211 protein-coding genes, 3 pseudogenes and 1 riboswitch (2 of these 215 only partly in view) are annotated in these 230686 nt (G+C 44.7%); of the genes and pseudogenes, 68 read left to right on the top strand and 146 right to left on the bottom strand.

Going from position 1 to position 230686, the window contains the following annotated elements:
• A protein-coding gene (locus KHN78_RS12190; protein WP_211916224.1) for a sucrose-specific PTS transporter subunit IIBC crosses the window boundary here: on the bottom strand, positions 1-191 show its start. 1249 nt of this gene lie to the left of the window's left edge; 191 of the gene's 1440 nt are visible here — the first part of the coding sequence; the start codon lies at positions 189-191; its stop codon lies off the left edge, out of view.
• 234 nt (positions 192-425) lie between these two features.
• On the opposite strand from KHN78_RS12190, the gene KHN78_RS12185 reads away from it, so the two are divergent.
• On the top strand, positions 426-1415 hold the full coding sequence (locus KHN78_RS12185; RefSeq protein ID WP_211916223.1) for a LacI family DNA-binding transcriptional regulator: 990 nt from the start codon (positions 426-428) through the stop codon (positions 1413-1415).
• 73 nt (positions 1416-1488) lie between these two features.
• Here KHN78_RS12185 and KHN78_RS12180 read toward each other — a convergent pair whose 3' ends face one another.
• From KHN78_RS12180 to fabB, 5 genes are all read right to left on the bottom strand, one after another.
• Positions 1489-2862 carry a carbohydrate porin gene (locus KHN78_RS12180; RefSeq protein WP_211916544.1) on the bottom strand — a complete coding sequence of 458 codons (1374 nt, stop codon included), beginning with the start codon at positions 2860-2862 and terminating at the stop codon, positions 1489-1491.
• Positions 2863-3224: 362 nt separating this feature from the next.
• On the bottom strand, positions 3225-4079 hold the full coding sequence (locus KHN78_RS12175; protein ID WP_223917784.1) for an alpha/beta hydrolase: 855 nt from the start codon (positions 4077-4079) through the stop codon (positions 3225-3227).
• A 59-nt stretch (positions 4080-4138) separates the two neighbouring features.
• Positions 4139-6058 (bottom strand): TonB-dependent receptor domain-containing protein, encoded by a 1920-nt coding sequence (locus KHN78_RS12170; RefSeq protein WP_211916221.1) that lies wholly within the window; start codon positions 6056-6058, stop codon positions 4139-4141.
• A gap of 145 nt (positions 6059-6203) precedes the next feature.
• The gene (locus tag KHN78_RS12165; RefSeq protein WP_211916220.1) at positions 6204-7142 is read right to left on the bottom strand and encodes a LysR family transcriptional regulator; all 939 of its coding nucleotides are present in this window, start codon (positions 7140-7142) and stop codon (positions 6204-6206) included.
• A gap of 307 nt (positions 7143-7449) precedes the next feature.
• Positions 7450-8661: a beta-ketoacyl-ACP synthase I gene (gene fabB, locus KHN78_RS12160; RefSeq protein ID WP_128810471.1), complete on the bottom strand. Its 1212-nt coding sequence runs from the start codon at positions 8659-8661 to the stop codon at positions 7450-7452.
• A gap of 128 nt (positions 8662-8789) precedes the next feature.
• On the opposite strand from fabB, the gene mnmC reads away from it, so the two are divergent.
• Positions 8790-10808: a bifunctional tRNA (5-methylaminomethyl-2-thiouridine)(34)-methyltransferase MnmD/FAD-dependent 5-carboxymethylaminomethyl-2-thiouridine(34) oxidoreductase MnmC gene (gene mnmC / locus KHN78_RS12155; protein WP_211916219.1), complete on the top strand. Its 2019-nt coding sequence runs from the start codon at positions 8790-8792 to the stop codon at positions 10806-10808.
• 134 nt (positions 10809-10942) lie between these two features.
• Here the strand turns inward: mnmC and KHN78_RS12150 are convergent, their stop codons facing one another.
• From KHN78_RS12150 to KHN78_RS12140, 3 genes are all read right to left on the bottom strand, one after another.
• Positions 10943-11467, bottom strand: coding sequence for an NADPH-dependent FMN reductase (locus KHN78_RS12150; RefSeq protein WP_128810469.1), 525 nt, complete (start codon positions 11465-11467; stop codon positions 10943-10945).
• 127 nt (positions 11468-11594) lie between these two features.
• Entirely contained in the window at positions 11595-11858 is a 264-nt protein-coding gene (locus tag KHN78_RS12145) for a YfcL family protein (protein ID WP_211916218.1), read from the bottom strand.
• A 15-nt stretch (positions 11859-11873) separates the two neighbouring features.
• On the bottom strand, positions 11874-12404 hold the full coding sequence (locus KHN78_RS12140; RefSeq protein WP_211916543.1) for an elongation factor P hydroxylase: 531 nt from the start codon (positions 12402-12404) through the stop codon (positions 11874-11876).
• A gap of 323 nt (positions 12405-12727) precedes the next feature.
• Here KHN78_RS12140 and KHN78_RS12135 point away from each other — a divergent pair, with 323 nt between their 5' ends.
• The gene (locus KHN78_RS12135; RefSeq protein WP_211916217.1) at positions 12728-13351 is read left to right on the top strand and encodes a trimeric intracellular cation channel family protein; all 624 of its coding nucleotides are present in this window, start codon (positions 12728-12730) and stop codon (positions 13349-13351) included.
• Between the two features lie 91 nt (positions 13352-13442).
• On the opposite strand, the gene aroC is transcribed toward KHN78_RS12135, so the two are convergent.
• Together aroC and prmB are read right to left on the bottom strand one after the other, a co-directional pair.
• Positions 13443-14528 carry a chorismate synthase gene (aroC, locus tag KHN78_RS12130; protein ID WP_211916216.1) on the bottom strand — a complete coding sequence of 362 codons (1086 nt, stop codon included), beginning with the start codon at positions 14526-14528 and terminating at the stop codon, positions 13443-13445.
• A 237-nt stretch (positions 14529-14765) separates the two neighbouring features.
• Positions 14766-15698 (bottom strand): 50S ribosomal protein L3 N(5)-glutamine methyltransferase, encoded by a 933-nt coding sequence (prmB, locus tag KHN78_RS12125; protein WP_128810465.1) that lies wholly within the window; start codon positions 15696-15698, stop codon positions 14766-14768.
• A 61-nt stretch (positions 15699-15759) separates the two neighbouring features.
• On the opposite strand from prmB, the gene smrB reads away from it, so the two are divergent.
• Complete coding sequence (smrB, locus tag KHN78_RS12120) at positions 15760-16290, top strand: endonuclease SmrB (RefSeq protein ID WP_211916215.1); 531 nt, start codon at positions 15760-15762, stop codon at positions 16288-16290.
• 120 nt (positions 16291-16410) lie between these two features.
• Here smrB and sixA read toward each other — a convergent pair whose 3' ends face one another.
• Positions 16411-16875 carry a phosphohistidine phosphatase SixA gene (gene sixA, locus KHN78_RS12115; RefSeq protein ID WP_211916214.1) on the bottom strand — a complete coding sequence of 155 codons (465 nt, stop codon included), beginning with the start codon at positions 16873-16875 and terminating at the stop codon, positions 16411-16413.
• 402 nt (positions 16876-17277) lie between these two features.
• On the opposite strand from sixA, the gene KHN78_RS12110 reads away from it, so the two are divergent.
• Positions 17278-20139, top strand: coding sequence for an insulinase family protein (locus KHN78_RS12110; RefSeq protein ID WP_211916213.1), 2862 nt, complete (start codon positions 17278-17280; stop codon positions 20137-20139).
• Between the two features lie 99 nt (positions 20140-20238).
• Complete coding sequence (locus KHN78_RS12105; protein WP_128812250.1) at positions 20239-20490, top strand: CG2 omega domain protein; 252 nt, start codon at positions 20239-20241, stop codon at positions 20488-20490.
• Positions 20491-20728: 238 nt separating this feature from the next.
• Here KHN78_RS12105 and fadJ read toward each other — a convergent pair whose 3' ends face one another.
• Both fadJ and fadI read right to left on the bottom strand, forming a co-directional pair.
• On the bottom strand, positions 20729-22843 hold the full coding sequence (gene fadJ, locus KHN78_RS12100; RefSeq protein WP_211916212.1) for a fatty acid oxidation complex subunit alpha FadJ: 2115 nt from the start codon (positions 22841-22843) through the stop codon (positions 20729-20731).
• On the bottom strand, positions 22843-24150 hold the full coding sequence (gene fadI / locus KHN78_RS12095; RefSeq protein ID WP_211916211.1) for an acetyl-CoA C-acyltransferase FadI: 1308 nt from the start codon (positions 24148-24150) through the stop codon (positions 22843-22845). Before fadI ends, fadJ begins: the two co-directional genes overlap by 1 nt.
• 654 nt (positions 24151-24804) lie before the next feature.
• On the opposite strand from fadI, the gene KHN78_RS12090 reads away from it, so the two are divergent.
• The 4 genes from KHN78_RS12090 to KHN78_RS12075 all read left to right on the top strand — a co-directional run bounded on the left by KHN78_RS12090 (position 24805) and on the right by KHN78_RS12075 (position 29217).
• A complete protein-coding gene (locus KHN78_RS12090; protein WP_411912347.1) occupies positions 24805-25311 on the top strand; it encodes a sigma-70 family RNA polymerase sigma factor in 507 nt (168 codons plus the stop codon).
• Positions 25304-26038 carry a DUF3379 domain-containing protein gene (locus tag KHN78_RS12085; RefSeq protein WP_211916210.1) on the top strand — a complete coding sequence of 245 codons (735 nt, stop codon included), beginning with the start codon at positions 25304-25306 and terminating at the stop codon, positions 26036-26038. The genes KHN78_RS12090 and KHN78_RS12085 overlap by 8 nt, the downstream gene beginning before the upstream one ends.
• Positions 26039-26331: 293 nt before the next feature.
• Positions 26332-27612: an outer membrane protein transport protein gene (locus tag KHN78_RS12080; RefSeq protein ID WP_119463434.1), complete on the top strand. Its 1281-nt coding sequence runs from the start codon at positions 26332-26334 to the stop codon at positions 27610-27612.
• A 309-nt stretch (positions 27613-27921) separates the two neighbouring features.
• Complete coding sequence (locus tag KHN78_RS12075) at positions 27922-29217, top strand: outer membrane protein transport protein (RefSeq protein WP_211916209.1); 1296 nt, start codon at positions 27922-27924, stop codon at positions 29215-29217.
• An 87-nt stretch (positions 29218-29304) separates the two neighbouring features.
• Here the strand turns inward: KHN78_RS12075 and KHN78_RS12070 are convergent, their stop codons facing one another.
• The 49 genes and pseudogenes from KHN78_RS12070 to KHN78_RS11830 all read right to left on the bottom strand — a co-directional run bounded on the left by KHN78_RS12070 (position 29305) and on the right by KHN78_RS11830 (position 77973).
• Positions 29305-30084 (bottom strand): VacJ family lipoprotein, encoded by a 780-nt coding sequence (locus KHN78_RS12070; RefSeq protein WP_211916208.1) that lies wholly within the window; start codon positions 30082-30084, stop codon positions 29305-29307.
• 133 nt (positions 30085-30217) lie between these two features.
• Positions 30218-31435, bottom strand: coding sequence for a c-type cytochrome biogenesis protein CcmI (ccmI, locus tag KHN78_RS12065; protein ID WP_211916206.1), 1218 nt, complete (start codon positions 31433-31435; stop codon positions 30218-30220).
• Complete coding sequence (locus KHN78_RS12060; RefSeq protein ID WP_211916205.1) at positions 31435-31920, bottom strand: cytochrome c-type biogenesis protein; 486 nt, start codon at positions 31918-31920, stop codon at positions 31435-31437. Before KHN78_RS12060 ends, ccmI begins: the two co-directional genes overlap by 1 nt.
• On the bottom strand, positions 31917-32471 hold the full coding sequence (locus KHN78_RS12055; protein ID WP_128810454.1) for a DsbE family thiol:disulfide interchange protein: 555 nt from the start codon (positions 32469-32471) through the stop codon (positions 31917-31919). The genes KHN78_RS12060 and KHN78_RS12055 overlap by 4 nt, the downstream gene beginning before the upstream one ends.
• Before the next feature lies 1 nt (position 32472).
• Entirely contained in the window at positions 32473-34455 is a 1983-nt protein-coding gene (locus KHN78_RS12050; protein ID WP_128810453.1) for a heme lyase CcmF/NrfE family subunit, read from the bottom strand.
• Positions 34452-34937, bottom strand: a complete 486-nt coding sequence (ccmE, locus tag KHN78_RS12045) for a cytochrome c maturation protein CcmE (RefSeq protein ID WP_211916203.1) — start codon at positions 34935-34937, stop codon at positions 34452-34454. The genes KHN78_RS12050 and ccmE overlap by 4 nt, the downstream gene beginning before the upstream one ends.
• A complete protein-coding gene (gene ccmD, locus KHN78_RS12040; RefSeq protein WP_128810451.1) occupies positions 34934-35140 on the bottom strand; it encodes a heme exporter protein CcmD in 207 nt (68 codons plus the stop codon). Before ccmD ends, ccmE begins: the two co-directional genes overlap by 4 nt.
• Positions 35141-35152: 12 nt before the next feature.
• Positions 35153-35896 carry a heme ABC transporter permease gene (locus KHN78_RS12035; protein WP_211916201.1) on the bottom strand — a complete coding sequence of 248 codons (744 nt, stop codon included), beginning with the start codon at positions 35894-35896 and terminating at the stop codon, positions 35153-35155.
• A gap of 109 nt (positions 35897-36005) precedes the next feature.
• On the bottom strand, positions 36006-36674 hold the full coding sequence (ccmB, locus tag KHN78_RS12030; RefSeq protein ID WP_128810450.1) for a heme exporter protein CcmB: 669 nt from the start codon (positions 36672-36674) through the stop codon (positions 36006-36008).
• A 1-nt stretch (position 36675) separates the two neighbouring features.
• Positions 36676-37293: a cytochrome c biogenesis heme-transporting ATPase CcmA gene (ccmA, locus tag KHN78_RS12025; protein ID WP_211916200.1), complete on the bottom strand. Its 618-nt coding sequence runs from the start codon at positions 37291-37293 to the stop codon at positions 36676-36678.
• Between the two features lie 196 nt (positions 37294-37489).
• Positions 37490-37981, bottom strand: a complete 492-nt coding sequence (locus tag KHN78_RS12020; RefSeq protein WP_211916199.1) for a DUF2802 domain-containing protein — start codon at positions 37979-37981, stop codon at positions 37490-37492.
• A gap of 13 nt (positions 37982-37994) precedes the next feature.
• Positions 37995-38489: a chemotaxis protein CheW gene (locus KHN78_RS12015; RefSeq protein ID WP_038864816.1), complete on the bottom strand. Its 495-nt coding sequence runs from the start codon at positions 38487-38489 to the stop codon at positions 37995-37997.
• Positions 38490-38524: 35 nt separating this feature from the next.
• On the bottom strand, positions 38525-39655 hold the full coding sequence (locus tag KHN78_RS12010; protein WP_211916198.1) for a chemotaxis protein CheW: 1131 nt from the start codon (positions 39653-39655) through the stop codon (positions 38525-38527).
• A complete protein-coding gene (locus tag KHN78_RS12005) occupies positions 39648-40424 on the bottom strand; it encodes a ParA family protein (RefSeq protein ID WP_211916197.1) in 777 nt (258 codons plus the stop codon). The genes KHN78_RS12010 and KHN78_RS12005 overlap by 8 nt, the downstream gene beginning before the upstream one ends.
• Positions 40425-40432: 8 nt before the next feature.
• Entirely contained in the window at positions 40433-41557 is a 1125-nt protein-coding gene (locus KHN78_RS12000) for a chemotaxis response regulator protein-glutamate methylesterase (protein ID WP_211916196.1), read from the bottom strand.
• A 29-nt stretch (positions 41558-41586) separates the two neighbouring features.
• Positions 41587-43863 carry a chemotaxis protein CheA gene (locus KHN78_RS11995; RefSeq protein WP_211916195.1) on the bottom strand — a complete coding sequence of 759 codons (2277 nt, stop codon included), beginning with the start codon at positions 43861-43863 and terminating at the stop codon, positions 41587-41589.
• 9 nt (positions 43864-43872) lie between these two features.
• Positions 43873-44613, bottom strand: coding sequence for a protein phosphatase CheZ (locus tag KHN78_RS11990; protein WP_211916194.1), 741 nt, complete (start codon positions 44611-44613; stop codon positions 43873-43875).
• Between the two features lie 119 nt (positions 44614-44732).
• Positions 44733-45101 carry a chemotaxis response regulator CheY gene (gene cheY, locus KHN78_RS11985; RefSeq protein WP_020333593.1) on the bottom strand — a complete coding sequence of 123 codons (369 nt, stop codon included), beginning with the start codon at positions 45099-45101 and terminating at the stop codon, positions 44733-44735.
• 44 nt (positions 45102-45145) lie between these two features.
• Complete coding sequence (locus tag KHN78_RS11980; RefSeq protein WP_128810443.1) at positions 45146-45880, bottom strand: RNA polymerase sigma factor FliA; 735 nt, start codon at positions 45878-45880, stop codon at positions 45146-45148.
• Positions 45873-46760, bottom strand: a complete 888-nt coding sequence (locus KHN78_RS11975) for a MinD/ParA family protein (protein ID WP_211916193.1) — start codon at positions 46758-46760, stop codon at positions 45873-45875. Before KHN78_RS11975 ends, KHN78_RS11980 begins: the two co-directional genes overlap by 8 nt.
• 14 nt (positions 46761-46774) lie before the next feature.
• A complete protein-coding gene (gene flhF, locus KHN78_RS11970) occupies positions 46775-48364 on the bottom strand; it encodes a flagellar biosynthesis protein FlhF (RefSeq protein WP_211916191.1) in 1590 nt (529 codons plus the stop codon).
• A gap of 27 nt (positions 48365-48391) precedes the next feature.
• A complete protein-coding gene (flhA, locus tag KHN78_RS11965; protein ID WP_211916190.1) occupies positions 48392-50491 on the bottom strand; it encodes a flagellar biosynthesis protein FlhA in 2100 nt (699 codons plus the stop codon).
• A gap of 203 nt (positions 50492-50694) precedes the next feature.
• Entirely contained in the window at positions 50695-51825 is a 1131-nt protein-coding gene (gene flhB, locus KHN78_RS11960) for a flagellar biosynthesis protein FlhB (protein ID WP_128810440.1), read from the bottom strand.
• 24 nt (positions 51826-51849) lie between these two features.
• Positions 51850-52632: a flagellar biosynthetic protein FliR gene (fliR, locus tag KHN78_RS11955; RefSeq protein WP_211916189.1), complete on the bottom strand. Its 783-nt coding sequence runs from the start codon at positions 52630-52632 to the stop codon at positions 51850-51852.
• 8 nt (positions 52633-52640) lie between these two features.
• A complete protein-coding gene (fliQ, locus tag KHN78_RS11950) occupies positions 52641-52910 on the bottom strand; it encodes a flagellar biosynthesis protein FliQ (protein WP_128810438.1) in 270 nt (89 codons plus the stop codon).
• A 27-nt stretch (positions 52911-52937) separates the two neighbouring features.
• Positions 52938-53807 carry a flagellar type III secretion system pore protein FliP gene (gene fliP / locus KHN78_RS11945; protein WP_211916188.1) on the bottom strand — a complete coding sequence of 290 codons (870 nt, stop codon included), beginning with the start codon at positions 53805-53807 and terminating at the stop codon, positions 52938-52940.
• Entirely contained in the window at positions 53794-54207 is a 414-nt protein-coding gene (gene fliO / locus KHN78_RS11940) for a flagellar biosynthetic protein FliO (protein ID WP_211916185.1), read from the bottom strand. Before fliO ends, fliP begins: the two co-directional genes overlap by 14 nt.
• A 1-nt stretch (position 54208) precedes the next feature.
• Positions 54209-54619, bottom strand: a complete 411-nt coding sequence (fliN, locus tag KHN78_RS11935; protein WP_128810436.1) for a flagellar motor switch protein FliN — start codon at positions 54617-54619, stop codon at positions 54209-54211.
• A 102-nt stretch (positions 54620-54721) separates the two neighbouring features.
• Positions 54722-55765 carry a flagellar motor switch protein FliM gene (gene fliM / locus KHN78_RS11930; RefSeq protein WP_211916184.1) on the bottom strand — a complete coding sequence of 348 codons (1044 nt, stop codon included), beginning with the start codon at positions 55763-55765 and terminating at the stop codon, positions 54722-54724.
• Between the two features lie 7 nt (positions 55766-55772).
• Positions 55773-56273 carry a flagellar basal body-associated protein FliL gene (gene fliL / locus KHN78_RS11925; RefSeq protein ID WP_211916183.1) on the bottom strand — a complete coding sequence of 167 codons (501 nt, stop codon included), beginning with the start codon at positions 56271-56273 and terminating at the stop codon, positions 55773-55775.
• Between the two features lie 99 nt (positions 56274-56372).
• Entirely contained in the window at positions 56373-58376 is a 2004-nt protein-coding gene (locus KHN78_RS11920) for a flagellar hook-length control protein FliK (RefSeq protein ID WP_211916182.1), read from the bottom strand.
• Between the two features lie 280 nt (positions 58377-58656).
• Positions 58657-59100 carry a flagellar export protein FliJ gene (gene fliJ, locus KHN78_RS11915; RefSeq protein ID WP_128810434.1) on the bottom strand — a complete coding sequence of 148 codons (444 nt, stop codon included), beginning with the start codon at positions 59098-59100 and terminating at the stop codon, positions 58657-58659.
• A 6-nt stretch (positions 59101-59106) separates the two neighbouring features.
• Complete coding sequence (gene fliI / locus KHN78_RS11910) at positions 59107-60426, bottom strand: flagellar protein export ATPase FliI (protein WP_128810433.1); 1320 nt, start codon at positions 60424-60426, stop codon at positions 59107-59109.
• Between the two features lie 3 nt (positions 60427-60429).
• Complete coding sequence (gene fliH / locus KHN78_RS11905) at positions 60430-61230, bottom strand: flagellar assembly protein FliH (protein WP_128810432.1); 801 nt, start codon at positions 61228-61230, stop codon at positions 60430-60432.
• Positions 61231-61344: 114 nt separating this feature from the next.
• Positions 61345-62400: a flagellar motor switch protein FliG gene (fliG, locus tag KHN78_RS11900; RefSeq protein WP_128810431.1), complete on the bottom strand. Its 1056-nt coding sequence runs from the start codon at positions 62398-62400 to the stop codon at positions 61345-61347.
• Positions 62393-64134 (bottom strand): annotated as a pseudogene (fliF, locus tag KHN78_RS11895) (flagellar basal-body MS-ring/collar protein FliF). Before fliF ends, fliG begins: the two are co-directional and overlap by 8 nt.
• Positions 64135-64149: 15 nt before the next feature.
• Entirely contained in the window at positions 64150-64461 is a 312-nt protein-coding gene (fliE, locus tag KHN78_RS11890; RefSeq protein WP_128810430.1) for a flagellar hook-basal body complex protein FliE, read from the bottom strand.
• 126 nt (positions 64462-64587) lie between these two features.
• Positions 64588-65997, bottom strand: a complete 1410-nt coding sequence (locus tag KHN78_RS11885; RefSeq protein ID WP_211916180.1) for a sigma-54-dependent transcriptional regulator — start codon at positions 65995-65997, stop codon at positions 64588-64590.
• Between the two features lie 29 nt (positions 65998-66026).
• Positions 66027-67058 carry a sensor histidine kinase gene (locus KHN78_RS11880; RefSeq protein ID WP_211916179.1) on the bottom strand — a complete coding sequence of 344 codons (1032 nt, stop codon included), beginning with the start codon at positions 67056-67058 and terminating at the stop codon, positions 66027-66029.
• A 197-nt stretch (positions 67059-67255) separates the two neighbouring features.
• Positions 67256-68722, bottom strand: a complete 1467-nt coding sequence (locus KHN78_RS11875) for a sigma-54 dependent transcriptional regulator (protein WP_211916178.1) — start codon at positions 68720-68722, stop codon at positions 67256-67258.
• 374 nt (positions 68723-69096) lie between these two features.
• Positions 69097-69507, bottom strand: a complete 411-nt coding sequence (gene fliS, locus KHN78_RS11870) for a flagellar export chaperone FliS (RefSeq protein ID WP_211916177.1) — start codon at positions 69505-69507, stop codon at positions 69097-69099.
• Between the two features lie 12 nt (positions 69508-69519).
• Positions 69520-69825 carry a flagellar protein FliT gene (locus KHN78_RS11865; RefSeq protein ID WP_211916176.1) on the bottom strand — a complete coding sequence of 102 codons (306 nt, stop codon included), beginning with the start codon at positions 69823-69825 and terminating at the stop codon, positions 69520-69522.
• Positions 69826-69828: 3 nt separating this feature from the next.
• Entirely contained in the window at positions 69829-71832 is a 2004-nt protein-coding gene (gene fliD / locus KHN78_RS11860; protein ID WP_128810425.1) for a flagellar filament capping protein FliD, read from the bottom strand.
• A 20-nt stretch (positions 71833-71852) separates the two neighbouring features.
• On the bottom strand, positions 71853-72287 hold the full coding sequence (gene flaG, locus KHN78_RS11855) for a flagellar protein FlaG (protein WP_128812248.1): 435 nt from the start codon (positions 72285-72287) through the stop codon (positions 71853-71855).
• A gap of 75 nt (positions 72288-72362) precedes the next feature.
• Entirely contained in the window at positions 72363-73493 is a 1131-nt protein-coding gene (locus tag KHN78_RS11850) for a flagellin (RefSeq protein ID WP_128810424.1), read from the bottom strand.
• Positions 73494-73783: 290 nt separating this feature from the next.
• Entirely contained in the window at positions 73784-74917 is a 1134-nt protein-coding gene (locus tag KHN78_RS11845; RefSeq protein ID WP_128810423.1) for a flagellin, read from the bottom strand.
• Positions 74918-75182: 265 nt separating this feature from the next.
• The gene (locus tag KHN78_RS11840; RefSeq protein WP_211916175.1) at positions 75183-76316 is read right to left on the bottom strand and encodes a flagellin; all 1134 of its coding nucleotides are present in this window, start codon (positions 76314-76316) and stop codon (positions 75183-75185) included.
• Between the two features lie 224 nt (positions 76317-76540).
• Positions 76541-77443, bottom strand: a complete 903-nt coding sequence (locus tag KHN78_RS11835; protein WP_211916174.1) for a Dyp-type peroxidase — start codon at positions 77441-77443, stop codon at positions 76541-76543.
• A 44-nt stretch (positions 77444-77487) separates the two neighbouring features.
• Positions 77488-77973, bottom strand: coding sequence for a DUF2919 domain-containing protein (locus KHN78_RS11830; RefSeq protein ID WP_128810421.1), 486 nt, complete (start codon positions 77971-77973; stop codon positions 77488-77490).
• A 130-nt stretch (positions 77974-78103) separates the two neighbouring features.
• Here KHN78_RS11830 and KHN78_RS11825 point away from each other — a divergent pair, with 130 nt between their 5' ends.
• Both KHN78_RS11825 and KHN78_RS11820 read left to right on the top strand, forming a co-directional pair.
• Positions 78104-78451, top strand: a complete 348-nt coding sequence (locus KHN78_RS11825; protein WP_211916173.1) for a DUF2956 domain-containing protein — start codon at positions 78104-78106, stop codon at positions 78449-78451.
• A gap of 1 nt (position 78452) precedes the next feature.
• Positions 78453-78785, top strand: coding sequence for a DUF4156 domain-containing protein (locus KHN78_RS11820; protein WP_211916172.1), 333 nt, complete (start codon positions 78453-78455; stop codon positions 78783-78785).
• 90 nt (positions 78786-78875) lie between these two features.
• On the opposite strand, the gene KHN78_RS11815 is transcribed toward KHN78_RS11820, so the two are convergent.
• The gene (locus tag KHN78_RS11815) at positions 78876-79163 is read right to left on the bottom strand and encodes a helix-turn-helix domain-containing protein (protein WP_128810419.1); all 288 of its coding nucleotides are present in this window, start codon (positions 79161-79163) and stop codon (positions 78876-78878) included.
• Between the two features lie 294 nt (positions 79164-79457).
• On the opposite strand from KHN78_RS11815, the gene KHN78_RS11810 reads away from it, so the two are divergent.
• From KHN78_RS11810 to KHN78_RS11795, 4 genes are all read left to right on the top strand, one after another.
• Positions 79458-79808 carry an ArsC family reductase gene (locus tag KHN78_RS11810; RefSeq protein ID WP_128810418.1) on the top strand — a complete coding sequence of 117 codons (351 nt, stop codon included), beginning with the start codon at positions 79458-79460 and terminating at the stop codon, positions 79806-79808.
• Between the two features lie 18 nt (positions 79809-79826).
• On the top strand, positions 79827-80960 hold the full coding sequence (gene dapE, locus KHN78_RS11805; protein WP_128810417.1) for a succinyl-diaminopimelate desuccinylase: 1134 nt from the start codon (positions 79827-79829) through the stop codon (positions 80958-80960).
• 106 nt (positions 80961-81066) lie between these two features.
• Complete coding sequence (locus tag KHN78_RS11800) at positions 81067-81765, top strand: M15 family metallopeptidase (RefSeq protein ID WP_211916171.1); 699 nt, start codon at positions 81067-81069, stop codon at positions 81763-81765.
• Positions 81762-81965: a DUF2897 family protein gene (locus KHN78_RS11795; protein ID WP_128810415.1), complete on the top strand. Its 204-nt coding sequence runs from the start codon at positions 81762-81764 to the stop codon at positions 81963-81965. The genes KHN78_RS11800 and KHN78_RS11795 overlap by 4 nt, the downstream gene beginning before the upstream one ends.
• Positions 81966-82112: 147 nt before the next feature.
• Here the strand turns inward: KHN78_RS11795 and bamC are convergent, their stop codons facing one another.
• Complete coding sequence (bamC, locus tag KHN78_RS11790; protein WP_211916169.1) at positions 82113-83132, bottom strand: outer membrane protein assembly factor BamC; 1020 nt, start codon at positions 83130-83132, stop codon at positions 82113-82115.
• A gap of 66 nt (positions 83133-83198) precedes the next feature.
• Positions 83199-84077 (bottom strand): 4-hydroxy-tetrahydrodipicolinate synthase, encoded by an 879-nt coding sequence (gene dapA / locus KHN78_RS11785; RefSeq protein WP_211916167.1) that lies wholly within the window; start codon positions 84075-84077, stop codon positions 83199-83201.
• A gap of 378 nt (positions 84078-84455) precedes the next feature.
• Between dapA and KHN78_RS11780 the strand changes: the two genes are divergently transcribed.
• Together KHN78_RS11780 and bcp are read left to right on the top strand one after the other, a co-directional pair.
• Positions 84456-84998, top strand: a complete 543-nt coding sequence (locus KHN78_RS11780; RefSeq protein ID WP_211916165.1) for a glycine cleavage system protein R — start codon at positions 84456-84458, stop codon at positions 84996-84998.
• Positions 84999-85014: 16 nt separating this feature from the next.
• Entirely contained in the window at positions 85015-85485 is a 471-nt protein-coding gene (gene bcp / locus KHN78_RS11775; protein ID WP_128810411.1) for a thioredoxin-dependent thiol peroxidase, read from the top strand.
• Positions 85486-85551: 66 nt separating this feature from the next.
• On the opposite strand, the gene KHN78_RS11770 is transcribed toward bcp, so the two are convergent.
• Entirely contained in the window at positions 85552-86625 is a 1074-nt protein-coding gene (locus KHN78_RS11770; RefSeq protein ID WP_128810410.1) for an AI-2E family transporter, read from the bottom strand.
• Positions 86618-86863 carry a sulfurtransferase TusA family protein gene (locus KHN78_RS11765; RefSeq protein WP_211916542.1) on the bottom strand — a complete coding sequence of 82 codons (246 nt, stop codon included), beginning with the start codon at positions 86861-86863 and terminating at the stop codon, positions 86618-86620. The genes KHN78_RS11770 and KHN78_RS11765 overlap by 8 nt, the downstream gene beginning before the upstream one ends.
• Positions 86864-87140: 277 nt before the next feature.
• On the opposite strand from KHN78_RS11765, the gene KHN78_RS11760 reads away from it, so the two are divergent.
• Genes KHN78_RS11760 through KHN78_RS11745 form a run of 4 tightly spaced genes read left to right on the top strand, consistent with a single transcriptional unit; the run spans position 87141 to position 90047 of the window.
• Positions 87141-88592 carry a tetratricopeptide repeat protein gene (locus KHN78_RS11760; protein WP_211916164.1) on the top strand — a complete coding sequence of 484 codons (1452 nt, stop codon included), beginning with the start codon at positions 87141-87143 and terminating at the stop codon, positions 88590-88592.
• Between the two features lie 16 nt (positions 88593-88608).
• Entirely contained in the window at positions 88609-88959 is a 351-nt protein-coding gene (gene arsC, locus KHN78_RS11755; RefSeq protein ID WP_211916163.1) for an arsenate reductase (glutaredoxin), read from the top strand.
• Positions 88960-89532 (top strand): NAD(P)H:quinone oxidoreductase, encoded by a 573-nt coding sequence (gene wrbA, locus KHN78_RS11750; protein WP_211916162.1) that lies wholly within the window; start codon positions 88960-88962, stop codon positions 89530-89532.
• Between the two features lie 59 nt (positions 89533-89591).
• Complete coding sequence (locus tag KHN78_RS11745) at positions 89592-90047, top strand: DUF2069 domain-containing protein (protein ID WP_211916161.1); 456 nt, start codon at positions 89592-89594, stop codon at positions 90045-90047.
• Between the two features lie 215 nt (positions 90048-90262).
• On the opposite strand, the gene KHN78_RS11740 is transcribed toward KHN78_RS11745, so the two are convergent.
• Positions 90263-91630: a DUF2066 domain-containing protein gene (locus KHN78_RS11740; protein ID WP_211916160.1), complete on the bottom strand. Its 1368-nt coding sequence runs from the start codon at positions 91628-91630 to the stop codon at positions 90263-90265.
• A gap of 235 nt (positions 91631-91865) precedes the next feature.
• Here KHN78_RS11740 and KHN78_RS11735 point away from each other — a divergent pair, with 235 nt between their 5' ends.
• Entirely contained in the window at positions 91866-93119 is a 1254-nt protein-coding gene (locus tag KHN78_RS11735; protein ID WP_128810404.1) for a uracil-xanthine permease family protein, read from the top strand.
• Positions 93120-93335: 216 nt separating this feature from the next.
• On the opposite strand, the gene upp is transcribed toward KHN78_RS11735, so the two are convergent.
• On the bottom strand, positions 93336-93962 hold the full coding sequence (gene upp, locus KHN78_RS11730; RefSeq protein ID WP_005445324.1) for a uracil phosphoribosyltransferase: 627 nt from the start codon (positions 93960-93962) through the stop codon (positions 93336-93338).
• 178 nt (positions 93963-94140) lie between these two features.
• Between upp and purM the strand changes: the two genes are divergently transcribed.
• Together purM and purN are read left to right on the top strand one after the other, a co-directional pair.
• Positions 94141-95181: a phosphoribosylformylglycinamidine cyclo-ligase gene (gene purM / locus KHN78_RS11725; protein ID WP_211916159.1), complete on the top strand. Its 1041-nt coding sequence runs from the start codon at positions 94141-94143 to the stop codon at positions 95179-95181.
• A 164-nt stretch (positions 95182-95345) separates the two neighbouring features.
• The gene (purN, locus tag KHN78_RS11720) at positions 95346-95984 is read left to right on the top strand and encodes a phosphoribosylglycinamide formyltransferase (RefSeq protein WP_211916158.1); all 639 of its coding nucleotides are present in this window, start codon (positions 95346-95348) and stop codon (positions 95982-95984) included.
• Positions 95985-96064: 80 nt separating this feature from the next.
• Here the strand turns inward: purN and KHN78_RS11715 are convergent, their stop codons facing one another.
• Positions 96065-96910, bottom strand: coding sequence for a class II glutamine amidotransferase (locus tag KHN78_RS11715; protein ID WP_128810401.1), 846 nt, complete (start codon positions 96908-96910; stop codon positions 96065-96067).
• 60 nt (positions 96911-96970) lie between these two features.
• On the bottom strand, positions 96971-97546 hold the full coding sequence (lpcA, locus tag KHN78_RS11710) for a D-sedoheptulose 7-phosphate isomerase (protein WP_128810400.1): 576 nt from the start codon (positions 97544-97546) through the stop codon (positions 96971-96973).
• A 357-nt stretch (positions 97547-97903) separates the two neighbouring features.
• On the opposite strand from lpcA, the gene fadE reads away from it, so the two are divergent.
• Positions 97904-100348, top strand: a complete 2445-nt coding sequence (gene fadE, locus KHN78_RS11705; RefSeq protein WP_211916157.1) for an acyl-CoA dehydrogenase FadE — start codon at positions 97904-97906, stop codon at positions 100346-100348.
• A 105-nt stretch (positions 100349-100453) separates the two neighbouring features.
• On the opposite strand, the gene KHN78_RS11700 is transcribed toward fadE, so the two are convergent.
• From KHN78_RS11700 to dnaQ, 3 genes are all read right to left on the bottom strand, one after another.
• Entirely contained in the window at positions 100454-100717 is a 264-nt protein-coding gene (locus KHN78_RS11700; protein WP_211916156.1) for a DNA polymerase III subunit epsilon, read from the bottom strand.
• Between the two features lie 200 nt (positions 100718-100917).
• Positions 100918-102168, bottom strand: coding sequence for a TIGR03503 family protein (locus KHN78_RS11695; RefSeq protein ID WP_211916155.1), 1251 nt, complete (start codon positions 102166-102168; stop codon positions 100918-100920).
• A gap of 8 nt (positions 102169-102176) precedes the next feature.
• Complete coding sequence (gene dnaQ, locus KHN78_RS11690) at positions 102177-102899, bottom strand: DNA polymerase III subunit epsilon (protein ID WP_211916154.1); 723 nt, start codon at positions 102897-102899, stop codon at positions 102177-102179.
• A 58-nt stretch (positions 102900-102957) separates the two neighbouring features.
• On the opposite strand from dnaQ, the gene rnhA reads away from it, so the two are divergent.
• Positions 102958-103422, top strand: coding sequence for a ribonuclease HI (rnhA, locus tag KHN78_RS11685; RefSeq protein WP_128810395.1), 465 nt, complete (start codon positions 102958-102960; stop codon positions 103420-103422).
• A 63-nt stretch (positions 103423-103485) separates the two neighbouring features.
• Here the strand turns inward: rnhA and KHN78_RS11680 are convergent, their stop codons facing one another.
• The gene (locus tag KHN78_RS11680) at positions 103486-104247 is read right to left on the bottom strand and encodes a class I SAM-dependent methyltransferase (RefSeq protein ID WP_211916153.1); all 762 of its coding nucleotides are present in this window, start codon (positions 104245-104247) and stop codon (positions 103486-103488) included.
• Positions 104248-104282: 35 nt separating this feature from the next.
• On the opposite strand from KHN78_RS11680, the gene gloB reads away from it, so the two are divergent.
• The 3 genes from gloB to KHN78_RS11665 all read left to right on the top strand — a co-directional run bounded on the left by gloB (position 104283) and on the right by KHN78_RS11665 (position 107557).
• Positions 104283-105041, top strand: coding sequence for a hydroxyacylglutathione hydrolase (gloB, locus tag KHN78_RS11675; RefSeq protein WP_211916152.1), 759 nt, complete (start codon positions 104283-104285; stop codon positions 105039-105041).
• A gap of 246 nt (positions 105042-105287) precedes the next feature.
• On the top strand, positions 105288-106874 hold the full coding sequence (locus KHN78_RS11670) for a LysM peptidoglycan-binding domain-containing protein (RefSeq protein ID WP_211916151.1): 1587 nt from the start codon (positions 105288-105290) through the stop codon (positions 106872-106874).
• Complete coding sequence (locus KHN78_RS11665) at positions 106871-107557, top strand: YIP1 family protein (RefSeq protein ID WP_211916150.1); 687 nt, start codon at positions 106871-106873, stop codon at positions 107555-107557. The genes KHN78_RS11670 and KHN78_RS11665 overlap by 4 nt, the downstream gene beginning before the upstream one ends.
• A 27-nt stretch (positions 107558-107584) precedes the next feature.
• Here KHN78_RS11665 and KHN78_RS11660 read toward each other — a convergent pair whose 3' ends face one another.
• The 21 genes from KHN78_RS11660 to rpsB form a co-directional block, all read right to left on the bottom strand.
• Complete coding sequence (locus KHN78_RS11660) at positions 107585-108430, bottom strand: endonuclease/exonuclease/phosphatase family protein (RefSeq protein WP_211916149.1); 846 nt, start codon at positions 108428-108430, stop codon at positions 107585-107587.
• Between the two features lie 130 nt (positions 108431-108560).
• Entirely contained in the window at positions 108561-108899 is a 339-nt protein-coding gene (glnB, locus tag KHN78_RS11655; protein ID WP_164837151.1) for a nitrogen regulatory protein P-II, read from the bottom strand.
• Positions 108900-109012: 113 nt separating this feature from the next.
• A complete protein-coding gene (locus KHN78_RS11650) occupies positions 109013-109327 on the bottom strand; it encodes a c-type cytochrome (protein ID WP_128810389.1) in 315 nt (104 codons plus the stop codon).
• Between the two features lie 60 nt (positions 109328-109387).
• Positions 109388-110722: a tRNA lysidine(34) synthetase TilS gene (tilS, locus tag KHN78_RS11645; RefSeq protein WP_211916148.1), complete on the bottom strand. Its 1335-nt coding sequence runs from the start codon at positions 110720-110722 to the stop codon at positions 109388-109390.
• 136 nt (positions 110723-110858) lie between these two features.
• Positions 110859-111818: an acetyl-CoA carboxylase carboxyl transferase subunit alpha gene (accA, locus tag KHN78_RS11640; RefSeq protein ID WP_211916147.1), complete on the bottom strand. Its 960-nt coding sequence runs from the start codon at positions 111816-111818 to the stop codon at positions 110859-110861.
• 46 nt (positions 111819-111864) lie between these two features.
• Entirely contained in the window at positions 111865-115344 is a 3480-nt protein-coding gene (dnaE, locus tag KHN78_RS11635; RefSeq protein ID WP_211916146.1) for a DNA polymerase III subunit alpha, read from the bottom strand.
• Positions 115345-115438: 94 nt separating this feature from the next.
• A complete protein-coding gene (gene rnhB / locus KHN78_RS11630) occupies positions 115439-116077 on the bottom strand; it encodes a ribonuclease HII (protein ID WP_211916145.1) in 639 nt (212 codons plus the stop codon).
• Positions 116025-117227 carry a lipid-A-disaccharide synthase gene (gene lpxB, locus KHN78_RS11625; protein WP_223917780.1) on the bottom strand — a complete coding sequence of 401 codons (1203 nt, stop codon included), beginning with the start codon at positions 117225-117227 and terminating at the stop codon, positions 116025-116027. The genes rnhB and lpxB overlap by 53 nt, the downstream gene beginning before the upstream one ends.
• A gap of 240 nt (positions 117228-117467) precedes the next feature.
• Positions 117468-118256 carry an acyl-ACP--UDP-N-acetylglucosamine O-acyltransferase gene (lpxA, locus tag KHN78_RS11620; RefSeq protein ID WP_128810383.1) on the bottom strand — a complete coding sequence of 263 codons (789 nt, stop codon included), beginning with the start codon at positions 118254-118256 and terminating at the stop codon, positions 117468-117470.
• A 1-nt stretch (position 118257) separates the two neighbouring features.
• Positions 118258-118710 carry a 3-hydroxyacyl-ACP dehydratase FabZ gene (gene fabZ / locus KHN78_RS11615; protein ID WP_009707417.1) on the bottom strand — a complete coding sequence of 151 codons (453 nt, stop codon included), beginning with the start codon at positions 118708-118710 and terminating at the stop codon, positions 118258-118260.
• A 157-nt stretch (positions 118711-118867) separates the two neighbouring features.
• Positions 118868-119899: a UDP-3-O-(3-hydroxymyristoyl)glucosamine N-acyltransferase gene (gene lpxD, locus KHN78_RS11610; protein WP_211916144.1), complete on the bottom strand. Its 1032-nt coding sequence runs from the start codon at positions 119897-119899 to the stop codon at positions 118868-118870.
• A 6-nt stretch (positions 119900-119905) separates the two neighbouring features.
• On the bottom strand, positions 119906-120415 hold the full coding sequence (locus KHN78_RS11605; RefSeq protein WP_164837150.1) for an OmpH family outer membrane protein: 510 nt from the start codon (positions 120413-120415) through the stop codon (positions 119906-119908).
• 13 nt (positions 120416-120428) lie between these two features.
• A complete protein-coding gene (gene bamA / locus KHN78_RS11600) occupies positions 120429-122840 on the bottom strand; it encodes an outer membrane protein assembly factor BamA (RefSeq protein WP_211916143.1) in 2412 nt (803 codons plus the stop codon).
• 44 nt (positions 122841-122884) lie between these two features.
• Entirely contained in the window at positions 122885-124243 is a 1359-nt protein-coding gene (rseP, locus tag KHN78_RS11595) for a sigma E protease regulator RseP (protein WP_211916142.1), read from the bottom strand.
• A complete protein-coding gene (gene ispC, locus KHN78_RS11590) occupies positions 124243-125448 on the bottom strand; it encodes a 1-deoxy-D-xylulose-5-phosphate reductoisomerase (protein ID WP_211916141.1) in 1206 nt (401 codons plus the stop codon). The genes rseP and ispC overlap by 1 nt, the downstream gene beginning before the upstream one ends.
• A 51-nt stretch (positions 125449-125499) precedes the next feature.
• Positions 125500-126342, bottom strand: coding sequence for a phosphatidate cytidylyltransferase (locus tag KHN78_RS11585; RefSeq protein WP_211916140.1), 843 nt, complete (start codon positions 126340-126342; stop codon positions 125500-125502).
• A gap of 12 nt (positions 126343-126354) precedes the next feature.
• The gene (locus KHN78_RS11580) at positions 126355-127110 is read right to left on the bottom strand and encodes an isoprenyl transferase (RefSeq protein ID WP_211916139.1); all 756 of its coding nucleotides are present in this window, start codon (positions 127108-127110) and stop codon (positions 126355-126357) included.
• A gap of 95 nt (positions 127111-127205) precedes the next feature.
• Positions 127206-127763, bottom strand: a complete 558-nt coding sequence (frr, locus tag KHN78_RS11575; RefSeq protein ID WP_010449748.1) for a ribosome recycling factor — start codon at positions 127761-127763, stop codon at positions 127206-127208.
• Positions 127764-127858: 95 nt separating this feature from the next.
• A complete protein-coding gene (gene pyrH, locus KHN78_RS11570) occupies positions 127859-128590 on the bottom strand; it encodes a UMP kinase (protein ID WP_010449750.1) in 732 nt (243 codons plus the stop codon).
• A 205-nt stretch (positions 128591-128795) separates the two neighbouring features.
• Positions 128796-129641, bottom strand: coding sequence for a translation elongation factor Ts (gene tsf / locus KHN78_RS11565; RefSeq protein WP_128810377.1), 846 nt, complete (start codon positions 129639-129641; stop codon positions 128796-128798).
• A gap of 131 nt (positions 129642-129772) precedes the next feature.
• A complete protein-coding gene (gene rpsB, locus KHN78_RS11560; RefSeq protein WP_128810376.1) occupies positions 129773-130501 on the bottom strand; it encodes a 30S ribosomal protein S2 in 729 nt (242 codons plus the stop codon).
• Between the two features lie 398 nt (positions 130502-130899).
• Here rpsB and map point away from each other — a divergent pair, with 398 nt between their 5' ends.
• The 3 genes from map to KHN78_RS11545 all read left to right on the top strand — a co-directional run bounded on the left by map (position 130900) and on the right by KHN78_RS11545 (position 135046).
• A complete protein-coding gene (gene map, locus KHN78_RS11555) occupies positions 130900-131778 on the top strand; it encodes a type I methionyl aminopeptidase (RefSeq protein ID WP_128810375.1) in 879 nt (292 codons plus the stop codon).
• Positions 131779-131878: 100 nt separating this feature from the next.
• Positions 131879-134503 (top strand): bifunctional uridylyltransferase/uridylyl-removing protein GlnD, encoded by a 2625-nt coding sequence (gene glnD / locus KHN78_RS11550; RefSeq protein ID WP_211916138.1) that lies wholly within the window; start codon positions 131879-131881, stop codon positions 134501-134503.
• A gap of 159 nt (positions 134504-134662) precedes the next feature.
• Positions 134663-135046 (top strand): DUF3461 family protein, encoded by a 384-nt coding sequence (locus tag KHN78_RS11545; RefSeq protein WP_211916137.1) that lies wholly within the window; start codon positions 134663-134665, stop codon positions 135044-135046.
• 94 nt (positions 135047-135140) lie between these two features.
• Here KHN78_RS11545 and truC read toward each other — a convergent pair whose 3' ends face one another.
• Together truC and KHN78_RS11535 are read right to left on the bottom strand one after the other, a co-directional pair.
• Positions 135141-135908, bottom strand: coding sequence for a tRNA pseudouridine(65) synthase TruC (gene truC, locus KHN78_RS11540; protein WP_211916136.1), 768 nt, complete (start codon positions 135906-135908; stop codon positions 135141-135143).
• 5 nt (positions 135909-135913) lie between these two features.
• Positions 135914-136228, bottom strand: coding sequence for a YqcC family protein (locus KHN78_RS11535; protein WP_211916135.1), 315 nt, complete (start codon positions 136226-136228; stop codon positions 135914-135916).
• Between the two features lie 76 nt (positions 136229-136304).
• Between KHN78_RS11535 and KHN78_RS11530 the strand changes: the two genes are divergently transcribed.
• Positions 136305-137342 carry a DUF3549 family protein gene (locus KHN78_RS11530; RefSeq protein ID WP_211916134.1) on the top strand — a complete coding sequence of 346 codons (1038 nt, stop codon included), beginning with the start codon at positions 136305-136307 and terminating at the stop codon, positions 137340-137342.
• Between the two features lie 13 nt (positions 137343-137355).
• Positions 137356-137655 (top strand): DUF3301 domain-containing protein, encoded by a 300-nt coding sequence (locus tag KHN78_RS11525; protein ID WP_211916133.1) that lies wholly within the window; start codon positions 137356-137358, stop codon positions 137653-137655.
• Here the strand turns inward: KHN78_RS11525 and KHN78_RS11520 are convergent.
• Positions 137615-138099, bottom strand: a pseudogene (locus tag KHN78_RS11520) (GNAT family N-acetyltransferase). The gene KHN78_RS11525 and the pseudogene KHN78_RS11520 sit on opposite strands and share 41 nt — an antisense overlap.
• Before the next feature lie 897 nt (positions 138100-138996).
• On the opposite strand from KHN78_RS11520, the gene KHN78_RS11515 reads away from it, so the two are divergent.
• Positions 138997-139290 (top strand): hypothetical protein, encoded by a 294-nt coding sequence (locus tag KHN78_RS11515; protein ID WP_211916132.1) that lies wholly within the window; start codon positions 138997-138999, stop codon positions 139288-139290.
• Entirely contained in the window at positions 139287-139730 is a 444-nt protein-coding gene (locus KHN78_RS11510; protein WP_211916131.1) for a YaiI/YqxD family protein, read from the top strand. Before KHN78_RS11515 ends, KHN78_RS11510 begins: the two co-directional genes overlap by 4 nt.
• Positions 139731-139802: 72 nt before the next feature.
• Here the strand turns inward: KHN78_RS11510 and KHN78_RS11505 are convergent, their stop codons facing one another.
• Positions 139803-141389 (bottom strand): AbgT family transporter, encoded by a 1587-nt coding sequence (locus tag KHN78_RS11505; protein WP_211916130.1) that lies wholly within the window; start codon positions 141387-141389, stop codon positions 139803-139805.
• Positions 141390-141737: 348 nt separating this feature from the next.
• Here KHN78_RS11505 and tsaA point away from each other — a divergent pair, with 348 nt between their 5' ends.
• From tsaA to KHN78_RS11480, 5 genes are all read left to right on the top strand, one after another.
• Entirely contained in the window at positions 141738-142433 is a 696-nt protein-coding gene (gene tsaA, locus KHN78_RS11500; RefSeq protein ID WP_211916129.1) for a tRNA (N6-threonylcarbamoyladenosine(37)-N6)-methyltransferase TrmO, read from the top strand.
• Between the two features lie 110 nt (positions 142434-142543).
• On the top strand, positions 142544-144259 hold the full coding sequence (locus KHN78_RS11495) for a proline--tRNA ligase (RefSeq protein WP_211916128.1): 1716 nt from the start codon (positions 142544-142546) through the stop codon (positions 144257-144259).
• Between the two features lie 163 nt (positions 144260-144422).
• The gene (locus KHN78_RS11490) at positions 144423-145091 is read left to right on the top strand and encodes a tellurite resistance TerB family protein (protein ID WP_211916127.1); all 669 of its coding nucleotides are present in this window, start codon (positions 144423-144425) and stop codon (positions 145089-145091) included.
• 111 nt (positions 145092-145202) lie between these two features.
• On the top strand, positions 145203-145406 hold the full coding sequence (locus KHN78_RS11485) for a YaeP family protein (RefSeq protein ID WP_128810362.1): 204 nt from the start codon (positions 145203-145205) through the stop codon (positions 145404-145406).
• A 2-nt stretch (positions 145407-145408) separates the two neighbouring features.
• Positions 145409-145600, top strand: a complete 192-nt coding sequence (locus KHN78_RS11480; RefSeq protein ID WP_128810361.1) for a DUF4250 domain-containing protein — start codon at positions 145409-145411, stop codon at positions 145598-145600.
• 127 nt (positions 145601-145727) lie between these two features.
• Here the strand turns inward: KHN78_RS11480 and KHN78_RS11475 are convergent, their stop codons facing one another.
• The 3 genes and pseudogenes from KHN78_RS11475 to KHN78_RS11465 form a co-directional block, all read right to left on the bottom strand.
• Complete coding sequence (locus tag KHN78_RS11475; RefSeq protein WP_211916126.1) at positions 145728-147092, bottom strand: sodium-dependent transporter; 1365 nt, start codon at positions 147090-147092, stop codon at positions 145728-145730.
• A gap of 212 nt (positions 147093-147304) precedes the next feature.
• Entirely contained in the window at positions 147305-148048 is a 744-nt protein-coding gene (locus tag KHN78_RS11470; protein ID WP_211916125.1) for a YggN family protein, read from the bottom strand.
• Between the two features lie 59 nt (positions 148049-148107).
• A pseudogene (locus tag KHN78_RS11465) lies at positions 148108-148586 on the bottom strand (GreA/GreB family elongation factor).
• A gap of 76 nt (positions 148587-148662) precedes the next feature.
• Between KHN78_RS11465 and KHN78_RS11460 the strand changes: the two are divergent.
• A complete protein-coding gene (locus tag KHN78_RS11460; protein ID WP_211916124.1) occupies positions 148663-150588 on the top strand; it encodes an ATP-dependent DNA helicase RecQ in 1926 nt (641 codons plus the stop codon).
• Here the strand turns inward: KHN78_RS11460 and dinB are convergent.
• Complete coding sequence (gene dinB, locus KHN78_RS11455; protein ID WP_411912346.1) at positions 150585-151613, bottom strand: DNA polymerase IV; 1029 nt, start codon at positions 151611-151613, stop codon at positions 150585-150587. The genes KHN78_RS11460 and dinB overlap by 4 nt on opposite strands.
• 224 nt (positions 151614-151837) lie before the next feature.
• Between dinB and KHN78_RS11450 the strand changes: the two genes are divergently transcribed.
• Positions 151838-153052 carry a diguanylate cyclase gene (locus KHN78_RS11450; RefSeq protein WP_211916122.1) on the top strand — a complete coding sequence of 405 codons (1215 nt, stop codon included), beginning with the start codon at positions 151838-151840 and terminating at the stop codon, positions 153050-153052.
• A gap of 73 nt (positions 153053-153125) precedes the next feature.
• On the opposite strand, the gene nqrM is transcribed toward KHN78_RS11450, so the two are convergent.
• The 9 genes from nqrM to KHN78_RS11405 form a co-directional block, all read right to left on the bottom strand.
• On the bottom strand, positions 153126-153359 hold the full coding sequence (gene nqrM / locus KHN78_RS11445) for a (Na+)-NQR maturation NqrM (protein WP_005436655.1): 234 nt from the start codon (positions 153357-153359) through the stop codon (positions 153126-153128).
• A gap of 22 nt (positions 153360-153381) precedes the next feature.
• Positions 153382-154386, bottom strand: a complete 1005-nt coding sequence (locus KHN78_RS11440; RefSeq protein WP_211916121.1) for an FAD:protein FMN transferase — start codon at positions 154384-154386, stop codon at positions 153382-153384.
• 188 nt (positions 154387-154574) lie between these two features.
• Entirely contained in the window at positions 154575-155798 is a 1224-nt protein-coding gene (gene nqrF / locus KHN78_RS11435) for an NADH:ubiquinone reductase (Na(+)-transporting) subunit F (RefSeq protein ID WP_211916120.1), read from the bottom strand.
• A 33-nt stretch (positions 155799-155831) separates the two neighbouring features.
• Positions 155832-156428, bottom strand: coding sequence for an NADH:ubiquinone reductase (Na(+)-transporting) subunit E (gene nqrE / locus KHN78_RS11430; protein ID WP_005427385.1), 597 nt, complete (start codon positions 156426-156428; stop codon positions 155832-155834).
• Between the two features lie 7 nt (positions 156429-156435).
• Complete coding sequence (locus KHN78_RS11425) at positions 156436-157068, bottom strand: NADH:ubiquinone reductase (Na(+)-transporting) subunit D (RefSeq protein WP_005436651.1); 633 nt, start codon at positions 157066-157068, stop codon at positions 156436-156438.
• Positions 157068-157853, bottom strand: coding sequence for a Na(+)-translocating NADH-quinone reductase subunit C (locus KHN78_RS11420; protein ID WP_211916119.1), 786 nt, complete (start codon positions 157851-157853; stop codon positions 157068-157070). The genes KHN78_RS11425 and KHN78_RS11420 overlap by 1 nt, the downstream gene beginning before the upstream one ends.
• Positions 157843-159084 (bottom strand): NADH:ubiquinone reductase (Na(+)-transporting) subunit B, encoded by a 1242-nt coding sequence (locus KHN78_RS11415; protein ID WP_211916118.1) that lies wholly within the window; start codon positions 159082-159084, stop codon positions 157843-157845. The genes KHN78_RS11420 and KHN78_RS11415 overlap by 11 nt, the downstream gene beginning before the upstream one ends.
• 3 nt (positions 159085-159087) lie before the next feature.
• The gene (locus KHN78_RS11410) at positions 159088-160428 is read right to left on the bottom strand and encodes a Na(+)-translocating NADH-quinone reductase subunit A (RefSeq protein WP_211916117.1); all 1341 of its coding nucleotides are present in this window, start codon (positions 160426-160428) and stop codon (positions 159088-159090) included.
• A 461-nt stretch (positions 160429-160889) separates the two neighbouring features.
• On the bottom strand, positions 160890-161198 hold the full coding sequence (locus KHN78_RS11405; RefSeq protein ID WP_211916116.1) for a BolA/IbaG family iron-sulfur metabolism protein: 309 nt from the start codon (positions 161196-161198) through the stop codon (positions 160890-160892).
• Positions 161199-161402: 204 nt separating this feature from the next.
• On the opposite strand from KHN78_RS11405, the gene KHN78_RS11400 reads away from it, so the two are divergent.
• The 4 genes from KHN78_RS11400 (at position 161403) to KHN78_RS11385 (ending at position 165215) form a co-directional block, all read left to right on the top strand.
• The gene (locus KHN78_RS11400; protein ID WP_211916115.1) at positions 161403-162560 is read left to right on the top strand and encodes a methyltransferase; all 1158 of its coding nucleotides are present in this window, start codon (positions 161403-161405) and stop codon (positions 162558-162560) included.
• Between the two features lie 114 nt (positions 162561-162674).
• The gene (locus tag KHN78_RS11395; RefSeq protein ID WP_211916114.1) at positions 162675-163244 is read left to right on the top strand and encodes a YajG family lipoprotein; all 570 of its coding nucleotides are present in this window, start codon (positions 162675-162677) and stop codon (positions 163242-163244) included.
• On the top strand, positions 163244-163789 hold the full coding sequence (locus KHN78_RS11390) for a peptidylprolyl isomerase (protein WP_211916113.1): 546 nt from the start codon (positions 163244-163246) through the stop codon (positions 163787-163789). The genes KHN78_RS11395 and KHN78_RS11390 overlap by 1 nt, the downstream gene beginning before the upstream one ends.
• Before the next feature lie 73 nt (positions 163790-163862).
• Positions 163863-165215: an AmpG family muropeptide MFS transporter gene (locus KHN78_RS11385; RefSeq protein ID WP_211916112.1), complete on the top strand. Its 1353-nt coding sequence runs from the start codon at positions 163863-163865 to the stop codon at positions 165213-165215.
• A 175-nt stretch (positions 165216-165390) separates the two neighbouring features.
• On the opposite strand, the gene KHN78_RS11380 is transcribed toward KHN78_RS11385, so the two are convergent.
• The 4 genes from KHN78_RS11380 to KHN78_RS11365 form a co-directional block, all read right to left on the bottom strand.
• Positions 165391-166053 carry a ChrR family anti-sigma-E factor gene (locus KHN78_RS11380; protein ID WP_211916111.1) on the bottom strand — a complete coding sequence of 221 codons (663 nt, stop codon included), beginning with the start codon at positions 166051-166053 and terminating at the stop codon, positions 165391-165393.
• Positions 166050-166631: an RNA polymerase sigma factor gene (locus KHN78_RS11375; protein ID WP_128810343.1), complete on the bottom strand. Its 582-nt coding sequence runs from the start codon at positions 166629-166631 to the stop codon at positions 166050-166052. The genes KHN78_RS11380 and KHN78_RS11375 overlap by 4 nt, the downstream gene beginning before the upstream one ends.
• Positions 166632-166726: 95 nt before the next feature.
• The gene (locus KHN78_RS11370) at positions 166727-168103 is read right to left on the bottom strand and encodes a DUF4397 domain-containing protein (RefSeq protein ID WP_211916110.1); all 1377 of its coding nucleotides are present in this window, start codon (positions 168101-168103) and stop codon (positions 166727-166729) included.
• Positions 168100-168696 (bottom strand): LON peptidase substrate-binding domain-containing protein, encoded by a 597-nt coding sequence (locus tag KHN78_RS11365; RefSeq protein ID WP_128810341.1) that lies wholly within the window; start codon positions 168694-168696, stop codon positions 168100-168102. The genes KHN78_RS11370 and KHN78_RS11365 overlap by 4 nt, the downstream gene beginning before the upstream one ends.
• Positions 168697-169019: 323 nt before the next feature.
• On the opposite strand from KHN78_RS11365, the gene KHN78_RS11360 reads away from it, so the two are divergent.
• From KHN78_RS11360 to csdA, 4 genes are all read left to right on the top strand, one after another.
• Entirely contained in the window at positions 169020-169901 is an 882-nt protein-coding gene (locus KHN78_RS11360; protein ID WP_211916109.1) for an outer membrane protein OmpK, read from the top strand.
• A 109-nt stretch (positions 169902-170010) separates the two neighbouring features.
• Positions 170011-170901, top strand: coding sequence for a 2-dehydropantoate 2-reductase (panE, locus tag KHN78_RS11355; RefSeq protein ID WP_211916108.1), 891 nt, complete (start codon positions 170011-170013; stop codon positions 170899-170901).
• Positions 170898-171497 carry a DJ-1 family glyoxalase III gene (locus KHN78_RS11350; RefSeq protein WP_211916107.1) on the top strand — a complete coding sequence of 200 codons (600 nt, stop codon included), beginning with the start codon at positions 170898-170900 and terminating at the stop codon, positions 171495-171497. Before panE ends, KHN78_RS11350 begins: the two co-directional genes overlap by 4 nt.
• Positions 171497-172708 (top strand): cysteine desulfurase CsdA, encoded by a 1212-nt coding sequence (gene csdA / locus KHN78_RS11345; protein ID WP_211916106.1) that lies wholly within the window; start codon positions 171497-171499, stop codon positions 172706-172708. The genes KHN78_RS11350 and csdA overlap by 1 nt, the downstream gene beginning before the upstream one ends.
• A gap of 398 nt (positions 172709-173106) precedes the next feature.
• Here csdA and csdE read toward each other — a convergent pair whose 3' ends face one another.
• The 4 genes from csdE to KHN78_RS11325 all read right to left on the bottom strand — a co-directional run bounded on the left by csdE (position 173107) and on the right by KHN78_RS11325 (position 176379).
• The gene (gene csdE / locus KHN78_RS11340; RefSeq protein WP_211916105.1) at positions 173107-173535 is read right to left on the bottom strand and encodes a cysteine desulfurase sulfur acceptor subunit CsdE; all 429 of its coding nucleotides are present in this window, start codon (positions 173533-173535) and stop codon (positions 173107-173109) included.
• Between the two features lie 20 nt (positions 173536-173555).
• Entirely contained in the window at positions 173556-174365 is an 810-nt protein-coding gene (tcdA, locus tag KHN78_RS11335; protein WP_211916104.1) for a tRNA cyclic N6-threonylcarbamoyladenosine(37) synthase TcdA, read from the bottom strand.
• 101 nt (positions 174366-174466) lie between these two features.
• A complete protein-coding gene (mltA, locus tag KHN78_RS11330) occupies positions 174467-175570 on the bottom strand; it encodes a murein transglycosylase A (RefSeq protein ID WP_211916103.1) in 1104 nt (367 codons plus the stop codon).
• Positions 175571-175935: 365 nt separating this feature from the next.
• Positions 175936-176379, bottom strand: coding sequence for a DUF2850 domain-containing protein (locus KHN78_RS11325; RefSeq protein ID WP_223917779.1), 444 nt, complete (start codon positions 176377-176379; stop codon positions 175936-175938).
• A gap of 162 nt (positions 176380-176541) precedes the next feature.
• Here KHN78_RS11325 and argA point away from each other — a divergent pair, with 162 nt between their 5' ends.
• Both argA and KHN78_RS11315 read left to right on the top strand, forming a co-directional pair.
• On the top strand, positions 176542-177879 hold the full coding sequence (gene argA, locus KHN78_RS11320) for an amino-acid N-acetyltransferase (RefSeq protein WP_211916102.1): 1338 nt from the start codon (positions 176542-176544) through the stop codon (positions 177877-177879).
• A 242-nt stretch (positions 177880-178121) separates the two neighbouring features.
• Positions 178122-178310: a hypothetical protein gene (locus tag KHN78_RS11315; protein ID WP_128810334.1), complete on the top strand. Its 189-nt coding sequence runs from the start codon at positions 178122-178124 to the stop codon at positions 178308-178310.
• 34 nt (positions 178311-178344) lie between these two features.
• Here the strand turns inward: KHN78_RS11315 and recD are convergent, their stop codons facing one another.
• The 4 genes from recD to KHN78_RS11295 form a co-directional block, all read right to left on the bottom strand.
• Positions 178345-180522: an exodeoxyribonuclease V subunit alpha gene (gene recD / locus KHN78_RS11310; RefSeq protein WP_211916101.1), complete on the bottom strand. Its 2178-nt coding sequence runs from the start codon at positions 180520-180522 to the stop codon at positions 178345-178347.
• The gene (gene recB, locus KHN78_RS11305; RefSeq protein ID WP_211916100.1) at positions 180522-184160 is read right to left on the bottom strand and encodes an exodeoxyribonuclease V subunit beta; all 3639 of its coding nucleotides are present in this window, start codon (positions 184158-184160) and stop codon (positions 180522-180524) included. Before recB ends, recD begins: the two co-directional genes overlap by 1 nt.
• Before the next feature lie 337 nt (positions 184161-184497).
• Positions 184498-187971, bottom strand: coding sequence for an exodeoxyribonuclease V subunit gamma (gene recC / locus KHN78_RS11300; protein WP_211916099.1), 3474 nt, complete (start codon positions 187969-187971; stop codon positions 184498-184500).
• Positions 187972-188214: 243 nt separating this feature from the next.
• On the bottom strand, positions 188215-189189 hold the full coding sequence (locus KHN78_RS11295) for a TDT family transporter (RefSeq protein WP_128810312.1): 975 nt from the start codon (positions 189187-189189) through the stop codon (positions 188215-188217).
• A 111-nt stretch (positions 189190-189300) separates the two neighbouring features.
• Between KHN78_RS11295 and KHN78_RS11290 the strand changes: the two genes are divergently transcribed.
• The 5 genes from KHN78_RS11290 to dapD all read left to right on the top strand — a co-directional run bounded on the left by KHN78_RS11290 (position 189301) and on the right by dapD (position 194119).
• Complete coding sequence (locus KHN78_RS11290; RefSeq protein ID WP_211916098.1) at positions 189301-190218, top strand: LysR substrate-binding domain-containing protein; 918 nt, start codon at positions 189301-189303, stop codon at positions 190216-190218.
• 183 nt (positions 190219-190401) lie between these two features.
• On the top strand, positions 190402-190701 hold the full coding sequence (locus tag KHN78_RS11285) for a YebG family protein (RefSeq protein WP_128810310.1): 300 nt from the start codon (positions 190402-190404) through the stop codon (positions 190699-190701).
• A 156-nt stretch (positions 190702-190857) separates the two neighbouring features.
• Positions 190858-190932, top strand: a riboswitch (Fluoride riboswitch).
• Between the two features lie 132 nt (positions 190933-191064).
• A complete protein-coding gene (locus KHN78_RS11280) occupies positions 191065-191757 on the top strand; it encodes an iron-sulfur cluster assembly scaffold protein (protein WP_211916097.1) in 693 nt (230 codons plus the stop codon).
• Between the two features lie 23 nt (positions 191758-191780).
• On the top strand, positions 191781-192764 hold the full coding sequence (locus tag KHN78_RS11275; RefSeq protein WP_211916096.1) for a GGGtGRT protein: 984 nt from the start codon (positions 191781-191783) through the stop codon (positions 192762-192764).
• A gap of 323 nt (positions 192765-193087) precedes the next feature.
• A complete protein-coding gene (gene dapD, locus KHN78_RS11270; RefSeq protein WP_211916095.1) occupies positions 193088-194119 on the top strand; it encodes a 2,3,4,5-tetrahydropyridine-2,6-dicarboxylate N-succinyltransferase in 1032 nt (343 codons plus the stop codon).
• A 191-nt stretch (positions 194120-194310) separates the two neighbouring features.
• On the opposite strand, the gene KHN78_RS11265 is transcribed toward dapD, so the two are convergent.
• From KHN78_RS11265 to fdrA, 14 genes are all read right to left on the bottom strand, one after another.
• Positions 194311-195447 carry a glycerate kinase gene (locus KHN78_RS11265; RefSeq protein ID WP_211916094.1) on the bottom strand — a complete coding sequence of 379 codons (1137 nt, stop codon included), beginning with the start codon at positions 195445-195447 and terminating at the stop codon, positions 194311-194313.
• A gap of 72 nt (positions 195448-195519) precedes the next feature.
• Positions 195520-196407 carry a 2-hydroxy-3-oxopropionate reductase gene (glxR, locus tag KHN78_RS11260; protein ID WP_211916093.1) on the bottom strand — a complete coding sequence of 296 codons (888 nt, stop codon included), beginning with the start codon at positions 196405-196407 and terminating at the stop codon, positions 195520-195522.
• Positions 196408-196440: 33 nt separating this feature from the next.
• Positions 196441-197223 carry a hydroxypyruvate isomerase gene (gene hyi, locus KHN78_RS11255; protein WP_211916092.1) on the bottom strand — a complete coding sequence of 261 codons (783 nt, stop codon included), beginning with the start codon at positions 197221-197223 and terminating at the stop codon, positions 196441-196443.
• A 68-nt stretch (positions 197224-197291) separates the two neighbouring features.
• A complete protein-coding gene (gene gcl, locus KHN78_RS11250; RefSeq protein WP_211916091.1) occupies positions 197292-199034 on the bottom strand; it encodes a glyoxylate carboligase in 1743 nt (580 codons plus the stop codon).
• Between the two features lie 46 nt (positions 199035-199080).
• Positions 199081-199566 carry an ureidoglycolate lyase gene (locus KHN78_RS11245; protein ID WP_211916090.1) on the bottom strand — a complete coding sequence of 162 codons (486 nt, stop codon included), beginning with the start codon at positions 199564-199566 and terminating at the stop codon, positions 199081-199083.
• A gap of 195 nt (positions 199567-199761) precedes the next feature.
• Entirely contained in the window at positions 199762-201126 is a 1365-nt protein-coding gene (allB, locus tag KHN78_RS11240; RefSeq protein ID WP_211916089.1) for an allantoinase AllB, read from the bottom strand.
• A 32-nt stretch (positions 201127-201158) separates the two neighbouring features.
• Positions 201159-202622 carry an allantoin transporter gene (locus tag KHN78_RS11235; RefSeq protein ID WP_211916088.1) on the bottom strand — a complete coding sequence of 488 codons (1464 nt, stop codon included), beginning with the start codon at positions 202620-202622 and terminating at the stop codon, positions 201159-201161.
• A 192-nt stretch (positions 202623-202814) separates the two neighbouring features.
• A complete protein-coding gene (locus tag KHN78_RS11230) occupies positions 202815-204077 on the bottom strand; it encodes a dicarboxylate/amino acid:cation symporter (RefSeq protein WP_211916087.1) in 1263 nt (420 codons plus the stop codon).
• Between the two features lie 269 nt (positions 204078-204346).
• On the bottom strand, positions 204347-205600 hold the full coding sequence (locus tag KHN78_RS11225; protein ID WP_211916086.1) for an MFS transporter: 1254 nt from the start codon (positions 205598-205600) through the stop codon (positions 204347-204349).
• A gap of 14 nt (positions 205601-205614) precedes the next feature.
• Positions 205615-206841, bottom strand: coding sequence for an allantoate deiminase (gene allC / locus KHN78_RS11220; protein ID WP_211916085.1), 1227 nt, complete (start codon positions 206839-206841; stop codon positions 205615-205617).
• 47 nt (positions 206842-206888) lie between these two features.
• A complete protein-coding gene (gene allD, locus KHN78_RS11215; protein ID WP_211916084.1) occupies positions 206889-207938 on the bottom strand; it encodes an ureidoglycolate dehydrogenase in 1050 nt (349 codons plus the stop codon).
• Between the two features lie 133 nt (positions 207939-208071).
• The gene (locus tag KHN78_RS11210) at positions 208072-208878 is read right to left on the bottom strand and encodes a DUF2877 domain-containing protein (RefSeq protein ID WP_211916083.1); all 807 of its coding nucleotides are present in this window, start codon (positions 208876-208878) and stop codon (positions 208072-208074) included.
• A 49-nt stretch (positions 208879-208927) separates the two neighbouring features.
• Positions 208928-210196: a DUF1116 domain-containing protein gene (locus KHN78_RS11205; RefSeq protein WP_211916082.1), complete on the bottom strand. Its 1269-nt coding sequence runs from the start codon at positions 210194-210196 to the stop codon at positions 208928-208930.
• A gap of 9 nt (positions 210197-210205) precedes the next feature.
• Complete coding sequence (fdrA, locus tag KHN78_RS11200; RefSeq protein WP_211916081.1) at positions 210206-211873, bottom strand: acyl-CoA synthetase FdrA; 1668 nt, start codon at positions 211871-211873, stop codon at positions 210206-210208.
• Between the two features lie 353 nt (positions 211874-212226).
• Between fdrA and allS the strand changes: the two genes are divergently transcribed.
• The gene (allS, locus tag KHN78_RS11195) at positions 212227-213156 is read left to right on the top strand and encodes an HTH-type transcriptional activator AllS (RefSeq protein WP_211916080.1); all 930 of its coding nucleotides are present in this window, start codon (positions 212227-212229) and stop codon (positions 213154-213156) included.
• On the opposite strand, the gene KHN78_RS11190 is transcribed toward allS, so the two are convergent.
• Complete coding sequence (locus KHN78_RS11190) at positions 213142-214083, bottom strand: carbamate kinase (protein WP_211916079.1); 942 nt, start codon at positions 214081-214083, stop codon at positions 213142-213144. The genes allS and KHN78_RS11190 overlap by 15 nt on opposite strands.
• A 231-nt stretch (positions 214084-214314) precedes the next feature.
• On the opposite strand from KHN78_RS11190, the gene allE reads away from it, so the two are divergent.
• Positions 214315-215103 (top strand): (S)-ureidoglycine aminohydrolase, encoded by a 789-nt coding sequence (allE, locus tag KHN78_RS11185; RefSeq protein ID WP_211916078.1) that lies wholly within the window; start codon positions 214315-214317, stop codon positions 215101-215103.
• A gap of 208 nt (positions 215104-215311) precedes the next feature.
• Positions 215312-216538: a pyridoxal-phosphate-dependent aminotransferase family protein gene (locus KHN78_RS11180; protein WP_211916077.1), complete on the top strand. Its 1227-nt coding sequence runs from the start codon at positions 215312-215314 to the stop codon at positions 216536-216538.
• A gap of 48 nt (positions 216539-216586) precedes the next feature.
• On the opposite strand, the gene KHN78_RS11175 is transcribed toward KHN78_RS11180, so the two are convergent.
• The gene (locus KHN78_RS11175) at positions 216587-217861 is read right to left on the bottom strand and encodes an HD-GYP domain-containing protein (protein ID WP_211916076.1); all 1275 of its coding nucleotides are present in this window, start codon (positions 217859-217861) and stop codon (positions 216587-216589) included.
• A 206-nt stretch (positions 217862-218067) separates the two neighbouring features.
• Between KHN78_RS11175 and glpK the strand changes: the two genes are divergently transcribed.
• The 4 genes from glpK to KHN78_RS11155 all read left to right on the top strand — a co-directional run bounded on the left by glpK (position 218068) and on the right by KHN78_RS11155 (position 223861).
• The gene (gene glpK, locus KHN78_RS11170; RefSeq protein ID WP_211916075.1) at positions 218068-219588 is read left to right on the top strand and encodes a glycerol kinase GlpK; all 1521 of its coding nucleotides are present in this window, start codon (positions 218068-218070) and stop codon (positions 219586-219588) included.
• Positions 219589-219795: 207 nt separating this feature from the next.
• On the top strand, positions 219796-221331 hold the full coding sequence (gene glpD / locus KHN78_RS11165; RefSeq protein WP_211916074.1) for a glycerol-3-phosphate dehydrogenase: 1536 nt from the start codon (positions 219796-219798) through the stop codon (positions 221329-221331).
• 249 nt (positions 221332-221580) lie between these two features.
• Complete coding sequence (mltC, locus tag KHN78_RS11160) at positions 221581-222696, top strand: membrane-bound lytic murein transglycosylase MltC (protein ID WP_211916073.1); 1116 nt, start codon at positions 221581-221583, stop codon at positions 222694-222696.
• A gap of 211 nt (positions 222697-222907) precedes the next feature.
• Positions 222908-223861: a CorA family divalent cation transporter gene (locus tag KHN78_RS11155; protein ID WP_211916072.1), complete on the top strand. Its 954-nt coding sequence runs from the start codon at positions 222908-222910 to the stop codon at positions 223859-223861.
• Between the two features lie 45 nt (positions 223862-223906).
• Here the strand turns inward: KHN78_RS11155 and KHN78_RS11150 are convergent, their stop codons facing one another.
• Positions 223907-225091, bottom strand: a complete 1185-nt coding sequence (locus KHN78_RS11150; RefSeq protein WP_211916071.1) for an NnrS family protein — start codon at positions 225089-225091, stop codon at positions 223907-223909.
• A 223-nt stretch (positions 225092-225314) separates the two neighbouring features.
• Between KHN78_RS11150 and KHN78_RS11145 the strand changes: the two genes are divergently transcribed.
• Positions 225315-225866, top strand: coding sequence for a gamma-glutamylcyclotransferase family protein (locus KHN78_RS11145; RefSeq protein WP_211916070.1), 552 nt, complete (start codon positions 225315-225317; stop codon positions 225864-225866).
• A gap of 185 nt (positions 225867-226051) precedes the next feature.
• Positions 226052-227050 carry a substrate-binding domain-containing protein gene (locus KHN78_RS11140; protein ID WP_211916069.1) on the top strand — a complete coding sequence of 333 codons (999 nt, stop codon included), beginning with the start codon at positions 226052-226054 and terminating at the stop codon, positions 227048-227050.
• A gap of 182 nt (positions 227051-227232) precedes the next feature.
• On the opposite strand, the gene galM is transcribed toward KHN78_RS11140, so the two are convergent.
• From galM to KHN78_RS11125, 3 genes are all read right to left on the bottom strand, one after another.
• The gene (galM, locus tag KHN78_RS11135) at positions 227233-228291 is read right to left on the bottom strand and encodes a galactose-1-epimerase (protein WP_211916068.1); all 1059 of its coding nucleotides are present in this window, start codon (positions 228289-228291) and stop codon (positions 227233-227235) included.
• A 52-nt stretch (positions 228292-228343) separates the two neighbouring features.
• Positions 228344-229504, bottom strand: a complete 1161-nt coding sequence (gene galK / locus KHN78_RS11130) for a galactokinase (RefSeq protein WP_211916067.1) — start codon at positions 229502-229504, stop codon at positions 228344-228346.
• 187 nt (positions 229505-229691) lie between these two features.
• On the bottom strand, positions 229692-230686 hold the 3' portion of the coding sequence (locus KHN78_RS11125) for a UDP-glucose--hexose-1-phosphate uridylyltransferase (RefSeq protein ID WP_211916066.1). 58 nt of this gene lie beyond the right edge of the window; only the last 995 of its 1053 coding nucleotides appear in the window; its start codon lies beyond the right edge, outside the window; its stop codon occupies positions 229692-229694.

Below are 230686 nucleotides of genomic sequence, written 5' to 3'. Positions count from 1 at the left end.
ATAATTTGGTACTGGCCAGCAACTTTAAACTGCCCCTTTACCCCATCAAGGTTATCAATTGCTTGTTCATTTATCTTTTGCTCATCTGCAACGGCTAGACGCAAGCGTGTCGCACAATGTGCAAGAGCGGTGATATTGCTTTTACCACCTAACAGAGTTATCAACTCTTTAGCTACTGCCGGATAATTCATTTCATACCCCATTGGATTCTAATCTGAGCTTGCGAAATTTTCGGGAACGTTTGCAAAAAGCATTTTTACTCAATAAAGCCAAATGATCAAAGGAAAGTCGAAAGGAATGTGAGAATGATCATTAAATACTCTCCCTAAGAACACAATAGGAGGTTAGAATCACTACTTATCAAAGAGATTTTCCCCTCTCTTTGCAAACAATCCCAAAAACGAAAAATACAATGGATAAGAACAATGGCGAGTCTGCATGATGTCGCCCGTCTGGCTGGCGTATCAAAATCAACAGTGTCACGGGTTATAAACGATGAATATGGTGTAAAAGAAGCGACTAAGCTAAGAGTACGCCAAGCGGTAACGGAATGTGGTTATGTCCCCAACCAAGTCGCCAAAGATCTAAAATCTCAAAAAACTAACCTTGTCGGTGTGATTGTTCCTCGAGTGTCATCTCATGCAACTGCTCAAGGCGTGGATGGATTAACTGATGTTCTTGAAAAAGCAGGTAAACACGTCCTACTTGCTAGCACGCATCAAGTTCATGAAAAAGAGCTGGAGTATATTCAGATCTTTAACCAAAAACGTGTTGAAGGCATCATTCTTTACGCGACTCACCTCGACACCAAGCTGGTCACTGCCATTCAAAGTTCAGCGGTACCAGTGGTACTTGTCGGCCAAGATGGCTCTATGTTTAATATTCCAAGCATCATTCATGATGACGGAAGAGTCGGATTTGAAGCCGGAAATAGACTCGTCGCAAAAGGTTGTAAAACCATGGGCTTCATTGGTGTTCAGGGTGACGATATTGCTGTTGATAAACTACGCTCAGACGGCTTTATACAAGCGCTTCAGCACCATGGCTTAGACCTTGCCTTTCATGCTCGCGGCGACTTTACGATAGATTCTGGCTACTTACTTGCTAAACAACACTTGACGGAAAACCCTAAACTGGACGGTTTGTTCTGCGCGACCGACCGTATCGCTATAGGCGCGATGAGAGCGATTCAAGAACGCGGGCTTACACCAGGAAAAGACGTTTTCGTGCTGGGCGTGGGTGATGACGAACTCGCATCAGTGTGTACACCAACTTTATCGACCTTTAACTATGCATTTGATAAAGCTGGTGAAAACGGCGCAAAGTTGTTGCTCGATAGAATAGAAAATAGAAGTTTTGAAATGAGTAAAATGGTCTTAACGTTTAGAACGATTGATCGTCAATCTTGTTACTAAAAAGACGCCAGCTGAAATCAGTTGGCGTCTTTTTTGTATTACTCTTTTGCGTTTAGAGATCGATTATAGGCCTTTAGAACCACGTTTCCATCTGTAATGCGAACAGAACTTCACCGCCATCACCCATCGTTGAAGCATCCGCATCTTGGCTGATAGAATAACCATTTAACTCTTCACTCCAATCAACGTAGCTGACAGCAAAACGTAGTTCTGGACGGTCAAAAAAACCTGCGGTTGTAGACATCTTAAGCGTTGGCGCAATCGTTGCTTTATAGAAACTACCGCTTGCTTTATCAATCGCATTGTCTAGGTCCATGTATTGGTATGAGCCTTCATAAACCATCTCAAAGTTTTGCGTAAACTCTTGCGCTAAGCGGATGTTGAACGATACCCACGTAAATTCATCATTTTTAGCAAAGCGGTCTTGGCTATGCTCAGCTAACAATGCTGGAGCCAAACGCCAGTTATCTCCAATACGTGTTGCGCCATAACTGAATAAACGTACTGCTTTTGCACCGTCTAATAAGTCACCGTTTGAACCAATACCTTTAAGCTCAGCACCCAGTCCATCGCCCATCAAAATACCGGTTTTGGAGAAACCATCGCTCATGCCAAAAAAGTTATCACCATGGTAAGCAAACATTGCATGCAGACCATTTTCAGCTGCACCTTCTACACGATCATTATTATCAGCAGACGCCATGCCGCTCAACATCAATTGCCAATTGCCAAAACGGTTATTCATTGTCGCGATATAGTTTTCAACATCGGTTGACGAACTATCAATTTCACCGAAATCACGACCATAGATCGAGAAGTTTGCTTTCCATGAATCACTCATTTGGACGTCATAAACACCCGCACCAGTACCAGATAAGAAAACGATATCCGAGTCAAAGAAGTGAATGTCAAAGTTATCACGGTCAAATCGTTTACCGGCCCAAAACGTTGCGTCGGCAAAAGCATTTGATTCAGAGAACATGTCCAACTTATTTAGCTCAGCGTATACCTGACGAACGTTTAATTGACTTTCACTCGCCGTCCATTCGTTATTGGTTTCCGTACTATCTGCCAGCATGATTCGGAACAAAGCGCTGGAACCATCATCTGCAAAACGTTTGTGGATAAGGTTTGCTTCCACATAATGATCATCCTCAACCCCCAAACGTCCAATTGGGGCGCCAATAGCACCAGCAGCTGTCATGTAAGGACCAGTACCAACAGCACCATTGAGATCATCATTAATGAGCAGCCCGGAACGAGCGTAGCCATGAAACTCAAAGCTTGAGGCTTTCTCATTTGCTTCTATGGATACTTTTTCTGTTTGTTCCAATCTCTGTTCTAATTCATTAATTCGCTTTTCTAGTGCATCAACATTTGTTGTTGCGAATGTTGGTGCAGTAACAAGTCCAAGCGCTACTGCCATTGTCAAAGTGTGTCGTTTCATTTCCATAATCTCACGTAAATTTATGCTTAGGGATTTGCAAACGTTCCCAATATAAATCGCAAAATTATGGTGACTTAAACCGATATTTAAAGTCAGAATTTCAGAGAGCTCGACTCCGAGCATCTCCAGTACTTTTATCAATGAGGAGATAATATATGAGTTTTTAGGGAACGTTACCGAATGCGGACTATTTTGTTATCTGCATCACGTCAGAAAATATGAGTCATATAAAAATCATTAAGTAGCGCACATTTGAATAGAGAGATTTAACGCAAACTAAAGCGGTCAGGATCTAAACATGATCTTTAATACTTATTGGGGGGATTCAACCGAGCTAAATGACTTTAACTCGGTTTTTGCTTTTATTTAGGGCTCACGGGAAAGTGTTTATCAAGAAACGCCATTACATGCGGAACGTATTTTTTGGAATCAAATATCGGCGCACTATGACCAACCCCTTCTTCAATCCACAATTGGTTTTCAATACCATAATCATCCAATTTGGCTTTAAGCTGCTCACTTTGTGATAAAGGGACGCGTTTATCTACCGTCCCGTGTAACTGAATAAACGGTGGCGTGTTCTGGTTAACATAAGTTGTTGAGGATGCTTGTTTCGCAATATCAGGAATGCTGCTCGGTGTGTCACCTAAAAAGCGAGAAACCGATGATTTCTTACTCGCATTCTTTCCGCCTTTGCTTCCTAGGGCTAACAAGTCTGTCGGACCAAAAAAGCTCACAACGGCTTTCACCTGATATTTGGGCTTCTCATAAAAAGAGATGTCGCCGTGCGCATTCGTCGTGCTAATCAAGCCCGCTAAGTGCCCACCCGCAGAGCGCCCCATCATCACCAAGTTATCTGCTTCAATATGGTATTGCTTCGCATGATCATGAAGAAAGTTAAGAGCATCGTTGATGTCTTGTACTGGCGCCGGAAATGTGGCTTCGCCGCTCAAACGGTAATCGACTGAAGCAAGCGCATAACCTTTTTCGATGACCGATTGCAATAACAGTGGGTTCTTAGTAGGTATCGCATCCTTACTCCCGCGCTTCCAAGCACCACCATGAACCCAAACCAAAAGTGGATAAGGTTGCTCACTGTGCACTTTCGGCTTGTAGATATCGAGTTTAATCTCGCGACCTTCCACCGTTTTAAACACAATATCCTTGTCAACGACAGCACTTTCTAAGGTGTTCGCCTTTACATTTACAGCCAACATACTCAGTGAAATTGCACTAAGCAAAGTCATGATTTTCTTCATTGATTTTAAGTCCACCATTAGAACGATGCTTCTGCAGCGACCCAGTATCGACGACCATCTTCAACATAGCCATATTCATCGTATGTTGTTTCCGCATCGAATAGGTTGTAGATACCTGCCATCAGTTTAAATTGGCGATTGATTTGCCAGTTACCACCAAAGTCAACATAAGTAATTGACGGAGCAGAGGCATTGCTTGAATCCACAGTTATTGGGTCGGATTCTTCGCTGCGATAAGACACACGAACCCACGAGTTAACATTGTCACGAATCGCCCAATCTGCGTTCAGCGCAACCAAATGCTCTGGAGCTTGTGCTAACGGCTGACCTTTATCTTCACCTGATTTTTTCTCACTATAGGTATAAGTGTAAGTGGCACCGACATTGATCGTTTCAGTAATGCCTTTGTTAATCGAGCCTTCCGCACCATACGTGATAGCATCTTCGATGTTCACATACGTAGCATCACATGCACGTCCAGTACAGCTTGGATCTAGTTTAATTGTGTCGATCTTGTCTTTAAAATCGTTATAGAACACAGTCAAACTGGAGTTCAGATCGTTCACACCGGAGTAATACATGCCTAATTCAGTGTTAACGGAAGATTCAGGTTTCAAGTCTGCATTGCCATAAACCTCACACTTTCCGTTACAGCTTTCTTGCACCCAATCTTCCTCCATTTCCGTCAAACTTGGTGCGCGATACCCCGTTGAAACACCACCTTTCATGGTCCATTCCGGATTAAGAGTCCAAACACCGTACACGCGCGGACTAAAGTGTGAGTTAAACTGCTCGTTGTTGTCGTATCGCAGACCCAATGTGAGCGCAAAGTTATCCGTCAGGTACCATTCATCTTCGGCAAATACCGACCATTGCGAGTTCTTAAAAACAAAATCACCGTTATCCAGTTCTTCACTTTCAAATGCAGCACCGATTGAAATGTAATGCATGCCAAATGCCTTGGACCATTGAGTATTGGCGTTGATGTTTTGTACTTCTAAACCGCGCCCTACATTTTCAACCGTTTCAGTGCTGATGTATGAAGAACCAGTTACAGATTCATAGTTAGCATCATGTGCAATACCAACCGATTGACGGTTATTGTTGGTCGCAGAGCTCCTAGTCCTCGACTTCCCTTCCGTGTTCACTCGCTCTTGATCGTGATGAGTGTAATCAAGGGTGAATGTATCTTCTTCCGTTGGAGTGAAATACACAGATGCACGGTAGTTCTCAAGCGTTTTACCGCCGTTTGCATAAAGTATTTCGTCTTCAATACGCTCTTGATACATCCCTGAAATCGCAGTGCTCACCAAGCCATCAATCAAAGGACCTGCGAGGTACGTTTCGCCTTGATAGAAATTGCCTGACTTACTGTTTTCTTGTAGCGTTGCTTCCGCGCGGAGACTACCTGTCCATTCTGGAAAATCTTTGCGTGTAATAATGTTGATCACACCACCGATGGCATCTGAGCCATACAAAGTCGACATTGGACCACGCACTACCTCAATACGCTCAATCGCATTGAGCGGTGGTAACCAATCCTGCTCAAAGCCTCCCCCGCTACTAACCTGCGTTTCACGACCAGATTGCTTACGTCCGTCAACGAGAATTGCGGTGTAATCTGAAGGCATGCCACGCAAGGAGATCTCTTGGCGAGAACCGCCACCAGTGATAACAACACCCGGTATGTCTTTCAGAGCATCGGTTAGATCTTTATAAGAACGGTTTTCGATTTGCGCGCGGTCAATCACACTAATCGACGCAGGAGCTTCCAACGTAGATTGCTCATACCCAGAAGCCGTCACCACCATGGTTTCCATGATGGTGTGGTCTTCAGTTATTTGAGAATCAGCAAAAGAAACAAGAGGGAGTGCCGCTGAAATACCTGCGGTAAAGTTTACCGCAGTGCGACAATTAAAAGGGATATTCTTGAGCATGTTTGATAACTAATTTTATTTACAAGTGATAATTGTTATCAATTAAACTCTCATTACCCTATGCTTTCAATCAATACAGTATGCACGACATCGAATTCAACTATGCAGGATTTGCAACGTTGATTCACAATACTCAATAAGGCATTTATGCATGCATTTCGTTATCTTCGAACAACTCGTTGAATAACTCACGGATCCAAATACACATTGGGTCATCATGAAAACGCTTATGCCAATACAAATACACTTGTGAGAAATCCAAACGTAGTGGTTCTGGCACTTCGCGTGTAATTAGGCGTTCATCCTGACAAGCCGCTTCGGCGAAAGGCGTCGGTAAATGAAAGATGATGTCCGTCTCCGCAGCAATACTCGGTGCTGATGTGAAGTTAGTAAGTTGTACTGGCGCCGACAAACGCTGCTTTTTATCTGCTAAGCCTAACTCAATGAACTTGTGCTCAAATGACAACGTTTTCTCTCCTTGTAGAGAGATTTGACCAAAATGGTAATCACGCAATTTCTCTGCCGTTAAGGCTTCATTGGCAAGTGGATGGTTTCTGCTCATTAATAAACGGAAGTCTCGTTTAGCCACGACCTTACGGTAGATGTTTTGCTCTGACGTCGGCGGCTCATGGGAAGAAAGTGAGAAATGCACGTCACCTGACACCAATTCTTCGAAATGGCGCTTTGGTGTTGTGTCGATGCTCACAACCAGATTCGGAGCTCGCTCTCGAATAGCAGCAACGAGCTTGGGCATCATAGTGTTGATCTGTGGCTGTAAACCATAGAATCGAACCGTGCCTTCCACTTTCTCGGGTTCGAATGAGTTCTTATGTGATAGCTTCTCAAGACTGATAATCAAAGAAGAAATGTCTAACTTGATCGCTTCTGCTTTTGGGGTAAGTTCATAGCCAAAACTCGTGCGCACAAGCAACTCGTCATTAAAAAACACTCGCATCTTTTGCAACGCTCGACTCACTGAAGATTGGCTCGTATTAAGCAACAAGGCGGTATTTGAAACATGCTTTTCTTCTAAGAGGTATTTAAGGATGTAGAGCGACGTTACATCGATTTGAGGAATTTGCATAAGTGAACTCTGGCAGAGGAAATGAGAAGTCGAGAATAAGATTTTATAATTGATGTCACCATAAATGGCAACTGATGGTTCTGACCACAGCAGCTAATACATTGTTAGAAAAGAAAAAGCCCGGCTAAATTAGCCGGGCAACGTTCCAGAACAAAAGGATCCTATCCCGCTCTCCTTGGGATAGAGTCTGCGTCTGTTCGATCAGTCAACCTGATCAAGCTCTGGAAACTGGTTTGTTGGTCCGTTTACGCTGCATAGGAAATCACAGTCAAAATCCGACCAACAAATTCAGTGAGCTTTGGGTCGCTTACGCTTGGTACTTTTTGATGACCAATGTTGCGTTTGTACCACCAAAACCAAAGCTATTTGACATGACGGTAGTCAACTCTGCTTCGCGAGCTTCTGTAACGATATCTAGACCTTTTGCTGCATCATCTAGGTTTGCGATGTTTATGCTTGGTGCAATGAAGTTGTTGTCTAACATTAGCGTTGAGTAGATTGCTTCATGAACACCAGCTGCACCAAGTGCGTGACCAGTCATCGCTTTTGTCGCAGAGATCGCTGGGCTGTTGTCACCAAATAGCTCTTGGATAGCGCCTAGCTCTTTCACGTCACCGACTGGAGTCGACGTACCGTGTGTGTTGATGTAATCCACGCCATCTACGTCTTGCATTGCCATCTTCATGCAGCGGATCGCGCCTTCACCTGATGGTGCTACCATGTCGTAGCCATCAGAAGTCGCACCGTAACCTACGATTTCGCCGTAGATCTTCGCGCCACGTGCTAGTGCGTGTTCTAGTTCTTCGATAACGAGCATGCCGCCGCCACCAGAGATAACAAAACCGTCACGATCTGCATCATAAGTACGAGATGCTTTTTCTGGTGTTTCGTTGTATTTAGTTGACAGTGCGCCCATCGCATCAAACATCATTGTTTGAGACCAATCTAGCTCTTCACCGCCACCTGCAAATACGATGTCTTGTTTGCCAAGTTGGATAAGTTCCATTGCGTGGCCGATACAGTGTGCAGACGTTGCACAAGCGGAACTCATTGAGTAGTTCACACCGCGAATCTTAAATGGCGTTGCCAGACACGCTGATACCGTTGAAGACATCGTACGTGGAACCATGTAAGGACCTACGCGTTTTACGCCTTTCGCTCGCATCGTGTCTGTTGCGACCGTTTGGTTTAATGCAGAAGCACCACCAGAACCAGCAACGATACCTGTGCGGTCATTCGATACTTGTTCTTCTGTTAGACCTGCGTCTTCAATTGCCTGCTGCATTGATAGGTATGCATAAGCGGCCGCATCACCCATAAAGCGCATCTGCTTACGGTCAATCAACTCTGCTGGGTTGATTTTAAGATCACCCCAAACCTGCGAACGCAGACCGTGTTCTTTAAACTGCTCAGATGCTGTGATGCCAGATTTACCCGCTTTTAGAGACGCAAGAACTTCTTCAACGTTGTTACCGATACTTGAAACAATACCCATACCGGTGATTACGACTCGTTTCATTATGACATTCCTATAATTTCAAAATCCGCTAGATGATAACTAAGATATTCAACAAAAGTGGTCAGCTTTCCCATAAATTCGTACAATCGGGGAATTCTAACCGCGCCAAATCACATATTTGCACCATTATGACTTCGATTAAAAACGCTGAGCTTGCATGGAATGAAGCTGGTACGCCAGTCTCTGACCAATTTGATGATGTTTATTTTTCCAATGTAAACGGTCTTGAAGAGACTCGCTACGTATTCCTCAAACAAAATCATCTCCCAGAAAGATGGCAGGAATTTGACCAACGGCGTTTTGTTATTGGTGAAACCGGATTTGGTACAGGGTTGAACTTCTTAGCTGTATGGCAATGGTTTACCGAATTTCGTCGTGAATATCCAGAAGCAACACTAAAAGAACTGCATTTTGTTAGCTTTGAGAAATACCCATTAAGCAAAGCTGACTTAGAAAAAGCACACCAATCTTGGCCTGAGTTGGCAGAATTTGCCGAAAAGTTGCAACAACACTACCCGGCCGCTGTACCTGAGTGTCATCGCATTGTGTTAGAAGACGGCGCAATTACGCTCGACCTTTGGTTTGGTGATATCAAAGACTGCATGCCGCTTGTCCCTTATGGAGAACAAGGTTTGATTGATGCTTGGTTCCTTGACGGATTCGCGCCAAGTAAAAACCCAGAAATGTGGAATCAAAACCTCTTCAACGGCATGGCAAAATTGGCGAAACAGGATTGTACAGTCGCAACCTTTACCGCCGCAGGATTTGTGCGCCGCGGACTTAATGATGCCGGCTTTGCGATGAAAAAAGTCAAAGGCTTCGGCACCAAACGTGAAATGATCGCCGGTTCAATGGAACAGCGTGAAGCACATTCAAACCATTTGCCTTGGTTCAACCGCACCGCGTCGAGCAACCATGAATCCATTGCAATAATTGGTGGCGGCATCGCCAGTGCTACTCTAGCTAAAACGCTGGTTCGTCGTGGTCAGAATGTGACGCTTTATTGCAAAGATGCTCAACCTGCTGAGGGTGCATCGGGCAATCGTCAAGGTGCCGTGTACCCATTATTAAATGGCCCTCACAAAGGCGTTTCCCGCGTGTTTGCTCCAGGCTTTTTGTTTGCCCGTCAGTTTATTGACCAAGCTGCACAAGACATCCAATTTGATCACGATTGGTGTGGCATCACTCAACTGATGTGGGATGACAAATCCGCAGAAAAACTGGAGAAGATGCTCGGGGGTAACTTTACTCCTGAGTTGATTCATAAGCTATCGGCTGAAGAGACGGCCGAGAAGATTGGCCTACCGATTGATATGGCGTCGGTTCACTACCCTCTTGGAGGCTGGTTATGTCCTGCTGAACTCACCCGCGGTTTGATTTCTCAGCTAGAACAGACTGACCTTTTTGAAGCAAAATTCGAGCATCAGATCGAGTCGCTAGATTGGGATGAAGCGCGTCAGCTTTGGACATTAAAAACGAATGGTCAACGCTTTGAGCACTCAACCGTGGTGGTTGCTAACGGCAGTGAATTCCAAACACTAAGCCAAACGGCGGACCTACCAATGGGCCAGGTAAAAGGCCAAGTTAGCCACGCACCAGCAACGGAAACACTGTCTAAGCTGAAAACCGTGCTGTGTTACGACGGTTATATGACGCCTGTTAACCCAAATAATCAACATTTGTGCATCGGTGCAAGTTACGACCGCAGTCACCTAGACTACGAGTTTGACGAAGAAGCACAAAAAGACAATGCAGAGAAATTGGTGAAGTGTCTACCGAATCAAACTTGGCCGAAAGAGGTGGATACCTCAGGCAACTTGTCACGCCAAGGCATTCGCTGTGTTAGCCGAGATCATCTGCCGTTTGTTGGTAACATAGGTGACTTTGAAACCATCAAAACGCAATATGTGGATCTGCAAAATCAACAAGAACAAGACGTTGAAGCGATTCACCAGTTCCCTAACCTATTCTGTTTCTTGGGTTTAGGCTCACGCGGGTTAAGCTCAGCACCTCTAATGGCAGAAGTGTTGGCATCGCAAATCTGTGGCGACCCATTGCCATTGCCTGTAGATGTGCTAACTGAGCTGCATCCAAGTCGTATGTGGGTAAGGAAGCTGCGCAAAGGTAAGGCGATTACTGAGCTATAAGCGACTAACCTATAAAACACCGCTCTACAATACGGTCTCATACCCGAACATAAAAACGCCTTAGTCATTATTGACCATGACTAAGGCGTTAAACTTTGCATTGCTCTCGAAACGAAAAGAGCTTTATCTATCACTTATTTCAACGCAGCAACGACTGCTTTTAACTGCTCAGCAATTTCGGCATTGCGGAACTCACCAGTCTCTAAATCAAAATTGTCATAGAAGCTTGGTACAGAAAGAGAAGCTTTAACCTCTGCACCAAAATACGGTGCTGAACCCGTTGCGGCTGCTAACACCGTCTGTGCGCCACCAGGACCCGGTGACGTAGCAAGATAGATTGCAGGTTTGTTTTGGAAAACATTGCGCTCGATACGAGTCGACCAATCAAATAGATTTTTGTATGCCGCAGAGTAAGAGCCATTGTGCTCTGCAAATGAAACGACTATCGCATCCGCCGATGCAATATCATTCAAAAATGCTTTTGCACCATCGGCTTGGCCAATTTCTTTCTCTTTGTCTTCACTAAATAGAGGGACATCGTAGCTATTGAGGTCCAATACCTGAACCTCTGCACCGTCGACAAGATTTGCCGCAAAAGTGGCCAGTGTTTTATTGATAGATGTAGAGCTGGTTGAAGCACCGAATGCGATAATTTTCATGGTTGTTGTCCTGTGTTTGCTTTCTCTAACAATTAGAATAAGAGGCAAACCAACATGCTACAACCACAAAAATTTTAAGGAGAGATTCAAATAATTCGAATGAGTTTATTTCACGCGCACTGCAGCATTATGCTTGCGCTTGAAGCTCTTGCCACAAATCATTGACAATAACACGATCTGCTGGCGTCAATTCTGAACGAGCATGATCTAAGCTATTTTCAATACGAGACTTCAGCTCAGCAATGTCGTTAATCCCCTCTTCCTCGCAAGAAGCCGCAGAAAGAGAGATGTGACCACGTAAATAACCACCAGCAAACAATTCATCATCTGATGCCGTTTCAATGCGAGCATCAATCAGTTCTAGCAGCTTTTCTTCAAATTCAATAATCATTGTGTTTCTCTGAGGTTATTTAACGATAAAATCTGACTCTGCCAAAGGTTGAATGCCATAGAAAGCACGCAACGCATCAGACAGCATTTGAACACGCGGCGGAAGACCCGCAGCTAGAATACCTAGCACTTCATAATGAACTTTATGCATAAAGCCCAGTCTATCGGGTTCAAAATCGCCGTGTAGGTTGTCACAACTGACATTAAAAGGGAAGTCAGCACTTTTGGCCAAAATCCACTCATAAGCTTGAGGACGAATCTCTACTTTTTCGAACTCTGCTTGCACTTCTGCGGTGCGACCATCCGGTTCATACCAGTAGCCGAAATCTTCAAGCAAACGGCGCTCAGGGCCTGCAACACACCAATGTGCAATTTCATGTAATGCCGATGCATAGAAGCCACGAGCAAAAATAATCCGATGATGCGGATGTAACTCATCAGCTGGCAGGTAAATTGGCTCATCCCCCCCGAGCTCTAATTGGGTATTAAAAGACTCAAGAAAGGTATCGTTAAAAATGGTGATAAGGTCTTGGTATTCGTGGGAGATCATCGATTCTGTACTTCAAATTGATAGGCAAGGTGCATTGTCGCTGTTTTTCTAGGTTAGGTAAAGATGCACAACAGTTTTGGTTATTAGCTCAGTTAATCTGAAAACCGCTTTCTCCATATAATTTCTCATTCGTCACAGATCACATTTCCCACTAAACTCACGCCTTATTTTAAGTGGAACAACGGCGAATTTTTCGTCATTTAAATGCCATTTTTTGGGGTTGGGGCATCAAATTGCTCAAATCTTGTTTGTAAGTTTTGCCACTGCTCGCTAAATCATCAAGCGAAATCGCAGTGCATTTTGATTTTTGGGTGTCTCCTATGCTGCTAAGTGTCTTGTATATCATCGGTATCACAGCTGAAGCCATGACTGGTGCATTAAGTGCTGGTCGAAGAAAAATGGACTGGTTTGGTGTTATGTTGGTTGCAAGTGCGACAGCAATCGGTGGTGGCACCGTACGTGACATTTTGCTTGGCCACTACCCGTTAGGCTGGGTGAAAAATCCTGAGTTTCTTGCGATCACTTGTATCGCTGGCGTATTGACTACCGGCCTTGCGAAGTGGGTAATTAAGTTCAAAGGCCTGTTCATTCGTTTGGATGCGCTAGGCTTAATCGTATTTAGCATTATCGGTACCAAAGTCGCGATTGGGATGGGCTTGCATCCTGGTATCTGCATGGTTTCTGCTTTGGTAACGGGAGTATTCGGTGGTTTGCTACGTGATTTAATTTGTCGTCAAACACCACTCGTATTGCACGAAGAGCTGTATGCTTCTGTCGCCCTGATTGCATCAGGTCTTTACTTAACACTATTAGAGTTCAATGTTCCAGATGTGACGGCAACGATTGTTACCTTAATTACAGGTTACATGTTGCGCATGGCCGCAGTTCGATTTAAATGGCGTCTCCCATCTTTCAATTTGGAAACCGAAGGGTCGATTCACTAATTCGAATCCCAGTATTTCAAGAAACGCACTAAAATTAAAAAGGCTGCTCGTTGAGCAGCCTTTTGTTTTTATATCGAGTTAAGATACAAACTTAGATCTTTGGCGTTTCGGTTTGTACGCCATGGTTCTGACCACGATGGCGTAGCAAGTGGTCCATAACGACAATTGCCAGCATCGCTTCAGCAATAGGCACGGCACGAATGCCCACACATGGGTCGTGACGCCCTTTTGTAATCAATTGCGTTGGCTCACCATCTTTAGTAATGGTCTCACCCGGTACTGTGATGCTTGATGTAGGTTTAAGCGCGATGTTCGCAACAATATCCTGACCTGTAGAAATTCCGCCAAGGATCCCCCCGGCATGATTACTACCAAAACCATCAGGAGAGAGCGGATCGCGGTGCTCACTGCCTTTTTGTTTGACCACATCAAAACCGTCACCAATCTCAACCCCTTTCACCGCATTGATACTCATTAGAGCGTGCGCAATATCAGCATCTAGGCGATCAAAAACGGGTTCACCGAGTCCAACAGGAACATTGGTTGCGACCACTCGAATTTTCGCACCAATAGAGTCACCTTCTTTTTTCAAGTCACGAATCAGTTGGTCAAAAGCATCGACTTTGTCGGCATCAGGGCAGAAAAACGCGTTGTTTTCTATTTCATTCCAATCGACTTTATCAATGGAAACATCACCCATTTGTGACAGGTAAGCACGAACTTCAACACCAAATTCGTCTTTCAGGTATTTCTTCGCAATGGCACCAGCAGCAACACGCATTGCCGTTTCACGAGCTGACGAACGGCCGCCGCCTCGATAATCTCGAATGCCATATTTTTGATGGTAAGTGTAATCAGCGTGTCCCGGACGGAACTTATCTTTAATGTCTGAGTAATCTTTAGAGCGTTGATCGGTGTTTTCAATCAGTAAACCAATTGATGTACCTGTCGTTTTACCCTCAAACACACCCGATAAGATTTTGACTTCATCTGGCTCTCGACGCTGGGTCGTGTAACGAGATGTGCCAGGACGGCGACGATCAAGATCCGTTTGTAGATCCGCTTCTGTAATTTCCAACCCTGGAGGGCATCCGTCTACGATACATCCTAGTGCGATACCGTGACTTTCCCCGAACGTGGTTACGCGGAAATGTTGTCCGATACTGTTTCCTGCCATTACTTCCTCAAATTATTGTCGCCGCACTCTTTAGCAAAAGTGCAACTGCTTATCAATTCTTCGTAGAATCATAGTGGCGTCATTACGTTTTGATGTAAAGCCTGTTTTTACTGAAAAAACAAAAGTCCTTAAATTGACGTAATTCGTGACAAGCAGATAAAAAAACACCGAGCGCATGGCTCGGTGTCTTTATTATTTGTTTCGATTGGTCGGTTTTACAGACTTGTTTGTGCAGACTTAGTCTTTGTACAGTTTGAACTCTTCTGCACAATCAACCAACTGGTCACGAGTGATCATGAATACGCCATGGCCGCCATTTTCAAACTCGATCCAAGTAAATGGAATTTCTGGGTATTGATCCATCATGTGAACCATTGAGTTACCCACTTCACAGATCAAGATACCGTCATCCGTTAGATAATCTGGTGCATTAGCAAGAATACGACGAACCAGTTTCAAACCATCCGTACCAGCAGCAAGGCCAAGTTCAGGCTCGTGCGTAAATTCTTCTGGTAGGCTATTCATGTCTTCTTCGTCCACGTATGGCGGGTTCGACACGATCAGGTTGTACTTCTCTTTTGGTAAATCACGGAACAAATCTGAACGAATTGGGAACACTTGCTGCTCCATGCCGTGATCTTGAACATTCTGCTCAGCCACTTGCAGTGCGTCAGTTGAAATATCAATCGCATCCACTTCTGCATCTGGGAAAGCATGTGCACACGCGATCGCGATACAACCGCTACCTGTACATAGATCCATAATGCGAGTAGGTTCTTCAATCAACCAAGGCTGGAATTCTGCTTGAATCAACTCACCGATTGGTGAACGTGGCACAAGTACGCGCTCATCAACAAAGAACTCAAGGCCACAGAACCACGCTTTGTTCGTCAAGTACGCCGTTGGTGTACGTTCGTTAATGCGTTTTACTACACGTTCAACAATACGTAAACGCTCGCTCGTGGTTAAACGAGAACTTAATACATGCGGAGGCACATCGATCGGCAAGTATAGCGTTGGTAGGATTAGCTGAACGGCCTCATCCCACGCGTTGTCAGTACCATGACCGAAGAACAAGTTCGCTGCATTAAAGCGACTTACTGTCCAACGAATCATATCTTGAAGGGTATGTAGCTCAGATACCGCTTCTTCTACAAAAATCTTATCCAAAATTGCCTCCGAAAAGCGCTACAATACTGCCATAAATTGTAAAAATGAAATTGTTTACCTAATGAGCAAAAAAGACACCGAACACGATGACGATTTCGCCTTATTTCAGGATGCAGTACAGGGCGTAAAAAAGTTGCGACAGGATACCATAATCCAGCAACCAAAAAAAAATTCTAAGCAAAAAGAAATCAAGCGTTCTAGCCGAGAAGCGAGTGACTCCGAATTTTACTTTTCCGACGAATTCGTCCCACTTTTAAATGAAGAGGGGCCAACTCGCTATGCCCGTGATGACGTATCCACTTATGAAGTGAAACGTCTACGTCGTGGGGTGTACGTTCCTGACGTATTCCTTGATATGCACGGCATGACACAGCAAGAAGCAAAACGTGAACTAGGCGCCATGATCGCCTATTGCATAAAAAATGAAGTGCACTGTGCGTGTGTTCAACACGGTATTGGTAAGCACATATTGAAGCAGAAAGCCCCACTCTGGCTAGCTCAACACCCAGATGTCATGGCATTTCACCAAGCACCACTTGAATTTGGCGGTGATGGCGCACTCTTAGTCTTACTCTCTATTCCAGAAAAATAATACTAAGCAAAAAAAACGACCGACATATAAGAATGACAAAGGCAGGATTTTCCTGCCTTTTAATTTTCAAGTACCGGTTTAATTTTCAACTACCTGATTGCTTAGTGCACCCAGCGCGATTTAAGGCGTGATGTGCCACAACACTGCGCCATTTTGTGTTTTAGGATCGTACTCAATGCAAACCAAACCAGAGGTTGGGAACATCGGGGGCGTCATATCTTTCACAAATTCAGACGTGAGATAGCCAACCAATGGTAAGTGAGAAACGAAAAGAAGCGAATCTAGCTTTTCCACTTCAATCAATGCATTGGCAAAATCAAAGACTTGGTCAGACTGGCCATAAGGCGTGATATCGTCACACGTAACAATGCTTGCCGACGAAAAATGGACACTAATCTCTTGCCATGTTTGCTGTGCACGAATGTAAGGACTGACCAGCACTTTATCGAAAGAGGAGAAACCTTGCTCTTTGCAAGCTCTAGCGACGGCTTCGGATTCTGTTCGACCTCTTGAAGTCAGCGCTCTCTCTGCATCGGTATCAGCAAAATGCTCGGCTTCACCGTGACGCAAAATAAATATTTTCATGTTATTTCCTATGGATAGCTAACGCTACCAAAAGGTTGACTGCTATCTTTTATAAAAAGTTGGGCTAAAATACTGATATATTTATTGGTTAATTATATCAATTCGCTTGCCAAAGATAGCGACTTTCTTAACAATCTATTAAAAAGAATATACTCAGTTCATCACATTCTACGAAGATGACATGAACTCAGTGCATTCCTTCAAATAGCCCACCCAAACACAACCATCGGGCTGTTTTGTACACTTACCGTGGTTTAGTCGGCATACCACGGTTTAGTACACATACAAATAGCAAAAATTCAGCAAAGCGTATTTGCGTAAGCGTATTTGCGTAAGCGCAAACTTTGCACCGTCCCTATATGGGACTCATAATGACTGTAATGCGAAACTTGGAGACGCATCGTGCACTTAAGTCCAAACGATTCAAATCAATACCGCTACATTACGTTAAGTAACGCTCTGCGAGTATTGCTGATTCATTCCGACACGGCTCAACAGTCGGCAGCAGCATTAGCAGTGAATGTAGGACACTTTGATGATCCCGAAGATCGTCAAGGTCTTGCCCACTATTTAGAGCACATGCTTTTTTTGGGTACGGAAAAATACCCTAAAGTAGGCGAATTTCAAAGCTATATTAGCCAACATGGTGGAACAAACAATGCGTGGACGGGGACAGAGCACACCTGTTTTTTCTTCGATGTGAATCCAAACGCATTTGAAATCGCACTCGACAGATTCAGTCAATTTTTTACCGCACCGTTATTCAACGAAGAAGCGCTCGATAAAGAACGCCAAGCCGTAGAATCTGAGTACAAATTGAAACTCAATGATGATTCTCGCCGCCTCTACCAAGTTAATAAAGAGATCGTCAACCCTGATCATCCATTTGCTAAGTTCTCCGTGGGTAACTTAGAAACATTGGGCGATCGCGATGGACAATCAATTCGTGATGAAATTGTTCACTTTCATAGCAATGAATATTCCGCAGACTTAATGACTCTAACGTTATTCGGCCCACAATCGCTTGATGAATTACAAGCTTGGGTCGAGAGCATGTTTGCTGGTATTACCAACCATCAGTTGCGTGGAAAAACCATTGATGTACCTATTTGTATCCAAAAAGATTCAGCTTGTGACCAAAGAGGTTCAGCGAGTACCCAAGGAAAGACAGATAGTATCCCAGGCAATTCAGATGAAACTCTTGGCAGCACAGGCATCTTGGTTCAAGTCGAACCGGTCAAAGAGTTTCGGAAACTCATTTTAACATTCCCTATGCCGGGGATGGATCAATACTACAGCATAAAACCCCTTTCCTATTTTGCTCACTTACTTGGTTATGAAGGCGATGGCAGTTTAATGCTGCAACTAAAAAACAAAGGTTGGATTACTTCTCTGTCTGCCGGAGGGGGAGCAAGTGGCAGCAATTATCGCGATTTCACAGTCAGTTGTACACTTACTCCAGTAGGATTGGAACATGTCGATGACATCATTCAGGCTGTGTTCCAATACCTTTCAATGATCAAACAAGATGGCATGAATGAATGGCGTTATCTTGAAAAGCAAGCGGTGCTTGAATCGGCATTCCGCTTTCAAGAAGCCTCTCGACCGCTCGATTTAGTCAGTCATCTCGTGATCAACATGCAGCATTATTTGCCAGAAGACACCATGTATGGTGACTACAAAATGGCAGGGTATGATGAAGAACTACAACAGTCACTATTACAATACCTAAGCGTTGAAAACGTGCGTGCCACATTGATTGCGAAAAATCTTAAATATAACCGCACTGCGCAATGGTACTTCACCCCTTACTCAGTCACTGCATTTAGTGACGAACAACGACGCTTCTATCAACAGATTGATCCAAGTTGGCAATTCCTCTTGCCAGAAAAAAACCCGTACATTTGTTACGAACTCGACCCTCGCCCATTTGAAAATGGCGGAACCTTACCCGAGTTAGTGGAAGATTTGGAGGGGTTCCGACTTTGGCACTTACAGGATGACGAGTTCCGAGTGCCAAAAGGCGTATTGTACGTCGCCATTGATAGCTCACATGCTGTCGCCTCACCCAAGAACATCGTGAAAACCCGACTTTGTGTTGAGATGTTCTTGGACTCCCTCGCTCAAGAAACTTATCAAGCAGAAATCGCGGGGATGGGCTATAACATGTACGCTCACCAAGGGGGCGTAACGCTCACACTATCCGGTTTTAGTCAGAAGCTACCTCAACTGTTGGAAGTGATTTTACAGCGTTTTGCCGCGAGAGAGTTCAACCCAACTCGCTTCGAAACGATTAAGCAGCAGTTATTGCGAAATTGGCGAAATTCATCCCAAGATCGCCCAATTTCACAGCTTTTTAACGCATTAACGGGGTTGCTGCAACCGAACAACCCACCCTATGCGACTCTCATTGAAGCGCTAGAAGATATCGAAGTGGATGAACTTTCCGTATTTGTTGAATCCATTTTGGCAGAATTACATGTGGAAATGTTCGTGTATGGTGATTGGCAACGTCAACAAGCTCATGACATGGCGACCACACTCAAAAACGCGTTACGAGTGAAAGAGCAACGCTATGAAGAAGCCCTACGTCCATTGGTGATGCTTGGTGATAGCGGCAGTTTTCAGCGTGAAGTAAATTGCAATCAGCAAGATTCAGCCGTGGTTCTTTATTACCAATGTACCAATACAGAACCCCGAAATATTGCATTGTACTCGCTCGCAAACCATCTAATGTCGGCAACGTTTTTCCACGAAATTAGAACCAAGCAACAGCTAGGCTATATGGTCGGAACGGGCAATATGCCATTAAATCGACATCCAGGTATTGTGCTCTATGTGCAGTCACCAAATGCCGCTCCCGCAGAACTGGTAACATCCATTGATGAATTTTTAAACGCATTTTATATGGTATTGCTAGAGCTCAATGATTACCAATGGCACAGCAGTAAACGAGGCCTTTGGAACCAAATTGCCACACCGGACACCACGCTAAGAGGCAGAGCACAGCGTTTATGGGTCGCTATTGGTAACAAAGACACAGAATTTAACCAGCGTGAGAAAGTATTAGAAGAGCTAAAAACCTTATCTCGCAGCGATATGATTCGATTTGTCGTCAATGAACTCAAACCTCGCACTGCCAACCGCTTAGTAATGCACACCCAAGGTATCGCTCACGAAGATGCACCGCGCATCAATCTTGGGCAAGAAATAGGCTCAATAGACGAGTTTCAGTTGCGACCAAAAGATACCGGACTAGGGTAAATGGGGATATCTGATATTAATGGCGTAAAATGGTAAACGTCAAAGATACGCTTCTGCTTTAATTACATTGTTCAATTTATACGCAAGCACGAGGATATGATGAAAAAACTACTTTTACTGACTGCGATGTTAATGCCACTTGCACCAGCTTATGCTGACATTACGATTAAAGGAGATGGTTTTGAACTGAGCGAAGACTGTTTACGTTTAGATGGTGACAACGTATCCGTAAAATCTGACGACTGCTCATCTAAAAAGCACGACAAAGACCACAAAGGCAACGCTAGCGTGCATGGTAATGACAATCCTGGCAAAGGCCATGATAAAGATAAAAAAGACAAGAAAAAGTAATATTGCTGCCAATAACAGCGAGTAAGTGCTCAAAGTTAGTATAGAAAAACACTTGAAAACGAGACTGAAACTTTCGATACATAGCGGTTCTACCATCATAAGTTTAAACGAAGTCCTCGTGCGTTATAACAGGCGAGAATAACCAGTTATTAACTAAGATTGATGTGGCATATTGCGTTACCAAAAGGAAGGCTAGCAACCCGCTAGCCTTTTGTATCATGCTTTAAAGAAAACTCACTTATTCGTAAAAATTACGTTCTTCACCTGCGCGGGTCAGAAGACCGTCACATGGTGCGTAACGATCGCCATATTTCGATGCAAACTCATTCATTTTCTCAACCAGTTCTTTCAAACCGAATTGATCCATGTAACGGAATGGGCCGCCAAGAAACGGTGGAAAGCCAATACCAAAAATTGCACCAATGTCGCCATCACGCGGAGAGCGGATGATTCCCTCATCCAAGCAGCGTACCGCCTCATTTAGCATTGGCAGTACACAACGCAGTGCGATATCGGTATCACTTAATTTCGATTCTGGCGTTAAGTTAAGTAGTTTATACACGGATTTATCCACTTCTTTTTTCTTACCTTTGTAGGTATAGAAGCCTTTACCGGTTTTACGCCCTTTACGACCATCATTGAGTAACGTATCAAATACATCTGGGCCTTGGAAACGCTCACCTAGCTCATTGACCAAAATTGGCATGATCTTCGCCCCAATATCCACCCCTACTTCATCAAGCAGTGTGATTGGCCCAACAGGGAAACCAAAATCCAGAAGTGCACCATCTAGCTGCTCAATTGGCTCATTTGCCAACAAGATATGCGCCGCTTCATTCATGTAAGGCGCAAGAATGCGGTTCACATAAAAGCCTGCTTTATCTTTAACCACGATTGGCGTTTTACCTTGTTTTTTCGCCAACGCCACCACAGTAGAAATGGTTTCATCCGAGGTGGTTTCATGCGGGATAACTTCAACCAACGGCATTTTTTCTACCGGACTAAAGTAATGCAAACCCACAATGTTTTCTGGTCGCTCCGCTTTCTCGGCAATTTTATGTATTGGCAATGAGGATGTATTCGTTGCAAAGATGGTTTCAGGTTTAGCATTGGCTTCTATGTCCGCCACCATTTGTTGCTTAAGGTCAAGATCTTCAAAAACGGCTTCGATAACCACATCAATATGATTAAAACTCGTAAAATCTACGCCCCCAGAAAGTTGTAGCATTTTCGCTTGTAACTCCGCTTTTGAAAGAATGCGGCGCTTACGCTGCTTTTCAAACAACTTGTAGTTGTAACTTAACGCGTTGAGTACACCATCATTGCTCACATCTTTGATTCGTACAGGCACTTTTGCTTTAGCTACAGAGACATGACTGATGCCTGCCCCCATTAGGCCACCACCCAATACTCCAACTTTGCTGATAGATGCTGGTTCAGCATCCGTACCGTTTTCTTTCTTCATTTCTGTGGTTGCGAAAAAGATCGAGCGCAGTGCTTTTGACTCTGAACTCATCACTAGCTCACCAAAGCGTTTTGCCTCTAACTCTTGGCCTTGAGCAAAGCCTTTTTCTAGACCATGCTGAATAACTTCCAGTATGGCTGGCATTGCTGGGTAGTTTCCACGTGTTTTCTCATTCGCTTTTTTCGCCGCTTGTTCAAAAACAAACTTACGTCCTAACCCACTTCCTGATACCAATTTTTCTTTGGTTGATTGTTTTTTACTGCCTTTGTTCTTTCCTTTTTCAATAAACTGCGTCGCGACATCAAGCAAAATCGTCTCAGGAACACAGGCATCAACCACACCAAGTTTTTTTGCTTTTTTAGCACGAAGTTGCTTACCTGTGAGGATGAGATCCAGCGATGGAAGTAAACCAATTAAACGAGGAAGACGCTGTGTGCCGCCCGAGCCTGGTAACAAACCTAACTGCACTTCTGGCAAGCCTAATCGGGTTTTATCCGAATCCGTACACACACGGTAATCACACGCAAGCGCTAATTCTAAGCCACCACCAAGACAAGGGCCATGGATCGCAGCTACGACCGGATAAGGCAAATCGGAAAGCTGCTGGAATAAATCTTGACCTTGTTTAGCTAATGCTTCCGCTTCACTTGCTGTTGTACACGCATCAAGCATACGAACGTCAGCTCCGGCCACAAAGTTATCCGGTTTTAATGAGTAAACAATCATGCCTTTCACGTTAGAGCTGTCTTTGAGTTCAGCGAAGATCTCTTTCATCTCATCAGCGAACGCCGCTTGCAAGGTGTTCATCTTTTCATTCGGAACATCGATGGCAAGCCAAGCAATGTTTTGTTCATCAATTTTTAGACTAAATGCATTTTGCTCGCTCATTACTCAACCTCCAGAATCATTGCTGCACCAAGACCACCTGCGGCACAGGCGGTATTCAATGCTAGGCCGCCGCCACGGCGTTTTAATTCACGTAGGGTTTGCGTCATCATACGCGCCCCCGTTGCGGCAAACGGGTGACCATAAGCAATTGAGCCCCCGAGAACATTGAACTTGTCCATGTCGATTTCACCAATCGCTTTTGAACGCCCTAAATGTTCTTGTGCAAATTCATCTGACGCGAACATTTTCACATTCGCCAGAGCTTGAGCAGCAAACGCTTCGTGCATATCGATGAGTGTCAGATCTGAAAGCTCCAAGCCGGTATTCTCCAGCACTTTTGCCGTCGCGTATGTCGGGCCCATCAGCATGTCCATTTCCACGCCAATCGCTGAGAATGCATAGCCACGGATGTAGCCGAGAATCTCCATGCCGAGCTCTTTCGCTTTGCCCTCGCGCATGAGCATAACAGCCGCACCACCATCAGTTAACGGCGTACTGTTTGCAGCCGTCACACTGCCGTATTGACGGTCAAACGCCGGGCGAAGTTTTGCGTACCCCTCGAGTGTGGAGTCATGACGAATGTTGTTGTCTTCTGAGATCCACTTTTTGTATGGTTCAGGGAATGCTGTCATGACTTCATCTTGGATCTTGCCATCTTTCCACGCTTGAGAAGCCAGAGAATGAGAGCGATGCGCTAATGCATCTTGTTCAGCACGGGTAATGCCATGGGACTTGGCCATTTGCTCTGCGGTTTGCCCCATTGAAAGTCCAGTGGAATACTCAGCAACAGCAGGAGGGACTGGCATCAAGTCTTTGAAGCTCAGATTTTTAAGAATGTTAAGCTTTTGACCGAATGTTTTGGTTTTACTTAAAGCGAGTAAGTTCGCAGCAAGTTTTTTCGACACGCCAATTGGCAATACAGAAGAAGAGTCCGCACCACCCGCGATACCAACATCAATGGTGCCAGCCATGATACTTTCCGTCACATTCACGGCCGCTTGAAAACTGGTCGCACACGCGCGCGTCACACTGTAAGCATCTGTATGGATATTCATTCCTGTGCCTAGCACTATTTCGCGTGCAATGTTTGGCGCTTCTGGCATTTGAACAACCTGTCCAAACACAACCTGTTCAATTAACTTAGGATCGATATCGGTGCGAGCAAGCATTTCACTCACTACCATTTTGCCTAAATCGACCGCTGGAACCTGGCTAAATTCCGTGCTTTGACGAGCAAAGGGGGTTCGAAGCCCTGCGACAATAGCAACACGTTCACCATGGCGTGTTTTCACTTCCTGCTTGCCCATTGTTTCTCCTTAAATACAAGAGGTCTGACCTCATGCATTGTAATCAACTTGTTAAAATTATCAAACGTGCGTTTAAATAAACGTGAAGCAAGTAGTTGTATTGTTCTTGTTCTCGGTTTGCCAAAAGGTACAAGTGAGCGACTGGACTGGCGGTTGGGTTAGAGATTATGTGAAATTCGATTAGGGTGAGCTTGTGGACAGCTAAAATGAAAGCAAAAAAAAACCACACAAAATTGTGTGGTCGGAATATCTATAAAAACAATTAACCTACGCCAATTGTAAAGTAATCAGTTTCCTGATTAGGAGAAAGTAAAGTCAGCCTTCAAAAGGAAGTGTCATCTTGCTCAACATGTCAGTCGTAATGACTAACTAGATGACAAGATGTACTATAACTCGTTCACTGTGACAAAATTTGAAATAGATCAATTTTATGGTGATTATGCCCTTTTCGGTGGCATCATTTATAAATGTGCTCAACCAAAGCAACCCAGACGACCAAATTTAATAAAAATGGTTTGGTATATCACGAGCACACAAAATTGATGGTATGGATGTCGGTCAGTATTTTAGACCTCACAGAGCAAGACGGAGGCTCCTGTGGCAATTTTTAAAATATTCGGAAAGAAAAATTCCGACAGTCCGGTCAACTCTGATATGGACAGACAAAGAAAATACGAAGCGCTCGTTAGAGGCTATCACCGAGATTTATATCGCTATGCCTACTGGCTATGTCGAGATAAAGCGATTGCAGAAGATTTAGTGCAAGAAACCTGTTTGCGCGCTTGGAAATCACTCGACAGTCTTCAAGATGAAAAAGCAGCGAAATCTTGGCTTATCACCATATTAAGACGAGAAAATGCTCGCCGATTTGAACGAAAACAATTTGATTTGGTGGATATCGATGATTATGGCAATGATGCCAAAGTCAACGATGATCCTCATCATCAACAGGAATGGCTGCAAGCTCAGATCATGAAGCTGGATGTGGATTATCGTGAACCGCTATTCTTGCAAGTTGTTGGAGGGTTCAGCGGTGAAGAGATCGGAGAGATCTTAGAGCTCAACAAAAACACGGTCATGACTCGCCTTTTCCGAGCACGTAATCAATTAAAAGAGATGTTGGATTCTCAAAATACTCAAAGAGGGCAAAAGAATGGATGATTTAGAATTTCGTCGTCGTATTTTGTCGGATCCAAAACAAAAAGACGAAGCGCTATCACAAGTGATGGCTGAAAACGAAACGAACAGTAAGTTTGTTGACGACGTTTTGGATCTCGACCTAAAAATAAAGCAAGCGATGAACATCGATGTGCCAGAAGACTTAGCAGATAAGATCTTGTTCAGCCAAACATCGAGCGCGCTAGATGATGAGAAAATCCTTAAACCAAACTTTGCTCGCAAAGCCATGGCATTGGCAGCATCAGTTGCGTTTACCGCAGGACTGCTGATTGGCCAAATAAACTGGGGAAGCCTCATTATTCCACCGGCACACGCGAGCTTAGCGGATACCGCTATTAAACATGTCGTTCACGAAGAAGCATTTATTCGCCACCTCGATGAAAACGTTCCGAGCGCACAAATCAACGCTAAAATGTCACCGTTTGATTATCAGTTTACCAATGGATTTCCTTACCACGTGTATTACCTCAATCATTGCGGATTCGGTGATTCCAATGCATTACACATGGTTTTCCAGGGGCAATATGGCAAAGTCACTCTGTTCTTAACGGGGATCGAAAGTGACAATGCAAAAGCATTTAATAAGGATGGAATGACAGGTGTTGTTGAGCCAATAGGAAACACAAGTATGATTCTCGTTGGTGAAAAAGGTGAAGATGTAGAAGCTATTGCAGCTAAGATCCTCCCTCTCATCAAACCAATGTCCTAAAATGCCTTAATATCCGCGAACAGTCATTAAACGCCGTCAAAGTTAGAAACTTGATGGCGTTTTCTTATTATTCACCGCCAAAACATTCATCACACCTCTTACACTTAGAGCTATAACTCTAATTTATGCACTTTAGATGCAATATCCCCGCTGTTAGACATCATTTCCGCAATTTTTATTCAATTTTATCCAATGGTCGGATTTGTCTTTATTAATCTTAATACTACTATCTGCGCCACTGAGCAAAAGCTCAACTTATCGTCCAAAGAGACGAAATTAATAAGGAATAAGAAATGACTCAGAATACGCGTCTGTTCAAAAAGACTCTCCTAGCAGTGACGGTTGCAATGGCATCTGGTCAAGCAATGGCAGCTGGTTTCCAGCTAAACGCACAATCAGCGACTGGTATCGGTCGTGCATTCGCAGGTGATGCGGTAATTGCAGATAACGCTTCTGTAATGGCACGTAACCCTGCAGCAATGGCTCTATTTGATAAAATGGAGCTATCTCTTGGTTTTGAAAGCATTACTTCAATGATCGAAGTGAAAGATGCAACATATCGTAATAATTTACCTATGTTAGGTGGAAAGCCACCTATCGTAGCAGATGTTCCCGATACAGATGACGTAGGCGGTACATCAATCGCACCAAACATCCACCTCATTGTTCCTGTTAATGAAAAATTTGCTTGGGGTGTGAATGCTTACTCAAACTTTGGTACTAAAACTGAATTTTCAGATGACTACATTGCATCTGAGTACGGCGGTCTAACAGATGTTAAGAGCTTCAACTTTGGCCTTGCTGGTTCATATCGTCTAAACGATCAATGGAGCTTTGGCGCAGGCTTAGATCTAATCTACGGCCAAGGTACAATGAAGCGCGGTAACCCTGGTATTTTTGGTGCTGCTCCTTACGCACTAAACGTTGACAAAGCTGATGGTTTTGCAGTTGGCTTTAACGTAGGTACAGTCTACGAATTAGATGAAAATAACCGTTTTGGTTTTGCTTACCGCTACAGTCCAGAGTTTGAAGCGAAAGACGATAAAGGCCAAAAAATCACGCTCCCATTGCCAGACATTGCAGAATTCTCTGGTTACCACAAAATTGAAGATACTAAATTTGCGGTTCACTACTCTATCCAGTACATCGGCTGGAGTGCGTTTGAGAAAATCGAATTCCGTAATTTAGACGCTTCATCTTCACCTATCGGTGGTTCTAGTGGTGCATATGATAAAGATTACCAATGGCAAGATGGCTGGCACTACGCGATCGGCGGTACTTACTACCTAAACAACGATTGGACGCTACGTACGGGTTACATGTACGACACAAGTGCACAAGATAGTTTGACTTCAATTTCTGTACCAGATTCCGATCGTCAATGGCTATCTGCAGGCTTCACCTACCATATTGATACCAAATCTAACGTTGACTTTGGCTTTACTTACCTAATGGGTGATAAAGTTGATGTAGAAGAATCAATTAAAGTAGGTAACCTCACGGCTACGTCAGTAAATGCTACAACTCAAGCTGATGCAATCCTAGTCGGCTTACAATACAGCCGCAGCTTCTAAGCTCTGCGCTGATAGCTAATATAAGCACTCTCTATATAAAAGGCTGGTATTCCAGCCTTTTTTCTTATCTATTCAATTCCATTCACTGTATTTAAGCGTACAAGTGTAATCAAAAACCACCTTTATACCTCACAGCTGTTCGCTGAAATTTCTTTACACTCCCGTTACGATTAGTTTTATATGCCAAAAAATTTAGATTTTATGGTTATATATTTCAAAAAACAACCAAGGGCGGAATCTCATTTTTAAAGTAATAACTCTAAGCGTAAACTTTCGCTCCACGTTATAAATTACTCAGCGAACATTACAATGAAAACCAACAAGACTCTCCTATCTACAGCAGTGGCATTCAGCCTACTTAGCGCTTCTGGTATCGCCAATGCGGCAGGCTTCCAACTTGCAGAATATTCTGCGACTGGTCTAGGCCGTGCATACGCAGGTGAAGCAGCAATGGCAGATAACGCAAGCTCACAGTGGCGCAACCCTGCAATGCTGACTTACCTAGAAGGTACACAGGTGTCTGTTGGTGCGATTTATGTAAACCCTAATATTGATGTGGATGGTACATCGACTTATATCGATGGCCTGCATCCAGCAAGCTCACACGACTTTGCCCATGATGCCATCATTCCAAACTTTTACCTTTCTCATCAATACAATGACAAGCTAGCGGTTGGTTTTGCACTTGGCACCAACTACGGCATGGAAACCGACCTAGGTAAAGATTTTGCCGCGGCAAACTTTGGTAACCAAGCGAGTGTGTTCTCGATGGAAGCAAACCTAAATGCGGCCTACAAACTGAACGAACAACTAAGCATTGGTGGTGGTGTTCGTTACATCATGGCGGATGGTAGTATTGGCGCTGTCATGCCTCCTCAAATGAAACCACTAGCTGGCAAAACACTTAAGTATATGGAAGGTGACGACAAAGCATGGGGTTGGCAAATCGGTGCTGCGTGGCAAATCAATGACAACAATCGCATTGGTTTTGCTTACAAATCTGAAGTTGAATTAAATCTTCAAGGACGTGCGGAAGGTCTAGGCTTCAATCTTGTAGCGCCAGTTGTTAAACCACGCTACAACGGCTCAATGGAACTAACACTCCCTGCTACCGCAGAACTAGCAAGCTTCCACCAACTAAATGATCAACTTGCGATTCACACAAGCATCAACTGGACAGATTGGAGCAGCTTTAAAGAGCTAGTGGCTAATATTCCGGAGTTTGGCGATAAATCAGACCAATTAGTAAAAACTGAAAATTGGAAAGACAACTACCGCTTTGCTGTAGGTACAACCTATCAACTTGACCAAAAATGGACGCTGCGATCAGGCGTTGCTTACGATATGTCAGCCGTTGATGACAAATACCGTACTACAACAATTCCAGAGACGGACCGCGTATGGCTAAGTGTTGGCGCAGGTTACGAGTGGTCTAAGAACCTAACTCTAGACGCTGGTTTTACTTACATCTTTGCTAAAGATGCACCAATCAGCGAGCCTCGTGATTCTTCTGACAACGCTGCCGCAGCATTCGGTGGTAAATTCGAAGGTGAAGTGACGGGCAACGTTTGGCTAATTGGTGTTCAAGCGAACTACACGTTCTAATTTTTGAATAGAACCGATTGATAAAACAAAGGCTTAGCGAATGCTAAGCCTTTTTGTTTGATACGAATTCTTGTTACTTATTGTGTATTAGAAATCTTCTTCTAGATACTCATCTAAGTACGCTTCTTCATCTTCATCGACGTCATCCGTATTGTTGATTTCCGCCTTAAAGTCTTGTCTCTGAATATACACATCACGCGTCAATACGTATGGATCTGGTGATGTTTCCAGTTGAGCTTCTTGTGGCACCAATAAAGCACGTTTCTCCATCCCCTCTAGCGCCCACTTACCAAGACCAGCCCAAAAGTTGAGGTAAGATAGCGGAACATACATACCATCGACGGTATCTGTCACTTCACGTAGTGTATATGGACCATAACCAGGGATCATAAAGTAAGGACCGTTACCAACGCCATAGTGCCCCACTACGCTGCTAAACTCTTTGTTATCATATTTCGTGATACCGGCGGCGGTTGCAATGTCGAAGACCCCCAAAATACCAAACGTCGAGTTGATCCAAAAACGGTTGAAATGATCGACCGCTTTGCCGCCGTTACCCATGATAAGGTTGTTCACCACGCTCGCTGGTTCATCTAAGTTTGCGAGAAAATTAGCGATACCAGAACGAATTGGAACGGGCGTATACCCAACATACGCCAGTGAAACAGGGCGAACCAAGTACGGGTCTAGATAATCGTAGTTGATATCCCACATCGCACGGTTAAAGCTCTCTAACGGATCATAAACATCCGCAGTCGCCTGATTTGTTTCATTGTCTTCTGTTACTGCTTTGTCTGGTGCGGTTGAGCACCCTGCCAGCCCAACTGCAAACAGCAACAACAAGATGGATTTACCCTTGTTATACATTCTGTGTTCCATACGACTATTAAAATAAAGGCCAGCTAATGCTGGCCTTAATCATTCTACTCGATCGGTCTTAGTCATACCACAAATCCGACCTGATAATCACAAAGTGTCATATATCAGAGTCGAACGTGAATTATTGATACTGTTTATCAATTGTCACATCAACTGGCTGACCAAACTCAACCGCTTCGCTCTCACCGTGCCAATCTTTATCACGCGTTGCAACGTTACCATCAGAATCGACACGCACACGTACTAAAAGCTTGTCTAACGACGAAAGTTTTTGGCCTTCTATCATCGAATTGCCATCGTCAAGTACCACAGTACGAGGGAATGTGCCTAACGGGTAACGAGCTGCCGCCACTGGCATTGGCGAACCATCAGCACGATGAACAGACACAATCAGCACTGCATTGGGATCCAATTGCGCTTCCGGTGCCACATTAATCGTAACTGCAACACTCTTATCTGGAGAAACGGCTTCGCCCATCTGCTTACGCGCACTTTCAATGCTGCGACCTAACATCTCATAGCGGCTGTCTTCTGGACCAATCATTTGCTGCATGATACCCCAGTACTTAATCGCCGCAGGGAAATCTTGACGTTCAAATGCGTCAAACGCAAGCAGTGAGAAGACACGTAAATCAACGTAATCTTGCTGCATCAGTTTGCCAAGTAATGAACGTGCCGTCGCTTGATCCATATCGTCTTGTGACAACATAAGGGCTTGTGCGTAACCAAGCTGAACATCAGGATCTTTCGGATCCAACTTGTACGATTTCTCCATCGCATCTATAGCTGTGGTTACATCACGATTTGCTAGCGCAATACGCCCCAATAATAACCAACCGGTAGAGTCTTCTGGCTGGTAATGCAGACGGGTACGCAATGCCAAAGACAAATCAGCCATTTCATCTTCGCTTAATGGCTGAGAAGAAGCAGACATCAACTTCTTAGACAACTCCGGAAGATTGGAAGTGACTTCCTGCCATTGAATCACATCTTGTGATGCGCCAAATTTGAAGTACAAGCCATAGCTTAATGCCACCGTCAGCACTACAGATGGAATCAAAACCGCCATTGGCGAGACTTTAGTTTCACCCTGCACTTTTTCACTTGGGATATCATCTAGCAAAGACTGCTTCAAATCAGAAATCAATTCATCTTGGCTCTCAACCAAACCTTCATCGGTTTCTTCTTCAAGTTCTGAAAGACGGTCTTTATAAAACGCTTTGTTTAGCTCATCACGCAACACTTCATCGTTGTTGGCTTTTTGCTTGAGTATCGGTAATGCAATCAGTGCACATGCGACAAGCGTAAGAACAACGGTAGCAATCCAAAATAGAGTCATTACTTCTTATCTCCGTTATTCTCTTCTTCAAGTAGTGATTTAAGGCGCGCTTCTTTCTCTGCGTCCCAGTCTTCTTCACTATCTTGTGCAGCCAGCGCTTTTGACTTGCGGCTACGTAGTACGATCAAGCCAAAACCACCTAAAACAACCGCAAATGGACCAAGCCACAAAATGGCCGTCGCCATAGTGAACGGAGGATTGTAAGTCACGAAGTTGCCGTAGCGAGCAATCATATAGTCAACAATCTCGTCTTTAGACTTACCCTCTTTGGTCATTTCATAAACCTTATGACGTAAGTCTTGCGCGAGTTCAGCATTAGAGTCTGAAATCGTATTGTTCTGACATTTAGGGCAGCGCAAGGTGTGCCCAAGCTCTTTGAACTGCTGCTCTTGCTGCAAATTATCAAACTCATACACCTCGATCGCTGCATGAGCAGCAATCGAAAATGTCATCGCGGCGAAAGCGGCTAAGATAAACTTTTTCATTGCTTCGCCTCCTCAACCAATTGGGTATAAAGCGGTTCTAGCGTTTCCGCCCAATTGCGTGGATTCACATCACCAACATGGCGGTAACGAATGACTCCATTTGCATCAATAACAAATGTTTCCGGCGCGCCGTATACGCCAAGATCCAGACCAAGCATACCGCTGCCATCAAACAGACTAATCAGGTATGGGTTGCCAAGATCGTTCAACCAGCCAATCGCTTTATTACGATCATCTTTATAATTCATACCGATGATCTTCACGCCGTTGCCCGCCAATTCATTTAGGTACTTGTGTTCTGCGTAACAGGTTGGGCACCACGTTGCCCAAACATTGAGTAGCAAAGGTTCGCCCTTAAAAATCGACTGGTCATATTGCTTACCAGGTTCCGCTAAGTCTTCTAAGTGAAACTTCGGTACGGGTTTACCAACAAGTACAGACTCTAGTTTCGTTGGGTCATCGCCCTCTTGGTTGCGAACCAACTGAGTTGCGAAGATGCCCGCCAAAACCATAAAAGCCACCAACGGGATAAATAAGACTTTTTTATTCATATTATACTTCCTTCTCCGCTAGCTTTGATTGTCCGTCTTTCTTCGTTGTTTTACGAAAGCGGTAACGTCTGTCTGAGATAGCTAAAGCACCACCTAGAGACATAATCAAAGAACCAGCCCAGATCCAACGAACAAATGGTTTGTAGTAAATACGTACAGCCCAAGAACGGTTGTCATCCAAACGCTCACCCATCGCAATATACAAGTCGCGAGTGATGCCTCGATCGATTGCCGCTTCGGTCATCATTGACTTCGCTGTTCGGTAAAAACGCTTCTCCGCATGGAGGGTATTCACATATTTACCATCGTTAGTGATTTCAAAATCCGCGATGTAACCATCGTAGTTCGGACCGTCTTTATCGCGTAGGCCAGAGAAGTAAAAATCGTAACCGTAAATCTTAAAATGCTCACCAGGAGCCAGGCGAACATCACGCTCGATGCTATAGTTTTGCACCATCGCAATACCAATAACGGTAACAGCAAGACCAATGTGGCCTAGCATCATCGCCCAGTGGCTACGTTGTAGTTTACGTACGCCCTCGACAAAGCGATGACGGTGCGTTGCGCGTTCGTATAGCTCAAAACCGTGCATCGAGATGATCCAGATTGCCATTACCCAGCCAATGTAAGCCATGACTGAGAAGAAATCTGCGAACAAGTAAACACACACTGCGGCTAAGCCGAAAGACAAGATGCCAGATACAATCATCGGCTTAACAAGCTTAGATAAGTTGTCTCGTTTCCAGCGAATCAGTGGACCAATACCTAGTAAGAACGAGAATGGCATCATCAACCAAGCAAATAGCATGTCAAAGAATGGCGCACCAATAGAAACCGAACCAAGACCAATTTGCTTATGAACCAATGGCAGTAGCGTGCCGACAAGGACAACCACAAGCGCTGCGATAATCAGAACGTTATTCGCTAGTAATGCGTTTTCACGTGATACCAAATCGAAGTTGCCACGTACACGAACCGCTGCTCCTTTCACAGCAAACAACAATAAAGAACCGCCGATAACGAACACTAGGAAACCAAGAATGAACATACCGCGCGATGGATCAGAGGCAAACGCGTGTACGGAGACCAAAATACCAGAGCGAACCAAGAACGTACCTAGCAAACTTAACGAGAATGCAGAGATCGCCAGTAGTACAGTCCAAGCTTTAAATGTACCGCGTTTTTCTGTTACTGCTAGAGAGTGCATCAATGCTGTACCCGCTAGCCAAGGCATGAATGATGCGTTTTCCACTGGATCCCAGAACCACCAGCCACCCCAACCAAGTTCGTAGTATGCCCACCAAGAGCCTAGTGCGATACCGAGTGTTAGAAATACCCATGCAGCGGTTGTCCAAGGACGAGACCAGCGTGCCCAAGCCGTATCAAGACGACCTGTCATTAAAGAAGCAATGGCAAACGAGAAAGCAACCGAGAAGCCAACATAACCCATATATAGCATTGGAGGGTGAACGATCAAACCAGGGTCTTGAAGCAGAGGGTTCAAGTCTCGACCGTCTACCGGGAAGAATGGCAACGTGCGTAAGAATGGGTTAGAAGTCAAAATAATGAACAGTAAGAAACCGACTGAGATCATACCCATTACGGCAAGCACTCGCGCAACCGATTCTTGTGGCATACCACGGCTGAAAGTCGCAACGGCTACCGTCCATGCTGCTTGGATAAGAACCCAAAGCAATAATGAACCCTCGTGCGCGCCCCAAACCGCCGTTAAACGGTAATACCACGGAAGTTGGCTGTTTGAGTTGCTCGCAACATATTGCAGCGTGAAGTCGTTAGTATAAAAACCCCAACACAAGATGACGAAAGAGAAAAACAGCATAATGAACATCGACCATGATAGTGGTCGTGCTGTGTTCATCAGCATTGTATTGTTGTTTGATGCTCCCCATAACGGCAGAATGCTTAACAGCACCGCCATCGCAAGCGATAAAATGAGGGCAAAGTGACCGATTTCAGCAATCATTGGCCGCTTCCTTGTTTCTGTTCGGTTGTGTATTGCAAAGGTTCATGCGTTTTCTTCATCGCTTCTGCGATCTCTGGTGGCATGTACTCTTCGTCGTGTTTCGCAAGAACTTCGAACGCTTTGACTGTGGTTGCATTCTCTAAAACACCTTGAGCAACAATGCCCTGCCCCTCACGGAACAAGTCAGGAAGAATCCCCTCGTAAACGATCGTCACTTTCGGACCAACATCGTGCAAATCAAAAAGAACTTTTAGAGACTCAGGATCACGGCGAACAGAACCCTCTACAACCATACCGCCAATACGCAGACGTTGACCAACCTCTGGCTTGCTGCCATCAGGCTTACCATTAACAAGCTCTGTCGGCGTATAGAAGAGATCCATGTTTTGGTTAAGTGCATAAAGCATCAAACCAACCGTGGCACTGATACCGATAAAAATGGCTAAAATAATACCTAGCCTCTTTTTACGTCTCGGGTTCATAAGGTGTTCTCCATATTTTTCGCCGCGTCAATGCGCGTTTGACGATCAATTTTTGCTTGAACTTCTTTCAATAACGCATCTCCTCGACGAAGACTAGAAACCAACAAAATGATCATAGATAAAAAGGTAATACCAAATGCGCTCCACACGTATGACGCGTAGCCACCCATGGCAAATAAATCGCTTAGAGTTTCAAAATGCATAATTCAATTCCCTCACTGCGCTTTTTCGGTGGCCAGTTTGCGCACCCAAGGTCGGTGGCTCTCTTTGCTGATAATTTCGTTTCTAAAACGCACCATCGTTACAGCACCGAAGAAAAACGCAAAGCCAAAAATATTCAATAGCAACGGCCAAAGCATATTTGCTGAGATAGATGGTTTTTCAAATTTTGTAATCGTTGCTCCTTGGTGAAGCGTGTTCCACCACTCCACAGAGAAGTGAATAATCGGAAGGTTAACCACACCAACAATCGCTAAAATACCCGCCGCTTTTGCCGCTGTTTTTTGATCATCAAATGCATGGTAAAGCGCGATCACACCAAGGTATAAAAATAGAAGAATCAGTTCGGATGTTAAACGTGCATCCCATACCCACCATGTGCCCCACATCGGCTTACCCCAGATTGCTCCCGTTAACAAAGCAATAAAGGTAAACACCGCACCAATCGGCGCCATTGCTAATGCAGCCATGTTAGAAAGTCGAACTTGCCACACTAGGCCAATAAATGCAGCAATCGCCATCGACATGTAAACACCCATCGACCAAATGGCGGAAGGGACGTGAATATAAATAATTCGGAAACTGTCACCTTGCTGGTAATCCGATGGAGCAAACGCAAGCCCCCATACCGTACCTACCGATAAGCAGACTAAGGCCAATACAGAAAACCAAGGGAGAAACTTACCACTTAAATCATAAGCTGCTTCTGGCTTGGCATAAGGATGGAGCCATTTCCACATGTTTAATTCTCGCTCTTACTTCAGGGACACTATCCAGAGGGCCGGGACCGTAGCAGTGCTTTAATAATAATTCTTTGATCAAACGCCAACTAAGACGCTCTTTATTGAGTTAATTAACACTAACCCTTAATGCCGCACTGATCGCAAATGGAGTCAATGTCATTGCCCCCATCAACATCGCGCCTAAAATTGCCAATTGACCGTTATACGCCATACCCAATGCTGCAGCATCAATTGCAGATGTCGCAAAAATCAAAATTGGAATGTAGAGCGGAAGAATCAGCAAACTCAAAAGTACGCCGCCCTTTTGCAATCCAACGGTCAATGCCACTCCAATTGCACCGATAAAACTCAGTGCTGGCGTGCCGATCACTAACGTCAGAACCACAGACAACCAAGTATTAAAATCAAGAGAAAGTAATACGGCCAACAGTGGGCTGATCAAGATAAGTGGTAACCCCGTTAACAACCAATGAGCTATGACCTTCGAAAGAACAACAAGTTGCAAAGGGATTGGCATTAGCATCATTTGCTCTAGCGAACCATCTTGGAAATCATCGCGAAATAGACGCTCCAATGATAATAACGCAGAGAGCAATGCAGCAACCCAAACAATGCCCGCAGCAATACGTGCTAACAAATTTGGCTCAGGACCAATACTCAATGGGAACAAAGTGATAACAATAATAAAGAACCACAGCGGGTTTAGAATATCGGCCTGACGACGAAATGCGATCAGCAACTCACGGCGGATAATGGTGGTCATGGAAGATATCATCTCAATCACCTAGCTTAATTTTTCTAAGTTTTGTGCTATCTGCAAACATATCTTGGTGTGTGGTTAACACGACGATGCCACCATTATCTGCATGACGAGCAAACAGGGATTCAAGAACTTTCACACCTTGTTTGTCAATTGCGGTAAGAGGTTCATCCAAAATCCATAAAATTTGGTTACTCAACCAAAGTCTGGCTAGCGCAACTCGTCGCTGTTGCCCTGCAGAAAGTTGTGCTACAGGCACGTCTTCTCTTCCAGCTAGCCCCACTTGAGCGAGGGCAGCAAAGATTTCTTCATCTGAAGAGCGATTATTATGGATAGATTGATAAAAACGCAGATTTTCTAGCGCGGTAAGCTCTCGCTTCACGCCAGTTTGATGTCCTAGAAAAAGCAAATCTTGATGGAAAACATCGCGAGCTTTCTCAATCAATTCACCTTTCCATTTGATGATGCCCTCTTCTCTATCGCCTAATCCGGTTACGATACGTAGCAATGTTGTTTTCCCTGTGCCATTACGTCCCTCTATTTGGACGAGTTCTCCAGGTTTAATTTCAAACTGCAGCTTTTCGAACAAGATCCTTTCATCGCGGATCGCAGTAAGGTTAGAGACTTCTAACATAGGGCATCAACTAAAAAATGAACGAGGCGCTATATTAGCACAGCTTAGTTGTGACAAAACAGAATAAGAAAGCGATGAACTATGTAACTTCGTGAGTTTTTGTTAACTTGTTGTCACATTCCAATAAAACTAACCACAAATGGTTATAAGTTTATATTTTAGAAATAAAAAAAGAAGCCGAAGCTTCTTTTTCTCTTTAACGTCCTCGCCCTCGAGAAGGGTAAGATGGGACATCAAGTGGTTGGCTGGTAAGCGGTGGGATTTTTTCTTTTCCCGCGAGTTTTTTCTGCAAAGACAACATCAGTTCCGCCTCTGCTTTTGGTAGCTCACACTCTTCAATCAACTCATTGATATCAGCACCAAGTTGGACCATTTTGCTCGCTCGGCTGTACAAACGTCCATCGGTGTCTGCATGCTCTAGCTCTCTAATACGCTCGCTAAGATGCTGCATGATATCTTGCTGTTCTGTGACTTTTTGACCTAGACCGACAACAACTGAACGCACTTCCAATAATTGCTTATTGAGTTTTTGTGCCTCTTTTTCCGCATTTCGCGCTTGTGCACGTTGCTGATCCAACTGTTTTTGAAACCCGGCACGTATCCGTAACTGAAGCAGGAGTAATGCAAAGAAAACAAAAACAAAACCACCAATTAACAATGGTAAAGAGTGGAATGTATCTTCAGCCATGATTTAATAACCTTTATAGATGAGCCATCTCATCCCATTCGTCATCTGAAAGCAGTTTATTCAAATCAACTAAGATCAGTAGCTTACCATCACGGTTGCTCACGCCTTGAATGAACTTAGCACTTTCATCGGTACCAACAGATGGTGTTGTATCTATTTCAGATGAACGTAGGTAAACCACTTCCGCCACGCTATCGACCAGAATACCGATCACTTGGCGCTCAGATTCAATCACAATAATACGCGTATTATCAGTTACTTCACCTTCCATTAAGCCAAAGCGTGAACGTGTATCAATAACCGTTACAACATTACCACGTAGGTTAATAATACCTAACACGTAATCAGGCGCACCTGGAACTGGAGCAATCTCTGTGTAGCGAAGCACTTCACGAACTTGCATCACGTTGATGCCATACGTTTCTTCTTCTAGTTGGAACGTCACCCACTGAAGAACCTCGTCGTTCGATGTATCTTTCTTCACTTCAACTTCAAAAGCTTGAGACATAGTTAATCCTCGTTAATGTCGTTCCCGACCAAATTCTAATTCATTGATTTTACATCTAAACCAGCGTTTAGCATGTTTATTAGTGCTTGGACATGAATTAAAGCACACATTTTTTCTTTCACCATGCCCGCTAGCCAAGGGCGCTTTCCTACTTGCTCACGCCAGCGAACTTTGTCGATATTGAGGGTTTCCGTTCCCATTAACTGGTTACTTGCCAGCCCCCACATGCTTTCTCCTAGCATGACGACATATTGGTAATTCTCTTTGTACTCTTCACCAACAAGTTTGTCGGCCATCACCCATTTTGCCGTATCCACAACATCGAATTGTTGTTCGCGTCCAGTTTGTAAACCGAGATACCAAGCCGGACGGCCAATTAAGTGATTGAGCTCTGTAATTCGGTGAATCCCACCCAGCTCATCAAGCGGGACAGCAAAAGTAACGCCATTCACATCAAAGTACAGCACTTGAAAATCTTGCGTACGTTGCGTGTTTTCCCATGAGAGAGGGACTGACGCCCCTGCTTGTGTCTCTAATTTTGGAGACAATTCATGTTGCGTCTCAACGTCGATATCAACAATGGATGCAACACTTTCAACGGTATCCCGCTTAGTATCTGATTCAGGTTTAGTTTCTGACTCAAGCTGAATTTCTGACCCAAGCTTAGTTTCTAGTTCTAGTTTTGATTCTAGATCAAACTTAAGTTCTAGATTTAGTAGTTCGGCCTCTGTCGAATACGCTGGTGCTTCTTCAATGTTCCAATCTTGAATTTCTTCAATTTCTGCAACGTGAACCTCGACTTTGGTGTCAGGTTCAATGGGTTGCGATTCAGCCGAAAAATCAAGCTCAATCGCTGGATTGATCGATTCAAGTTGACTCAGTAGTCGCTGTACGTCTTCCAGATTTGGCGCTTCTAATGCAGGCGCGTATATATCGCTGAATTGATAAGATTCAGGCTCTGCGTATTTTAACTGTAGTTTTAGCTCTGGCTCTGGCTCTGGCTCTGGCTCTGGCTCTGGCTCTGGCTCTGGCTCTGCAGATGATAACGCTTTTGCAAACATGTCTCGCTCTATTTCAGGCTCAACAACCTCGATATCTTCGCCAAGCAGAGCGGTGAAGTAATCATCCAACGCCTGTTCACTAGAAAGTACGTCGTGGCTACTCATCGAACGCAAGCCTCTCCAAGTAAATCAGCAATTGCTTGTATGCAAAGACGCCTCGACTTCCAGAAGCAAAATGCGATGCAGGCAAATGCTTCAAACTTGCATCGCGGAACTTGGTATCAATTGGCACAGCAGACGTCCACACCTGATTTGGATAATCCTTTTTCAGTTGCGTTAATGTCTGTAACGATGCTTTTGTTCGCTTGTCGTACATGGTTGGAACAATCGTGACTTTAAAACCATCCGGGCGTGATTTCTGCATGATGGTCAAAGTACGGATCATGCGCTCCAGACCTTTCATGGCCAAGAATTCGGTCTGCACCGGAATCAAAATCCGATCACTTGCCGCCAATGCATTGACCATCATGACGCCTAAGATCGGAGGGCAATCAATCAATACGTAATCGTAATCTTGAGAAACTGCTTGAAGTGCACGCTTTAAAATCAACCCCATCCCGCTACGATTACCCATGACACGGTCAAGCGTTGCTAAAGACATATGCGCAGGAATAATGTCCATACCATCCAACTCTGTATTCAGAATCAAAGGCTTCACTGTTTCTGGCGAAAATGTCTTTAACTGAAATAAATCAAAAAGACTGGAAGCAACGGTGTCAGAATCATACCCAAGATACGTCGTCAGTGACGCATGCGGGTCGGTATCGACCATCAGTACGCGATGTCCCTTTTGGCTCAATAATCCAGCCAGTGTGACTGTCGACGTTGTTTTGCCCACGCCACCTTTTTGGTTCGCTACACTCCAAACGATCATGTTTTTTCCTAAGCCAATCCCACTTCAACCAACATGCGCTCTGCAATGCGGTCGAGAGGTAAATCTTCAGTTGAGATCCCTGCTTTGGCGACAGCTTGAGGCATACCATATACCACACAGCTTTCTTCGTCCTGAGCCCAAATCGTCGCCCCGGCAGATTTCAGCATGCGCGCACCTTCACGACCATCGGCCCCCATACCCGTCAAAACCATCGACAGAACTTTGTCACCATAGACTTTCGCTGCAGAACCAAACGTTACATCGACACATGGTTTGTAGTTCATGCGGTCACCACCATCGATGATGCGAATACGAGCGGCTCCTGGGCGTCCATCAATCATCATTTGCTGACCGCCTGGAGCAAGGTATGCAACACCAGCACGCAAAACATCGCCGTCTTCTGCTTCTTTCACTTGGATCTTACAAAGCGTATTCAAACGACTCGCGAATGCTGCCGTAAACGTTGCTGGCATATGCTGAACAAGCACGATTGGATGCGGGTAGTTCGCAGGTAACTGAGTCAGAATTTTTTGCAAAGCCACTGGCCCACCTGTAGACGTGCCAATCGCTGTCAGTTGGTATCGCTTACCTGATGCACGAAACTTCAGCGCCATAGGACGACTTGGAGCCGACGTTGACGAATGTGCTGACGTTGGTGCCGCTCGTGATGCCAACGGTCGAGTTATCGAACTTGGTGTTGGTGCGCTTCTCAATGCAGGCCTGCGCATAAATGCACGTTTAGCGGCAATTTGAATCACGCGCTGTTGCAATAAAGAGACGGCTTCTTCTCTATTGCGAGCAATGTCTTCGAATTTTTTCGGTAGGAAATCCAAAGCCCCAGCATCAAGCGCATCAAGTGTTGCTTTCGCTCCATCGTGCGTTAGTGACGAAAACATCAATATTGGCGTTGGAGACGCCGCCATAATTTCACGGACGGCAGTAATACCATCCATGACAGGCATCTCGATATCCATCGTGATAACGTCCGGTTTAAGAGCTTTGGCTTTTTCTACCGCTTCTCTACCGTTTACCGCAACGTCAATCACTTCTAGGCGCGATTCTGAGTTGATGATTTCGCTAACGCGACGACGAAAAAAACTCGAATCATCAACGACTAATACTTTAATCGCCATTTTGTTCCTTTTCCAACTGCTCGCCGCGCTTAAATGCGCGACGCTGCAGCATATTGCTTAAGTAGATCTGGCACGTCGAGAATCAACGCAATGTGACCATCACTGGTGATCGTCGCACCCGCCATACCCGGCGTGCCTTGTAGTAGATTGTCTAGAGGTTTGATCACCACTTCTTCTTGACCAATTAAGGTATCCACTACAAATCCAACACGTTGGCTGCCAATCTGAACAATCACGACATGACCATGCCCAGCACGTTCTTGCACGCGAGGTGATTTTGCCGCTAGCCAGTTCTGCAAGTAGAACAATGGAATCGACTTATCACGAACAATGATCGTCAACTGACCATCAACAACGTTGGTACGGCTCAAATCTAAATGGAAGATCTCATTCACTGATGCAAGAGGGAGCGCAAATGGATGCCCACCGACACCGACCATCAGCGTTGGCAAAATCGCTAAGGTCAACGGAACTTTGATCGTAATCTTAGTACCTTTACCCAGCTCAGAATCAATATCAATCGAGCCATTTAGGGTATTGATCGCGGTTTTTACCACATCCATACCAACACCACGGCCAGAGATGTCAGAAATTTTCTCTTTGCTTGAGAAGCCTGGTGCAAAAATTAAGTTAAAGCACTCTTTGTCTGTCAGACGCGCAGCCGCATCTTCATCCATCATGCCGCGCTTAACCGCAATGCCACGAAGTTTGTTCGGATCCATACCGCCGCCATCATCAACGATAGCAAGTTCAATATGGTCACCTTCTTGCGATGCAGACAGAATGACTTTACCCGTACGAGGTTTCCCTACTTTTACTCGGTCATCTGGCATTTCAATACCGTGGTCTACCGAGTTACGCACCAAGTGAATCAATGGATCCGCGAGCGCTTCAACGAGGTTTTTATCTAGATCGGTCTCTTCGCCACGCATTTCAAGCACGATGTCTTTATTTAAGTTACGCGCCAAATCGCGAACCACTCGTGGGAAACGGCCAAAGACTTTCTTAATTGGCTGCATGCGCGTTTTCATTACCGCACCTTGAAGATCGGCGGTAACCACATCAAGGTTTGCGACGGCTTTCGCCATTTCTTCGTCGTTGCTATTCAAACCGAGGCTCAGTAAACGGTTACGAACCAATACCAATTCACCGACCATGTTCATGATGGTATCTAGCGTCGAAGTATCCACTCGCACTGTCGCTTCTGCCTGTGGTTTTTTCGCAGCGGGTGCCGCTTTCGCTTCTTCTTTTACGGCAACAGGCTGTGCTTCAGGCTTTGGAGTCTGGGGCGCTGCAGCAGGACTTGACGTTAGTGCACTCGAATTAGGAGAACTCGAAGCCGGAGCACTTGGTGTTGGTGCAACTTGAGGTGCTTCAGATTCAAAATTTGCCGACGCAGGTTTAGTCGCGAAATCAAGCTCCTCAATTGATGGACCTTTACCCGCCCCATGCAATTCATCGAGAAGTTTTTCAAATTCTTCGTCCGTCATCAGATCACTGTCATCTGATGTAAACGACACTGGCGCAACAGGCTCTGGCGCTTTTGGTGGCTCTACTGGCGCGATCGTTGAAGCCGATGGACTCTTACCTACACCATGCAACTCATCCAAAAGGCGTTCAAATTCGTCGTCCGTAATGTCGCCGCTTTCTGTCGTTGGAGCACTTACATGAACAGGTTCAACCGAAACGCTTGGCGCAGAAGCACCCGGAGCCGCACCTTTACCATGCAGCTCATCTAACAGTTTCTCGAATTCATCTTGTGTGATTTCATCGACTGAACCTACACTGGCATTCGTCGTTGTTGCAGGCTTATCCGCGATTGAATCAAACACCATCGATTCGATAATCTCAGGTTCTTCAATGGTAGGAGCAGAGCTAACAACCGGCGATGAAGCCACCACTGCTTCATCTTCAGACTCAGGTTTACATAAACGATGTAACTCTTCTAACAATGCAGGATTCGCCGCTTCTAAAGGCTCACGGTCTTGCACTGCTTGAAACTGCGTATTCACCGTATCAAGTGCTTTAAGCATGGTATCCATCAAACTTGCCGTCACCGAGCGCTGACCGTTTCGCAACACGTCAAACACGTTCTCAGCGCCGTGACAAGTATCCACCAGCTCGCCTAATGATAAGAAACCAGCACCGCCTTTCACGGTGTGGAAACCTCGGAAAATCGCGTTAAGGAGATCTTTATCTTCCGGATTGTTTTCCAGTTCGACTAATTGCTCAGAAAGCAGCTCGAGAATCTCTCCAGCTTCAATCAGAAAATCCTGAAGAATATCTTCATCTAAATCGTAGCTCATACGTTACCTTTAAAATCCAAGACTGGACAATAAGTCATCAACTTCGTCCTGCGATGAAACCGCATCTTCCCTAAGTTCTGGATGAAGAATCGGGCCTTCAGCTTCGCTTGATTGTTTACTCTTTTTATCTGATGGTCGTGGCGAAACTTGAGCATCTTGTTCTGTTTTATTGCCAGAAAAGACGGTCAATATCTCAACCAGGCGATCTTCCACTTCATTGGAGAGCGTAATCACGCGACGAATGATTTGGCCAGTTAAGTCCTGGAAGTCTTGTGCCATTAGAATTTCGGTCAATTGACCACGCAACTCGGTGCTGTCACCCTCGACTTGAACTAAAAGCTCATCGATACGGTAACAAAGCGTTTTAAAGTCACTTAATTCAATGCGTCCATGCATAAGTTCGTTCCACTGAGGACGAACTTGCTGAAGGCACTCGTGTAGGTTATCTGCGATAGGTAAGCAGCGTTCCACTGCATCCATGGTTCGGTTTGCAGCCAGTTCGGTTTTTTCAATCACATATTGCAGACGATCCCTTGCATCTGGGATTTCATCTCTTGCAATTTCTGTCATGCGTTGTTCAAGATTGAACTGTTTTAGTGAGTCATGAAGATCGCGGGTTAATGTTCCGATTTCTTGCAACATCGGATTTCCTTGACCTTCATATAACGAGGCAACAAGTGCGTTAGCTTGCTCTTGCTCCCCTTGTTCTAGCATCTGAACGAGCGACTTCGCCTGCTCTAGTGAGATCATCCTGAATAGACCCTTAATACGTTTATCTTTTCTTATTTGACTTTTTCAGCGTCAAACGAGCCATCCTTTTATATTAAGAATTTGGAGTGATAGCCCGAGCAACAAAGCAAAATAGATCGTTATAAACGTTCAAAAATTTTCTCTAGTTTTTCTTTTAGCGTAGCGGCTGTAAATGGCTTAACGATGTAGCCGTTAACACCTGCTTGAGCCGCTTCGATGATCTGCTCACGCTTTGCTTCTGCTGTGATCATAAGTACTGGAAGATGCTTTAGCTCTGCATCAGCACGGATGTGTCGAAGCAAATCGATACCCTGCATTCCTGGCATGTTCCAATCAGTCACAACAAAATCGAAGTCACCTTTTTTCAGCATTGGTAATGCAGTTAAACCATCATCCGCTTCCTGAGTGTTATTGAAACCCAAGTCACGAAGTAGGTTTTTAACAATACGGCGCATTGTTGAGAAGTCATCAACAATAAGGATCTTCATATTTTTATTCAAAATTGCCTCCACTGAATCGCAATATCAGTGTTTTAATCGTTTTGTGTCCACGCACTGAGCTTGGTGCGTAAACGTTGCATCGCTTGACTCAATATTTGGCTTACGCGAGATTCGCTTACACCTAACACATCGCCAATCTCTTTTAAATTGAGTTCTTCGTCATAATAAAGCGAAAGAACCAAAGCTTCACGCTCTGGAAGCTGTTTTATTGATTCAACCAGTGCTTTTCGAAACGATTCATCTGCGACCCCTTTAAATGGGTTGCTATCATCGGTTTCGTCCGCCGGTGAGATCACATCATCAGATACACCTAAATCTTCAATTCCCACTAATTTTGAACAGCTTATATCAGTAATCGCACTATGATATTGGTCTAGTGTCATACCAAGATGTGCTGCTACTTCTGCATCAGATGGGTCACGATTTAGAATGCCTTCCAGCTCTGCTATCGCTTGGTTAATTTCACGATTGTTCTTATGAACAGAACGAGGGACCCAATCGCCTTTGCGAATGTCATCTAACATCGCACCGCGAATTCGGATACCCGCATAAGTTTCAAAGCTCGCACCTTTAGACGCATCATAATTCTGCTGAGCTTCGATAAGACCGATCATGCCAGCCTGAATTAAATCTTCTACCTGAACACTCGGCGGTAAACGGCCTAACAGGTGGTGAGCAATACGCTTAACCAACACAGAGTAGCGTTCTATGAATGCCTGCTGGCTATTCAATTTGCCACGTTGGTTATAGGTCATCGCTTTATTCACCAAAAGGGTCCTCTGTGAATTCAGTACGGTTTAGTAGTCGCTCGACAAAAAACTCTAAATGGCCACTCGGTGTCTTCGGTAATGGCCAAGTCAATGCCTTACTTGCTAAAGAGCTGATCGCTAGAGCAGCCGGTGAGCGCGGGAACGCATCCACGACGATCTTTTGTCTTTTTACAGCTTGACGTACTTTATCATCTAATGGGATACATGCTACGAGTTCAAGGCTGACATTCAAGAAGCGCTCTGTGACTAATGTCAATTTTGCGAATAATTCTCGGCCTTCACGGTAGCTTCTGACCATATTTGCAACAACTTTGAAGCGCTGAACTTGATGATCTTTACTCAACAGCTTGATCAGCGCATAAGCATCAGTAATGGATGTCGGTTCATCACAAACGACTACCACCACTTCTTGTGCTGCGCGTGAAAAGCTGATCACCATGTCTGAGATGCCCGCTGCGGTATCAATGAGCAGTACGTCCATCTCGTCTTCGATGCTACCAAATGCACGAATAAGTCCAGCATGCTGAGCAGGAGAAAGCTCTGTCATGGCTTGAGTACCCGACGTTGCAGGAACGATCTTTATGCCATAAGGACCTTCTACAATTGCATCTTTGAGCTCACACTCACCCGCAAGTACATGGCCTAAATTGCGCTTTGAACGAATTCCGAGCATCACATCAACGTTGGCTAAGCCAAGGTCAGCATCGAGAACCATCACTTTTTTGCCTTGGCGAGCCATACAGATCGCCAGACCCAGTGTTACGTTTGATTTGCCCACACCACCTTTACCGCCAGTAACCGCGATTACTTTCGTTAATGATGGTTGTGTTAAGCGACGGAGGCCGCTTGCTTGATCGTGTATCATATTCTCAGTCATAGTAGTCCGCCGCCCTAGAGTCCTTCGTTGTCACTGTTCCAAAAGTGAGGTTCGTTCTCTGTCGACTTCTCTAACAGTTCATTTGCTTTCGCAATCATGTATTTTGGTTGTGCTATCACAATGTCTTCTGGTACGCGCTGACCGTTAGCGATGTACGCTACTGGCATTGCGTTCTGAATCACCACGCTGATGAATTCGCCCAAACTTAACGATTCGTCAAGCTTAGTCAAAATACAGCCCGACAGTGGTATGCGTCGGAAATGATCCAACGTTTCCTGCAGAACTCGACGTTGTGCGGTCGCGGGCAAAACAAGGTAGCTGTGAATCACTTCACCGCTTTCTTGCATTAAAGTATCAAGCTGTTCGGAGAGTCTGACGTCTCGTTGCCCCATACCTGCCGTATCAACCAAAATAAGTCTTCTGTTCCTTAGCTGATATATAACATCGGCTAACTCATTAGAATCTTTAGCAACTCTTACAGGACAGCCCATAATTCTTCCATAAATGGAGAGTTGCTCATGTGCGCCAATTCGATAGGTATCGGTTGTAACCAGTGCGACATTGTCAGCACCGTATTCCATTGCAGCACGCGCTGCGAGCTTTGCAACCGTCGTTGTTTTGCCTACCCCTGTAGGGCCAAGTAGGGCAACAACGCCGCCACGTTTTAAAATATCTTGCTTTGGCGTGCTAATTTGGTCTGCAACTAAAGACAGTAACGCTTTCCACGCACGAGCCGGCTTGGTGTCTTCCGGAATATAACACGCCATTTGATCGGCAAGCTCTGGTGAAACCCCCATTCGCTCAAGACGTTTTATCAACATCGCTCGTAACGGTTCACGACGCTCGACTTCTTGCCACATCAAACCAGACACTTGGTGCTCGAGCAAACGACGAATGGATGTCATTTCTTCGCGCATGTTTTCTAGCTCGTTGTTTGAGTCATCACGCTCATCCGATGGGCGACGACGATCGTAACGCGTTGGATCAAGCTTAGGCGTCGCGCGTTCAAAACGATTATCTTGAGCAATCAACTTCGCTAATGGGGAGTCCGATGGATACGGAGCTTGGCTTTCTTGATGTCGACTTTCTTGATGACGACTTTGTTGCTGCCTGTCGTGTTGCTGATAGCTATCTTGCTGTTGGTAGCTCTCTTGTTGATAGCTTTCACGGTGTTTGTTTTGGCGTTGTAGCAAAGCAGACAAAGAGTCCTCATTCTCTGCCACATGATCATCAGACTCGGCGCCAGATCCGCTGTATTGCTTGAGCATGTTCGCAAAACGCTGCGTCATCGAGCCCGATTTTTCATTACTGGCAGTCAGGCTTAATCTATCATTATCCAAACGGCGGTCTTGAAAACGCTCCGCCGCCGATGATGACATTTGACGATGTTCGCTGTAACGATTAGGTTGAGCGGCAGCACGATTTGGCAATGCTGCTGTTCGCATTGCTGGGGATGCGTTGGACTCACCATCAATCGCTGCAACGATCTCGACACCACCTGCCACTTTCTTATTCGACATGATCACCGCTTCTGCACCAAGTTCTTCTTTCACTTGGAGTAGCGCCGTTCTCATATCTTTGGCAAAAAATCGTTTAATTTTCAAACTATGAATCCATTTATACTACGCAGGCTAATTACCCACGGCTTGCACAATTCTGATCTGTTTTTCATCCGGTATTTCTTGATAAGACAACACTCGGAGATTGGGTATCGTGTTTTTGACAAATTTTGCTAACGTCGAACGCAATACACCAGAAGTCAGCAGAACTGCAGGCTCTCCTTTCAGTTCTTGCTCTTGTGTGGCTTGACTCAGAGATGCTTGAATTCGCTCTGCAAGTCCAGGTTCAATACCAGCAGACTCGCCACCTGACGCCTGCATTGTTTGATGCAAGATTTGTTCCAGTTCAGGAATAAGAGTAATAACAGGCAATTCTGGCTCTATACCATTGATTTCCTGAACAATTAGACGTTTCAAGCTAATACGAACCGCAGCCGTAAGAATGTCAGGTTCTTGACTCTTACTTGAGTACTCTGCCAAAGTTTGAACAATGGTGCGAATATCACGAATTGGAATCGCTTCGTTGAGTAGGTTCTGCAACACTTTAACCACAACACCCAAAGGCAATTGATCGGGAATGAAGCTTTCGACCAATTTAGGTGCACTTCGGCCTAGCATCTCCATGAGGTTTTGCACTTCTTCATGGCCAAGCAGTTGAGAGGCATTGTTCGTCAGTAGTTGGCTTAAATGGGTGGCGAGTACCGTAGAAGAATCTACGACAGTATAACCAAGCGCTTGTGCATGTTCGCGCTGCTCTTCTCGAATCCACACCGCTTCTAAGCCAAAAGCAGGATCAATCGTCGGTTCACCTTCAATCATGCCGTAGACTTGGCCAGGGTTGATCGCTAGCTCTTGATCTGGGCGAATTTCGGCTTCGCCAACCGCAACGCCCATTAGGGTAATGCGATAACTGTTTGGGGTGAGCTCTAAGTTATCTCGAATATGAACCGCAGGAATAAGAAAACCAAAATCTTGAGACAGCTTCTTACGTACCCCTTTAACACGTTCAAGCAGTTCACCACCCTGATCGCGGTCCACCAATGGGATCAGACGGTAACCCACTTCAAGGCCGATGATGTCGACAGGTTGTACATCATCCCATGAAAGCTCTCGTTGAGAAATCGGTTCGCTACCATCTTCGGCTTTAACTGGCAGAGCAGGCTCTTTTGCTTTCTGTTTCTGCCTTTTGTCTAGCCAATATGCGGCGCCACCAGCCACTGCTGCCAGCGATAGGAAAGAAAAATGTGGCATCCCCGGTACGATACCCATCACACCGATAATAATCGCCGTGATCATCAACGCTTTTGGGTTATCGAACATCTGAAATATCAGTTGCTCGCCCATGTCTTCATCGGTATTTTGACGCGTTACCATCATTGCAGCCGCAATCGAAAGCAATAACGACGGAATTTGGGCTACCAAGCCATCACCAATGGTGAGCAAGGTATAGATTTGCATTGCTTCACCGAAGCCCAAACCATATTGCGCCATACCGATAGACAAGCCACCGATGATGTTAATAAATAGGATAAGAATACCCGCTATCGCATCACCTTTTACAAACTTAGACGCACCATCCATCGAACCATAGAAGTCGGCTTCTTTGGTCACTTCAAATCGGCGAGTTCGCGCTTGTTCTTGATCGATTAAGCCTGCGTTTAAATCCGCATCGATGGCCATCTGTTTACCTGGTAACGCATCTAGGGTGAAGCGAGCACTTACCTCTGAAATACGTCCGGCACCTTTGGTCACAACCATAAAGTTAATGATCATCAAGATAAGGAATACCACTAAACCGACCGCATAGTTGCCACCAATAACAACACTACCAAAGGCTTCGATTACGTTACCTGCTGCATTGCCACCCTCATGACCATGGAGCAATACCACACGAGTCGAGGCAACGTTCAAAGCGAGGCGAAGCAAGGTTGCGATAAGCAATACCGTTGGGAATGCAGCAAAGTCGAGTGGGCGACGGGTGTAAACAGTCACTAACAGCACGACCATAGCGAGGGCGATGTTAAATGTGAAGAATAAATCCAGCAGGTATGCAGGTATCGGTAGCACCACCATCGCAAGGGTGGCCAAAACCATAACCGGCGCACCAATAGCAGGCATGGAGCGCTGTGGAATTCGTGGCAATTTATCTGCAAAAGGCAGGCTTAACTTCATACTGCGAGAGTTCTCAATCGTTCAGAGGAATGCGTATTTGATGTAATTACTTGATATTACGCGACGGTTTAGAATTAAAAGTTCATCTATTCTTATTGATTCATTGGCTCTAAGCAATCTATGTACCAGATCAAACGCCAAAATAATGACTAATTACTCAAATAAGCATCAGACACCTGAATTTTCGTTAGTTATAACCCAAATCAATGACGATGTTCAGGAGGGATCGGCAAATCGTAATCATTAAGTTTTGGTCTCTGCCCGCCCCGCTTTCTGTATTGCTTGAGCTGAAAGACAAATGCGAGCACTTGAGCCACAGCCGTAAACAAGCCATCTGGGATTTCTTGTTCCAACTCCGTCGTGTAATACAGCGCTCGAGCCAATGGTGGAGCCGGCACAATAGTGATGTCATGTTCACGGGCAACTTCTCGAATTTTCATCGCCATGTGATCAGTGCCTTTAGCAATAACAACGGGCGCGCGATCAGTTTTTTGCTTGTATCGCAACGCCACAGAGAAGTGTTCTGGGTTAGTGACGATAACATCCGCTTGCGGGACGTCTGCCATCATTCGACGTTGAGCCGCTTCACGCTGGAGCATACGAATACGACCTTTAACTTCAGGCTTACCTTCTGTTTCTTTGTACTCGTCTTTAATCTCTTGCTTGGTCATTTTAAGTTGATCAGCATGCTGCCAGATCTGAAACGGTATATCGATGGCCACCACAATCAACAATGAGCAACTTATCAGTAAGACAAAATTGAGCAAGATATCGAGCGCATGAAAGATATTCTGCGGGTACACATCCATGCTCAACTGAATCAAATCCGCTTGGGATGCTTGAATCAGGTAAATGGCCACGCCCGTCACTAGCCCAACTTTCAATATGGATTTGAGCAGTTCTACCCAACTCTGCATACCAACCATACGTTTTAAGCCACTAAGTGGATTCATTTTGGACAACTTCGGCATCGCCGCTTCAACAGAGAAGCTCACGCCACCCACCCCTGCCGCACCAAGGAGCGCAGCAACGAATAACGTCACCAAGATCAGAAACAGTGGCAGCAATAAATCCACCATCGCACCACCGGCAATATCAAACAATTTGCCAGTGTCGTAGATTTCTTCTCGTTGAAGATCGAATAAGCGGCTCATGATAGAGAATAATGAGCGTGCGAGAGATTCACCAAACCACATTAATGCCACCGCGCCAACAATCAACACGGAAGCAGAAGCTAACTCTTTAGACCGAGCAACCTGTCCCTTTTCTCTGGCTTGTTGTAACCGTCGGGGGGTGGCTTCTTCGGTGCGTTCTTGGCCGTCTGACTCTGCCAAACCAGTCTCCTAGGGTTTACTAACCTAACATTCCAAGCGAATGAGGCGGCACATCTGCTCCTCACCCACCAACCAAAAGATTTCATAATGGCTGTATAAACCCGCCAAAATGTACCAACACAGCAACAAACCCACCATGAGTGCAAAAGCAAAACCAAGCGAGAAGATATTCAACTGCGGTGCCGCACGCGTCATCACACCAAATGACAAGTTAATTGTTAGTAGAGCAATAATACCGGATAGTGACATGCTCAATGCCGTTTTAAACATGATCCCAAGCCAGCTTGCCAATTCACGGTAATCGACCGCGCTTAAGGTACCCGAGCCAATCGGCAATGTTTTGAAACTGAATACCACCAATTGCAGCATCTTTAAGTGCCCGTCTGTGGCCAAAAAGAACAGCGTGGCTAAAAACATAAATAGCTGACCAAGCAATGGCGTATTCTGCCCGTTTGCTGGGTCAACCATTGAGGCGAAACCCAAACTCGATTGCATACCAAGAATCTGACCTAACAAAACAAAAGTTTGGATGATAAATTGAGTCACCATGCCCATCGCGACACCAATAATGATCTGCTCTGCAATCGTGATAAAACCACGAAAAGAGAGCAATTCTAGATCTTGTGGTACGGCAGGAATGGCCGGCATGACAGCAAAAGTAATCGCGAGCCCAAGATAAAGTCGAATTCGAGGCGAGACAAACCGTGCCCCTGTCACCGTCATCACCATCAACATGGCTGAAATGCGGGTATAGGGCCAAAAATAGTTTGCTATCCAGTCGAGAACAATATCAGTTGGGTATTCCATACGAGACTCTAGTACAGAACCTGAGGTAGACGTTCAATCAAGCCGTAAAAGTATTCGGTCATCATTTGCGTCATCCAATGCCCGAATAACATCAAGGCCAGTAACGTGACAATCAAACGCGGCAAGAAACTCAATGTCTGTTCGTTAATGGAGGTTGCGGCTTGGAAAATAGCGACCACAAGACCAATCAATAAGCTTGGAATGATAATGGCGCACACCATGATGAGCACTAACCACAGCGCTTCACGGAATAGCTCGACAAACATTTCTGGAGTCATGTCCTACCCTCTTCTCTCTATGCCAATCTACAGGGCAAAACTGCCGGCGAGCGTCGATAGAATCAGGTTCCAACCATCCACCAACACAAACAGCATCAACTTGAACGGCAATGACACGATCATCGGTGACAACATCATCATACCCATCGCCATCAAAACCGAGGCCACAACTAAGTCAATAATCAAAAATGGCAAAAACAGCATAAAGCCAATCTGGAATGCCGTTTTTAGCTCAGAGGTGATAAAGGCAGGAATAAGCACCGCCATAGAAACATCTTCTGGGTTCGTCACTTGCGCTCCCGACATATTGACGAAGGTTTCCAGATCTTTAATCCGAGTTTGCTTGAGCATGAACGCTTTCATTGGTACTTGCGCGGCATCGAACGCTTCTCGCGCCGTCACTTGCTCATTTAGATACGGCTGCACGGCCGTGTCGTTAATCTCATTTAAAACCGGGGACATGATGAAAAAAGTCAAGAAAAGAGCAATACCAATGATCACCTGGTTTGATGGCGTTTGTTGCAAACCCATTGCCTGACGCAAAATCGACATCACCACCACAATACGTGTAAATGAGGTCATCAAAATCACCATTGCAGGCAAGAAGCCCAGCATGGTCATTAAGGCTAGGATCTGTAATGTGACCGAATAATCTTCGCCGCCATCAGCATTAGTGGTCATGGTAAAGGCGGGGATACCCGTGCCGTTTGTCACTGACATAGAGCGACTCGCCCCCGAGTCACTTTCCATTGCTTTTACGGTCACGCTGTCGCCCTGAGCCAAGTTAGATGGCAATAGGGATGCCTCAGCCTGAGCAAAAGAAAGCGAAGAAAACAGTACTCCTGTCAGCAGCACAAACATGCTGAGCAAGAGGCGAATTGAATTACCCTTTATCATGTTTTTTTATCAGTTGGCTAAATTGACTGGCAAAAGCACCTGTCGCCAACTCATCCTCTTTCAATGGCTTTTCTAGTTTGGCTAAGGTCTGAATCGATTGACTGGTAATACCGACTAAAAATTGCTCTTCACCGACCTGTATTACAGCAATGCGCTCTTTTGTACCTACAGGCAATTGATTGATGATACGCAATCCTTTTTGCTGTCCCATTGCTGGCACTTGCATACGTTTTAACAACCACGCCAAAAGCAAAATAACACCAATGACCAATACCAAAGAACCCAAGGTAGTCGCTAAGTCGAGACTGGTTGGTGCAGCAGCAAATGCATAAGGAGCACTCAGCATTAAGCTCAGTGCTCCTGTTATTTGCTTCAATCGAGTTTTGATTGAATGGCTCATGTTAACGCAGCTTTTTAATTCGTTCGGTTTGGCTAATGACGTCCGTTAAACGAATACCAAACTTGTCGTTGACGACAACCACTTCACCATGAGCGATGAGCGTCCCGTTCACCAATACATCCAGTGATTCACCCGCTAAACGATCCAGTTCCACGACCGAACCTTGGTTCAATTGCAATAAGTTACGGATGCTGATTTGCGAACGGCCTACTTCCATTGAGATAGTCACTGGAATGTCCATGATGGTATCCAGTTTGCGGCGCTCATCATCAGAGATAGGGCTTGAGGTATCTCTTAGCTCCTCTAACGGAGCCGCTAATACTTCATCCACATCAATCATCGGTGCTGATGGGTCTTCACTAAGCGCGGCAGCCCATTCGTCTGCGAGTCTTTGGTCGTCACTCGGTTGCATTTTTATATCCTGTTTTAAACCTTATCTTTGCCATGCTAAATAGGCTTTCTCAAAAGAATGTTTCTTTCAACAAAAAACTAGTGGATCAATTGGTAAGGGTATTTAATCGTCTGCATCGTCATTCTCAAGCTCAGTCATAATGTCTTTACTCAAGAACGCTAAATCGGTTTTTACCACGTGCGGTCGCTCAATTTCTTGAGAAATCTGCACTGCCATTTTATCGTCAGATCGCCCCATCTTAACGCGATAAGTCGGCAAATCTTCGATGAACATCGTTGCGTGCTCCGGCATCTCAATGGGAATAACATCGCCCGGTTGCAGCTCCATCAAATCGCGCAGAGAAATGTTTTTTTCCAATAAGTTGACTCGGAAATTCACTGGACAATCCATGATTTCTTCGCGCAGTGCAGAGCTCCAACGTACGTCGGTTTCCATCTTGTCGGACTGAACACCCGCATCAAGTAATTCTCGGATAGGCTCAACCATCGAATACGGCATAACAACATGGAAGTCACCGCCACCGCCATCCACTTCAATATGAAATGAGCTTACGACAATCACTTCCGTCGGGCTGACGATGTTCGCCATACTTGGGTTCACTTCTGAGTCTAGGTATTCGAACTCAACCCCCATCACTGGCGACCATGCTTCTTTGTAATCTTCGAAAACAATTTTTAGCAATAATTGGATGATACGACGTTCCGTTGGCGTAAATTCTCGCCCTTCGATCTTGGCATGAAAACGACCATCCCCACCGAAGAAGTTCTCCACCAAAATAAACACCAGTCGCGCTTCCATCGTGATCAACGCGGTGCCTTTTAATGGACGAAAACGTACCATGTTCAAACTGGTTGGGACATAGAGCGTATTTTGATATTCACCAAACTTCATCATCTGCACACCGTTGATCGAAACCTCAGCGGTTTTGCGCAGCATATTAAAGAGGCTAATGCGCATATGTCGTGCAAAACGCTCATTAATAAGCTCGAGCGTCGGCATGCGACCACGTACGATCCGGTCTTGAGATGAAAAATCAAAACTGATCGCACTATCATTGTCATTATCTAAGGGCTCATCAATGTCATCAACATCGTCCACCCCGTGCAGAAGCGCATCAATCTCGTCTTGGCTTAATAGATCGGTCACGTTTTACCTATTGAATTACAAAATCTGTAAATAGTACTTTTTCAATCACTGGCTTACCCACTGCTGCACTTAGCGCCGCTTTAATGTCATCCGAAGCGCGGTCACGCAACTCAATACGGCCAGTCGGAGAACGCAGTTGCTCTACCGTTGCAGAGGCGAACGTAGACAACAACGAGCTCTCAATCAGTGGGGAATGATAGCGAGCTAATTGCTCATTTTCACTGCCTCGCACCATCAATTGTGCTTTGATCTGTACTAATCTATCGCGACGGTCCCCCGTCACATTAAAAATAAATGGCTGCGGGATATTTACATAAGCAATAGGTTGAGCGGTTGCTGCCGCTTGTGCCTGCTGAGTTTGTTCAGTTTGTGCTGGTGCATCTGATCCCATCAAAAAGAAAGCGGCTGCACCACCACCAATCAGTAATACCACTACGGCAATAATGATGATCAGTAGCTTGCTTTTTCCTTTTGCGCCCTGCGCGCCTTGTAGCTGCTCTTCTGCCATTACGTTCTCTTTATCTGCTTATTTTTCGTTATGATTCATTTAATTTGCCTATTGGCGGGGTGGACAAAGTATTTCTATCATCGCATTCGAATGGCCATTTTAAGCGTAGAAACTGATTCCATCACGCTTTGTAGACACATTCAAATCAAGATTCACATCACCATCAACGTTTTCATCTCCCGCTTGGGCGAATCCTCGACCTGACGTTCCCTGCCCCTGCTGTTCTGAAGCCGCATACTGTCTTTGCTGTTGACCACCGCTTTGCTGCTGTACCGATGAATCAGCTAATTGCATACCTTGCTGGGCAAGCATTTCCCTTAAGCGAGGTAAGGTTTGTTCTATCAAATCACGCGCCTGTGAGTTGGCTACGGTGAAATGCACATTCGCGATATCGTTGTTCATTGTCATGCGAATCTGCATGCGACCAAGCTCTGGCGGATCAAGTCGAATATCGAGGTTCTTCAAATTCTTCGACATCATCATTTGGACTTTTTCCGCGACTTGGTCGTTGGCCATTTCCTTAGTTAACTGCAATGGCAATTGAGCTTGCTGTGCTGCATCCACTCGAGCTTGTTGCTGAGCCGCCACTCCTTGTTGACCTGCCGCGGCTTGAATTTGCCCAGCTAAACCATGCTGTGGTTCATTTTTATCTTGTTGATTTGCCGCAGACTTCAACGCACTCGCCGCTAGACTCGCACCCATCACCGCTTTATTTTGCTCTGGGGTGGAAGCCAGTTGCGACATCGAATTTATCGCAGCTGCGTTTTGGTTGCCGGCGGTCAACGATTCTGGCATTGCTGCTTTATCAGTATTCGAAGTCACCCCATTTTGCGTACTATTTGCTTGTGCATTTCCTTGCAAGGTGACGTTTTGCATTTGTTGTGTAGCAGTTGATGTCGAAGCCGTCATACGCGCTGCTTGGTGCTCTGCCATTGCCGATTTTACATCATTTGGCAATGCCACAAATTGAGCAAATTCTTGAGGCTTAATGTCCGCGAGCATCGTGCCCGTTTTTAAGCCCTCGATAATGTCTAACTCTTGAGCAGAAAGAGGTTCACCCTGAGCTAATTTCGTATCGATGACTTCAAGTTCATTGAGTGAAACACGCTGTAATGCCAACGCACCACCTTGAGCAAACAAATCAGCATCAGGGAGCATCGCAGCATCTGAACCTTGTGTTACCAACTGTCCGTTAATGGCGACCTGTGTCGTTGCATTTAACGTCGCTTGGGTGTGTGCAACTTGCGCACTTGAGTTATTCCAATCAATTTGCGCTGCTTTATCAGTAGCTGAACTTGATTTAACGCCATCAGATGAACTCTCTGAACGTAAAGCAGAACCACTGGTTTGAAGCTCAACAGCATCAGTTGAGGTTGCGTGGCCTGATGGCGGTGACAGCTCCTTCTGAACAGGGTTGTTTAGTACTGAAGAACCTGTCATTGAACCTGCACTCGCGATTTCAGCAGAATCACCTTGTACGTTGACTTGTTGTTCTGTGATATCAGATTTCGCCGCCATTGATTCAACGCTCACTGGCAAATCATTGCCGCTTTGAGTAGTGCCGCTTTTAGCAGTACCGGAGTCATTCAGTGTCTGGTTAGCTTGTTGAATACGCCCAAGTAACGCTTGCCCCTCACCCATCGTACTTTTGACATCATCACTGTCCGACACATTGATTTCCGAAGCGTTGTTTTCTGAGGCGTTATTTTTCGAGGCATTGTTTTCCAAATAACCGGCGTCAGAAGCGCCTGCTGGACCCTGTCCATCTTCACTTTGAGCTTTGCTCAACAAGGCGTCATCTAATGCTACATCGGTAGAACTTGCGCCAACTTTCCCCTCACTAGTGGAGGTTGTTGAGTTTGTATTATGCGTTTCTTCCGCTTGGGAGGCTTGGCTCGCAACATCATCGGCTACTGCGCTTTCAGCCTGAGGTTGAGTGTTAGATGTCGTGTTCATCTTTTCTGATTTCTGAGAACCGGTAAACACATCCACGAAAGCTTCAAAGAACCCTTTGCTCTCCGTGCTTTCTGTAGCAGCTTTATTTGAAGACTCCAAACTGGAAGTCTTATTACTCGCTGATACATTGGACAAATTCACGTTCATAAAGAAACTCTCGGTGAAAACAGCACACTTTCAGTGCAGTCATAGTTGATTCAAAGGCAAACAGACATCGCTGACTTAGCCACTGACTAAGGCCAACATTTACAACGGTGCAAACTTCATAGCGAAAAATTGTATGACGCACTTGCTTCAACAACCTATTGCAAACGTCTCTTCTGCAAAAATCACGCCAAACCTACTGATGTTTTTCTGACGATATCAACATCACGCTCCACAGGCCATCGAGAGTGACGAAAGCGCTGCTAGTTAGTATTGGGAGGACTTAAAATGGCCTTGGTTTACGGCTATAGAGCAAGGTAGAGAACTCGTCCATTTGCTTTTGTTCTCGTTTGGCTTCTAATGCCTGTTTTTCTTTGGCTCGTTTTTCGATCATCCACTCATACGACATACGTTCTTTACGCATGTTCAGCCAGTAATCTTGGCAATTTTCAACTTGGTATTTGAAGTGGTTTTCTGCTTGTTTTTGCTTAGATAAGGTTTCATCTAATTGAGTCAAGAAACGATTTAAATGACCATACTGACTGGCCGTTAAGCCTCCCTTTCCGCGATCGACTAATTGTTGGCAATAATCCAATCGGTACTTTTCAATTTGTTCAACTTGACGATAGTAATCATCCAGTTCTGTTCGCGCTTTATTGAGGGCTAATACGGCTTGGTCTTCTCGTTCTTTCGCCTGCTCGAGCAGGAAATCCATTGCATTTTCCATTTACGATTAACCGCCCAGAATGTTTCTTAGCATGTTGACGCACATATCGTATGGCACCGATTCTTTCATGCGTTGTTGCAAGTAATCATCCAATCTTGGTTTAAGCGTAAATGCGCCATCGATGGCCGGATCGGTGCCTGGCTTGTATGCACCAATCGACACCAAATCTTGATTCTTACGACAAATAGACAGGACCTGACGCACCGCTTTCGACATAAGAACATGCTCTTCGGTGGTGATTTGCGGCATTACACGGCTGACTGATTTTTCAACATCAATGGCAGGATAATGACCTGCATCCGCCATTTCTCGCGATAACACAATGTGGCCGTCAAGGATCGCACGAGACGCGTCTGCGATTGGGTCTTGAAGATCATCCCCCTCCGTAAGAACCGTAAAGAAAGCCGTGATTGACCCTTGTTCCGGACTGCCATTACCTGCTCGTTCCACCAGCGCTGGCAATTTAGCAAACACCGACGGCGGATAACCTTTGGTAGCAGGAGGCTCACCAACAGACAGCGCGATTTCACGCTGCGCCTGAGCAAAACGGGTTAACGAGTCCATCAGCAATAATACATCTAAGCCTTGATCACGGAAGTATTCCGCAATCGTCAATGAAGTTTGGCAACCTTTTAAACGCATCAAAGGAGAAGCATCCGCTGGCGCGGCAACCACGACAGAACGACGACGTCCCTCTTCACCTAAAATTTCTTCAATAAACTCTTTTACTTCGCGTCCACGCTCACCAATCAGTCCTACAACTACCACTTGTGCGGTAGTACCACGAGTCATCATGCCTAATGTCACCGACTTACCCACACCGGAACCCGCAAACAGACCGATACGCTGACCTTTACCAACCGTCAGCAAGCCATTGATGGCTTTTAAGCCGACATCAAGTGGCTCAGAGATAGGCTTACGTGCCAATGGGTTAATAGGCTCGGCATTAAAAGAAGCACGTTGCTCAGTGTAGATTGGGCCAAGACCATCGAGTGGATTCCCAACCCCATCAATCACTCGGCCAAGCAGTTCCATACCAACAGGCAGACCCGCTTCACTGGTTAGTGGCGTCACTTTTGCGCCCGGTAAGATGCCCGTGATCTGTTCACTTGGCATTAAGAAAAGGTTGTCGCCTGAGAAGCCCACTACTTCGGCTTCCATATGACCGGACATGGTTTCTACGAGACACAAACTGCCGATGGGAGCTCGACACCCGGTTGCCTCTAAGGTTAAACCAACCACACGAACTAGTTTGCCAGACGCAACGGGACGCGTCGTTAATCCCTCGACCTTATAGTTCTTTAAACGGTCCGCCAAAGCTAGCATTCGCTACTCGCCTCCTTGATGGCGGTTCGCTCCACAGAAGCTGTTCAACACGCTTTTAATCCGTTCTTCCATGCGGTAGTTGATGCTCGATTCTCCCGCTTCAATCTGCAAGTCCCCACGATTCAGAGATGGTTCGGAAACCAACGTCCAATTGCGACAATCCAGATCTTCTTCACCATAAGCAGAACGAATAATCGCGATATCATCTGGATGCAAATGCAACGTAATTGGATGCCCAGAAATTGGCAATACTTCCACAGACTGCTTGACAGTATCTAAGATAATTTGAGGATTGGTTTGTACTTCAACGTGCACGACTTCTTTCACTAAGCAAAGCACCATGTCGACCAATTGCTTTTCTACCTGAGCGTTCATTAGCTCCAAGGGTTGCGCGAATTGGTTCGCTAAGTTCATGAATGTTTCGACTTGCTGTTGGATATACTCTTGACCCGCAGTCACCCCTTCCGCTTTACCAGCTTCAAGACCTTCTGCATGTCCCGCTTGTAGACCTTCTTCTTTGCCTTTGTCATAGCCCTGTTTAAAGCCCGCTTCTTGACCTTGATACAAGCCCTCTTGATAGGCACCTTGCTTGATCAGTTCAATCTGCTCTTCGGTGAGTTCGAATGCTTGTTCTTCTTCAGGCTCATCGAAGCTAGGTACCCAACCAGGGTCGTAATTAAAGGCGGTTTCTTTGGCTTGCTTTGCTTTAGGCTCACCATAATCCGGCAAACCCCAACGTTGAGGTTCGATCATCGCATCGTCTTCATCAGGACGGATAAATCCACGTTTTCTATCACCAACCATGAGTCGTCTACCGTTTATTGTGATTACACGTTTATTACACCAATCGTAACAAGTGATTGGTGAGGAAAGGAGGGAGTCAGCGTTCTTCAATGCAATGAAGAACGCTAAAAGAGATTATAAGAACTCGTCTGCGCCGCCAGACAACATGATTTCACCTGCATCGGCCATACGACGGGCAATCGCCAAGATTTCTTTTTGAGCCGCTTCAACATCGGCAACACGAACTGGTGGCATTGCTTCGATGTCATCACGCATCATCTCAGCAGCACGCTTAGACATGTTCTTGAAGACTTTCTCACGCAGAGAATCATCAGCACCTTTAAGGGCACGTTGAAGCACATCTTGCGGAACATCACGCAGCAATTTCTGAATACCTTGGTCGTCCACTTCCACCAAGTTTTCGAACACAAACATAAGATCTTGAATTTGCGTTGCCATGTCTTCGTCTTGATCGCGGATTTGCTCCATCAAGATTCCCTCGACGTTGTTGTCTAGGTAGTTCATGATTTCTGCTGCTGCTTTCAAGCCGCCAATCTTCGCGGCTTGTGCACCCGCTTGACCTGCAAACTGCTTCTCCATGATTTCGTTCAGCTCGGCCAGTGCTGATGGCTGAACTTCTTCTAGGTTAGCAATACGCATCATCAGATCCAAACGCACGCGCTCTGGGAACTGAGAAAGAATTTCCGCTGATTGATCCGCTTCCAAGTAGGACAATACGATGGTTTGGATCTGAGGGTGTTCATTGACAATAATGCTGGCTACTTGACGTGGATCCATCCATTTCAATGAATCTAGACCTTTTGAACCCGTCCCCAATAGGATTTGGTCCACCAAGTTATTGGCTTTGTCTTCACCTAATGCTGCCACCAAGGCGTTACGCATAAAGTCTTCGCTGCCCATACCAATATTGGTGTATTTCTGAATGTCTTCTAAGAATGTTCGATGCACCGCAGAGACTTTCTCTTGGCTAAGATCTTTTGCTCGTGCCATCGCACTACCAACACGTTGAACCTGTTTGGGTTCTAAGTGACGAATAATACCTGCAGCATCTTGTTCGTTGAGACTTAACAGCAAAATCGCTGCTTTTTCTTCACCTGTAATGGTTGAAGCATCAAACTCAACCGGCAAACCTGCGCCGTTGTCATTTTGCGCTACGATGTCGTTAGCCATTGTCATTCATCCAGTTTTTCACAACTTGAGCCGCAAGCTCTGGTTCATTGGCAACCAGTGCACGAACCGCTTTCAATACGTCTTCATCTTTATGTAGATTTGGCAGATCGATGCTCGAACCAAATTCGAACAATTCACCGCCTTCGATGTCACTACCAATCAAGCTGGTTTCACCATTCGCACCAATTGGTAGGCCATCTGGTCCATACATTTCATCTTCATCACTGCCAGCAGGGTTAAGCAGTTTCTTCATTGCTGGGCGAACAAGTACAAGGACAACGACGATAATCACCAGTGCACTTGCAAACCAACGCACCCACTCACTGAAGTTCTGGTGCTCCCAAATCGGAGGCTCAACCAACTGCTCCATTTCTGGCTCAGCAAACTTTACGCTTAGTACATTCAGCAAGTCACCGCGAGACTCATCAAAGCCAACCGTACCAATGAGAACCTGACGAATCGCATTGATTTCAGCTTCCGACATTGGCGTATGAGTCACTTCTCCGGTGTCTGGATTAACGTGAGTGCGGTTTTTGATTGCAACCGATACGGTTTGACGTGCCAACGTTCCGGTCTGTTTACGTTCATGACTGATGGTAGTATCAAGTTCAAAATTTCGTGTCGATTCTTTGCGAACCGAGCCTTGCCCCATCGCCGAACCATCTTTCATTTGAGCTACATCTTGCGGAATAGAAGCATCTGCTGGGGGTTGGTTACTTAATGCCCCTGGAATACCCGCCACCATATTACCGTTATTGTAATCTTCCAATGCATACTCGCTGCGAGTGGCTGGTGTATTCGGATCAAAGCGTTTACGTGTTTGCTCAACCGCACTGAAATCCATCTGGATATCCACTTGTGCGGTGTAATTACCGAAACCAAGAATCGGCAACAGTACTGAGTCGATTTTTTCACGCAGTGCCTGCTCTTGGCTTCGCTCTAGCTCTTGTTCTTTACGGCGCGCAGCCGATGCCGGGTCTTGCGACCCAGAACTCAATAAACGGCCATGTTGGTCTGTTACCGTGATACGTGACGTCTTCATGCTTGGTACCGCACTGGCGACCATATCAACGATAGAATCCACTTCCCCTTGCTTAAGGTTAGCGCCTGTCGACAGGGTTAAAAAACGGAGGCAGACGCTTCTTGATTATGGCGAACAAAGACACTGTGCTTTGGCAATGCAAGCAACACTCGAGCTTTACGAACTTGCTTCATTTCTTCGATGGCTTGTGCAAGTTGACGCTCGCGGCTGAGCTTTAATCGTTCTTGCTCTAAACGCTGAGAGACACCAAAACCCATATCTTGCAATAAGATATCATCGCCAGCTTCTGTTGGTTTATTTACACCAGCGCGCACCATCCCAAGTTTAATCGAGTTATATTCACTCGACTCGACAGAAACATTGTTACCATCAAGCTTGTAATTGATCTGTTGCTGGTCGAGATAATCCAGTACAGGGATCAGTTCTTCTGTCTCATACACACCAAGCGGACGCATCTCTGGTTCTTTTACCCAAAAGAACAGCATCACAATCAAAGCAACACAGATAGAGATTGAAAGCACGAGTACGACTTGTCGAAGTAAATCGAGGTCACCTACGGCCATATCAAATTTGGAAGCGCTACGCTCTTCGAGATCAGGGTTTTGCCCCTCAACGTCAAGATCGGAGCTCGCAATCAGTGCGCCATCTGAGCCACCATTGCTAACGGTTAAATCTGTAGACTTGTCTGCCACACTTATTACCTAAAATTACACTGGCATGTTCATGAGGTCTTTGTAAGCCTCTACGAGTTTATTGCGGATTTGGACAGTGGCCTCGAAAGCAACACTGGATTTGTTACGAGCAATCATCACATCAGATAAAGAGACATCTGCATCGCCACGGTCAAAACGTGTTTGAAGATCGCCTGATGTTTTTTGAAGTGAGTTGACATTATTGATGGCTTTAGTGAGCAGATCACCAAAATCTGCCCCAACTTGTGCGCCTGTTCCAACTGGCGTTGCATTCGTTGCCCCAACCATCATGGCGCGCATTTCTGCTTGAATACCATCAACTTTCATTGTCACCTCTAAGCCAAAACTTTGACTATTAATAAAACTGTTTTTTTGACACAGCAATTAACGTGCCATAAGACAAGAACGTTGCAGTTTAACCACTCTTTATTCTTATGGCTACGCATGTCGCGACTAAGCCGGAATATCGATACCTGCATCACGCATTTTGGCGAGTTTATAGCGCAACGTTCGTGGGCTGATACCCAGTTTATCGGCCATTTCTTTACGGCGACCGTTACACTCAATCAAGGTTTCTAGAATGATGGCATACTCTTGATCGCGCAACTCCCCACCAAGCCCCTCACCACCAGCCGCCGCACGGTGAGTCGGTTCTGCTTGAGCAACAGGTTTAACATCTGGCACGATGACATGAGCATTTTGAACAACATGCTGAAGACTGCTCGCATCTTGCCAATCTACACCCTCTAGCAAAATATGTTCTGCATCAATGTCACCGTTTTCACTCAAAATCAGTGCACGTTGAACCACGTTGTCTAATTCACGAACGTTACCCGGCCATGGATATTGAAGTAGCTTCTCCAATGCAACATCAGAAATTTTTGGCACCGGCATGCCCATCTTGCTGCAATGGCGCTCCGCAAGATGCGTTGCAAGCGGTGCGATATCACCCTTACGCTCGCACAATGCTGGCCACGAAATTGGGAAAACATTTAAGCGGTAGTACAAGTCTTCACGGAAGTTACCCTCTGAAACATACTGTTTTAAATCACGGTTACTCGTTGCAAGCAGACGCACATCCAGCTTGATGCTCTTACGACTCCCTAAACGTTCCACTTCGCGCTCTTGTAATACGCGCAGTAATTTCGCTTGAAGGCTTAAATCCATTTCACTGATTTCATCCAGCAAAATCGTACCGCCTTGTGCTTGTTCAAACTTACCCGGACACGCTTGTACCGCACCGGTAAACGCCCCTTTCTCATATCCGAATAAGGTCGCTTCCAACATGTTGTCTGGAATAGCCGCACAGTTGATGGCGACAAAAGGGCCATCTTTACGATGAGAAGCATTATGGATGTAACGAGACATCACCTCTTTACCGGAACCACTTGGGCCCAAGATCATAACGTTTGCATCGGTGCGCGCGACTTTATCTGCCAAAGCAAGAAGACGCAGGCTTTTTTCATCTGCTACTACCGCATCACCGTTATCATCACTTTTGATAGGGGCATAACGGCTCACCATATTGAGCAGAACTTCAGGTGCAAATGGCTTCGCCATATAATCAATCGCACCCTCTTTCATTGCCGACACAGCGTCTTCTATGTTTGCGTACGCCGTCATTAGAAGAACCGGCAAATTTGGCCAATTCTGTTTGATATTGCGAAGCAGCGCTAAGCCGCCCATGCCTGCCATTTGCACATCAGAAACGACGATGTCCACTGCGTTCGACTTCAGCTTCACTAATGCGTCTTCTGCACAATCCGCTTCTAACCATTCGTACCCTGCCAGAGCCAGAGTATCGACCAAGGCTTCACGAAGACCTTCATCGTCTTCTACGATCAGCACTTTGCTTTGCGCCATTATGATTCTCCTGTTATCGCAAAAGCCGCTTACTGCGCTTCTGCTTGCACTCGCTCTAGCGGAATGCACATCGTAAAGCAGGCTCCATCACCCTGCTCTGAAATAAGTTCCAATCGACCGTCATGGGCACGGCAAACCATCTGAACTACCGCGAGCCCCAACCCCGTTCCTTGAGAACGTGTGGTGAAAAATGGCTCCATAATTTTGGCTTGTAGTTCTTTTGGTACGCCCGGGCCGCTGTCTTGCACAGAAATGCGCAATTCACCGTTCACCGGACGAAAAAAAACATCAATTTGCGATTCTTTTCCTGACATTTGAATCGCATTCATCACTAAGTTACTTAGTGCTGATGCAATGGCGTTTGCATTGCCAAGCAGCTCGGTCTGCTCTTCTTCGACTTCAAGGAAGTAGTCAATGTTATTGTTCTTCAGCGCGGTTTCGACCATTGGCTGATATTCGGCAACCAACTGAGCAATGCTAAATGGCTTAATGACTTTATTATCACCACCTTTGGCAAAAAGCAGCATATCATTTACCTGCTTTTCCAAATCGTGCAGTCGATCCATTAATTTGCTTTGAAATCGATCTTTCGTTGCTGGTGGAAGATTTGGGGCGGCAAGGTTAGAGGCGTACAACATTGCACTCGATAGTGGCGTCCTCACTTGATGCGCCAATGACGCAACCATCCGACCTAAAGAAGATAAACGCTGCAAATCACTGATTCGTGACTGCAATAACCGCGTTTCCGTTAAATCCGTGATGAGTATCAATTGCCCGGTTGTCGAAGCCGAGATCGCTAAACGCACTTTACGACCATTACGCAATGAAACTTCATGTCCGTCATCCTCACGCGGATCAAAAACCGCTTGAATAATGGTGAACCACTTTTCGTTCACTAACGGAATCTCAAGAATTCGGTGTGCTTCTGGGTTTGCTTCACGAACAACACCATGTGTATCAAGTAAGATCACCCCTGCAGGCATCACATCCAATACTTGTTTGTATCGCTCTACTTGATTTTCTACCGAATCGAGATGGGATTGGTTGGTGTTATTGTCCATGTACTGCCTGTCGAAATATCGCCATTTAACAACTAAATAGCTAGACAAGCAATTTATATACCAATCATTTTTACAATTTTATCAACCAGTTAGTTAGAGACTATAAGTTAGTCAGCGACAATAAGTTGACACATGCATAAACAACAAAACCCGCAAGGTGCGGGTTTTGAATATAGGAAAGCAAATAAGCATTACGTCTAACGATGTAGGTTGTATTTGCGCATCTTCTCGACCAATGTGGTGCGGCGCATTCCGAGCATATCCGCGGCACGAGCAACCACGCCACCTTGGGCTTCAAGCGCCTGACTGATCATGTTCACTTCTAGATCTGCAAGTAGCTCTTTGAGGTTCAATCCCTCTGGTGGTAGGCCTTGTGGGGCATTTACGTTGTGATCGAGATCACTTTGAGTATCAAAGCTGAAGTTTTCGGAGAAAATATCTTGGAAAACGTCACGCTCTTGTTCTTCAACAGACGTAAATGGATTGGTTTCTGGCTGAAACTCAGGAATATCACTGTAGCGATACTTCGTTGGTAAGTGATTGACATCCACCAGACTGTTTGGATAAAGAATGATCATGCGCTCGACGAGATTCGCAAGTTCACGAACATTTCCTGGCCAATTATGTTCCATTAATGAGTTTATTGCCCGTGGCGTAAAACAAATCGGCTGACCACCTTCTGCTTCTAATCGAGTCATCAGCTCTTGAAGAAGTAATGGAATGTCTTGTTTACGAGCCTTAAGCGCTGGCATTTCAATTGGGAATACATTAAGACGGTAGAACAGATCTTCACGGAATGTGCCGTCGTCGATCATGGTTTCTAAGTTACGATGCGTTGCTGCAACAACACGAACGTTCACTTTAATCGTCGTGTTGCCACCCACACGTTCAAAACATCGCTCTTGAAGAACACGCAGCAATTTCACTTGCATTGACATCGGCATATCGCCAATTTCATCAAGGAAGATAGTACCGCCCTCTGCCAACTCAAAACGGCCTTTGCGAGAAGTCAGCGCACCAGTAAATGCACCTTTTTCATGGCCAAAAAGTTCGCTCTCCAAAAGCTCAGGTGGGATGGCACCACAGTTAATTGGCACAAATGGTCCATTACGGAATGCAGAATGGTAATGAATATTACGCGCAACCACTTCTTTACCCGTGCCAGACTCACCAAGGATCAATACATTCGCTTCTGTGCCAGAAACTTGTTCGATCAGATGACGAACTTCTTGAATACCACGGCTTTGACCAACAAGACTACGGAAAAGGGTGTTCTTACGAGCGCTTGCTACAACGTTGACGCCTTTACGCCCAAGAAAATCTTTACAATGACGTAACGCCTCACTCAACTGTGGATAGTTAAGTGGCTGCTCTAATTCACCAACAAGGTTAGGTAGATCATCAACCGATAGAGGGAAAGGCCCCAAAACAAGTAAAGGGATATGGTGCGCTTGTCTTAGATGAGCCATCAATGTTGTCGCTGCACGCCCCGCAGATACGTTGCCTATGATACAGCCAGCCCATACTCCGGACCAGTCCACATCACCAAGCTGGTCAGTACTGACTGCTTCGCAACTCTCTCCAACAAATTCTAATATATTGCTTATATTTAGACGACTTGGAGCATCGTCATCAATTACAAGCAGCTTTGCCAAACCTTGCATAAGTAAGAATGATTGCCTTTATTTCGGGTGCGTTGCGGCCAAACCTTGATTTGCACTATTGGAAATGAGAAAGGGACACCGTCTCTCAATTAGTGATAGATAATTAGGGAAATCAGCAACAAAAAAAGCCATTAGGGCTACTAATGGCTTCTATTTTATTTGAATAAAAAAATAAGGCAACCAAGCAATGGTGCGGTGTGAGCTCGATTGTAACTTTACTCACGAATTAAACGCACAATCGCTGATAAACAAACTTAGTTTTCAAAGTTACCGATTTTTGATTTAGACCCACTAGATCTTTAAATCGCCGCCGCTTCTACAAACCAAGTCACTCTCACTGAATCAAGCATCTCGAGGTTGCTTAGGTATCGATATTAAATTCCCACTTCGGCTGCTGTTAAGTTGTGATATTCCGCAGGAATCTGGTCCCACGCTGATTTGATTTCACGAATGATATCAATCACATCATCAATTGGCTGAGGGTTGTTTTTATGGTTCGCAGCAGAGATCTGAGTGATCATAAACTCATATAAAGCATCTAGGTTAGATGCAATCTCACCACCATCTTGCATAGAAAGGCAGCTACGAAGAGAAATAATAATGTCTAATGCTTTCCCTAGGCGTTCACCTTTTGCAGGAATGTTTCCGGCAAGCATTGCCGCTTTACCTTGAATTAGGCGTTCAATCGCACCAGCCATCAGCATTTGAATCACTTTGTGCGGAGAAGCCGCGCTTAGCTGACTGTCGACTGATACCTTTTTGTATGCTTGCAAAGAACCGCGCATAGTATTCCTCTTCTAAATAAATTTTTTGTACTGCTGAAGCGAGCGCTGACCGTAACGGAACTTATAAAGTTCTTTACCGACATTCGAGGTCTCTATTTGCATCAGCTCAACAATTTTTTTGGTTCGAGTAAGCAAGTCTTGCCACTCTGCTTGCTGCTTGACCAATGGATTGCTCTCTGCACTGGATAACAGACTTTCTAATAAGCTTTCTCTGATATCGACCAAGTGAAGAATTTCTTCAGCATTAAAGTCGTCTTTTTCTAGGTGCTGCGTTATTAGTTGATCAATATCACTAATTTTTTGGAGTTCAGTTTCCATTCATTAGCCGATGGCGTTCATTAACGCCCCAAGTTGACCTTGCATTTTACCCGTCGCATCTTGCATCGCTGCAAATTTCGCGTGGGTACGTTTCTCAAGACCGTCCATTCGACGATCCAATGCGACTTGATCATCGTTAAGTCGATAATTTTGCTCTGTTAGGCTTTTTTCACGCGTACGGATACTGCCCGTAATCCCGGTAATGCCGTGAATGGCATCTTCTACACGTTTTGCGAAGCCTGTATTACCGCCGAAGAACTTTTCCAGTTCATTGAAGTTGTTATTCAACTGCCTGTCGAGCATGTCGTAGTTGATTTCGAGTGTCCCTTGACGTGTGGTCGTAATACCAAACTCCGTCAATGATTTTAAATTTTCCGGCGCTTTTTCAATATTGGTAGAGAAAACAGACTTCAATCTCGCATCGGCACTTCGCACGGTACTATCACCCGCTAATGGGCCTCGCTGACCAGTCGTTGGGTCGACACTCGCCAGTGCTTTGGATGTTTGATAAAACGCATTATAGGCAGACACAAACGTTTCTATATCGGCACGCACACTTTGACGATCATACTCGACACCGATTTCGGCTGGCGGTTTACCCGCTTCCGACTTGCCTTTGATCGTGAGGTTTACCCCCTCAATCGCATCCTCTATCACGTTGTTGTGGCTGGACAACTGTGCGACGCCATCAAGCATCACCATCGAATCCTGGCCAGCTTGAACTTGCGTCATACCTGAATAGGCTTCAAATGACTTCTGTGCTTCTGCAATTTTTGTTTCTGCGACATCGATTTTTTCTAAGCGTTCACGCTCTTCTGGTTTTAGCTTAGAACGATGCATCTCTTTGGCTTGCTCTTCGGTGAGCTCACCGCGCTCGACCTTTTCATCAAGTTGTTGTTTGTCACTAGCAATTTTCTGCTCGATGTCTGCTTTTTCTTGTTCGAGCTGCTGCTTGGCTTCTTTCGTCGTGACGTAAGAATCCACCAAGGTGCCAGATGCTGTATTATTCCAACCAGGAACGTCAGGAGCTTTTGCAATCGCCGCTTCATCCAGTTCAATTTCTGGCATACGGTACGAATCCAACAGCGTTCCAGAAGCGGTTTCCGTCCAACCGGGGATACTGTCCTGCGGGCGCATTCCTGCACGTTGATTCGCTTTGTCTATTGCCTCTTGAGCCGCCTTGGCTGCTGCTGAACCATAAGAAGAAATTGGTTCATTCGATGTATTTTCTGTGGCTTGATCTGCCGCTTTCTGGTCTTGAGGAGGTAGAGGATTGCCGTCGGCATCCAGCTGACTAGGTTGGTCTACGGTGGTTGGCTCTGCCTTGAGTGGCCCTAACACTGCTTCTGCCGCTTCACGAGCTTCTTCAAGCGCATTCACGCGGTCTTCCAGTGTCTTATATTCGAAATGTTTCAGAGGATTGCCAGCTTGGGCATCGACACTGACTTTAAGTTGGTGGTCCTTTCCCGATAAGTTCGAAGCAAGGATCAAACGTGGCCCATCAACATCGTTGATGAGTGAGGCTCGGACGCCAGGGTTATCTTTCGCGCCATTAATTCCACGCACAACGTCCACAAGCTTAGCGCGAGATGGAACGTTAACGTTAAAATCATCATCACCAAGTGAAATCTGCAGCTTACCAGGGCCAAACTTCGCATCTTCAGGTAAAACATCAGAAGCGACTTTGTGGCTCTGAGCAAGCTGCAACACATCGATAGCATACTTACCGGCTATGGCATCCGTCGTTGCAGTGGCAGATACAATGCTGTCGTTTGTTGTTTCAACAGTACGAACCGCAAAGGCTTTCTCTTGACGAAAATTCGCCATGAGGTTCTTCATCGTATCTAATGATTCTCTAAGTCGCCCGTAGGCACTGATGCTGGCATCAATTGTCGCACGCTCGTTGTTGATGCTTTGCTGCTTTGGTACCCGCTCGGCATCTACAATTTTGCTGACCATGGCATTAATATCCATGCCGCCAGACATCCCCAAAGGGCTTAAACTCATCAAATCACCTCAAAAACGACTTACACTTTTTCAACCAACAAACCACTGTTAGCTGTGTGCTCAGCTAGGCGACGCAATACCACAAGCATTTCTTCATCAGGGATTTGACGAATCACATCACCAGTCGTGGCTTCGAAAATCGTCACTACGTCTCGCCCCGATTCTTCATCGATGCGAAACGACACTCCCTTATTCATGGCATCCACAAACTCATTCATCTGTGCCACCATTTTTTCACGTTCTTCTCTGTTAAGCTCATGACGGGTATCCGCCATTTCTAATGCGGCTTTGACAGAGAAGTCGTGCTCGGCTCCTTTCACTTTTGCAGGAGAAAGTGAACCGTTTGAAATATTCGTGCTAGGCGTACCTATGCCGCTGCCATTTTGTTTTGCAACTTTTGTGCCATTCGGCTCACCGTAAGGCTGGATGTTCGATGTATATGAGGGTATTTCCATCATAATCTCCCTTCCACCTTATGGGCTAACGAACGATCTATCGCTTAGGTGAAGAAATCAGCTAAGTAAAACCGGTTAACCCAACAAGCTTAGCGCTGCAGATGGTGACTGCTTAGCTTGAGCTAAAATTGAAGTACTTGCTTGTTGAAGAATTTGCGACTTAGTCATAGACGTCGTTTCTTTCGCGTAATCGGTATCTTTAATGCGGCTGTTAGACGCGTTAACGTTTTCATTAATGTTGTCTAAGTTGCTGATTGCATGGTCGAAACGATTTTGGAATGCACCAAGAGACGCGCGTTGGCTGTCGACTGATTTCAGTGCACCATCGATGATAGCAACCGCTTCTTGAGAACCCGCGACAGTGGTAACGTCGATATCTTTAACCGTCACGTCTTTTGCTTTACCGAAACCGATTTCGCCCGCTAGGTTGCCAGAGAACTCAACGTCACCCGTTACTTTCTGAGAAGCTGCAAATACTTGTAGCTTGCCGTCTTCACCAACAGATGCTTTTACGTCTTCGCTTTGACCGTTGATGTAAGTCGCTAGCTGTTCGATATCATCGCCTTGCTTTGCGTTGATCGTCAGTTCTTTCTCTTCACCAAGCTTAGTCGTGTACTTCATGCTTAGTTCAGTTTTTTCACCAACAGCCCAAGACGCATCTTTACCCTCTTCTGCTGCGTAGCTCTTACCACCCATTGCCGAAGTATCAGAACGCAAGTTACCCATAGACAGCATGACTGCTTCACCTGAGTCCGCACCGATTTGGAAAGATTGAGTACCGTAAGTACCGTTAAGAAGTTTGTTACCACCGAAAGAGGTTGTTTCAGCGATACGGTTTAGTTCATCGTTAAGCGCTGTCACTTCTTCTTGGATCGCTACACGTTCTGATTTTGAGTTTGAACCGTTCGCTGATTGAAGCGATAGGTCACGCATACGTTGTAGGATGTTAGTGGATTCATTCATTGCACCTTCAGCAACCTGTGCAATAGAAATACCATCGTTCGCGTTTTTCACCGCCATGTCTAGGCCACGGCTTTGCGCGTTCAAACGGTTAGAAATTTGTAGACCTGCAGCATCGTCTTTCGCGCTATTGATTTTATAACCCGAAGACAAACGCTCCATTGATTTTTGTTGACCTTCAGCCGCTTGGTTTAGGTAACGCTGTGCGGTCATCGCAGAAACGTTAGTATTAACGTTAATCGCCATAGTTGATCTCCTTAAGGCTTTGATTGATGCACCATCGTGTCTCTCACCTCACTTAGGTACATCTTATTTCTCTCAATCCCTTTAACGGCGACCAATCCATATCCTTTAGGAAAAATTTTTATTTTTTTGCGATTATTTTCTGTCACTTACTGAAGTGTGATGCAACTCAAATATCCCCAACTCACAAAAGGCATACTCGCTATGAATTCAGACAGAAAAAAACCCAGCCGAAGCTGGGTTTACTCGCTCATCTCTCACCACGAGCCAATGGAGTTCTCTTACTGGGCAAATTAGCCTAGTAAACTTAGCGCTGAGTTTGGCGCTTGTTTCGCTTGCGCAAGGATAGAACTTGACGCTTGCGATAGAATTTGTGACTTGGTCATTTGAGTCGTTTCTTTCGCGAAGTCGGTATCTTTGATACGGCTCTTCGACGCATTCACGTTCTCATTGATGTTGTCTAGGTTGTTGATAGCGTGATCGAAACGGTTTTGGAAAGCACCTAGCTCTGCACGGTGGCTATCTACGTATTTTAATGCCGCATCAATGATAGCTACAGATTCCTGTGCACCACCAACGGATGTCACGTCAATCGTATCTACCGTTACGTTCTTCGCTTCACCGAAGCCTAGCTCACCAGATAGACCACCAGAGAAAGATACTTCACCGTCAACTTTGTTGTTACCTGCAAAGATTTGCAGTTTACCATCTTGGTCTACCGATGCTTTTACTAGATCCGTTTGACCGTTGATGTAAGTTGCTAACTCTTCGATGTCATCGCCCGCTTTCGCATTAATGCTGATTTCTTGCTCTTGACCAAAACTGTCTTTTAGGCTGATTTTAAGGTCGTTTTTACCCTCAGCGACATTCCAGTTTTTGTCTTTGCCATTTTCTGCTTGGTAGCTCAAGCCACCCATCATTTTGTTGTCTGAGCGCATGTCTTTTAGCTCAAGCATCACTGCTTCGCCGTTGTCTGCACCGATTTGGAAAGATTTAGAGCCGTGCGTGCCGTTCAGTAGCTTGTTGCCACCAAAAGAGGTCGTTTCAGCGATACGGTTTAGCTCGTCGTTTAGCGCGGTTACTTCTTCTTGAATCGCAACACGCTCTGCTTTTGAGTTTGAGCCGTTTGCCGACTGTAGAGAAAGATCACGCATGCGTTGTAGAATGTTGGTTGTCTCATTCATTGCACCTTCAGCCGTTTGTGCAATAGAGATACCATCGTTCGCGTTACGAACTGCCACATCAAGACCACGACTTTGCACGTTCAAGCGGTTCGAAATTTGAAGACCCGCAGCGTCATCTTTTGCGCTGTTGATTTTTGAACCTGAAGACAAACGTTCCATTGACGTTTGTTGTGCTGAGTTTGCGCTATTTAGGTAACGCTGAGCGGTCATTGCTGATACGTTTGTGTTTACATTCACTGCCATGGTGATTTCTCCAATTGATTTTCCGATGTAGCGGTTTCCGACGTCTCGGAAAACCAAGTAGTTCTCTCAAAGTTATTTTTATTAACGGCGCACTTCTTGGTTTCTTTAGGAAAAATTTAAGATTTTTTTGAAAAAAATTTGTTTGGCAGGTAAATCGTGATGAAGCGGATAAAAAAGAACAAAAAATCTTTCTTTTTTTGCTAAAGCTTCGTTTGGAATTGTCGATACAGGCTGTTTTCGCGTAAAAATTACGTCACATTATTGATTAACCCAGTAGCGTTAGTGCCAGATTTGGCGCCTGTTTTGCTTGTGCAAGAATCGTGGTGCTGACTTGTTGCAAGATCTGCTGCTTTACCATTTGTGTGGTTTCTTTGGCGTAGTCAGTATCTTGAATTCGACTGTTTGAAGCTGCGACGTTTTCGTGGATATTTTCAAGATTATTGACGGCATGGTCAAAACGATTTTGATACGCGCCTAACTCTGCGCGATGGCTGTCTACATACTTCATAGCCGTATCTAACACCGCAACCGCCTGTTGTGCTCCCCCTACAGAAGTAATATCCAGACTATCGACCGCGTCGTAACCTTTTAGTTGCAAACCCAGTTCATTTGCTAAATCACCAGAAAAAGCCATAGTACCTGACGTTTCTGTACCAGCCATAAAGAGTTGCAACTGCCCTTTTTCATTGACAGATGCCGTGACTTTGTCAGTTTGACCATTAATATAAGTAGCAAGCTCTTCAATATCATCGCCTGCTTTCGCATTGATTTGAATGGTTTCCATCTCGCCAACACGGTTGGTAAATGACATGCTCAGCTCATTCGCACCATCTTTGATTTGCCAATCTGAACTTGCACGCCCATTCGCGACGTAACTAAAGCCGCCCATCTCGATACCATCGGTACGCATTGACTTCAACTCAACTTGAACCGCCTCACCAGAAGTGGCACCAATTTGAAACGATGACTGACCGAAACTGCCATTGAGTAACTTACGCCCACCGAAAGAGGTCGTTTCTGCAATTCGGTTAAGTTCATCATTAAGTGCGCTTACTTCTTCTTGCAAAGCTAATCGTTCTGCTTTGCTATTGGAGCCATTTGAAGATTGCAAAGAGAGATCACGCATACGTTGCATGATATTGGTGACTTCATCCATCGCGCCTTCCGCAGTTTGCATGATGGAGATTCCGTCGTTTGCATTTCGCACCGCAACATCCAACCCTCGCATTTGCGATTGCAGGCGATTAGATATTTGCAAACCTGCAGCATCGTCTTTTGCGCTGTTAATACGCTTCCCTGAAGACAAGCGCTCCATGGATTGGTTCAGCATGTCTGTTGCATTGCTCAAGTTGCGCTGTGCAACCAGTGCTGAAACATTAGTATTAACGGTGATCGCCACGAGATACACACTCCAAACGAATTAAGGCTTTGTGTATTTATCGACCACGTTAGCCAAAGGTTTAGTGTTTATTTTAAATATTGCTAGAGAGTGAGATAGGGCGAGAGAGCAACATAAAGCAAGAGATAAAAATAGCCTAAATACAAAGATATAGGCGTAACACAAGGGTAACGGATACTAAAAAGCCCTCCTTGGTGGAGGGCTTAAAAGCATTTGGATTGCGATTATTTGATCGCTAGCTCTGCAAGCATTTCTTGTGATGGCGCAAAGAAGTACGCACCTGTTACCGCTTTAGTAAAACGAAGCAGTTGGTCAGTCTTACCATCCGTCACACCATACATACTTTCTAGCATCACTTTAATGTTGTGAATGGTGTTACAGTAAGAAATAAACAACAGCCCGTGCGCGCCTGTTGCTGTGCCGTATGGCAAGCTATGGCGAACAATTTTAAGACCTTTACCCTCTTCTTTAATGTCAACACGACCCACATGAGATGCTGCTGGTACGTCTTCTAACTCAATTGAATCGGGTTTAGTGCGACCAATAACTTTCTCTTGTGCGGATACATTCAAACGGCTCCATGCAGGAAGATTGTGTTCAAAACGTTGCACCATCACGTAACTACCACCAGCAAATGCGCCGTCTTTAATCAAAGCAACATCCGCACGTGCGTCACCTTTCGGGTTTTCGGTACCGTCGATGAAATCAGTCATATCACGAGCATCTAAATAACGGTAACCGTATGTTTCATCAACAACTGTCACGTCTTCTGCAGTGTCAGTTAAGAACTTACGCAGAACATAAAAGTGTAAGTCATGACGTGTTGAGTGGCAGTGAATCAACACATCAACATCGCTTGCGGGCGCGATAACTTCGCCCTCACCGAGTGGTGCAAAATCGATCAATTCGTCAGGCATTTGCATGTTTAAGTGTTGCCAGAACGACTTAGTGAATGCAATTGAAAGGGTTAAGTCCGCTCCTGACTGGGTCGTATTGATCTCTTTAACTAGCTCAGGAAGTGCTTTCAGTTTTTCCAATACCTGTTCACGGTTTTGGTTTACTTTTAGCTGAGTGTAAAGTGCAAATGGTCCGGCTTCAGGCACGATCGCCGTTTGAGCTTGTGACATTGAGATATCCTCTATACTTTGCCCCATGCGGGAGTTTTTTGTTCTTAATTTTTTGATGGCTGCGGTTCACTGTGCTCAAGATGTGGCACTTGAAAACAGTCTTTTACCCACCTTCCATTTAGAAGATAGATTATAAACCAACTTAACAAGGTAATCGTAAGCGCGTTCGCCCAATTGAATACGCCATGTTCGAGATAGACATGATACATACTCTGAGCCAATTGAATACCGCACAAGATCAAAGTCATCGCACGACCGTGCTGCATAATTTGGTTCACCCATCCACGATCTGGGTGGCGTAACCCCATAAGCCACATCAATAACAGACTCGGAATACCAATCGACAAGCCCAAATACAAGGTACTTGAGTCAGGGTACACCATTGCAAGAATTTTGCTTCCACTATCTCTGCTCACTCCAGCCATGGCAAATACCACCCAAGAGCGAGCTAAAAATATCCAACCTAACCATACAAAAATGGGCGCTTTCAAAAATCCATGAGCGTCGTATTGATCAAATGAGTAACGCACAATATTGTCTTCTTAGTTTTGTAAAACGTCACTTTAACCGATCGGTCTAGAGTTGCAACACAACGGTTGTTCATTTCATCCTGTTTGACAGGTAAACTAAGTTTAGATTTACCGCAATATAAGAAAAACGATGAAGAAGAACAGCACACCAGTACCGTCCCAAGAAACACAAACTGAGGCGATGAAAATTGCCAGAGCAACACAAAAACAAGGTCAAACTAAAGAGCAAACAAAGCTGATCGCCCAAGGCATTGAAAAAGGGATTGCTCAATACAAGAAGCAACAGAAAGAACGTAATCGCCAAGCTGACAAAGCAAAGAAAAAGCAGCAAAAAGAAAAACTGCGTCAAAACGAACCAGTCACGGCAATAAACGAAGACACAAGCGAAATCCCAACAAGCAAATCCACACTGCTCCCTTGGGGGTTATTGGTATTGAGCTGGGTTGGATTTGCCGCTTACATCATGATGGGGAAATAATATGATTCGTAATGTGATGATTGGATGCATCGCGTTAACCATCGGAGGTTGTGCTGCACCAACAACACAACCTCTCGAACAAAGTTCAATGGTAGAGATGCGAATTGATAGCCAGTTTAATCCGGCTCAATGTGAGTACATCAGTGAAATTACAGGGAGTGAGGGGCATTGGTACAGTTATCTGTTTTATACCAACGATGCGATGATGCAAGGTGCAATGAACGATATTAAAAACACTGCGATGAAAATTGGTGCCGATACGGTATTTATGATTTCACCTCAAGACTTCGTCACTTCCTTTAGCGTCATTGGTATCGCCTATCGATGCCAATAAGACCCATTTCCCTAGACTCTTATCGCTAAATTGATCAAATGAATCAAGACTAGGTAATTACAGCCATTAAAAAAGCCAGCGAATGCTGGCTTATGCACGAAATCCTAGGCTACTAACGATATCTCTCTCCCGGTCGAGCACCCATTGACTATCAAATGGCCCCCAATCAGATAGCTGATAATAGCCGTCATTATGACGTCGGCCATCTTGAACAAAAATCAGCTCAATGCCGATACCCGGTAATGCCTTAAGTACATCTTGAATCGTACGACGAGGCCACCCCGTTTTCTCAATCAATTTTGGCACATTCGGCCTTTCTAGGTTTTCCACCAATAAGGCCAAATACAAACGCCTCGCAAAAACAGGACTCAACTCCATTGACACCTCCAAAAATTGTGCTGATTTATTATTTCCTTTTTGTCCTACGAGATGTTGAGTTTGATCAATAAGTCGACTTATCTCGTCGAATTTACCGTATTTTTTACTGCTGCAGACGCGATAGCATGGGAAATTAACCAAAAGGTGCAACATTGCAGAAACACAATCGAAAGAAATAGTCGAATCCGCCTTTTGTCAGTTTGATTGCTTCTTGGTAGGATGCTCAAACAACAAGAAACAATGCTTAAATCGAATCAACCGATAAAGTAAAGCACCAAGAAAAAAGGAAAAACTATGACAGTCACTATGTTCGGTATCCCAAATTGCGACACCATCAAAAAAGCCAAAAAGTGGTTAGAAGCAGAAAATATCGCCTTTGATTTCCATGACTACCGTAAGCAAGGGATCGATGCCGCATTGGTTACAGAATTTTGTAACGAACTTGGCTGGGAACAAGTATTGAACAAACGTGGCACCACTTACCGTCAACTTTCGCAAGAACAGAAAGATTCACTCAATCCTGAAACGGCCATCACTTTATTGGTAGAAAATCCTGCCATGATTAAGCGCCCAATTCTAAAAATTGAAGACCAACTATTCATTGGCTTCAAAGCAGATCAATACGCGACCATTTTTAACTCTTAATGAAAGGAACTCTCAAGGATGACAGACAGTCCAGTACTGGCACTCGCTAAAGACCTAATAAGCCGCCAATCTGTAACGCCTGAAGATGCAGGCTGTCAGGATGTAATGATCAAGCGACTCAAGGCGCTCGGTTTTGAAATAGAAGTCATGGTATTTGAAGACACGACGAACTTTTGGGCTCGCCGTGGCACACAAGCTCCGTTATTTGCCTTTGCTGGCCACACGGACGTTGTTCCTGCCGGTAAACTAGAGCAATGGGACACGCCGCCTTTTGAACCAACTATTGTTGATGGTTACCTACATGGTCGCGGTGCTGCTGACATGAAAGGCTCATTGGCATGTATGGTTGTCGCGGTTGAACGTTTCATTGCACAAAACCCGAACCACAACGGCTCAATTGGCTTCTTAATCACTTCGGATGAAGAAGGGCCATTTATCAACGGCACCGTTCGCGTTGTAGAAACACTCATGGCGCGTGGCGAGAACATTGATATGTGTATCGTTGGTGAACCCTCAAGTACAGAAGTCGTAGGCGACGTAGTGAAGAATGGCCGCCGTGGCTCTATCACTGGCGATTTGACCGTGAAAGGCACTCAAGGTCACGTGGCATACCCTCACCTTGCGAACAACCCTGTGCATCAGTCACTGTTAGCCATTTATGAACTTACCACGACTGAATGGGATCAAGGTAACGAGTACTTCCCACCAACCAGCTTCCAGATCCCGAATGTTTCGGCTGGTACTGGCGCATCTAACGTGATCCCTGGTGAGTTTAATGTTCAGTTTAATCTGCGTTTTAGCACCGAACTCAGCAACGACATCATCGTTGAACGCATTACGCAGACGCTCGACAAACATGATTTAAACTACGACTTAAAATGGACTTTTAATGGCGACCCGTTCCTCACCGACACTGGTGCATTACTTGACGCTGTTGTAGCGGCAGTCGATGAAGTCAACTGCACTAAGCCTGCACTGCTCACGACAGGCGGTACGTCTGATGGTCGATTTATCGCACGCATGGGTGGTCAAGTCGTCGAGCTTGGTCCGGTAAACGCCACCATTCATAAAGTAAACGAATGCGTGAAAATCGATGATCTAGAAAAGTTAACCGATATGTATGAGAACACCTTGAAGCACTTGCTGGCATAACAAACCGTCGCGTTATCACAAACTAAACTGATCAATGAATGACTGCGGTTAGTACTACCCAAGCCCTACGTTGGCGCTTGGGTATAACTGAAATGACGAGAACACCATGACACCAGAACAACTCACCGGGATCACCGATTCGCATCTACAATCCACTTTAGTGGGTCAAAAAGCATTTATGCTTCACCCTGAAGTGGCTGACGACTTGTTAAAGATGATAGAAGCCGCGGCCAAGGCTGGCTTTAAGATGGAAATCGCCAGTGGGTTTCGAAACTTCAATCGTCAGAAAGCAATCTGGAACGGTAAGTTTTCTGGTGAGTTAACGATCCTCGATTCTGATTCCCAACCTTTAAACAAAACGGAACTCAATGATGAGGAAAAACTGATGGCGATTCTTCGTTGGTCTGCTCTTCCTGGAGGCAGTCGTCATCATTGGGGATGCGATTTTGATGTGTATGCGCGTAACTTACTACCCGCAGATACTCAATTAAAGTTGGAACCATGGGAGTACCTCGATGGTCACCAGTTGGCTTTCTATCAATGGTTAGAGAAACATCTCGACCACTTTGGCTTCTTTTTCCCTTACCGAAAAGATTTGGGTGGTGTCGCCATTGAACCTTGGCACATCAGTCATAAAGCGATAGGACAACAATGCCTCACTCGCCTGACACCTGAAGTACTAAAAAACCAGTTAATGATGCAAAACCGGATCGATAACATTGCAGGGATTTATGTCATACTGAATAATTTGGATAAGGTCGTCACCCAGTTCATTCACAATATCACGCCGCCGGAGGCTCTATGATTGAAATTCTAACCAACCCTTGGGTCATTATCATCATAGTGCTGAGCATCGTAGTGGGTAACATTGCTGCACTAAAATACACCGCAAAAATGAAGTTTGGTCAGATGGACAAAAGTCGCAAGAATGATTTAGATAAACTGAACAAACTGGATAAAGAGCGCTATGGAGATAAAAACGAGAAGAACGAAGACTCTCGATAACATTCCGAATCTCGTTGCCATTTCGCATCTCGCTGTTATTCAGAACCTCGGTCTTATTCAGAAACCAGTACCCCACAAAAATCCATCAAAAAAGGGACCGATTGGTCCCTTTTGTTTATAAGCAAGTGTTTATCAGTGTGGCTCGAATTATTCTTTCACAACGGCAGCCAATACTGGCTCTAGTGATTTCAAGAATTCTTCTTCTACCGGTTTACCTGACGAATCCGTGATGTTGATAGACGTACGGTTACCTAAATCACCGAGTAAGAACGTGTACTTACCTGGCCCGAGGTCAATCGGCTTCACGCCAATATCATTCCAAAACTCATCATCTGGCGAAGCATAAACCGCCGAAACCGTACCTTGAGATTGGCTACGCTCTTCAATCTTAAAGCCCATCTTAGGCAAGATATTTGGGACACGTTGCCACAAGGTATTGTATGGAGTACGAGCAATAATCACTGGAAGACCACTGCGATCTTTGCCCATCGTGATTGGGATATGCTTAACAAGCTCTTGCGCTTTACGCTCAGCTTCTTCGCGAACTTGCTGGTCATAACGAGCGGTCACTAGGTTTGTCATGAAGACATTATAACGCTCACGGTTAGTTCGCGTAACTTCTGTAACTTGGTTACCCTCACGCCAGTCAATCAAGCTCACTTTAAAACCATGACGACCATTTGCTTCGGTACGAGTAATTTCATAGCGACTGCCGATCTCAACATCTTCATCTGGAGAGTTCCACGTCACCCAGCCCGTTTCGATACGCGAATCCGTTTGGTTTTCAACGGGTATTTTGTTGTTTGCCACCATGTCTTGAACGGTTTGCCAAACTTTATCCAGTTCGTCTTTGCGAAGTAGCCAAAGCATGATTTCACCGTCACTAGTTCGATCAAGACGTGCACCCGGGATAAGCTCTAAAACTTGTTGTGGTGGACGAATATCCACTTGTTTACCGATACCACCCGCGTAGTTACCTTGCGGAATCGTATAATTTGGATAGTACTGACGTTGCGCATCGGCTGGAACATTCCACTCTTCCAGTGCCGGCGTGTTCAAATACTCGAAATCGTCCTTTGCTTGACGACGTTGGTTAGCTGCACCTGAACAGGCAGTCAACACGAATACAGCTAGTGAACTTAACACTAACTGGCTTGAAAGCTTCATTTATACTCCTAAAACACTGAGGGCAAACTTACCCTCAGCATCAACTTCAATCCTAATATCTCAATCTTAGTAAATACCGGCATCAGTCAACGCTTGTTCCACAATCGGCTCTGATTTTTCAGAAAGCGGAGTCAAAGGCAGACGCAGACTATTTTCATCAATCAAACCCAGCTTATGTGCTGCCCACTTAACTGGCATTGGGCTTGATTCAACAAATAAATTTTTATGCAATGTCATTAAACGTTGGTTAATGACTTCTGCTTCGTCGTACTTACCTTCGCTTGCCAAATGGAACATGTCTGCCATGTCTTTAGCTGCGATATTGTTCGTTACCGAGATAACGCCATTGCCGCCAAGTTTCACAAACTCAAGGCCCGTCGCATCATCGCCACTTAGTAAGATAAAATCTTCGCCACAAAGTTCACGATGAAGTGCAACTCGGTTTAAATCACCGGTTGCATCTTTAAGTGCCACAATATTATCAAGCTTTGACAAACGTGCCACAGTCTCAGGTAACAAATCTACTGCAGTACGACCCGGTACATTGTACAAAATTAGAGGTACGTCACTTGCTTCTGCGATCGCTTTGTAATGTAAGAACAAACCCTCTTGAGATGGTTTGTTGTAGTAAGGCGTCACACTCAGGTAACCTGCGATTCCAGAATCCGCCAGTAATTTACTGAATGTCACTGCTTCATGGGTTGCATTTGCTCCCGTACCAGCAATCACTGGGATACGGCCGTCGGCGAATTCGACAGTTTTATTTACGACCTTTACATGCTCTTCGATGGTTAGGGTTGCCGACTCACCTGTCGTGCCGACTGCCACAATACCGTCTGTACCAGCTTCGATATGGTATTCAACCAACTTTTGTAGACCCTCCAGGTCCACTTCACCATCAGGTTTAAATGGTGTAATCAGCGCTACGATACTTCCTGAAAACATGTTCATCTCCCTCATTTATCTCTTTCTGCATGGTACTGTAATGCGATTGAAAAACACAAGTGTGTAAAGGCGCTTACAAAGTACAAATGAATGAATAATTATCAGTTGTTAGAGGTCTAGCAACTTAATTGTTCTATTTGGCTGAATTCTAAGCCTTAACATGAACTCAACTGCCCTATCGCAAGCGATGCGAAACAAGGCGCGAAATATACTCTCTCGCTTCTGACCGGAAGTCAGTATTGAGTTAAATAGTGTATCGCCAAGTGACTTCAAATACCGGGTTTAGAACAACTCGCTTAAAAAAAGAACTCGCTCGACATTTCTATTATTGTTCTGTGCTAATATCGGCCTATTGGAAAAAGGACAAGAAGCTCATTTATGAAGCAACATCTGGTACTTACAGCAGTTGGAACGGATCGTCCGGGCATTTGTAACCAAGTGGTTAAGCTCGTCACTCACGCAGGCTGCAATATTATAGATAGCCGTATCGCTATTTTTGGTAATGAATTTACCCTCATCATGCTACTCACAGGCAACGCAAGCAACATTACACGGGTAGAAACCCAGTTGCCTTTACTCGGCCAAGAACATGATTTCATCACCATGATGAAGCGAACTTCCGATCATGAATTTCTTGATAACAGCTACACCATCGAAGTATTCATAGAGTCAGAAGATCGCATGGGATTGACTGAACAGTTTACTCAGTTTTTTGCCGATAAGCACATCGGACTCGACTCTCTGAGCGCACAAACGATCAGCAAATCAAAAATACAACTCGACGTAGACCAATTTCACATTGCGATTACGGCCTCCGTTAGTGCTGATTGCAATCTAATGCAACTTCAAGAGGATTTTGATGAACTTTGCCAGTCGCTCAACGTACAAGGTTCTCTCAATTTCATTAAAAACACATTATAAGTAAAGGAAAATAACAATGAATACGCTGACAGCAGGAACGCCAGCCCCAGCTTTCTCTTTGCTCGACCAAGATGGAAACACAGTATCACTTGGTGATTTCAAAGGTAAAAAAGTTCTGTTTTACTTTTACCCTAAAGCAATGACACCTGGATGTACGACACAAGCGAAAGGTCTTCGTGATGTAAAAGCGGAGCTTGATGCTCACAATGTTGTGGTGTTGGGGGTGAGTATCGACCCAGTTAAACGCCTTGGTAAATTCATTGAACGCGACGAACTTAACTTCACGCTACTTTCAGATGAAGATCATGCTGTTGCAGAACAGTTTGGTGTTTGGGGTGAAAAGAAGTTCATGGGTAAAGTGTACGACGGACTTCACCGCATCAGTTTCCTGATCAACGAGGACGGCGTGATCGAACACGTATTCAACAAGTTCAAAACCAAAGATCACCACGAAGTCGTGATCAACTACCTGAATGAAAACGCGTAATTGCCACCACGTTAACATCAATAAGCCCAGCAATCGCTGGGCTTATTAATAAAATAACTGTCGCGCTTATTCTTGTTGTATAGGTGGATGCTCTTCAGTACTTGGCAGCGCATTCCAGACCGCTTTCACCAATGTCGCTAATGGGATTGCAAAAAATACGCCCCAAAAGCCCCACAAACCACCAAACACCAACACGGCCACAATAATCGCTACAGGATGAAGGTTTACTGCCTCAGAAAACAGTACTGGCACCAATACATTTCCATCTAGCGCCTGAATAATGCCGTATGCCACCAGCAACCAATAGAACTGCGGTGAGAGTCCCCACTGGAACAGACCGACAATCGCAACTGGCACTGTCACAGCAGCAGCACCGATATAAGGAATCAACACAGACAAACCAACTGCTACCGCGAGCAATGCTGAATAACGTAAGTCCAGAATCGCAAACGTCACATAACTCACACTGCCCACGATCAAAATTTCTAACACTTTACCGCGAATGTAATTCGAGATTTGCTCATTCATCTCATGCCAAACTTTGTTCGCTAGCTTACGGTTTTTTGGCATGATGCCACTTGCCATACTTAGCATCTCTTCTTTGTCTTTTAGTAAGAAGAACACCAGCAAAGGAACAAGAATCAAATAAACTGCCAACGTCGCTAAACTGACGAGAGATGCAAGCGAGCCCTTAACGACACTTTCCCCCAAACCGATAGCTTGGTTCTTTGCGTTCGTCACCACCGTTTCTACGATTTCGAGATTTGCCAGTTCAGGGTAACGCTGTGGCAGCTTAACAATAAACTTTTGCAGCCCGTTGTACATATTTGGAATATCATTGATTAAGTTACCCACCTGAGTCCAAATGGTTGGCACCAAGCCAAACACGGCGATCAACATCAAGCCAATAAAAATCAAAATAACGGTAACAACGGCGAGTGTTCGAGGTACCCCTAGGCGGCACATTTGTGTGACTGGCCACTCAAGTAAGTAGGCCAAAACAATCGCAACGAGCAAAGGCGCAATTAAATGCCCGAAAAAATAGATAGTGATGAAGCCGAAAAGCAGGATCGCTACTAGGCTCACTGCATGTGGGTCTGAAAAGCGTCGCTTATACCAACGAGTTACCATCTCAAGCATTGTTAGGGGCTTCCTTATTAATAACGGTCAAGGTGAAATATTCGCCTGTGAACTCACACTCTACGGTGAATTGCTGAGAACGCAAATACTTCACGATATCTTGCTTAGAACTATTGTCCACTACTTGAATAATCAACTGGGAGCACTGCTGAGTTTCTCCTTGAAACGCATCGGCAGCGTGACGTTTAGCAAGCAACAATGCCATTGGGCAGCGCTGCTCACGCAAATCAAGTAACATGGATTCCATTGTATTGCTCTGCACTTATGATAGGGTGGTATTGTAACGGCTTTTTGAGCTGGTGCTAGCATTTCTCATGTGATTTATACGTATACATAAGTGACATTAATATTCATAATTCAATGCGTTGCCTGCAATAATTTACGAAACCAATTCGTTTATTTTGGGTCTTACTGCTAGCATATTCATCCTATAGGATGACCACAAAGTATGAGGGATTATAAAATATGAACATGACTCACCTCATATCCGGTATTTTGGAGAATCTTTACACCGTATGTTGAAACGCACTCGATCGCTAGTTTGTATTTGCCTGGCAGCCGCACTCAGTACACCGACGACCTACGCGAACAGCCTAGATCTTCCTGATATTGGTACCGCAGCCGGAGGCACTTTAACGATAGACCAAGAGCTTATCTTTGGTGATGCTTACATGCGCATGCTAAGAGCCAGTAGCCCTATCGTCAACGATCCGGTTATTAATGCATACATTGACTCCTTAGGTCATCGCCTGGTCGCCAATGCCAATGATGTAAAAACGCCATTCCACTTCTTTATGATTCGCGATCGCAATATCAACGCGTTTGCATTTTTCGGTGGTTATGTCGCCTTGCACTCTGGCCTATTTTTACACGCCCGAACAGAGAGTGAACTTGCATCGGTTGTGGCGCACGAAATCGCCCACGTCACTCAACGTCACCTTGCACGAAGCATGGAAGAACAAGCACGTCGTTCTCCTGCAACCATGGCGGCGCTTGCAGCAGGGTTACTGCTTTCCATTGCCTCACCACAAGCCGGTATGGCAGCCATCACAGCAGCAACAGCAGGCAACATGCAAAGCCAAATCAACTACACACGTTCGAACGAGAAAGAAGCCGACCGCTTTGGCATCGCGACACTCGCAAAGGCGGGGTTTGAAGTTCAAGCCATGCCTCGATTTTTTGGCCGCTTAGCTGACCAGTATCGCTACGCGAGTAAGCCACCACCAATGTTGTTAACGCACCCACTACCAGAAGATCGTATCACTGATAGCCGAGCACGAGCTCAAGCCTATCCTCCAATGCGTATCATGCCGTCGATAGATTATCATCTAACCAGAGCTCGTATTGTCGCCCGTTATGCCAATATCGACGGACAAGCGGCAATGAGTTGGTTTGAGCGGACACAGAAAAAAGCGTCCCCAGACATCGCGGCCTCTTTCGATTATGGACGAGCATTGGTGCATCTCGACAATAAACGCCTGAGTGAAGCGGAACCATTGTTAACCAAATTACTACAACAAGACCCAGGGAATCCATTTTACCTTGATGCGATGAGTGATTTGTATATCGAGAAGAAAGAGCCACAAAAAGCCGTCGATATGCTAACCAAAGCGTTAAAACGTAATCCGCAGAATACTGTGCTCACCATCAACTATGCGAATGCACTGCTAGAAGCAAACAAATTCGAAGACGCCGTACGCCTATTACAACGATACACACACGATTATCCTGAAGACATCAATGGTTGGCACTTACTGGCAAAAGGCAATCATGATCTAGGAATTAATGATGAAGAGCTTGCTGCACGAGCTGAAATTTTAGCTCTGCAAGCGAACTGGAATAAAGCCATTCAACTTTATACCGAAGCAAGTAAAATTGCGGATTTAGGCAGTTTACAACAGGCACGATACGATGCTCGTATTGACCAATTAATGATCCAAAGAGATCGATTCATGGCATTACAATAACGAAATGGAGAAAACCATGTCAGTCGTGATTTATCACAACCCACGTTGCTCAAAAAGCCGTCAAACACTCGAATTGTTAGAGCAAAAAGGTGTGACACCAGAAGTGGTTAAATACCTTGATACACCGCTTAATGTTGAACAACTGAAAGCACTTTATGCTCAGCTTGGTTTCGCTTCAGTACGCGAAATGATGCGTACCAAAGAAGACATTTACAAAGAGCTTGCGCTTGGTGAGACATCTGTTTCTGATGAGCAACTTTTTGAAGCAATGGCACAAAACCCAAAACTATTTGAACGTCCAGTTGTCGTTGCAAACGGCAAAGCAAAAATTGGTCGTCCGCCAGAGCAAGTTTTGGAAATTCTATAGATGGATTGCCAGATCCTCATTTTGTACTTCAGCCGCCACGGCTCGACAAAACAGCTGGCAAGACAGATCGCAAGGGGAGTTGAATCGACTCCCCATTGTGAAGCGATTTTACGAACAGTTGAAGATTTGTCACCTAACTCACATCCCCTTTCTGATCCAATTGTTACTCTACAAGAACTGAAACAATGTGACGGACTCGCCTTTGGCAGCCCTGTATGGTTTGGCAATATGGCGGCCCCACTTAAGCACTTTTGGGATCAAACGACACCTTTATGGGTGAGTGGTGAGCTTATCGATAAACCGGCTTGTGTCTTCACGTCTTCATCATCAATGCATGGTGGTCAGGAAAGCACACAACAAAGTATGATGCTCCCGCTTTTGCATCATGGCATGATGATATTGGGAATACCTTACTCAGAGCCAGAACTGCACACCACACAGTCCGGTGGTACGCCTTACGGGGCAAGCAGTGTAGGACACGAACCAAGCCTTACTGCAGAAGAGGTTCGTCTCGCACAACAATTAGGAAAACGACTGGCAACTGCAGCGCAAAAACTCAAAGTAAGCCAGTAATACCCGCCAGATCCCTTAGGGGTTCTCGCAAGGGTATCAGCTCAAGGATAAGTAAATCGATGTCTGACATTATCGACCAACCACCTCTCAGTACCCGCACCCAAACCTATCGCTATATGGCGTTATTCGGCAATTTGGCGTTATTGGCTTGGGTTGCGATTTGGCAACTCGCCCTTTCTCCTCACCCGCATCTAAACAGCACCACATTAGCTGTTGCATGGTGTATTCCCCTACTCTTACCGCTGCCAGGCATCCTTGCAGGAAAACCTTACACACATGCTTGGGCTAACTTTGTCCTGATGCTTTATTTTCTGCATGCGCTGACCATCTTGTATGTTGATGATGGCGAACGTTGGCTCGCTGCCGTTGAGTTGTTGCTCACTACGTTGGGCTTTGCCGGTAATATTTTGTTCGCTCGCGCTCGAGGTAAAGAGCTAGGCTTGAAACTCAAACGATTATCTCAAGTGGAAAAAGAAGAAAAAGCCAAATTCAAAAATAACGGATTAGACAAATAAAGATTCCGGCAAACTGCCAAGTGGCTAAGTCGCAATTTGCCAAATACGCCTTTGTCATATTCGCACTCGCATTAAGGACAAGATATTCACCTTAGTGTATTAGAAAACATCCGTTCATTAGAAAACAGCCGTGTATTAGCAAGATGAAACGATACAAAAAGAGTCGCATCACGCGACTCTTTTATTGTATCTCAATAAGATCGGCTAATTATCCCTCAGCCCAGGTTATCTCCAAGCTCTCGTTCTGATGCTTGCTGTGGAACTGGGGTCAGGTCTGGTTGAGGTATAGAACGAGCAAGTGCTCGCCATTCGTAAATGAGATCATACGTTTCTTTCACTGGCTCAGTGACTACTGGCTGTGACGTCACGGCTTCTACAGACTCTTGTGCAACTTTGTTTACCGAGTTTTCCAGATCCGATGGTTCTGTCACATCAGAGGCTGCGGGTTCAGTGGCGGCTACGTCAGAGACGGTTGCATCAGATGTTGATGCTTCTGTTGCAGCGCCATCGACAGATACCACTTCTGCTGGCAATGTATCTTCTGCTTTAGGCTGAGAAACAGACTCATGAACAACGTTATCTTCTGCGCCTAGTGGGTCATCAAACACCATCAATTGTGAAATTGCAGAAGCTTCTTGCTCAAATGCTTGCTGCGATGCCAACAGATGCACTTTCAGCGTCACCTCATTACCTTGTACGCGCTTGATTTCCGTCGATGCGACAGAATTCAGTTGCGTCAGCGCATTCTCTAAATTGAAGAAATCTCTTGCTGATGCCACATTCAATATTTTCACATCAATCGATTCTGAAGACTCGCTAGACACAATAACTGCACTTTTCGTCGCGTAGTAATCAGCAATACCGTTCACCATTGCGGTCATCGCATTCGCACCGGATGCAGAACCGCTACGAGGAGACATTTGTAACTCGGAAATCTTAGATGGAGACTGATCATACAACGACCAACGAATACTATCGCCTTGCACTCGAATAACGAGAACGGCATCGACAGGATAGCGTTGACTTGCTTGACTAATAGGATCAATAAAGCCGCCCCACAAGTCAGAAATACTCACGCCGGTTACATCGTCAATATCGCCCACTGGCATTGTAATCGGTAAGCCACGGTTTTCTGCTGCAGAACGTAACGTTGCAACAGTTGGAGATTCAGTATGCTCCCACGTAATTGTGCGATCGTAGCCATGCTCTTCCACTAACCAAACCAAAATATTCGCACGGTTAGCAGACCAAAATGGCAATTGTGCTTGAGTCAGAAGAGAGCGAATTTGATCGCTATTGAACAGCATCTTCAAGCTATTTTGACCATCAACCTGACCATAACTAAGTTGAGAAATATAACGTGAACTTGTCCCAACGGCTTTTTCAATCACTGGGTTGCTAAGGGAAGATTGGCTGCCGGTTGCACGCACAATCACATCTTTCATACCCTGTTGACGGGCCAAAGACTCCCCATCTTTTTGCTCACCGTCGATCGCTACCTCTGCACGATAGATATCTACCTGAGTCAGTGCATAAACAGGAAGAGACAACCAACCTACCAATAAGAGAGCTAAATAGCGCATAGTTTTATTAATCCTCTAAACAAGAACCCGCATGATAAGCAACTATCAAACGGCGAGCAAGAACCGTGCTGAGTAAATTGTTTATATTCCGTCCAACTTAATGAACACTAATGCAACAAAACATTCGCTCACCTTATAATTCAATACAAAAGTTTGATCTAGGCTACATTGCAATCGATTGCTGAATGCTAATATTCGCCGGATTTGTCTGCGTATCTTTGAATAGGGAATAATTATGAAAAACGCGTTACAAGGCGCTCAGATGCTCTTTGTCGCTTTTGGTGCTCTCGTACTTGTGCCACTGCTTACTGGCCTCGATCCTAACGTGGCGCTATTCGGTGCTGGTGTTGGTACTCTCCTTTTCCAACTTATCACTAAACGTTCCGTTCCAATCTTCCTTGCTTCTTCTTTTGCTTTTATTGCTCCTATCATGTTCGGTATCCAAACGTGGGGTATCGGTGCAACCATGGGCGGTCTAATGGCGGCAGGTTTGGTGTATGTTGCACTTGGAGCAATGATTAAAGTTCGTGGTGTTGGCTTTATCCACAAAATTTTGCCTCCAGTTGTTGTTGGCCCGGTGATCATGGTGATCGGTCTAGGTCTTGCACCAACCGCAGTAAACATGGCCATTGGTAAATCAGGCGATGGCGCTGTACAGCTGGTCAACGGGGATGCCGCATTCGTCATCTCAGCAGTCTCTTTGCTTACAACTATCGCATTAAGCGTCTTTGCTAAAGGCTACTTAAAGTTAGTGCCTATTGTAGGTGGTATTGTGGCGGGTTACTCCGTGTCACTGATGTACGGAGTGGTAGATTTTACCCCTGTTGCTCAAGCTGCATGGCTTGCAATGCCGAACTTTACTGCGCCGGAATTCAACATCAATGCGATTCTGTTTATGATTCCTGTTGCAATTGCTCCTGCGGTAGAGCACGTCGGTGACATGCTGGCTATCTCTAACGTAACGGGTAAAAACTACCTTAAGAAACCAGGTCTTCATCGCACTATCGCGGGTGACGGGATCGCGACAATTGCGGCATCTATGGTCGGCGCGCCACCTAACACCACTTACAGCGAAGTAACCGGTGCGGTAATGCTGACCAAAGCGTTTAACCCAGTGATCATGACTTGGGCTGCAATTACGGCAATCGTGCTTGCTCTTGTTGGTAAGCTAGGCGCAATGCTACAAACGATTCCTGTGCCTGTAATGGGCGGCATCATGATTTTACTATTCGGTTCTATCGCAACCGTCGGCCTAAACACATTGATCAAAAACAACGTGGATCTTCACAAATCTCGCAACCTTGTGATTGTCGCAGTGACGCTTGTTTTTGGTATCGGTGGTATGGCTTTTGGTATTGGCGAATTCAGCCTTCAAGGTATCAGCCTATGTGGTATCGTAGCGATCATTCTTAACCTTGTGCTTCCAAACGACTTAGGTGAAAACCACGTCGTTGATAACGCACAAATGGAAGAAGAAAAAGCGAAGTAATTCGCATGCACGGTCATCCCAGTGGCCGTGTTTATTGTTCGATCATAATACCGAACGTAGCAAATAGCTGATCATTTAAGCTTGTTATAACGCTAACTCTGATCACTTGCTTACTGTGATCAATATCAACATCCATGATTAATCGCGAAATGAAAAAGGCTTGGTGAAAACCAAGCCTTTGTTTTATCTATTTAATCTTAATAAAACGTCAGAGAATTACTTAGTACCGAAGATCTTGTCACCAGCGTCGCCTAGACCAGGGACGATGTAACCTTTGTCATTTAGCTTCTCATCGATTGCTGCTGTGTATAGCTCAACGTCTGGGTGTGCTTTTTCTAGTGCTTCGATGCCCTCAGGAGCCGCAACAAGAACAAGAACTTTGATTGCCTGACAACCTTTCTCTTTTAGAAGGTCGATCGTTGCGATCATAGAGCCGCCCGTAGCAAGCATTGGGTCAACAACAAGAGCAATACGCTCATCAATGTTAGAAGCAAGCTTGTTGAAGTAAGGTACTGGCTCAAGTGTTTCTTCGTCACGGTAAATACCAACAACGCTAATACGCGCACTTGGCATATGCTCAAGAACGCCATCCATCATGCCTAGGCCTGCACGCAGGATTGGCACTACCGTCACTTTCTTACCTTTGATTTGGTCTACTTCTACAGGACCATTCCAACCCTCAATGGTTACTTTTTCTGTTTCAAAGTCTGCTGTCGCTTCATAAGTTAGAAGACTACCGACTTCGGTTGCTAACTCACGAAAACGCTTCGTGCTGATATCACCTTCTCGCATTAGACCAATTTTGTGTTTTACTAGAGGGTGTTTAACTTCAACGACTTTCATTTCCATCTCCGGCTTTTGTGACAACATTTAAACAAACTTTCAGATTATACATGATTTTTTAAGGGAAATCAGGATAGGAAGCTAAAGAAAAAAACTTACGCAAACGTTTGCTATCTATATTTAAGCACTGTTAGAATAGCGCCGTTTTCATATCCAACTTAATACCGAGGACTTCCCTGTGAGTGGTAATAACTCTTCTCTTAGCTACAAAGATGCTGGTGTAGATATTGATGCAGGCAACGCGCTTGTGGATCGTATTAAGGGTGCGGTTAAACGTACTCGTCGCCCTGAAGTGATGGGTGGTATTGGTGGTTTTGGTGCCCTTTGTGAATTACCAACGAAATACAAACAACCTGTACTGGTTTCGGGTACTGACGGCGTCGGTACAAAACTTCGCTTAGCCTTGGATATGAACAAGCACGACACTATTGGTATTGACCTAGTGGCAATGTGCGTTAACGACCTTATCGTACAAGGTGCAGAGCCTCTCTTCTTCCTAGATTACTATGCGACTGGCAAACTAGACGTTGATACTGCGGCAGACGTGGTTTCTGGTATTGCTGATGGCTGTGTTCAAGCAGGTTGTGCACTTATTGGTGGTGAAACTGCGGAAATGCCAGGTATGTACGAAGGTGAAGATTACGACGTTGCAGGCTTCTGTGTTGGCGTAGTAGAGAAAGAAGACGTCATCGACGGTACGAAAGTAGCAGCAGGCGATGCACTAATCGCAGTTGGCTCAAGCGGTCCACACTCTAACGGTTACTCTCTAATCCGCAAGATCCTTGAAGTTTCTGGCGCAGATAAGAACGAAGAGCTAGCAGGTCGCACTATCGGTGAACACCTACTAGAACCGACTAAAATTTACATCAAATCAGCACTTAAGATGATTGAGAAGCACGACATCCACGCGATTTCTCACATCACGGGTGGTGGTTTCTGGGAAAACATCCCACGCGTACTGCCTGATGGCACCAAAGCCGTTATCGATGGTAGCAGCTGGGAATGGCCGATCATTTTCCAATGGCTACAAGAAAAAGGCAACGTGACCACACATGAAATGTACCGTACTTTCAACTGTGGTGTTGGCCTAATCGTCGCTCTACCAAAAGACCAAGCAGACGAAGCCGTAGCCCTACTTAAAGAAGAAGGCGAAAACGCATGGGTGATTGGTGAAATCGCTCAAGCTGAAGCAAATGAAGAGCAAGTTGAAATCCGATAACTTGTGAGTTGTGCTACATAAAGATATGAATGAGGACACTATGTCCTCATTCTGCTATCTGGAACATCGAAAACCATTCTAATAGTAGGTAATTTAATCACTACACATCTCAAGTCTGCAAGACTAATACCAATCACAACATCAAATAAGGCAGTCACAACATCATGAAAAACATCGTGGTCCTCATTTCTGGTAATGGCAGCAACCTACAAGCAATACTTGAATCCTGTGAAGCCAACATGCCAAATGCACAAGTCGCAGCTGTGTTCTCCAATAAAGCCCAAGCTTATGGTTTAGAGCGTGCAAAGCTTTTTGATGTGAACGGTCACTTTATCAATCCTAACGCATTCGAATCTCGCGAAAAATTTGATGCTGAGTTGATGAAGCAAATCGATGAATACCAACCTGATGTGATTGTCCTCGCCGGCTACATGCGCATTCTTAGCAGTGCGTTTGTTCAACACTATTTAGGTAAGATGATCAATATTCACCCATCTCTTCTGCCAAAGTATCCCGGCCTAAACACTCATCAGCGCGCTATTGATGCCGGTGACAAAGAGCACGGTACTAGCGTTCATTTTGTTACAGAAGAGCTCGATGGTGGTCCAGTAATATTGCAAGCCAAAGTACCTGTATTTGAATATGATAATGCTGATGCTCTTACCGCTCGTGTACAAACGCAAGAGCATACCATTTACCCTATGGTCACAAAGTGGTTAGTAGATGAAAGGCTCACAATGAGAGATGGCAAAGCGTACCTCGATGGTTTTGAGCTTGGTGAACACGGCTACGCCACCGAGTAACGCTCAATTCCAAACACCAGACGCAAAAATAAAGCTCGCGATTAAGCGAGCTTTATCTAAGTATTCAGTATCAGAAACCATCACTCCAATGGATCAGTCGGAGCTTGGTTACCCGGCTTCGGCGCAGCAAATGGGACATCCAATAACGCCTTTGCATTATTGAGTACCATCTCACCAACATGAAACAACCCGTACTCGCCCGGCTTCATGCGCTGCCATGTCTCGTTACCTGTAAGTGGCTGAGTCGCAATCACTGAAACCACATCGTGCGGCGTCGTCTCTTCTTGGAAGTTAATCTCGACATCTTCATCTAATAGCGCAGCTTTACCAAATGGCGCACGACGAGTGATCCAGTAAAGATGATTAGTACAGTAAGTCATCACAAACTCACCGTCGCTGAGTAGCATGTTAAACACACCCTTTTCTCTCAACTTATCGCAACACGCCGCTACATAGATAAATACAGACTCCATATCCTGTGGAGGCTCTGGATACATATCTTCCATCTGTTTGAGTAACCAGCAAAAAGCCAACTCACTGTCTGTTTGCCCTACCGGACGATGACGCCCAGTCTGCAAGTCTTGATAATCAGTTAGCTGACCATTATGTGCAAACGTCCAGTAACGCCCCCAAAGCTCTCGCGTAAACGGGTGGGTATTTTCTAAGTTCACCCCACCACGGTTTGCTTGACGAATATGACTGATCACGGCACGACTTTTTATCGGATAGTTTTGCACCAATTCAGCAATTTTTGAGTCACAACTTGGGTTTGGATCTTTAAATGTGCGAAACCCTTTCCCTTCATAGAAAGTAATTCCCCAACCATCACGGTGTGGCCCTGTGCGGCCGCCGCGCTGCATCAATCCTGTAAAACTGAAACAAATATCCGTCGGGACATTTGCGCTCATTCCGAGCAATTCACACATGGTTTAACGAACTCCTTACCTCAAAACGACGAGATCGATATTTCGACCTCGAAGTCAAATTTATTCCATCTCTTTTTCAACCAACTGAATGATGATGTGAATGATCTTAATGTGCACTTCCTGAATACGATCTGCGTAACCAAAATGCGGTACGCGGATTTCAATATCTGCCAGGCCCGCCATTTTGCCACCATCTTTACCAGTAAGTGCGATGGTCTTCATCCCTTTCGCTTGCGCCGCTTCGATCGCTTTAAGAATGTTGCCTGAGTTACCCGATGTTGATAGGCCAAACAACACATCACCTTTACGGCCAACCGCTTCTACGTAACGAGAAAAGACGAAATCGTAACCAAAGTCGTTACTTACACATGAAAGGTGGCTTGGATCTGAAATCGCAATACCCGCGTAACCAGGACGATTTTCACGGTAACGGCCTGTCAATTCTTCAGCAAAATGCATCGCATCACAATGAGAACCACCGTTACCACATGACAACACTTTGCCTTCTTGCTTAAAGGAGTCGGCAATCATTTTTGCTGCTGCTTCAATTTGCGCGATGTTGTGATCATCACTTAAAAACTTATTCAGAACTTCAGCAGCTTCTGTTAATTCACTTCTAATCAGATCTTGGTACATAAGACGTTCTCTTTATTATTTCAGCTTCAGCGAAGAAACTAAGCCTCTCACCGAGCAAATTGTTCCGATGCAAATCGTGCATCTAACATTTCATTACTCTGAGTTTACCCACAAACGAGAATTAGTGTCGATAGCGAAGCAACAGATTTAAATTGAACCGCAGCATAAACTGGTTAACTGGCGAAGAAATCACCACTCAAATCCCAACTTTAGAATTTTAACTCTACTGAGATCACTTTTTATCCAACTTTGGGTTTTACATTTTATTAATATTTTGATTACACTTAATGAACTGGTTAGACCTCTTACCAAAATACAGACGTACAACTTTAATAAAGTCTGAAAAGGAAAATACATATGGACATCTTGCTCTCAATCTTAACGATGACGATCGTGCTAGGCATTGCGCTCTACCACAGAATGTCACTCGTCAAATCCATCAGCCTACTCACTGCAACGATGGTAGCACTGACTATTGTTGGCCCAGTGGGCATCATTGGTTGGTCTCTTTACGTACTTGCCGTTGCCGTGTTTGCCATTTCTGGTATTCGCCAATCGCTGATCAGCCGAAAAGCATTGACGTTATTTAAAAAAGTGCTTCCTGCGATGTCTCAAACGGAAAAGGAGGCATTGGATGCAGGTACGGTGTGGTGGGAAGCGGAGTTGTTTAAAGGCAAACCTGAATGGCAAAAGCTTCACGCCATCAAAGCGCCTAAGCTAAGCAAAGAAGAGCAAGCATTTCTCGATGGCCCAGTAAATGAAGTATGTGCGATGGTAAGCGATTTCCAAGTGACGCATGAACTTGCCGATTTACCTCCAGAAGTATGGCAATACCTCAAAGACAATAAATTCTTTGCCATGATCATCAAGAAGAAATACGGTGGTCTAGAATTTTCAGCTTATGCTCAATCTTTGGTGTTACAAAAACTGACTGGCGTATCCGGCGTATTGTCTTCAACCGTTGGCGTGCCTAACTCGTTAGGTCCGGGTGAGTTATTGCAACACTATGGAACAGAAGAACAGAAAAATTACTATCTACCTCGTCTTGCTGAGGGTAAAGAGATCCCTTGTTTTGCTCTCACCAGTCCGGAAGCCGGCTCTGATGCAGGCTCGATCCCAGATTTTGGTGTCGTTTGCAAAGGAGAATGGGAAGGGAAAGAAGTTCTCGGTATGCGCCTGACATGGAACAAGCGATACATTACGCTTGCGCCTGTTGCGACCGTGCTTGGTCTTGCCTTTAAACTGCGTGACCCAGAAGGCCTGCTTGGCGACCAAGAAGATCTTGGTATCACTTGTGCTCTAATCCCAACTGACCTTAAAGGCGTTGAGATTGGTAACCGCCACTTCCCGCTTAACGTACCATTCCAAAATGGTCCAACTCGCGGTAAAGACATCTTCGTACCAATGGACTTCATCATCGGTGGTGAGAAAATGGCTGGCCAAGGCTGGCGTATGCTGGTTGAGTGTCTATCGGTTGGTCGTGGTATCACGCTACCTTCAAACTCTACCGGCGGCATCAAAACTGCAGCACTGGCAACGGGCGCATACTCTCGTATTCGTCGTCAGTTCAAGCAACCGATTGGACACATGGAAGGGGTTGAAGAGCCTCTTGCACGCTTGGGCGGTAATGCCTACGTAATGGATGCGGCAAGTAACCTAACCGTTGCAGGTATCGACTTAGGTGAAAAACCATCGGTTATCTCCGCAATCGTGAAATACCACTGTACCCACCGTGGTCAGCAAAGCATCATTGACGCAATGGATATCGTTGGGGGCAAAGGCATCTGTTTGGGGCCATCGAACTTCCTAGCGCGTGGTTACCAGGGCGCCCCAATTGCGGTAACGGTAGAGGGTGCAAACATTCTAACACGTTCTATGATCATCTTTGGCCAAGGTGCGATTCGTTGCCACCCATACGTTCTAGAAGAAATGAATGCTGCCTACTCTGATGCCGGTGATGCCGTCGATAAATTCGACAAAGCGCTAGCGGGTCATGTGAGCTTTACCATGAGTAACCTAGTTCGCAGTATTTGGTTTGGCCTAAGTGACGGTCTTGGCTCAACATCACCAACAAAAGACGCGACGAAACGTTACTACCAGCAATTGAACCGTTATAGCGCAAACCTAGCTTTGCTATCAGATATCTCGATGGCGGTATTAGGCGGCTCGCTGAAACGCAAAGAACGTTTGTCTGCACGCCTTGGTGATATTCTAAGTCAACTTTACCTAAGTTCAGCAGCATTAAAACGCTTTGAGCAAGATGGCCGTCCTGTAGAAGACTTGCCACTTGTCCATTGGGGCCTACAAGACAGCTTGAAACAAACTGAAGCGGCAATTGATGAATTCCTAGCGAACTTCCCGAATAAAGTGATTGGTCGTGCACTGCGTGTATTGATTATGCCATTTGGCCGTGTACGTAAAGCGCCGAGCGATAAACTCGACAGCAAAGTCGCGCGCATTCTTCAAACGCCAAGTGCAACGCGTTCACGCATCGGTCGTGGTCAGTATCTAGAACCCACTGAGCACAATGCAGCAGGTAAGATTGAGCTGGCACTGTCTGTGATTCTTCAAGCGGAACCTGTGTTCGACAAAGTATGTAAAGCACAAGGCAAACGCCGTCCGTTCCTGCGCTTGGATATGATTGCCCAAGAGGGGTTAGAGCAAGGTCTGATCACCCAAGAAGAGGCAGAGCTACTGAGAGAAGCCGAGCAACATCGCTTAGATACCATCAACGTAGACGATTTTGAGCCAGAATTACTGGCAGCGAAACCACTCTACCCTCAGATGGAAAACGTCGCCTAAGCAGATACAAGCTTGAATAAACGTTAGAAAAGCAAAACGGGAGCCGAGGCTCCCGTTTTTTATTGAATCTCTGCTAAGCACAACACGGTGTTAGCAAAGAAGCATTTATTGTTCGTTATTGTCTTCAACGATAAACGACTGTTCAATTCTGCGCAGTTCTTCCTGCTCTTTAAGCTTTAACTCTTCTTGAAGCGTTGCTTTACGTTCATTCAGTGCTTTCTTTTCTGACTTGGTCAGAAACTTCACTGCCTTTTTATTAGCCAGTGCGTACGTAACGACATCTTCGCCTTTCTCACGACGTTCACTGACGCGCTGAGAGAAACGCTCATTATCACGTGCTTTACGTTCAGCCGAACTTAATTTGCTCATTTTTATACCTTTACAAAATATATGGCAGCCCTATTGCTCCCCTCAGGTAAACAAATGATGAGTCATTCATATAGCTGATGCCGTGAGTCTAGCATAGATAATGACAGGAACAGCGAAGTGATTAAGATTGTGATTTGGATTCGTAGTTATCGAGCGTTCTCACAAGCTAGAATGACCCATTATTTGCTACGATGCCGATACTATCTTTTCGGGAGTTCCAGTTGCATCTCTGGTATGGATTCGCGCTTAGCTTTGAGCTTGCTCCACACTAACCACAGCAACAAAACTAAAATAAGAGCAACAACATTACCAATCGCAATAATGATCATACTTCGCTTACGCTCTGCTTCACGCTCGGCAATGATGCGTTTTTCCATTTCGATACGACGTTGCTCTGCTAACTGTGCCTCTTTCGCTTTGCGGGCGGCTTCCAGATCGACATCGTCAACCACGCTAAAGCTCTGTTCTTGAATTGGGAATACCAGAGCACGCTTTGTCGCCAAATCAGTGGCAAACACTTCACCATGCCACGAGTATTTACCAAGTTCTGGGTCATTATCCATTTTCAGTGTGGTTTTGCTGCCATCAGGCGAGACTTGACCTTGGCTGTAGCTAACAAAGCCATCTGGGGCCGCTTGCTCAATACTCACCGCAATAGAACCCGGCTCTATCATACCCTGCTCACCACTGACCACCAGCTGATGAGGTTGGTTAGCATCACGCGATTGAATGAAAGTACGAGAGATAGGTGATGGGTAAACTAAAACCACTTGCTCTTGTGCACGCAAAAATACACCGTTGCCCGAGGTAATGCGTGCGCGATATTTTCCTGGTTCAATATCAATCGGTAATTGGACCGTAAAAATACCATCCCCTGCTCTTTCATCAAGATCTCGGCCGTCATCCGCAAATTCACCAATCACCATTGGAACAGGGCGCGCCTCTTTAATTAGCTGATCTTCATTTTCTACAAACTTGGTAAAGGTCACACGCAGACTCACGCGATCAAGAAAATCACGCAATACCAACGGTTTATCATTAGAGGTTAGCTGGGCGGTAAATTTGAGCGCCTCTGTTTGATATAGGCGCGTCGGGAATACATCCGTATTGAGCTTAAGGTGAGAAAGCAAACGGATGTTGTTTTTTGGCGTCACCTTGCCCACCGCTTGCCACGGACCAGGCATAGGATTGTCGATAGAGATGATGTCTAAAGAGGGTTCTTGATACCAGCGCACGTTATCATACGTGCCCCATGCGTAATATTTTTTACCATCAGGACGCACCAATACGACAGGTTGAGAGCTTTGTTCACGATATACCAAAAAGGTAATTTGTTCGATTGTCGAGTCGACGCGAAAACGGTTATCCAACAAAGACATGGCGGACTCATTTGCGGCAAACGCAAAACAACTCCAGATCGCTAAGAGCGCGACCGATAAAGCCCTCAACATAGCTTCTCCTAATGCTGCCAAATACAGTCGCTCACCAGTTCTAGTCTTTTCTGGTGCGCTTCTACTTCATCGGCAGTTGCACGCAAAACCTTTAGCGATTTTCTTCTTTCAAGACGACGAATGCCCTCCGCTTCGCCCTCTTTTTTATTGGCATTGAATTCTAGATTAGTTTGTCCACCCGTCATCAATAGGTAAACGTCCGCTAGAATCTCCGCATCGAGTAATGCCCCGTGGAGGGTACGATGAGAGTTATCGATACCATAGCGCTCACACAATATGTCGAGGTTATTTCGCTTGCCAGGGAAGATTTTCTTCGCCATGGCAAGGGTATCGGTCACCTTACAAAAGTCTTCCGTTTTACCGATGGTTGGATCGAGCATTTCAAACTCGTAATCCATAAAGCCGGTATCGAAGGGCGCATTGTGAGCCACCAGCTCAGCGCCTTTGATGAAGTCTAAAAACTCTTTATGAACACTTGCATATTCAGGTTTGTCGACAAGAAACTCATCCGTAATACCATGAACATTAATCGCATCTGGTTGAATTTCACGATCGGGTTTGAGGTAAACGTGAAAGTGACGACCAGTCAACTTACGGTTGATGATCTCCACGGCACCAATTTCTACAATGCGGTGCCCCATGTAGTGCGGGCCGCCCTCTAAGTTCATACCTGTTGTTTCGGTATCGAGAACGACAATACGATTATGTTCAGAATTGCTGCTGGTATTCATAAGGTTATGTGTGTCAGACTATGCTTTATTAAATGATTCGGCTAATAGTACCAAAAATATGACCAAACACGTTGAGATTTTCACAGACGGATCTTGTTTAGGAAATCCTGGCCCAGGTGGATACGGCATCGTTTTACGTTATAAGCAAACGGAAAAGACACTTGCCAAAGGCTACACGCTTACCACCAATAACCGCATGGAAATGTTAGCCGCCGTTGTTGCGCTGCAAACGCTCAAAGAACCTTGCCAAGTTACTCTCACCACAGATAGCCAATATGTGCGTCAAGGCATCACACAATGGATTCATAACTGGAAGAAACGTGGTTGGAAAACGGCAGATAAGAAGCCAGTAAAAAATGCCGATTTATGGCAAGCGTTAGATAAAGAAACCGCGCGCCACCAAGTCGATTGGCAATGGGTAAAAGGCCACGCAGGCCATCGTGAAAACGAAATCTGTGACGAAATTGCTCGCGCAGCTGCCGAGAACCCAACCGAGGAAGATACTGGTTATCAACCTAGTTAGATCTTAATGCTCGATACAGAACTTAACGTTTAATGTAGGGCTTAAGATTCGCAGAGACCTTACTTAAGGCTCAAGCGCTTTACTTGATGTCTTTCTCGCTGTACTACCCTCTCGATTCATCACTCTTATTGGCGTCAGTTTTTTCTTCATGCGCCAATGCGGCTTAATGGGTTTGAGAGGGTATGTTCTTTTACGAGCAACGATGTAATACAAACTCCCCGCAGGTGATGCCCAATCGCCCAAACTGTTTTCTAGCCATGTCCACATGGTTTTATAACGCGTCATTGGAAACAAGGCGTAACGATCGCAATGAATCACTTGGTAATTTAATACTCCTAACCAGTCTTTAATGCGGTTTGATGTGAACATTCGCCCACTCCACGGCAGGTTATTTTTTCGCCACGGTAATAAACTGGCTAGGCCAGTGAGACTAATGGGGTTGAACCCCGTAAGAATGAGATAGCCATCATCCATCATCACCCGATCAACTTCTCGAAGTAGACGGTGAGGATCACTTGCATAGTCAAGCTGATGTGCGAGCACGACAACATCAAAGCTTTTTTCTAAAAAGGGCAATTCGTAACCATCTGCAATCACATTATGCAACGGGTTCTGGATATCTACGTTAACTTGGTGTTGAATGTTACAACTACAACTGGTTAGCTCACAGCTCAACCCGCCCAATTTAAGCATGTGGTAGCCGAACAGTCTCGGACACCATTCATCTAGTCGGGTTTGGATTGACTCAAGCACCCATGGGCCATTGTTCATTTCTGACCACGTCGATGGGTGTGCCATAGTTTTGTTGCTGAGTGCTGGTTTCATTTACCACCTGCTAATTGGGTGACGGAGAACGAATCGTGTTACAGATCAAAAGCATACCTGCATTTAACGATAATTACATCTGGCTGATACAAAATAGCGATAAGCGTTGTGCCGTTGTCGACCCTGGCGATGCTCAACCGGTATTAGACTATATAGTGGCCCACGAGTTAACTTTAGAGGCAATCTTAATCACACACCACCACAACGATCACATTGGTGGCGTTCCAGATTTAGTTCGCGCTTATCCACATGTAGCGGTCGTCGGGCCAAAAGCGGAACCCATTCCAACACTCACGAATGCGATGGAAGAGGGAGACAAACTCGATCTGTTTGGCGAAATCTTTATGGTGCTAGGGCTGCCTGGCCATACGTTAGGTCACATTGGCTACGTAGGCGATGGAAAACTGTTCTGTGGTGATGTGCTATTCTCAGCGGGCTGCGGACGTGTATTTGAGGGCACACACGAACAGATGTTTGAATCTCTGAGTAAGATCTCTGCATTGCCTGAAGAAACCGAAATTTTCTGCGCTCACGAATACACAGCAAGTAATGTCGCCTTTGCTCTTGCAGTAGAGCCAGACAATGAACACTTACGCCAATACCGAGATGATGTGAATCGCCTACGCGCACTCAACATTCCAACGGTGCCGACAACGCTCCGAAAGGAAAAGTGGATTAATCCATTTTTGCGTACTACAAATCCTGAAATAGTCAAATCCGTGGCGAACCGCATCGAAAATAGCGATCCATGCTCGGTTTTTGCAGCTCTGCGTGAGTGGAAGAACGAATTTTAACCAACTTTTACTTGTATCTTTGTTCCGCACAAGTATTATCTTCAGCTCATTTTTAATAGAAGCGCCTTTGGCGCTTCTATTGCGTTTAGGGCTAATATAAATCTGTTTGCATTTCGCCCTAATGCACATCCGGTGTTTATTCGCCGTTTTAATTTGTTTAGAAATCGATGTCTATTATCTTGCCTACCATACTTTTATATTCGTGGTATTTCTGGCAGATAAACAGGCCCTCAATAGGCTAACCCCATGCGTTTGAAGTACAGTTTGGCGTTGGTATTGTTGCTATCTGGCTGTCAATTGACACAATCAGATACAACCAATTCTCCAACCCAAGAAACCAATAAATCTGAGCAGATTGCAAAGCAAGATAACGCTCAGGCAGACTCCTCTAAGAAGCCGCTTGCTCAAAAAGAAGCAGTGAAAGCGACACCTAAAGTGATTGCGCCTCAGGATCAAGAGGATGTATGGCAACGTATCGCTATGCAATTGGACATGGACATCCCTAACAACAAAAAAATCGACTATTACCGCACATGGTATTTGAAGCATCCGAGCCATCTTCGTACCGTATCTGAACGTGCGCAGCCGTTCTTATACATGATCACCAAGCGTATTGAAGAGCGTGGCCTACCGATGGAGTTAGCACTTCTACCTGTCGTAGAAAGCTCATTTGATGCATTCGCCTATTCTCACGGTAGTGCGGCTGGTCTTTGGCAATTTGTTCCAGGAACCGGAAAAATGATGGGACTTGAACAAAACTACTGGTACGACGGTCGTCGCGATGTGGTTGCGTCTACAGATGCAGCGCTTGATTATCTTCTACAACAAAACAAACGTTTTGATGGCAACTGGGCACATGCTATTGCGGCATACAATAGCGGCGGAGGTCGTGTATCAAGCGCAATTCGTAAGAATAAAAAACTCGGTAAGCCAACGGACTTCTTTTCTTTAGATCTTCCAAAAGAGACCAGCAGCTATGTGCCGAAGTTACTTGCGCTTGCTGACATCGTGGCAAACCAAGAAAAATACGGCATCGACATTCCAGCGATTCCAAATAAACCAGTCCTGACTCAAGTGGATCCAAAAGAGCAGCTTGATCTTGCAATTGCAGCGGATTATGCCGGTATTGGTGTAAAAGAGCTGCAAAGCTACAACCCTGCGTACAACCAATGGTCGACAGCGCCTAATGGCCCTCACCAGCTCCTTATTCCAATTGAGAAAAAAGACCAGTTCCTTGCTCAAGTAAATAAGAACCGTGGTAAAGGGGTAAAAGTCGCACGCTATAAAGTGAAATCGGGCGATTCGCTAAGTCTGTTGGCTCAAAAGTATGGTACGACAACCAAAGTTATTCAGCGCGCAAACGGGCTATCAAACAATAATATTCGCGTTGGTCAGTACTTAGTGATCCCAACGTCAACAAAAGACGATTCTAAATACGCTCTAACCGCGGAGAACCGACTAGAAAAAACACAATCTCAAGCGCGCGGTCAATTTAAGCTTACTCATGTCGTGCAATCTGGTGAGAGCTTGTGGTCTATCGCAAAAGAGAACAAGGTTTCCCATCAGTCTTTGGCTAAATGGAACGGTATGGGGCCAAGAGACACCTTGCGCGTGGGTCAAAAACTGGTGATCTGGAAGAACTCTGACAAAGGCGCGATTATTCGAACTGTGTTCTACAACGTACGCTCAGGCGACACCATCAGCGGTATTGCGAGCAAGTTTAAGGTGAAGGGCAACGACATCGTGAAATGGAACTCTCTTCAAAAGCAGAAGTACCTAAAACCAGGTCAAAAGCTTAAGTTGTATGTTGACGTAACTAAGGTAAGTGTATGAGCCCATCGAGCAACCCGCTTGTCATGCTGTTGGATATTTTCCGATCTCCAACATCTTGCTTCTTGGCGCTCTATCAGCGTGGAGGCTGGGGATGGCAACCTTTCATCTTTTTGATGATAAGCCCATTCCTATTCTGGGGGGCCTATTTCTCGAATGTGGATTTCACTTGGTTAAGTGAGCAACTGGCGGCTCAATTCCAACAGATCGACCCTCAGCAAGTTGAACTGTTAGAGCCAAATACGTTGATGGCAAGTGCGATCATTAATGACGTGTTCAACCGCTTTGCGACTCTGCTGCTTTTGGCGTTGTGGTTCTTCCTTGCAACCAAAGCAAGCAAACAGCAGTACGGTTACTGGAAATGGTTTGCAGCCTCTTCTGCCATCCTGTTCCCGGCAGTTCTAGGCGACATCGCAAGCTACGCGAGCCTACTTCTAAAACACGGTCAAGTAATGACATACGCCGCAGACCTAAACAGTCTAAATGGCTTGTTAAAACTGCCTTTGACCAACGAGTGGTCGCACTTTGCTAGCTCACTACCGCTACTGCTGCCTTGGTACATTGTATTGGGCTATGGCGTGGTTCTAACTTGGACAGAGTTTGAACGCGGACAGGCACTTGTCATTGCGAGCCTACCTTGGATTGCGTTCTACGTAATTTGGGCGTTGTACATCGTTATCGCTTAATACGTTACTCGACTAGCATAGCCAATGCTATTCGTTAATCGTAAACGACACCAATAATGGATTATGATCGGAAGCGTCGCTCTGCGGCGCTTTTGCGTTTTTAAGCGTTAAACCACGATAAAACACATGATCTAACGGTAAACCTGTAATAAATTGAGTCCGATTATCTTGAGCAAACTTAACTTCTTGTAAATCGGCCTTGAGCAATGCTTTCTTCATTGCGGTCACACGCTCTTCACTCCAACTATTAAAGTCTCCTGCAAATAAAATCGGCCCTTTATGCTCATTCAATACTCGCTCCATCGCAGAAATCTGAGATGTGTATTCGTCGGTTCCAACCGTAAAGTTAATGGCATGAATATTTACTACCGCTAGAGTCTCACCATTACTAAGCTGATATTTGCTGTACAACGCTGACTTAGGCAGACGCAACCATGGTTCTTTAGACGTGTAAGCACATGCCAGAATAGGCTCTTGTTTCGCAATACTGATCACTCCAGCACCACTGCCTAACGCTTTAAATGCCGTCACTTGATTACTCACCCAATGACCATCCACCAGCCAATCTTTAAACGTGTCGGTAAGACTCGCCTCTTGCAAAAGAAGTAATTGCTTATTAGCAGAAAATGTATCTAAAGCTGATCGCCAATCATCTCGATTCTGCTTGTAGATATTCCATACCAATATGTTTAGCTCACCATCTTCATCGAGTGCTTTCGGCTGGTTAAAATCCATACAACGAACGTTTTGAGTAATGCTGCTCCCTGTTTGGGTAATAATTTGAGGTTGCTCCGGCACAATAAAAATAAGCTGAAAAGCGAACACCGCCGCTAAGCTAAGAAAAACCACCGCAATAAATAAGCGCTTAAACATAGACCGACCTAAATACAGAACAAAGATAGACTTGAATGAATAAAAAAAGGAGCCACCTCGGACTCCCTTTTAGCTTAATCAATTTTTCACTGTATGTTGTAGTGAAATCTTAATTCTATATAGATGCTCGTTAGATTGCGTCTTCGTCTTCTTCACCAGTACGAATACGCACTACGCGTTCTACATCGGTAACGAAAATCTTACCATCGCCAATTTTTCCAGTTTGAGCTGTATCAACAATGGTATCAACACACTTATCTGCCATGTCTTCAGTCACAACAATTTCTAACTTCACTTTTGGTAGAAAGTCGACCATGTACTCCGCACCACGGTAAAGCTCAGTATGACCTTTTTGGCGACCAAAACCTTTCACTTCAGAGACCGTCATCCCTGTGATACCTACTTCCGCCAATGCTTCTCGAACATCATCCAACTTGAATGGTTTGATAATCGCTTCAATTTTTTTCATGTTCATCCCTTAAGCTTCAATCGTTTGCGCATATTATCGGTTAGCGTGTCACAACATTCAATGCTTGTCGTCACCAAGCGATTCAAAATCCTAACTCTCGACGAGCTTTGTATCTATTTCAGGCTTGCGTAATACGCAGCCAAGTTTGCAATATCGGCATCAGAAAGCAAACTGGCTTGAGCTTGCATAACCGCAGCTAAACCACCTGTGCGCTGACCTTGCTTATACGCATTAATTGAGCTTGCTAGGTATTGCTCGTTCTGCCCTTTTAGATTTGGATAACCAGGGATCACCGCGATACCATCCGCGCCATGGCAAGCAGAACACACTGCAGCTTTCGCTTCTCCTGCTCCTGCATCTCCAGCAGCCAGTGCTTGCCCACTCAACATGGTTAGCACCACCATTGCGCCCATGATTATTTTCTTCATTGCTTCACCTAATCGCTTTTATTTAAGTAACTGTTTTTATGCCCGACATTGTGGCATGAATTACAATGACTTACGCCAGACAAGTTCACAATCTTTGCCACTAAACGCTTGATCTACAAACAACCCTGCCACGGCGACTACCTGATCCTGATACATTAAAATAGGGGTCTGCCTGCGTAACCAACTAGGGACATTGTATTCTTGAAATAGCTTTTTTAACTTACGGCTGTGATTGCGTGTACTTGGACGCGCCGATAGCCCTTCAGGATTGAAGGTAATTCTGAGCAATTCTGGTTTAGAAGGTAATGCAATATTGGCCTCACTAGATGTCGAGCATAGCGTTAACTCCCCCAACCGTTCGGGAAGTACAACAGGTAAATCCGTTTGAATAGTGCTTTGCCACATAGCGACATCTGCGGTTTCTGTCACCCAATATAGACGTTTTTGAAAGCGGCGCACTTCGCCCTGCTTAAGTTGTAGCTTTGGGTTCGCATCTTGTTGTGCCAATGCGACTTCATTCCAAATCAAGTTTAACTGCGCCTGAGTTGGCATATTGGTATTTAGCTTTGCTAGCCACATCCGAATCAATCTAGCTCGAGCAAGCTGACTATGGGTCTCTAGAGCATCAATACTCAGGCTTAAATCGTTTAGTAATGCATACTCAAAAGCGGTGTTGAGCAATTCATCAAGCAGCGATTCTTGCTCGGCACATAAGGTCGCACTGCGCTGCACCGACTGATGAATACTCGGCCAACGTTGTGAAAGTTCAGGAACCACTCGATGACGCAGAAAATTTCGGTCATAGCGTGTATCTTGATTACTTTCGTCTTCGACCCATTCAAGGCCAAGTTGATGTGCTACCGCTTCTATTTGCTCACGCTTAACGCACAATAATGGCCTAACGATCTGCCCTCCTGAAAAAGCCATACTTTCAGCCATGGAAGACAGCCCCTTTGGTCCACTGCCACGTTTCAATGCCAACAAAAACGTTTCAATTTGATCATCTGCATGTTGGCCTGTTAAAAGTAAATCACCCGTATTTATGTACTTAGCGAGCGCTTGATAACGAGCCTCACGCGCAAGAAGTTCAACACTTTCTCCGGAGGAAAGATCAAGACTGACATACTCCACTGAGCAAGAGATGCCCGCATCTTCTGCCCATAAAAGACATTTGCTCGCCCAACCATCTGCATTAGCGCTTAATCCGTGATGTACATACACCGCATGGCACGCAATAGATTGGGCCTGTTGGTATCGACGAAGTAACTCAAGTAATAAACGAGAATCTACGCCACCACTGAATGCTAATACTATCTTGGGCGTCGATGGTAATGTCGTATTAGGCTGGTAATATCTGTCCAGTACACTAGCAAAGTGTTGATATAGCGATTCCATAAGCGATCCAATAGGTACAAAAAAGGGCTGACATTAAGCCAACCCTTTCTATTTTATCTGTTATCTTGCGAGAGTTCAGCTAACGCTTCGCTATAACTCGATTTAGCAGTAACCTATGTTCAACAATAACCTATGTTTAACAATAACCATAGTTCATTAGTCGTTGATAACGGCGCTCAAGAAGCGTCTCTTGATCAAGCTGTTCCAAATCTTCAAGCTGACGAAGCAGATTCGCTTTCATATTTGCAGCCATCTGAGCGTGATCACGGTGGGCGCCGCCAAGTGGCTCTTCGATGATTTCGTCGATCAGTTCAAGCTCTTTAAGGCGAGGTGCCGTTAGACCCATAGCCTCTGCTGCTTGAGGAGCTTTATCCGAATCACGCCATAGGATAGATGCACAACCCTCTGGTGAGATCACTGAGTATGTTGAGTACTGAAGCATGTTCACATAATCACCCACACCAATGGCTAATGCACCACCTGAACCGCCCTCACCAACAACGTTACAGATCACTGGCACTTTAAGACCAGACATCACTTTAAGGTTCTTTGCGATGGCTTCAGATTGGCCGCGCTCTTCCGCGCCAACACCAGGGTATGCGCCAGCAGTGTCGATGAATGTGATAATTGGCATATTGAAACGTTCCGCCATTTGCATCAAACGCAACGCCTTGCGGTACCCCTCAGGTTTAGGCATACCAAAGTTACGCTTCACTTTTTCTTTGGTTTCTCGCCCTTTTTGGTGACCGATGATCATCACAGGACGACCGTCTAGGCGTGCAATACCGCCAACAATCGCTTTATCATCTGCGAATGCACGGTCACCCGCCAGTTCATCAAACTCATCAAACGCATGCTTAATGTAGTCCAAAGTGTATGGACGTAAAGGGTGACGAGCCAGTTGAGCTGTTTCCCATGCACCTAAATCACTGAAGATTTTTTTCTTAAGTTCTAGGCTTTTCTTCTCAAGCTGTTCGATTTCTTTATCAAGGTCAATTGCAGAATCACCACCATGACGAGAAACGTCACGTAATGCTTCAATTTTCGCTTCTAGCTCTGCAATTGGCTTTTCAAATTCAAGAAAGTTTAGGCTCATCTATGAATCCTTTTTTACTCAGCGTCTAACGTATTACGCTGAATTTTTAGTTAAATTCGAGTTCTACCTGGTCTTTGCCAAGTAACTGTTTTAAATCGTCTAGCAATGTATCACTCGGCGTCACACGCCACTCGGTGCCCAATGTTAACCGCGCTCTGGCGTCGGCACGCTGGTAGTATACATTGACTGGAACGGTTCCGGCTTTATGAGGTTCCAAAATACGGGAAAATTCGGAAAAGAATTTATCGTTAATCTGGTTGGCATCAATCGATACCGATAAACCTCGTGCATATTTTTCACGTGCACTACCCAGATCCATAACTTCACGCGCCGACATTTTAAGGCCACCGTTGAAGTCATCAAAGCTGACCTGTCCGGAAACCACTAAAATTTTATCTTTTTCGAGAAGTTCTGCATATCTATCGAGCGCATCTGAGAACAACATCACTTCCATTCGGCCGCTTCGGTCATCTAAAGTCATCAGACCGATTCGCGTACCGCGCTTGGTTGTCATCACTCGTGCAGCAATAACTAAGCCAGCAATAGTCACTGATTGATCGCGACGTGTCGGCGTCGCGTCTTTAAGTCGACAGCTGACGTACTTGTTGAGTTCCTTGATATAGGCGTTAACTGGGTGCCCCGTCAAATACAAACCTAACGTCTCACGCTCTCCCTCTAGCCATACTTTTTCTGGCCAAGGTGGAACTTGAGTGTATTTATGCTCAACTTCTTCTGGAGCATCGGTTAATACACCAAACATATCAGCTTGACCAAAGGCCTCCGCTTGGTGGTGTTGGCTCGCCGACTTGACGGCGTCATTCAATGATGCCATCAATGCTGCACGATGCGGGCCTAATCGATCAAGTGCTCCCGCGTAAATCAATTTCTCAATAACACGTTTATTGACTTTTTTAAGGTCAATTCGTGCACAAAAATCAAACAAGTCTTTAAAGTGACCGCCTTTCTCTCGTGCCGCTAAAATCGCATCAATAGGCCCTTCACCGACACCTTTAATCGCGCCAATACCGTAGACAATCGCGCCATTTTCATCCACGTTAAAGCGGTATAAACCTGAGTTGATATCTGGCGGTAATACGGTGAGTTTCATGCGCAGGCATTCATCAACCAGACCGACTACTTTTTCAGTGTTATCCATATCGGCGGTCATTACCGCTGCCATAAACTCGGCAGGATAATGCATCTTAAGCCAAAGGGTTTGATAAGAAACCAGTGCATATGCGGCTGAGTGCGATTTGTTAAAGCCGTAACCCGCGAACTTCTCTACCAAGTCGAAGATTTTCATCGCCAACTCGCCATCGACGCCATTGGCAATCGCGCCATCTTCGAACGTCGCACGCTGCTTCGCCATTTCTTCTGGCTTTTTCTTACCCATCGCACGACGAAGCATGTCCGCACCACCAAGCGTGTAGCCAGACAGTACCTGCGCGATCTGCATAACCTGTTCTTGATACAGGATGATGCCATAAGTTGGGTCTAAAATTTCTTTAAGCGACTCGTGTTGCCACTTTTCATCTGGGTATGAGATTGCCTCTCGACCATGTTTACGGTCGATAAAGTTATCAACCATGCCCGATTGCAGCGGTCCTGGACGGAAAAGTGCCACCAGTGCGATGATATCTTCGAAACAGTCTGGCTGAAGACGCTTGATCAGCTCTTTCATGCCGCGAGATTCAAGCTGGAATACCGCGGTAGTTTCCGAGTTTTGCAGTAAACGGAATGACGCCGCATCATCCAATGGAATCGATTCGATACGAACGGGGGCTTTGCCCTCTTTCTCTAAGCGCGGGTTAATTAACCCAAGTGCCCAGTCGATGATGGTCAGTGTACGCAGTCCCAAGAAGTCGAACTTAACTAAGCCGGCTGTTTCTACGTCGTTCTTATCGAACTGAGTAACAGGGAAGTGCCCTTCCGAGTCCGCATAAATTGGCGCAAAGTCTGTGATCGTGGTTGGTGAGATTACAACACCACCCGCATGCTTACCGGCATTTCGCGTACAACCCTCAAGGATGCGGCACTTATCGATAAGCTCTTTCACTTCTTCGTCAGCTTCATACAGCTCAGGCAACGCTGGCTCTGCCTTGAACGCTTTCTCCAGGGTCATGCCCGGGTCTGGCGGGATCAATTTGGAAATGCGATCAACAAAACCAAATGGGTGACCAAGAACACGACCAACATCGCGAATAACCGCTTTTGCCGCCATGGTACCGAACGTGATGATCTGAGATACCGCATCACGACCGTACATTTCCGCAACGTGATCAATCACTTGATCGCGCTTATCCATACAGAAATCGACATCGAAATCGGGCATAGATACACGTTCAGGGTTCAAGAAACGTTCGAATAGCAAATCATATTCGAGTGGGTCAAGATCCGTAATTTTTAGCGCGTATGCCACCAATGAACCTGCACCAGAACCTCGACCAGGACCAACTGGAATCGCATTATCTTTCGACCACTGGATGAACTCCATTACGATCAAGAAGTAACCTGGGAATCCCATTTGGTTGATTACGTCGAGCTCAATTTGCAAACGCTCATCATATTCTGGACGTCGTTTCAGACGTTCTTGTTCATCTGGGAATAGAAATTCAAGACGGTCTTCCAATCCCTCGCGAGATTTCATGACCAAAAACTCGGTCTCTTTCATCCCCTCTGTAGGGAAAGCCGGCAGGAAGTATTCGCCAAGACGCACTGTCACGTTACAACGCTTTGCGATTTCAACACTGTTTTCTAGCGCTTCAGGGATGTCAGCAAACAGCTCACACATCTCTTCTTCACTACGTAAATACTGTTGCGTACTGTAATTCTTGGGACGACGAGGGTCTTCTAAAGTATAGCCATCATGAATGGCAACTCGTATTTCATGGGCATCAAACAAGTCTTCGCTGATGAATACCACTTCATTCGTCGCAACAACAGGTAGATCTTCCTGCTCCGCCAATTCCACCGCAAAATGTAAGTAGGTTTCTTCGTCTGGTCGGCCAGTACGAATTAACTCTAAGTAAAAACGATCCGCAAAGTGCTGCTTGTAAAACTCAACACAACTTTCAACAAGCTTTCGGTTGCCTTTTAGTAACGCTTTACCCAGCTCACCACTTTTTCCGCCGGAAAGAACAATCAAACCCTCAGAAAGCTCAGCAAGCCATGCTTTATCAATAACTGGTTGATGTTGAACATGACCACGGAGATAAGCTTTAGAAATCAACAACGTTAGGTTTTTATAACCAGTGTTGTTTGCTGCTAATACCGTTAATTGTGTCAGCTCCTCACCAAACTCATCCGATTGCATTTTAAAATCTGCACCGATGATTGGCTTTACGCCACAGCCATGCGCTGTACCATAGTATTTCACCAGACCGCATAAGTTGGTGAAGTCTGTTAACGCCATCGCTGGCATACCAAGCTCAGCAACTTTCTTAACAAGCGGTGGAACTTTGTTGATACCATCCACCATCGAATAATCACTATGGACTCGAAGGTGAACGAACTTAGGATCTGACATTAACAGGTACCGTCTAACTATATGGTGTTGGGAGTTCTATATCTTATTAGGAATTCTAACTTAAGAAGACCGGGCTTATCACTGTGAAAGCCGCTTAATTTTCAATACCAAGCGCTTTCTTTACCGGTTTAAAGCTCTTACGGTGCTCACTGATCACACCATGCTGCTCAATGGCTTCAAAATGCGCTTTGGTCGGATAACCTTTGTGCTTAGCAAAACCAAACTGCGGATATTGTTTGTCCAGTTCTTCCATCTCTTGATCGCGAACGACTTTAGCGATGATCGAAGCTGCACTGATCTGGGCAACGCGCAAATCGCCTTTCACGACAGCTTGAGCATCCATTGGCAAGTCTGGACAACGGTTGCCATCAATGAGTGCTAAATCAGGTTGAACATTCAAACCAGCAATCGCACGCTGCATGGCGACCATCGTCGCTTGAAGAATATTCAATTCATCAATCTCGGCTGGAGAACAGCGCCCCACCGCCCAGGCTAATGCTTTTTCTTTAATCTCAGGCAATAACTCAAGACGTTTTTTCTCACTGAGTTTTTTAGAATCGTTCAAGCCCTCAATTGGGTTATTCGGGTCTAAAATAACCGCCGCGGTAACGACATCACCCACCAAAGGACCACGCCCTACCTCATCAACACCCGCGATCAGATGATAGCCTTGCGGATATTCAAACGGTGGTATTTCTACTTTTGCTTTGGTCGTTTTTGGTTTTACAGCCATGGTAAATCTCTATTTTTTTAATCAGTTTTAGAACCGCGCTTGCGGCTTGTTGGTCCGCATCTTTGCGAATCCAGTGATGCATTTCAGTAAACTTATCCAACATTTCTTGGTTGTCGCTCTCTAGTAAACGAGACACTTCATTGAACAAGTTTTCTGGAGTGCATTCTTCTTGTAAGTATTCTTTCACCAACTCCGTATCTGCAAGAATATTAGGTAATGAGACATACTTTGTTTTTAATAAACGCTTAGCTAAAAATGCCGTTACTGCATTGACACGGTAACCCACCACCATTGGACGCTTCAAAAGCATACATTCAAGCGCAACCGTACCAGATGCCAACATCACGGCGTCAGAGGCAGTAATCACATTACGGGCGGTATCATCCACCAGCTTAAAATCCAACTCGGGAGCGAATTCTTTCCAGGCCTGTTCAAATTGCTCACGACGCTTTTGATTCACCAAAGCGACGACAAATCCTAAATCAGGGAATTTTTGATGCAGTAACTTACAGGTTTCAATGAACGGCTCAGAAAGCATTTTTAACTCACTTCCACGGCTACCTGGCAGTACTGCCAACCATTTTTTATCTTGTTCTAAGCCTAACAATTCACGCGCTGGTGCTTTTTCTGACGTCAACGGGATTGCGTCTGCCAGAGTATGACCAATGAACTCACACGGTACGTTGAACTTATCGTAGAACGCTTTTTCGAAAGGTAAAAAAGCCAAAACAAGATTTGTTGCCGCTTCGATATTAAAAATGCGCTTTTGTCGCCAAGCCCAAACTGACGGGCTAACGTAATGCACCGTTTTAATACCCGCGTTCTTTAAATCTAGCTCAACACGTAAGTTGAAGTCTGGGGCATCGATCCCCACGAACACATCCGGCGGATTCTCTGTAAAATACTTAACAAGCTCTGCTTTTACTTTAAGCAATCTCGGAAGACGACCTAAGACTTCGACCAGTCCCATTACGGCAAGCTCTTCCATATCAAATAGAGACTCGCAACCTTGAGCTATCATCTTAGGACCACCAATACCCACAAATTCTGCATTTGGGTACTGCTGCTTAACTGCTTTAATAAAGCCCTCACCCAGCGTGTCGCCAGACAATTCTCCGGCAATGATGCCGATACGTAATGGTCTTTCCATATCTACTTCGTCATTTTCCTATGCGTTATGGATAGCGGTTTATACCTATTACAGTAAGTAATCACTATGAGTCAACGGCTAAAACTAGCGTAAGAGCAAGCTAGAATGAGCCGTTATTTACCACAATGGGTATTACTATGATGGGTATTACTATGATGAGTATTACACTATCCATAAAACACAAAAAGACCGCAGCCCAAATTGGGCGCGATCTTTTCAATTTAATCGCTCATTCGTTGACTAACGAATAATGCCACGTTCCGTGGTTTCCAGAATGTCTGAGAAACGCTTCACTGCAGGCCACTCTTGTGCCATCTCAGCAAGGATTGGTTTTACCTCTTCCAAGGTCTTACCTGAACGGTAAATCTCTTTGTACGCTTTTTGTAGCGCGCGAATCTCTGGTTTTTCAAAACCATTGCGCTTTAGGCCAACCAAGTTCAAACCAAAAGGTGTTGCATGGTTACCTTGCGCAAGTACGTATGCTGGTACGTCTTGAACCACAGCAGAGCAACCACCCACATAAGCATATGCACCAACGGTACAAAACGGGTGAATCGCAGAAAGTGCCATAACACCTGCGTGATCTTCAACAGTTACGTGGCCGCCAAGGATTGCATTGTTGCCAATGTGCGTATGGTTACCAACAATCACATCGTGTGCGATATGTGCATTAACACAAAGCAAGTTATCGTCACCAATAACCGTGGTTGCTTTATCTTGAACGGTGCCACGATGAACCTGAACGGCTTCGCGAATTACGTTACGATCACCGATAACAACCGTTGTATCTTCACCGCCGTATTTCTTATCTTGGTTTTCTTCACCAATCACAGCATGTGGAAAAATGCGGTTATCTTTACCAATTGTCGTATGGCCTTTAATTACGACGTGAGACATGATCTCAGTGCCCTCACCAATTTCCACTGTTGAAGTGATATAAGTGAATGGGCCTACGGTCACGTTCGCGCCGATTTTTGCGCCTTCTTCTACCACCGCAGCCGGGTGGATTTTAGCGGTTTCATGAATCATATTAAAACTCTCGACGAGCACACTTCAGCTCAGCTGAACATACTACTTCGCCATCGACTTTCGCCACACCTTTAAATGCAGCGATGCCGCGACGCTCTTTCAAAAATTCGACTTCAATAATCATCTGATCGCCCGGCACTACTGGTTTACGGAATTTCGCGCCGTCAACACTTGCAAAGTAGTACAGTTCGTTTTCAGTTGGCGCACCAAATGATTTAAATGCAAGCAAACCTGTTGCCTGAGCCATTGCTTCTAGGATCAGCACACCTGGGAATACTGGCAGTTGTGGAAAGTGACCTGTGAACTGAGGTTCGTTAACCGACACGTTTTTAATCGCGTGAAGGTACTTCTCTTCCTGGAAGTCAATCACTCGGTCGATCAATAAGAATGGGTAGCGATGAGGTAGTAGCTCTTGAATTTCAGAGATGTTCATCGTTTTCTTTTCAGTAGTCAAAGTCGTCTTCCTATATCAATTCTCAACAACCAAGATGGTAGGTAGCGGCAAATGCCACCGATTCAGGAAATGTCCTGCAAAGGATGTACCAGCTTGGTGATTATAGCGCGTCATTATAGAAGAAAAAGACTCGCATTTCGCGAGTCTTTGTTCAGAATTAAGATTCTTCTTTTGGTTCCAGCTGTTTTTCAACGGCTTTCAAGCGTTTATTCATCTCGTCGATGCGATGCACTCGAGTTGCGGTCTTACGCCATTCACGGTTTGTTTGCAGTGGAATACCTGATGAATACAAACCTTTCTCGTCGATACTTCGCATAACCATGCTCATACCAGTGATGGCGACACCATCTGCAATCGTAATGTGACCATTCAGAACCGACGCGCCGCCGATCTGGCAGTACTTACCAATTTTGGTGCTGCCGGCAACAATAGTACCACCAGGCATCACAGTACCATATCCGATCTGCACGTTATGCGCGATTTGAAGCTGATTATCTAGAATGACATTGTCTTCGATTATCGTGTCTTCTAGAGCACCACGGTCAATCGTCGTACATGCACCAATTTCAACACGATTACCAATGCGCACTGAACCAAGCTGAGGGATTTTGATCCACTCACCTTTATCATTTGCATAGCCAAAACCATCAGAACCAATGACTGCACCAGATTGAACTAGGCAGTCATCGCCCATAGAAACTTCATGATAAATAGTAACATTAGCCCAAAGCTTGGTGTTGTTGCCTAACTTTGCGTTTTTACCGATAAAACAGCCCGCACCAACAATAACGTTGTCGCCAAGCTCTACACCCGTTTCAATCACTGCATTTGCACCGACTGCTACGTTTGCCCCCATCTTCACGTCTGCTGCGATCACGGCACTTGGTGCAATCTCATCAGCAGGCTTTGGTGTCGTGTCCATTGCTTGAACAACACGAGCAAAAGCAACGTAAGGGTCAGCAACCACAAGCGCGTTACCAGAACACTGATCTTTGTGATCGGCTTTCACCATGACGACCGTCGCTTTACATTCTGAAAGGTGCTTAGCGTATTTTGGGTTAGACAAGAAAGTGACATCACCCTCTTGTGCTTTGTCCATCGGAGCTACACGACTCACTACAAGTGACTGATCACCAAATAGTTCGCCCCCGGTAATAGTTGCCAACTCGGCTAATGTTAATGTTTTCATAACGTCTTATTTTAGAGCTTTAATAACATCTTCAGAGATGTTGTATTCTGGTTTACCGTATTGAAGTGATGAGATATCAATAACTAGGTCGTAACCTTTTTTATCGGCCACTTTCTTCACTGCATCTTGAATAGTACGGAATAGTTTCGCTTTCTCTTCAGCTTCGCGACGAGCGCTTGCTTTTTCTAGTGCTTGAGCTTTTACTTTGTACTCGCTGTCTAGTTTAGCGATATCAATACGCAATTTTTCAATCTCGTCTTGACCAAGAAGTTCGCCATCTCGCTGAAGTTTCTCAATTTTAGTCTTAGCTTTCGCTTGAATTGATTTCAGCTCGTCTGCTTTACCTTTGAAGTCTTTCTGCATTTTTTGTAGAACAACTTCACGTTGAGGAAGCGCTTGGAAAACCTGAGCTGTGTTTACATAAGCGATTTTCTGAGCTGCTTCTGCAGCATTAGCAAACATTGAAGAACCCAGTACAACAAGGCCAATCCCAGCCGCTTTGATCATTTTATTCAAAATATATTCCTCTTTAGAAAGTTCTACCGATAGTAAATGTGAAGAATTCTTCATCATCACCATCAAATTTATTAACTGGTTTCGCTAGTGAGAAAACCAGTGGCCCCATTGGAGACATCCACTGCAACGCTGCACCGTAAGACGAACGATAGTTACTTGGATCAGAGTAATCGTAGTAGTACTTATCGCCAGTCACCGCGCCTGCTTTGTTGTAATCGAACTCAGTATCCCAAACACTTGCCATATCGAAGAAGATACTCGTACGGATTTGACTGCGTACTTCGTCCGAAGCAAACGGCGTTGGGACGATCAATTCAAGGCTAGCCAATGCTACCGCATTACCACCTACAGAATCTTCTGTCGCCGTAATACAGCCGTTGTTACCACATGCACCAGAGTTATCCGTGTATACCGCTCGTGGACCAGCACTGTTTGAACCAAAGCCACGCAACGTAGTGAAACCACCTGCGTAGTAGTTTTCATAGAATGGGAACACGTTATCGTTACCATCCGTTTTACCGTAACCATTACCATAACCCAAGCGGCCACGCATCAATAGCGTAAATTCATGCTTTTTGGTTAGTGGAATGTACTGGCGAACGTCATATTGCATCTTGAAGTACTGAGCATCAGAACTCGGTACCGTCGCCTTAAAGAATGCACGCTGGTGATTACCCGCTGTCGGGAAATAACCACGGTTCAAGTTATTACGAGTCCAAGAAACGTTGACATCAAAGTCATTAGTATTGATGTCACCATCTGGCTGGCCAATACTCTGTGCAAATTTAGCAGCCTGATCGTAAGTTGGTACGTTACCAATCTTGTTGTGTGTGTAACCAACACCAAACTCAAAACGGTTCAGTTCGTCAAAAGGGAAACCCCATGTCAAACTCGCACCATAGCTTTGGTTGGTATAGTCGATAATGCCTGCTTCAGATGCTTCAAACTCGTCATAGAAGATCTTACCACCTAAACTCACACCATCTAGGTTCCAGTATGGATCTCGGTAGTCTAAGCTCACGTTTTTCTGGTAGTCGTTCATCATCGCGTTAATACCAACACGATTACCAGTACCGATAAAGTTATCTTGCTGTAAGCCAACTTGGAAGCTCACACCCGATTCCGTACCGTAGCCAACACCAAAGTTAACACTACCAGAGTTTGCTTCTTTTACTGTGTAAACCAGGTCAACTTGATCATCACTGCCAGGCACACGAACCGTCTGAACTTCAACGTTTTCAAAGAACCCAAGACGATTTAGACGCGTTTTACCCGTTTCGATCGATTTCGAGTTTAGCCAACTGCCTTCCATCTGACGCATTTCACGGCGCAAGACTTCATCTTTGGTTGAGTTATTGCCTGTAAAGCGAATATCACGAACGTAGATACGGTTACCAGGGTCAATGTTAACGATAAGAGAAACTTGTTTGTTCTCATCGTCGAACTCAGGGAGCGTATTCACTTGTGGGTAGGCGTAACCAGATTCACCAAGCACACGCTTAATGCTCTCTTCCATCGAAGTCACACGAGAACCGTTGTAAGTTTCGTTATCTTCAAATGGAACCAGCTTTTCTAGCGTCGCTTCTTCACCGATCAAATTACCACGGAACTTCACGTCTTTAACGGTGTAAACATCCCCTTCCTCTAGACCAAGCGTAATGTATACACCTTTTTTGTCAGGGGAAATCGCCACTTGTGTCGAATCGACGTTAAACTTCAGGTAACCGCGGTCAAGGTAGTAAGACTTCAACGCTTCAATATCACCAGCAAGCACTTGCTTTTGATATTTGTCATCCGCCAAGAAGTTCCACCACGGTATATCTACGTTAAGGTTAAAACGAGATAGAAGATCTTCATCAGAAAAGACTTCATTGCCGATAAAGTTGATTTGCTGAATTTTTGCCGATACGCCTTCAGTAAAGACAAACTTCAAGTCAGAACGGTTACGAGGCAATGGGGTTACAACAGCCTTTACTGTCGCATTGTATTTACCAACGCTGTAGTAAAAATCTTCAAGGCCTTTTTCGATGTTGCTAAGCGTTGTACGGTCAAGCGCTTCACCTTCACGAACGCCTGAAGCGTTCAGGTTTTCTTGTAGCTGCTCGTCCTTGATTGCTTTATTGCCTGAAAATGAAATGCTAGCGATGGTAGGACGTTCTTTTACTTGAACAACCAAAATACCGCCATCACGCAGCACTTTTACATCTTCAAAGTTACCCGATGCATACAATGCGCGAATGATGTCTGCGACATCACCTTGGTCAACAGTATCACCGACACGTACAGGCATTTTCAGCAATGCTGCACCTAGTGCAACACGCTGCAATCCATCGATTTCAATATCTTGAACTACAAAGTTCTCTGCTCCATTTGCGGATACACTGGTCGCCAGTAAACTTGCAAATAGAATTCGCTTAATCGCCATACTTGTTCTAATTATTCCTTGCTACTGCTTGTGTCTCTGAACTATCACAGACGAGTAAAATCATTAAATAGCGCCAACGCCATCAGCGCGAATATAACCGCACCACCAATTCGATAACCCATTTCCTGTATTTTTTCAGGTACTGGGCGTCGGATAATTGCTTCTATTGCAAAAAACAGCAAATGGCCGCCATCCAACATTGGCAACGGGACGAGGTTGATAATACCTAGGTTAACACTAATTAGTGCCAGAAAACCTAAAAAGTAAACCAAACCGTAATCGGCAGTTGCTCCTGCACCTTTCGCAATTGAAATTGGTCCGCTCAAATTGTTCAAGCCAACGTCACCAACAATCAGCTTTTTCAGCATGCTAATTGTCAGTCCAATAACTTGTCCGGTCTTGTCTACGGCTTTACCAATAGACTCGAATACACCAAACTGTAATTCGAAGCGATAACTTTCTGGCCATTCTGCGACTTCAGGTGCGATACCTGCAAAGCCAACGACCTGTTTGTTAGCTAGCTCACGGCTACCTGGCGTCAACGTGAATCGTTGCTCTTCGCCTTGACGTAATACAACAACATCAATTGGCGTTTCCGGATTAGAACGAATGGCTTCTACCACATCATTCCAACTCGTTACTTTTTGACCACCCATCTCGATGATTTCATCACCGGCAAGCAATCCTGCTTTTTCAGCGGCGCCACCCTCACTAACCTGTGCTAACTCCGTGAAAATTTCAGGAGTATAGGGTTTGAAGCCAAGAGATTGCATCGTAGATTCTGTTTCAGGATCAAACTTCCAATCTCGGATATCTAATGTTTTGGTTACCTCTGAACCCACTTCGTCGGCTGAAGACAAAGTGATGGTCATAGAGTCATCACCAATATGGGAGATAAGCCCCATATTAACCGATTCCCAATCCGGTGTTTTGATGCCAGAGATAGATTTTAGTTCCATCCCGGATTCAATTCCTGCTTTAGCAACGATTGAATTGGGCGTAATATCACCAATTACTGGCTTAACTGCGGGCACTCCGATAAGGAACACGAACCAATATGCCACAATTGCAAATAAGAAGTTAAAAATAGGACCCGCAGCAACGATCGATGTGCGTTTCCAAAGTGGCTTCTGATCAAAAGCCATGTGCTTTTCGTTGTCTGGGACTTCATCAACACGGCTATCCACCATCTTGACGTAGCCGCCTAGTGGGATCATTGAAATACTGTATTCAGTCCCATCTTTGCCCACTTTGCTCCAAATCGACTTACCAAAGCCAATAGAGAATTTTTCAACTTTAACGCCACATCGGCGCGCAACCCAAAAATGACCAAATTCGTGCACAGCAACCAAAATGCCCAATGCAACGATAAAAGAAACCAAATTCCATAAAATACCAGTCATTAGCTACGCTCACGTAATAGTTCTAAGGCGATAGTTCGTGACATTCTATCTAGCTCTATCAAGCTTTCCAAGCTATTCACATTCTCAGTTTTATGGTTTGCAATGATTTTATTCAATACCGCCTCATTGATGCGAGCGATATCTGTAAAACCAAGACGATTATTCAGAAAAGCATCAACAGCAACTTCGTTCGCCGCATTCAAAGCCGTCGTCGCATGTTGCCCCTCATAACACGCGTCAATCGCCAGCTTCAAACAAGGGTAACGGGCAAAATCTGGCTGTAGAAAGGTCAACTCACCAACTTGGGTAAAATCAAGCGGTTTCACACCCGCATCTACACGTGATGGGTAAGACAAAGTAAGGGCAATTGGTGTCGCCATGTCAGGCTCACCCATCTGCGCTAATACAGAACCATCACGGTATTGCACCATTGAATGGATAACTGATTGTGGGTGAATGATCACCTTTAGTTGCTCGCGAGCTGCATTGAATAGCCATTTTGCTTCAATGTACTCAAGGCCTTTATTCATCATGGTCGCTGAATCGACCGAAATTTTCGGCCCCATTGACCAGTTAGGGTGAGCAATCGCTTGTGCAGGTGTCACAGTGTCTAACTCTGCAATATCGGTATAACGGAACGGACCGCCCGAGCCAGTAAGCAGAATAGAAGAAATACCATGCTCTTCAAGGTTACAACGACCCAAGTTAGTCTGAACTTGCTGTGGAAGGCACTGGAATATAGCGTTGTGCTCACTGTCCACAGGAAGCAATTCTGCGCCATGTTCTGCAACGGCATCGATAAACAGTTGTCCGGACATAACCAGAGCTTCTTTGTTCGCAAGCAAAATGCGCTTACCCGCTTTCACAGCTGCCATCGTCGGCAATAAACCTGCTGCACCTACGATTGCTGCCATCACGCTATCGACTTCTTCTAGCGAAGCGACATGACAAAGTGCATCAATACCTCCGAGTACTTCCGTATTTGGCGCAATTGATGCTAGTTCAGATTTCAACGCCGTTGCTGCCGCTTTATCCGCCATCACGGCGTACTTAGGCTGCCATTTACGGCACAGCGCAACCATTTTATCAACGTTCGTGCTTGCCGCTAATGCGACAACTGAAAACTGCTCAGGGTTTTGTTCAACCACTTTAAGTGTGCTTGCACCGATTGAGCCTGTTGCACCAAGAATCGTTAAATTTTGCATGATGTAAGACCGTTAGAAAAACTCAGGAGCGACGATGCCGCTCCCGATAAATTAGAATACGTAGTAGAGAAGAGCAAATACTGGGAATGCGGCGGTTAAGCTATCGATTCGATCGAGAATACCGCCATGGCCTGGAATGATATTACTGCTGTCTTTAATACCAGAAACACGTTTAAACATGCTTTCCACTAAGTCACCAAGCACTGAAATAACCACAGTAACTAACGTGATGATGACCATATGTACAGGGCTGGTAAATTGGATATCGAACCAACCTGCGAATAGCCAGCCAACAAGCAGTGCTGCTATAATGCCGCCAATTAAACCCTCAATGGTCTTATTTGGACTGACGTTTGGTGCCATTTTACGCTTACCCATGCTCTTACCGGCAAAGTAAGCACCGCTATCTGCAGCCCATACCAAGAAACAAACATACAGCACTAATTTTGCGCCGTGGTATGGATCCACTGAAATATCAGACGCTCTAAGAATGATCACACTCCACATGAATGGAATCAGGGTCAAAAAGCCAAATACATGACGAAGCGCTTTACTGCGTTGCCATAGATTAGTGGTCTTCGGGTAGGTAATCGCCATACCACTTGCAACAATCCACCAGATAAAACCAAGTCCTAAAACGGTGTAATGCGAAAAAGTAAGATGGTTAAGGTTTGTCACATCTGGGGAAATAAACAAAAAGCTCAATCCGGTTACAACCACAGCAGGAACCAATGCCGCAATGCGTGAGTTGCTCTCTGTGAACTGTGTCCACTCCCAAAATCCTAATAGCGTTATCGCTGCTAACGCGATAATAAAGCCCATTAGGGGTAATTTAAAAATACCTAAAATAACTAGGGGAGCTAAAATTAGTGCGGTTATTATTCTCTGTTTCAAACTAACTAGTCCTTATTGAGCAGCCATCAATGCTTTGACTTGCTCACCCGTACAGCCAAAACGACGCTCTCGGTTAATAAACCAAGTGACAGCCTCAACTAGGCTATCTTCATCAAAATCTGGCCAGTACTCCTCAGTAAAGTACATTTCTGCATACGCCATTTGCCATAACATAAAGTTACTAATGCGACATTCACCACTGGTACGAATCAAAAGATCAACTTCTGGTAGATCGGCCATGGTCAGATGCTGGGTAATCAACTGCTCATTGATGTCTTCTATACGGATCTCACCGTTACGCGCTTTCGACGCTAACGCTTTTGCCGCCTCTGTGATATCCCACTTTCCACCGTAGTTAGCCGCGATATTAATCACCATCCCAGTATTGCTTTCCGTCAAGGCTTCCGCTTCCGCAATTTTGCCTCTTAAACGATCACTGAAACGACTGATATCACCAATAACACGCAAACGTAAGTTGTTTTTGTGTAGTTTCTTCACTTCACTGGATAATACTGAAATAAATAGTTCCATTAGCAGACCGACTTCTTCTTCAGGACGGCGCCAGTTTTCACTACTAAATGCGAATAATGTGACCGCATCAATACCAAGTTTTGATGCAGCTGCGATGGTCTTACGAACAGCGTTAACGCCTTTTTTATGACCAAATACGCGAGGTTTTCCTTTGGACTTAGCCCAACGACCATTACCGTCCATAATGATGGCAATATGTTTCGGGAGGGAATCAGAGAAGGCTTGAGAATTTTGCATAGGGAGTTAAGTGAGTTCCATCAGTTGGATAGACTAACACAAAAAAACGCTGCGCTGTGAGCACAGCGTTTTCCAACAGTGATGTAGGTGGAGTATTAAACTTCCATCAACTCTTTTTCTTTCGCAGCAAGAACATCATCGATCTTCTTAACGGCTACGTCAGTTAGTTTTTGAATTTCGTCTTGTGCTTTACGATCTTCATCTTCAGAAATTTCTTTGTCTTTTAGAAGACCTTTTAGATCGCTGTTTGCGTCACGACGGATGTTACGTACAGCAACACGAGCGCCTTCTGCTTCACCACGAACGATTTTAACTAGGTCTTTACGACGCTCTTCTGTTAGCGGTGGAAGTGGAACACGAATGATAGTACCAGCAGACATTGGGTTTAGGCCAAGGTCAGACATCATGATCGCTTTCTCAACCTTTTGCGTTAGCTCTTTGTCGAACACTGTGATTGCTAGAGTACGAGCGTCTTCAGCAACAACGTTAGCGACTTGGTTAAGAGGAGTAGCAGCGCCGTAGTATTCTACAGAGATACCAGATAGTAGGCTTGGGTGCGCGCGGCCAGTACGAACTTTAGAAAGGTTGTTCTTTAGCGCTTCAACACTTTTGTCCATGCGCTCTTGCGCGTCTTTATTGATTTCGTTAATCACGGTTTCACCTTAAAAATGTCATCTTTCCTGAAGAAAGCCTAAGGGGCTTAAGCAAAGCAGAATGCCACTCAACAATAGTTGAATGGCATTGAGATTTACGCGTCAGCGCAGATCAAAGTGCCTTCAGCTTCACCCATTACCACGCGGCGTAGTGCGCCTGGCTTGTTCATGTTAAATACGCGGATTGGCATTTTGTGGTCACGAGCAAGAGTGAACGCAGCCAAGTCCATTACTTTCAATTCTTTATCCAGAATTTCAGCGTAAGATAGCTTATCATACAGCTCTGCGTCTGGGTTTGCTACAGGGTCAGCCGTAAATACACCATCAACTTTTGTTGCTTTTAGAACTACGTCAGCTTCAATTTCGATACCACGTAGGCACGCAGCAGAATCTGTTGTGAAGAATGGGTTACCAGTACCTGCTGAGAAAATCACAACACGGCCTTGGCGAAGTTCACGGATAGCGTCTGCCCAATTGTAATCGTCACACACACCTTTTAGAGGAATTGCCGACATTACGCGAGCGTTTACGTATGCACGGTGAAGTGCATCACGCATTGCTAGGCCATTCATTACCGTTGCAAGCATACCCATGTGGTCACCAACAACACGGTTCATGCCTGCTTCTGCAAGACCTGCACCACGGAATAGGTTACCACCACCGATTACAACACCAACTTGAACACCTAGTTCAACCAGCTCCTTAACTTCTTGAGCCATACGATCAAGAACCGCAGGATCAATACCGAAACCTTCTTCGCCTTGAAGAGCTTCACCACTCAGTTTTAATAGAATACGTTGATACGCTGGTTTAGGGTTCGTAGTCATGGAGTTTACCTTCCAAAAAGAGAGTTGTTGATTAACAGTCATAAATAGATACAAAGGTTCTTATAGCTATTGATCACGGCAAATCTAAATTGATCACAGTAAATCTAAGTTGAACAAGGCAAATATTAATGTGGCGCATCGCCCTTTGCTCATAAAAAGACCGCAGCCAAGGCCACGGTCTAATATTTGCACAATTCGCTAAGGATTAACCTTTTTGAGCTAGTGCAACTTCTTCAGCGAAGCTTAGGCCTTCTGCTTTCTCGATACCTTCACCAACTTCTAGGCGAACGAATGTAGCAACTGAAGCACCTTTTTCTTTTAGCATTTCGCCAACAGATTTTTTAGGTTCCATGATGAACGCTTGACCAGTCAGAGAAACTTCGCCAGTGAATTTCTTCATGCGGCCTTCAACCATTTTCTCTGCGATTTCTTTTGGCTTGCCTTCGTTCATAGCGATTTCAACTTGAACTTCACGCTCTTTAGCAACTACGTCTGCAGGTACGTCAGATGGGTTTACGTACTCTGGACGAGAAGCAGCTACGTGCATTGCAACGTGCTTAAGAGTTTCAGCGTCGCCTTCACCAGCAACAACTACACCGATTTTCTCACCGTGACGGTAAGAAGCGATTGCAGCACCTTCAACGTACTGTACGCGACGGATAGTGATGTTCTCACCGATCTTAGCTACTAGAGTTACGCGAGCTTCTTCGAATTGAGCTTGAAGCTCTTCAACAGAAGCTTTAGAAGCTAGAGCTGCAGCTGCAACTTCTTCTGCGAATGCAGTGAAGTTACCGTCTTTAGCAACGAAGTCAGTTTGGCAGTTAACTTCAAGAAGAACAGCAACGCCGTTTTCTTCTTTGATGATGATTGCGCCTTCAGCTGCAACGTTACCAGCTTTTTTAGCTGCTTTCGCTGCGCCTGATTTACGCATGTTTTCAATTGCTAGTTCGATGTCAGCGTTTGCTTCTACAAGCGCTTTCTTACATTCCATCATGCCAGCGCCAGTGCGCTCGCGAAGTTCTTTAACTAGAGCAGCAGTTACAGTTGCCATTCTCTATTCCTCGTTTGGTTCGAAATAAGGTAAAAAACAGGGGCCTACATTGTCGGCCCCCATTGCTAACTATAACTCAATCTATGCTACAACAAGGTTTCACATAGACTAAGTGTGACGCAGAGCCGCTATTATTCAGCTTCTACGAAACCGTCTTTTTCAGCAACTACTGCAACGTCTTTGTTGCGGCCTTCAGTTACTGCAGATGCAGCAGCGTTTAGGTATAGTTGTACAGCGCGGATTGCGTCGTCGTTACCTGGGATGATGTAGTCAACGCCATCTGGGTTAGAGTTAGTATCTACCACAGCGTAAACTGGAATACCTAGGTTGTTAGCTTCTTTAATTGCAATGTGCTCGTGATCAGCGTCGATTACGAATAGAGCGTCTGGTAGGCCGCCCATATCTTTGATACCACCAAGAGATTTCTCTAGCTTCTCCATTTCGCGAGTACGCATTAGAGCTTCTTTCTTAGTTAGTTTTTCGAAAGTACCGTCTTGTGCTTGTGCTTCGAATTCTTTTAGACGCTTGATAGATTGACGAACTGTTTTGTAGTTCGTTAGCATGCCGCCCAACCAACGGTTGTTAACGTAGTATTGGTTGCTTGCGATAGCAGCTTCTTTAACAGCTTCAGATGCAGCGCGTTTAGTACCTACGAATAGAACTTTACCTTTCTTCTCGCCAACTTTAGCTAGTTCAGCTAGAGCTTCGTTGAACATTGGTACAGTTTTTTCTAGGTTGATGATGTGAACGCGGTTACGAGCACCAAAGATGAATGGCTTCATTTTTGGGTTCCAGTAACGAGTTTGGTGACCGAAGTGAACACCAGCTTTCAGCATATCGCGCATTGATACAGTTGCCATTTTAAAATCCTCTATGGGGTTAGGCCTCCACATCCCCCATAATTCCGACCAAGCTTCTGCTCAGCACCCCGGAACATGTGACGGAATGTGTGTGATTTAAAGATAAAAAGTTATTCGGAAGAAAGCCACTTCGCCATTAATCTTAAGAAAAATGAAGAGAACAACCCTCGATTCCGGCGCGCTTTATACCATATTTTAGCCCAACATGGCTAGTAAAAATTGTTTGTTACATTCTCTCTTGTTCATCAAATACCCCGCGTTACTCATGAACAAATTCGATCTTCTAATACAAAGAAAGCGAGACGCATATTCTGAACTGACTTGGGTTCCGTATAATATGTCTGATAGAATGCGGTCATTCGCACGCTCACGTGCTTACGAATAAGTAGAGAAAGCCAATGTCAATCAAGATTAAAACTGCTGAAGAAATCGAACGCATGCGTATTGCGGGCAAGCTAGCCGCAGACGTTCTAGAAATGATCGAACCGTACATCAAAGCTGGTGTAACGACAGACGAGCTAAACCAAATCTGTCACGATTACGCTCTAGAGAGAGGCGCATACTCTGCACCGCTTGATTACCATGGATTCCCTAAATCAATCTGTACCTCTATCAACCACATCGTTTGTCACGGCATTCCTGCTGCAGAAGATGAAATGGGTGCAAATGGCCAAATGAAACCTGCGGTTTTGAAAGATGGCGACATCATCAACGTCGACATTACCGTTATCATTCCTGACGATGAAAATGCTGACCTCAGTGTTCGTCCACAAGGTTACCATGGTGACACATCAAAAATGTTCCTAGTGGGTGAAGTATCACCTGCGAACAAGCGCCTATGCATGGTTGCCCAAGAAGCGCTATACATCGGTATGCGTCAAGTGAAGCCGGGTGCGACAGTTGGTGACATCGGTACTGCTATCGAGAAATACATCAAAGACAACAACAAGAACAACCCTCGCAATAAGTTCTCAATTGTTAAAGATTTCTGTGGCCACGGTATTGGTAATGAGTTCCATGAAGAGCCTCAAGTGGTGCATTACAAGAACAAAGATCGCCGCGTATTGAAAGAAGGTATGTGCTTTACTATTGAACCAATGATCAATGCAGGTAAGTTCGGATGTACTGTTGACGTCCAAGACGACTGGACGGTTTACACTGGCGACGGCAAAAACTCAGCGCAATGGGAGCACACCATCGTAGTGACTAAAGAAGGTTGTGAAGTGTTCACTCTTCGTAGCGATGACACCATTCCTCGCTTAATGAAAAACATCTAATCAACTCTATCTATTACTATCCTCGCCAGTGCGGGGATATTTTTTATCAGCATCAAATTTGTTAGATTGCTAATAGGTTTAGCTTGCACGGATAGCAAATATGACACTTCAGTCCCCTCTCACGTTTACCGATGAGCAAATCAATGTCGGCGAACTTAAACAACAACTCGAACAATTCAGTTCATATCAAAAGCAAGAATTTCTTAATCATCACCCGGTGACTAACCTCGTGTTGTCGCGTGCTGAATATATGGATTTGCTCCTTAACCGTTTATGGCAACACTTTGGTTTCAATGATATTCACAACATTTCGTTGATTGCTGTCGGTGGATATGGACGTGGCGAGCTTCACCCTCTATCCGATATTGATATTCTGATCTTATCGAACCATCGCCTGCCAAATGCACTTGAAGCCAAAATCAGTGAATTCATCACCCTCTTGTGGGATTTGAGACTTGAAGTTGGGCATGCAGTACGCACTGTTGAACAATGCGCAGAAATCGGTCGCTCAGATCTCACGGTAGCCACTAACTTACAAGAAGCACGCCTGCTTTGCGGCAGTGAAAATACATTCCAAGCCCTAAAAAATGTGGTGCTATCAGATTCCTTTTGGCCTAGTGAAACCTTTTACCAAGGCAAAATTCAGGAACAACGTGAGCGCCACGCCCGCTACCATGACACCACCTATAACTTAGAGCCTGATATCAAATCGACACCTGGTGGGTTACGAGACATTCATACTTTAAGCTGGGTGGCTCGCCGCCATTTTGGTGCCACGACGCTACTTGAAATGAGCCGTTTTGGGTTCTTAACCGATGCCGAATACCGTGAACTAGTTGAATGCCAAGACTTTTTGTGGCGCGTTCGTTTTGCGCTTCATATTGAATTACGCCGCTACGACAACCGCTTAACCTTTGCTCATCAAGCCCAAGTTGCTGAGCACCTAGGCTACATTGGGGAGGGAAACCGCGGCGTAGAAATGATGATGAAAGAGTTCTACCGTACCCTCCGTCGTGTCTCAGAACTCAACAAAATGCTGCTCAAATTATTCGACCAAGCGATCATCAATGGTGGCGCAACACAAGATGCTGAAATCATTGATGAAGACTTTCAACGTCGAGGTTCGTTAATTGAAGCGCGTAAGCCAGCACTGTTCCAAGCGCGTCCAGAGACCATTCTGGATATGTTTATTCACATTGCAAACGACTCAAGCATTGAGGGAGTCAGCCCTCCTACTCTTCGCCAGCTTCGCACAGCACGTCGTCGTTTAAATAAGTTTCTGCATACCATTCCAGAAGCCCGCGAAAAATTCATGACTCTATGTCGACACCCAAACGCCCTTCACAAAGCGTTTAGCTTAATGCACCGTTTAGGCGTTCTTGCCGCGTATCTACCGCAGTGGAGTCAAATTGTTGGTCAAATGCAGTTTGATTTATTCCATGTCTATACGGTCGATGAGCACAGTGTTCGCTTACTTAAACACATCAACACATTCAGCTATGCAGAAAACCATAATAAACACCCTATCTGCTGCGAAATTTACCCTCGCATCCAGAAAAAAGAGCTGCTGATTCTTGCTGCTATTTTCCATGATATTGGTAAAGGCAGAGGCGGCGATCATTCTGTCATTGGCGAGGGTGAGGCCTACGATTTTTGTATTGAACACGGCTTATCGAAACCCGAAGCAAAACTGGTTAGCTGGTTGGTACGTCATCACTTAATTATGTCGGTAACGGCACAGCGTCGTGATATCTACGATCCAGATGTGATCACTGAATTCGCAAAACAAGTTCGGGATGAAGAACGCCTTGAATTCTTGGTCTGTTTAACGGTCGCCGACATTTGCGCGACTAACCCCGAACTTTGGAACAGTTGGAAACGTACATTGCTTGCTGAGTTATTCTATTCCACTCAAAGAGCCCTACGCCGAGGATTAGAAAACCCCGTCGATGTACGTGAACGCATCCGACATAACCAGCAGATGGCATCTGCTTTGCTTCGCAAAGAAGGGTTCTCTGCCCGTCAAATTGAAGTGTTATGGCAACGCTTCAAAGCCGATTATTTCTTGCGTCATACTCACAAGCAGATTGCATGGCATTGTGAAAATTTACTGCGCATGGAAGACCCATCTAAACCGCTCGTTCTGATCAGCAAAAAAGCCACTCGTGGCGGCACTGAAGTGTTCGTTTATACCAAAGACCAACCCGCACTATTTGCAACCGTCGTCGCGGAGCTCGATCGCCGAAACTTTAACGTTCATGATGCTCAAATTATGACCAGTAAAGATGGCCATGTGCTCGATACATTCATGGTTCTCGATCACCATGGCAATGTCATTGATGAATCTCGTCATAGTGCAGTCAGCAAACACATCACGCATGTCCTTGAAGATGGCCGTCCAACAAAGATCAAGACTCGTCGAACGCCACACAAACTTCAGCACTTTCACGTAAAAACTAAAGTCGATTTTTTACCCACCAAAGGCAAAAAACGCACGCTGATGGAGTTTGTCGCCCTAGACACACCAGGCTTACTCGCTAAAGTCGGACGTACTTTTGCAGATTTAGGTATTAACTTGCACGCTGCAAAGATCACCACTATTGGTGAACGCGCTGAAGACTTATTTATCCTCACAAGTGATGCAGGTGGACGCTTGAGCGAAGAACAGCAAGAAGAGCTACGCGAAATGTTGATTGAACGGTTAGCCGATTCAGTTTCTGCATAGCAAAGGGGCACTTTTCTTTTGCAAAATATCGGTGGGCAAGAACGAGAGCGATCTTGCCCACAAGTTAAGCAATTTGACTAAATATCAGCTATCTAGCTCAAATGTGGGCTGCTACAGTTACAAAGAAGACTTATTCTAGTGACTAGACAGAGGTAGCCTATGTATCCACACCTCACTGGTTTGGGCATTCACGACCCAAAACAGATTGAACGTTATTCCCTTCGACAAGAAGCTCATAAAGACGTTCTCAAAATATACTTCCACAAACAAAAGGGTGAATTCTTCGCTAAAAGCGTAAAATTTAAATACCCACGCCAAGTGAAGAATGTGTTGATTGACAGTGGCTGCCACAAGTACAAAGAGATTACGGAAATCAACCGAAACTTGACCTTAGTGATCGACGAGTTAAACAAAATCACCAAACCAGTAAAAACAGCAGAAGTGGATGTGAAAGAGAAAATTCTGTCCGATCTTCGTCATCTAGAAAAAGTGGTTTCGAGTAAGATCGCCGAGATCGAAGCCGATCTAGAAAAGCTTAAGTAAACCATTTCATTTCTCAAAGAGAAAAAAGGGAGTGATATGAATATCACCCCCTTTCTCGTTTTATCTCTCGTGTATACTGAGCGATCTACGTGCGTTATTTTAGCAGCGATTCATCCCATTCAAATCGAGTAAACAATTGTTGCCAAGTTTCATCAATACCCGCTTTCATTACGATCTCTTCATTCGTAAACGGATGCACAAAGCGCAACTCTGATGCATGCAACAACAGTCGATGAGAATCGAACTCCGTACGATACAACTTATTATGCTTACCATCACCATGAGTGGTATCCCCCACAATAGGATGGCGTAGGTGCGCCATATGTCGACGCAACTGGTGCTTTCGACCTGTCTTCGGCTTCATTTCCATCAAACAGTAACGCGTCGTTGGGAACTGACCTGTTGAGTAAGGTACTTCCACTTTCGCCAAAGGCTTGTAAGCCGTCACCGCGTCTTGAGCTTCTTTCTCTTGAGAAGCAAACTTGTCTGCAATTTTATCAAGCTCAACTTTAAGTGCGTAATCCAGCACCCCCTCTTCGGCTATCCAACCTCGAACGATCGCGTGATAAGTTTTCTCCATCTTATGTTCGGCAAACATTGGCATAACTTGCGATGCCACTTCACTCGAAAGCGCAAACACCAATACACCTGAAGTTGGACGATCTAAACGATGCAAAGGAAATACATGTTGCCCAATTTGGTCACGCAGTGTTTGCATGACAAAAAGCGTTTCATGCTTATCTAACCAGCTGCGATGCACCAACATACCGGCAGGCTTATTCACTGCGACAAAGTACTCATCCTGATATACGATCTCCAACTCCACTGGAGCAACAACGTGTGATGTTTCTTGTTCTGACATTAAGATTACTTACATAGTTCGTCGATGGTTCGGATGGTCACGAGCAGCTCAGCGTAATGTGGCTCTTGTTTCCATGCTTCTGCAAAGTAAGGTTCGATAGAAAAACCACTTGGCAAGGGCTGCGAGCTTTCCACTAACGCTCGCATCCTTGCTATAAAAATCCACTGTAACCATTCATGCGGGTGCAATGTATCAATTGCAAAAGGCTCAGAGCTTTGCAGGGCTTGTGCCGATGGCTTCGTTTGCTGCCAAAGTTCATGTTGCTGCAATTGCGCCTCAAGTTGTTGAAGTAAGTCGACCAATTGGGTGTTTGTTGCCATTAATTCTGTCTCGAACCTTGAATTAGCCGAGAATGATACCATTTCTTGTGAAAAGAACGTTAGGATGTCGTATTTAATGGAAAATATTCATACCCTCACCCAGTTACTCAGCAACAGCCACTGCGAATATCAGATCTTTGATCTCGGTCGTCGAATCAAAACCATCGACCCATCGCTTTTTGCCGATGTAGAAAGAGGTCAATGTCCTTACCCATTCCCAATGCAGCGCAAAGCGCACTTAGCGATCGCCTATTGGAATGAAAAAAAGCAGCCTTGGATTTGGTTTCTGAAGTTTGAATTGGATGAACGTGGTTTATTAAAGCAATCCGATATTGGTAACTTCATCAAATACGTCATTGAAGCCATGGGTACTCGCCTCAGCGCAGATATCTCGGAAGAACAACAGCAAAAGCTTTCAAACAATCCATACACTTTCAAACCTGCTGAAGAAAAAATGGCGGTATTCCACAGCCAAGTGCGCGCGAACTTAGGTTTACCCACCAGCCAATATTACGAGCATACTCAGCATTACTTCACTGGTGGCCTAGGCTGGGAGAACTGGCAAACCGTCGGTCTGCAGGGCATCACAGATATGGCAGCGCGTCTTGGCAAAGAGCAAAATGGTGTGACATTGCGAAAGGCTTTAAATCACTTACCAAATGAGCCACTCTACGCCTTACTTGGCGCGTTAGAACATGTGGATTTGCAAGACCGTTTGGCTGAACGTATCGCAGAAAAAGCGCAACGAGAAATGGATAGTAACGAACCTGACTTATTCTTGTTATCTGCATTGATGCGTGCACTGGCTGGTGCTCCAGTTGAGACATCTCTACCAATATTGAAAACCATCTTGGCAAGCCCACGTCTGAGCCACCAAGAAGTGCTTATTGGTATTGCTGGTCGTACTTGGCATCTATTGGCAAATGCAAATGTTGCTGAGCAATTTTTACTGCGTCTGGCTCAAACCGGTAACCAAGCCCTATTTAACCAATTGTTTGCTGATTTGGTTATGCTGCCAGAGCTGAGAATGGTATTGCTACCACTCTTGCATTCAAGTCCATCAGAAGAACTGGCGACTGCGCTCATCAAACTGCAGCAAGCCACAAAAGGATAGTCAAGGATTCGACATGATTGGAGACCTTCTCGCCATATTAGGGCTATGCTTTTTCTGCTTTCTGTTTTGGCAGCAGCGACGTCAATCCGAGTTGGCAAAAGCAGCCATCACGCGAAAATGCGAACAGTTGGATCTGCAGTTGGTTAGCATGGCTTTTGGTGCGCATAAACTGAAAACGCCAGAGGGAATCTGGCGTTGGCATACAATCTATCAGTTTGAGTTTTCATCGCTTGGTGATGATTGTTACCAAGGACAATTAACCATGGTTGGATTTAGGCCGCAGAACTTTCACCTACCGCCACATCGCTTGTAAATTCCATTTCAAAATAAGGGCCATACAGGTCCTTATTCTCCCGTTTTTTGTAAATCCTAGTTTTTCCAACACAACCATTGACGCGTCGTGGTGGCTATTCACATTTGCTTTGACTTTGTGCAGCCCTAACTCATGGCATGCTTTTGGAAAAAACGCCTTTAACGCTTCTGTCGCTAACCCTTTACCCCAATAAGCTTTATCAAAGATAAAACCTAACTCAGGTTCATGATCCAAGTTAGAAATAAATATATGTCCCATGTAATCACGACTTGTGCTCTCAAGCACAGCCATGCTGTAGACATTTTCATCATCCAAAATCTTCTCAAACAACTGTTTGGCAGAAGACACGGTATGAGGTCCGTTCAATTCCGCGCGATTTTTAGCGCAGCAATTCAACATCACGAACTCAAGTTGCAACGACTCATTGTAGGGTAGAAGAAGCATTCTTCTGGTTACTATGGTCACATCTATTCCTTGATTACAGCAAACTTCATTTATCTGCAGTAGATAAGCAATACGCTTTAACTGCAGCACATAACGCCTTTGAGAAGCCGAAAGTTAAACCAACTGGTTGGAAAGAAACTTGATCTGGATTGTTTTTTATTCAGTGTTATGAGGATTTTATAAATAATGTGACATGACGACTTTCAATTGGTTAGATTTATAAAAGCGTCAATAATAAGAAAGGCCCCAACACAAACGTATCGGGGCCATAGTCTTACTCGCAGCAGTCCGGCTACTAATTAGTGCTCCATGCATCATCCATAATAGTGGCTGAATCCGTCAGCTTGGTCCTTACGTCGCCGTCCTAGCGGTGTCCTTATCATCCTGATAGCTAACAATCCTCGTTAGCGCGCATCACTTGTTCCTTGAGCGGTGTCCATTGCATCTTCCTGATGCTGTCCTTGCCTCAATCCTATGAGGGGTCCATTGTCTATCCTTAGTCATCAACATCCTATTGATGATTGTATCCTTACAATGTCCTACGCTCCTTGCTTGATCACTCATCCTGAATAACCAAATCGTCTTCCTAACGATAACCAAATCCTTGGTGCTTTCCTGTTCCATGTCTGCTTCCTGCCGACAAGGTTTAATTTACGCTTTTCCCTTTAAATCTCAATCTACCTTAGAAAATCTTTTGCCGAAAAGTTTAGTTAAAAAGATGTTAAATTATTATATTTCATACACTTAACTTCATTACTTTCTATTTAGTTGATGACGAAATCGTTTTCTCTCACAACCTATGTAAGAGATCTCGCACAAGGCGCTACCGAAATTGCCATTCGCCAAAATAAGTCGTGCGAAGTATGATGATAAAAGTCATTTTAGTAGGGACAAATTATGTTAACTCAAGACATCACTAAAGAGCTGGAAGCCGTGATGGAACAGCTACAGCAGCAAGGTAAAGAGCCAACGGTAGCACTGGTTAAAGCTCGAATGAAAACGCCAGTACCAATGCCTGCGCTGATTGCGACAATCAAGAGCTGGAAGAACGCAAATGGCGTTCCTAAAATCGAAGTGGCACTGCAAACACCAAAAGAAGATGACCGTATTGCTGTTCTAGAAAATACCGTCGCAAAACTACTCGATCGTATTGAACGATTAGAAGCACAACTGAGTGAGAAAACATCATGAAATTATGGGTAGATGCGGATGCGTGTCCGAAAGTCATCCGCGAAACTATCGTTCGTGCTGCTGAGCGAACCGGTGTTGATTGCACTTTTGTAGCTAACCACCTTGTGCCTGTACCTAAGCGGGCGAACATTCACACTCTTCAAGTACCTGCAGGCTTTGACATCGCCGATAATGAAATTGTGCGTCGCGTTGAAGCCAACGATTTGGTCATTACTTCTGATATCCCCCTCGCGGATGAAGTGATCAGCAAAGGCGCGCTCGCACTAAGTTCTCGAGGCGAGCTATACACAAAAGATACCATCAAAGCACGTTTAAACATTCGTGACTTTATGGATACCATGCGTTCTAGTGGCATCCAAACGGGTGGTCCGGCGGCTTTATCTCAAACAGAGCGCCGTGAATTTGCCAATCACCTCGACCGAATTCTTGCAAAACGCTAGCGCCCAAGCGCTCCAAACAACAAAAAGCCTGCAATGAATGCAGGCTTTGTTTTAGCAGAGTGAGATTGCTCATTAAGGCGTGTAGTACGTTGCCGCACCAGGGCCAACAGGCAGACCGAATACGAATACCCATAGGTAGAACAGCACACTCCAACCAACAATGAAGACAATAGAGTAAGGTAACATGGTCGCGATTAACGTACCGATACCTAGGTTCTTCATATAGCGAGTCGCCACAGCAAGGATAAGGCCGAAGTAACTCATCATTGGTGTGATGATGTTCGTCGTTGAGTCACCGATACGGTAAGCAGCTTGAATCGTTTCAGGCGCATAACCCACCAACATTAGCATAGGAACGAAGATTGGTGCTGTCACAGCCCACTGCGCAGATGCCGAACCAATCATCAAGTTGATGAACCCACACATTAAGATGAAAGCAAAGAACAGCATTGGGCCAGTTAGACCAATTTCTTGTAGGAAGCTTGCACCCGCTACCGCGAATACTTGACCAAAGTTTGTCCACTTGAAGAAAGCAACAAATTGAGCCGCGAAGAATACCAAAACAATGTACATGCCCATTGAAGACATTGACTTCGACATGGCATCAATCACGTCGCGATCATTTTTCATCGTGCCAACAACGCGACCGTAAACAAAGCCCGGTACTGCGAAGAAAACAAAGATGAACGCAACAATACTCTTCAGGAATGGAGAGCCTGCAACTGTGCCTGCATCAGATCGTAGAACACCATCAGCAGGAACAATCGTCCATGCTAGTAGTGCAGAAACAGCCAATACTGCAATAGCCGCCAGTTTTAGACCTTTCTTCTCTACGTCAGTCAGGCCACCCATCTTATCTTGAGACAAATCTTCAGCCGCCTCTTCATCATTGTATTTGCCAAGTTTTGGCTCAACGATCTTCTCAGTAACAAATGCACCGGTAATCGCGATGAAGAAAGTAGAAACAAACATGAAGTACCAGTTTACTTCTGGGCCTACTGTGTAAGTTGGATCAATCATCTGTGCTGCGGTTTCAGTAATACCTGAAAGCAGTGGGTCAACCGTACCAATCAGTAGGTTTGCGGAGTAACCACCAGATACACCAGCAAACGCGGCAGCTAGACCAGCAAGTGGGTGACGACCTAGAGAATGGAACAGCATTGCCGCGAGTGGAATCAACACCACATAGCCAAGCTCAGAAGCCGTGTTTGAAATGATACCAGCGAAAACTACCGTTACCGTAACCATGCGCTGAGAAGCGCCCATTACTAGGCCACGCATTGCAGCAGAAAGTAGTCCAGAATGTTCTGCAATGGCAACACCAAGCATCGCAACCAGTACGGTACCTAATGGTGCGAAGCCTACAAAATTCTTAACTAGATTTGTAACGATCAATTGTAAGCCGTCGGCGTTCAACAGACTGACCACTTGGATCATACCGTCTGCCGCCCGACCAGGAGCACCTTCTGGGCGAGGATCAACAACAGAAACCTCAAAATAACCCGCGATTCCCGACATAACTAAGATCGCAAGGCAGAAAATGGCAAAAAGCGTGATTGGGTGGGGTAAAAGGTTCCCCAAATATTCGACAGTATCTAGAAAACGCGTAAATAGCGGCTTCTTTGGTGAATTTTGTTTCATTGAAGCAGATGAACTCATCTGTTCCCTCCTTGTATTTATTCCTGCGCAATTGTGACAAAAATGTCACAAAGCTTGCGCAGGGTACTCGACACAAGGGTTAAGTTAAAGTTCAAAAGGTTACAAAATGTAAGCGCACGTCGAATTTATAGCCAGTTTTTGACATAAATACAGTTATATCACCTAGATAACAAATATAAACCGGAATTATAAATTACTAACATTAATAAGTTGACGCGATGGTACAGCCCATTCAACTATCAACTATCAGCAAACAACAAAGGCCTCCGTACATTCTTCGCCCTTAACCAGTAATCCAAGTAAAATTTGTGATACTTTCTCCCTAAACCTCAGTGAAAGACACAAATCATGTATTCCATCGAACCTATTGGCGTTATTGAAAGCCCTTATAAAGAGAAGTTTGCTGTTCCTCGTCAACCACGCTTGGTCCCTGCGGCGAAATCGCGCGTGAGACTCACCGGAAATGCGAATAGCCCAGAAGCCGTGCGTGGCCTAGAGTTATTTTCTCACGTGTGGTTGCTATTTTTGTTTGACCAAAACTTGGAAGCTGGTTGGAAACCAACCGTTCGACCTCCTCGTTTAGGAGGAAATGAACGCATTGGTGTATTTGCGTCACGTTCTACATTTAGACCTAACGGTATTGGAATGTCAGCAGTCGAAGTGCAAGGCATATCCAAAAAGGGCGACCAGATATATTTAGATCTTGGTAGCGTAGACTTAGTTGATGGTACGCCGATCATCGACATTAAACCCTACATTCCCTATTCAGATTCCATTCCTACAGCACAAGGTGGCTATGCGGATAATGAACCTGAAACTTGCTCCGTGAGCTTTTCATCTCCTGCATTAGCCGTACTAAACAAGCATAGCGATACCGAGTATGTAAAAACGGTGATTGAACAAGTTCTCGCCCAAGATCCTCGTCCTGCGTATAAGAAAAACAAACCAGACAGTAAAGAATATGCGGTAAATTTGTTCAATCTAAACGTGAAGTTTACCGTCAACGAAAACTTAATATCAGTTACTGCGATCGAAAGCTTTTGACAAAGCCATTTGGCTGATATTATAAGCGGCTAACAATTTTCCCTATTGGGATCCTCATGCTCTTGTTCATAGCGACTTGAGTATTTAACTTTAATAAACGGATAAATTTAATGCGTACCAGTAATTATCTTCTTTCTACTCTGAAGGAGACTCCAAACGACGCAGAAGTAGTGAGCCACCAGCTCATGCTACGTGCGGGTATGATCCGTAAGCTGGCTTCAGGTCTATACACCTGGCTGCCTACTGGTCTACGTGTACTGCGTAAAGTCGAAAACATCGTTCGTCAAGAAATCGACAATGCAGGTGCAATCGAAACTTTGATGCCCGTTGTTCAGCCGTTTGAACTATGGGAAGAAACAGGCCGCTCTGAGAAGATGGGTCCTGAACTGCTTCGCTTTACTGACCGCCACGTTCGTCCGTTTGTACTTAGCCCAACAGCAGAAGAAGTGATCACTGCATTGGTTCGTAACGAAGTAAGCTCTTACAAGCAGCTTCCAATTAACCTTTACCAGATCCAAACGAAATTCCGTGATGAACGCCGCCCTCGTTTTGGCGTGATGCGCGCGCGCGAATTCTGCATGATGGATGCATACAGCTTTGATATCGACAAAGCTGGCCTAGAGAAATCTTACCAAGCGATGCACGATGCTTACTGCAAAGCATTTGACCGTATGGGCCTTGAGTACCGTCCAGTACTGGCTGACTCTGGTGCTATCGGTGGTAACGGCTCTCAAGAGTTCCACGTTCTAGCTGAAAGCGGCGAAGACTTAATCGCATTCTCGACAGAATCTGATTACGCGGCAAACATTGAAAAAGCAGAAGCGGTTGCACCTGCAACTGAACGTGCACAGCCAACTCAAGAGATGGCACTTGTTGACACGCCAAACGCAAAAACAATCGCGGAATTGGTTGAACAACATGGCCTAGCAATCGAGAAAACGGTTAAAACTCTGTTCGTTAAAGCTTCAGATGAAATCGAAGCACCGATTGTTGCATTGATCATCCGTGGCGACCACGAGCTGAATGAAATCAAAGCAGAGAACCTAGCTGAAGTTGCTTCTCCTCTAGAGATGGCAACGGAAGAAGAAATGCGCGAGCTAATCGGTGCGGGCGCAGGTTCACTAGGTCCTGTTGGTCTTGAGCTACCATTCATCGTTGACCGCTCTGTTGCAGTAATGAGCGATTTTGGTGCTGGCGCGAACATTGATGGCAAACACTACTTCGGTATCAACTGGGGTCGCGATGTAGAACTTGGTCAAGTTGCTGACCTGCGTAATGTCGTAGAAGGTGACCCAAGTCCATGTGGTCAAGGTACTATCATGCTGAAGCGTGGTATCGAGGTTGGTCACATCTTCCAACTAGGTAATGTTTACTCTGAAGCGATGAACTGTGGTGTTCTAGATTCTAACGGTAAGAACGTGATCCTAGAGATGGGTTGTTACGGTATCGGTGTATCGCGTGTTGTTGCTTCTGCGATTGAACAGAACCACGACAAGTACGGCATCATCTGGCCAGACGCACTAGCACCTTTCCAAGTTGCTATCGTTCCAATGAACATGCACAAATCTGAGCGCGTTCAAGAAGCAGCAGAGAAGCTATACGCTGAGCTGACAGCTATGGGTATCGAAGTGCTATTCGATGACCGTAAAGAACGCCCAGGTGTTATGTTCTCTGATATGGAACTGATCGGTATCCCTCACACTATCGTGATTGGTGATCGCAGCATGGACGAAGGTAACTTCGAATACAAGAACCGTCGTAGCGGTGAGAAAACAGCGGTAGCGATGGCTGATATCGTTGAGCACGTTAAAGCTCAACTAAAATAATTCACGTTATTCTCTGATATTCAACGTTATTTAATAACACTCAAAAGGGTTGGCTTCGGTCAGCCCTTTTTTATTGCGGCAAAGGCAGAATTGATTGGCTCTGTTAATCTTTTATTCAGATTCATCACCTTACACTGGATTCAATCTAGTAAGGAGTTCAGCTATGGATCTAAAAAATCTTCTTAATCAAGCACTCAAATCAGACTTGCTCAAGCAAGGTGCCGATGCGCTCAGCAAGCAGACCAACAATATCAAATCGTCCTCAAGTTCTAGCCAACTGAAAACCCTTGGGGCAGGTGCGATTGGCGGTGGTCTTATCGGTATGCTGATGGGCTCAAAAAAGAGTAAAAAAATGGCGAAGAAAATGGGCACTGGCGCGCTTAAAGTCGGCGGTGCAGCGGCCCTTGGCGCACTGGCTTACAAAATCTACAACGATTGGCAAGCCAAACAAGATACACAAGGCGTCAGCGAAGCCTTTGACCCAGAGGATAATAAACACGCCAAACTGATTCTCAAAGCCATGATTGGTGCAGCAAAAGCCGATGGCCATGTTGACCAAGAAGAAATGGCTCGCATCGAACAAGCACTGACGGAAATGGGCGCAGACGATCACGTAAGACAGCTCGTTCATCAAGAACTACACAAACCTCTCGATCCTGCGGAAATTGCGCGTTTAGCAACGTCTCCACAACAGGCATCAGAGATTTATCTTGCCTCTCTGATTGTGGCTGATGAACAAAACTTCATGGAAAAGGCTTATTTACAAGAGCTTGCGAAACAGTTGAATCTGTCCCCCGAAGTGACTTATCAACTAGAAGCGCAATTAAAATGATGTAATTTTACTCAAATTGCCTGTGAATTTGAGCTAAAACAACGCTCTGCTTTGAGTTTCAAAACGGCTATGTGTATATTGAGATAAGTTATCATTTAGTGGAAAGAAAACATGCAAGTATACGGCTGTTGTGATTTGGTTCGTGAGCTTTACGCTCAAATCGGTAGTGGCGATCAAGGCTACATTCCTCAAGCAATTTCATGTGCAGTGAAAGCACTGAACGATGTGGCAGCGGATGAATCACTACCGAAAGATGTTCGTGAAAAAGCTGCATTTGCGGCGGCCAACCTGCTCATTTCAGATTTTGAGGACTAGCGATGAACTTAGCAAACTTTGAATCGATGGATCCGATCATGCTGATGAGCATCGTCAACATGAAACTTCGTGATGATTTTGGTGGCGATCTAGATAAGTTGGCTACGTTCTATGAAATCGATCGCGCAGCACTTGAAGCAAAATTGGCATCTGCGGGTTTTGATTTTTTACCCGATGCTGGTCAGTTCCGTTAATCTTAACGAACCGTCGAAATAGCAAATAAAATAAGGGCTTGATGAGTTATCATCAAGCCCTTTTCTTTTGTGATCTCCCCTCCTCAAAACTGTTTACACATTGAGGACAGGTTATGACTAGCGTTAATTAGCCGAATGAAGCCCAGATCACGGTAGCCACAAGCACCGGACACACGAACTTCACGTAGGCCGGCCACAATTTACCAAACCAGCCTTGTGTGAACTCAGGACAGCCTTGCTCAAGCTCTTTAATTTTTGAGTGACGGTTCCATACCCAACCACCAAATAGACAGAACAACAGTGCCGCCATTGGTTGTAGATATTGCGTTGCGATAGTAGCAACCATGCCAAACAGTGTGCCGAAGTTAAACACGATAACCACACTGAACAGTGCAATCAATCCACCTAACACCCAGCTTGTTGTACTGCGTTTGGTATTAAAGCGCTCGCCCACCAGTGCAACTGGGCATTCAAGCATCGAAATTGACGATGTGAGTGCCGCAATCGTCAGTAGCAAGAAAAATACGATTGAGAACAGTTGACCAAGTAAGCCTAAGCTATCAAACATCAATGGTAAAACCGTAAATACCAAAGTATCTGAACTGAGTAATGACCCATCTTCCGCGTAAATTTGTACGCCCTTTTGCATCGCGACAAACATTGCTGGCATGACAACCAAACCGGCAATAAAAGCAACCGCTGTATCCACCATCGTCACGTTCATGGCCATCTTAGGTAGGTTCTCTTTCTTACTTAAGTAAGAGCCGTAGATCAGCATTGAACAACCACCAATAGTCAGCGAGAAGAAACCTTGCCCCATGGCTGCAAGGATAAGTTTGCGATCCCATACTTTTTCAAAGTCTGGTACTAAGTAATGTTTCAACCCCTCCATCGCACCGTTTTGCGTCATGATGTAGACGAACAGCAAACCGAAGAGAATAAACAGCGCTGGCATCAAACGTGTTGACCACTTCTCAATACCTTGTTTCACGCCGCCTTGCACAATCAAAATAGTGAGAACATAAAAGATGATCGTCCCAAAAAGGTTGCGTTCCACACTGAAGCCTTTCAACCACTGGGTTGCTGCTTCCATTCCCATGATGTCGGTAACGGCACCTAGCATAAAGCAGATCAACCAGCCACCAACAATCGAATAAAACGCCAGCACTGCGCTTGGTACACTCAGGCCAATCCAACCAACAATACCACCAAGCTTTTTACCAGCAGGGCTGTCAGTAAGAGAGCGCATACTATCAACCGGGTTTGCTTGGCCATGACGACCAATCGCCATTTCAACCACAAGCATTGGAAAAGCAACAATAAGAATCATCACTAAATAAACAAGTAAGAAAGCGCCACCGCCATTACTCGCAGCTTGGGTTGGAAACCCCCAAATATTTCCTAGACCAACGGCAGCTCCTGCAGCGGCTAAGATAAATCCAAGACGCGAGCCAAAATGCTCACGAGGTTGAGAAGAGGTTTGTTGTGTCATACTACTCACACACATATCAATGAACTAGTGAGCTAGTACATTATAGCAATATCCCCCATTCGACAAGAAAATTTAGGTTAATTACTCGACAATCAGCACGTTTGTCCTCAACAATATTTGTAAACTGCTATAAACCCCTCAAACTAAAACAAAAAAACCGCTGAGCATACTCAGCGGTTTATTTATACGTGGTCTGGAAACGATCAAAACCATCAGATAGTAAAGACTTGATAATCTTTCAATTCTGGAATCTTCTTGAGCAAATCTTGCTCTTGATCCGCCATTTCATCCAACGAATCACATAGACCCTCGGCTTGCTGCTCTACTTCTTTAGAGTGTTCAGCCAAACGTTGAGCTACTTTCGCTTGCAACTCTTTCATGCTTTCAGAGAGCGCCGTTAAATTCAAACCACCCTCTTCTTTCATCTTGGCAGACAATGCATCAAAAGCGCTCGTTAAGAATTCTTTGTTGAAAATCTCTTGTGCTTTTTCAAAATCAGCTGTCCATGATTCTGTCATCGAGTCAAAACTGTCTGCTGGTAGAATAAAATCACCATCTTTGTAATAACGAGACTCTACATCCGCAAAGAACGCTTTGGCGGCGGCCTTCACATTATCAAAAGCATCTGGGGCATCTAAACTAACCGCAATATCGTCAATAATATCGTTCGCTAAAGCCAGACCATCACTGGCCAATTGCTTAGCTTGTGGGATATAGGCATTCATTTTCTCACGATAGTCTTCGATAGCGGCTTTCTGATCGGCATCAAGCTCTATCAATTCACCTTTGATGAATAAGTTATTCTCTTCATCAACCACCGCTTTTTCACCATTAGCATGGACAATTTCGAGGTTTTGACCATCCATACGTACTTCATTATTTATATCAATACGACACTGGGCAGCGTAGCTACTTGCACTAACCATCAACAATGAGAATGTGAGCAGTTTGTTCATTACGTTCTCTTCTATCACAATATTCTTTATAACTATAACAACCAACAATAAATACGATGTCAGAAAATCGTCACAACTTCATAACAGGTTATTTTATCACCAATGGCCACAGTGATTTCTTCGCCCACTTCTTTACGCATTAAAGCACGCCCAAGAGGCGATTGAGCAGTAAGAACAAAGACTTCTTTATCTTGCCACTGACCGTTAACCCGCCAGAACATGGGCCAACGAAAAAGGCCTTTTCATTATCATGCTCATCAATCAGCTCGACATAAGCACCCACAGCAATCGCAGAATCAGAAAAATCACGAATGACTAACGAACGGTACTGACGAAGCTCTTCTTCACTCTCTTGAACACGCATCGCTTGCCCATGCGCAAGATAAGACGCTTCAAGCGCTAACGTATCGTATTTATGCTCAGGTACAGTCTCTTCATCTGTGGCAGCATCAATAGCTCGTTGGGTCGAGGCATAAGCAATTTGAAGTTTGTCTTCTAAGTGTTTAATGATTATTTGGACTAACTCAGGTTTGTTCATACTTTTAGGACGCGCGTTTCGCACTCATGGTGTGTTAATGTAACCTAGTTTACCATCAAAGAAAGGTTTCCTTATTATGCAAAGTGGCTCGCTTATGCAAACACTTCAATCCGTGTTTGGTTTTGATGCCTTACGACCAGGTCAGCAACCTGTTATTGACGCCGTAATGAACGGACACTCTGCTGCTGCTATCTTCCCAACAGGTTCCGGGAAGTCACTTTGCTACCAACTCCCGGCGATACAGTTACCGCATCTCACTTTAGTCATTTCCCCTCTATTGGCATTGATGAAAGACCAACTCAGCTTTTTACAAAGTAAAGGGATTGCAGCCGCCTCTATCGACAGCAGTCAAAGCAGAGAAGAAGCACAGCAAGTCATGGCTGGAGTTAAGAGTGGTCATATAAAAGTGTTGATGATTTCTGTAGAGCGACTCAAGAACGAACGCTTTCGTGAATTCATTCGTCAAATTCCTATTTCTTTGATGGTGGTGGATGAAGCACACTGTATCTCAGAGTGGGGGCATAATTTCCGTCCCGATTATCTAAAATTGCCTCAGTACCAACGTGAGCTCAACATCTCTCAATCACTCCTGCTAACCGCCACCGCAACACCAGCGGTGATTGAAGATATGCAGAAGAAGTTTAGCATCGACAACGAGCATATCACCGTCACCGGTTTCTATCGCCCTAACCTCGATATTTCTGTGGTGCCTTGCGATGAAGAAAACAAACAAACTCAACTGAATGACATTATTGCTGCGGAGCCTAAACTGCCGAGTATCGTGTACGTAACTCAACAGCAAACCGCAGAGCAAGTTGCCAACTCACTGATTCGTTTGGGCATCAATGCTCACGCTTACCACGCAGGTATGAAGAGCGACATTCGTGAGAAAATCCAACAGCAGTTTATGGACTCGCAAATCGACTGCATTGTTGCAACCATCGCGTTTGGTATGGGGGTCGATAAATCCGACATTCGCCGCGTGATTCATTTTGATTTGCCAAAATCCATCGAAAACTACGCGCAAGAAATCGGACGCGCAGGGCGTGATGGTCAACGATCTGAATGCATCTTGTTAGGAAATACGTCGGGCTTGACCGTACTTGAGAATTTTGTGTACGGCGATACCCCAGAGCCAAGTGCCATCCAATATGTCTTAGAGCAAATTCGAGAAAATACGCCTCAATGGGAAATGATCGCACTGCGCCTTTCTCGTGACAGCAATATTCGCCAATTACCACTTAAGACCTTGCTCGTTTATCTTGAATTAGCGGACGTTATTAAAGCGAAGTACAGTTACTTTGCTGAATACCGATTTAAGTTTTTGCAAGATCAACAGTTTATCCTCAACCAGTTCCAAGGTGAGCGTCGTCAGTTTGTCGAGGCCATTTTCACGTGTTCGACCAAAGCAAAAATCTGGTGCCAGGTAGATTTAGAAGCCCTATGGATGCACTATCAATCTGAACGCAGCCGAGTGGTTGCTGCTTTAGACTATTTCCATCAAAACGGCTGGATTGAATTAGAAAGTAAACAACTCACGGATGTTTATTCCGTATTACCTGCAACTCAGAGCCAAGACGCACTCACCGAACAATTAGTTGAGCTATTTCAATCAAAAGAACGTAAAGATATCGAACGTATTCACACTATGCTAAATCTGTTCCAATCGTCTGATTGCCTAAGCCATCAGTTGGCTCACTACTTTGCCGACCATGATGCGCCTACACGATGTGGTCATTGCTCGGTATGTCGTGGAGAAGTGGCGACATTCCCTCAAACGCAACATGAGCAACCAGAAACGCTCCATCTGAAAGCATGGGTAAATGAGTTTGTTCAACTCTCACCTAGCACCATCAGCAATGAAACCGTGGCACGCTTTCTATGTGGGATCAGCACGCCTATCATTGCTCGACTTAAAGCAAGCAAGCTTCAAGGTTATGGCGCTATGGCAAATACCTCTTTATCTCAAGTGTTGCAACAAGTTGAAGTGGCTCGAGCCTAGAAGAAGCTCAATTGACGAGCTTGTTCTTCGGGCTTGAGCATGACACTCAAGCCCAACAAGCGGATCTCCCGGCCATTTTGACGTTTTAGAATATCCCTTAACAAAGCCTTAAAGTCGTCCAATTCCAGTTGTGGATGCATATGCTCAATGGTTGTCAGTTGGAAATCTGCGAACTTTACCTTGATCCCCTGCTTGATGATTGATTTATCTGGGCTGGCTCTTTCCAAGCGCTTCTCTAGTTCAGGATAAAGCTTTTCTTCTATCACTTGCCAACATTGATCATAGGTCGAAATGTTTTCGCTAAACGTACGCTCTACTCCAACCGATTTGCGCTCTCGCTCGACAACCACTTCTCGATCATCAATGCCATGGCTGCGCTTCCATAGTGATGCACCTTGCCGCCCAAACTGACGTAATAACTCACGATAGTCACTGTTTTTGATGTCTTCACATAAATAGAAGCCCGCTTGGTGCAGTTTCTCCAAGCTCACTTTGCCAACCCCTGGAATCTTCTCCAGAGGTAGCTTATCAACGACTTCCTGAACTTGACTTGGCGTAATCACAAACTGACCATTCGGCTTATTCATATCAGACGCGACTTTAGCTAAAAACTTTATTGGTGCAATCCCTGCTGAGGCAGTTAAGCCCAACTCCGTGTATATCTCTTTACGAATGGACTCTGCTATCAGTGTGGCAGACCCTCGACAAGCGGTGGAGTCTGTAACATCAAGGTATGCTTCATCTAGAGAAAGAGGTTCGATGATTTGTGTGTAACGTTCGAAAATGGCGCGGATTTGTTGTGAGACTTGTTTATAAACATGCATTCGTCCCGGAACAACGAGCAAATTCGGGCAAAGTTGGACTGCACGCGCTGTTGGCATCGCACTTCGAATGCCAAACTTGCGCGCTTCATAGTTACAGGTACTGATCACGCCACGTTGCTTTTCATGACCACCCACAGCAAGTGGTACTCCCCGATAGCTCGGGTTGTCGCGCATTTCCACCGCGGCATAAAAACAATCCATATCAACGTGAATGATTTTTCTTACTCGATCTTGCACGCTCAAAACATAAAACACACTGTTTAAAAAAACAGTATAGCGACTATTACACTTATTGAAAATAGTGTTATCTGGAGTCAGTAGTTAAAATCTTTTCGTAGCAATAGCAAACTATTTAATTATTATTAACTGCGATTTAGAGCCATACAAATTCAAACACTCAGCTATAAGATAAGTAAGGACACTTTTTGAGTAACAAAATTCTGATTGTCGAAGACAGTCGCGCCTTTAGAAATTATCTGCAACAAATCTTAGGGCAAGCAGGGTATGAAATCATTGCTGCAGAGAACTTTGCAGAAGCACATGCCATTTTAAACTCTCAGCAAGACCTGCTGTGCGCCGTATTAGACTATTGTTTACCTGATGCCCAAGACGGTGAAATCATCGATCTTTTACTTTCTCATCAACATAAAGTCATTGTACTAACTGCGATGTTTCAAGAAGAGATCCGTGAACAAATGCTAGTTAAGGGCGTGCTAGACTATTTATTAAAAGACAGCATGGCTTCTGTCTCCTACCTTCTTCCATTAATTAGGCGACTGACAAACAACCACAACCATAAGTGCTTGGTCGTGGATGACTCCATGGTGGTGCGTCATCACGTGGTGCAACTGCTGGAGCATCAATATCTGCAAACACTCCAAGCTGAGAATGGTCAGCAAGCGATTGAATTAATCGAGCAGAACCCTGATATCACTTTAGTCCTCACTGACCACGACATGCCAACCAAAGATGGCATTACAATGATCAAAGAACTACGCCAGAATTTTGATAAGAAGCAACTGGCGATTCTTGGTATTTCTGGTAGCGATGACCACACAATGACGGCCCGTTTTCTAAAAGCTGGCGCAAATGACTTTTTATACAAGCCTTTTAACCAAGAAGAGTTCTTTTGCCGAATTCATCAAATCTTAGATATGAAAGAAGCTACTTCTGAGTTGTACCGGATGGCAAACCAAGATTCCCTCACCGGTTTGTGGAATCGACGTTTCTTGTTTGGTCAAGCGTGTGGGGGATGCGAAAAACGCAATATTGCGATGCTTGATATCGATTTCTTTAAGAAAGTGAACGACAACTATGGCCATGATGGTGGAGACGCTGCACTCGTCATGGTCGCCAACATCTTAAAAATTTATTTCCCAGATGATGTTGTGGCTCGATTTGGTGGAGAAGAGTTTTGTATTCAAGCATGCGGTCACTATGAGGAATTTGTCACACGCCTAGAGCAAATGAGGCAACGAGTAGAGAAAACGCCGATACCATACCAAGACGAAGAAATTCAGATAACGATCAGTATTGGTGTATCAACAGCACTCGACAACCTCGACCAACAAATTAAAGTCGCAGATGATCGCTTGTATCAAGCAAAAGAAAATGGTCGAAATCAGACTATTTACCAGTAGACACTTTTTCTACCAAATTGCCCCAAAAAAAAACCAGCCACAAGGCTGGGTTTTCTATTTTAACCATTACAGATTAAGCAATGCGGTCTTTTTCCCATGCAGCAAGCTTTTCCGCACGTGCTGCTTCACGAGCTTCACGTTTCTTACGTGCATCACATGGTTCAGGGCAATTACATACTTTTTCAATGCCTACTGCGCCAAGACCACCGCAACTGCCTTTTACCACTTTCTTTTGAAAGATGTAACCCACTGCCATCGCTGCAATCACCGCAACAAAAACAGCAAAAGTAATTAGAAATGTACTCATAAGAACATACTCACTTCGGTTGTTATTTCTTCATGAACGGCTTGTATGCTTCAGAAGCCAGCTCTTTAAATCCATCATCCGTTTTCACTATCATGAAAACTGGAATGTTGTTGTCATTTGCGATTTGCATACCTTTGTCTTCACCTAACACCATGATGCCAGTTGCAAGACCATCGGCCGTCATCGACGATTTATCCAATACCGTAACCGATACCACCTTATGGTGGATTGGTTTACCTGTTTGCGGATTGATGATGTGAGAGTATCGCACACCATTGCTCTCAAAGTAATTACGATAGTCACCACTTGTTGCAATTGCCATATCACCTGGCTCAATAATTTCCTGAATTGAGCGTTCATCTACGGTTGGTTTTTCGATCGCAATACGCCACGGCACACCCTCACGGTTAATGCCTTTTAGACGCATTTCACCACCAACTTCAACCATGTAGTTATGAATCCCCTCTGATTGTAGGTAATCCGCAACAACATCCACCCCCCAGCCTTTTGCTATCGTTGAGAGATCGACATAAAGGTTTGGGATATCTTTCGACATCTTGTTCCCCTCAACCGAAAGGTGGTGAATTCCGGTGTTCGCTTTGCGAGCTGCAAGTTCTTCATCTGATGGTACAACATCTGGGCGAGCTTCAGGGCCAAAACCCCAAAGGTTAACCAAAGGACCAACGGTAACATCGAGAGCGCCTAAAGTAAGATCATTTAGGCGAATCGCTTCTTTCACCACCGTTGCGGTTTGCGGTGATACTTCAAATGGTTCACTCGTTTCATGTTGATTAAAACGGCTAAGCTCTGAATCTTCACGGTAAGTCGACATTTGATCGTTCACTTCTTCAAGTAGGCGATCGATTTCTGTTTGAAGCGCCTCAGCTGAAGGTAAACCATCTTGCTCAATGTATTTGATATTGTAAGTAGTTCCCATCGTTGGGCCACTTAAATGAATTTGATCTGCAGACTGTTCACAGCCAGCCAAAATCAATAGAGAAGCGAATGCAACAAGCCACTTTTTCACTTGTTTACTCCAATTGTTGTTAATACCAATTTTCCTAATCAGCAATATTGGTATGAATTGATATGGAAAATGGGTTCTCTTAAGACAAACCGATTTCCTATATCAACTGTTGAATATCATTTTGTAATTCACAAAAAAGAATGGCTAGCTCTTAGAGAGCTAGCCATAGATTCAATCACTTGGAGGAATTAACCACCGAAGTCATCTAGTAGGATGTTTTCATCCTCTACACCTAGATCTTTTAGCATGCCAATTACAGCAGCGTTCATCATAGGTGGACCACACATGTAGTATTCACAGTCTTCTGGTGCTTCGTGATCACGTAGGTAGTTCTCGTAAAGAACATTGTGAATGAAGCCTGTGTAACCATCCCAGTTATCTTCTGGCATAGGGTCAGACAGTGCACAGTGCCATACGAAGTTATCGTTGTCAGCCGCTAAGCCATCGAAGTCTTCTACGTAGAACATTTCACGCTTAGAACGTGCACCATACCAGAATGACATCTTACGCTTAGAGTGCAGACGTTTTAGCTGGTCGAAGATATGAGAACGCATTGGAGCCATACCTGCACCACCACCAACAAATACCATTTCAGCATCAGTGTCTTTCGCGAAGAACTCACCGAATGGACCAGAAATCGTACACTTGTCGCCTTCTTTTAGAGACCAGATGAACGATGACATGATACCAGGTGGTACGTCAGGATTATTAGGCGGCGGCGTAGCGATACGCACGTTTAGCATAATAATGCCTTCTTCTTCTGGGTAGTTAGCCATTGAGTAAGCACGAATTGTTTCTTCGTTTACCTTAGACTCGTAACGGAACAAGTTAAATTTGTCCCAATCTTCACGGTACTCTTCAGGTACATCGAAATCAGCGTACTTAATGTGGTGAGCTGGCGCTTCAATCTGGATGTAACCACCAGCACGGAAAGGTACTGATTCGCCATCTGGAATTTGTAGCTTAAGCTCTTTGATGAATGTTGCTTTGTTATCGTTAGAGATAACCGTACATTCCCACTTCTTAACGCCGAAGATCTCTTCAGGAAGTTCGATGTCCATGTCAGTTTTCATTGCAACCTGACACGCTAGACGCTCACCTTCACGCGCTTCACCTTTAGTAATATGGTCAAGCTCGGTAGGTAGGATGTCACCACCACCTGATTTAACTTTTACGCGACACTGACCACAAGAGCCACCGCCACCACAAGCAGAAGATACGAATACGCCAGCACCCGCTAACGCAGTTAGTAGCTTACCACCTGGTTGTGTAACGATCGCCAATTCAGGGTTATCGTTCACAGAAATTGTAATGTCACCTGTTGGTACAAGCTTTGACTTAGCGAATAGAATCACTAGTACTAGCGCAAGTACGATCAGAGTAAACATCACTACACCAAGAATAATGTCCATTGACTATTCCTTAATTGTTGCGGTTTACCCGACTTACAGTTGAACACCAGAGAAAGACATAAAGCCCAACGCCATTAGACCTACAGTGATGAACGTGATACCTAGACCACGTAGACCAGGAGGTACGTCTGAGTACTTCATCTTCTCACGGATACCTGCAAGAGCGACGATCGCTAGCATCCAACCCACACCAGAACCGAAGCCGTAAACAATAGATTCAGCAAAGTTGTAGTCACGCTGTACCATGAAAGATACACCACCGAAGATCGCACAGTTTACTGTGATCAGCGGTAGAAAGATGCCCAGCGCGTTGTACAAAGGCGGGAAGAAACGGTCAAGAACCATCTCTAGGATCTGTACAAGTGCTGCAATTACACCGATAAAGGTGATGAAATTTAGGAAGCTAAGGTCTACGCCCTCAACTAACGCGTTCTCTTTCAAAACTAGGTTGTAAACTAGGTTGTTCACAGGAACCGCGATAGTGAGTACTACCACAACTGCAACACCCAGACCGAAAGAGGTCTTAACTTTCTTAGATACGGCAAGGAAAGTACACATACCTAGGAAGAAAGACAGTGCCATGTTTTCGATGAAAATCGATTTAACTAGCAGACTGATGTAATGTTCCATGACGTCCTTACTCCTTCGCTTCGATTTGTTCAGGTCTGATAATGCGGATAGCCCAGATCATGAAACCGATTAAGAAGAATGCTGATGGTGCAAGTAGCATCAGGCCGTTTGGCTGGTACCAACCACCATTGCTCACTAGAGGTAGTACTTCTAGGCCAAATAGTTTGCCTGAGCCAAATAGCTCACGGAAGAAACCAACAGTGATAAGAACGAAGCCGTAACCAAGACCGTTACCGATACCATCGATTAGAGATGGGATTGGCGCAGATTTCATCGCGAATGCTTCAGCACGACCCATTACGATACAGTTCGTAATGATCAGACCTACGAATACCGATAGCTGTTTAGAGATATCGTATAAGTATGCTTTAAGCACTTGGTCTACCACGATTACTAGCGATGCGATGATTGCCATCTGAACGATGATTCGCACACTGTTAGGAATGTGGTTACGGATTAAAGAAACAGAGAAGTTCGACAGTGCAGTTACAAATGTTACCGCTAGTGTCATTACAAATGCTGTTTCTAGTTTAGTTGTTACTGCAAGAGCAGAACATACACCAAGAACCTGTAGCGCAATTGGGTTGTTATCCAACACCGGCGCCATGATGCTCTTTTTAATGTTTTGTGCGCTAGACATTAGTTCAGACCTCCATCACGAACTTTTGCTAGGAAAGGACCGTAGCCCATGTCACCTAACCAGAAGTCGAATGTACCTTGAACACCGTTACCAGTTAGTGTCGCACCAGATAGGCCATCAACGCCGTGTTCAGAACCTGCTGGAGCACCACCTTTAACAATCTTGATTGCTGGTTTGTGGTTTTCATCAAACAGTTTCTTACCAACGAATTGAGCACGCCATGCTGGGTTCTCTACTTCACCGCCAAGTCCAGGAGTTTCACCTTGCTCGTAGTAAGTAATACCAGAAATAGTGTTACCGTCAGTTTCAACCGCAACGAATGCGTACATCATTGACCAAAGACCTGTTCCGTGAACAGGAATGATAACTTTAGATACTTCATCACCGCTTTTCACTAGGTAAACGATACCTGTGTTAGCACGACGTAGGATCTTAGCTTTGTCTTCTTCAGCCGTTAGCTTGATAGACTCAGCTGGATCTTTCGCTGCTTTTCGTTGATCGTAGTTCGCTGCCGTAGAACCATCTTCAGCTTTCTCTACAAAGTCACCTGTTTTGAGATCAACTAGACGAGGTTCAATGTACTCAGCAAATAGCTCAGGTACGTTTTTACCGTCTGTGTCAATGCCAGCAACTTCTACAATCTTCGATTGTTTATCTAGTACAGCGTTAGCTTTTTGCTTATCACGCAGACCTACTGCTGCTGTTGATACGATGATTGAACAAACAAGGCTCAACCCGATAACAACACCCAGCGTCTTTTTAATGCTGTCGTTATTACTTGCCATAGCGTGCTAGTCTCCGCTTGATGTTCTTCTCGATAACCACATGGTCGAACAGAGGTGCGAATAAGTTCGCGAATAGAATCGCCAGCATCATACCCTCTGGGTAAGCTGGGTTAACTACACGGATCATCACACACATTGCACCGATTAGGATACCGTACCACCACTTACCACCGTTGGTGAATGAAGCTGATACTGGGTCCGTTGCCATGAAGAACATACCGAACGCAAAACCACCTAGAACTAGGTGCCAGTGCCATGGCATGTTGAACATTGGGTTGGTGTCAGAGCCGATTACGTTGAACAACGTCGACACTGCAATCATACCGATCATTACACCCGCAATAATGCGCCATGAAGCGATTCGCATGTAAACGATCATCGCCGCACCGATCATTAGAGCCAGAGTCGATACTTCACCAATTGAACCAGGGATGTTACCGATGAAAGCATCCATCCAAGTGATATGCGCGCCAGTGATGTTATTGATCAGCGCACCATTACCACCTTGAGCCCATTGGCTAAGTGCTGTAGCACCAGAGAAGCCATCAGCCGCTGTCCATACTAAGTCACCCGAGATTTGAGCTGGGTAAGCAAAGAATAGGAACGCACGACCTGCAAGTGCAGGGTTAAGGAAGTTACGACCTGTACCACCGAAGATCTCTTTAGCAACAACAACACCAAATGTGATACCTAGTGCCGCTTGCCATAGAGGTAGCGTTGGTGGAACGATAAGCGCGAATAGAATAGAAGTTACAAAGAAACCTTCGTTAACTTCATGCTTACGCACCATACAGAAAAGCACTTCCCAGAAACCACCAACGATAAATACCGTTGCGTAGATAGGTAGGAAGTAAGTCGCACCTAACAGCATCTTACTGCCAACGCCCGATTCAGCACCGATGGTGCCGCCAAGCATTTCTGTTAGCCAGTAGTGCCAGTTACCTGAGATAACTGTCGCTAGTTGCTCACCAGCGTACATGTGGTTAAGTGCTGCAATCGCTTGGCCACCCGCGTTGTACATACCCCAAAACATTGCTGGGAATACCGCGAACCAAACCATGATCATGATACGTTTTAAATCAACGCTATCACGGACGTGCGAGCTACGTTTTGTTACTAGACCTGGCGTATAGAATAGTGTTGCTGCTGCTTCGTACAGAGCAAACCACTTTTCATGTTTACCACCTGGTTCAAAATGATGCTCGATATCCTCTATGAATTTCTTAAGCATGGATTACCCTTCCTTCACAATGGTATCTAGGCATTCACGAAGTAGCAGACCGTACTCGTATTTACCAGGACATACAAAGGTACACAATGCTAGATCTTCTTCATCCAGTTCAAGTGCACCAAGTGCTTGCGCACTGTCAGTATCACCTGCACATAGATCACGAAGTAGCAATGTTGGTTCCATATCTAGTGGCATTACACGCTCGTAGTTGCCAATTGGAACCATTGCACGGTCACTACCGTTAGTCGATGTTGTCATATTGAACAACTGACCTTTGAAAACGTGACCAAGGAAAGATTTTGTAATCGAAAATTTGTTTTTACCAGGTACAGCCCAACCAAACAGTTCTTTGTCACGACCTTCGCGCAACACAGAAACCTGTTGATGGTAACGACCAAGGTAAGCATGTGGACCAGATGCTTGAGTACCAGACAGTACCGAGCCAGAGATCACACGAACTTCACCAGGCATCAATTCGCTGTCAGTTAGGTCTTCTAACGAAGCACCTAAAACAGTACGAACTAAACGTGGGTTGTTGACAACTGGACCAGCTAGAGAAACAACACGGTCTGTGCATAGCTCGCCAGTTAGGAATAGCTTACCTAACGCGATAACGTCTTGGTAATTGATGCTCCAAGCCACGTTTTGTGCATTCACTGGGTATAGGAAATGCATGTGTGTGCCAGCAAGACCTGCTGGGTGAGGGCCATCGAAGACGTGTTCTTCTACGTTAGACTGAGAAGAACGTGGCAAGCTCGTGCCAGATTTACATACGTAAACCTTGTCTTCTGTCAGGGCTGAAAGAATGTCTAGACCTGCAACGAATGCTTCTTGTTGTTCATTAATGATCAACTCAGGCTGAGCTGCGAGTGGATTCGTATCCATCGCAGTTACAAAGATAGCCTTTGTAGCAGAATCGATTGCTGGAACCTTGCTGAACGGACGAGTACGGAAAGCGGTCCAAAGGCCAGATTCAACCAGTTGAGTCTTGATCACTTCGCGATCTAGACCAGCTAGTTGACTTGCTTCGAACTTATCAAATGTCACCTGCTCTTCGCCTGCCACTTCAATCACTACAGATTGAAGTACACGCTTAGCGCCACGGTTAACTTCGATCACTTTACCGGCTGCTGGTGCAGTGAACTTCACGCCAGGGTTCTTTTTGTCTTCAAAAAGAACTTGCGCTTTTTTCACTTCATCACCAACGCGGACATGCATGGTAGGACGCATGCCAACGTACTCTTCGCCAAGCAAGGCGACTTTTTTGATGGTCTTACCATCATTAATCACCTGGGATGGAGTTCCTGCGATAGGAAGATCCAAGCCCTTCTTTATTGTAATCATACGCACTTGCACTACTTTTATCGGGAAAAAGATTCTTTTGATTGCGTAACTTTTAGACACGACATCAGTGTCCGGTTCTGGCGATGTTTTAAACGCCAAAATCGCAACATCCTATTAAAAATCTTGTCACAGTAATTTGGACAGATCTATCAGGTGCCGTAGTCTAGCATTTTTTCGGAACTTGATGCCATGACCAATAACAGTAATAGTGCTTTTATTTCGCTCCAAACCGCGTTAAAAGGTTAAAGAATAGTCATAAGTTTGAGCCATCGCACAAATGTCAGCCCCTCTTTTGTACCATCCAGAATCACTTATTCATGGTTTGAAATATGCATTAATTTCTATTCATTTGTTGAAACGCTGTTAATGATTTTTATAAAGTTCTCGTTATACGTTTCGAACATTGCAAAGCAAAAAAAGATGACCGAGGCCATCTTTTCAAGTCGTTGTTTTAATCGAACTTAACGTCCACCACCCATGCACATTGGGCTATCTGGCGCACCATCTTGCTCAAGCTTCCATTCATCAGGGGTATATGTATGAATCGCCAGTGCGTGAATGTGATTGTCTAACTCATCAGCAAGCACTTGGTGTACTTGACGATGACGGCCAATCAAACGCAATCCAGCGAACGCATCACTCACAACAATCACCTTAAAATGGCTCTCTGAACCAGGCGGTACGTTGTGCATGTAGCTTTCATTAATCACCTTGAGATAATCAGGTTGCAACTCACCATGCAGTTTCTTTTCTATGATTTCTTGGATCATATTTCGTCCTCATCAATACCAATCCGGTAAGTATATACTCTAGTTTTGCAAATTAAATCTTAGAACTGGCATTACTTTACACCTGTCACCGTCCCTACAAACAAAAAGCAAGCCAAAATCAGGAAATTTGACAGCTTTTTGTATCTTGAGAACGCATCATTTGCGACAATCGTCTCTCGTTTTTAACTTAACCAACGTTTATCTATGAAAACCGAACTGAATCTTCACGATAGAAGCCTAGAGCTTCACCGCTTTCCAAAACGCTCAAACGAAACTCTTCAAGCGTGGGACGCGGGTGATGAATATCTCATCAATCATGTCGAAGAGCTTGCACTGCCTGACAATCAAAACATCGTTGTTATTAATGATAACTTTGGCGCGCTTGCTTGCTGGTTTTCCCAAAGACATAACGTCACGTTTGTGAGTGATTCATTTATCTCACATAAAGGCGCACAAAAGAATTTAGAGTTAAATCACTGCAACCATGTCGGCTTTCTCACCACCATGGACGACATTCCTGCCAATACCGATATTGTTTTGCTGCAATTACCGAAAAGCAATCGTCACCTCGTTTGGTTGTTGAGCCAATTACGTAAGTCACTACCAGCGTCTTGCCCAATTATCGCAGTCAATAAAGCGAAAGAGATTCACACCTCAACACTCAAACTGTTTGAGAAGTACCTAGGTGAAACCAAGACATCGCTTGCGTGGAAAAAACATCGTTTAGTGTTTTCCAATGCCAATAGCAAACCAATCATTGATGTCGACCCGATGACAGTCTGGGATGTGGATGGCGAAAACATTCAACTCAAGAACCTGCCAAATGTTTATTCTGGTGAAAGCTTGGATTTAGGAGCACGCTTTATGCTGCAACACTTACCAAAAGATCCAACCATCAAGCACATCATTGATCTAGGTTGTGGGAATGGCGTTCTATCGGTAAAAGTGGGCCAGCTCAATCCAAATGCACGTCTTACTTGTATTGATGAAAGTTTCATGGCGGTAGAATCAGCAAAACAAAACCTGACGGATAACTTAGGCAGTGATATTGATTTTCAGTGTATTGCTAATAACTGTTTGGATGATTTCAAACCCGATAGTGCTGACCTAATTATGTGCAACCCACCATTTCATCAGCAACAAGCCATTACTGACCACATTGCATGGCAAATGTTTTGTGATGCTAAACAAACCCTAAACCGTCAAGGTAAATTACTTGTCATCGGTAATCGCCACCTCGGCTATGATGCAAAATTGAAGCGCCTATTCGGCGATAAAAACGTGAAATTAATCGCTTCAAACAATAAGTTTGTCATTTTACAGGCTGTAAAAAATCCTGCTAAATTAAGCGCAGCACTATAACCCCCTGATTTCAGGGTATGAACATATTTTTAGTGAAGCCATCAGCATCAATGTCATGATGGTCACTAGTTGAACCAACTTGCCCTAGCAACATGTTGAAAAGGAAATAACAAAATGAAAAAACTGGTACTCGCCGCTTCGGTTGCTCTGCTTGCTGCATGTTCAGCGCCTCAGCAGCCACAACTGAATCTAATGCCAGAAACAACACTTAGTACAAATCCTATTGTTCAAGGCAAAACTTACAGCCTAACGAGTAAAGATGTTCGTGCAGCACAATACGTTGCGCTCGTGGATAACGGCCGTTCAAACATTCTGCCTCTCCATGCGAAGCAGAACTTGCGAATCTCATTAGAAGAAGCACTTGAAAAACAATTGTCTTCACAAGGCTTTCATTCTGACTTAAACAGCGACAACAGTATCGAACTTGAAGTACAAGAAGCATTGGTAAACGTTAAACACTCTGTTATGGAGAATGAAATGGATGCCAAGGTCGTGCTAGAAATTACAGCAGAGACACCTCAAGGGAAACTCGTAAAAACTTTCACTGGTACGGCAAAACGTTCTGGCACACTAAGCGCTTCTGACGCGGACATCGAGCAAACGTTGAATGATGTCGTTGCGCTTACGCTTAAAGAGATAGCAAACGACGCTGAGTTACGTCAGTACATGCAGGAGCGATTCTAATGTTACGTAAAGCGATTCTATCTTTGGCACTACTTAGCTGTAGCGTATTTGCCGGGCCAAAAGTCGCATTTGAAACGACATTGGGCAATTTTACCGTTGAGCTAAACCAAGAAAAAGCACCGATCACTGTCTCTAACTTCCTAAAATATGTAGAAGATGGTAGCTATGAAGGGACTATTTTTCATCGTGTTATCCCTGGCTTTATGGCTCAAGGCGGTGGCTTTAATCAAGACATGCAAATGGTTAAAACCTACGCACCTATCAAAAATGAGGGCAATAACGGTTTAAATAACGACCGCGCAACCATTGCAATGGCGCGTACCAATGCACCTGATTCCGCTACGCGACAGTTTTTTGTGAACTTAACCGATAATGACTTCTTAAATTACGGTGCTCGCCCACCAGGTTACGCCGTATTTGGTCATGTTGTTGAAGGGTTTGATGTCATTGAAAAAATGGCTAAACAACCAACGACATCTTTTGGTCGTATGCAAGATGTCCCAGAAAAACAAATTGTGATTACCAAGGCAACATTGCTGAAGTAAACATACCCCAAAAGCCCTTTGAAAATTCGAGGGGCTTTCTCTTTTTAGCCGCTCTATGTTAACGGATTGATTTATGTCTTCTCTACCCTCCATCACTTGGTTGGAAACGGTAAAAAGTTACCTTGATAAACGCCTACTTTGGGTTTTCATGCTGGGCTGTTCAAGCGGTTTCCCGTGGGTATTGATTGGCTCGAATATGTCCGGTTGGTTAAAAGATTCGGGCCTAACTCTCTCTGCGATTGGTTACTTTGGTAGCGTATTTGCTGTCTATGCCATTAACTTTATGTGGGCACCTTTAGTTGACCGCGTAAAATTGCCCTTGCTATACCGCTTATTGGGCCAACGCCGCAGCTGGATTTTTCTTTGCCAGAGCATCGTCCTTATTGCGACCATATTTATTGCAGGCGTGAATCCGGCAGAGAACTTGATCTTTGCATCACTTCTTGCGCTTTGTATCGCTACCGCGTCAGCCACTCAAGATATTGCTATTGACGCTTTCCGTATTGATACTTTCCCAAAATCTGAAGAATCAAAGCTGCCCCAAGCATCAGCCATGGCCGTTATTGGTTGGTGGACTGGCTATTCTCTTCCTGGCTATTTGGCATTCATTAACGCCGATAGTATTGGCTGGAATGGCGTTTACTATGGCATGGCAATGGTCGTTGTATTGCTTATGATTTTTACGCTGTTGGTTGGTGAGCCAAAAACCCAACGAGAACAACTTCAGCATCAAGCCGAACAACGCCATGAAGAAGTAGTAGGTTCTAAAATCGCTGCCTGGTTTACCGTAACGGTTGTTGAACCTTTCCTAGATTTCTTTAACCGAAACGGCGTTCGGGTTGCCATCACCCTACTGCTATTCGTGTTTCTATTTAAGATTGGCGAGGCCTTTTTGGGAAGAATGTCGATTGCATTCTATAAAGATATTGGCTTTAGCAATGAGCAGATTGGCCACTACTCCAAATTGATCGGTTGGGGCGCAACAATGCTCTTCACGCTGGTTGGCAGCATGTTCAATGTTAAATTTGGCATCGTTCGCGGTTTAATGATCGGTGGCATTGCCATGGCAGCTAGCAACCTGATGTTTGCTTGGATCGCCAAAGTCGGCCCAAATGAACACCTGTTCTTAGCAACGATTATTGTCGATAACTTTACAACAGCATTCTCTACCGTCGCATTTGTTTCGTTCCTAACCATATTAACCGGGCAAGCTTTTTCGGCAACACAGTATGCTTTGCTTGCATCGTTAGGTAACTTCGGGCGTACTACCCTTGCTTCATTTAGTGGCGAATTAGTGGACTATTTAGACAACTGGACGGCTTTCTTTATTTTGACCGCGTTAATGGTTATACCAAGCCTTGTCATGCTGTATTCATTAAGGCATTACTTCACTGACTTACTAGAGAAAGCGAGACACAAGCACTGAGCATAAGTTGCTATTTGATCAAAAACAGCTATCTATTCATAAAGAACTATCGGTTTGTAAAGAACTCGCCGCTTGCGAAAAACCATTTCGTCACCAGCATCAAAAAACCACCGGCTTAACGGTGGTTTTTTACATGGAGGAAATCAAAAGCGTTTGTTTCACACTAACGTCGCACTTATGGGTACATCCCTTTACCGAACAAATTGAAGATTCTCGCGACACCTTGCGTGAATATCATCGGCTCAGTCAGCACGGTCAGGCACAAACAATCTTCACCCGATTTCGTGAATGGGCTGTGCTTGACAGAAGCATCTCTAACTAAAAGATCACCTTTTTCATAATGGCCATCTTCATCACTGAAACCACCGTGCAACACTAGCGTAGATTCGAGGCCTTTGTGTGTATGTTGAGGTATCTGCACATCTTGATTAATGTACATCAAGTTTACCCTTGCCTCTTCTCCGAAATCCAATTGAGCACTGAATACTTTCCCGCCGTAACTCTTCCAATCTCCGACTAAGTCAGTATACCGACTCAACGTTTTAGGAAGTTGAAAAGTTTTACCTGCAACGCTTACCGAAGCGACTTCTCTGATAATAATATCATCACGGGTTGGCTCTGAATTGATGATATCGCTAAGCATATAGTCAAAAGTAGGGTCATAGTCAGCCGGAATATCATTGGCGACATCACGGCCTTGTGATGCTTCTATTTGATTGACACGTGCACGACAGTGGGGACAGGTTTCCAAATGGGTTGCGACCACTAAACCAGAAACTGCATCAATACTTCCTGAAGCATAGGCCTCTAACAAATTGTTATCTGGGTGTTTGTTCATAGTTGCTCCGTATGCATCGAATGCCTTAGTTTTTCTACCGCTAATCTCAAGCGCGATTTAACGGTGCCAAGAGGAATATCGAACAGCTCCGCGACTTGCTGATGGGGCATTTCCTCTAGATACACTGCCCGTAGTACATCTCTCTGGTTTTTAGGCAAGATATCCAAAAACTTAACCACTTGCTCTTTTAGCATATCTTGCTCGGGAGAGTAGTGGTCCACGAGATCCGGCGGGTAGTATTCCGATGGCCAAATATCATCAGAGTGGATATGTAAATCTTTACCTTTCTGCTTTCTCAGCAAATCAAAGCACTGATTACGAATGATGGTGTATATCCATGTCGATAGTGCGCTTTTCTCTCCATCATAAAGGTGAGCTTTTTGCCAGACAGTTGCCATTGTCTCTTGAACCATCTCTAAAGCAACCTGTTCATTGCCCACATGCTTATAGGCAAATTGTTTCAACTTAGGCGCATAAAAACGGAATACGAAAGCAAAAGCGTCTTTGTCTCGTGCTTTTACTTTATTCATATAAGCATTCCAGTCGCTTCGCCCTAATTTTTGCGGGCTTTCATTCATATTCTTCAGCCTTAAAGTTTGGGAGGAGAGTCCTCCTCCCTTTTCATCCAAGTTCGATTATTTTCAACGAGCAACGCCCATATTTATGATTAGGCTCACTTCACCAACAAACCGAATCCACCGTTATCATCTATCGCTATCGCTTGATAAATCATGCCATCTTCTAGTGGGGGAAGCATCGCTGGCCCAATAACCGGCGTTTTATCGCCAGGTGCCGTCACGGTGACATAGTAATCACCTGCCGCAACGTAAATATTCTGCACACTTTGCTTATACGCAAAATCCGCTATCGCTGGATCACTTTCAGAAATATCTTGCGTCGTAGTGAGATACACATCAACACTCGCCGCTGCCGGATTCGATGCAGCATGCGTTACATTTAAGATAGCACTCGTTGCAACAGCGCGTCGTACATCGGTTACGACGAGAGGCTCTATAGCAATAGACGGTGAAACCATACCGACCGCATAAACGCTGTAAGTTTTCCCTGATTCAAGGGTGACTTCAGCATCAATAATTGGATCTGCAACGCCGTCAGCAACCACACTTGCGTTGTATGACATAGCGTCGACGGGAAGATAATCAGAGATATCCTTAAACATCACATCAGACAACACGGTATTGCCGTCGAGCAATACATCAACGTTTGGTGCTTCATCCACTAAATGCCCGACTCTCAGCTCAGATAAACCAACACCATCTCTCGCCCCAAAGCTATCGCCTACGCTTAAAATGGTTGAAGATCCTGTTCCATCAAGTACGAGTAGCTTCACTGGAGATTCAGACACCGAGCCACCTTTATTTATTGCGGCAACGGTTAACTCACTATTGGCCGTTAAGCTCACCGGACCGGAATCAAACACTGGAGTATTAGTTGTGTCTGTCGATAATGCCAATCTAATCTGGTAGTCGCCATTAGGAATATTGATGACATCGGTAAAGCCTTTGTAATCAAGAGTAGCGACAGGAGACGCTGTCATTAAATCGGCCCCTGGCTCAGTAACGAACACATTCACCTCAGGAACGCCCGCAGCCGCATGTACGACTTGAACGTCTAGACTATTTGGATCGGCCATCGCATCATCGCTTCGAGTGACAATCAATGGTTCCACTGGTGTTGAAGAACCATCAACCGCAGAGCCAACAACAAACGCGGTGTATTTAAGATCGGAATCTAGTTCAAGTGTCGTTTTTGGAATAACAGTGGTTGTTTCACCACCCGGTAATTGCACGTCAACTTGTACCGAATTCATACCCTCTCGAAGAGAGACGTACCCTGACCCAACGCCATAATCAACGCCCTCTAACGCGGCCTCATCATTAATCCATACATTCGCTAAAGGGGCATCGGCAGAGGCGTGCACTGCTTGCAAGCTCGTAAAGTCTATAGTGTCTGTGTCGCTATCTGAGTTACAAGCCGTTAAGCCCAGTGCGGCCAACAACGTCACAGTGAGTTTTGTCAATCCATTCATATCCAAGTCTCTCTTTGGTGTGGGGTTTCTATGGCATCGTTCAGGAATTGCAGTGCAGGCAAACAATCATGCGCACCAACTAACTTTTCAAACAGCGCGCTGTCGAGTGGTAGAATTTCTAACCAACGCTGCGTAACCCATGACACATCATCAAAAAATCGATGCTGGTAGAGGCCACCAAGTTGAGGAAAACGTGTGTAAATACGTGCAAGTTGCTGACTGAGATCGGTAAAAGGAGGAGCAGAAATAGGTCCCTCCCAATTTTCTAACCACTCCACATCGGCATGGCGCAAACCATCCGAATCGGCTCTCACACGTTTTACAGAAAAACGTTTTTCTCCAACGACTGTAATGCCAAGAAGACCATCACTAAGTATTTCAAAATCTACGATAGTGACCAAAGTACCGATTGAAGAAACATTTCCCACTGCTTTCGAGTTTTCTGAGTTTCCAACAAGACAAACTCCAAAGCCCTTATTTTGGATGCTGCATTCTTTCACCATTCTTTTATATCTCGGCTCAAAAATGCGTAAGTTCATCTTGCCCTCAGGCAACACAACCGAAGTGAGTGGAAATAACATGACTTCATTCATTCAAACGTCCTCTTTGATTCATAGAGTGTTACGGAGAGGACACAAATCAGATCACTAACTGTTTCTGTTGGTTAATCGAGTGGCTTAAAAAATCATAAAAACGCTTGCGCAAACGACACAAGTCACATAATTGGTGCAAATCAATGCAACAACCGAAAAGTTCCATGGGATTAATTAGTTTCGTGACGTGCATCACCAAAAATCTTTATTTTTGCACCGTTTATCACTTTCATTTGAGATTTTTATCGCTATTATTCCCGCCAATTGGAAAGCGCAGCGAAGATTGCGTGTTCTGAATCATTACAAACATAGAGAGTCCCCTTATGCGTAAATCACTTTTAGCTCTTAGCCTACTAGCGGCTACATCAGCTCCAGTTATGGCGGCAGATTACTCTGACGGCGATACCCACAAAAACGATTACAAATGGTTCCAATTTAACGTAATGGGTGCGTTTGACGAGCTACCTGGTGAATCATCTCACGATTACATTGAGATGGAATTTGGTGGTCGCTCTGGTATCTTCGACCTATACGGTTACATCGACTTTTTTAACGTTTTAAATAACGATGGTAGCGACAAGAGTGGTTCTGACCGCATTTTTGCAAAAATTAACCCTCGTATGTCTTTAGATGGCCTAACTGGTAAAGACCTATCTTTCGGTCCTGTTCAAGAGTTGTACTTTGCTAACCAAATCGTTATCAATGGTGGTGGTGAATACACTTACATGAAAGACGGTAAACCAATGGTAGATGACAAGGGCAACGTGATGAAAGCGGATAAGCCTACATACAATATCTACACAGGTATCGGATCTGATGTAATGGTGCCTTGGTTTGGTAAAGTTGGTGTGAATGCATACGCAAAATATGACATGAACGCGAAAGATTGGAACGGTTACCAACTATCTCTAAACTGGTTCAAACCTTTCTTCTTCTTTGAAAACGGTTCATTCATCTCTTACCAAGGTTACCTAGATTATGAATTTGGTATCGAGAAAACATACCTTCCTGAAGTTGCAGGCGGCACGCAGATTAACTCATCTAATGGTGGCGCAATGTACAACGGTCTATACTGGCACAATGATCGTTTCGCTCTTGGTTACGGCTTGAAACTATACAATGATGTATATGGCCTAGCAGACGGCGGCGTTGCAGGTAAAACATCAGGTGTTGCTCACTACGTAGCTGCAACTTACAAGTTCTAATTGAACCAATAAGTTTCCCTAAAAAATGGCGCCTCGTGGCGCCATTTTTATTTGCTTTCCTTTTTTCCCTCATTATCCTTGCAGCAAACCTTTTTATTGAGAGCGTTTGGTGAATATTCTCATCCTTGGCCCTGGAGCAGTTGGTTCTCTTTGGGCAACAAAATTTCAGCGAGCTGGACACCAAGTGTCATTGTGGGGGCGTACTTCAGAGAGCGAGTTGTCGCTTCAACTGGATGATGCTCCGCTTATCACCTATTCCAATCAACGCATTTCCTCTGTACAAGAGGCTGACTTGATTTTAATCACGGTAAAAGCTTGGCAAGTTGAATCCGCAATTGAACCTCTTTTGCCACACATCAACGCAGATACCATCGTAATGCTAATGCATAATGGCATGGGCACCGCAGAATGGTTAGAGTCGAAGTTAAGCGACAATCCGATTGTGATTGCGACGACAACGCATGGCGCCTACAAGCCAACCAAGCAGCAAGTATTGCACACTGGTCATGGATACACACAAGTCGGTGGATTTAATCCTAAGGGAGCAAAGTGTAAGTTCTTGCAAGATGTCATGAATCACGCCCTACCAAGCGTGAATTGGAATCCAAATATCCATTCCGCCTTATGGACGAAACTCGCAATCAATTGCGCTATTAACCCGCTGACCGCCATTCATCAATGTAAAAATGGTGAACTTGCCGCAGAACAATATTCATCTTTATTAGAAGCCATCACTCACGAATTGGTTGAGGTGATGAATAAAGAAGCGATCGTCACGGATTTTGACACGTTGCATCGCACCATTATGCATGTGGTTAACGCGACGGCAGCAAACTACTCTTCTATGAGGCAAGACGTTTTTCATAAGCGTCGTACCGAGATCGACTTTATTACCGGCTATTTATTGCAAGTGGCCAAAAAGCATCAAATAAATACACCAGAGAATGCCAAACTCTATCAATGCCTCAAACAAATTGAACAAAGCTGGACAGAACAATGAACAAAAAGATCTTAGTTCCTATTGCACCAGGTACGGAAGAAATGGAAGCCGTGACCGTTATCGATATTATGGTTCGTGCTGGCTATGACGTAACGGTCGCAAGTGCCGATTTCGATGGCGCGCTGACAATGAAAGCCTCGCGTGGTGTCACCTTAACGGCCGATTGTAAATTGGTTGATATTGCTGATGACGAGTTTGATGCCATTGTTCTCTCTGGCGGTGTCGGTGGCGCTGAGACATTCCGTGATAGCACCATTATGATAGAAATCATTAGACAGCACATGTACGAGGGTAAGCTCGTTGCAGCGATTTGCGCAGCGCCCGCTGTAGTACTGCAACATCATGATCTTTATCCAGAAGCGTTAATGACTTGCCACCCTAGCTTTCAATCCCATATCCCTAAAGATAAATGGCGTGCAAAACGCGTCACTATGGATATAAATCACAACTTGCTCACCAGTCAGGGGCCAGGTACTGCGCTCGAGTTTGCAATGGAGATCATCATTAAGCTTTCCGGTAAAGAGCATGCGTGGACCGTGGCTGAGCCTATGGTCACTCTTCCTACTCTTCATTATCACGAACTTGGTGATGAATAATGTTTGATATCAATGCCGTACGCGCGCAGTTCCCAGCCCTTAATCAAGAAGTAAACCACGTTCCTTTGGTGTATCTCGATAGCGCAGCGACGACTCAAAAGCCACAATGCGTGATTGATGTCATCAGCCGTTATTACAGCGCACAAAACGCCAATGTGCATCGCGGCAGTCATAGCCTAACCGCGAATGCCACCAGCCAATTTGAGGCCGCTCGTGAGACCGTAGCAGCGTTTATTGGGGCAACCAACTCAAAAGAAATCATTTGGACTCGCGGTGCAACAGAAGCGCTGAACTTAATCGCGCAAACTTACGCCCGAAGTACACTCCAAGCGGGTGATGAAATCCTGATCAGTGAGATGGAACACCACGCAAACATCGTACCTTGGCAGATTGTTGCAGAACAGACGGGAGCAACGATCATTAAGGTTCCGATGACATCGAGTTGCCAGTTCGACATCGACGCGTTTGAGACACTATTATCGGAGCGTTGTAAGATCGTCGCTTGTGCGCAAATTACAAATGTGACCGGCACTCGTCAACCTGTCGAGAAAATCATTGCTTTAGCCCATAAAGTAGGTGCGGTTGTGGTTGTCGATGGTGCGCAAGGCATCGTACACGAGCCACTTAATTTGGCTGAATTAGATGTCGATTTTTACGTATTCTCTGGTCACAAACTTTACGCTCCCGCTGGTATCGGCGTGCTGTATGGCAAACTTGAACTTTTAGAAGCGATGCCACCATGGCACGGCGGCGGTAAAATGGTTGAGAGAGTCTCATTTGAGAAAACGACCTTCTCTGCCTTACCGGGTAAGTTTGAAGCGGGTACACCGAATGTCGCAGGTGCGATTGCCCTAGCGAAAGCCATCGACTGGTATCAAAGCTTCGACCAAGCGGCAGTTGAGGCGCATCTGCATGCTCTGCAAGACAAAGCTTACCAAGCGCTGCGCCAGTTAGATGATATCCAAATTCTTGGTTACCAGCCTAACGCTTCAGTGCTGACGTTTGTAATGGATGGCGTTCACCACCAAGACATTGCCACGCTGCTCGATCAACAAGGCATCGCCGTTCGCGCCGGGCATCACTGTGCTCACCCTCTGATGGATGCACTTAACGTCAAAGGCACGGTGCGCGTTTCTTTTGGTATCTACAATACGTTAGAAGATGTTGAGAGGCTGATTGCAGCGGTCGAGAAAGCGGTCGATATGCTTTAGGAAACTGGCAGGTCTTCGGTTTAAAGATAGGTACTAGGTTTAAAAGTAGGTCCTAGGTTCCTAGGGCCTAATATCTTGGATTACGTAGTCTTTTTAGTTGGAAAACACAGCTGTCATTCTGAACAGTGAGGAACGAACGTGATTCAGAATCTGCGGGTCGAATTTGAGGACACAAAGGTGATGAATCGAGGCTAAATTGCGTGTGGGAGCTAGATTCCTAGTCTCGCTAAGGCTCGCTGGAAGGACGTTATTGCGAAAGTATTTTTTCTGTTATCGAGAAGCAAAGCGCTCCGTATTCCATACATCTCTCAATAGTCAACGAAACGCACAAAGCTCCCAACGTACTTTCCTAGGATCCTAGGCCCTATCAACCTAGGATCTTTAAATCATCCCTTTTCTTATTGAGCTTGTGTTTTGATCTGCTCAACAATCGCTTTTAAACCGTTACCGCGCGATGGACTAAGGTGAGCGATTAAACCAAGCTTTTCAAAGTAAACATCAATATCAAACGCTTGAATTTGCGCTGCAGTTTTACCATCGTAAGCCGCCATCACTAATGCAATTAAACCACGAACGATTCGCGCATCAGAATCAGCGCAGAAGTGCCATACCCCATCTTGTTCTTTGCTGACTAGCCACACTAAGCTTTCACAACCAGACACGGTGACTTGCTCTGATTTAAGTTCTTCTGGCATTGGAGGCAGCTTTTTACCCCACTGAATCACTTGGCGATAACGGTCTTCCCAACCTTTAAATCGCTGCATAGTTGCAACAATGTCTTCACTGGTGATATCAATGCCAAATGGCGATGCAGGAAAGTCAGTCATGACGCGCTCTCTTCTCTGAATTACTTCTTGTACTTTTGAATCAACTTTTCAACGATGCGTGATACCGCAACAAAACCGAACGTTGCTGTCACGACAGTAGCTGCGCCAAAACCACTCGCACAGTCCATGCGTTTTGGACCTTCTGCTGTCGATTTCACGCCACACACGGAACCATCCGCTTGTGGGTACTTCAATTGTTCCGTAGAGAACACACAATCGATGCCAAACTTACGTGCAGGATTTTTCGGGAAGTTATGATGACGGCGCAAGGTGTCTTTGATCTTCTTCGCCAGTGGGTCTTGGATAGTCTTGGTCAGATCCGCCACCATAATTTGGGTTGGATCGGTTTGACCTCCGGCACCACCTGTGGTGATCACCTTGATCTTATTACTGCGGCAGTAAGCCAATAGCGATGCTTTTGCTTTCACACTGTCGATCGCATCCAACACGTAATCGAAATCTTTGCTCAAATATTCATGCTGGTTATCTGGCGTAATGAAATCATCAATTAGATTCACCTTACATTCTGGGTTAATCAGCTTAACGCGTTCTGCCATCACTTCGATTTTGCTTTGACCAACCGTACCTGTCATCGCATGGATTTGACGGTTAATGTTCGTTACACACACGTCATCCATATCGATAAGCGTCAGTTCACCAATACCAGTACGAGCAAGTGCTTCAACAGCCCATGAACCCACACCACCAATGCCAATCACACACACGTGTGCTGCGCGAAGAATGTCTACTTCGCTGTTACCGTAGAGACGACGAGTGCCACCAAAACGTTGGTTATAGCTGTCAGAGGCCGGAGTATCGAGTTCACGCATATTGAAGTTCCAGATGATCGATAGAAAAACAAAGAGTGCGATTTATACGCACTCTTTGAGGAAATGTCTAGATAAGGAGAGTGGATTCTCTCACTAGGAATTTATTGTAACTTTTCTGGTGGTAAAGCCCAAGGTGCTTGCGTTGGGGTGTTTTCTAAGCCTAGCTTCCACACACGGCCAAAGTGCTTGTAATGTCCCGCTTCTGTGCCCGCACGTGGCCCCATACCATGGTAGAGGTCTAAATGGTTTTGCTTTACCGCTCCGCCCGTGTCTAACACAATAAGAAGACGAAGTTGGTGCGCCCCACTCCATGTCCCATCAACATTCAATAACGGGACTTCTGCAAGAATTGGCGTACCCATCGGTAGAATTGAGCGATCGCCCGCGACCGATGCCATTGGCAATAGTGGAATACCTGCTGAACCGGTTACCGGCGCATCCGCTTGCGGCGCAAAGAACACATAAGACGGATTTTGCTCTAATAGCTCACGCACCGTTGCTTCATCGTTGGCAATTACCCATTCTTTAATCGCTTTTAACGACATTTTTTCACGTGGTACTTCACCACGTTCAATCAGAATTCGACCAATGCTGACGTAAGCTTTATTGTTTTTACCTGCGTAAGCAAAGTACTCCAAAGTATCGTCATCTTCAAAGTGAACAAAACCGCTACCTTGAACTTCCATCATGAAAGGATCAATTCGATTTGGAGCATAACCAAGTACCAAGCCTTGACCGTCTAGCGCGCCACTATAGATTTCTGCACGGGTTGGGCAATCTGCACTGCAATTCGGCATACCATAAACCGGATACTTGTACGTCTCATTGGCTTCATGACGCAACTCCATCACTGGTGAAAAATAACCAGTAAATAGAACATTACCTTTTTTATCACCGCCACCGAGTTGGGCAGCTTGAATGCCGTATGCACTTAACGCACTGGTATCACCGCTTTGCAATGCCCATTCACTCAACTTCTCATACAAAGGCTGATACATTTTTGCCATTCTTGGTGACTTAGTCACAACCTGTTCAGCTTGCTTATTAAACTCTGTAAAGTCGCGGGGTTTGTTCGACTCAACCACATCCACTTTATTTAAAACTTGAGGAAATTCGCCATCCAAATATTGCTGGGCCAAATCATTTTGTTGGACACAGCCAAATAATAGACTTAATGAAATAACAGGAATGAGTTTTTTTAACACGTGTCTTTTCCGTAATAGAAGATAGCAAAAGGATGGCAAACAAATGCGACAGACGCAATTGAAAAGCTGCGACAAAGTGTATCAGTAATAAGGAAAAAGTGTTGGTTGCTGTCAATTCATTCACTTAACCCCATCGACCAAAGTTGTCTCAATTCACTTGGGTGATGAGAACGCCTAGATCTTAGAAAGCATTAGCTCTAAGAAATACTGGTTCTAAGAAAACATTAGTTCTACGAAAACTTTGCCCCTCAGAAGAGATTGATTCTAAGAAGACATTGGTTCGAAGAAACATTGGCCCATAAAAACGAATCGACTTTCAAAAAGAACGATAATGCAAACAAAGGCGGCTGACTAACTAAATGTCGTCAGCGAACGGAACGTTGTGTGTGGCCTTCAATACGAAACACCGGCAAATAGTGAGCATTGGAATCGAGTTTCATTTCTGAATGCTGTTGGTTGATAAATTCAAACTTACGAACCGTTGAACCCACTTTGTAAGACAAAGAATCACCATCAAATTCAAACTCGGTTGCGACAATAGCCCCATTAACCGCCACTCCTCCTGAGCTTAAAACAAACTCTTCTCTTGCATACGGCGCCACATCCTGCTCAATCCACTTACCATAAACAATCGACTCATCAATAGGTGGATTGATATAGCGAGCAATCAAGTCTCCATAAAGCATAAACGCAACAATACTCCCAACAATCGCACTGAGCATTAGTGAGCGTTCTATCCACTTACGGATCATTGATTTGTCTGAGCTCTCTTGAGCTTTTTCGAGGCGAGGTTTTACAGCAGTCGTCATGGTCTTTTACATAATTTTATAAGAGGGCCGATTATAGTTCCTCATTCATCAAATAAAAAAGTGCCATCCTATTGATGTTTGTTATTCATTCCAAAATTTACCTTGCGAACACTTGAATAAAAAGACAAAATAACAACATAAATACGCAAAGGAGTTGTGGTAGTGAAGATTCGTAGTACTGCCCTTGTAAAAGGATTTCGTCAATCAACCCCATATGTTAACGCTCACCGTGGAAAAACGATGGTGCTTATGCTTGGTGGCGAGGCGATCGCTGATAAAAATTTTGGTAATATTATCAATGACATTGCTTTAATGCATAGCCTAGGAATAAAAATCGTTTTAGTCTACGGTGTTCGCCCTCAAATAAACCAACTTCTTGAAAAACAAAACCTTACTACGCCATATCATAAAAACATACGAATTACTGATGAAGCCGCACTTTCGGTAGTTATGCAAGCTGCTGGACAACTTCAATTAGCCATTACCGCGCGGCTTTCTATGAGTCTCAGTAACACTCCGATGGCTGGTACACAACTCAACGTGGTCAGCGGAAACTTTGTCATAGCACAGCCTCTCGGAGTTGATGATGGTGTCGACTATTGCCATAGCGGCCGTACACGTCGTATTGATGTTGATGCCATTCATCGCACGCTCAATCAAGGTTCAATTGTCTTGCTCGGTCCCATCGCAAGCTCGGTCACAGGTGAGTGTTTCAACTTATTATCAGAAGAGGTCGCCACTCAAGTTGCTATCAAACTCAAAGCCGACAAATTAATCGGCTTTTGTTCAGAGCAAGGTGTTATTAACGACGAGGGCAATGCAATTGCAGAGCTATTCCCTACAGAAGCAGAACAAGTCATCAGCACACTCACAGAAATCAACGATTCCGATTCTGATTACCACTCTGGCACGCTTCGTTTCTTAAAAGGGTCAGTGACCGCCTGCCGCGCTGGAGTACCTCGTAGCCACCTAATTAGTTACAAAATGGATGGCGCTTTGATACAGGAGCTCTTCTCTCTTGATGGTATCGGTACACAAGTCGTGATGGCGAGTGCCGAACAAGTACGCCAAGCAAACATCGATGATATTGGGGGCATTTTAGATTTGATCCGCCCACTTGAAGAGCAAGGTGTATTAGTTCGCCGATCTCGTGAACAACTTGAACAAGAAATTGGAAAATTCACCATTATCGAAAAGGATGGCTTAATCATCGGTTGTGCGGCGTTATACCCATATGTTGAAGAACGAAAAGCTGAAATGGCATGTGTGGCGATTCATCCTGATTATCGGGATGGCAACCGAGGACAAATGTTACTCAATTACATGAAGCACCGCACCAAACTCGACAACATAAGCCAAATATTCGTACTGACTACGCGCAGCTTACATTGGTTTAGAGAGCAAGGGTTTTATGAAGTGAGTGTGGATTATCTACCCGGAGCAAAACAAGGCTTATATAACTTTCAAAGAAAATCCAAAATTCTTGCGTTAGATGTCTAGCATCACTCGCTATAGTAGCTTTTATTTAAAAATATAATGCAATGCATTACATATAATTGATGACCAATTTTCCCTTTTCAATGTGCATGTCGTTGTTTATAATTCACGCGTTGATTGTACATTACTTAATCAATCATGGATCTAGGTGCAAATTCTTCGCACCCTAAACTGCATCGTGATTACCACCTGCATGACACATCAAGGACAGCTGTTATTCTTAAACAAATAAGATGAGCACTGTTATGAGAACCATCATTTGTAACTCGCTACAAAGCTTCTGGGATATGGCCGATAACCACTTTCTTGAGGGGTTAGATGTACACTGTGTTTTTCCAGTCAATGACGCTATCAAAGACTTTATTCTGGCTTATCAACAGCAGTACAAGATAAAAAGCGTCTCCTTTACTAATGCATTTTCTAGACTTGAATGAACAGAGACCGAGCACAGTGCTCGGTCTTTTTGTTTTAACTAGATAAGCGAGAGACCAACCCACTCGCTCGAGTGGTTTTCACTTTGATGCCACGTTTGAGAACATTCATCTCAGCGTACATCGCAAGGCGTTTCTTCGCGCGAGTAATGCCGGTATAGATCAGCTCACGAGTAAGGATTGGACTGAAATCTGGCGGCAAAATCATCAGCGTGTACTCAAACTCACTGCCCTGCGATTTATGGATCGTCATCGCATATGCGGTTTCATGCTCAGGCACTCGGCTTGGCAACACCGACTTCACGCTACCATCTGGCAGTTCAAAGAACACCTTAAGACGCGGTTCGCTTTCGCTTTCGTCTCGCATACAAATGCCGATATCACCGTTATACAATCCCAAGCCATGATCATTACGCGTGACCATCACTGGTCTACCGTGATACCAAAGCTCGTCTTGGGTTTGAATCAACTTACGTGCTGCTAATGCTTTTTCAATGCGTTGGTTTAAACCTGTCACACCAAAATCACCTTCACGAATGGCACACAACAAGCGACATTGGTTAAAGGTATCCAGCACGGCTTTGGCTTTGTGGGTCAACGTTTCTGGGTCTCCAGTCTTCTGGTCAATCTCTTGCTGACCGATGCGTTTTAGATAACAACCATATTCGGAGACCAAAGTCTGCATCATCTGATTGTAATTTTGGCTACTCAATACGAAATGCTCGATATCAGCAAAATCACGATTCCAAACGTCGTCTACTTTTGCGGCTGAGCCAGCGTTGACCGCTTTTGCTAGCTGGCCGATACCAGAGCGAGCATCAAATCGGTAACTCTTTTGCAGCATACATAAGCTATCGGCAATCGAAGCATTACTGTTGGTGCTGTACGCCAAAGTGTCAAAGCCTGTTAACTTCGCGACCGCAGACGCCTGCTCTTTGCCAAAACCGAATGCATGGAACGAACAGATATCACCGAGTACCGCACCAGCTTCTACCGATGCCAACTGGTCTTTATCTCCCAGTAAAATCAAACGTGCATGCTTTGGTAGCGCATCGACGACTTTGTACATCATCGGTAGATCGACCATGGAGGCTTCATCTACCACTAAAATATCGAGGTGTAGCGGATTTTGTTTGTTGTGACGAAACTCTGCACTGTTTGGGATCGCACCCAGTAGTCGATGCAAAGTGCTCGATTCAGTTGGAATTTTCGCTTTAAGCTCAGGCTCAACTGGCAACTCTTGAATCGCTTTACCAATAGACTCCGTCAAACGTGCTGCCGCTTTACCTGTTGGCGCCACCAGCTTGATGGTGAGGTTTTTCTCTTGTCCTGCTTGCTCAATCAATGCGGCAAGCAGTTTGGTTACCGTAGTAGTTTTACCCGTACCCGGACCACCGGAAATCACCGCAAAACGACGCGTCAGTGCTACCGCTGCCGCGACCTTCTGCCAGTTGACACAAGCTGATAACGGTACCAGCTTGTCCAGCACTTGCAGATCGTGAACTTGTTTCGCTTGGCAGACTGCCGCATCAATGGCTGACCAATCGAGACTGTCTACAGTGACCACATCCAAATGGTCACAGACTAGCTGCTGGCGTAACACTTGGTTGCTGGTTCCTGCCTCTGCCGCTTTGGCTAATGCATTGAACAAAAAGTGATACTGACGAGCAAATAAATGATGCAGCAACTCAGACAAACGCGTGAACTCTTGAGGCTGAAGGTTTACAGCCGCACTGAGTTGATTGAGCTTGTCTGCCAACGTCACTTCATAGTGCCAATAGCGATGTAAGTAGAGCCGTTCGCCATCAAACATCATTGGCAAGGCTTCACCTTGTGCACCGACCAAGGCTGACGCTTGCAAAATCTCAACCCAATTAACGCCTTGCAGCTGAGTATTAAGCGCTAACGCAGATTCACCAAACAGACCGAGCTTACTGGCAAGGTCTGCTGGTTGCCCTTGGCCATCAAACAGAGGCAAACAGATGTGTCCTTTGCCTAATTCACTGCTGACCACACCAGCAATAAATGCCAGTTCTTGGCTGTTCTCTTGTTGCTCAACTTGCGAATAGATAAAGCGCGCAAACTGGAAATCCAATTGGCGAATCGCTCCCTTTTTTGCTAACGATTCTAACGTTGCCAATAGATCTGGCGTTGCCGCTAGATCTCGTGTTGCCACAGGGCTGTTTTGCTCAGAAAGAAGATCATTGGTTTTCATCAAATTAACTCCATCTGACCCGATTCACTGGATCGCGAGTCAGGTGCTTGACCATCAATCAAATGATCCATCTCTTGTAAAAACTCAAAGGTTGGCTTGGCAGAAAAAATGCCGTGATCACTTTGCCCATCCATACCACGTAAGAACAGGTAATAAACACCACCAAAGTGCTGTTCATAATCATAATTTCGCAATCTGCTGCGTAAGAAACGATGCAGTGCCAAAGCGTAGATTTGGTATTGCAGATCATAGCGATGATCCGCCATCGCCGACTTCAACGCATCGCCATGATAGTGGAACACATCATCGCCTAAGTGGTTCGATTTCCAGTCGAGGACGTAGTATTTGCCTTGGTGCTCAAACACCAAGTCAATAAAGCCTTTCAACATGCCTTGCACGGTTTGGAAACCCAAATCGCCCGCTTTAGCAGACAGCGGATCATGACGTTGAATCACGCGGTTCAATGCTGGTGCAGATAGCACTTCAATCGGCAGTAAGAATTCCATCTCAACCAAACGTTGTGCCGGGCCTTTTTGATTGAGCAGTAGTGCTTTGCTATCCAGAGGCGTTGCCAGCACGGTATCAATCAACTGTTGCAGGATTGGCAGCCATTCCTCATCAAGCTGTTCGCTTTCCATCAAACCGAGGATGATGTGGGTGTTCTCTTCCGTCGTCGCTGGTTGAGTAAACTCAATTTCCTCAAATAAGCTGTGCAGAAAAGTACCCGGACGTGCGCCACGCGGGAAGTTGAAGATAGAGCGTTCTGGCTCAACCAATTCCGCTTCATCTTGCTCTTCTGAAGAGTCGATATCAAAGCCGGTGATTTCAATCGTCGCGTCATGCTCGGCATGATGGGAACCTTGCTTAACCAAGCCCGAGTAACTGGTAATGCGCCAGTTTCTATCAATCGGGTTTTGTAGCTCTTTGGCTGTCAACGCTTCCAGCTCGGTTTGCTCCGCAACATACATCTCATCGTGCTGCTTTGGAGGGTCACAAATCACTACGCTATCAAGATTCTCTTGTTGCTTCTTCAACCCTACAAACAGGTCGTTGATGCCGCCCTCTTGACCATTTTGCACCAAGTAACCAATCGCACTGTGATGAACGCCGGTTGGCTCTTTGGTTGAGCGACCATTGCGTAGTGGTGAAGCACCAATAAAGCAGGCATACACGGCACGCGTTAGCGCTACATAGATAAGGCGCAAGTCTTCAGCTAAGCGCTCTTTATCTGCCTGTTTTAACGACGCATCATTGCCCGAGATATCAAGCACAGTCCGATCGTTCTCAGCGTCGTAGTATTTGGCTTCACTTGCTTCTCGGTAACCAAACACAAATGGTAAGAAAACCAAGTCATATTCCAGACCTTTTGATTTGTGAATGGTGACGATTTGCACCAAGTTACGCTCTGATTCCAAACGCTGAATTTGGTCATCGCTGCCTCCTAGCCCGTGCGCTGCATCGCTGATGGATTGCGCTAACCAACGCAGCAAACCGTGGTCACTGTCCAATTCGTTACTCGCTTGCTGCAGTAACTCACCAATGTGCATCAAATCGGTAAGTACTCGCTCACCGTTTTCGCTTTGTGAGCTTGCCCCTTCTTCTAGCAGACGCTCCGCAATATGGCGTTTACTGATCACCGCTCGCAGCATAGGTAATACACCACGTTGTACCCAAAGCTTTCGGTATTCTTTGAACTCGTTAACCGCGTTTTCCCATACGGTTTCGTCGTTATTAAGCGCGTCTAAGCTGGCAGCATCCAGAGCGAACAATTCTGATGCTAGGCTGGCACGCAATGCTCTGTCGTTTTCTGGCGTTAATACCGCTTGCAGCAAACGCTGTAAGTCTTGCGCGACAGAGCTAGTAAACACGCTATCACGGTTAGAAAGGTACACGCTGGCAATGCCTTGGTCGGCTAACGCTTGTTTGACCATGCGACCTTCGCTACCCGTTCGCACCAACACTGCAATGTCACCTGCTTTGACTGGCTTTTGCTTTTCGCCATTGACCAGACACGCTTGACCTTGTTGCGCTGCGGTCAACATGGTTTGAATTTGGCTCGCTGTCGCCTCTGCCATAGCGGTAAGGTATTCACCTTTTGGCAGAGGTTTATCCTCCGCTTCTTGCAACCAATAAGTCAGTGCAGGTTGCTTTTGACCACCCATGGTCCAAACGCGTTTGTCAGCACTTGGGCTGTAATCCACGGAATGGAATGGAATGTCGGAGTCATAAATAAACGGGCTATCTGGTAGAGCAAAAATCTGGTTCACTGCCAATACCATATCGGCACTTGAGCGCCAGTTAGTGCCAAGCGTGTAGTGAGCACTAACTTGGTTACGCGCCTTGATGTAGGTAAAGATATCCGCACCACGGAAACCGTAAATAGCCTGTTTCGGGTCGCCGATCATAAACAAACCGCACTCAGGATTATCCAAATAAATGCGGCTGAAAATACTGTATTGCAGTGGGTCGGTATCTTGGAATTCATCGATCATCGCAACCGGATAAAGTGTGCGAATACGCTCTGTCAGCAATGCGGTTTCATCGGTATCAATCGAGGCAGAAAGCTGAGTCAGCAAGTCATCAAATGACAACCATTGCTTCTGATTTTTTGCTTTTGCCAACATCACGCGACAATGCTCAATCGCATGAGCTAATAGCGGCGCTTTTAAACTGATTGGGTTTGCTAGGAAAGCTTCAATCGCCTCAAACACAGGATGCTGTGGCGCAGTGCCTTTTGGGGTTTTCTCAAGTAACACATTTTGTGCGAACTTCTCCAGCTTATCTGGATAGTCATACCCCGTAGTTTCTGTCGATGCCCATGCATTGACGGCTTCTAACCACGTCGGTAGAGACTTTTTGGTGTAGCTGCGTTTGTTGATATCAGAGTCTGAAATCAGCGCGAGGAAATCATCTTGGCTATCACGCCATTGGGCTTTCAATCCATCAATCTGCTTTAAATTTTGCTCATGCAAGTCGGCAAGGCTGCCTTGCATTGCCGGAACAGAAAGAGTCAAAGGCGCACCCGTGAGGTAGTTGCTGATCTCATACAGCAGATCCGATGGCGAGCCCCAGAGTTGACGCACTTCTCCAGCCAAAGCAAATGGCAGAGGGTAGAAGTTGCGACGCCAGTAATCGGCAACCACTTGCGCTTTAAGATGGCTTTCGTCCGTCACAAACTCATTGCTGAAACGGCTACCGGATTCAAAGGCGTTTTGCGTCAGCATGCGTTGGCAGAAACCGTGAATGGTGTAGACCGCTGCTTCATCCATTTGGCGTTCGGCTTGCAATAGGATCTCAGCAGCTTGTTTATGATCCTCGATTTCTTCGAGCAAAGGCTGGATAACGGGATCTGAGCTTTGACCGCGAGCGAATGCGATCCTCGCATCGTGAATACGAGCACGAATACGATCACGCAGCTCCGCCGTTGCGGCCTCAGTAAAAGTCACTACCAGAATTTGATCCACGGTCAACGGCACGCGATGTTTGGTATCAGTCGTGCCATGCCCTAGTAGGAGTCGCAGATACAAACCCGCGATGGTAAAGGTTTTACCCGTCCCCGCCGATGCTTCAATTAGCCTTGCACCATGCAATGGAAAAGTCATGGTTTGCAGTGGAGTTGGAACTGACATTTGCGCCATAACGCTGAATCTCTCCAAGTATTCAACAAGAACGTGCTGATATTCAAAGGCAAATCGCTTCTAAAGATCAACACATCCTATAATGTGATCTATCGTTAAAAATTCTATTAATCTATCTAATAGGTTGGAATGTTTAGACCTTTGTGCGATCTCACTCACGGTTATCATTTGGGAGTACCGTTAGTATGCGCCTCACGAGATAAGCCAAGCCTTACAGGCCGCTACACTCAAAAGAATCATGGTCCCTCTGACCTTGTGGCCGTACAGCGAACGCCCTACAAAAAATAATGATTTTCTGGCGGCCACCCTACTCCTTTTCATCCTTAGTCATTCCAACTTATTTATTATCTTCAGCATCCATCGCTGCCAATCTTGCGCCTTGAAGCACCAATGCGGTCAGCATGCGAACTTCTGCCGCTAGCTCATCATTCCAAGCTGGCCAAATACGCGAAATATACACGTTATTTCCTTCGCCTGGACTCATGTAGCCATCATTGAATGCATCCGCCATTTTCTTCAGCGATTTCTCTTCGTCATCAACCCAGTGACCACGACTAAAGCCCGCCTCAACACACGCCAGTGCTGTTTTCGGGAAGTATGGCAATGGTTTGGTCATGCCTTCAAAAAACAAACGTACTAATTCAGCAAGAAGTTGTTTCGCTTGCGCAGCATCCGCCATGGCAGGGTAAACCAAATGCACCGCGCCTTCCTTGCGATCATAACCGATAACGTGGGTCTTTCTAGCGTGACCAGAGGCAGACATAGCAAGATGATCAATCCATGCAGCAAGGTAATCCTGCGCACGAATTTTACCGCTGCGGTAGCGAATCAAACCGGACTGATAGCATTGAGTTAGCCAACCAGTGAGGCGGATATTTTTTCCTTCACCAAGCACATCAAAGGTAAGGTCGATTTCTAAATCGTCTTGCGGTGCGCCGGATAAGAACGCCAACTTATCCACCAGCTCTTCCGCTTGCACGCGGTTGGTTTCAAACTCGATATCACCAAATGCGCCAACCGGTAATTTGCCCTGTGCGCGTTGCTCACTCATAAAGTGCTTGAGTACATCTGCTTTTGCCGAGGGTTGGGTAATGGCGGTTTCGAGCAAGGTTTCTAGTAGTTCATCACGCATTTGATAACTTTCTAAACCGCCTAACACGAATGGCTCATCATCTTCCATCACAGGCAATGGTGGCTCGAACATCACTTTCAAACGGCGGTTAAAGAAATACTGCACTGGCAAGCGCCAGAAACGTTGCAATTCAACCAAATCCAACTCAATGGGGAAAGTCGCACCAAGCAAGTAATTATCCAATGCGCGGTTAAACTCACGTCGTGCATGACCTTGCGATTGACTGCTTTGGGTCAACGCCGCTGGAATCCACTCTTTAGCATAGCTTGAATGAGAACCTTGGAATGCGCTTGGGCTGAATGGCACCATTGCATGCACATTCACTAACTCGTGGAGTAGCTTATCGCCTGAATCATCGACTGGCTGGTCTTGATCACCATCTAAGCAATAGTTCTGATGGCAATATTCCATCAACTCAGACACCAACACGGACGGCACACGCTCGGTGTTATCTTGAATAGAACGCCCAACGTAACTGATGTACAAACTTTGTTGCGCAGACAGCACGGCTTCTAAGAATAGGTAACGGTCATCATCTCGGCGTGAACGGTCGCCCGGTTTCGTGCGCCCTGTCATTAAGTCAAAACCTTCTGGTGGCATTGAGCGCGGGTAGACGCCATCGTTCATACCCAGCAGACACACGGTTCTAAATGGGATCGAGCGCATCGGCATCAGAGTACAGAAGTTCACTTGTCCGGCAAGGAAGCGCTGGCTGACCCGTGTTCCTGACAGCTTGTTTTGTAGATACTGACTGACAATAGAAGGCGACAAGGCATCATCAAATGCCGCATCGGTTAGCTGTTCTTTCAGTTGGCTTAAGGTATCTCGAATGGACTTGAGCGCCATTTCCCCCTCCAGCTCAACAAAGAAGAAGCTATCCAACATCGCCACCAAGGTTTCACGCCATGCATCAATCGACTGAACATGGGAAAGTTTGCTGCGATACTGGCTAATTTGTTGAATAAAATGGGCTAACTTGCCGGCAAGTTCTGCGCCCATACCTTGCACTTCGTTGTATGGCGAGAGACTACCCTCTTGCGCTTCAAACAAACCGGAAGATTCTGGCATTGCGTAACCTAATAACATACGCTGGATACCAAATTGCCATGTGTTTTGGCGGGTTTCTGGCAATTCAAATTCACAGCCTGTATTCGCATCTAATCCCCAGCGAACACCCGACTCTTCCACCCAACGTTTCGCTTGTAAGAAGTCATCTTCACTGAGATCAAATCGCTTCAAAATAGCAGGCGTTTCTAACAGCTCTAATAGCTCAGATGCTAAGCAACGCGTATTAGGTAAATTCACTAATTGCATGAACGCTGCCAAAATCGGGCTTTCTTGATCAGCCGTTCGGTCTGAGATCGAATAAGGAATAAATCGCTCACCGGGGGCGTTGCCGAATACCGCTTGAATCGCAGGGCTGTAGGCATTGATATCCGCCACCATGACAATAATGTCGCGCGGTTTCAGTGTTGGGTCGGCATCGAACATCGCCAAAAGCTGGTCGTGCAGCACTTCCACTTCTCGCATTGGGCTATGACAAGAGTGCAAGCTGAGCGATTTATCACCCAAACTCACCACTTGTTTGTGCTGACTGCTGTCGATTTGCTGGTCGTCTTGGTGCTCTTCTAGGTTAAGAATGTCTGCTTGCAGTTGATGGAGCAGACTGTCGCGCTCGACATCCACAAAGGCTTCAATCTCATGGGATTCTAGTTGCGATAACAAATACATATTGTCACGCCCTAGCTTACCCATCGAAGCCAATAAGCTATTGCCCACCACATCGGTATGCAGTTCATCAATCACGTTTTCTTCTAGTGACCCTTTTAGCTGCTCACTCTCACCTTGTACTTCAGAATGGTCTTCTTGCCACACCACGTGCTGGCGATGTTTTGCTGCTAACCGCGCAAGGAATTTACGGTCACGCACTTCACCCCAGTAGTAACGACAAGGGTTAGTAAACATCAAATGCACATCAATGTGTTCACCAATGGCTTTTAGAGCATCCATGTAGCGTGGCGGCAGTGACGAAATGCCAAACACAAAAAGACGTTTCGGCAGATGGTCGAAGTTACCGTTAAAGCTCTCAAGCGTATCAATAAAGTGTTCATACAGATTGGCACGATGATAAGGTGATTGCCCTAACGTCACAGTATGATCGTACAGTGCTTGCCACAAAATCGGCTGCCACGGGTGTTCATCTTCAAGTTCAGCGACGGTTTGTCCCGCTTCCCAGCTTGCAATCCATTCTGGGCGATACACCAAATAACCATCGAAAATATCGGCGATTTTCTCGGCCAGTTGATACAACTTAGAGTTGTCGTTGTCATCTTGAAGATAGCGAGCCAATGGTTCGAATGCATCGTCGTGTAGTAAGCCTGGGAGCAAGTGCATTAATTTCCACGTCATCGACTCTTTATTGAATGCGCTTCGCTTTGGTACATCAGGCAAAACTTGGGTGAACATATCCCAGATAAACGTCGCTGGCAGGGGAAAATCTAAGTTCGCGGCAACACCAAACTCTTTTGCCAATTCCATTTTTAGCCACTGAGACATACCCGGGCTTTGCACCAGAATTTGCTCTTTTTCAAATGGATTTTCTAATGGATTAATACGAATCAGTTCGACAAGAAGTGACTTAAGAACATCGACCTGGTTGGAGTGATAGACAGTAAACAAAGTATGAGCACCGAACGCCGTTGGAAACTGCTAGCAAGCTTAGCACAGCCCAAAATAAACCCGCAGCGATCTCGATAGCTTAAATAACAAAAGGTTAGAAATTATGCAAAGAGTGGTGAGATTCCAACCTTAACGTCAAACAAAAACACCTTAAAGAGAGAACGTACAAAACTAAAAAGCCCCATGGTCAGCAACCATGGGGCCAAATACTAGGACCCAACTTAAGCGTGGTGAGCCAATAATTTAAGCATGATGAGCCACTACCAAGCGAGGTTTGATGAGCAAGTTATTAACGTATTGAAATGCCACATAACTTACTACTACTGTTGCAACGATAAGCTCTACGCCCGCCAAACCACGAACTTGATGAACATATTGAGCAGCAAGGCCGTTTGCCTCCATCCAATTCGCTGTTTTAAACAGAGCCGTCGCACCAATCACCATTGGGAAAGTAAACGCTGCGTAACCTGGACTAAATGGCAGTCTTAACAATTTGAAGAACGCCAAGTAAATGATGGCTGTCATCAATACTGCGATACCAAATAGTAGAGCAATAATCACTGGCGATGGGGTTGCTGTAACGGTTAAGTAGCCAGCCAACGATAGACTCGCTGGTGCCGCTAAAATTGCCATGGTTGGTTTCGCAGCATCTGGGATCTCATGGGTAAACATGAAACGGTAAATCATAATTGGTAACATCACTGCGTAAGCGACCATACCGAACACCAATGCACCATGCGCAATCGGTGCTAGTGCTGGGTTACCAGAGAACGATACATCCGCAACGATAATACCCACTGGTGGTACAAACCAGCTTGGTACCATGTGGTGAAGCTCAAAATCTTTCGCGCGGTGGTACAAGAAGCTCACAAGGAATCCAATGTGCAGCGCTACTGCGGCTAACCACAATACGTTACCTGCAATTGGGAAAAAGTGTCCAAGAGAGGCGGATACGACCATGGTGCCCATCGCAAACGTTGGAACAACACTGCCGACCACTGGGTGCGCGAGATCTTGTCTCAACAGATGATTGTGAAAAAGAAATTTAATCGCCAAGATTGCGAGCAATACACTTGCAATACCCGCGCTTATCCACTGTCCATAGCCATGTAATTCAGCGAAGTTTTCCCAACTCCAGCCTAAGCTCGCAATACCAAGCGCTAGACCCGCCATTGGGGTTGGTGCTCCCATTACTTTTGCTTTTGTTCTTTGAATCATGACGACCTCGAAATCAGGCTAACTTTCTATGGGATGTATCTTACACTTGCACTTCGTTCCAATATATCTAATTATTTAGAACATACGTTCAATATTACTTAACGGAAATTCATGGCCAGTCATATTTCTCTTAAACAGCTTAAAGTTTTCACCACCATTACCCAGCATAAGACGCTCACAGCAGCGTCTGAAAGCCTGTTCCTTTCTAAAGCCGCGGTAAGCATGGCGCTGTCTGAATTGGAGAAACAAATTGGTCATCATCTGTTTGACCGAGTGAATAACCGCCTGATCCTAAACCAAGAAGGACATAAGCTCTTACCCCTTGCCGATGAGTTACTTAGCCGCGCAAACGATATTGAGACAATCTTCGATGGGGATTTAACCTTATCAGGAGAATTGCGTATCGGGGCTAGCGATACCATCGGCAACCAAGTCGCACCTTATTTGATCAGTGACTTTAGACATCAAACCCACCACCAGCAGCAAAGTTTGTTTATCTCCAACTCAGCACAAATCTGCGACATGCTGACAGATTACGAACTCGATATCGCACTAATAGAGGGAAAGACGCTCCATCCTGAACTGCATTCAACTCAATTTAGTGAAGATGAAATGTGCGTCATCTGTGCGCCCGATTCCCCCTATGCGAACAAAGGAATAAATGGACTTGCTAGCTTAGAGAATAGTGACTGGATTTTACGTGAAGCAGGCTCAGGCTCTCGAGAGTTTTTTATGCGTGTCATTGCACCTCGCATTGAGCATTGGCACGAAGCTTTCCAACTCAATACCACTGAAGCATTGATCAACTCTGTTTCTGCTGGGCTAGGACTCGGCTGTTTATCTCGTCTATCTGCGGCTCACGCCATTCATGATGGCCGAGTTAAGATGGTTGAAATGCCATTAGATATGAAGCGTCGATTTTGGATTTTAGTGCATAAAGAGAAGTACCAAAGCCCACTGCTACGCACGTTTATTGAGTTCTGCCGAGATTGGGAGCAACCAGAGAACCCACACCTAAAAAATGACTAGCTCAAAATAGATAGTTCGAGGTGGGTAGTTCAAGACGGCGAGGTGAATAGTTCGAGATAGACAGTTCAAATGCTGGTCACTTAGTTATACATGGTTCTCAATCTTAAGAGAGCCGCTAGACTTAACTGGTTAAAAACTGTATAAACAGCCAGTACAAATTCATCAAGTTAGAGGACCAACACCATGGCTGTAATCGTCAAGTACGTGGTAGAACGCAATGGAGAAGAGAAAATGACTTTTACCTCTAAAGCGGAAGCTGACGCATACGATAAGATGCTGGATATGGCGGACGAATTGTTCGCTCTGCTAGGTAAAAGTGATGTTCTAGAAGACGAAAGCAAGCAAGAAGATCTTGCTATGTTCCTTGCGCAAAACAAAGAAGAAGTGCTTTACGCTCTAGGCGCAAAACGTCGCCCTACCCCAAAGAAAGCGAAAAAGCTTGAAGCTGTTGAAGAAAATAGCGAACAAGAAGACGCTGCATAAGCCTCTCATTTGTTTAGAAAAAACGTCGCACCGTGCGGCGTTTTTTTATGTCATTGATTTATCGCCATATATCTCTAGAAATATAAAGAACCGATTTAATATCCCAAATTGCTCTAAATTTCATGTTGCAGATTAGTGTGACTTAGATCTAATCTAAGTCGGTACGGTGATGGGGTACCACCGGAATCGAAAGGTTCGAACCGCTTTAAAGCTAATGACTCCTACAGAAACGAAAACAGGTTAGCCCTGTTGGAAATGCTTCCACCTATATTGTGAAAGCAAGAGTTCTGTAGTGAGCAATTCAACTCTTATCCAACCCCGCCCCTGTTTTCTCAAAAATTAAAAATACACTGGGAAAACACTATGCAATACTCACACGAAATCCAATCAATGTGCCCAATTCAACGCGGCGATCTCCATGCATCTGCACCGATCCCTGTTGAAGGCGCAATGATCAATCCAAAAGACGTTATCGCGATTTCTGGTCTTAGCCACGGCGTTGGCGCTTGTGCTCCTCAACAAGGCGCAGCAAAACTGACTCTTAACGTCAAAAACGGCATCATCGAAGAAGCTTTGATCGAAACGATCGGCTGTTCAGGCATGACTCAATCAGCCGCGATGGCCGCAGAAATCCTAACTGGCAAAACCATTCTTGAAGCACTGAATACCGACTTGGTATGTGATGCTATCAACGTCGCGATGCGCGAAATATTCCTTCAATTTGTTTACGGTCGAACTCAATCTGCTTTCTCTGAAGGCGGCTTGGAAATTGGTGCGGCACTGGAAGACCTCGGTCAAACTCAACGCAGCCAAGTGGGTACCAGCTACTCAACCAAAGCAAAAGGCGTGCGTTACATGGAGTTGGCTGAAGGCTACGTAACCAAACTCGCGCTAGACGAATACAAAGAGGTGATTGGTTACCAATATCTCAACCTAGGCAAGATGATGAAAGCCATCAACGAAGGCGTATCTGCAGCAGAAGCCGCAGACAAAGCAACGGGGACTTACGGTCGTTTTGACGAAGCCGTAACGACCATCAACCCACGCCAACAATAATTGCCACCAAGAGGAAAGAGATTATGAACACAACAATGACTGAATCTGTACGTCGCACATTAGACGAAATGCAACTTTCTTCTCTGGAAGAGGCTTATCAATACTGTATGGATCGTGGTATCGACCCTAAAGCAATGGTGATGGACACTCAACCTATCGCGTTTGAAAGCGCTGCCGATGCCTACACACTGGGCACTGCTTTGGCGATTTTCCGCGGTGCAAAAACAGCAGAAGAAGCAGCAAACATCATCGGTGAAGGTCTTCAGGCGTGCACTAAACCCGGCAGCGTGGCAGAGCAACGCCAAGTGGGTATCGGTCACGGTGCATTGGCGGCTCGTCTATTGAATGAAGAAAGTGGCTGTTTTGCTTTCCTTGCCGGTCACGAGTCATTCGCAGCGGCAGAAGGCGCAATCAAAATCGCATTGAACGTGAACAAATCACGCAAAAATCCATTGAAAGTGATCCTGAATGGTTTAGGTAAAGACGCCGCTTACCTAATCTCACGCATCAATGGTTTCACTTACGTACGCACTCAATACAACTACCAAACTGGTGAGTTAGTGGAAGTAGAACGTCGCCGTTTCTCCCAAGGTCCACGAGGTGAGATCCTTTGTTACGGTGCAGACGATGTACGTGAAGGCGTGGCTATCATGCACAAAGAGCAAGTGGATGTGAGCATCACTGGTAACTCAACCAATCCGACTCGCTTCCAACACCCAGTAGCAGGTATCTACAAAGCGGAACGTAACCGTGAAGGCATGCCTTACTTCTCTGTGGCATCAGGCGGTGGTACTGGTCGTACTCTACACCCAGATAACGTGGCGGCAGGTCCTGCCTCTTACGGTATGACCGATACCATGGGTCGAATGCACGCCGATGCACAATTCGCGGGTAGCTCTTCAGTACCTGCACACGTAGCGATGATGGGCTTCATCGGGATGGGCAACAATCCAATGGTAGGTGCAACTGTTGCACTTGCCGTAGCCGTCGGTGAACTTAGCCTTTAAGCCGATTTAATCGCTTTCTATCCAAAGCGATTAAATCCAACAAACCCAGTGTAGGGGGAGTGACTTCGGTCCTCCCCTTATTTTTTGCTATGCCCCTTTTCCAACTTCACTTTGTCTTTACCCCAAATCGGTCTGAGAAGGCTTTTGCGACACATTTCTCATCAGACAAACATATCTCTGAAAAGACAAAAGGTATCCATCTACAGACTTTCTCCATTTCCCCTCTTTAAACTCCCCAACACTCTCTTTATGATGACTGACAACTTAATTATTTCTTGTCAGTGAACAGACGAGACACAAGACTCAACACATGGAGATCAACTATGGCTTTCTTCTCTCTAGCCTTTGGTACGGCAACTAAAAATCGCGACGGCAAAATCATCGAAGCGTTTTTCCCAAACCCAGTTCTTAACCCAAGCGAAGCGCTTGTTAACGCACTAGCAGCAGTAGCAGGTTACGAGCAAGGCAACCAAGCTATCGAGATCTCTGCAGCACAAAGCGCAGAACTGGCAGCAGCATTTGAAGCAAACGGCGATGCTGCAAACGCATCTTTCGCAGCAAAAGCAGCAGAATCAGCACAACCACTTGTACTGGTTATCCTTGCAACTGACGAGCAGCCACAAAGCGTTGCTGAAGGTTTCCTAAAACTTCAACTTATCTCTAACCGCCTAGTTCAACCACACGGTACGGTACTAGACGGTATCTTCGGTCTACTGCACAACATCGCATGGACTAATGAAGGTCCTATCGACCTACCTGAACTAGCAGAGCGTCAAATCGAAGCTCGCCTAGCGGGTCGCGCACTAAGCGTAGATTGCGTAGACAAGTTCCCTAAAATGGTGGACTACGTGGTACCAACTGGTGTTCGTATCGCTGACACTTCTCGCGTACGTCTTGGCGCACATGTTGGCGAAGGCACAACGGTAATGCACGAAGGCTTCATCAACTTTAACGCAGGTACAACTGGCGTGAGCATGGTTGAAGGTCGTATCTCTGCTGGTGTAGTGGTTGGTAACGGCTCTGACATCGGCGGCGGCGCATCTATCATGGGTACGCTATCTGGCGGCGGTAAAGTTGTGGTTTCTATCGGTGAAAACTCTCTACTAGGCGCGAACGCAGGTCTTGGTTTCCCAATGGGTGACCGCTGTACTATCGAATCAGGTCTATACGTAACTGCTGGTTCTAAAGTACGCATGCTAGATTCTACTGGCCAAGAAGTGGAAGTAGTGAAAGCACGCGATCTTGCTGGTGTTTCTGACCTACTATTCCGTCGTAACTCTGTAACTGGTCAAATCGAGTGTCTTGCAAACAAGAGCGCGGTTGAACTGAACAGCGAACTGCATAAAAACAACTAAGTTTTAGCTCTAAGCTCTATACAAATGATGCCGCAACTATTTAGCGGGAACTAAATGAAAAAATGGCTCTGCTCATCGTTCCTTTAATGTAAAGAACGAAGAGAACAGAGCCATTTTTGTGCTCGAAAATCAGATACTCGCAATTTCTAGCTTGATTGCAATTCGATTAACTGCCCTTCTGTTTGACGCGATCACTTATTAAAATGAGCAACCACGCTCGCAAGCTGTTTCGCCGTTTTGAACAGATTTTCTCGCCCTGCTGCAATGGCATCACTAAGCTCACACGGCGTTGGGACGATTGAAAAACACGCAATAATGCCCGCGCTTTTTAACACATCGATACCCTCACCCACACTCCCGGCTAAAGCTACGGTCTTAATGTTGTGCTTTTGCGCTAATCGTGAAACACCTACCGGAGTTTTGCCATGGATCGTTTGGCTATCAATACGCCCCTCTCCAGTAATGACAAGATCTGCCCCCATCAGCTTTTGCTCAAATTCAACCGTATCCAACACGATATCAATGCCCGGCATCAATCGAGCGTTGAGAAACGCAAGCAGAGCAGCGCCCATGCCTCCTGCCGCTCCCGCTCCTTTTTCAAACTCAATATCACGAGAAATCGTAGACTGGATACAATTTGCATAATGACGCAGGTTTGCATCTAGTGCTTCAACCATATCTGGTGTCGCTCCTTTCTGTGGACCAAAAACAGCAGAAGCGCCTCTTTCACCGGTTAAAGGGTTATCGACATCACAAGCCGTTAAGATTTCTACGTTTTGCAATCGAGGATCTAAATTTGAAATATCAATATGCGCGATGTTACCCAGTTCACCACCACCGAAACCAATCTCGCGGCCATCTTCTCGTGTAAATTTCACACCAAGCGCCTGGAGCATGCCAACGCCACCATCGTTTGTTGCACTGCCACCAATTGCGACAATAATTTTCGTGATGTTTTCTTCTAATGCTCGCTTGATCAACTCACCAGTACCAAAACTTGTGGTTTTTAGGGGGTTACGATCACAAGGTGCTACCAGTTCGATCCCGGATGCAGAAGCCATTTCCACAACAGCCGTTTGTTGATCGCCAAGAACACCGAGCTGCGCATTTACGACATTACCAAGAGGTCCAGTAACCTCAACTGGGATCACTCGTCCATTCGTTGCGTCAACCAATGCCTCTAGCGTGCCCTCACCACCATCAGCGACGGGAATACAAACACACTCAGCATTCGGTATTTCTGAAACAATCCCTTCGGCAATCACGTTCGCCACTTCTTTTGCAGACAAACACTCTTTAAACGAGTCTGGGGCGATAATTATTTTCATAGTCTCACCTTAAAAAAAGGGCCAGAATCTCTGGCCCATTAGCATCCAATAACAGTAGTGGCCTTAGCGCCATTAACCACGAATCGAGTGGTTTGCCATGTGTTCCAGTGCTTTGATCATCGCAGAGTGGTCCCAGTTTGAACCGTCTAGTGATGCACAGGTATTGAATAGTTCTTGCGCTGTTGCTGTGTTAGGTAGATTGATGTTCAGTGCTCGAGCCCCTTCAAGAGCAAGATTGAGATCTTTTTGGTGTAGCGAAATACGGAAACCAGGATCGAACGTACCGTTAATCATGCGCTCGCCGTGCACTTCAAGAATTTTAGATGATGCGAAACCACCCATTAGCGCTTGACGAATTTTCGCTGGATTTGCGCCCGCTTTAGAAGCAAAAACAAGCGCTTCTGAAACCGCTTCAATGTTCAAAGCCACAATGATTTGGTTCGCGACTTTACAAGTCTGACCGTCACCATTACCGCCAACTAAAGTGATATTTTGGCCCATGATCTCAAACAAAGGTTTCGCGCGTTCAAAAATCTCATCACGACCGCCAACCATGATTGATAACGTACCGTTAATCGCACCGACTTCGCCACCAGATACTGGTGCATCGAGATAAAATGCGCCTAGTTCTTCTACTTTGCTAGCGAACTCTTTGGTCGCAATAGGTGAAATTGAACTCATGTCGATCACAACTTTGTCTTTTGCAAGGCCATGAGCGATGCCAATTTCACTAAATAGTACGTCGTTAACTTGTGGTGTATCTGGCACCATTACGATAATGAACTCACACGCTTCAGCGACTGCTGCAGGGGTTGGCGCTGCAAAGCCATTGTCGCCAAGTAAATCTGCTGGAGCGGCTTCAAAGTGCTCAGAGAAGTACAAGGTATGACCTGCGTTTTGCAGGTTCTTCGCCATTGGCTTGCCCATGATACCTGTACCGATAAAACCGATATTCGCCATTTTTCTATCTCCGATTCTCAATTCTTTACGCGATTAAATTAGGTTGTATTCTTTTAGCCAGCCGAGGCCCGCTTCGGTAGTTTTTGCTGGCACATATTCACAGCCGATCCAGCCTTGATAGCCAATATCGTCAATATGCTTAAGTAGGAATGGGTAATTGATTTCACCAGTCCCTGGTTCATGACGCCCTGGGTTATCCGCAAGCTGAATATGCGCAATGGTTGACTGGTGATCTTTCAGTGTACGAGCCAAATTACCTTCCATAATTTGCATGTGGTAAATGTCGTATTGGTAACCTAGGTTGGCTTCACCCACTTCCGCCACAATGCGCAGTGCTTTTTCTGTGCTGTTAACAAAGAAGCCCGGCATGTCTTGTGTGTTAATGGCTTCCATAATCAAACGAACACCTTCCGCTTTGAGCTTTTCAGACGCAAACTTCAAGTTCTCAACCACGGTTTGAAACGCGTCTTCTTCAGAAACATGCGCAGGTTTAATCCCCACAAGACAATTCACTTGTTGGCAGTTCAGTGCTTTGGCATAACGAATCGCTTTATCCACACCTGCACGGAATTCTTCTACGCGGTCAGGATGACAAGCAATACCGCGCTCTCCTTTGGCCCAGTCACCAGCCGGTAAGTTGAATAGGACTTGAGTTAGACCAAACTGGTACAACTCAGCCGCAATGTCTTGAGCGTTATAATCGTATGGAAAGAGGTATTCAACACCACGGAAACCCGCTTTGGATGCCGCTTCAAAGCGGTCCATAAAATCGTATTCCGTGAACAACATAGAAAGGTTGGCAGCTAGTTTAGGCATAAGTCACTCCAAGAATATTTGTTGATGCCCTCCCCCACGCATAAACGTGGGGGAGAGTGAGTTAGCTATTAATCCAAATCGATGGTTTCTTCGAACTCGACCACTTTGTCGATATCAGGCCCCATTGCGATATTGGTCACGCGCTCAGTAATCACTTCCACAACAACGGGAACTTGGAACTCTTTGAGCCATGCTTGAGCTTTACGTAGTGCCGGTTGAATATCTTCTGGGTTGAAGACACGAATCGCTTTACAGCCAAGGCCTTCCACTACCGACACATGGTCAACGCCGTAGCCGTTTATTTCTGGTGCATTGATGTTTTCAAAGTCCAATTGCACACAGTGATCGATCTCGAATGCACGCTGAGATTGACGGATTAAGCCTAAGTAAGCGTTGTTGATTAGGACATGGATATAAGGCAGTTTGAATTGCGCGCCTACCGCCAACTCTTCCATCAAGAATTGGAAATCGTAATCACCAGAAACACCGACCACAGGGGTCGTTGGATCGGCTTTTACTACCCCCAGAGCTGCAGGCATTGTCCAACCTAGAGGGCCAGCTTGGCATGAGTTGATCCAATGACGAGGACGATGCACGTGTAGGAACTGGTTCGCTGCGATTTGCGCGTTACCAATGGTGGCGACATAACGTGTTTCTGGGCCAAATACCTCATTCATTTCTTGGTAGACACGCTGAGGTTTAATTGGGTTATCGTCGAAATCAGTACGACGCAGCATGGTACGTTTGCGCGCTTGGCACTCACCTAGCCATGCTGAGCGATCTTTTAGTTCGCCACGTGTTTGCATCTCTTGAGCTACTTCAACAAAGACTTTAAGCGCCTCACCTGCATCGGACACAATGCCAAGATCTGGGCCAAAGATACGGCCAATTTGTGTTGGCTCGATGTCTACGTGAATAAATTGACGGCCTTTAGTGTAAGTTTCAATTGCGCCAGTGTGACGGTTTGCCCAGCGGTTACCGATACCAAATACAAAGTCAGACTCTAGGTAAGAAGCGTTACCGTAACGATGGCCTGCTTGACAGCCCATCCGGCCAATCATCAGTTCATGATCGTCAGAGATTGTGCCCCAACCACGTAGCGTTTGAATAACAGGGACCCCAGTGATTTCTGCAAACTGCTGTAGTAGTGCAGATGCACCAGCGTTAATGATGCCACCACCCGCAACCAAAATCGGTTTATCGGCTGCGTTTAGCATTTGTAGTGCGCGCTCTGCTTGAGCTCGAGTTGCCTTTGGCTTGTGTGGTTCTAATGGTTCATACAAATCGATATCGAACTCGATTTCCGCCATTTGAACATCCATTGGTAAATCGATATGTACCGGGCCAGGACGACCTGAACGCATTTCGTAAAATGCTTTTTGGAACGTGCCAGGTACTTGGCCAGCTTCGCGAATGGTCACAGACATCTTGGTAACTGGTTTCGCAATTGCTTCAATATCGACGCCCTGGAAGTCTTCTTTATGTAGCTTCGCTGTAGGTACCTGACCAGTAATGGTAAGAATCGGCGTTGAGTCTGCTGACGCAGAGTAAAGACCGGTGATCATATCCGTACCTGCTGGACCAGATGTACCGATACACACGCCGATGTTGCCATCTTTAGTACGGGTGTAACCCTCTGCCATGTGCGACGCGCCTTCAACGTGACGAGCCAAAACATGTTCGATGCCACCCAGTTTTTTCAATGCCGCATATAGAGGGTTGATCGCTGCGCCAGGAACACCGAATGCGACCTTAACCCCTTCTTTTTTCATGATCAAAACAGCCGCTTCAATCGCTCTCATCTTAGCCATAATATTTCTCCAAACTTATTTATTATTTCTCAACTGAATACATTCTTTACAGTTGAATAATGAATTCTTCTGATAAATGACGAACAATACAGTTATCTTCTCCAGCTCGGTCGACTGTTAAAAAGTCGGTATCTTTATTCCAAGCAAATAACAAGTAATGCCATGCATTTTGTCGGTAATTAACGCCTTGCTTGCCATTACTAACAAATGCTTTAATGGTTGATTCATCAATTTCGTCACCACCCTCAGCAACAACAACAATAAATCGCTCGCCATTTAGTGGGAAAAAGGCTTGGCTACCAATCGGGTGTTTTTCAAGTAAATCAATTTTTATTGATGAACTGACACCTTTGGCTCTGACAATACTGATCAACGGGTTAGTATCATCTTCAACACTGACTTCACCCAAGCCATGAAAACGCTGACCTGATTCACTATTAATAAAGAAAAAATCAGATTCTTCCGTTTCAATGACTTCACCAAATGGTTCAAATCCACTTTTTGTTAGGGGTTCTAACTCTAGAGTTTTCATAATTAAATACACCAATAATTTAAATAAAAAAGCTTCTTGGTATATTAAAAATCAGTTTCTTAAGATAATAAATAGAATAAAGCGTTTATAAAAAAGGTTTCAATAAAACCACTAAAATTAGCAGTTCAACATTTATATATTGGCAAAAAAAAGAGCCAAGCATTCTCATACTTGGCTCTTTTAGTAAAATATATTTTATTTTACTGTCAAGAACTGACCGCTAAATGGCTTCACAATACCTGAACCCAAATCATATACTACCGAACCACGTAAGATAGTTTTTACAATTTGAGCACCGATGCTACGACCTTCATATGCACTAAATTTATTGCGATATTCTAAATCTTCAGATTGAAGAACATATTCAGAATTTGGTTTGATCAAAATTATATCGGCATCTTTACCTACTGCAATTCTACCTTTTTGCTCCAAGCCAAAGAGATCTGCAGGATTGGTAGCGATTAGTTTCGAAAACTGGACTAAAGACATACCTCGTTTCTGAACGCCCTCATCGAACAAAATATCGACACTATTTTGTAAAGCAGATATTCCACCCCATGCATCGAAAATCCCGCCCTCTTTAAGGTCTGGTGTACAAGGAGAGTGATCCGAAGTAATGAAATCTATCTCGTTATTCAACAACTTACTCCAAAGACGTTGTTGGTTGTCTTTGTCACGGATAGGTGGTGAACATTTAGCTCGAGTTCCAATAGCCTCAAACTGCTCATCATCAATCGCAAAATAATGCGTACAAGATTCACATGTCACGTCTTGACCAGACTTGCGAGCTTTCGTGACTTCTTCTACTGCTTCAGGGCTACTTAAGTGACAAAAATGCAGTTTACAGCCAGTTTCTTTAGCTAAGAATAACGCACGACGCACCGCCTCAACTTCAGCGAAAACCGGACGAGATGCAATATAGTCTTTAGCTGTTAGTCGGCCTTCTTCAACCGCCTGTTTTCCCAAACGATCACAAATAAGAGCATTTTCTGCATGCATTGTCAGAACTTTACCTAATTTCGCAAGCTCTTTCATTCCCATATAAAGGTCATAGTCATCAACATTGCAAAAATCTTCTGACTCAGGATCTGGAGAACCACAGGTAGATAGGAAGCATTTATAACCAACAACGCCTTCTTCTGCCAATTCGTTTAAACGACCGATATTATGGGGAACCAAGCCACCCAAAGATGCAACATCTACAGACAATTTGCCTTTACCAGCTTCATACTTGATGTGCAAAGAGTCACGATCTATCGTCGCTGGTATCTGATTTAAAGGCATTTCAACACACGTCGTTACGCCACCTTTAGCCGCAGCTTTTGTTGCTGTCTCATAACCTTCCCACTCACTGCGATGACCGCCCGGCTCTGTAATATGCACATGTCCATCAACCATGCCAGGGGAAACGATCAAGCCTGATGCATCAATGTACTCATTAGCTCCTGTCAAACCGTTACCAATAGCTGCAATAAGACCATCTTTAATCGCAACATCAGTTTTTACTTCACCAGTTTCAACAATAACCGTACCATTTTTGATAATGTAATCGTAATTCATATCTATTCCTTAATATAATCTACATAATTAAATTAATTTGAAGCTAACGTTAAATCTTTTCTATTTTCAGGGTTTCTTTTCATCATGAAGACATAAAGAGCAAACGCAGTAATAACGCCAGTAAACCATGAAAGTTGATTAAACACAGATAAGAAAGATAAATATTGACCGCCCAAAGACAGTATGCATGCAATTAGAGTAACAACAAAAGCCGTAGAATTAATACCACCTTTATAGTAAACGTAGTTATTTCCTTCAACATATAATTCATCCAAGTTAATGTTTTGCTTAAGCACAATATAGTAGTGAGCTAACATTACACCAATTACTGGACCTAAAATCCCACCAATTGTATTAAGAAACAAGAATATACTATCTTGATTTTCCATTAATTTCCAAGGACAAATAATCAGACTAATAACACCAGCAATCATAACACCTTGTTTATAGCTCAATTTAGGAAAAATAGAGACAATTTGATAACCTGCCGGAATAATATTACCCGTAGCATTCGTTGAAATTGTTGTCATTAAAACAACAAGACCAGCAAATATTGTTACAAATAAACTGTCCCATCGACTAATAATATCAAGAACATTCCAAGTATCCGTACCAAAGTGAATACTAGCCCCCGCCAAAACACAAACACTTGAAAACGCAAATAAGACATAAGCAATGAACAGTCCAGCTAGCTGCCCGGTGGCCTGATCTCTCATACTTTTCGCATTCTGCGTAAAATCAGAGGCACTAACTGCAGGAGCCGCCCAAACAGCAACAATAGCATTTACGACAATTAAAAACTGGAAAATACCTGCATCTTCACTTTGGATCTTAGAAGGTACGTAACTAAAAATTGCGTCAAGACCAACAAGTGATATCGCCCAAATAGCCATCCCACCAAACACAAGATAAATACAAGGGTTAAGAATAGCTGTAAATTTATTTAAAATACTACCACCACCTAAACCGATAACCATATTTATAAACCAAAATATGATAAACGAGATAAGACCTGGAGCATTAATGCCGAGAAAGTTCCAATCTCCACCAATATTAATAAACTCTGGCCATATTTTGCTGATAATAATTAAAAGCGCTAGAGAGCCTGCATAGTTTTGTAAGCCAAACCACATAATAGCTGCAATACAACCACGCAAAAAACCTGGTAGAATGGCTCCTCGCACACCATATGACGCTCTCAATAGCATTGAAAATGGGATGCCATATTTAGAACCCGCAGCACCATTCATAATCATAATAAAAGCAATCACAATACCGCTAATTAGAATTGCAGCCATTATATTAAAGGTACTCAAACCTAAAAGAAAAAAGCCTCCTACTGCCACATAATTTGGCACATTATGAACAGAACCTTGCCATAATGTGAAATAGTTAACAGCTTTCCAATTTCTATTACACTCTGGCTTTGGAAGAAGATCTTCACTATAGCCTCTACTTCTATATTTATCTAACGTTATTTTATCTACACCACTCATTGATTAAACCTCTCAAGCTTCTCTAACAAGATGAAGTTAATATATACGCTTGATAAAACTATTTTGGTGACTATATTCCAACTAAATTAAATAAAATTTAAATTCTTTTAATCACTACTTAATAATTAAAAGAATTTAAATACTCAATAAAAAAACGAGCGCATATAGCGCCCGTAAATACTAAGTCAATGATCACAAATATTCTGCGACTTTATTATCATTGTAAACATCCCTATCAAACTCATCAATTTTGTCTGCTACTAACATTGCAATCATTACATCAACAACATTATTTAACAGTGTTCTAAACATACCAGAGAACCAGTCGATACCTATTAAGATCGCAACACTCTCCAATGGCAAACCCATCGAGGAAGCTAAGAATGTATAAACAATAATCATTCCTCCGGGTACTACTATTGTTCCCATGCACATTAGTACTGAAAGTAAAATTGCCATACCCATTTGATACGGTTCAAGAACAATTCCTGTAGCTTGACTCATAAAAAATATAGCTAGAACGTAGCACATTACTGCGCCATTAGCATTCATAGACATAGTGATCGGCCCCGTAAAATCGGATACTTTACGGCTAACACCAAACTTGGTTACAGAGTCTTCCATTTTTGTAGGTAAACAAATTGCCGAAGAAGTGGTTGTCATCGACATAATTGAAAGTTTCATAAACTTGCTTGGCATTTTTAACGGATTAACTTTGGTCATTACAGCGGTAAACCCACCATAGATAACTAATAGAATGATGTCCCCTATTGCCAATGCACCTAAAAACTTAAGCATAGGTACAATAACTTTGAAACCAATCGTTCCCGACACATTTGCTAATAAACAGAAAATACCAATTGGAGCTAAGTTCATGACTAACTTTATGATATTCATAATTACTGCATTAAAACTAACAATAAAGTCTCTAATAATTGGATTTCCAGATGTACGGGTATAAGACCCCATTGCTAAACCAAATATGACAGAAAAAACAATACAAGGAATCATTGCACCACTTGACATCGAACCAACAATATTCGTTGAGAAAAATCCTAGTATTGTATCTTTAAGGGAAGTCTCTGGCATTGCTACAGCAGCAGCAGAACCGTGCACACTGATACCGACACCCGGTTGTATGACCAATGCCAAAGCAAGACCGACAAAGGCGGAAAGCACGGTGAAAATAATGATCCACTTAAAAGTATGCAAGCTCATTTTACCTGCACCTTTATTATCAACATTACCAATTGCTGCAGTTACGGCTGTCATAACTAACAACACTACCGACATTTGTATCAGACGAATAAATATATCACCAAATACTTTTAAGTTTTCAGCCCAAGGCCCAACCATGCTGCCGAACACAATACCACCAACAGTCGCTATCAAAATTTGGGTAGTTAATGATATCGGCTCTCGTTTAGGCTTATTTAATGAAACACTTAATGACATGAGTTCACCTCGAATAAGTTTGATTATCTACATTTTAATTTCATACACTTTTTAAAAACTGTTTTTATTATATCCATAGATAAACATTAAAATTTGCTCATCATCTTATTTTAAGTAGCATTAAAAATATTTAAATAGTCGTTATAATTAAATTAATTTGGATTTTATATTTAGACAATTAGGCACAATTATCTAAATAACAAAAAACCCTCAATCTTATATTGAGGGTTTTTATTATGTTTATTAGACTTTTGTAATGATCTTAGACTTTAGGCTTGTTGTAAACTTTCTCTATGACTAGATCTTAAGTTAATGAGCATAAACGCTATAACACCAACAATAATTAAAATTGCAGACAAATAAAAACCTATTGCTTTTGATCCCGTGATATCAGAGATCAAACCTGTTAGTGGTGGGGCTATTATTGATGAACTCATTCCTGATAGATTAAAAACTGCAAGTGCTCTAGCCATTCTTGCTTTAGGTACATTATCTGTAACGTAAGATATAAGAATAGGATCGAGAGCCATTTTACCTATAAATCCATAAACAATTAGCGCTATCATCAAAGCCGTTGTATTTGGAGCAAGTACTGTAAGTGCTAACATGAAAGCCGCTATTGTTTCTAGGAAAATAACTAACTTAAGCACGTTTCTTTTAGATTGTAGCTTGTCTGAAAGACCACTAAAAAACAATGCCCCCGGAATTGCCACCATGGCGACTAAAGCTGATGCTCCCCCTATCGCAGCCCCCTCAAAACCTCGCTCTGTCTGTAGGTATGATGGTAGCCAAGTGACGATCATGTAGTAACCATAACAAGTCACAAAGTACAAAAAGCAGACTGCAATCATTCTAGGGCTCAATAATCCATTTCCCGAGTTAGAAGATTTTACATTGTCGCCTTTTTCTCCTTCATTTTTTTCCACTATCACTTTAGGTGAAGACTTAATACCTAAAGAAAAAACCACAATCATGGCAAATATAACTGCGGCCGACATGTACAGAACATTGTTCCAAGCAACATCCATATTTTTGACTAAGATACTTGAACCAATAAGCCCGATGCCCATACCAACCGCAGAACCACTATTCACTATGGCAGATGCAAAAGCACGACGCTCTTGAGGTACATATTCACCAGATAAAGAATATGCAGAACAGAAGAAAGATGCACATCCCAAACCAGAAAGTAATGAGCCAAGATAAATAATAGATATTCCGGTTGCATTTGCGATTACAACTGTACCGATAGCAAACAATGTAAAACCACACAACAAAGTGATTTTTTGTCCTATTTTTTCCACTGCAATAGAGGCTGGAATTTGACCGCCACAATAAGCAGAAAAATAGAATGTTGCTATAAGACCTATTTCGGTATCGCTAACACCACCTAACGCTGATTGTATTTCTGGATAAATCGGAGTTAGTACTGTTCGGTAAATCCAAATCGCTACCCAACCAAAACACAGGATAACAACGAGTATTTTCCAATATTCAAGACCATTTGATTTTGTACTGCTCATACTATAAGCCTCACTTATTTATATGCGAGCTCATAAAGCACATCAGCAAGCGCTTTGACACCTTCGCAAAGCTCATCCAGGTCTGTTTTTTCCGCAGGGTTATGGCTAATTCCAGCAATGCTTGGAACAAATATCATTCCAGTTGGTACAACAGGTGCAAAAATCTGCGCATCATGACCAGCCCCACTATGCATTACTCTGTAGTTAGCGCCGTTTTGCGCACAGGTTGTATCAATCAAATCAATTAAGCTGGAGTCCATAGGGACAGGGGACTCATCCATCCACAAATCAATATCGCATTCCATACCCATCTCTTCAGCGATACGTCTAATATCTCCTACGATTTCATCGCTAAAATTAACGAGTAGCTCTTTATCAGTGTGTCGGCAATCCATTGTGAACAGAATCTCACCCGGCACCACATTTACCGTATTTGGTTTTGGCTCAACTTTGCCAAAAGTTAGAACTAGAGGATCACCATGCAATTGAGCTTTCTCAATCGACTGACTACAGATTTTACTGAACGCATATACGGTATCTTTGCGATAACCCATTGGTGTAGTACCGGCATGGTTAGCTTCACCTTTTAAAGTAATATCGTAGCGACGTTGACCTACGATCCCTGTCACAACGCCAAGCTGCTTGCCTTCCGTCTCTAAAACTTTACCTTGTTCAATATGAAGCTCAATAAAGGCTTTTATGTCTTTCCTAACAGTCTTTTGAGATGCAAAATCAAAACCACACTCTCGCATTGCATCAACAAAACGTACGCCCTGCTTATCCACTAGATCCATTACGTCTTCATTTTTCGCAAGACCAACGATATTTTTACTACCCCAGAATACATAAGGGAATCGACTCCCCTCTTCTTCTACAAGTGAAATAACCTCTAGAGTACGACGAGGAGAACCATGTTTATTTTTTAAATAATTAATGGCAATAAAAGCAGCTTCTATACCGTATTGGCCATCAAGATTACCGCCATTCACTACTGTATCAATATGCGAACCAGACAGAATAACCTCATTCGGGAATTCCGTACCTTCTAAACGACCATATGCATTCCCGATGTCATCGCTATATACTTGCAAGCCATTTTTCTCAAAAATTTCTAGTAATTTTTTCTGAGCGCTTAACCATTCAGATGTGTACAACAGACGTGTCATACCTTGCCCATCAGTATATCCAAATTTGGTTATTTCATTGGACACCGCAGTGACTTGCTCTTTAATAAGTTCCATGCTTTTACCTTAATCTTTTGTTTGTCGAAAAATTGGATTATTTAAAATTAACTATTAAAAGGGGTTTTATGATCATAAGAGTTTATATATATTTCACTTGATATTAGGTATTGATAAACGTCTTCTACTATTTCAATACCTTTCTCTAAGCTTTCTTTTTCAACCAATTCACTATTTTGTCCCGGGTATAAAACTTCATTAAATCCGGCCGCTGGTGTGATGGAATTAAGCTCTTTTATTGTTTGCCCAATTGATTCAATAAAAGATTTCGATGTTGTAAAAAACTCAGGGTTAATAACAATATGCAATTGGCCTAAATCTCGACCTTTTGAGAGATCGTCATACATAGAACTCACATGCTTACCAAAAGGCAGACCAAGAAGAATTCCTGATAACATGTCGACCATCATCATAAGCCCGTAGCCTTTTGGACCCGCAATAGGAAGCAGAGCACGAACATCATGGGGATTTGTGGTTGGGTTGCCATCGGAATCAACCGCCCAATCATTTGGAATAGCGCTATTTCTCGAACGAGCATCAAGAATTTTACCCCACGCTTGTACAGTCGTGGCCATATCAAAATTGACCGTTTCTCCATTGGGTGCAGGCGCAGAAAATGCAATTGGGTTTGTGCCATAATAAATTTCGCTACCACCGAACGGGACAACCATTGGATCGGATTGACACATTGATAAAGCGACCAATCCTTTCTCTGCCGCCATCTTTGTAAAATACCCTAATGCACCGCTATGGCTCATTCGACGAATACCAACAACTGCTACGCCTTTAGATTTTGCCATTTCAATGGCTTTCTCCATTGCGTATTTTGCTGCGAAGTGTCCAACACCATTATCCGCATCTAACACGGCAGTACATGGACCCGTTTCTTGATAGTTAAAGTTAGGCTGTTGAGTAATACCGCCCTTACTAATACGCTCAGCATAATACTCAACACGAACCGCACCGTGTGAGTGTATACCTCTCAAATCTGCAAATACGAGAACGTCAGCCACAACATTAGCGTGTTCTTCCAATAATCCAGCTAATATCACTTTATTTTTAATTAAATTGTGAAGCTGCTCTTTGGACAGGTTCATTATATAACGTCTCCATAACAATGTTTATTTCATTACTCTATCTAAAGTTGGAATATTGAGTTGTGAAGTATTTAAACTCTTACTATTTAGAAAGTAATTTTTAGATATCTGATTATTAAAATTAAGTCGTTTTTTATAATTTGGATTCTTTGATGTAATGCAAAAAAATCCACAGACCAAGTAAAGAATCCGCACCAGAATGGTGACCACAATCAAGTAAATCTGAGATGCTATTGTGTAATTTATCTATATTCTCAAGCGAGATATTAAGCAGTGGTTGAGCAAAATAACCTTTGCTCGCTTGACTCAAGTATCCATGACTCACACTTGTTGTTAACTGATGTATGTCCAAAGTACTTGGTAACAGCTTTCGCGCAGCAGCACTATTGTAAAGATAAGCGCCAAACAACATTCCAATGAGCATGTCATCATGACTTGGTGTCAGTCCGGGTCCCTTACCAATAAGTGAAGACCAGCAAGGAACGTTGCCCGCACTCCAAAGATCTAACTGTTCGATAAATGCAGAAAAAGGGGTAAGATCTTGGCGACTTACGATCGTTCCTAAAGGGCCATATAGGCCAGTTTCCTGCTCCACAATACAAATATTTTGAAATAGGGCCTTATACGGAACAGGTTTTCGACCATTTACGCTAAGCCATGTCCCATTCTTCCCTCGCTTAATTAGACATGAGCCAGATCGGAGCCCTTGCTCATCTAACTCGATAGGCTCTTGACCCACCAGCGTCGCTTTAAACTGTTCAAAGCAATAAGATGAAAGGCTCCATCCGGACGGACTCATATTGGAACCTTGGCGGTGTAATGAGAGAACCTCTCGATCTTGAGTTAAAAAATTCAATACATCGCGGCCGCTACCAATGAATTGCAAAACACCGCGAGAATATGGTGCTGAGTAACTAAAGGCTAATGCTTCTCCGCCCATAGCACATCCTTATATTTGGGCGCAGCCTATCACTACGCCCTAGTTAAATTTATGCTTCGACTTCTAGGCCAAGTTCACACGCCAATGCTTGCAGTGCTTTTTCAAAACAAGCAAGAGGCGCTCTCACTGTACCCGCACCAATTTGACCAATACCCGCCTCTTTATGAGCGATACCTGTATTGATGATTGGCGTAATCCCCGTTTCAACAACGCTTCGAATATCAAGCCCTAGACACGCTGCATGGAAGTTCCATGACGGAATTTGAAGTAAGGAGTTCTGAGAGACAAAGATTTCACACATTTCTTCTGATATATCTAAGGCTACATCCACACCGCCAACGCCAACAAATCGTGTCACTCCAGGGGCAGCAACCATCGCGGCACCACCAATGCCGTAAGTTTCCGTAATGGCGCTATCACCAATATCCGGGTTCGCTTGATCTTGAGAATAACCAGTAAAGTACAATCCCTCTGGTGTATTTACAGGTGCAGTGAACCATTGGTCTCTGAGCCCACTCACTCGAATACCAAATTCTTTGCCGTTCCGAGTCATTGCTGTAACAATAGAACCGGCTTTGATCTGCGCGCCCGCATCCATCGAACACTTGCAGAATGCCATCGCGAGATTCAAGAAAAACTGATCCGTAATACTTAAGAAATTGAACACACGAGACATGACATTTTTGTCAAGATCAAGCAATGCCAATTTCGGCGCAAGCGCACGCAGCAAGAGGGCTGAGGTAGCGATGTTACGCTGATGGAATTCATCCCCCATTGTAACGCCTTGAGCCATCAATGCCCCCAGATCAATTCCTTGCTCAGTATTAGCTAGCACTTGTTTCAATGCAGGCATCAACTCTTCTCGCATCCACTTAAGGCGCTGCTGCACTTCTTCTCCGTACGCACCAAAGCGCATCACTTTGCCAATACCCTCATTCATATTGCAGTATGCAAAGTTACCATCTGTTTGGTTTTGCACGACAATCATCGGAAAGTTTGCCGATGTGATGCCACCCATTGGACCAACAGCGTTATGATGGTGACATGGCTCAAAACCAACTTGTTCAGACTCCAGTAATGCAATAGCTTCTGTGTCTGTTTTCGCCCATCCTTCGTATAAACAAGCGCTAATACAAGCACCTTGCATCGGGCCTGTCATTTCAGGCCAAGTGATTTTGGGTCCTGCATGTAATAGATTTTTGCCAGCTTTTAGCCAAGGGATAACATCACCAGCAAGTGCCACGTCCACCCAAAAAGGACGAGCGCTCTTGATTTTTTCGATTACAGCCTCATTGGCTTCATTAATAGATGCGTACATTTTTGTATCCTATTGCATTTGTTTTAGTAGACGAGATAGTTCTGGATTACCACCGGCAATTGGAGACCATTGGTAATGCACGACTGGGGTACTGGTGGCTTGCAAATCTTCCGCAAAACTTTTTAATCCGATATTGATGACCTTAACGCCGTCAAATAAGGAATCTTGGAGGTCTTGCACTTGAAGTGACTCTTGAGAAATCAAACTTTCAGCGAGTAAAACCGCTTCTTCTAGACTGTTCACAACGGAGATATTGCCCTCTAAAAGACGTTGAATTTGCTGAGTTCGACTTTGAGGATCTTGATCAGTACCCGTGACTGTTGCGATAACATTAATCGGCTTTTCTCTCTGTTCTCGGATATGTTGAATAGCCTCAATAAGCTGAGAAGCAGGGTCTGGCGTTGCACCAAATCCAATAACAACATCAAGCAATAACACACCAATATCTTCATTCGCTAAACGGTTTTGAATTTCTAGATTACGCGTGGTTGGGTCTATCATGGGATGTGGACGCCCACGAGTGTAAAAGTCATCACCTAAGTCAATGATTAGATGACCTGAATCATTGAGCATCACCCCTTTGTCATGCGTTTCATCAATGGTCAGTGACTGGTTTTCTGCCAACAGCAAAGCGGCTTCTGCGGCTAATGTTCCTCCAGCGTATAGGCCAAGAATTTTGGTTCCCGACACAGTGGGAAGCACGCGCTTAATATCTTGTACATTCGCCAGCATGGCAGATAGTCGACCTGCTTCTGCAATACTGTTGGCAAAGAATACATTTTCGTCACGAACTTGAGCTCGACGCGTGCCAAGGAAAAGTGCAACAACAGGCTTAGATTGGGCTTTCATCGCAGTCAAGACTCGTTGCTCAATAGCAGGAGACGGGGGCTTTGAAACAAATGCGATAACACGAGTGCCCATGTCATGCTCAAACATTTGTAAAGCAGCTAATGCACTGATTCCGCCAACCTCTTCAGACAAATCTCGGCCTCCAAGACCAATCGCATGTGAAATGCCTTGATTGGATAACGCAATTTGAGAAGCGAGTTCTTGAATACCAGTGCCAGATGCACCAATGATTCCAATGCCACCGTTTGGAATAACATTCGCAAACGCCAGTGGTGCTCCTGCAATGATTGACGTACCACAATCCGGCCCCATCACAATTAAGTTCTTTTGCTTGGCCCTAAGTTTTAACTCTCGCTCCTCTTGCGCAGAGACATTGTCAGAAAACATCATGACATTCAGACCATTATCTAGCGCGTCATGAGCGACACTCGCAGCGTACTCACCGGCGACAGAAATCAATGCCAAATTGCTATCCGGTTGCTTTTCAAGTGCCGTCTTCCAACGTCGGGCTTTTGGTAAACGTGCACCGGTTTGGCTGGCTTGAGAAATTTCCGCTAACACTTTCTCTAGCTGCTCAGAAATCATGACGAGAACATCTTGTTGTTCATTCGTTTCTTTTGCTCTAACCGCCACACAGATATCATTTGGAGTCGCATCATCAAACATTGGATGCCATAAACCCGTTGCATCTAATAGAGCCTTATTCGCCGGCGTCCCCATCATTACTGAGACTTCTTCTACCCCCTCACTACCACTGAGTTGTCGAGAGATAAGCATCAAGCTTACCGAGTCTTGAAAACTCCCTTTTTTAATAAATGCTTGGATCATTGACGACCACCTTTAAATCCCAATTACTGTAAATAAAACTCTAAATATGAGTTTCTCATGTATGTGTGAGAATGAATTTACATATAGATTATTTAAGATTGTCGATTATATTTTTGACCAATATCACACTGAATCTATTGTTATATTTTTTTAAAAAATAACTTCATTGCTTTAAAGTTTAACTATTACAACGAAACATTTATCAACTTAAATTATTAAAGAAAATTTCACAATTAACACTCCATTATTAAAGTTTTATTCGTTATTTGATTATTTTTTATTTTGAGATCTTTAATCACAATTTTTTCTTTTAATCGCGATAACATGAAATAAAACACCACAACAGAAAGATTATGTTAGATAAAGAAACCATTCGCTCATTTATGAAAGTCGCTGAGTACTCTAATTTTTCAAAAGCAGCGGAAGCCCTACACAAAACCCCTGCAGCAATCAGTTACCGAATAAAAGTTCTCGAAGAGGACATGAAAACACCCTTGTTTTTACGAACCACACGCAGCGTACAATTAACAGAAGCTGGTGAGCATTTGCTCAGCCATTGTCATAAGTGGCTAGATTGGATGAATGCCATTCCTGATGAACTCCAACAAATTAATGATGGCATTGAACGTCACGTTAATATCGTCATCAATAACTTACTGTTTGATGAGGCTTCCGTTTCTTCCCTCATCCTTGCTCTTCATCAAGCGTTTCCTTTTACTCAAATTAGCATCTCTAGTGCCGTTTATATGGGGGTGTGGGATGATTTATTGAACAATGATTATCATCTAGCCATTGGCGTTCCGGGGATGGATACCATTGATCACTCAGTTCATACCAAGCCATTAGGGAAACTAAGCTGGTCATTTGTGTTATCACCGAACCACCCATTGAGTTCAATTCAAGGTACTTTAAAAGAATCACAACTTCGTAATTACCCTGCTATTAATATTGAAGATTCTTCTCAGCATATTAATAAACGCACAGCATGGCTGTTGAGAGAGCAAAAAGAAATAAAAGTTCCTGCCCTTTCAACAAAAGTCGCTTGCCATATCAATGGATCAGGTATCGGTTTTTTACCCACGAATATTGCGACACCACTTGTTGAGTCAGGAAAGCTAGTAGAACGAAAAGTACAGTGGAGTAGAACACCATCCCCTTTATCTTTGGGATGGCGTCGAGACAGTTCAGGACAGGTGACTCAATGGATAATCGATTTATTTAATACTGGTCACCCGATCACTCAAGGATTTTTGAAAAACATCGACCAACTACACGACCAATGATCGACCAGTTGTTACAGGGGCATGAGACCGAATACATGTCCCTTTTTCTCCCGTTAGTATTTGGTCTACATCTTTGAGCGCCCCTATAAATGCAAGACATCCCGTGTTTTCAACAAATTGAATCACCGCTTCAGCTTTCGGCCCCATCGCGCCATCCGGCACAGCAAAAGGACGGATTTGTTCTACCGTGACATCGCGTAGCGCTTTTTGTTGGGGTGTGCCCCAGTCCGTATAGATCGCATCAGCATCAGTAAGAATCAGCAAATAATCAGCATTAATTTGTTCAGCAAGCATTGATGCTACTAAGTCCTTATCGATCACAGCCTCAACGCCTTGATAGCCCAAGTCACTATGAACAACTGGCATCCCACCGCCACCACAACAAATTACAGTGTGGTTATGGTCTAATAAACGCGTAATTTGCCCAGCTTCAAGAACTTGCACTGGGGATGGGGATGGCACGACTCGACGAATAAATTCACCATCAGCTTTCAAGATCCAACCATGTTGTTGCTCTAGCTGTGATTGTTGGTCTGCCAGATAAACAGGGCCAATAAATTTGGTAGGATTTACAAAAGCAGGGTCATTCTTCTCAACTTCTACTCGAGTTAAAACACAACTCACATCCTGTAACCCTTGCTGCTGGAGAGATTGCATTAACATATATCCAAGCATCCCTTGAGTTTCAGCCACAAGGACATCTAATGGATAGTCAGGAACTTCGGTATAGGCATTATTTTGTAGTGCCAATAACCCCACCTGCGGCCCATTTCCATGAACAATCGCAATGTTATATTCATGGCTAAGCTGAGCAATAAAGCGTGCTGCACTATTAATGTTTTTCATCTGGTTTTCAAAAGAAATATTTTCACCTCTTTTGATCATTGCATTACCACCTAAAGCAATAACAATTTTTTTCTTTATCATACAAACACCTGAAAATTTAAAAACATGAATCAACAATAAGCTTTGAACGTCAATTCTATTTTATTTTCCGTTTGTATCTAACCATATACTTAGTTTCTAAAATATTTTTACATAATGAAAAGCAAAAAATCAAATTTCCATTTACTGTGCACTTACAACAACACAGATCACATTTTTATATTTTATTGACCAATAAAATGATTTTGAAAATTTCAGGTTAATAGGTTTATTATGGGTTACTTAAATAATAATACTGGATATGTTTCTGACTTATTACAGAGTCGAGCAATCATAAAAAAAGATAATTATGCGGTTTTACCGCCAGATGGCTTGGTAAAAAATACACTGCCAGGATTTGAACATTGTGACGTAACTATTTTATCTTCACCAAAGCTCGGCGCGAGTTTTGTCGATTACCTTGTCACTTTGCATGCTCATGGGCAAAACCAACAAGGATTTGGTGGTGAATCAATCGAAACATTTTTCTACGTCACCAAAGGGAAAGTCACCATCAAAATCGAGGGTAAAAATAGCACATTGACTGAGGGAGGGTATGTATATTGTCCCCCTGGTATTTTACTGCATTTTATCAATGATAATGATATGCAAGACAGCCAAGCATTTCTTTACAAACGCCGTTATCAAGCCATCAGTGGTTATGCACCAAAAGTCGTAATAAACCATCGTAATCACTTGGATAAAATACATTATGAAGGGATGGAAGATGTCATTGTCGAAGACCTACTACCAACTGATTTAGGATTCGATATGAACTTCCATGTTCTCACATTTAAGCCCGGAGCATGCCATGGTTACATTGAAACTCATGTTCAAGAGCATGGCGCATTGGTGTTGTCTGGTGAGGGTGTGTATAACTTCGACAATGAATGGGTTCCGGTCAAAAAAGGGGATTATCTGTTTATGGCAGCTTATTCTCCACAAGCCTGTTACGCAGTCGGCCGAGACAAAGAGTTCAGTTATATTTACTCAAAAGATTGTAATCGCGACGTAGAAATGTAGAACAGGTTTTCTCCTTTATATTTTGGGAAGTCATTTGGCTTCCTTTTTTATAATCATAGCGAGAAAAGAAAAAATAATCACATAATTCAAACTTCCTACGTTATATCAAAGACACAAAACCAAAATTCATGGTTCTATGATTCCAAATCTCCCAATTTTGACCGTATTCTCCACACCATAAATTTATATGGCTAAGGACTCATTACTAATGCCAAAAACTGAGCTATTCGAAACCTTATCTCCCCCACAGAGAATGCTAATGGGTCCAGGCCCTATCAATGCTTACCCTCGTGTTCATCAAGCTTTGTCAGCAGCCCTTATCGGCCAATACGATCCCGCAATGACTCGGTATATGAACCAAACTCAGAGTTTATATAGACAAGTATTTAACACGACAAACTCTGCAACGCTTTTGATTGATGGTACAGCACGAGCTGGCATAGAAGCCGTTTTGGTATCAATTTTAGAGCCTGGCGATAAAGTCCTTATTCCTGTGATTGGTCGATTTGGACATTTGTTGTGCGAAATAGCGCAACGAGTCGGTGCGGAAATTACAACAATTGATATCCCTTGGGGGCAAGTATGTGATCCACAACAAGTGGAGGATGCCATCCGTATCAGTAAACCGAAGTTAGTCGCAACAGTCCAAGGTGATACCTCAACCACTATGAATCAGCCATTAGATGAAATTGGCCAGATTTGTCGAAAATATGATGTTTTATTTTACTGTGATGCAACAGCCTCGATTGCTGGAAACCAATTGCTAGTCGATCATTGGCATTTGGATGCGGTTTCTGTTGGCTTACAAAAGTGTTTAGGAGGTCCATCTGGGAGCGCGCCAATTACTCTAAGTGATCGCTTTGTCGAACACATCAATCGAAGAAAACAGGTAGAAAAAGGAATAAGAACCGATAAGCACAATAACGGTGATCGCCCATTTATTCGTTCTAACTATTTTGATTTACCAATGATTCTTGATTATTGGGGTAGTGAACGACTCAATCACCATACTGAAGCGACCTCCATGCTCTATGCGGCAAGAGAGTGCGCGCAACTTTTCCTCGAAGAGGGGCAAGAAAATGTCATTGCCCGACATCGTCAAGCTGGTGAAGCGATGGCTAGCGGGCTTCAAGCGATGGGGTTAGCCCTATTTGGCAATCAAAAATACAAAATGAACAACGTTGTGGGGGTTTATATTCCCAACAATATCGATGGAGAGTCAGTTCGATCTGAGTTATTACATCGTTTTGGTATCGAAATCGGAACTTCTTTTGGTCATCTTCAAGGAAAGATTTGGCGAATCGGCACGATGGGATATAACGCACGTCAAGAGACGGTACTCACCACACTGGCTGCTTTAGAGTCTGTGCTTGCTCGCCATAAAGCGCCTATTCAATTAGGCGAAGCGGTTTCTGCTGCAATCCAATATTACTAATCAATCAGCCGATGCCCCATTACAATGATGTCATGGGGCTTATCAACATCATTCAACATCAATAAAGTATGTCGTTTGCGATGACGGATTTAGATAATGATACTGATCGAGCGTTAACTCACTTGCATCCAGAATCTTGATAATACTCAGGTCATATTCTGCAATATTAATGATCGCGGCTTCATCACGGGGCACTTCTTGATCATAAACTAATACGTATGGGCTCAATCGCGCTGCTTCGTTTGTTGAAATAACCACGCCAATTTGGTGATCAGAAAGTTGGACAATGGTTCCCGGTGGGTACACACCAACGACTTTAATCAATGCCATAACATCGCTCACATCGTACTGTTTACGTTGCTCATTATAGAGATAAGTTAACGCCTTGTGAGGGCTGTATTGGTGATTAATACCATTACAAAGATTGTCATAAGTATTCGCTAAAATGAGCACTCGCGACAGCGGGTTTATTGCTTCTCGTTTCAAACCTTTCGGGTAACCAGAACCATCATTCAATTCGTGATGTTGACCGATCACCTTTAACGCCGCCTCAGGGAATTTAGGGATCCTTTCCCCCATCTTTAGGCTCTTATCAAGGTGCGAATGCAGCCGTTGCTGATCATCGTCATCCAGCGGTTGTGATTTAGCTAACAAACTGCTCGGCAACTTCAGTTTACCGATGTCATGATACAACGCCGCAAACGCAACCAATTGACACTGTTTAGCACTAAACCCTTTTGCTTGGCCAATCAAAACAGACAACAGAGAAACATTGAGTGAGTGACAATGAAGCCGACTGTGACCGGAAGCTTCGTTCATCAAGTGAATGGTGCTGTTGCCCTCTTTGTTTATGCTCTTATAGATGGAATTCACAATGGAGAGTGACTGGCTAATACTAGGATTATTCGCCAGTTCTTCTTGATCAAAAATTTTCTGAACATCGTTAAGCGTGTTCGCAAATGCCTGTTTAGAGCGGCAGATGCGATCTTCAATTGCCGCTAATTGATCACGGCTTTCTTTCTTTTTTGACCACAGTTCTTCGAGTAGATCTTCACTTAGTGGTTGAAGAGGTAGTTCGCTCTCATTGCTACTTAGTTTAGCCCCCTGTTCTGCAGATTGCGGCTTAGTTGTGGGTTCTTCAAAGACATCGCTCTTGAGGGCATTGATGGTTAGGCTTTTCAACCCTAGACGTTTAATAATCCGTAGCTGCTCATCACTCTTAATTTTGAATGAATTCAGTAAAAATGGATGCTGGCCCCACTTTAGTGGCAGGTAAATATAATGCCCAATCCTTAACTGTTCTATTTCAAGTCTTACTTTCATTGTGGTTTCGTATCAAGAATCTTAAAAAAGCACTTCCATATCAATGGCGTATACTACCCTTATTAAGGGATTAGCTCACTCTTTTTGCATTCTCTGTTCAACGTTTTGATGAGCTAAGCACATGAAATCAGTACAATACCATCTGGTCTATCGCCAAGTGACTTCAAACAAAGTGACTTAGGTTACAAAACAAAAAAGACAACAGTATGAAAAGTAATTCCAAATACATCATTGCTCTTGACCAAGGTACCACCAGCTCTCGCGCGGTCATCTTGGATCATGATGCAAACATTGTGAATGTTTCCCAGCGAGAATTCGCACAAATTTATCCTCAAGCGGGCTGGGTTGAACATGATCCGATGGAAATATATGCCACCCAAAGCGCCACACTTATCGAAGCGTTAGGTAAAACCGGAATTCGTAGTGATCAAGTTGCTGCTATTGGTATTACAAACCAACGTGAAACCACCATTGTTTGGAACAAAGAAACTGGCATCCCTGTTTACAACGCCATCGTATGGCAATGTCGCCGAACAGCTCCTATTTGTGAAGAGCTAAAAGCTAAAGGGTTAGAAGATTACATCCGTGAAAATACCGGATTGGTGCTTGACCCTTACTTCTCTGGCACCAAAGTAAAATGGATTTTAGACCATGTTCCAGGAGCACGAGAAGAAGCCGAAGCGGGCAATTTATTGTTTGGTACGGTGGATACTTGGCTGGTATGGAAAATGACGCAAGGTGAAGCGCACGTCACAGACTACACCAACGCATCTCGCACCATGCTATTTAATATTAATACGCTAGATTGGGACGATACTCTTCTTTCCGAGCTCAACATCCCACGCTCCATGATGCCAAGCGTTAAGCGATCATCTGAAATCTATGCCGAAACCAACATTGGCGGTCAAGATGGAACCCATATCCCTATTGCGGGTATTGCGGGTGATCAACAAGCAGCATTATTCGGTCAGATGTGTGTAAACGCTGGTCAGGCAAAGAATACTTACGGTACTGGTTGTTTCTTGTTAATGAACACCGGAAAAGAAAAAGTAACCTCCCAAAACGGACTGCTGACCACACTCGCATGTGGACCAAAAGGTGAGCCTACTTATGCGCTCGAAGGCGCCGTTTTTATGGGAGGTGCATCAATTCAATGGCTACGTGATGAACTGAAGCTTATCAGCAACGCCAAGGACTCCGAATACTTCGCAACTCAAGTTGATTCATCAAATGGTGTTTATGTTGTGCCCGCTTTCACAGGCCTCGGTGCGCCATATTGGGATGCCTACGCAAGAGGCACTATTTTTGGCCTCACTCGAGGGGTGAATTCCAACCATATTATTCGGGCAACCTTAGAGGGTATTGCTTATCAAACTCGTGATGTACTCGACGCCATGCAAGCCGATTCGGGCATCGAGCTGGCAAGTTTGCGTGTCGATGGTGGGGCAGTCGAGAATAACTTCTTAATGCAATTTCAATCCGACGTGTTAAACACTCGCGTACTTCGCCCTAAAGTGACTGAAGTAACCGCTTTAGGTGCCGCTTACTTAGCCGGGCTCGCGGTTGGCTATTGGGATAGCATTGAAGAAGTAAAAAACAAAGCCGAGCTAGATCGCCAATTTGACCCCAACCAAGATGAAGAAAAGCGTCAACGCCGATACAAAGGCTGGAAACGCGCGGTTAAATGTGTTCAAACGTGGGCAAAGATGCACGACGAAGATGAATAATCAAATCCGTGCGATGAGTGGCGGCTGAACGCAACTCATCACAAGCAATCACTACAAACAAGTGACACAATCGTTGAGCTAAAGGCCCAATCAGTTTTTGTTTTATAACTTGTTAGTTTTGGGACTTTTTTTCTGATTGTGATGCATAGCTCGTCATCCACAGTATAAGCTTGTTAATGTAAAACTAAGCTATGGGAGGGACTGGCTATGCATCTCAACGATCGTGTGTTTGATCTGATTGTCATTGGTGGTGGTATCAATGGCGCTGGCATTGCGGCCGATGCAGCAGGACGCGGTTTAAGTGTCGGTCTATTTGAAGCGAATGATTTTGCCTCTGCCACTTCCTCTGCCAGTTCGAAGTTAATTCATGGCGGCTTACGCTACCTTGAGCACTATGAATTTCGCTTGGTTTCTGAGGCCCTCGCTGAACGCGAAGTGCTCTTACGTAAAGCGCCCCATGTGGCATGGCCGATGCGATTTCGCTTGCCACATCGCCCTTTTTTACGCCCCGCCTGGATGATTCGCTGTGGTTTATTCCTCTATGACAACTTAAGTCGAAGAACCACTCTCCCTGCAAGCAAAACCGTTAATCTCGCACAATCAGGATTACTGAAACCAGAAATGAAAATCGGGTTTGAGTATTCAGACTGTTGGGTCGACGATGCCCGCTTAGTTCTTCTCAACGTTCTTTCAGCAAAAGAGCACCATGCGGAAGTACGTAACTACTGCCGCGTAGAAAAAGCACAGCGCGTGAACGGAGGTTGGCATGTCACGGTTCATGATGAGATGACCAACCAACGATTCGAGTGTAAAGCAAAAGCACTGGTCAATGCCGCAGGGCCTTGGGTCAAACAGTTCTTTGACGATGGTTTAGCACAACAATCCCCACGCAATATACGATTAATTAAAGGATCACACATTGTGGTTCCTCGTATCCATGATGAGCCCCAAGCCTATATTCTCCAAAACCAAGACCATCGAATCGTATTCATGATTCCCTATCTGGATAAGTTTTCCATCATTGGCACAACCGATGTGGAGTACCAAGGCAACCCAAGTGACGTCACGATTACTGATGATGAAACGGATTATCTGCTCGATATTGTTAACCAGCATTTTGTCCACCAGTTGAATCGAGATGATGTGGTCTGGCATTACAGTGGTGTGCGCCCATTGTGTGATGACGAATCAGACTCGCCACAAGCGATTACACGCGACTATACGTTAGAGCTTGATGCCGATGATGACCACGCCCCTCTGCTGTCGGTCTTTGGCGGTAAGCTCACGACCTACCGAAAGCTTGGTGAAGCTGCCTTGAATAAATTGGCACCCTATTTTCCAAGTATGGGGAAAGATTGGACCGTGAACCAATCTCTCCCTGGAGGAAACTTCAGCTGCAGTCGAGAACAATTGGCAAAACAAATTCATGCACACTACCCATGGGTCTCAGAATCTTTACTGCTGCGCTACGTCACTCAGTTTGGTACTCAGACCTGGCAGATATTAGCCGAGGCAGCCAGCGAAGAAGATCTGGGATGTTGCTTTTCTAAACAAGCTCATGGGGTATATCAACGTGAGATTGATTACTTGATGGACCATGAAATGGTGCTCACCGATCAAGATATCTTGTGGCGTCGCACTAAGTTGGGTCTCTACCTGAGCGATGACGAAAAACACGCATTAGCCGATTATCTCAAGACGAGATTGCAGCAGAAAGTCGTGAATTTATCGCAAGTTGGTTAGGAGGTGAAGAGGTTAAATGTTTTAACGGTTAAATAGTGAGATACGTCATTACCACACTACACGCCTAACCATGAGATAAAAGAGCCAGCTCTGCCACTCGCGGGCTTGCTCTTTAACACGAGCAATTTCTTAAATATAACCATCTTCTATCGAGATAACAAAAAGTTTTGATTTCAGGCAATTAGCAGTCTTACTTATTATTTTCTTCAGTTGGCATTTGCCCATCACCTCAAAATAAATCGGTACCCGATGAAGAAATCTCTGTTACTTAGCCTGCTTTTATTAGGCGGATGTTCTCTTGCTCCAGAAGAACCTACGCCACCGTGTTCTTGTGATGATTACGTCCCACCATACGTCAAACCACCAAGCACTTCCGATGCCGATAATATTAAGCAGTTATTAGCTTACATCGCTGATAAAGCAAAAGATCGCTGGGGGGAAGATGAGTTTGTTGAAGCGGGTAAGCATCGATACGTTAAATATCTCGATGGCTACAATACTCGAGCGCATATCGATTTCGAAGCCGGAAAAATTTACGTCTCCACGATTTCCCAATATCAGCCGACAGAGAAATTGCAACATGCCATCGTCCAAACCTTATTAATGCCAGCCGATCCTGCACACGCGGAACTGTTTAGCGACAAAGATGCGGTATTACGCGGCAAGCCTTTTTTGCTAGGACAAGTGTTGGATCATGATGGAAAACCGATTGAATGGGAATGGCGCGCAAACCGTTATGCGGATTACCTCATCGACAATAAATTGCAAAAGAAAACCATCCAACGGGGTCATGCTTACTACGTGGAAATCACTATGGTCAAAGACCACCTAGAACAGCGTGAGTATCAATACGCGGGTTTAGTTCGTGATGCAGCAAAACGTTATGGTTTGCCAGAAGATCTGATTTTTGCCGTCATCAAAACGGAAAGCAGTTTTAACCCATACGCCGTTTCTCACGCTGGCGCATACGGTTTGATGCAGGTTATCCCAAAGACAGCCGGTGCAGACGTGTTCAACTTAGTAAAGAACAAACCAGGCATCCCGACCAAAGAGTATTTGTTTGACCCAGCAAATAACATTGATACTGGGGCTGCGTATTTCTACATACTAAAAAACCGTTACTTGAAAGACGTTAAGCATCCAACATCTAAACATTTTAGTATGATTTCTGCTTATAACGGCGGGACAGGCGGTGTGCTATCCACTTTTGATAGTGATAGAAAACGCGCTATGAATGAGCTCAATAGCCTCAATCCGAATCAAGTTTATGATGCATTAACCACTCAGCATCCTAAAGGCGAAGCAAGACGCTACCTACAAAAAGTGCTCTACTTCCAAAAAGACTTTAGCGAAGGTAATATCTAAGAGTGTATGCCCTACATGACATCATGTTAGGGCATATTAACACTTCAAATTCAAACCCTTCCCTCAAACTAATCCTTCTCTTAGTGCAATACTGGTTTAAGCTATTAACATCCGCTGCTCATTCTACGCACCACAATCAAACCGTGTTAGTCGAGTTAACAATGAGCAGCATGATATAAGTGAATGACGAATGAGAAGGTCGCACACAGCAATGAGCTTTTTAATTGAACACTGGCAATTTACCTCAAGCCAACCAAAACGAATAGACGCCTACCCCGAACAGCTGCAAGCCAATCATTGGTACCATTGCGAGCGTAACGATCCAGATACCAAGGCTTGGTTACGTAAACACCATATCCCTAAAGCGACACTCGAGCAGTTTATTACCAACGAAAACCGGCCTTCTTTTCATCCACTTGGCGACGATAACTTTCTCCTACTCCTACGTGGAATAAATAGCAATCATAGTGTGGTCGCGAAAGAGGTGAGCAGTATTCGAATCCTGTTTTATCAGGGGGCGCTTATCACCACCCAAACTGGCTCAGACGATACTGTACAGAGCCTTCTCCACTCCCTGAATAAGCATAGAGAGCCAGAGAACCTAGCTGGACTCGTCAATCAAATCATTGATGATTTAAACCAAAAAATGGACGATTATAACGACGCAATGGAGGCAAGTTTAGAGCAACAAGACCATCTGCCGCACTCCGATAATAAGTTGAGAATGATGAAAAATAGTCTACTGTCTGTCAGGCATTTTCTTAAGCCTCAGCAGCACGCTATTCACGACATGGTGACTGCGAAGCCATCACTCATCAAACTCCGCTCTCATCAATATCGTTACTCTTTAAATACGCTTATTCGTCTTAATGAGGAAATTGACTATTTCTTAGAGGAAATCAGCTTACACCAAGAGGAAAACAAAAATCTGAGAGAGCAAAAGCTTAATCAAAATAGCTACTTGTTTACTATTCTAGCGGCGATATTTTTACCTACCACATTCTTAACCGGGCTATTTGGCGTCAATCTTGGGGGGATGCCAGGGCTAAAGTCCGATCTATCATTCACCTTATTCAGCATCATTTTGATCATTATTTTCATCATTGAATGGCTGGTGATCAAGCGCTTTGGTTTCATCAATAAAAACAAAGATCGCGATAACTGAGTATCGCGATGATATTCATAAAATCACAGCATCAATCGAGCGGTACTAACCTGGATGCCCATCTGCACGTGGGGTAATGAGCATCGCACCAAATCGCCACACAAACATACCAAAAGCAAGAATCCATAATCCGCCGCTGATATCAATCCAAAGCAGCATATTGGATGGTTCTAAAATAACACCTAGGCTACGAGTCAACGCGGCGGCAATGATTGCAACAAACGCAATACTCATATTTGGACCTTTATAAATCATACGCCCTGTATGCCCCATAGTAACGCGAGTAATCATTGCTAGAATCAACCCTCCTAATGCCCCAATCGCAAACAAATGAATTAAATTGTGGCTCGCAAATGCATTGTCCCACCCGCCTCGTAAAACTAAGCTAAGTGGCAAACACGCATACGCTGCATGCAACGACCACACTAAAGGCTCTTTTAGTGTTAGCCAAGGCTTCCAACGTAAGAATCGAACCCATTGGGCCATTCCTGCAAATAGCATCAGAGGCTGACCTAGCTCGGCAAACGTCACAGGGAAAAAGCTCAAAACGAAGAGCATAACCAGTGGTAAATTGGCCATCCAATCTAACCACACCAAAGGCTGCGCTTTTTCAAAATCAAAACGGCGCGCAGTGAAGAACGGAATGACTCGTCCCCCCATCACAGATAACAACAAAGTAAACCACCACAGCATGGCTTGCCACACGGCTGAAGATGTAAAAGGTGGCATACCTTTCACCGTGGCATAACTTGCAAAATTGGCAAAAATCGCGAGCAAGAATAGCGGCACAAAAAACAAGTTTCGCCAGCCTTTCGAACGGTAGACACGAATGCCCACTTCGTAAGCGGCAAACAATAAAAATAGCGCTTCAATACTACTTGTTAACCACAATGGTGCAGGCGTCCAAAGCAAGACCCTTGGTATAAGCCAAAGCAAAAATAGGGCAAGTAACGTGTAATGCTTGGTGCCATTGAACCCCGTCCAATTCTGAACCGCAGTGAGCACAAAACCAACGACGATCGCCATCGAGAAACCAAATAGCATTTCGTGCACATGCCACCATAATGCAGGCACTCTCAGTGAACTTGGTTGACCCGTTTGAAACATCCATACCCATAGCGCAATCGCGATGATGGCGTAAATCGCACCGAATAAGAAAAATGGCCTAAACCCGAGTCGCAGCCATGCAGGGATTTTCTCTTCCACTTTTTTATCAGTAATATTCAGCATTGTGATGCCCTTTCGTACCTATTAAGCACTGTCTAAAAATTCAACGTCAGCGATCTTATCATAAACATGCATGAAAAATACATGTTACAAGGTAAACTATCCTTTAGAAGTAGAGCTCATCATTCATTCTTTTCTAAATGGGCGGGTGAGTAAAGTTGCCGGGTAAATTGGTTTTGGGTATAACTGAATGCATCAGATTCGTCGAAACATAGGAAACAATGAGATGTATATTTTCGGCTATGGCAGCTTAATAAACTCTGCCTCTCGCCAATTAACCGGGCAAACTGGTGAAGCCATTCCCGTCATCGCTCATGGTCTGGTGCGCTACTGGGGTAAAATCGACGATAGCTATATTTTGTCACCTTTGGTGGTCAATGAAGGTGACGGGCAAGTCAATGGCGTGCTACTTGAGGTCAATGATGAAGCACTGGCTGAGTTTGACCATCGTGAGCGTGGTTACCATCGTATTCAAATACGTCCGGAACAGATAGACGCCAGCGTCGCATTTGATTCTGATCTTCCTATCTGGGTTTATGTAAAAAACGATCCGCAACCACCCTGTTCACTCAGCCCAATCCTGCAAAGTTACGTCGATACCGTGATGGCAGGGTGCTTAGATGTTTCTCATGCCTTTGCAGAGCACTTCGTTCGCCACACTGTTGGTTGGCATCACACAAAAGAGAATGATCGCCACCAGCCTAAATACGGCAATCTTGCTGGCGTACAGGATCACCATTATGAGCTTATAGACAAATTTATTGTTCTGTATTCATAGCGTTAGAATCAAAACAACGTTACAAATAAAAGCCATAAAGAGATAACGTTTACATTAAAATAAAGCCAATAATTACAAGTATTAACCACCAGCTATAGAAAACAAAATTACACATCAAATTGCACTTATTACACAATAGGTGTTTAATACTCTGGTCAATACTTTTAGCCTACGAAAGGTCCCTCATGGCAACAATCAAGGATGTCGCGAAAGAAGCTGGTGTATCGGTCGCGACCGTCTCTCGCGTGATCAATAAATCACCGAAAGCAAGCCAATCTTCTATCGATGCAGTGACGCAAGCAATGAGCAAACTGGGCTACCGTCCAAACGCAGCAGCGCGTGCACTCGTCAGCCAAAGTACTAACACCATGGGCGTACTTGTCGGTGATGTCTCCGATCCGTTCTTCGGCACTTTGGTGAAGTCCGTTGACAACGTGGCTCGAGAGAACGGCAAGCATATTTTGATCGGTAATGGCTACCACAACCCAGAAGATGAGCGCCAAGCGTTGGAGCTTTTGATCAACAGTCGCTGTGAAGCGATTGTGATTCACTCTAAAGGCTTGTCTGATGAGGAGCTCATCGGCTACGCCAAAGAAGTGAAAGGTATGGTGCTCATCAACCGAAACATTCCAGAACTTGCGGAGCGTTGTATCTCTCTCGATAACCGCAAAGGTGCGTACCTAGCAACAGAATATTTGATTCGTCATGGCCACACCAAGATCGCTTGTATCGCGTCATCGCATGACATTGAAGATACCGATGAGCGTTTGCAAGGCTACCAAGCGGCACTGAAAGATCACGATATCGTGCTATCAAAAAGTTATGTCGAATATGGCGAACCAAACAGTGACGGCGGCGAAACAGCAATGACCAATCTGCTGACTAAATCACTTGAAATAACTGGCGTTGTTGCCTACAACGATTACATGGCAGCAGGCGCACTGGCGGCGTTAGACCAAAACGGCATCGACGTACCAGAAAAAGTGTCCATGGTTGGCTTCGACGATGGCTTAATTGCTCGCTTCGTCAATCCAAGTTTGACCACGATTCGTTACCCAATCGAAATGATGGCAGAGCGGGCTGCGCGTTTGGCGCTAGCTTTATCGCGTAATGAACAAGTGGAAGATGACACCATCATCTTTAGCCCGACTTTAGTGCGCCGTAACTCGGTGGATCGTCTTTAAGATATAGCGCTAGTCAGTGCCAAGAAAGGTTACAAAGTAAAAGCTCTGCCACCGAAGTGACAGAGCTTTTTCTTTTTGGGGTGTTTGTAGAGAGCGTTATTTTGCCAACTTTTGATGAGTTTTTGACCTACTGTAAGCAAAAAGCCTACGGCAACCCAAAAGCTCGAAAATGCTCAGTTTACCTAGAAAGCAAACTGATAAGTGGTGCAGAAGCGGTACTCTTGTTCAGGCTCAAAAATACAGCTTGGCTGCGCCCACTCAGCATGGTTTGGCGAATCTGGTAAAAACTGCGTTTCTAACGCCAGACCCGCGTAATCGTTATATTCGCCGCCATGGCGATTTGGTGCGCCAGCTAACCAGTTGCCCGTGTACAATTGCATCGCAGGCTTGTTTGTTACCACTGACAGGTGCACTTTTTCATCTGGAGAAACCACCAGCGCAACTGGTTTTGAGACATCGCGATGAGCATCAAATAGGTAGCTATGATCATACCCTTTGGCGGCAATCTGCTGTTCATCTTGTAAGAAGTGTTCTGAAACTGGTTTTTCACATCTAAAGTCAAATCCTGTGCCTTTCACATCTCGCAATTCACCAAGCGGAATACCGACCTCAGAGGTTGGTAAGTATTGGCTTGCAACGATGGTTAAGCGATGCGAACGACAATCTAAGTCCGCTTCTGCCCCCAACAAATTGAAGTAGGCATGGTTGGTCAAGTTTATCGGTGTTGCTTTATCTGTCTTAGCGAAGTACTCAATGCTCACTTGGTTATCATCAGTCAGCGTATACGTCACTTGCACTTCTAGATTACCCGGAAAACCTTGATCTCCATCTTCAGACAACAGCGAGAACGTCACTTGCTGATTCGAGTGAGACTCAATCTTCCAACGACGTTTATCAAAACCTTCTTCACCACCATGCAGACTGTTGCCAGCTTGGTTAGTAGACACTTGAAATACTTCGCCATTCACTTCAAAAAGACCATTGGCGATGCGGTTTGCGTAGCGACCAACAGTGACACCCATGTAACCCTGTTGCTGCATGAAACTCCCCATCGTCCCCACTCCGAGTAGCACTTCACGCAACTCCCCATTCGCCAAAGGTAAACGACAACTCAGCCATGTCGCGCCAATATCCATAAAGGTAACGCTCATGCCTGTGTTATTTTTCAGTTCGACCACGTTGGCAGGCGCGCCATCAAAGGCGGCCTGCTGTGTCATCGTGATAGTTAATGGCTCAGTCATCTCTCGCTCCTACTGCGTCTTAAAGCACTTTGAACTTAAAGCAATTTTTCACTTACAGTACTTCGACTAAACCAGCGCCGTTTTTCGCTTGGCACACGTAGATGGATTCTTTTAGACCTGTTGCTGCTTGGTACTTCGCTTCTACCGTTGCTTTCACTTCGTCAACCAATGCTGGCGGTACAATAGCAACGATACAACCACCAAAGCCGCCGCCTGTCATGCGCACGCCGCCTTGCTCGCCAATCACTTCTTTCACCATTTCAACTAACGTATCGATTTCTTTGACTGTGATTTCGAAATCATCACGCATGGACGCATGAGACTCAGCCATCAGCTCACCCATACGCTTCATGTCGTGCGCGCGAAGTGCTTGTGCTGCTTCTACCGTGCGGTCGTTTTCTGTGATTACGTGACGAGCACGTTTTGCGACCATTTCGTCTAGCTCAGAGACTTTCTCGTTGAATTGTTCAATGGTCACATCACGCAGTGCTTTCACACCGAAGATACGCGCGGCTTCTTCACACTGCTCACGGCGCGCGTTGTATTCGCTGTCTACCAAGCCACGTTTTTTGTTCGAGTTGATGATCACCACCGCCATGTCTTCAGGCATCGATACCGCTTCGGTTTCTAGGCTACGGCAGTCCAATAGCATTGCATGGTTTTCACGACCTTCAGCCGAAATCATTTGGTCCATAATGCCACAGTTACAACCGACGAATTCGTTCTCTGCTTGCTGGCCGTTTAGCGCAATTTCCGCTTGGCTGATTTCTAAGTTGAACAGCACTTTGAATGTTTGACCAATCACCACTTCCAACGCTGCCGACGAGCTTAAACCCGCACCTTGAGGCACGTTACCGCTAACAGAAATATCCGCACCAGAGAATTGGTAGCCACGAGCAAGAAGACACTTCACCACACCGCGAATGTAGTTCGCCCACATTTTGTCTTGTTGGAATGTGATTTCTTGCGTGATGTCGAATTCATCAACTGCGTTGCCGTAATCCACAGAAACCACGCGTACTAGGTTGTCTTCACGCTTCGCTGCCGCCACAACGGTTTGGTAGTTGATAGCACATGGCAGTACAAAACCGTCGTTGTAGTCAGTGTGCTCACCAATCAGGTTTACACGACCAGGCGCTTGAATAATGTGGCTTGGCGCGTAACCCAGCACTTGTTCAAAAGAAGTTTTCACGTTTTGGATTAGATCAGACATAGGTAATTCTCAAACTGTTTTATTCTTAAATAGCAGCTCAAATCTCAAGCCACGATAATCACACCTCTTAAATAGTTGGAGTTGCAGCTAGGCGACAAACGAATTCAACCCTATGAGCATAGATTCTCTATGTGATTAGGGGGAATTTGTGCAGTCAACAACGTTGCAGCTTCAAATATGACAGAGGTTATTGTTCTTTGTAATGCACATCGCTTACATCACGCAGACGCTGCGCCGCTTGTTCTGCGGTTAAGTCGCGTTGGCTTTCTGCCAGCATTTCATAGCCAACCATAAACTTACGAATCGTTGCGCTACGCAGCAGTGGTGGATAGAACAGTGCGTGCAGCTGCCAATGGTCAATATCAGTGCCTTGTTCAAAGAATGGCGCGTAGTGCCAGCCCATTGAGTAAGGGAAAGAGCATTGGAATAGGTTGTCGTAACGGCTGGTTAGCTTTTTGATTGCAACCGCAAGGTCATCGCGTTGCTCATCGGTTAGCTCACTCATTCGACGAATGTGCGTTTTAGGAAGCAGCATGGTTTCGAATGGCCACGCCGCCCAGTAAGGGACAACAGCAATCCAGTGTTCGGTCTCAACCACCGTGCGTGAACCATCTTTAAGTTCAGCTTGCACGTAATCCACCAGTAAGTTGCTGCCATGTTCTTGGTAGTACGCTTTTAAGTTGTGTTCTTTGCGCTCGATTTCGTTTGGCAAGAAGCTGTTTGCCCAGATTTGACCGTGCGGGTGAGGCTGAGAACACCCCATGGTCTCGCCTTTGTTCTCAAATGCTTGAACCCAAACGTAGTCTTTACCTAGCTCTTCGATTTGATCATTCCACGTGTCAATCACACCGCGGATTTTGTCGACTGGCAGCTCAGGTAAGGTTTTGCTGTGATCAGGCGAGAAACAAATCACTCGGCTCAACCCGCGCACACCTTGCGTTTTGAACAGTGGGTTATCTGACTCAGGTGCATCTGGAGAGTCCACCATCAGTGCCGCAAAGTCATTTTGGAATACGTACGTGCCTTGGTAGTCTGGGTTTACATCGCCAGAAATACGCTCGTTGGTTGGGCAAAGAAAACACTTTTCGTCGTAGGTTGGCAACTCATCCGTTGCTGGCTTTTCATCGGCACCACTCCAAGGACGTTTTGCACGATGCGGTGAAACCAAAATCCACTGACCCG

The organism is Vibrio sp. B1REV9 (assembly GCF_905175395.2).
GTDB classification, from domain to species: Bacteria; Pseudomonadota; Gammaproteobacteria; order Enterobacterales; family Vibrionaceae; genus Vibrio; species Vibrio alfacsensis.
This window is presented reverse-complemented; position numbering and strand designations above follow the sequence as displayed.

Bases quoted from the DNA above. Each gene is read 5' to 3' on its own strand.
- ispC (WP_211916141.1), bottom strand. From the start codon at position 125,448: ATGCAAAATTTAACGATTCTTGGTGCAACAGGCTCAATCGGTGCAAGC.
- wrbA (WP_211916162.1), top strand. From the start codon at position 88,960: ATGGATTGCCAGATCCTCATTTTGTACTTCAGCCGCCACGGCTCGACA.
- flhA (WP_211916190.1), bottom strand. From the start codon at position 50,491: ATGAAGTTAAGCCTGCCTTTTGCAGATAAATTGCCACGAATTCCACAG.
- KHN78_RS11210 (WP_211916083.1), bottom strand. From the start codon at position 208,878: ATGGGCGGAGAAGCATTAGCCTTTAGTTACTCAGCACCATATTCTCGC.
- flaG (WP_128812248.1), bottom strand. From the start codon at position 72,287: ATGGAAATACCCTCATATACATCGAACATCCAGCCTTACGGTGAGCCG.
- KHN78_RS11385 (WP_211916112.1), top strand. From the start codon at position 163,863: ATGTCTTCTCTACCCTCCATCACTTGGTTGGAAACGGTAAAAAGTTAC.
- KHN78_RS11155 (WP_211916072.1), top strand. From the start codon at position 222,908: ATGAGCTTTTTAATTGAACACTGGCAATTTACCTCAAGCCAACCAAAA.
- KHN78_RS11365 (WP_128810341.1), bottom strand. From the start codon at position 168,696: ATGAATGAAGTCATGTTATTTCCACTCACTTCGGTTGTGTTGCCTGAG.
- KHN78_RS11795 (WP_128810415.1), top strand. From the start codon at position 81,762: ATGATTGAAATTCTAACCAACCCTTGGGTCATTATCATCATAGTGCTG.
- bamA (WP_211916143.1), bottom strand. From the start codon at position 122,840: ATGGCGATTAAGCGAATTCTATTTGCAAGTTTACTGGCGACCAGTGTA.
- KHN78_RS11880 (WP_211916179.1), bottom strand. From the start codon at position 67,058: ATGGACAATAACACCAACCAATCCCATCTCGATTCGGTAGAAAATCAA.
- mnmC (WP_211916219.1), top strand. From the start codon at position 8,790: ATGACTTCGATTAAAAACGCTGAGCTTGCATGGAATGAAGCTGGTACG.
- KHN78_RS11975 (WP_211916193.1), bottom strand. From the start codon at position 46,760: ATGACTGAGAATATGATACACGATCAAGCAAGCGGCCTCCGTCGCTTA.
- KHN78_RS12080 (WP_119463434.1), top strand. From the start codon at position 26,332: ATGACTCAGAATACGCGTCTGTTCAAAAAGACTCTCCTAGCAGTGACG.
- KHN78_RS12175 (WP_223917784.1), bottom strand. From the start codon at position 4,079: ATGTTGGCTGTAAATGTAAAGGCGAACACCTTAGAAAGTGCTGTCGTT.
- KHN78_RS11990 (WP_211916194.1), bottom strand. From the start codon at position 44,613: ATGATCTCACTAGAGCAGGCGAAGTCGCTCGTTCAGATGCTAGAACAA.
- KHN78_RS11865 (WP_211916176.1), bottom strand. From the start codon at position 69,825: ATGGAAACTGAACTCCAAAAAATTAGTGATATTGATCAACTAATAACG.
- ccmI (WP_211916206.1), bottom strand. From the start codon at position 31,435: ATGACTCTATTTTGGATTGCTACCGTTGTTCTTACGCTTGTCGCATGT.
- tsaA (WP_211916129.1), top strand. From the start codon at position 141,738: ATGTATTCCATCGAACCTATTGGCGTTATTGAAAGCCCTTATAAAGAG.
- KHN78_RS12010 (WP_211916198.1), bottom strand. From the start codon at position 39,655: ATGAGTAGCCACGACGTACTTTCTAGTGAACAGGCGTTGGATGATTAC.
- fadI (WP_211916211.1), bottom strand. From the start codon at position 24,150: ATGGGCAAGCAGGAAGTGAAAACACGCCATGGTGAACGTGTTGCTATT.
- accA (WP_211916147.1), bottom strand. From the start codon at position 111,818: ATGAGCCTAAACTTTCTTGAATTTGAAAAGCCAATTGCAGAGCTAGAA.
- KHN78_RS11740 (WP_211916160.1), bottom strand. From the start codon at position 91,630: ATGCGCTATTTAGCTCTCTTATTGGTAGGTTGGTTGTCTCTTCCTGTT.
- KHN78_RS11510 (WP_211916131.1), top strand. From the start codon at position 139,287: ATGAAATTATGGGTAGATGCGGATGCGTGTCCGAAAGTCATCCGCGAA.
- KHN78_RS11470 (WP_211916125.1), bottom strand. From the start codon at position 148,048: ATGAACAAACTGCTCACATTCTCATTGTTGATGGTTAGTGCAAGTAGC.
- ccmB (WP_128810450.1), bottom strand. From the start codon at position 36,674: ATGATATCTTCCATGACCACCATTATCCGCCGTGAGTTGCTGATCGCA.
- KHN78_RS11290 (WP_211916098.1), top strand. From the start codon at position 189,301: ATGGCCAGTCATATTTCTCTTAAACAGCTTAAAGTTTTCACCACCATT.
- tcdA (WP_211916104.1), bottom strand. From the start codon at position 174,365: ATGCGTGAACTCGATACTCCGGCCTCTGACAGCTATAACCAACGTTTT.
- glnB (WP_164837151.1), bottom strand. From the start codon at position 108,899: ATGAAAAAAATTGAAGCGATTATCAAACCATTCAAGTTGGATGATGTT.
- glpK (WP_211916075.1), top strand. From the start codon at position 218,068: ATGAAAAGTAATTCCAAATACATCATTGCTCTTGACCAAGGTACCACC.
- KHN78_RS11370 (WP_211916110.1), bottom strand. From the start codon at position 168,103: ATGAATGGATTGACAAAACTCACTGTGACGTTGTTGGCCGCACTGGGC.
- fliL (WP_211916183.1), bottom strand. From the start codon at position 56,273: ATGGCAGAAGAGCAGCTACAAGGCGCGCAGGGCGCAAAAGGAAAAAGC.
- KHN78_RS11410 (WP_211916117.1), bottom strand. From the start codon at position 160,428: ATGATTACAATAAAGAAGGGCTTGGATCTTCCTATCGCAGGAACTCCA.
- KHN78_RS11145 (WP_211916070.1), top strand. From the start codon at position 225,315: ATGTATATTTTCGGCTATGGCAGCTTAATAAACTCTGCCTCTCGCCAA.
- KHN78_RS12075 (WP_211916209.1), top strand. From the start codon at position 27,922: ATGAAAACCAACAAGACTCTCCTATCTACAGCAGTGGCATTCAGCCTA.
- KHN78_RS12050 (WP_128810453.1), bottom strand. From the start codon at position 34,455: ATGATTGCTGAAATCGGTCACTTTGCCCTCATTTTATCGCTTGCGATG.
- KHN78_RS11815 (WP_128810419.1), bottom strand. From the start codon at position 79,163: ATGGAGTTGAGTCCTGTTTTTGCGAGGCGTTTGTATTTGGCCTTATTG.
- KHN78_RS11530 (WP_211916134.1), top strand. From the start codon at position 136,305: ATGGAAAATATTCATACCCTCACCCAGTTACTCAGCAACAGCCACTGC.
- KHN78_RS11360 (WP_211916109.1), top strand. From the start codon at position 169,020: ATGCGTAAATCACTTTTAGCTCTTAGCCTACTAGCGGCTACATCAGCT.
- KHN78_RS12090 (WP_411912347.1), top strand. From the start codon at position 24,805: ATGGACAGACAAAGAAAATACGAAGCGCTCGTTAGAGGCTATCACCGA.
- KHN78_RS11875 (WP_211916178.1), bottom strand. From the start codon at position 68,722: ATGCAAGGTTTGGCAAAGCTGCTTGTAATTGATGACGATGCTCCAAGT.
- dapA (WP_211916167.1), bottom strand. From the start codon at position 84,077: ATGTTTTCAGGAAGTATCGTAGCGCTGATTACACCATTTAAACCTGAT.
- KHN78_RS11475 (WP_211916126.1), bottom strand. From the start codon at position 147,092: ATGACACAACAAACCTCTTCTCAACCTCGTGAGCATTTTGGCTCGCGT.
- KHN78_RS11835 (WP_211916174.1), bottom strand. From the start codon at position 77,443: ATGTCACAAGCTCAAACGGCGATCGTGCCTGAAGCCGGACCATTTGCA.
- KHN78_RS12150 (WP_128810469.1), bottom strand. From the start codon at position 11,467: ATGAAAATTATCGCATTCGGTGCTTCAACCAGCTCTACATCTATCAAT.
- map (WP_128810375.1), top strand. From the start codon at position 130,900: ATGTCAATCAAGATTAAAACTGCTGAAGAAATCGAACGCATGCGTATT.
- KHN78_RS11650 (WP_128810389.1), bottom strand. From the start codon at position 109,327: ATGAAGAAAATAATCATGGGCGCAATGGTGGTGCTAACCATGTTGAGT.
- KHN78_RS12020 (WP_211916199.1), bottom strand. From the start codon at position 37,981: ATGGCTGAAGATACATTCCACTCTTTACCATTGTTAATTGGTGGTTTT.
- KHN78_RS12000 (WP_211916196.1), bottom strand. From the start codon at position 41,557: ATGGCGATTAAAGTATTAGTCGTTGATGATTCGAGTTTTTTTCGTCGT.
- KHN78_RS11400 (WP_211916115.1), top strand. From the start codon at position 161,403: ATGAAAACCGAACTGAATCTTCACGATAGAAGCCTAGAGCTTCACCGC.
- pyrH (WP_010449750.1), bottom strand. From the start codon at position 128,590: ATGACTACGAACCCTAAACCAGCGTATCAACGTATTCTATTAAAACTG.
- galM (WP_211916068.1), bottom strand. From the start codon at position 228,291: ATGACTGAGCCATTAACTATCACGATGACACAGCAGGCCGCCTTTGAT.
- KHN78_RS11315 (WP_128810334.1), top strand. From the start codon at position 178,122: ATGAGAACCATCATTTGTAACTCGCTACAAAGCTTCTGGGATATGGCC.
- KHN78_RS11395 (WP_211916114.1), top strand. From the start codon at position 162,675: ATGAAAAAACTGGTACTCGCCGCTTCGGTTGCTCTGCTTGCTGCATGT.
- KHN78_RS11405 (WP_211916116.1), bottom strand. From the start codon at position 161,198: ATGATCCAAGAAATCATAGAAAAGAAACTGCATGGTGAGTTGCAACCT.
- KHN78_RS11415 (WP_211916118.1), bottom strand. From the start codon at position 159,084: ATGCTTAAGAAATTCATAGAGGATATCGAGCATCATTTTGAACCAGGT.
- KHN78_RS11715 (WP_128810401.1), bottom strand. From the start codon at position 96,910: ATGTGTGAATTGCTCGGAATGAGCGCAAATGTCCCGACGGATATTTGT.
- fadE (WP_211916157.1), top strand. From the start codon at position 97,904: ATGGACATCTTGCTCTCAATCTTAACGATGACGATCGTGCTAGGCATT.
- KHN78_RS11745 (WP_211916161.1), top strand. From the start codon at position 89,592: ATGTCTGACATTATCGACCAACCACCTCTCAGTACCCGCACCCAAACC.
- aroC (WP_211916216.1), bottom strand. From the start codon at position 14,528: ATGGCAGGAAACAGTATCGGACAACATTTCCGCGTAACCACGTTCGGG.
- KHN78_RS11680 (WP_211916153.1), bottom strand. From the start codon at position 104,247: ATGAAACCAGCACTCAGCAACAAAACTATGGCACACCCATCGACGTGG.
- galK (WP_211916067.1), bottom strand. From the start codon at position 229,504: ATGTCTGATCTAATCCAAAACGTGAAAACTTCTTTTGAACAAGTGCTG.
- KHN78_RS12185 (WP_211916223.1), top strand. From the start codon at position 426: ATGGCGAGTCTGCATGATGTCGCCCGTCTGGCTGGCGTATCAAAATCA.
- KHN78_RS11495 (WP_211916128.1), top strand. From the start codon at position 142,544: ATGCGTACCAGTAATTATCTTCTTTCTACTCTGAAGGAGACTCCAAAC.
- KHN78_RS11245 (WP_211916090.1), bottom strand. From the start codon at position 199,566: ATGAAAACTCTAGAGTTAGAACCCCTAACAAAAAGTGGATTTGAACCA.
- KHN78_RS12005 (WP_211916197.1), bottom strand. From the start codon at position 40,424: ATGATCGTTTGGAGTGTAGCGAACCAAAAAGGTGGCGTGGGCAAAACA.
- dinB (WP_411912346.1), bottom strand. From the start codon at position 151,613: ATGGATTGTTTTTATGCCGCGGTGGAAATGCGCGACAACCCGAGCTAT.
- allB (WP_211916089.1), bottom strand. From the start codon at position 201,126: ATGAATTACGATTACATTATCAAAAATGGTACGGTTATTGTTGAAACT.
- ccmA (WP_211916200.1), bottom strand. From the start codon at position 37,293: ATGTTAGAAGTCTCTAACCTTACTGCGATCCGCGATGAAAGGATCTTG.
- KHN78_RS12070 (WP_211916208.1), bottom strand. From the start codon at position 30,084: ATGTATAACAAGGGTAAATCCATCTTGTTGTTGCTGTTTGCAGTTGGG.
- KHN78_RS11820 (WP_211916172.1), top strand. From the start codon at position 78,453: ATGATTCGTAATGTGATGATTGGATGCATCGCGTTAACCATCGGAGGT.
- KHN78_RS11485 (WP_128810362.1), top strand. From the start codon at position 145,203: ATGCAAGTATACGGCTGTTGTGATTTGGTTCGTGAGCTTTACGCTCAA.
- glnD (WP_211916138.1), top strand. From the start codon at position 131,879: ATGACACTTCAGTCCCCTCTCACGTTTACCGATGAGCAAATCAATGTC.
- dnaE (WP_211916146.1), bottom strand. From the start codon at position 115,344: ATGTCAGATCCTAAGTTCGTTCACCTTCGAGTCCATAGTGATTATTCG.
- dnaQ (WP_211916154.1), bottom strand. From the start codon at position 102,899: ATGAATACCAGCAGCAATTCTGAACATAATCGTATTGTCGTTCTCGAT.
- nqrE (WP_005427385.1), bottom strand. From the start codon at position 156,428: ATGGAACATTACATCAGTCTGCTAGTTAAATCGATTTTCATCGAAAAC.
- allD (WP_211916084.1), bottom strand. From the start codon at position 207,938: ATGAACCTGTCCAAAGAGCAGCTTCACAATTTAATTAAAAATAAAGTG.
- csdE (WP_211916105.1), bottom strand. From the start codon at position 173,535: ATGACTGACTTTCCTGCATCGCCATTTGGCATTGATATCACCAGTGAA.
- KHN78_RS11885 (WP_211916180.1), bottom strand. From the start codon at position 65,997: ATGGCGCAAAGCAAAGTGCTGATCGTAGAAGACGATGAAGGTCTTCGT.
- KHN78_RS11265 (WP_211916094.1), bottom strand. From the start codon at position 195,447: ATGAAAATAATTATCGCCCCAGACTCGTTTAAAGAGTGTTTGTCTGCA.
- fdrA (WP_211916081.1), bottom strand. From the start codon at position 211,873: ATGATCCAAGCATTTATTAAAAAAGGGAGTTTTCAAGACTCGGTAAGC.
- ccmD (WP_128810451.1), bottom strand. From the start codon at position 35,140: ATGCATTTTGAAACTCTAAGCGATTTATTTGCCATGGGTGGCTACGCG.
- lpcA (WP_128810400.1), bottom strand. From the start codon at position 97,546: ATGTACCAAGATCTGATTAGAAGTGAATTAACAGAAGCTGCTGAAGTT.
- mltC (WP_211916073.1), top strand. From the start codon at position 221,581: ATGAAGAAATCTCTGTTACTTAGCCTGCTTTTATTAGGCGGATGTTCT.
- rnhA (WP_128810395.1), top strand. From the start codon at position 102,958: ATGACCAAACACGTTGAGATTTTCACAGACGGATCTTGTTTAGGAAAT.
- fadJ (WP_211916212.1), bottom strand. From the start codon at position 22,843: ATGAGCGAGCAAAATGCATTTAGTCTAAAAATTGATGAACAAAACATT.
- KHN78_RS11670 (WP_211916151.1), top strand. From the start codon at position 105,288: ATGCGTTTGAAGTACAGTTTGGCGTTGGTATTGTTGCTATCTGGCTGT.
- KHN78_RS12085 (WP_211916210.1), top strand. From the start codon at position 25,304: ATGGATGATTTAGAATTTCGTCGTCGTATTTTGTCGGATCCAAAACAA.
- KHN78_RS11770 (WP_128810410.1), bottom strand. From the start codon at position 86,625: ATGCTTGAGATGGTAACTCGTTGGTATAAGCGACGCTTTTCAGACCCA.
- KHN78_RS11390 (WP_211916113.1), top strand. From the start codon at position 163,244: ATGTTACGTAAAGCGATTCTATCTTTGGCACTACTTAGCTGTAGCGTA.
- KHN78_RS11190 (WP_211916079.1), bottom strand. From the start codon at position 214,083: ATGATAAAGAAAAAAATTGTTATTGCTTTAGGTGGTAATGCAATGATC.
- KHN78_RS11845 (WP_128810423.1), bottom strand. From the start codon at position 74,917: ATGGCAGTGAATGTAAACACAAACGTATCAGCAATGACCGCTCAGCGT.
- bamC (WP_211916169.1), bottom strand. From the start codon at position 83,132: ATGAAGCTTTCAAGCCAGTTAGTGTTAAGTTCACTAGCTGTATTCGTG.
- sixA (WP_211916214.1), bottom strand. From the start codon at position 16,875: ATGAAAATATTTATTTTGCGTCACGGTGAAGCCGAGCATTTTGCTGAT.
- fliE (WP_128810430.1), bottom strand. From the start codon at position 64,461: ATGAAAGTTGATGGTATTCAAGCAGAAATGCGCGCCATGATGGTTGGG.
- KHN78_RS11695 (WP_211916155.1), bottom strand. From the start codon at position 102,168: ATGTTGAGGGCTTTATCGGTCGCGCTCTTAGCGATCTGGAGTTGTTTT.
- truC (WP_211916136.1), bottom strand. From the start codon at position 135,908: ATGTCAGAACAAGAAACATCACACGTTGTTGCTCCAGTGGAGTTGGAG.
- fliO (WP_211916185.1), bottom strand. From the start codon at position 54,207: ATGAGCCATTCAATCAAAACTCGATTGAAGCAAATAACAGGAGCACTG.
- fliJ (WP_128810434.1), bottom strand. From the start codon at position 59,100: ATGGAAAATGCAATGGATTTCCTGCTCGAGCAGGCGAAAGAACGAGAA.
- gcl (WP_211916091.1), bottom strand. From the start codon at position 199,034: ATGGCTAAGATGAGAGCGATTGAAGCGGCTGTTTTGATCATGAAAAAA.
- KHN78_RS11665 (WP_211916150.1), top strand. From the start codon at position 106,871: ATGAGCCCATCGAGCAACCCGCTTGTCATGCTGTTGGATATTTTCCGA.
- KHN78_RS11920 (WP_211916182.1), bottom strand. From the start codon at position 58,376: ATGAACGTGAATTTGTCCAATGTATCAGCGAGTAATAAGACTTCCAGT.
- KHN78_RS12035 (WP_211916201.1), bottom strand. From the start codon at position 35,896: ATGTGGAAATGGCTCCATCCTTATGCCAAGCCAGAAGCAGCTTATGAT.
- hyi (WP_211916092.1), bottom strand. From the start codon at position 197,223: ATGCCTAAACTAGCTGCCAACCTTTCTATGTTGTTCACGGAATACGAT.
- nqrM (WP_005436655.1), bottom strand. From the start codon at position 153,359: ATGAGTACATTTCTAATTACTTTTGCTGTTTTTGTTGCGGTGATTGCA.
- KHN78_RS11175 (WP_211916076.1), bottom strand. From the start codon at position 217,861: ATGAAAGTAAGACTTGAAATAGAACAGTTAAGGATTGGGCATTATATT.
- allE (WP_211916078.1), top strand. From the start codon at position 214,315: ATGGGTTACTTAAATAATAATACTGGATATGTTTCTGACTTATTACAG.
- KHN78_RS11780 (WP_211916165.1), top strand. From the start codon at position 84,456: ATGAAGCAACATCTGGTACTTACAGCAGTTGGAACGGATCGTCCGGGC.
- KHN78_RS11180 (WP_211916077.1), top strand. From the start codon at position 215,312: ATGCCAAAAACTGAGCTATTCGAAACCTTATCTCCCCCACAGAGAATG.
- KHN78_RS12055 (WP_128810454.1), bottom strand. From the start codon at position 32,471: ATGAATAAAAAAGTCTTATTTATCCCGTTGGTGGCTTTTATGGTTTTG.
- KHN78_RS12105 (WP_128812250.1), top strand. From the start codon at position 20,239: ATGAAAAAACTACTTTTACTGACTGCGATGTTAATGCCACTTGCACCA.
- fliG (WP_128810431.1), bottom strand. From the start codon at position 62,400: ATGGCTAACGACATCGTAGCGCAAAATGACAACGGCGCAGGTTTGCCG.
- KHN78_RS11285 (WP_128810310.1), top strand. From the start codon at position 190,402: ATGGCTGTAATCGTCAAGTACGTGGTAGAACGCAATGGAGAAGAGAAA.
- purN (WP_211916158.1), top strand. From the start codon at position 95,346: ATGAAAAACATCGTGGTCCTCATTTCTGGTAATGGCAGCAACCTACAA.
- KHN78_RS11800 (WP_211916171.1), top strand. From the start codon at position 81,067: ATGACACCAGAACAACTCACCGGGATCACCGATTCGCATCTACAATCC.
- bcp (WP_128810411.1), top strand. From the start codon at position 85,015: ATGAATACGCTGACAGCAGGAACGCCAGCCCCAGCTTTCTCTTTGCTC.
- nqrF (WP_211916120.1), bottom strand. From the start codon at position 155,798: ATGGACATTATTCTTGGTGTAGTGATGTTTACTCTGATCGTACTTGCG.
- csdA (WP_211916106.1), top strand. From the start codon at position 171,497: ATGTTTGATATCAATGCCGTACGCGCGCAGTTCCCAGCCCTTAATCAA.
- KHN78_RS11230 (WP_211916087.1), bottom strand. From the start codon at position 204,077: ATGTCATTAAGTGTTTCATTAAATAAGCCTAAACGAGAGCCGATATCA.
- tsf (WP_128810377.1), bottom strand. From the start codon at position 129,641: ATGGCAACTGTAACTGCTGCTCTAGTTAAAGAACTTCGCGAGCGCACT.
- KHN78_RS11280 (WP_211916097.1), top strand. From the start codon at position 191,065: ATGCAATACTCACACGAAATCCAATCAATGTGCCCAATTCAACGCGGC.
- KHN78_RS12135 (WP_211916217.1), top strand. From the start codon at position 12,728: ATGCTGCTAAGTGTCTTGTATATCATCGGTATCACAGCTGAAGCCATG.
- KHN78_RS11235 (WP_211916088.1), bottom strand. From the start codon at position 202,622: ATGAGTGGTGTAGATAAAATAACGTTAGATAAATATAGAAGTAGAGGC.
- KHN78_RS11350 (WP_211916107.1), top strand. From the start codon at position 170,898: ATGAACAAAAAGATCTTAGTTCCTATTGCACCAGGTACGGAAGAAATG.
- KHN78_RS11425 (WP_005436651.1), bottom strand. From the start codon at position 157,068: ATGTCTAGCGCACAAAACATTAAAAAGAGCATCATGGCGCCGGTGTTG.
- fabB (WP_128810471.1), bottom strand. From the start codon at position 8,661: ATGAAACGAGTCGTAATCACCGGTATGGGTATTGTTTCAAGTATCGGT.
- KHN78_RS11515 (WP_211916132.1), top strand. From the start codon at position 138,997: ATGTTAACTCAAGACATCACTAAAGAGCTGGAAGCCGTGATGGAACAG.
- KHN78_RS11765 (WP_211916542.1), bottom strand. From the start codon at position 86,863: ATGTTACTTGATTTGCGTGAGCAGCGCTGCCCAATGGCATTGTTGCTT.
- KHN78_RS11995 (WP_211916195.1), bottom strand. From the start codon at position 43,863: ATGAGCTACGATTTAGATGAAGATATTCTTCAGGATTTTCTGATTGAA.
- upp (WP_005445324.1), bottom strand. From the start codon at position 93,962: ATGAAAGTCGTTGAAGTTAAACACCCTCTAGTAAAACACAAAATTGGT.
- lpxA (WP_128810383.1), bottom strand. From the start codon at position 118,256: ATGATTCATGAAACCGCTAAAATCCACCCGGCTGCGGTGGTAGAAGAA.
- fliR (WP_211916189.1), bottom strand. From the start codon at position 52,632: ATGGAATACCCAACTGATATTGTTCTCGACTGGATAGCAAACTATTTT.
- KHN78_RS11545 (WP_211916137.1), top strand. From the start codon at position 134,663: ATGTATCCACACCTCACTGGTTTGGGCATTCACGACCCAAAACAGATT.
- KHN78_RS11580 (WP_211916139.1), bottom strand. From the start codon at position 127,110: ATGCAAAATTCTCAAGCCTTCTCTGATTCCCTCCCGAAACATATTGCC.
- KHN78_RS11760 (WP_211916164.1), top strand. From the start codon at position 87,141: ATGTTGAAACGCACTCGATCGCTAGTTTGTATTTGCCTGGCAGCCGCA.
- KHN78_RS11660 (WP_211916149.1), bottom strand. From the start codon at position 108,430: ATGTTTAAGCGCTTATTTATTGCGGTGGTTTTTCTTAGCTTAGCGGCG.
- KHN78_RS11735 (WP_128810404.1), top strand. From the start codon at position 91,866: ATGAAAAACGCGTTACAAGGCGCTCAGATGCTCTTTGTCGCTTTTGGT.
- rpsB (WP_128810376.1), bottom strand. From the start codon at position 130,501: ATGGCAACTGTATCAATGCGCGATATGCTGAAAGCTGGTGTTCACTTC.
- ccmE (WP_211916203.1), bottom strand. From the start codon at position 34,937: ATGAACCCGAGACGTAAAAAGAGGCTAGGTATTATTTTAGCCATTTTT.
- cheY (WP_020333593.1), bottom strand. From the start codon at position 45,101: ATGAAGATCCTTATTGTTGATGACTTCTCAACAATGCGCCGTATTGTT.
- arsC (WP_211916163.1), top strand. From the start codon at position 88,609: ATGTCAGTCGTGATTTATCACAACCCACGTTGCTCAAAAAGCCGTCAA.
- KHN78_RS11140 (WP_211916069.1), top strand. From the start codon at position 226,052: ATGGCAACAATCAAGGATGTCGCGAAAGAAGCTGGTGTATCGGTCGCG.
- KHN78_RS12180 (WP_211916544.1), bottom strand. From the start codon at position 2,862: ATGAAACGACACACTTTGACAATGGCAGTAGCGCTTGGACTTGTTACT.
- KHN78_RS11490 (WP_211916127.1), top strand. From the start codon at position 144,423: ATGGATCTAAAAAATCTTCTTAATCAAGCACTCAAATCAGACTTGCTC.
- lpxB (WP_223917780.1), bottom strand. From the start codon at position 117,227: ATGGAAAGACCATTACGTATCGGCATCATTGCCGGAGAATTGTCTGGC.
- allS (WP_211916080.1), top strand. From the start codon at position 212,227: ATGTTAGATAAAGAAACCATTCGCTCATTTATGAAAGTCGCTGAGTAC.
- KHN78_RS12165 (WP_211916220.1), bottom strand. From the start codon at position 7,142: ATGCAAATTCCTCAAATCGATGTAACGTCGCTCTACATCCTTAAATAC.
- fliD (WP_128810425.1), bottom strand. From the start codon at position 71,832: ATGAGTTTAAGCCCTTTGGGGATGTCTGGCGGCATGGATATTAATGCC.
- fliP (WP_211916188.1), bottom strand. From the start codon at position 53,807: ATGATAAAGGGTAATTCAATTCGCCTCTTGCTCAGCATGTTTGTGCTG.
- KHN78_RS11275 (WP_211916096.1), top strand. From the start codon at position 191,781: ATGAACACAACAATGACTGAATCTGTACGTCGCACATTAGACGAAATG.
- allC (WP_211916085.1), bottom strand. From the start codon at position 206,841: ATGGAACTTATTAAAGAGCAAGTCACTGCGGTGTCCAATGAAATAACC.
- rnhB (WP_211916145.1), bottom strand. From the start codon at position 116,077: ATGGCTGTAAAACCAAAAACGACCAAAGCAAAAGTAGAAATACCACCG.
- KHN78_RS12170 (WP_211916221.1), bottom strand. From the start codon at position 6,058: ATGCTCAAGAATATCCCTTTTAATTGTCGCACTGCGGTAAACTTTACC.
- recD (WP_211916101.1), bottom strand. From the start codon at position 180,522: ATGAAAACCAATGATCTTCTTTCTGAGCAAAACAGCCCTGTGGCAACA.
- KHN78_RS11150 (WP_211916071.1), bottom strand. From the start codon at position 225,091: ATGCTGAATATTACTGATAAAAAAGTGGAAGAGAAAATCCCTGCATGG.
- glpD (WP_211916074.1), top strand. From the start codon at position 219,796: ATGCATCTCAACGATCGTGTGTTTGATCTGATTGTCATTGGTGGTGGT.
- fliN (WP_128810436.1), bottom strand. From the start codon at position 54,619: ATGCAACCGAGTGACGACCAAAGACTCGCAGACGAATGGGCTGCCGCG.
- fliS (WP_211916177.1), bottom strand. From the start codon at position 69,507: ATGCGCGGTTCTTTGCAAGCATACAAAAAGGTATCAGTCGACAGTCAG.
- fliI (WP_128810433.1), bottom strand. From the start codon at position 60,426: ATGCTAGCTTTGGCGGACCGTTTAAAGAACTATAAGGTCGAGGGATTA.
- KHN78_RS11325 (WP_223917779.1), bottom strand. From the start codon at position 176,379: ATGACGACTGCTGTAAAACCTCGCCTCGAAAAAGCTCAAGAGAGCTCA.
- KHN78_RS11460 (WP_211916124.1), top strand. From the start codon at position 148,663: ATGCAAAGTGGCTCGCTTATGCAAACACTTCAATCCGTGTTTGGTTTT.
- KHN78_RS11505 (WP_211916130.1), bottom strand. From the start codon at position 141,389: ATGAGTTCATCTGCTTCAATGAAACAAAATTCACCAAAGAAGCCGCTA.
- smrB (WP_211916215.1), top strand. From the start codon at position 15,760: ATGAGCAAAAAAGACACCGAACACGATGACGATTTCGCCTTATTTCAG.
- recB (WP_211916100.1), bottom strand. From the start codon at position 184,160: ATGGCGCAAATGTCAGTTCCAACTCCACTGCAAACCATGACTTTTCCA.
- KHN78_RS11525 (WP_211916133.1), top strand. From the start codon at position 137,356: ATGATTGGAGACCTTCTCGCCATATTAGGGCTATGCTTTTTCTGCTTT.
- KHN78_RS11535 (WP_211916135.1), bottom strand. From the start codon at position 136,228: ATGGCAACAAACACCCAATTGGTCGACTTACTTCAACAACTTGAGGCG.
- KHN78_RS11850 (WP_128810424.1), bottom strand. From the start codon at position 73,493: ATGGCGATTAACGTTAATACTAACGTTTCTGCGATGACCGCACAGCGT.
- KHN78_RS11810 (WP_128810418.1), top strand. From the start codon at position 79,458: ATGACAGTCACTATGTTCGGTATCCCAAATTGCGACACCATCAAAAAA.
- KHN78_RS11205 (WP_211916082.1), bottom strand. From the start codon at position 210,196: ATGTACGCATCTATTAATGAAGCCAATGAGGCTGTAATCGAAAAAATC.
- KHN78_RS11420 (WP_211916119.1), bottom strand. From the start codon at position 157,853: ATGGCAAGTAATAACGACAGCATTAAAAAGACGCTGGGTGTTGTTATC.
- KHN78_RS11700 (WP_211916156.1), bottom strand. From the start codon at position 100,717: ATGAGCAAATTAAGTTCGGCTGAACGTAAAGCACGTGATAATGAGCGT.
- dapE (WP_128810417.1), top strand. From the start codon at position 79,827: ATGACAGACAGTCCAGTACTGGCACTCGCTAAAGACCTAATAAGCCGC.
- KHN78_RS12015 (WP_038864816.1), bottom strand. From the start codon at position 38,489: ATGTCTCAAGCTTTTGAAGTTGAAGTGAAGAAAGATACATCGAACGAC.
- KHN78_RS11295 (WP_128810312.1), bottom strand. From the start codon at position 189,189: ATGATTCAAAGAACAAAAGCAAAAGTAATGGGAGCACCAACCCCAATG.
- rseP (WP_211916142.1), bottom strand. From the start codon at position 124,243: ATGACTGGTATTTTATGGAATTTGGTTTCTTTTATCGTTGCATTGGGC.
- KHN78_RS11375 (WP_128810343.1), bottom strand. From the start codon at position 166,631: ATGAATGAAAGCCCGCAAAAATTAGGGCGAAGCGACTGGAATGCTTAT.
- dapD (WP_211916095.1), top strand. From the start codon at position 193,088: ATGGCTTTCTTCTCTCTAGCCTTTGGTACGGCAACTAAAAATCGCGAC.
- KHN78_RS12060 (WP_211916205.1), bottom strand. From the start codon at position 31,920: ATGAAAAAGTTTATCTTAGCCGCTTTCGCCGCGATGACATTTTCGATT.
- glxR (WP_211916093.1), bottom strand. From the start codon at position 196,407: ATGGCGAATATCGGTTTTATCGGTACAGGTATCATGGGCAAGCCAATG.
- lpxD (WP_211916144.1), bottom strand. From the start codon at position 119,899: ATGAAAACATTAACATTAGCCGAGTTGGCAACTATTACCGGGGGCGAA.
- KHN78_RS11825 (WP_211916173.1), top strand. From the start codon at position 78,104: ATGAAGAAGAACAGCACACCAGTACCGTCCCAAGAAACACAAACTGAG.
- KHN78_RS12145 (WP_211916218.1), bottom strand. From the start codon at position 11,858: ATGATTATTGAATTTGAAGAAAAGCTGCTAGAACTGATTGATGCTCGC.
- fliQ (WP_128810438.1), bottom strand. From the start codon at position 52,910: ATGACTCCAGAAATGTTTGTCGAGCTATTCCGTGAAGCGCTGTGGTTA.
- KHN78_RS11380 (WP_211916111.1), bottom strand. From the start codon at position 166,053: ATGAACAAACACCCAGATAACAATTTGTTAGAGGCCTATGCTTCAGGA.
- tilS (WP_211916148.1), bottom strand. From the start codon at position 110,722: ATGGAATCGCTATATCAACACTTTGCTAGTGTACTGGACAGATATTAC.
- KHN78_RS11480 (WP_128810361.1), top strand. From the start codon at position 145,409: ATGAACTTAGCAAACTTTGAATCGATGGATCCGATCATGCTGATGAGC.
- KHN78_RS11225 (WP_211916086.1), bottom strand. From the start codon at position 205,600: ATGAGCAGTACAAAATCAAATGGTCTTGAATATTGGAAAATACTCGTT.
- fliH (WP_128810432.1), bottom strand. From the start codon at position 61,230: ATGGTTGGTGATAGAAAACGTGGATTTATCCGTCCTGATGAAGACGAT.